Here is a 229,892-nt window from a genome sequence, read left to right as displayed (position 1 = left end):
GAACCGAATGTCCGTCGAACTCCAGTGTTCCCCGGTCGGCCGGCTGATCGGGCCACGCCGTGTCGACGGGGTGGAACGCCGTCTGATCGAGGATCACGCCGATGCGCCCGTCTGTCAGCTCAGCGATGAAGACCACGCGTCCGACGGAGGAGGTTGCCCCGTCGGGGTACGTGATGCGGGTGTCGGCGTCTGGCAGGGAGATGGAGTGCACGCGGGGTTCCGTTCGGTGGAGGATCAGGCTGAGGAGGGGAGCGGGAAAGCGAAGCGGAGGCCGGCCCGGGGCCGACCCCGGGATCAGCTGCCGGAGAACGTGCGCAGTCGCGCGACGGCCTCCTCGAGCACGGCTCGGTCCTTCACGAATGTGAAGCGCACCCAGGAGCCGAGCTCCTGTGCCGCTGTCGACCCCGGCGTGCAGAACGCCGCGAGCGGTACGCACGCGACCCCTGCCGCGGGCGGGAGCGCCCGTGCGAAAGCGTCGCCGTCCGGCATTGCTTCGGTGAGGAAGGGCGTTGCGTCTGCACAGACGAAGTAGGTGCCGTCGGTGCGCGACGTCGCGAACCCCGCGGCGGTCAACCCGTCGACCAGCAGGTCGCGGCGCTCGGCGAGTGAGGCGCGCAGCGCGCTGATGTCGTCGTCGCCTTCGGTCAGTGCGCGGGCGATCGCCGGCTGGAATGGGGCTCCGCCCGAGTAGGTGAGGAACTGTTTGATCGCGAGTACCGCAGAGATCAGCGATGCTGGGCCCGTCGCCCAGCCCACCTTCCACCCGGTGAGCGAGAAGGTCTTGCCGGCGGAGGAGATGGTGATCGTCCGCTCGGCCATGCCTGGGAGCGTCGCGAGCGGCGTGTGGACGGTACCGTCGAACGTGAGGTGTTCATAGACCTCGTCGGTGACGACGATGGCGTCAGACGTGCGGGCCGCATCAGCGATCAACCGGAGTTCGTCTGGCCGGAGGACCGTTCCGGTCGGATTGTGCGGGGAGTTGACGAGCAGGATCCGGGTGCGGGGGCTCAGCGCCGCGCGCAAGTCGGACTCGTGCAGCCGGAAGCCCTCCTCGCTCGCGCGCAGCGGGACGGTCCGGTGCTCCGCACCCGCCATCGCGATGGCAGCGGCGTAGGAGTCGTAGAACGGCTCGAGCGTCACGACCTCGTCCCCGGGGCCGACCAGCGCGAGCAGCGTCGCGGTGAGCGCCTCCGTGGCGCCGGCGGTGACGAGCACCTCGGTCTCCGGGTCGAGCGCGATCCCGTAGTGCCGACGCTGATGGTCGGCGACGGCGGCCCGGAGTTCCGGAATCCCCCGCCCCGGCGGGTACTGATTCGCCCCGTCGAGGATCGCAGTGCGCGCGACTTCTCGCACCCAATGGGGCCCGTCGGTGTCGGGGAATCCCTGCCCGAGATTCGCCGCACCGGTCTCCGTCGCGAGCGCCGTCATCTCGGCGAAAATCGTTGGTCGTGTAGTGCCGTCGGTTGCCGCGAGTCCGGCTGCGGTTGCGACGGTGCGCCATCGTGCTGTCACTGTTCCAGTCTATGCACAAGCCCAGCAACAGCCGCGAGGCGTCCAGTACGCTTGCGATATGAGCGACGGGGGAGACGACTGGGAGCGGGCTCACCGCATCGGTCGCCCGATCGGGCGGTTCATGGAGCGCTGGCGGGCGATCATCCGGAAGCGGCCGTGGCTCAACATCGTCTACAAGACCCTGATCACGATCATCGGTGCCGCCGTGGTGATCATCGGGGTCATTCTGATCCCGCTTCCAGGACCGGGGTGGCTCATTGTCTTCATCGGTATGACGATCCTCGGGTCCGAGTACCACTGGGCCCGGCGGTTCACGAGCTGGTTGCGCATGATGCTCGCGAAGTTCTGGGTGTGGTGGCGGGCCTGGCGCCGGCGCAGGCAGACACGCAAGCGCGCCAAGCAGCGGGCGAAGCGGATCGCACGCGAAGGGCTCTGACCCTCAGCACGACCATCGCGCGACGACCTCCGCGACGACCTCTCGGAACGACGAAGGGCGCGTCCGTCCCCCTGAATGGGGGACGGACGCGCCCTTCGTGTCTCTGATCCGCTACTTGACGAGCGGGATGTTGAAGATGAACGGGTCGGGGTCGCCGCTCCGATATGCCTCGCTCGCCTTCGCAGCCGCGATGATGTGGCAGACAAACAGGAACAGGGAGAAGAGCCAGCCCACGATGGCCACGAGCACACCCAGGTACGGGATCAGTGCGAGGATCCAGGTGGCGACACCGACGCCGACGCGCAGCAGCGAGAAGTTCAGGTTCGAGATCTGCAGCGCGGTGAGGCGCGGATTCCGCTTGTCCCGGTCAACGATGTAGAAGATCAGCGCCGGGATCCAGGTGAAGAATACCGAGAGCCAGTAATTGAGCACCACATTGCTCTGCGCCGGATCGGTGCCGTACGGCTGCTGGTACTGGCCCGGTTGCCCGGGAGGAGCGTACCCGCCGTTCGGCGGGGCGTACCCATTCTGCGGCTGCTCGTACCCGTTCTGCGGCTGCCCGTAGCCGGGCTGACCGTAGCCGGGCTGCTCATACCCCTGCTGCGGATGTCCGGGTGCGGCATATCCGCCGGGCTGAGCGTACCCGTTCGGGTACGGCTGCCCCGGCTGAGGGGAGCCCTCAGGTGGCGGGGTCTGCGCGCCAGGAGGCGGCGGCTGATACGCGCCGGGAGGCGGCGGGCTGTATGCGGGCGGCTCTGAGCCTCCCGGCCCCGCGGCACCGAAATCAGTCGCGTTCGGCGCAGCAGGGTCGGTGGGGCCAGTTGCTCCGTGTTCCGTGCCTGCCGGCGTTGTCTCGGCGTCGGGCTCGACGCCCGGTCGCGGCTCCTCCGGATCGGTGTTCTGGGATCCCTCAGGGGGCAGTGTCGACATGATGCCTCCTCCAATCAACTGGAAGCCACGTTACCGCAGGACCCCTGGTCGCGGCTCGGCAGCGGTCTGCGGACGTGGTCGGCGCTCAGAAGATGTCGGGGCTCGGCGAGCTGGAGTGCAGGATAGCGACGTCCGCGTGGCGGTCGAAGCGGTACCCGACGCCCCGGACGGTGCGCACGATGTCCTGGTAGTGCGCCAGCTTCACGCGGAGGCGTCGCACATGGACGTCGATGGTGCGCTCGCTGGGCACCTCCTCCTCGGGAGCATCGGACCAGAGCGTCTCGATGATCTCCTCGCGGCTGACGGTGCGCCCCTCGCGGAGCACGAAGTACTGGAGCAGTTCGAACTCGCGGAAGGTGAGCGCTGCCGAAACGTTGTCGAGCAGCACGCGCTTCCGGGTCAGGTCGATGACGACGCCGCTGGCCGCGCGATCCTGCTCGGAGACGGTCTCCTGCTTCTGGCGGGCGTGCGCTGCCGGCTCGCCCAGGGCGAGTCGAACGACGTCGATGTCTCGTCCGCCCGCGCCTTCGGGGGCGAGGGCGACGGCGGCATAGGTGTCGGCAGCCGGTGCGATCTGGGCGACGAGACCCTTGATCTGCGCAACGATCTCGCCGAGCTGCGGGTGGTTCGGATCGATCTGGTCCTCGGAGAGGCCGACGTAAAGCGCGAAGCCGCGGACCTCGGTGCCCTCGGGCACTCGCCGCACCGGGGCGGTCTGCTCGGGGAGCTTCGCCGTCAGGTCGGGGCGGGCCTCGGAGAGGGTGGTCTTCTGGGCAGTGGTGATGGTGGTCATGATGATGCGTGTCCTTGAATGCGGGGCTCGCGGGTCGGTACCCGAGCGAGCGATGCGGGTGTGCGGCGGTGCCGCGGAGAATGTGCCGGCTCTCATCGGAGTGAGCGAGCGGGCGGGAGGTCCCTCAGGCGAGGGTGGGCGCACAGGGCGCGGCGTACCAGATTCTCGTCAGGCGCACATTCGACAGCGCATGACACCACGACGGCACATCATGCCGTGATTCCCAAAGTTCACCTCGAGGGCGGACTGGGGTCGCGTGGTGTCAGTCATAAGCATGAGTTAATAGTAAAAGTTGCGGAGTGTCAAGTCTCCCGCCCGAGTCGCTCAGGCGGGAGACGCAGGGGTGCGGCTCAAGCGGTGCCGTAGAGGCGATCACCCGCATCGCCGAGCCCCGGCACGATGTACGCGTTCTCGTCGAGTCCCTCATCGAGTGCACCGAGCACGAGCGTGACATCGCGATCCCCAGCCGCCTCGCGGATGACCTCGACGCCCTCTGGGGTGCCGAGCACGCAGATCGCAGTGACATCGTCGGCTCCACGGTCGAACAGGAACTTGATCGCCGCGGCGAGGGAGCCACCGGTCGCGAGCATGGGGTCGAGTACGAAGCACTGACGTCCGGCGAGCGAGTCGGGCAGTCGCTCGGCGTAGGTGGTCGGTTGCAGGGTCTCCTCATCGCGGACCATGCCCAGGAACCCGACCTCGGCGGTGGGAACGAGCTTCACCATGCCCTCGAGCATGCCGAGCCCGGCGCGCAGAATCGGAACGATGAGGGGCAGCGGCTCGGAGAGCCTGACACCGGTCGTCGGTGCGACGGGGGTTTCGATCTGGTGCGGCTCCACTCGAACCTCGCGCGTGGCCTCGTAGGCCAGCAGCGTCATGAGCTCTTCGATGAGCAAGCGGAACGTGGGCTGCGGGGTCGCGGCGTTGCGCAGAACCGTAAGCTTGTGGGTGATCAGTGGGTGGTCGGCAACGAAGACTCGCATACCCACGATTCTAGTTCGGCTGAGAGGGGCCCGCGCATGATCGGCCACACAGGTGCCTCGCCGAGCGCGAGCGACCGGGCCGCGATGGATGCGGCGCTCGCACAGGCGGAGCAAGCGGCGTCCGATGGCGAGATCCCGGTCGGTGCGGCCGTGGTGGCCCCGACGGGTGAGATTCTCGCGGCGGCGCGGAACGTGCGCGAGAACGATCCGGATCCTTCCGGTCACGCCGAGATCCTCGCGATCCGGGCGGCCGCACACCAGCGGGGAGACCGTATTCTCGACGACTGCACGCTGGTCGTCACTCTCGAGCCGTGCGTGATGTGCGCGGGAGTGATCCTGGCCGCGCGTATTCCCCGGGTGGTGTTCGGCGCATGGGATGAGAAGGCGGGCGCCGTCGGCAGCGTGTACGACCTGCTGCGCGACGGTCGCCTCCCGCATCCTGTGCCCGAGGTGGTCGCGGGCGTCCGTGCTGAGGAGTGCGCCGCGCTGCTGCGCGACTTCTTCGCGGCGCGGCGGCACGCACCTCAGTCGTAGGAGAGCGTGACGATCGAGCTCGTCGTCGGCTGCTTGGCGTCGGGGTCGAAGTAGATATCCGGCTCGAGGTAGATGTACTTCGCAGAGGGAACCGCGTCTCGGATGCGCCGCTCGGCGAGGTTCACGATGACGGACACCTCGTGCATGGTGCACTGCGGAGCCAGGCTGATCTTCGCGCCGACCATGAACTCGTCTGGGCCGACGTAGAGCGTCTTCATGTGGATGATGCGATCGATGTCGCGGCCCTCGAGGATCGCCGCCTCGACCCTCGCGACATCCTCGTCGCTCGCACCCTCGCCGACCAGCAGGCTCTTCACCTCGACGCCGACGACGCAGGCGATGCCGATGAGCAGGACACCGATGGCGACGGTGGCGATGCCATCGTAGAGGCCGTTTCCGGTGAGCACCGTGAGTCCGACTCCGCAGAATGCGAAGACAAGGCCGACGAGCGCCCCGAGGTCTTCGAGGAGGACGACGGGCAGCTCCGGAGCCTTCGAGCGGCGGATGAACTGGAACCAGGTCGCGTCGCCCTTGTGCGGACGGCTCTCGCGGACGGCGGTACGCAGCGATAGCGACTCGAGCACGATCGCGATGACGAGCACGCCGAGCGGCAGCCACCACACCTCGAGGGGGTGCGGTTCGCGAATCTTCGCGATCCCCTCGTACACCGAGAACACGCCGCCGATGGTGAAGAGCACGATCGCGACAACGAACGCGTAGACGTAGCGCACGCGGCCGTGGCCGAACGGGTGCTCTCGATCGGGGGCTTGCTGCGCACGTTTGCCGCCGATGAGCAGCAGTACCTGGTTTCCCGAGTCCGCGAGCGAGTGCACGCCCTCCGCGAGCATCGCGGCCGAGCCAGAGAATGCCCAGGCGATGAACTTGGTGATCGCGATACCGATGTTGGCCAGGAGCGCGGCGACGACGGCCTTGCTCCCTCCGCTCGCACTCATGCCGAGATCCTCCATGAAATCGTCAGCCTGCCCTGCCGGCCGGTGTGTGATGGTTCCATCCTAAGTCGGGAGACGGCGCCGCAGCGGTAAGGAAACCTCCAAACCTTAGGATGGACGCTATGGCATCGAACACAGCATCACCCCGGATCGCGATGGTCGGCGTCGGCTCGATGAGCGGCGCGATCCTCTCAGGGCTCCTCGCCAGTGAGGGATCGAGCGATGGACCGATCGCCGTGACCACCCGGTCGCAGGAGAGCGCCGACAAGTACCGCGGTGATGATCGCGTTGTCGCTTACGCGCAGGAGACCGACGAGGAAGCGAATCGTCGCGCCGTCGCGGACGCTGACGTCGTCGTGCTCGGGGTGAAGCCCTGGATGGTGCACGATGTGCTCCGCGACATCGCAGACGCGCTCGTTCCTGGCACCGTCGTCGTGAGTGTCGCCGCGGGAGTGCTCACGGAGGGCATGCAGGAGCTCGTGCCCGAGGGCGTCGTCGTCAGCCGGGCGATGCCGAACACCCCCTCCCACCTCGGACGCGGCGTGACCGGCGTCTACGGCGGTCCCTCGGCGAGCGAGACCGACATCGAACGGGTGCGAGGCATCTTCGAGACGGTCGGCGACGTCATCGTGGTCGAGCGCGAGTCGCAGATCGACGATGTCGCAGCGGTCTCCGGGTCCGGTCCCGCCTACGTGTACCTCTTCGCAGAGGCGCTGACCGGTGCCGCGGAGCGCCTGGGATTCAGCGCGGACGAGGCTCGTCGTCTCGTGCAGGGCACCATCTCGGGCGCGGCGGAGCTCATGGTGCAGAGCGACCTCGAGCCCTCCGAGCTGCGTCGCAGGGTGACGAGCCCGAAGGGCACAACGGAGCAGGCCGTCCTCGTGCTCGAGCAGGCGGACTGGAACGACCTGTTCGATCGGGCGCTCGCCGCGAACGTGCGCCGCTCGCAGGAGATCGCCGCGGGGGAGTAGTGCTCAGCCGATCGTCGCGAATCGCTCCACATTCTCCGCGGTCCCCGAGACAATGATGGTGTCGTGCGGCGACACGACGGTGTCCTGGGTGGCGTGCGTGAACGGCTCCCCTGGAGACTTCACCCCGACGACGGTCACGTGGTACCGGGTGCGCACGCCGCTCTCGGAGAGCTTCATGCCACGCACGGACCGCGGTGGGTGCATCTTCGCGATCACGTAGTTGTTGTCGAACTGGATGAAGTCGAGCATCGCTCCGGAGAGCAGATGGGCGACGCGCTCCCCGGCCTCGCGCTCGGGATAGATGACGTGGTGCACGCCGATCCGCTCCAGGATCTTGCCGTGCGAGCTGGAGATCGCCTTCGCCCAGATCTGGGGGATGCCGAGATCGACGAGGTTCGCCGCGATGAGCACGCTCGACTCGATCGACGCGCCGGTGGCGACCACGGCGACCTGGAACTGTCCGGCGCCGATCTGCTCGAGCGCTTCCATGGAGCGCGCGTCGGCCTGCACGGCGTGCGTGACTCGGTCGGCCCACTTCTGCACGAGCATCTGATCGATCTCGATGACGAGCACCTCGCGATCCTGCCGGTCGAGCTGTCCGGCGGTCGCGGCGCCGAAACGGCCGAGTCCGATGACGAGCACGGGGGCATCGCTGCGAATATTAACCAACGATCGGCCTTTCTTCGGGGAGGCGGAACATGCGGGAGCGACTGCTTGAAGCAACCGCTGCCGCCAGGGTAACGGTACCGACGCGTCCCGCCCACATGGTGGCAGCGAGCACGTACTTGCCCGCGTCGGGGAGTTCTGCGGACAGACCGGTCGTGAGTCCGCAGGTGCCGAAGGCAGAGATCACCTCGAACAGGACGACGTCGAGGGATTCGCCGGTGATCTGGAGCAGTGTCACGCTGGCGGTCACCACGATGCTGATGCCCCAGATGAGGATCGAGACGGACACGCGCAGCACGTCGATCGGGATGCGCCGGCCGAACGCCTGCATGTCCTGGAAGCCGCGAGCCTCGGCGTACGCCGCGAGGAAGAGGACGGCGAGCGTCGTGACCTTGATGCCGCCGGCCGTGGACGCGGAACCGCCGCCGATGAACATGAGTACGTCCATCACGAGAAGGGTGGATCCCTGGAGCTCGCTCGTATCGAGAATTCCGAGTCCGCCGGAGCGCGTCATGACCGAGGTGTATCCGGCGTTCATGAGGCTCTGCCCCGGCCCCTGCGTGCCGAGCGTGTGATGGTTGTTCCACTCGAGACCCGCGATGGCGATCCACCCGACGATGACGAGGATCAGGGTGGTGGCGAGCGTGAGCTTCGCGTGCAGGCCGAGCCGCTTGTGAGTGTGCCAGCCGCGCCCGACCACGAATTTGTAGAGGGCGAAGATCACCGGGAACCCGATGGCGCCGAGAAACACGCCTCCGGCGAGGATCGTGAGCGTGTAGGGGTCGTTGATGAACGGTTCGAGTCCGGTCTCCAGCGGCACGAATCCGGTGTTCGTGAATGCTGACGCGGCGAGATAGAACCCGTCGGTGAGGGACTGCCAGAACCCGTATCCCTCGGCCATCAGCCGAGGCGTGAGGAGCGCGGTGAGTCCGACCTCGATGACGATGAGGCTGAGGGCGACGGCGCGGAGCAGGCTGGCGACCTCGCCGAGACCGACCGCCTGGCTCTCACTGGCCTCGCGTCCGGTGCGGAGAGGGTTCGAATCGGTGGCGGCGAGCAGTCGCTGGCGCAGACCCAGGCGTCGCGTGACCGTGAGGCCGAGCAGGCTGGCGAGGGTGAGCACACCGATGCCGCCGATCTGGAAACCCGCGAGAATCACGAGGTCGCCGAACTGAGACCAGTGCGTGCCCATGTCGACGGTGGAAAGGCCGGTGACGCAGATGGCCGAGACCGCCGTGAAGAGCGCGTCCGAAAGCGGTGTCGCGGATCCTGATCGCGAAGACACCGGCAACGCGAGCAGAGCGGTCCACACGAGGATCAGTGCCGTGAAGATCAGCAGCGCAGTGCGTGCGGGGGAGGATTGGATCGTGTCACGAAACCATCCGCGATGAGGGGCCGAGAACCCGGTCCTGCGCGCGGCGCGAACAGCCCTCACCTCTCCACCTTCCGAGTCGCCCCGAGCATTCGCATCGAGGCATGTGCGGCGTCTCTCGCCGACGATCGCGACCATACTACGCCTCAGGACTAGGGCGATCGCGCGAACATCGCTACCCTGGCATACATGCCTGATATTTTTGGGGTCATCGCCGATGCGAACCGACGAGACATCCTCCAGGTGCTGTTGCAGCGGCACGAGAACGGTGCCGAGGCCAGCGTCTCGGAGATCGTGACGGAACTGGAGATCAGTCAGCCGACGGTATCGAAGCACCTGAAGGTCTTGCGCGACGCCGAACTCGTGACCGTGCGCGAAGAGGGACAGCACCGGTACTACTCGCTCGACCCGGAGCCGCTCGAGATGATCGAGGACTTCGTGATCCCGTTCCTCTCCGTCGGTTTCGAGACGGAAGTGACGGTCGAGTACCGGGATGCGGACGGAAATCCGCTGCCGGATCCGGATGCGACGGGCGATGAGGAGGTGCTTCCGGAAGAGGCCGCTGCGGCCGCCGGTCGCCTGGGACGCGCCGCTGCGATCGCGGAGCATCGGGTCAAAGAACTCGTCGCAAGGTTCCGCCTTCGCGGGTAGCGTTTCGCTTTGCACACAGACCCGCGGTAATATAGAGGATCTGTGGGTCACGACGCGTGTACTCCGAAGACTTTGTGAGGTGAGTGTGGGTTCAGTAATCAAGAAGCGCCGCAAGCGGATGTCCAAGAAGAAGCACCGGAAGCTGCTGCGTCGGACGCGTCACCAGCGTCGCAACAAGAAGTAATCGCTGCATTCCAGTGATAGGAACGCCGATCTCTCGAGGTCGGCGTTTCGTCGTTCCTGGCGCAGTTAGACTGGTCCGGTGACCGTGCATGTGACCCTGATCGGCAAGCCCGACTGTCATCTCTGCGACGACGCGCTCGCCGCGATCTCCCGGGTAGTGGCGGACCTCGGGCGCCCTGAGCGCCCGGGTGGTCCGGTCGATGTGGACGTGCGTGAACTGAGCATTCTCGACGATGCCGCGCTCGCGCGCCGCTATTCCGAGAAGATTCCGGTCGTGCGCATTGGGGAGAAGCAGCACGCCATCTGGAGGGTGGACGAGGCCAAGCTCGCCGCCGCAATCGAGAAGGCCGCCGCGCGCCGGGGCCTGTTGAGGAGAGTATTGTGACCCTGCGCCACATCGTGAGCTGGAAGATGAGCGGAGCGGACCGCGAGACCCGTGACGCGCAGGCAGCGGAGATCATCGCTGCGCTCGCACCGCTCTCCGGCACCGTACCGAGCGTGCGCGCGTTGAGTCTGCACCGCAATGAGCTCTTCGACGGGGACAACTTCGACGTCACGCTCATCGCCGATTTCGACGACGCCGACGGTCTCGCGGCGTATGCCAGCCACCCCGATCACGTTGCGGCGGGCGCCGTCGTAAAGGCGAACGCCAGCGGCAGGGTCGCCACCGACTTCACGCTGTAGCGCCGGGTTAGAGCGCGGGATCGATCACGTCGTCGATGTCGCGACGGAAGTCGTCCGGGTCGACTGCCGGAATCGCTCTGAAGTCGCTCTGGAGGGAATGCAGGTGCATCCGCTCCCCGACGGTGTTGAACAGGCTGATCACCTCGGCTGAACCGGAGCCGGCCGTGCGAATGCGGTGGGGGCGCCGGGTATCGAACTCGCCGGCCTCTCCGGGGGAGAAGAGATGCTCCTCACCGTCGAGGGTGAGGCGAACGGTGCCTGAGAGAACGTAGAACCACTCGTGTCCCTCGTGGGTGCGTGGAGAGATCTCGGGCGCGTCGGGAAAGTACGTGATCTTGTAGGCCCGCACGTCGGATTCCTCGCGGGTGAGCGGCGCGACCGTCATGCCGTATTGCTGCACCGCGTCTCGTCGTACCCTCGGGTCGCGATCTCGAGGCTCGAGCAGGGTATCGATCGTGATCCCGAGTTGGCGGGTCAGTGGAAGGAGGAGTTCGAGGCTCGCCTGCCGCTTCCCTGATTCGAGACGTGAGAGCGTGCTCGGGGACATCCCGGCCAGGCTCGCGAGGTCATCGAGGGTCCATCCGCGGTCCTGGCGGGCGGCTCGCAGTCTCGGGCCGACTTGCTGCAGTTCGTCCATGGATCGATTGCACCACTGTTTTGCCGATTCTGCAAGCTGACTTGCTTGGAGCGCATGCTGGGGCGGAGGCTATATCCATGACACACACTGCAGACACTGTTTGGGACGCCATTGTGATCGGCGGGGGCGCCGCCGGGCTGAGTGCCGCGCAGGCGCTCGGCCGCTCGTTGCGCCGGACACTCGTCGTCGACGGGGGACGCCCCCGTAACCGTTTCGCCTCCCACATGCACAACGCCGTCGGACTCGATGGGACGCCGCCGCTCGAGCTCGTCGCCCGGGGTCGCGCTGAAGCCGAACGGTACGGCGTCGAGTTCAGTGCCGGGGATGTTGTCGCGGTGCGCGACGCACCGGGCAGCACCGCCGACGCGCCGCGACTGCTCGTCGAGGTCCGCGAGTCGACCGAGGCGGGACGCGGGCAGCGCACCGCGACCCATCAGGCGCGCGCGGTCGTCGTGGCCACCGGCATCACGGATGAACTCCCCACCGTTCCCGGACTCGCCGAGCGTTGGGGGCGCACGGTGCTCCACTGCCCCTACTGCCACGGCTGGGAGGTTCGCGGCCGCCGCATCGCCGTGCTCGCGACCTCGCCGCTCTCCCTGCACCACGCGAAACTGCTCCGGCAGTGGACCGATGACCTGCTCGTGCTCTCCGCGGATCTCGGGCCCCTCGATGACGCAACCGCTGCCGCGCTCGCGGCCCGCGACGTGCGGCTCGACCCGAGCCGGGTCGTCGAGGTGGGGCGGGCTACGGAGCCTTCGAAGGGTGCTGACGTGATCGACGATCCGATGGTGGTGAGAACCGAGAGCGGTCGCGAGCACATCGTCGATGCCGTCTTTACGATGGGAGCCGCGCTGCCGCACGACGCCTTCCTCGCAGGGTTCGAGCTCGCTCGGGCCGAGACCCCGGTCGGCAGCTTCATCGCGGTCGATGCGATGGGCGCCACGAGCCACCCCCGCATCTGGGCGGCGGGCAACGTGACGAATCCCATGGCTTCGGTGCCGATCGTCGCAGGGGCCGGGACCATGGCGGGCGCCGCGGTCAATGCGATCCTGGTCGAGGAGGACTTCGTACTGGCGGTTGCAGGAGGCGGCGCCGTTCCCGACGGCCACCCTCACGCGCATGCGCCCTCCGCGTCTGCTCGAGAGCCCCGCGAGGGCGAGTCTCCTGCGGCGTTCTGGGAGCGGCGCTACTCGGATGCGGACTCGATCTGGTCGGGGCGGGTGAACGCGTCGCTGGCGCAGGTCGTCGCGGAGTTCACGCCGGGCCGCTCGCTGGACCTGGGGTGCGGTGAGGGTGGCGACGTCATCTGGCTCGCCGAGAACGGGTGGGAGGCGACTGGGATCGACCTGTCGCCGACCGCCGTCGCGCGGGCCCGTGCGGTCGCGGAACATCGAGTTCCTGGCCGTGCGACGTTCATCGCCGCGGACCTGGGGGAGTGGGCTGCGGATCCTGCCACCGTGGACGGCGGCGAGGCGCCGTTCGATCTCGTGACGGCGAGCTTCCTGCAGTCGCCCGTCGAATTTCCGAGGGACGAGGTGCTGCGGGCGGCGGCGTCGCGCGTCACTGTCGGAGGTCACCTGGTGCTCATCGCGCATGCCGCGGCGCCGGCCTGGGCGGAAGGGCGTCACGGGCCGGGTGACTTCCCCAGCCCCGAGGATGAACTCGCCGTGCTCGACCTCGACGACGATCGGTGGCGGATCATGGTTGCCGAGGTGCGCACACGCGAGGCGAGCGGCCCCGACGGTCAGGCGTCGACGCTCGACGACAGTGTGGTGGTGGTGCAGCGGGTGGGGTGAACGTTCTGTCCGGTCCGCGCCGACCTACGGCGACATCGGCTTGTCGACGTCTCTACCCTCCATAACCCGCGCACTCACCCGAAGCGAACCCGATTATCGAGCACCCTCGTCCCACGGATGCGCGCCCGAGATATAGACGCACACTGTCCTTGCCTGCAGCTCCGAGAAGTTCGATTCTGAGCGCGGCAACGTCGTACCGGCCCTCGTCGAGCTCCTGCCAGTCGGGAGGCGGTTCTCCTCCGGAAACGGGGCGGTTCTGGGCGTTCACGGTCAGACTGACCAATCCGCTCAGAAAGAGTCTGTTGTAGACCGCCGAGCCCACGGACAGGACATCCGCGATGAGACTCGTGACCGTGCTCGGGAGACTGCGTAGCGGCCCGAGGACTCCCTCTACCGCGTCGCCCACGATCTTCCCCAGACCAGAGACGAGTCCGCCGACGAGCGTGTTCACGAGCGCTTGGACCACTGGCCTGAGAAGCACACCCAGAACCCCCAGGTTGAGATCAGTGGTTACTGTCGCGACGGAGCCACCAGACAGCAGAGCACCGAGCGAGTCACCGACTTTCGCGGTGATGGTGCCGATGTCCAACTTGATGCACCCGAGTGTGCAGACCTCGACTTTGAGCGCGATCGTCACCGTGGCACTGACCGTCACAGCGTTGATCGTCTCAGCGAGGGCTCCGGTCACTCGAGTCGTCCAAGCGTCGAGTGCATCGCCCAATGCGTCGGTCAGGGCGTCAACGACCACCTGGTTGCCCAGGAGATCAGTGTTCGGAGGAAGGCTGTTCAACCCCTCCCCGTACTCCCCCGGAAATGCACTCGCGAGAACTGCTGCCGTGTCGAATGTGATCGTTCCCGCAGTCGGATCCACGGTGAGGAGGCGATCCTCATCGTGGAAGGGTTGCGTGATGAGGGACCGGATCGCCTGTGTGTTGACAGAGGCGTTCAGGGCGACCGACACGTTACCCAGGCTCAGGATCGGATTCGAGATCAGTCCGTTGAGCAGACTCGTGACCCCGGAGAGTACGCCGTTGAGTACCCCTTGGTTCGACGATAAGCCGTTGACCGTGGTTTCGATGTTGCCCACTGCCGAGCCGGTTCCCGCGAGAAGGTCGCCGAGAAGGTCGCTGCGGATTGTGGTCGTGAGAGAAGAAGCCAAGTACTCTCGGTCAAGTCCTTGGATGATGTCCGATGCCGCCGCACGTGTGTGCATGGTTTCGGTCTGTGAGGTCGGGTCAGCGTTCCAGGCGGCCTCGCACGCATCAAACGAGGCGCGACCAGCAACCGCTCCGACGGTGAGATCGACATCGGCGACATCTCCGACTATGGCCTGAAGATCTTCGCCCCCCACGCTGAGCAGATTCGAAAGGCTTACGGTTCCGAGCTCAGGATAGCCTCCGGAGGACCCGTCGAGATTGATGCCGCCGTTGTTCGTCACGTAACCGCTCGCACCTGCCGCCTCTCCGGAGTTTTGCGCCTGTCCGAATTGGTTCGCCGCGCCTGTCGAAGTGTCGAGTCCGAGCTGCAACACGCTCGTGAGAGGGACGTCCAGTGCCTGGATCGCCTCGACGTCGAGCGGATCGGCGTATGAGTCCGGGAACGCGGGGTCATCGAGTTTCCGCCCGAAGTCAGCGTGAGAGGACTCCCCGTTGTTGGTCGCCTCAACGCCATGCACCGAGGCGACGTTGTCGAGGTCGATCCCGAGCAGTGACCCGCTCAACGCGCGACCCTCGCCTCGGGTGGCGAATGCGCCCTCCGGGTCCTCGCAGCTGACCGAGCCGATGGTCGATCCGTTCACCCACTCCGCGTCGTTCCATGTGGCTTCCGAGGTGACGCTGGTCTGGGCGAGCAGCGCAACGGAGACGAGCATGGCCGCGGCAGCGCCGGCGATACCGCGGCGGTATAGGCGCGTGCGAGGGACGACGCTCCAGCGGTGCCGATCCGCTGCGGTGAGGCGTGAGGTGCGATGCCTGCCGAAGTTCATGAGCGCCGCCCCTCGGAGGCGACGGTGCTGTTGCGACGGAGGAGCGCGTACGCGCCGACGCCGATGAGGCCGGCCGCGAGCAGGAGGAGCGCGAGCAGGTCATCGCCGGTCATGGCGAGGGGGCCGCGCGATGGCGGATCCGGATCTGGACCCCCGGGAGGCGTGCCCGGTGGCGGGGGCTGCTGCGATTCGGCATCGCCGGCGGCGTGGAGACCGAGCCCGACGACCGCCTGCGCGCCTGCGGCCACTTCGGCGGAGCGGGGGAGGGCGAGCGTCACGAGGAGATACCGCGGGTGGCCCTGCTCGAGGTCGGCGAGCGAGTACACGGTGCCGTCGTCCATCGTCGAGATCTGTTCGAGCGGCGTCGACTGGAGCTCGGTGCGGGTGCTGCCCTCGCAGCGAGGAGAGTCGCCCTGCCCGGTTGCGAACGGCCGATCGCAGGAGACGACCGCTGCCGTGAGTCCCGCGGGGGCGACGAGGGTCCCGCCCGATCGCAGTTCGAGGGCGAGCGTGCCGCGGTCGGCATCCGTGAGTGACGCCTCGACGAGCCACTGCATGGACTCCCCGGGCGCGATGGTCGACCACAGTGGCTTCGTCGAATCGGCGCGGAGCTGCAGCATGCCGGGAGCACCGGTCTCGGTGATCTCCTCGTAGAGCGCGGATGCGCGGGTCACCGAGAGAGCGGCTCCGACAAGGAGCGCAACGATACTCAGGAGCGCGACCAGCACCTGCACGCGGGTACGCCGCGACCGCCCCGGAAGGCGAGGCGCGTAGGTCGTGCGCGGCAGGGTCATGTCAACTCTTCGTGAGATGCGGGTGCGGGGCGGACGCCGACGATTCCGGCGGGCCTGCGGCTTCGGTACTGGTTTCGGTACCGTCGTCGGGGCTGCTATCGATGCCGGCCTCGCCGCTCGGCTCCGGCCGACTGGGCCAGAAAGCCCAGGTGACGAGCGCCCCGACGCCGAGAATCAGGATCCCCATGCCGAGCGGCGTCTGAATCAGCATGAGGGCGTTGCCCACGTATGGGGCCGAGAAGACGACCTTCCGCGCGTCGTTCGCGACGTAGGGCAGCGAATCCGGTTGGTCGTTGTCGTCGCCCTGCAGCACGAGTTCGCGCGCGGCGGGGTCGATGGGCTGGCCCGGTTCGGTGAACTCGGGCGGACGCCCGTCCGGTGCGGCAGCGCGGACATCTGCGGTGTGCGGTTCGCGAGGCGTGGCCTCACGGACTTCGATGACGCGGTGCGTGACGGGCATGTCTTCGGTGACGCGCTGGATCGTGATCACGTCACCGGGTTCGAGGTCCGCCGCCGCGGTCGGCAGCGTCACCGCCATCGACCCCTGCGGCATGGTCGGGCTCATCGAACCGGTGCGAAACGTGATGAGGGTCGCGTTCGCGAAATGCGAGAACGCGAACCAGGAGAGCAGGCCGACCGCCGCCACAACGAGCAGGGTCGTGACGGCGGTTCCGATAAGCCTCCGGGTCATCCGCGACCGGGTCCGAGCGAGGAGAAGCGGCGCTAGTCGGAGACCGACTCTGAGCGGAACTCCCATGCGGGCGCAATGGTGCGGCCCTGCAGGTCGTCGCTCGCCCCGTCGGGCAGCGTCAGCGCGAAGCAGTAGTGCTGGGTCGAGCCGGCCTCGGCCGCAAGCGACTGCGGTCCTGACGCGGCGGTGCCGAGCGCGGCGGTATCCAGGACCTGGGTCCATCCCGTGCCGCCGATCCCTGCGGCCGTGCAGGCAGGGGGAGTCGAGTCGGCGGCGCCGTTCTGGGTGTAGACGGAAGTCTGGATCGCGTTCCACAGACCCTGACCTGGATCGGTGACCGTGATTCCCGCTGCCGCGACTGCACCCTGCAGAGCGACGTCAGCGCCGACGGAGTCAGCCTCCGTTCGCAGCGATACGGGAGCGTAGATGGTGTCGCCCGGGGTCAGTGACAGTGAACCGGGGCTGAACGTCAGCTCACCACCGGGGTTGGTCTCGGCGTCGACCCAGTTCGTCGTGTCGTTTGAGAACGGTGACGACGTGTTCTGGTTCACCTCGAAATTGCTCGTGCCTACGTTCGGGTCGCCATCAGCGCCGCCCCAGACCCACTCGGAATCGTTCCACGATGCGAGCGTGTACGCGGCACCCAGGCCGACGACGAGAGCGCCAGCGGAAATGGCCGCGATCTTCCGGTTCTTCCGGCTCCGGCCGATCTGCGCAGGCGCCTGGTTGCTCTGATTCGACATGTTGCAGTACTCCCCTGAACGCTCGGGTGACGAGAGAACGACGTCGAACGCCGCAGCATCCCCGTGATGCTGATGTTCCCGAGGTGTAAGGGCCGGTGCTCCCCAAAACCACCGGCCCTTCGGGATGGAGATTAGCACCCGTCGCTTAGGGCGCAAAATGCCCATGTCGGCCGCATGATTCCGCGCCTCATGGGGGTATCGACGGCGTCTCAGTGGTAGGTCTGAGACGTCTCAGTAGTCGCGGTTGAAGTGCTCGTGAAGGCAGCTTCCCGGGTTGCGCAATAGGGGCGCGCGCCCACGGAGTGTGGTGCGCGCGCCCCTAAAGCGCGAGGGGTCGAGAAGTGTTACGGCGTGAGACGGTTCGGTCCGCGGAACAGGAACGTGGTCTCACGGATCGAGGACTGCTTGAGCATCAGCATGAGCACGCGGTTGAGGCCCATGCCGAAGCCGCCGTGCGGGGGCATGCCGTAGCGGAAGAAGTCGAGGTAGAAGCTCAGCTCCGCCGGATCCATGCCCTTCTCGCGGGCCTGCGCCTCGAGTACCTCGACGCGGTGCTCGCGCTGGGCGCCCGTCGAAATCTCGGTGCCGTTGTAGATGAGGTCGTAGCTCTTCGTGAGCTGCGCGTCATCGTCGTGGCGCATGTGGTAGAACGGGCGGATCGACGCGTCGTAGTCGGTGAGGAAGACGAAGTCGCTGCCGTACTTCTTCTTGACGTGCGCGGCGATGCGGCGCTCGCCCTCCGGATCCATGTCGGCGTCGGCGCGGGGCACCTCGTAGCCCTCGGCTTTCACGATCTCCTTCGCCTCGGCGAGGGGGATGCGGGGGAAGGGGCGCTCGGGGACGGTGATCTCGATGCCGAAGAGCTTCTGGATCGCCTCGCCGTGCTTCTCCTTGACCGCCGTGAGGCCGGCGACGATGAGTTCCTCGTGGAGCTCCATGACGTCGACGTGGGAGTCGATCCAGCTGAGTTCGGAGTCGACCGAGGTGAACTCGGTCGCGTGACGCGACGTGAACGAGGGGTCGGCTCGGAACGCCGGTCCGACCTCGAAGATGCCGCCGAAGCCGGCCGCCTGCGCCATCTGCTTGAAGAACTGCGGGCTCTGCGCGAGGAATGCCTGCCCGTCAAAGTAGTCGACCGCGAAGAGTTCGGCGCGCGACTCGGAAGCGGACGCCATGAGCTTCGGTGTCTGCACCTCGATGAAGTCCCGCTCCACCCACACCTGGCGCAGCGCGTTCAGGAACGTCGTCTGGATGCGGAACACGAGGTTCTGCTCGGGGCGACGCAGGTCGAGGAAGCGCCAGTCGAGGCGGTGCTCGATCGCCGAGTCCTTGGCGATGGGGGTGTCGGGCAGGGCGCGGCTGACGACCTCGAGCTGCTCGATCTGGATCTCGACCCCGCCGAGCTTCACGCGCTCATTGTGCTGCAGCTCGCCGCTGACGGTGACGAAGCTGCCGTGCGACAGTTCGGAGATGGTGGTGGTCCGCTCGAGCAGGATGTCGGAGCGCGGATTCTCGGGGTCGGCCTCGCGCAGCACCCCTCCGTTGACCAGCTGCACCGCACCGGTCTCGTCGCGGAGGACGACGAACTGCACGTACCGCTGGTCGCGCACCTTCTCGACCCATCCGGAAACGCTGACGGGGCCGTCCTCGCGGGCGGCCAGATCCTTGATCATCACTCGCTCTAGCACCCGCACAGTCTAGCGGTCCGCCTCCGGGCCCGCGTGAGGGGTCACGCAGTGACACACTCCGCTGCGCGCGAGCGCACCGTCGTACGCTGGGGATCGGCAGGCATCCTGGAAAGGCGGCGCACGATGACAGCTCCGAAGCATCTCGGGTTCATTCACCTCGGTCCGATGCAGCGCGAGGATCCACGGCGCGGACTGGACGAGACGATCGAGCTGTTCCGCTTCGCGGAGGGTCTCGGGCTCGACAGCGGATGGCTCCGCACCCGTCACCTGCAGTACGGCCTCCCGTCCCCGGCGGTGCTCTTCGGTGCGCTTGCCCGCAGTACGGAGCGCATCGGGTTGGGCACCGCTGTGATCCCGGTCGGTCACGAGAACCCGTTCCGGCTGGCCGAAGATCTCGCGACCGCTGATGTGCTCTCCGGAGGCCGGGTGAGTCCAGGCCTGAGCGTCCACCCGCCCGCGTACGACGAAGCGGTTAACGACATCGTCCACGACACCGGATGGCGTGACGAGGACTACGGGTATGGGCGCATCGAACGGCTGCGCGGCCTGCTCGCCGGGGATCGCGTGCGCGAAGTCCTGCCCTACGCCGGTATCGGGGGCGACCTCGACTCCGAACGCGTCGAACCGCACAGCCCGGGACTCTCCGAGCGACTCTGGTACGGAGGGGGTTCTCTCCGTTCGGCGGAGTGGGCGGGGAGCGCCGGGTTCCACTGGCTGGTGAGCAACATCAGTACTTCCGCTGACGGGGACACCGACTTCTCCCGGGTGCAGCGGTCGCAGATCGAGGCGTACCGCGCGGCGGCGGCCCGGGCTGAATCGCCCACACCGCGGCGCGTGGCGGTGGCGCGGGTGATCGTGCCGACCGATGGTGCGGATGAGGATCAGGTGCGCAAGTACCGCGCATACGCGGAGGGGCGAGCGGGTCGCGTCGGCCGGATTCACGGGAAGAACACCATCGTGGCTCCCGACGTCGTCGGCTCCCTCGACGAGATCGTCGCCTTCATCGAGGGAGACCCCGCCTTCCAAGCGGCCGACGACTACCTGTTCGAGCTGCCGTTCGAGTTCGAGCTCGCCGATTGGCGGCAGATCCTCGATCAACTGGCAACGCGGATCGGTCCGGCGCTCGGCTGGAGCCCCGTCGGCTGACCGCCAAGGAATTTCCCCGGCACGCGGCCGTAGACTGGAGGCGTGAGCGATAAACTCCTGCATCTGGTGCGCCACGGCGAGGTCTACAACCCCGACCGTGTGCTCTACGGGCGCCTCCCCGGGTTCGGTCTGTCCGAACGCGGGCACGAGATGGCCGAGGCCGCGGCTCGGGAGATCGCGGCGAGCGATCGCGACATCACGAAACTCATCGCGTCTCCGCTGCAGCGGGCCCAGCAGTCCGCCCGGCCCATCGCGAGCGTGCTCGGCCTCGAGATCGCGACCGACCAGCGCATTATCGAGCCCACCAACTTCTTCGAGGGCAAGCCGAACTCGGGAGACGATTCCGCGTTCAAGCAGCCCCGATACTGGTATCGCCTCTGGAATCCGCTCCGCCCGAGTTGGGGTGAGCGGTACCGCAGCATCGCGTCGCGCGTGCGCGAAGCGATGGACGATGCCTGGGATGCAACTCGTGAGGGCGACATCGTGATGGTCAGCCATCAGTCGCCCATCTGGATCGCACACCTCGACGTCGCGGGTCGGCCTCTCGCCCACAACCCGTCGAAGCGACGCTGCGACCTGTCGAGCATCACGACGTTCGAACGGCGCGGCGGGCGCTGGTTCGAAGTGGATTACCGCAGCCCCGCTTCGGGACTGCTCGAAGACTCCGTCGACGTAGGAGCCGTGTGAAGTATCGCAAAATCGCGACCGCAGGGGTCGCACTCGTCGCCGTACTCGCCCTCGCGAGCTGCAGCGGCGGCAACGACAATCTCTCCCAGCAGTGGGACGAGGCCAGCGACAAGGGGTACGTGTCCGGCGACGGTTCGTCGCTCAGCATTGCGCCGGCCGACCGCACCGACCCCGTCGAGTTCAGCGGCGACACCGAGTTCGGCGGCACACTCAGCTCGGACGACACCATCGGCAACGTGACCGTCGTCAACTTCTGGTACGCGGGTTGCGCCCCGTGCCGAGCCGAGGCGCCAGACCTCGTCGAGTCCTACGAAGAGTTCAGCCCTGAGGGCGTGCAGTTCGTCGGCGTGAACACCCGCGACCAGCAAGCGCAGGCCGAGCAGTTCGCTGAGCAGTTCGGCATCGAGTACCCCTCGATCCTCGACGCGGCAGGCGGCCGAGCGGTGCAGCAGGCGTTCGCCGGGCAGGTGCCGCTCAACGCCGTGCCGACCACGCTCGTGCTCGACACCGAGGGCCGCGTCGCGCACCGCGTGCTCGGTCAGCTCGCCGACGCCTCGCAGCTGCGCACGCTCATCACCGAGACACTCGACGAGTCTGCGTAGACGCGGGTGAGCATCCAAGATCTCGTCGCCGACGGGCAGCTGCTCGTCGCCTCCGTGATCGCGCTCGCCGCCGGTGTGCTCTCGTTCCTGTCGCCGTGCGTGTTGCCGCTCGTGCCCGGATATCTCGCGTACGTCTCCGCCACGGCGACCCCGGTGCCGACGGGCGTCGGGGCGGCTGACCAGCCTGCCGCCGGCGCGACAGCTGCCACCGCGGTCGCTGTGCGACCCCGCGGAACGAAGTGGCGCACGGTTGCCGGAGTGCTGCTCTTCGTGGCCGGGTTCTCCGCCGTCTTCATCTCCATGATCACGCTGGCCGGCACCGTCGCGGTCTGGGTGCTGCGGTGGGAGGAACTCATCACCCGGATCGTGGGCGTGCTCATCATCCTGATGGGCCTCGTCTTCATCGGGGTGTTCAGCGGGATGCAGCGCAGTGCAAAACTTCGCTTGAAGCCGCGACTCGGGCTCGCTGGAGCGCCCCTGCTCGGTGTCGTGTTCGGCATCGGATGGACGCCATGCATGGGCCCGGTCCTGGCCGTGATCATGGGGCTCGGCCTGCAGTCGGAGTCGGCCGGGCGGGCCGCGATCCTCGGGGTCATGTACTGCATCGGCCTCGGATTGCCTTTCGTGCTCGCCGGCTTCGGCTTCGGCTGGATGACGCAGGCCACCGGATTCATGAAGCGGCACATCCGCGCGATCAACGTCGCGGGCGGCGTAATGCTGATGGTGATCGGCGCACTCATGGCGACCGGTCTCTGGACGAGAATGATGTATGCGATGCAGGCGGTGATTGACGGTTTTGTCCCGGCCCTCTGATTACGACGACGGATCGGGCGCTCCGGCCCCGGCCGAAGCGCGCGGCGCCGACCTCGGCTGGCGCGGCTGGCTGCGCTGGTTCTGGCGGCAGCTCACGAGCATGCGGGTGGCGCTGATCCTGCTGCTGCTGCTCGCGGTCGCCGCGATTCCCGGGTCGCTGTTCCCGCAGCGCGCGGCCGACCCCAACGGCGTGCTCCAGTACGAGCAGGATCACCCCGACCTCTTCCCGATTCTTGACGCCTTCCCGATCCAGGCCTTCGACGTCTACAGCTCGGTGTGGTTCTCGGCGATCTACCTGCTGCTGTTCATCTCGCTCATCGGCTGCGTGATCCCCCGCATCATGCACCACTGGAAGGCGTGGCGGGGCCAGCCTCCGAAGACTCCCGCGCGTCTGCAGCGGATGGTCGGGTTCCAGGAGACCCGCATCTCCAATCCGAACGCCGGACCGGACGAGCGCGAGGAGTTCGCGGAGCAGGCGATCGCCGAGGCGGAGCGGATCCTGAAGCAGCAGCGCTACCGCACCTCGGTACAGCGGGTGACGCGGCGCGGTGCGACCGAGGTCTCGGTGTCGGCGGAGCGCGGGTACCTCCGCGAGACCGGCAACCTCATCTTCCACATCTCCCTGCTCGGCGTGCTCATCGCCGTCGGTATCGGGACCGCCATCACCTTCAACGGGCAGAAAGTACTCGTCGAGGGCGAGACGATGGTGAATCAACTCATCGACTACGACACCGTGAACTCGGGCCGCTCCTTCGACGACTCGTCGCTCGAGCCGTTCGCGCTCAGGCTCGACTCGTTCGACGTCTCGTACATGACGCCAGAGGACGGCAATCTCAACGCCATCGGCCAGGTCAAGGACTTCAACGCCGACATGACCCTCATCGAGACCGACGGATCGACGTCCGACGAGACGATCAAGGTGAATCAGCCGCTCCGCACCCACGGATCGCCGATCTACCTCATTGCGAACGGCTACGCGCCCACCATCACGGTGCGCAACGCCGAGGGCGAGATCGTCTACAGCGAGTCGATGCCGTTCATTCCGCAGGAGGACAACACCATGACCTCCCTCGGCGTCGTCAAGGTGCCGCACGGCATCACGACCGCAGACGGCGAGGACACACAACTCGGGCTGCGCGGCTTCTTCTACCCGACGCAGACGGAGCTCGAGAGCGGCGCATACACCTCGAGCTACCCTGACCTCGAGAACCCCGTGCTCACCCTCGACGCCTTCGTCGGGGACCTCGGGCTCGATGCCGGTGTGCCGCAGTCCGTGTACACCCTCGAGACGGGGGAGATGGAGCAGCTCACCGGCCGTGCCGTCGATCGTGAGTCGCTCGAGCTCGCGCCCGGGGACACCCTTGAGCTGCCCGACGGCATGGGCACCGTTTCCTTCGAAGCCGTGCCGCGCTACGCCTCATTCGACGTGATGCGGAACCCGACGCAGATCTGGGTGCTGATCTTCGCGTTGAGCGCGCTCGGCGGCCTCATGTGGTCGCTCTTCGTGCCGCGCCGCCGCATGTGGGTGAAGGCGGTGCAGACCGACGACGGCATCGCGCTCCAGTACGCGGCGCTGGCCCGCGGAGACGACCCCTCGCTCGAGCGGGCCGTGAACGACCTTCGCGACCGGCATCGGGATCTGTTGTGACTCAGGATTCCCAGCGACTTTCGTCCCTGAGCGGTTAGGCTGAGTAATCGTGGTGCTCGAGGAATATTCAACGCTGTCGCTCTACTCGGCGATGCTCGTCTACGCGATCGCGTTCGTGTTCTACGTCGTCGATCTCGCGAACCGCAGCGGTGACGTCGCGGCGGTGGCTCAGACCTCGGGTCGAGCGGGATCGGCCGCTCCGGCGAACGCGAGCGCAGGTGGCGGCAGCACCGCCGGTGGTACCGATGTGCTGACCCGCCCCGACACGCGGACTGCGGCCGGCGCTGGCGGATCCCGCGAGGATCGGACCCGGTCGCGCACTCTCCGCATCGGGTTCTCGCTCACCGTGCTCGGCTTCGTGCTCCACTTCGCCGCCACGGTCATGCGCGGCATCGGTGCCGAGCGGGTGCCGTGGGCCAATATGTACGAGTTCGCCCTCACGGCGACGCTCGCGATCATTCTCATCTTCCTGGTCGTCCAGTTCTTCGTCGACCTGCGGTTCCTCGGAGCGCTCGTCACGGGGATGACCGTCCTCTTCCTCGCCGTGACGAAGATCAACTACTACGTCGAGATCGTGCCGCTCATGCCGGCGCTCGACTCCTACTGGCTCGTCATCCACATTCTCGTCGCGGTGCTGGCGATCGCGTTCCTGACCCTCTCGTTCGGGCTTTCGATCCTCCAGCTGCTGCAGACCCGTCGCGAGGGCATGGTCACCTCGACCGACAACGGCCCCTACAGCGGCATGCGCTGGATGACGACGATGCCGAATGCGGTGCGTCTCGAGGACCTCTCGTACCGCATGGCGATCATCGGCTTCGTCTTCTGGACGTTCACCCTCATCGCCGGCGCCATCTGGGCCGAAGCCGCCTGGAGTCGTTACTGGGGCTGGGACGTCAAGGAGGTCTGGACCTTCGTGATCTGGGTGCTCTACGCGGGCTTCATCCACGCTCGGGCCACCCGCGGCTGGCGCGGCACCCGCTCGGCGTGGCTGTCGATCATCGCCTACTCCGCGATCATCTTCAACTACACCGTGGTCAACGTGTTCTTCAAGGGACTCCACGCATATTCCGGGCTCTGAGCCGGTGACGGATACGCAGACCATTGAGGTCGCACGCGAGTCCGATGTCGAGCCTGCTCAGGAAGTCCGTGCCGAGCCGGCGAGACCTCGCCCTCGGGTCGCGCCGAGCCGCGTGCGCGTGGCGCTCGCCGGACTCGCCGTTTTCGGGGCGATCATTCTCGCGATCACCCTGTGGCCGCAGCCGGTGGACCAGGGCATGGAGGGCACGGTTGAGCGTGTACTCCACGCGCTGCATACCCTGGGTGTGCCCACGTGGTTCGAATACGGGGCGCTCGAGTTCTCAGCGAATGTGATCATGTTCGTGCCGCTCGGCTTCTTCGTCGCGCTGCTCCTGCCGCGTCGCTACCGGTGGCTCGCACTCGTCATCCCGACGCTGGTCTCCGGCGCGGTCGAAGTGGCGCAGCTCCTCTTCCTCGAGAACCGCTTCGCGACGCTGCTCGACGTTCTCGCGAATTCCCTGGGCGGATGGCTGGGGGCAGCCATCGCGTTCCTCATTGTTCGAAAATAGTCGCGAACGTCATCTTCGAACAGGGCAAAGTCCGCGAGCGGCTCGGCTCCACCCACTCTTCGCTTAGACTTTTGTGCAGTCCATAGTCAGGGTAAAGGGAACTGAAGTAGGAGTCTGCACCGGTGGGAACTCGCGAGAGGGTGTCGTAGCCCGATGGCTCACAGCACCCCTGCGTGGGAGCGCAGGTATGCGTGGAAGCTGATGATCTCCGATTCGGTGATCGTCGTGCTCAGCGTTTTCGGTGCACAGTACGTCCGCTTCGGATTCATGCCGACGGAATTGGAGATTCCGATCTTCGGTCGGGCTTCGCTCGAGGTCGCATACTCCCTCGTCTCCCTCTCACTGGCGGCGGCCTGGCTCATCGCCCTCGGCATCGGCGACTCCCGGGATCCGAAGATCATCGGGCTCGGGCCCGTCGAATACAAGCGGGTCATCAACCTCACCCTGATGACCTTCGGGGTATACGCCATCATCGCGTTCGCGGTGCAGGCGAGAATCGGGCGCGGATACCTCTTCCTCGCGCTGCCGGTCGGGCTCTTCCTCCTGCTGCTCACGCGATGGATGTGGCGGAAGAGACTGCACCGTCAGCGTCGGAGGCATCGGAACATCTACCGAACGCTCATCGTGGGCGAGCGCGTGAAGAGCGCGCACGTCGCTCGCGAGATCTCGCGAAACCGGTACTCGGGATTCGGGATCATCGGCGCAGTGACCGAGCACGGGGCCAACCGCAATTTGCTGCCGGGCCTGCCCGTCGTCGCGAGTTACGACAGGCTCCTCGAGGCAGTGGACGCGCTGAAGGTAAATACGCTCATCATGACAAGTGCGGACGCGATCGATCCGGTCCGCATGCGCGAGATCGGCTGGGAACTGGAGTCGCGCAAGATCGACCTCATCGTCACCGCCTCTCTCACTGATATCGCCGGGCCCCGCATTCACATGAGGCCGGTCTCGGGGCTTCCGTTCATCCACGTGGAGTATCCGGAGTTCGTCGGCCGGAAGCAGTTTGCGAAGCGGATGTTCGATCTCCTGGGTGCCACGGTGCTGCTTGCGCTTCTGAGTCCGGTGTTCGCCGCTGTCGCGATTGCCGTGCGGATGGACAGTCCCGGCCCGGTCATCTTCCGGCAGGAACGGGTGGGCTTGGGGACGCGCCGCTTCTCCATGTTGAAGTTCCGATCGATGGCGATGGACGCCGAAGACCAGCTTCCTGGCCTCCTCGACCTCCCGGACGGCAAGAACGTGCTGTTCAAGCTCAAGCAGGATCCGCGGGTGACCCGAGTCGGGCGCTTCCTCAGGCGGCATTCGCTGGATGAGCTGCCGCAACTCGTGAACGTCGTCAGAGGCGAAATGTCACTCGTCGGGCCTCGCCCGCCGATGCCGAGCGAGGTGGACCAGTACGAGCGCTGGGTGCACCGGCGCCTGCTCGTCAAACCCGGAATCACGGGACTGTGGCAGGTGAGCGGCAGGAGCAACCTCTCATGGGAGGACAGTGTGCGACTCGACCTCTACTACGTCGAGAATTGGTCGATGGTCGGCGACCTCCTCATTCTGTTGCGCACGGCCAAGACCGTCGTGAAACCCGTTGGCGCGTACTGACTCCACGTTCCGCACATCACCGGGGCCGTACGCCTCTTCAGGCGGGCGCCGATAGGCTCGACCCCATGCGTCGAAAAGCGGTGGGTGGGTGGCTCGGGGGCGCATTGGCCCTCATCGTGCTCGTCGGGCTCGGGTATGAAGCGTTCGACGACCGGGGGTTCGACGAGCTCTTCGGTGGGAGCGTCGCCGGGCCTCCTGCCGCCGGGGCGCAGTACGAGCGGGTGTCCACGCTCGACGCCGCTGCGACGCTCGAGACGCTCGACGTGAAGGGACGCGCCCCGAAGACCGGCTATGACCGGACCGGGCAGTTCGGCGCAGCCTGGATCGACGTGGACCGCAACGGGTGCGACACCCGGAACGACATGCTGCAGCGCGACTTCACCGCGTTCACCCTCGAGGGGAACTGCAAGGTGATGACCGGCACCCTCGACGACTGGTACACGGGAGACCGCATCGACTTCGTGCGGGGTGAACAGACCTCCCAGGCGGTGCAGATCGATCACGTCGTGGCGCTCTCCGATGCCTGGCAGAAGGGCGCGCAGCAACTCTCGCAGAAGGAGCGCGAACATCTGGCGAACGAGCCGCTGAACCTGATCGCGGTGGACGGCCCCACGAACTCGGCGAAGGGCGATGGCGACGCAGCGACGTGGTTGCCTCCCGAGAAAGGGTTCCGCTGTGAGTACGTCGCCCGACAGATCTCAGTCAAATCCGCCTACGAACTGTGGGTGACGCCCGCGGAGTACGATGCCATGCGCGACGTCCTCGAAGCTTGCCCGGGACAGCCCGCCTACGAAGCGGAGTTCGGCGTCGCCGACTAAACGGCCGTCCTGACGTCGTCGACGTCGGCGCCAGGAACCCGCTCATTCAAGAGCGATGAACATCTCGCGACGAAGGGCGTCGACGTGCGCGCGCGTCACTGCGACGGCCGAAGCCGCGTCGCCCGCGCGGAAAGCCGATACGAGTGCCCGGTGCTCGTCTCGACCCTCCTCCAATTGGTCCATCGGATAGGGCACGTAGTACCGCAGCAGCGCCTCGTAGACCGTCAAGTAGGCGGGGAGCTCGGGAAGGCCGCTGATTTCGCCCACCAAATGGTGGAACCGGCTATCCGGAACATGGTGCTCGTGCCAGTCTGCCGCGCGCTGCGACTGCTCGATGAGGCGGTCGAGCTCATCGCATTGCCGCGGTGTGGCCCTCAGCGCAGCCTCGTGCACGATGGCGCTCTCCATGAGACTGCGCTGATCGATGAGGCGTCGTACGGCATCGGTGTCGGCACGGTACGCGGTCACTGCTGAGTCGTTGAGGCGAGGAGGGTGCTCGGCCACGAAGGTGCCTCCGCCTCTCCCGGGGACTCGGATGAGCACGCCGTCCTCGACCAGGCTCTCGAGCCCGCGGCGGGCGGTGATCGGGCTGACCTCGAGGCCGGAGGCGATCAGTTCGGTACGCGGGAGACGTACTCCCGGGGCGAGTAGACCGTGTTCAATCGAGAGCAATACCCGCGCCCGCACGGTCTCCACCGCGGACAGGCGCGTGAGTGCCGCCGATCCCGGCGCGTCGATCAAGGCGCGCGCTGCGACCGCATCGACGGCTTCCTTCTCCGGCATGGCTTGAGTCTATCGATGCTTCCACCTATAGTGATCACATTGATCATGTTCAACTTGATCACTTCAAGGTGTTCGTGTGGGAGAACGAGGAGGTTCCATGGGGAAGATGACGGTCGGAGTAGCTCAGCGTGCACCGCTGCCCTGCGACAACCCGGTCGAACGATTCGCTCTGAATGTCGCGTCGACACTGAACCGGCACCCCGAGATCGAACTCCTGGTCTACCCGGAGATGCACCTGTGCGGCACCGAACATCTCCCCGAAGCCGCTCGACCGGCAGCGCTCGAAGCCGCGGCGGTCGCGCTCGAGTCCGAGTTGGTCGACGCGCTCGGAAGCATCGCGCGCTCCCACGGCATCTGGCTCTGCCCCGGAAGCATCGGTGAAACGACCCCGGATGGTGCGTTCGCCAATACGCAGCTCCTCTTCGACCCCGCGGGTCGCCTCCGCGCCGCGTACCGGAAGATGTTCCCCTGGCGTCCCTTCGAGCCGCACCGGCCGGGGACCGAGTTCGTGGTGCAGCCGCTCGACGATGAGACGGTGGCCGCCGGGCGATCCGAAACCGGCGAACATCCCACGGTCGGCCTCTCGATCTGCTACGACGCATGGTTCCCCGAGCACAGCAGACAGCTGGCCTGGTTGGGAGCAGACGTGGTGCTGAACATCGTGAAGACAACGAGTCCCGACCGAGAGCAGGAACTCGTGCTGGCTCGCGCGAACGCGATCGTGAACCAGAACTTCGTCGTCAGCGTGAACTGCGCCGGACCAATCGGGCGCGGACGCAGCATTATCGTCGGCCCCGAGGGCTTCGTGATGGCCGAGGCCGGGATCGGCGAGGAGACGCTCGTCGTCGCCGTGGATCGGGATCACGTCACCGACGTACGCACCCGGGGCACCATGGGGACGAACCGCATTTGGCGCCAGTTCCAGCCCGGGGACGCCGAGATCCCACTGCCCGCCTACAACGGCCGCATCGATCCGCAGAACTGGTCACCGCGCGAGCCTCGCACCCCCTGAACCCGCATCCCGATTCGACCCACCTGACAGAGGAGTCAACCGTGTCATCATCTTCGTCCGCCCCCGCGCTCGCTCGGACGCTGCGACTCCCGTCGCTCGTGCTGTTCGGGCTCGCGTACCTCACCCCGCTCATCGTGCTCGGCATCTTCGGGGTCATCGCCTCGGAGACCGGGGGAGCGAGCGCCTCCGCATACCTCATCGCCCTGATCGCGATGCTCTTCACCGCCAATAGCTACGGAAGAATGGCTCGCGCATTCCCCGTGGCGGGGTCGGCCTACACCTACGTGCGGCGCACCATCGACGGTCGCGTGGGCTTCCTCGTCGGCTGGGCGATCATGCTCGACTACCTCTTCCTGCCGATGGTGATCTGGCTCATCGGCGGCTCCTACCTGCAGGCGCAGTTCCCCGGCGTGCCGATGCCGGTCTGGATCCTCGGGTTCATTCTCGTCACCACCGTGCTCAACATCATCGGGATCAAGGTCGCGGACCGAGCGAACCTCGTGCTCATGACCTTCCAGATTCTGGTGATCGCGTTCTTCGTCGCTCTCTCCATCGCCGATGTGGTGCGGGGTCAGGGCGCGGCGGGGCTGGTGAACGCGACGCCGTTCTTCGGCACAGACGCCGGATTCGCCGGGATCGCCGGGGGTGCTGCCATCGCAGCGTACTCGTTCCTCGGATTCGACGCCGTCACCACGCTCACCGAAGAGACCATCGAACCGCGCCGGACCGTGCCGAAGGCGATCCTGCTCGTCGCCCTCATCGGTGGCGGAATCTTCGTGGTCGTGTCGTATGTCACCCAGTTGGTCCACCCAGGCGGAGTGTTCGAGAACAGCGACGCCGCGGCCGCCGAGATCGCGCTCAGGATCGGCGGGAACCTCTTCGGCGCCGTCTTCCTCGCCGCGCTCGTCATCGCGCAGTTCACCTCGGGGCTCGCTGCGCAGGCGGCAGGGAGCCGTCTCCTGTTCGCCATGGGGCGCGACGGCGTGCTGCCGCGCAGGTTCTTCGGCGCGGTGAACGCGCGCTTCCACACGCCTATCTTCAGTATTCTCGCGATCGCCGTCGTCGGCCTCATCGCCATGTTCATGGACGTCGCCACTTCGACGTCGTTCATCAACTTCGGTGCGTTCGTCGCCTTCATCATGGTGAACCTGTCCGTCATCGTCTACTGGTTCCGCGAGCGGCGGTCGGGAGAGGCGCTCAACCCCCTCCTCTACCTGGTCGCCCCGGTCATCGGCATGGTCGTCATCGCGGTGCTGCTCGCGCAGCTCGATATCCACGCGATCACACTCGGGTCGATCTGGCTCGGCATCGGCGTCGTCGTGCTTGCGATCGTGACACGGGGCTTCCGGCGTCAGCCCCCGGAGCTCGCGGTGGACAACGCGGAGTAGGGAACGCGATCGCCTGCGCTACACGGGTGCCGAGTGAACGCAATTGGTTTTGGAAACCACGAGAACGCAACAAACTGCGTTCACTCGGCGTGGTTCCGAAAGCAGAGTGGGCGCGGGTGCGCAGGGAACGGGGCGTGACCCCACGCGGAGCGGGCAACCCGTGGTTACGAGATCGGAAAGACCGGCTCCGTCGGGCCGCTCGCGCGCTCGTCGAGTAGGCGTGCCAGATCGGACCGTACCGGCACGGGGGAGCGTCCGGAGTGCGCGAGCATTCGGTGGCGTGCAGCCCGGGTGTCGCCGAGAAGGTCTTCGGCGTGGAGCCGGAGTACCCGCCAACCCGCTGCCCGCACTCGCTCGAGGCGATCCAGATCGCGGAGATACTGGCGTCGCTCGAGCCGATGCTGTTCACCGTCGTACTCGTAGATGCTCCGGGTTTCCGGATCCACGAGGTCGAACCGACCGATCCATGTCCCGTCAGACGAGAAGATATTGAGCTGCAGCGTCATGTCGAGAGGGAGACCTGCGCGGATGCCGGCGAGCCGCATGAGCGTTTCCATCCGTGATTCGGCCCCGGCTCGCGCGAGTTCGGCCGCGCATCGCAGCCGTCGCACCCCGCGGCCGGTGGCGGTACTCACGTAGTCCGCAAGCTCTTGCCGGGTGACGAACGGTGCACGTGACCCGGTGACTTTCGCCCGAGGGCAGAGGAAGAAATCGAGCGCCACCATCAACTCGGAGAAAGGGAGGAGCGTCGCGGACTGCTGAACGGCTCGCAGGGGAGACGTGAGCGGCAGGCGACGGCTCGGTCCGGAAGTTCGGCGCGCGACCTGCGCATCGTCGCTGACCCGGCGGTGCCCGCGCACTCCGCGCCCGCGCGCTTGACCGAGAGGTGCAGGAACCTCAACATCGATCGGGGTGCCCCGCAGGGCGCGAATCGGACAGCCCCAGAGCGCGAGGGCGGTGAGGTGGCTGAAGCGCTCCCCGCGACGCAATCGCGGTGCGTACCCCAGCGCCCGTTGCCCGAGCATGGACCCGGGGTGCTCGAACGCGCGGACGCCGTACCTTGGAGCGGCGAACCTGCGGTGCCGCAGCGTCTCACGAGTCGTGCCGAGCCGCAGCGCTTCCGCTACGGAGAACGGTTCGTCGACGAAGACTTCGTGGAGCTGGACATCGGTGAGCATGCTCGATTCTGCAGGGAGGGGTTAAGCAAGGTGCTGCCTTCCACAGCCACTGCGGCACCCCGGCCATGATTTCGAGGTGTGCACGGAGGGGGGCGAGGCGCGCTGGCGTCGAGCGAACGCGATTGGTTCCAGGATTGAAGTTTTCGCAACGGAATGCGTTCACTCGGCGCCCGCCGAGATGGGCGCCCGCCGAGATGGGCGTGCGGCGCGAGGGCCGAGCCGCGCCTTACCGCAGCGAGTCGGTGAGGAAGCCGCGCAGCAGCGCTTCGGATCCGGCGATGTGCTCGCTCATCGCTGCGGCTGCTTCATCCGCGCGACCGGAGAGGATCGCCGCGACGATTCGATCATGCTGTTCGTTGGAGTGCTCGATGTTCGGTGCGAGCACGGGGATGCTGTCGAGCAGGGTGTTGAGTCGGGTTCGCAGGTCGGCAGCGATCGGTACGAGTGAAGGCGACCCCGAAACCTCCGCGATCGTGAGATGGAGGCGGGAATCGAGTCGACGGTGATGGGGGAGGCTCGCTGAACCGCACTCGTCGAGCGCAGTGGCGAGTGCGGCCCGCGCGCTCGCGGGGAGCTCACGGGCCGCAGCCTCGCGTGCGGCGCCGACTTCCACGATGCGCCGGAGCACGGTCACGTCCTCGACCTCGGCATCGTCAGCGCCGGGGGTGCGGCGAAGGGGAGCGGAGGTCGGACCGTCTGCCGCGGGCAGTTCGTCCCGCACGAAGGTGCCCCCGTATCGGCCGCGGCGGGACACCACGTATCCTGCTTCGGCAAGGGTGGAGATGGCGTCGCGGAGGGTGTCGCGGCTGACGCCGAGCATCGTCGCGAGGTCCCGCTCGGACGGCAGGCGCTCGCCCGGCATGATGAGGCCGAGCCGCACCGACTGCAGCAGCCGCTGCACGGTCTCCTCGTACGCGTTCGCGGGCCGCACGGCGTGCGCGAGCAACTCGATCCCCTCACGTGTGGGCATGGGTGCTCCTCGCGATGTCGTACGGCCCGGCACGCACGAATCTACAGGGACTCGGGGTCGAGCGGCGTGACGTAGGCCGAAGTCAGGCCGCCGTCCACGAGGAACGTCGTGGCGTTCACGAACGAGGCGTCGTCGCTCGCGAGGAACGCGACGGCTGCAGCGAGCTCCTCGGGCTCCGCGAAGCGGCCCGTCGGCACGTGGACGAGTCGCCGCTGCGCCTGTTCCGGATCGCTGGCGAAGAGCTCTTGGAGCAGCGGAGTGTTCACGGGCCCCGGGCACAGCGCGTTGACCCGGATGCCCTGCTTCGCGAACTGCACACCCAGTTCGCGGCTCATCGCGAGAACGCCGCCCTTGGAAGCGGTGTACGAGATCTGCGAGGTGGCCGCACCCATGACGGCCACGAATGAAGCCGTGTTGATGATGGATCCGCGCCCCTGCTTCGTCATGTGGCGCAGTGCGGCGCGCGAGCACAGGTACACGCTCTTGAGATTGACGTCTTGCACCTTCTCCCAAGCGGGCAGTTCGGTCGTCTCGATCGAGTCGTCGTCAGCGGGGGAGATGCCGGCGTTGTTGAAGGCGATGTCGACGGCCCCGTACTCGGCTGCAGCGGTGTCGAAGAGGTGATTGACCTGTGCTTCGTCGGTGACATTCACCTGGACGAAGAGGCCGTTCACGGTTGCGGCCGCCGCTTCGCCGCTCGTGACGTCCATGTCGCCGATCACGATCCGCGCGCCCTCAGCGCGCATCCGTTTAGCGGTGGCGAGGCCGATGCCGCTCGCACCGCCGGTGATGACGGCGACGCGGCCGGCGAGCCGCTGGGTGAGGTCGATGGGGGAGATGTCGCTCATGGTGGTGTCCTTGGAAGTCGTGGAGGTGGGGGAAGAACCGAGACGTCTAATCGTCGCTGAAGAACACGTTCTTCAGCTCGGTGAACTTGAATGGCGCGTCGGGGCCGAGTTCGCGGCCGATGCCCGACTGCTTGAACCCGCCGAACGGAGTCGAGTAGCGCACCGAGGCGTGCGAGTTGACGGAGAGATTGCCGCCCTCGACGCCGCGAGCAACGCGGATGCCGCGGCCGATATCGCGGGTCCAGATCGAACCGCTGAGTCCGTACTTCGAGTCGTTCGCGATGCGCACGGCATCGGCCTCGTCCTCGAACGGGATCACGCTGACGACGGGCCCGAAGACCTCCTCCCGAGCGATGCGTGCGTCGGGCTCCGGCGTGACGACGGTGGGCGGGAACCAGAAGCCGGGCCCGTCAGGGGCCGAGCCCCGGAACGCGACGGGCACGTCGTCCGTGAGAAACGCGGCCACGCTGTCGCGGTGGCTCGCGGTGACGAGAGGACCGACCTCCGTCGCTTCGTCGGTGGGATCGCCGACGACCACGTTCTGCACGGCGGTTTCGAAGCGCTCCATGAACTGGTCGTACACCGAGCGCTGCACCAGTAGGCGGCTGCGCGCGCAGCAGTCCTGGCCCGCATTGTCGAAGACGGAGTAGGGGGCCGTCGCCGCGGCCTTCTCGATGTCGGCGTCGGCGAAGACGATGTTCGCGCTCTTGCCGCCGAGTTCCAGTGTCACGTCCTTCACTTGCGCTGCGCAGCCCGCCATCACGCCAGAGCCGACCTCTGTCGAACCCGTGAAGACGACCTTGCCGACGCCGGGATGGGTGACGAAGCGCTCGCCGACTACCGAGCCGCGACCGGTGATCACCTGGAAGAGCCCCTCGGGCAGGCCTGCCTCGAGTGCCAACTCGCCGAGTCGGAGGCTCGTGAGCGGCGTCCACTCGGCGGGCTTCAGAATGACGGCGTTGCCTGCGGCGAGGGCCGGCGCGAATCCCCACGAGGCGATGGGCATCGGAAAGTTCCAGGGCGTAATGACGCCGACGACTCCGATCGGCTCATGGAAGGTGACGTTCATGCCGCCGGAGACCGGGATCTGCTGGCCGATGAGCCGCTCGGGTGCGCCGGCGTAGTACTCGATGACGTCGCGGGCGGTTCCGGCTTCACCTCGAGAGGAGGAGATCGGGTGGCCGGAGTTCCGAGTCTCGAGCTGGGCGAGGTGCTCCAGGTCGCCGTCGACGGCAGCGGCGAATCTGCGCATCAGTCGAGCCCGGTCGGCGGGGGCGAGCGCCGCCCACTCGCGCTGGGCGATCGCAGCGCGAGCGATCGCGGCGTCGGTCTCCGCCACGTCGGCGCGGGCGACGTCGATGACGGGCGTCTCGTCTGCGGGGTTGACGACGGTATAGCTCATGCGTGCTCCTTCGTGATCTGGGCTGCGGACGAGGTGTCTCGCGGAATGCTGGCGCCTGCGCGGGCGTCACGGTAGTCCCGTGCGGCGCGGACGACGCCTGCGAACAGGCGTCGATCCTCGGCGTGCTCCTCCGGGTGCCACTGCACGGCGACGCCGAACGGCACCGAGGGGAGCTCAACCGATTCGATGATGCCGTCCTTGGATCGGCTCGTCACCTCGAGTCGTGGCGCGACGGCGCCGATGGCCTGGTGGTGGTACAGGTGGGCTCGGGCGCTGCGGTCGTCGCCGAGGAGCTCCGCGATCCGGGTGTTCGGCTCCACCGAGATCTCCGTTTCGCCGAAGATCGCTGCGCCTGGCTGGTAGCGGGTGTCGCCGACGAGGTCTGGCACGTGCTGGATCAGATCGCCCCCGAGAGCCACATTGAGCACCTGGGCGCCGCGGCAGATGCCGAGGAATGGGATCTCGAGATCGATCGCCGCTTCGAGCAGCAAGGTCTCCCACGCGTCACGATCCTCACGGGGAGCCCCGGTCATCGGGTGCGGATCCTGCCCGTACAGTGCGGGGTCGACGTCGGCGCCGCCCGAGACGATCAGCCCGTCGAGGGCTCTGAGAACATGTCGCGCGATCTCCGGTGTCGCCGGCTGCGGGGGGAGAAGGATCGCCACGCCCCCGACGTCGGTGACTGCGTCCATGTATACCTTCGGCAGGAACGAGGCTCGAACGTCCCACACCCCGGTCTGCGCCTGCTCGAGATAGGTCGTGATGCCGATGAGCGGTGGTCGCTCACCCGGGCTAGAGGCGTTCAAAACCGCGAATCCTTTCCCAATCGGTGATGGCTGCATCGAACGCCGCGACTTCGACACGGGCCGCGTGCACGTAATGGTCGACCACTTCGTCACCGAAGATCTCCCGAGCGACTGTGGAACCGTCGAAGAGGTCCGCGGCCTCGCGCAGGGTCGTCGGGACCCGGTCGACGCCGCTCGTGTAGGCGTTGCCCGTGAGTGCGTCCTCGAGGTCGAGCTCGTGCTCGATCCCGTAGAGGCCGGAGGCGAGCAGACCGGAAACCGCGAGGTACTGGTTCACGTCGGCTCCGGGCACTCGGTTCTCGACGCGCATACTGTGACCCTTTCCGACCACACGGAGCGCGCAACTGCGGTTGTCGAAGCCCCAAGCGACCGCGGTCGGCGCGAAGCTGCCCTCGACGAAGCGCTTGTACGAGTTGATGTTCGGTGCGTACAGCAGGGTGAATTCGCGCATGAGCTTCAGCTGACCCGCGATGAACTGGCGGAACATCGGACTCATGCCGTCAGGGTCGGCGTCCTCGGCGAAGACGGGGCTCCCGTGGAAGTCGCGCAGGCTGGCATGGATGTGGCAACTCGACCCTTCGCGCTCGTTGAACTTCGCCATGAACGTGATCGACTTGCCGTGCGCGTCCGCGATTTCCTTCGAGCCGCTCTTGTAGATCGAGTGGTTATCGCAGGTGTTGACGGCGTGGGCGTAGCGGAACGCGATCTCCTGCTGGCCGAGGTTGCACTCTCCCTTCACGCCCTCGTTGTACATGCCGGCGCCGTCCATGGAGTTTCGGATGTCGCGAAGCAGCGGTTCCATCCGGGTCGACGCGTGGAGCGCGTAGTCGATGTTGTAGTCGCTCGCCGTCGCGAGATCCTGGTACCGCTTCTTCCACGCGGTCCGGTAGTCATCGTCGAAGACGATGAACTCGAGTTCGGTGGCCACGGCGGGGGAGAGCCCGCGCTCGGCGAGGCGGTCGACCTGGGTGCGTAGGATCTGACGGGGTGCCACCGGAATCTGGGTGTGGTCCCTCGCGCTCACGAGATCAGCGATGACGAGTGCGGTCCCCGGGATCCAGGGGGTGCGTCGCAGCGTGCTGAGATCCGGGATCATCGCCATGTCGCCGTACCCGCTCTCCCAACTCGTGAGTGCGTACCCGTCCACCGTGTTCAGGTCGACGTCGACGGCGAGCAGGTAGTTGCAGCACTCCGCATGACCCTCCATGACCTCTTCGAGGAAGAGGCGAGCGGACACGCGCTTGCCCACGAGTCGTCCCTGCATGTCGGTGAAGGCGACGATGACGGTGTCGACCTCGTCAGCCGCCACGGCGCTCCGCAGTTCATCAGTTGTGAGGTTGCCGCTCGGGGGGATCATGAATGTGCTCTCCTTGCTCGCCGTTGAGGTGATGCCACGCTAATGGACGATCACCCGTCCATTACATCACAGAGTCTACGTCTACGACAGTCCGCATTGCGGGAGAAAAAAGGTTGCCAAAAACTACCTTTGGCGGGTTATAGTCACCTCGTGCGACGTGCACCGGCTCGCCGCACCCGAGGACCCAGGCCCTCGGCATCACGACGAAGTGGAAGGTTCATCGAACATGGCCAAGGACACCCTCCGCGTGAGCGGGGTCACCTACACGACCGCTGACAGCGGGTATTTCGAGAAACGCCTCCTCAAGCGCGCCGCGGGCGTCTGGGGGCTGTGGGGCCTCGCCGTCGGCGCGGTGATCTCGGGAAACTTCTCCGGGTGGAACTTCGGGATCGATGCCGCCGGGTTCGGCGGCATGCTCATCGCCTTCGCCGTGCTCGTCGTCATGTACTACGGCCTCATCTTCTCCATCGGGGAGATGGCGTCGGCCATGCCCCACACCGGCGGCGCGTACTCCTTCGGCCGAGCCGCGCTCGGGCCGTGGGGCGGGTTCGTGACCGGCCTCGCCGAGTCGATCGAGTACGTCGCGACGACCGCGGTGATCGTCTACTTCTCCGCCTCCTACGCTGACAGCATCACGAGCGAGCTCCTTGGGTTCTCGCTCCCCGCATGGGTGTGGTGGCTGATCCTGTACGCACTGTTCGTGGCGCTCAATACCGCGGGTGCCAACGTATCGTTCAAGTTCGCGATCGTGGTCTCGGTCATCTCGATCGCGATCATCCTGTTCTTCTCGGCGATGGCGCTCTTCAGTGGCCAGTTCAGCTGGAACTCGCTCTTCGACATCGCACCGGACGCGGGGCAGACGGCGTTCCTGCCGCACGGTGTCATGCCGATCCTGTTCGCCCTGCCCTTCGCCATGTGGTTCTTCCTCGGCATCGAAGAGCTACCGCTCGCCGCCGAGGAATCCCACAACCCCGTTCGCGATATTCCACGCGCAGGTCTCTGGGCTCGGGGTACGCTGATCGTCACCGGCCTGCTCGTCCTGTTCCTGAACACGGGCGTCATCGGGGCGGAGGCCATGGGGGTTTCAGAAGAGCCCCTCCTTGACGGATTCCGCGCCATCGTCGGCGACCAGGTCGCCGCTGTTCTCGCGCTCTTCGCGCTGATCGGGCTCTTCGCCTCGTTGCAGGGCATCATGTTCGCTTACGGGCGGAACATGTACTCGCTCTCCCGCGCCGGCTACTACCCCCGGTTCCTCTCGCTCACCGGGAAACGTTCGACCCCGTGGGTCGCGCTCGCAGCCGGAGCGCTCATCGGCTTCGTCGCCCTGGTCGTCGTCGACTTCGCGGGTGGTGCTGACGGTGTCGCGGGAGCGATCGTGCTGAACATCGCCGTCTGGGGTGCGGTGCTCGCGTACTTCATGCAGATGGTGTCGTTCATCGTGCTGCGCCGCAAGTTCCCGAACGCGAAACGTCCGTACCGCAGCCCGTGGGGGCTCTTCGGAGCGTACGCGGCGGCGGCGATCGCCGCGGTGACGTTCGTGGGCTTCTTGCTGAACGAGACCTTCCAGCCCGCCATCGTCGCGATCATCATCGTCTACGTCATCGGCCTGCTCATCTTCGGGTTCTACGGACGCCACCGACTCATCCTCTCCCCAGAGGAGGAATACGCCGTTTCCGGTGGCCTGCACGGCGACCCGCAGCAGGAAGGGTACGGAGGTGACGTGGAGGAGCAGATTCTCGCGCTCGACGGGGTCGACGCGCCGCAGGCTCCGGTGGACGGTCCGGGCGCGTCGGTCGGACCCGATGTTGCCGACCGTCGACCGGGACGTGGCGCGGACGAGTGAGGATCGTGGGCCGGGTCTCCATGAACAGGTCCCGGCCCGCGAGCTCGACCGTCCGAGAACTCAGTCCGTGGGAGGTGCGGTGTCGTCGAGGGCGCGGTTGCCGTATGAGCTTGCCCGTCGCCTGAGTGCGAACGTGAGTGCGCCGGTGCCCACCAGGATCGCTCCCGCGAGCAGGCCCGCAGCCGCCGCCCCGCCTGACGCACCCGTCTGAGCGAGGTTCCGTGCGGGCTTCGACTGGTCCGCAGTGGTGGTTCCGTTGCTTGTGCGCCGCGGTTCGGAACGGGTGCCCGAGGGTGTGCGTGAGTCGGTCTTCGGATCGGCGCTATCCGTGCCGGACGCCTGGCCCGCGCCTGGTTCCGTGCCCGCACCCGGTTCCTCGACCTCGCCAGCGGAGTCCGCGTCTCCGGGTTCTTCGCTCGCGCCTGGTTCCTCGCCCGACCCGGGTTCTTCGCCGGTTCCTGACCCGGGTTCTTCGCCGGTTCCCGGCTCGGTCGGCTCAGCGGTCGAGCAGTCGATGATGTGGTAGCCGACTCTGATCTCCGGTACCCGGAAGAACGTGCGCTCGGGAGTCTGGCCGCGTGCGGAGAACACCGTCTCCATGTCGAGGTCGGGGCCGGGCATCGAGTCCGGCGGCTCGATGACGGTGCCCTCGTAGGTGATGATCAGTTGCTGGCCCTGTTTGAGTGCACCGTTCCAGGAGAGCACTCCGTTCGCCTGCAGGCGCCACTGGTCGATCGTGCCCGAGGGTTCCCCGTCGACGAGTGCGACACCGTTGCGCAGGTCGGCCGGGTAGATGGGAGTGTTCTTCGGTCGCTTGCCCGACACCTCAACGTAGCCCAGGTCAGTGTCGCCCGTGTTGGTCAGGGTCAAGGTGGTCGTGAAGTCGCCCTGCTCGCAGATGGAGGAACCGGGTTGCGGATCCGAATCGATCTGCATCGTGAGCTGAGACGTGGTGCGCACGTGCTGCAGCGAAGCGGTCGGGGCGACGATCTCGGGGAGTCCTGCAGGGAAGCCGGTCGCCGACACCCGGTTGTCGAACACCTTCGCCGGAGGGCCGTGGTGCACCTGCACCGAGTACGTGATGCGGACGGTTTCACCCGCCGCCATGTCTCCCGACCACGTGAGAGCGGTCGGCCCCAGCTGCAGCCCCGCTGGCGGAACCGCGGTTCCGTCGCGTTCCACGCGGGGCGGGTACTGGGCCATGTAGTCGGCCTCGTCGAGCACATCGGAGAGGTCATCGGTGACCGTGACCGGGGTGAGCGCCGCGTCTCCGGTGTTGACGACTTCGATGATGTACTCGATGCGCATTCCCGGTTCGACGGGCTTCCAGGTCGGGCTCGGTGTGGTCAGTGACACCGTCAGCCCGGGGCTCGAGGTCGAGGGTTCAGCCGCGGTCGCCGCCGTCGCCGGTCCGATGATGAGGAGCGTCGCGCTCGCGAGCAACGTGCCGGCGGCCAGAGATCTGAGGAGGCGATGAATTCGACGCATATCTCATATTTAATTGGCGCGCTCGGTGCATGTCAAATCAAAGTGGCCAGAAAGGTGCTCGGCTAGGTAGCACCGAGCGGAGGGTCGACGAGCAGCCCCACGCGGTCATCCAGGAACTCGGCCAGCGTCGGCGCGGTCGCCAACGGCGCCGACGGGTGCCAGCGCACGCGGAACGCACCTCCTGAGAAGACGACCGGCGAGTGGTCGGGCACCTGGCTCCCATCGAGCGGGATCGGCACGGCATCGAAATCGACCGCGGCACCCTCCTCGAAGCCGCCCTTCAGAGCGGCAGCCGCGATGTCGCGCCGCTCCTCACGAGATTGCGACTGGTAGCTCGGGCGAGGCCGTTCGGCAGCGCGAGTGGCGCGACCCGCCACGTAGAGTCGTGCCTCCGTGTCCAGCAGGATCGGCCCGATCCGCCACACCACCCCGGTCTTGCGCATCGTCGCGGCCTTCCGCCAGAGCAGTTTGCGCTCCGGGGGCACGAACTCCGCGAGATGCTCGGTGCGCACGTCCGCCGAACGCAGGCGCTCGACCGCGCGCACGCATGCCTCGTGCGCATCCCGCTCGGCAGCACCGGGCCCGGCCTCCGCATTCATGCCCCCAGGCTAACCGGTGATCGGGTGATCGGGTGATCGGGTGATCGGGTGATCGCGGCCGCGGCGACCCCGCAGCGCGTAAGCTGACGGGATGAGCGCCAACGAGCCCCGCGAGAATCTCGAGATCGAGCGCAAGTACGAGGTGGTCGGTGACACGTCGCTCCCGGACGCGGCAGCGTTCGCCTCGCTTGGCTTCGACGCTGCAGAGCCCGCCCTCGTGCGTCTTGCCGCCAGCTACTTCGATACGGCCGACCGGGCGCTCGCCGCGGCGGGCTGGGCGATGCGCGTGCGCCTCGGCGGTGCCGACGAGGGCTGGCACCTGAAGGAACGGCGACCGGAGGGCGTGCGCGAATACTCGTGGCCGGTGTCGGAGGAGATCCCTGAAGCGCTCCGTGAGACCCTGAGCGAACGCATCGGCGCCGCGGCAGCGGCAGCGGTCGAACCCGTCGCCTCCCTCAGGACCGAGCGGACCATCGTCCGTCTCAGCAGGGAGGGAGACGAGGTCATCGAACTCGCGAACGACCTGGTGCTCGCCAACGACCATGCGGCAGGCGTCGACCGTGCCTGGCACGAGTGGGAGGCCGAGCGGATCGGCGACGCGGACCCGGAACTCCTCGATCTCATAGAGCCCCTGCTGCTCGCTCGCGGTGCGGCACCATCGCTCAGCTTCGCGAAGATCGCCCGAGCGACCGGGCAGCTCACTCCGCTCGCCATCCAATCGGGTGCCGACGCCCGCGTGCTCGCCGCCCTCTCCGTGCTCGACCTCGCCGATCGGCTTCAGGCGACCGGAGATCGCGAGCGGTCCGACGAGCTGCGCACCATCGCAAGCTTCGTGTCGGCGGCGCCGCCTGCGAGCTGACGCAGCCCAGCGCTCTCAGTCGCGTCCCGCGACCGCGCGCTGCTCGGCGCGACGGATGCTGCGCTTCGCAACGCGACGGGCCCGCCGCCACCGCCCGCGCTCTCGCCGCCGCTCGACGAACCCGTAGAGCACGGGTACGAGGATCAGCGTCAGCGCCGTTGATGAGACGAGCCCGCCGATGACGACGACGGCGAGCGGCTGCGAGATGAAGACGCCTCCACCCGTGAGCCCGAACGCCATCGGCAGGAGCGCGAAGATCGTCGCCGCCGCGGTCATGAGGATGGGGCGGAGCCGGAGCCGCGTCCCGTGGTAGATCGCTTCGTCGAGCGAGGCTCCGGCTGAGCGCAACCGATTGATGAGGTCCATCAGCACGATCGCGTTCGTGACCACGATGCCGATGAGCATGAGCAGTCCGATGAGCGCGGGCAGCCCGAGCGGCGTATTCGTGAGCAGCAGGGCGAGCAGCGCACCCGTCGCAGCGAACGGGATCGAGATCAGCAGCACGAACGGCTGGCGGAAGCTCTTGAACGTCGCCACCATGATGACGAGCACGAGACCGATGGCTGCGAGCATCGCTGCGCCGAGCTGGGCGAAGGCGTCGGACTGCTCGGCACTGACGCCCTCGACCGCGAAGGTGACGCCGGAGGGGAGTGACGCCTCGTCGATCGCCGCGGCGACTGCGGCGTTCGCCTGATCGAGTTGCCCGTCCGCCGGAGTGACGGTGAGGACCACCTGCCGCTCACCTCCGGAACGCTCGATACTTGGGGCCGTCTTCTCCTCGACCACGTCGGCGACCTGGCCGAGTGTGATGGGCTTCGCGCGCGCCTCACCGGCGGCCTTCTGCTGGGCCTCGGTCTCCTGCTGCTCGACGAGCTGGTCCGCCGCTTCGGCCTGCGCTTCGCGCACCTGCTTCGCCTGCTCATCTGCCGAAGCGATGCCGGATTCCGCCGCTGCGATCGCCTCGCGCAGCCCGGCGATCTGCTCGGCGCGCTCTTCCTGTGCGCGGATCGCCGCCTCTTCGTTCGGGGTCCGCGGGCGCTCGGGGACAACCGGCGTGCGTTCGAGGGCTGCGAGCTGCTGGCGCATCTCATCGAGCTGTCCGGCGAGTTCCGCGCGCTGCGCTCCGGCATCGTTCAATTGGCGAGTGAATTCTGCCGCCTGATCGAGTCTCGCCTGTTCGGCGTCCGCCTCGGCCTGCTCCTCCAGCGCATCGGTCGCCCGCTTCTGGGCCTCGGCGTTCTGCTGCGGAGTGACCGGCAGCAGGAGATCGGAGAGCCCGGTCACGGTCGTGTCCGCTCCGGCGGTTCTGAGCACGATGTCCCGATCCTGGCCCTCGAGCGCGACCGTCCCGATCGGCGTCCCGGCGAGCGCCTGCTGGATCGCCGCCGACACCGTGGTGCGGTCGAAGCCCAGTTTCGTCGCCTTCGCCTCATCCAGCGAGACCCGGACGACCGGCTGCTCCCCGGTGATGCTGCTCTCCACTCCGCTCACGCCAGGTTCGTCGACGAGTCGCTCGGTGAGTTGCTCGCTCGCCTCTTGGAGCGCGGCGGAGTCCGCCCCGCGAATCTGCAGGGCGATCCCGCCGCCGCCGTCGCTCATCGCCGCGTCCATGGTGGAGAGCGAGAAGCGATCGGGATCGCCCAGCTCGCCCAGGGACCGCTCGACGGCGGTTTCCACCGCGGCGGCCTCGACCCCGTCGGCGAGTTGCAGGCTGTAGGAGATGCGGGTGGGTTCGCCGGCGATACGCGAGGCGACGGGGATGGTGGTGAGCACGTCGTCGACTCCGTCGATCTCTGCGAGCGCGGTTTCGACGGGTTCTGCCTCGGCGACGAGCTGGTCGGCGTCGGCCCCGGTGCCGACGGTCTGGCTGAGTTCGAGACTGGCCGCGCCGGAGGAGCCGAGGAAGTCGGTGCGGATCAGGGAGCTCATCATCAGCGTCGCTACGAGGAGCAGGCTCGCCCCGACGACCGTCCACACCGAGTGCCGTCTGGTCGCCGCGAGCGCCGGCATGAGTGCGCGCTGGAGTCGATCCTCGGATGTTCGGAGTTCTTCGAGCTCGTCGTGCTGGTCGTGGTCCGCGTGATCTGTGGTTCCCGTCGGCTGCGGCGATCCCGATCTTCTCCCCCGACGATTCATGAACCAGAACGCGAGCACCGGCACGATCGTGAGGGCTACGACGAGCGAGGCGAGGAGCGCGATCGACGTGGTGACGGCAAACGGGCGGAACAACTGACCCGCGGTTCCTGAGACGAACGCGATCGGCAGGAACACCGCGACCGTCGTCAGCGTCGAGGCGGTGATCGCTCCGGCGACCTGCCTGACCGAGGCGACGATGCCCTCGACCGTGAGCGGACCATCGCCTCTCCGTCTGGCGATGTTCTCGATCACCACGATCGAGTCGTCGACGACGCGGCCGATTGCGATCGTCAGCGCGCCGAGCGTGAGCACGTTGAGGGTGTTGTCGGTCCACCAGAGGCCCGCCATGGTGATGAGGAGTGAGAGCGGGATCGACACCGCCGCGATGATCGTCGAGCGCCAGGACCAGAGGAACGCCAGAATCACGAGCACCGCGAAGACGAGGCCCAGACCGCCCTCGACCGACAGATCGTGCACCGACTGCTCGATGAACGGCGCCTGGTCGAACACCGTCACGAACGTGGCGTGAAGGCCGGGAGCCAGCTCCTCGATCTGCTGCTGCACCCCGTGAGAGATCTCGACCACGTTCGCACCCGACGCGGGGATCACCGTGAGCGTGAGCGCGGGCGAGCCGTTCACGCGCGAGAGCGAACCCGCCGGCTCCGCCTCCGCGTGCACATCGGCGAAGTCGGAGAGGCGGACCACGCCGCGCTCCGTCTCGATCGGCAACTCGGCGACATCCTCGACCGACCCGATGCCTCCACCGACCGTCACGGCCACGGGACCCTCGTCCGAGTCCGCCTGGCCCGCGGGGAGCGCCGCACCGCGCGACTCGAGCGCGGGAGCGATCGCGGCCGGGTCCACACGCAGCTTCTCGATGTCGTCGGCGCGAAGGTCGATGACGACCCGCTGCTCCTCGCGCCCTGCGAGCTCGACGCGCTGCACACCGGGAATTGCCTGCAGAGCGGGGACCACGGTGCCCGCCAGCGCATCGGCGAAGTGCTGGGCGTCGTCGGTCGATCCTGCGCTCAGCATCATGGCGGGTGTCTCATCCGTCGACCCGGAGAAGACCTCGACCTCGGTGCCGGCGGGCAGCGTGGAACGGACGGACTCGGTCGCCGCCCGGATCGCCTGCAGCGTTTCGTCCGCGTCTGCTTCGAACGGCCACTCCGCAGTGATGTCGGCGGAGCCGGCCGACGTGTTCGACGTCACCCCGGTGACCCCCGTCACCGACTCGAGTGCCTGCTCGAGCGGCTCCGTCACCGTCTCCGCCATGTCGTCGGGGGAGACACCTGGCGACTGCGCCGACACGAACGCCATCGGCATGCTCATCGGTGGCATGAGCTCCTGCTTCAGGGAGGTCATGGCGATGATGCCGAAGACCGCGACCCCGAGGGTCACGAGTCCAGCGATCAGACGGTTGGCCAGGCTGGCGCGTGTGAGGAGCGTCATGGAGTCTCTCTGGTCGAGGCGTGCGGCGATCGCGGAGGCGACCTCTTCCACTCTGGAGAGGCGGAGCCCGCACCACATCAGCCCGGGGTGCCGTCCGGATCAGACCCTGGTCTGATCCTCCAGGGCTGCCGGGTCAGCTACTGCGGGTGCGGAAGGGGCAGGACCCGCAAAAATTGACCCGACCTGGAAGCCGGACGGGCGAGCCCTCCAGAGGGGCGCGGTATCGTGGGACCCATGAGCGAGACCGACCCCGGAGCGCGGCGAAAGCAGATCATCGTCGGCATCGTCATGGGCATCGTGATGGGCGTCGTCATCAGTGCGCTCACGCAGTTCTGGCTGTGGCTTCCGGCGGGAATCGCGGTGGGGCTGGCCGCCGGCGCCATCATGAAACCTCCGGAACGCTAGCCGCCCGTAGCAGCTCGGTGGCGCTCTGTGCGAAGATCAGAGGGATCATCGCACACGGGTAATGAGGACTGTATGGAACCGACCATCTTCGAGACGCACCGACCCGCAGAGGAGATCATCGACCAATCCCTTGCCGACACGAAGCTGTCGTGCTTCTGGATCGAGGATGTCGCCGAGACGGCGGCCCGGTACCCGTCGCTCACTGGTGACCAGACGGTCGATGACGCGGTGGTCGGCGCGGGGTTCGCTGGACTGTGGACGGCGATCAAGCTGAAGACGGAGCATCCGGAGCGTCGGGTCGTCGTGCTCGAGGCCAAGCGCGTGGGCTGGGCGGCGTCCGGCCGCAACGGCGGGTTCTGCGAGGCGAGCATCACCCACGGCGAGCCGAACGCCGAGTCCCGCTGGCCGGATGAGACGGGGACTCTCGCCCGACTCGGGTACGAGAACCTCGACGCGATCGAGGCGTTCGTGAACGAGCACGATCTCGACGTGGAATTCGAGCGCACGGGCGAGCTGTCGATCGCGAACGAGCCGTACCAGGTGGAGTGGCTCGGGGAGAGCGATGATCCGACGGTCGAGACCCTCGACGCCGAGGCGGTGCGCAAGCGGATCAACTCGCCGACGTTTCTCGGCGGCGAGTTCGCGCCTCGTGAGAGCGCGAACGTGCACCCCGCGAAGCTCGCGGCTGAGCTCGGGCGGCACGCAACCGAGATCGGTGTCGAGATCTACGAGGAGAGCCGGGTAACGAACCTGGTCGGGGATGCCCGGGAACCGATCCTGCTCGAGACGACCGGGGGCCGCGTCGTGGCCGACCGGGTCGCGCTCTGCACCAACGTCTTCCCCTCGCTCCTGAAGCGGTACGCATTCCACACTGTCCCGGTGTACGACTACGTGCTCATGACGGAGCCGCTGACCGACGAGCAGATGGCGTCGATCGGCTGGGAGGGGCGCGAGGGTCTCGCCGACATGGCGAACCAGTTCCACTACTCGCGGCTGACGAGCGACAACCGGATCCTGTGGGGCGGCTACGACGCCGTCTACCACTCGGGCGGGCGTATCAAGCGGGCATATGAGGATCGTCCGGAGAGCTTCCGGAAGCTCGCGAGCCACTTCTTCACCACCTTCCCCCAGTTGACCGGCGTGAAGTTCACGCACCGCTGGGGCGGAGTGATCGACACGAGCACGCGCTTCTGCGCGTTCTTCGGCGAGGCGCACGGTGGGCGGGTACAGTACGTCTCCGGCTTCACCGGACTCGGAGTGGGGGCGACGCACTTCGCCGCCGACGTCATCGTGGATCGCCTTGAGGGGCGGGTCACGGAACGCACCGAGCTGCAGATGGTCCGCGAGGTGCCGCTGCCGTTCCCGCCAGAGCCGCTGGCATCGATCGGGATCAATCTCACCCGGTGGTCGCTCGACCAGGCGGACCACAACCAGGGCAAGCGCAACCCGCTGCTGAAGACGCTCGATGCGCTCGGACTCGGCTTCGACTCCTAGGAGGATTCCCATGACCGAACTGCTTCCGGAGAGCGCCAATCGCGTTGCCCACGCGCGGACCGCGATCGTTTCGCTCGACCCCGTTCCTGCTGACGAGGTCGTCTCCGGCGCACCGAGACAGGGCATCAAGGAGCTCGGCTCCATCGCGGGTGCTGAGGCGGGCATCTGGGAGCTCAGGGGCGGAACAGTCGTCGACACCGAGGCGGACGAACTTTTCGTCGTCCTGTCGGGGGAGGCGTCGATCGAGCTGCTCGACGAGGGCCACACCGTCGACGTGAAGGCCGGCGACGTGATGCGGCTCGTCGCGGGTACGCGCACGCGCTGGGTCGTTCCGGATCACATTCGCAAGGTCTACCTGACCCCCTCCGCCGAGTAGCGGTTCGACAGGGGTCGTGCGGAAACGCGGGGCCCACTCAGGCGAGCAGACGAGTCACGCCGATCGCTGCGGCGCAGGCGCCGATGGAGATGACGAGCATGCCGAGGGTGTTCGCGGCGACCCACCCCCACTGGTGTGCCCGCAGCAGCTTCGCCGAGTCCACGGCGACGGTGCTGAAGGTGGAGAACCCTCCGAGCAGGCCGGTGGCGAGGATCGGACCGAGCGCTCCGGCGTCGTCGCCGACCGACGCGCCGGCGATACCGAGTCCCGCCAGCATGCCCATGAGGATCGACGCCAGTACATTCACGGCGAAGATCCCGATCGGGCCGGTGTCGCGGCGCCGGGTCAGTGCTCGGTCGAGCGCGTAACGGCACGTCGCGCCCGCCCCGCCCGCGAGGGCGAGGAGGACGAAGTCGAGCGGGCTGTCGATCATGCCGGTCCGCTCGTCGGTCGGGGCGACGATGGCGCGGCGCCGCCGAGCCGGAGGCCCAGGAGCGCTGCGGCGATCCCGATCGGCAACGACACGAGGGCCAGAACGATACCGATGAGCGGATCGCCTCCGGCCGGTAGCGTGAAGAGGACGAGGGCGCTGTAGCTGGTGAAGCCGCCGAGAGCTCCGGTGCCGAGGAGGGCGCGCGCGGCGTCCGCGCGCGGTGTGGCGATGCGGACGCGCCCGAGGAGCAGTCCGAGGAGGAATGCTCCGACGAGGTTGATCGCGGTCAGCGCGACGGCTTCGGTGAGCGGGCCCGAATCGTGGGGGAGGAGCAGCAGTGCCGCCCGGAGCGCCGTTCCGCAGGTGCCCCCGACGAAGACGAGGGCGAGACGGTTGAGCGGATGCACCCCCTCAGCCTATGCCGCAAGGAGAAATCTCTGCGACGAATTCGCATCGATCCCGAGACCCGAGGTTTGCATTTGAGTAGGATCGACTGTATGAGTGAGATGCAACAGTCAGGGGACGGCAACGTTGTGCTCTCCACCCAGCGGTTGGTGCCTCGGGTGCAGCGTATCGGCGGTCGAGAGATCGAGGTCACGTTCCTCGGCAACAACACTTACGGGCAGCCCACGTGGATCCTTTGGAACGCGACGGAGCCCTACCTCATCGGTGTGCTGAGGCAGGGGGCGATCGGCTACACCTTCGAGCAGCGGACGAGCACCGGGGTGATGCTGCACGAGGAGATCTCGATGCGGCGACTGCAGCGCGCCATCGGGGCGTAGGCCGTCGTTCGCCCGCGACACGCCGAGCGTGCAGCGAGGAGCGGCCCGATTTGCGTTGCGTGCCGGAAGCAGCATATGATCTTATCTCGGTAGCAAACGCTGAAAAGTGTTTCGGCCCCATCGTTTAGCGGCCTAGGACACCGCCCTTTCACGGCGGCAGCACGGGTTCGAATCCCGTTGGGGTCACTCCGGTGGAACAATAATTGAATAATCATGGCCCTGTAGCGCAGTTGGTTAGCGCGCCGCCCTGTCACGGCGGAGGTCGCGGGTTCAAGTCCCGTCAGGGTCGCCAGGTGGAAGAGCCCTTCTCCGGAAGGGTTCTTTCGTCTCCGGCGATCGCCATCCGGTGAGTGCCCGGCTCTGTAGCTCAGTTGGTAGAGCGCACGACTGAAAATCGTGAGGTCACGGGATCGACGCCCGTCGGAGCCACTGAACCCCCTCCTAGCTTCTACATGGAGGGGGTTCTTTTGTTTTTGGTTTACTGGCAGCAGGGTACGGTTGCTCTATGAAGCAATCGCGCAAAGCTGCTTCCCTTCTTGGAAGGCCTGTCGTTGTCGCTGACTTAATGGAACTGGCGACGATTGATTCTGCTGAAGCGCATACGTTGTTGACCTCGATGTATCAGTGGAAGTATGAGTACCTCTCAACAGCAGCGAAGGCTGTTGCTGGTGCTGGTTCTGCTGTCTTTCTAGCTACCTTGGTCCCTGTCTTCCAGGCGGCTAAGACCATTGGATTTGGTTGGGGATGGATCTTCGCCGCGTGGGCTGGCGCGATTATCTTGGTGTTTCTCGGAGGTTGGACGTTCATTCTGGCGAGGAAGGTTCATGCGGAGTTTGTGGCTGCTCAGAGCCTCCTAGCGGAACTTATCGAAGTCCGGCCCTTCTTGCGGGCTTACCGAGAGCGCAATGAAACATGAATTGGGACATTTTGGTTGCTGCGGCATCCGCAGTTCTCGCGTTTTCAGCGGCGGGGGCCACAGCGTTCACATCGCGTCTAAGGATCTCCGCAGAAAAGACGCAAAGGACGAGCCTCAAATCATTGAACGTGGAGAAAGTACTTGCCGAGCCTTCTTTGCAAGATCTCGGGCGTCTATTTGTGGGCAACCTTGGTAATACTTCGCTTCCAAGCTATGTAAGAGATAGCGAGACAAGGAGGGCTTTTAGACGCACATTTAACGTCGTGGTTGACTACTTAGGGAACTCGGAGGTAGAGCAAGAGAAAGTGGCTCCTCAGTCTCTGGACGGGTTCAGTGAGGTCTCGCCTGATACGGCTGCGGGTAAGGCAGTAAAAGACATTGAGGAGGGGGAGACTTGGAATGCGCTGGCGCGAATGCGCCGCGAGTTGGAGAAGGTGCTTGGCGATCTGCTAAACGCATCGACGGCTAACGGTAAGCCAAGGGGGATCGGACGTTCGCTTTCGATCGCCAGTAAGCAGGGGCTAGTACCAGAGAGCGTTCTGCAGTATCTTCGGTTTCCTCTGTCTGTTGCCAATGCGGCTATTCATGGCGAGGAGGTTGAAGCTGGCACAGCTCTTGAAGCCGTTCAGATGATTGATCAAGCAATCTCTCGAATAAAGAGTCTGCCCACGCCGTAGCCGAATGGTGCTACCGAAGCGCGGGTGGCTAGTGCACCAGAGCCTGACGGGGAACCATATCGCGGTCCCCTGTTCGTCGGCTGTTGCTGGTACTGTTCACGTGTGTACGGCTCAGAGTTCCAGTTCTTCAAGGTTGGGAAAGGATACGTTGAGTACTGGGTTCACGAGACCTCACACTGGAAAATTGAAGCCCCGGTCCGATATGCGATACGGGACCTTCAAGAATCCTTCAATAGACTGATCGCTCAGCGTGACAATGTCCATGCTGCACGCCGAGCGTTCGTGAACGTGAGCAGTATTCCCTCGTTTGATGAGCCCACTAATTCTATGCAGCAGACCCTCTATGGGGCAGTTCACGATTTCTATCAGACTTACTACTCAACCCTCTCTGCGCTATCAAGTCTCTATTCGCGATTTCGCGACATACTAGGAGAAGTGCCGCATCGTTCGAATGAGAAGTTCTTAAATTGGCTTGAGCCTCGGGCGCTTGGAGGCGATGAAGCTATGTCATTGCTTCGGGAGGCTCGAGAGTACCGGAATTTACTAGATCACAAGGCGAGTCATCAGCCATATGACTGGGTTACCTTCCAGATCGACAATGGGCCGGCTGTTGTTGCATTGCATGGTGCGTCAAGCCAAAGCGGAAAGATGCCCGATGGGGCGAAGCTTATTGAATCTCTTGAAGAATTCTCAGGACTTATCCCGACCACGTCTGACTGGATGGTATTTGCGCCCGACGAAGATAGAGTGCTGACCTCCCTTGCTGTGCAGATGAATGCAGTATTTCCTCTGATTGGGGCGAGTCTCGTAGATGTTGGTTCATTGAAGGCTTGCAGCTGGACGCTGACTCTGAGTGAAAGCGACCCGCAGTCGGGCTATCCGATTTATGCAGCTTCTGATGGTGAGTTATTGACGTCAAGAGGTGACAGGCAGCCCGGCGCAAGTTTCGGGCTATAAGCCCGGACCTTTCGGGTATCGAACGAATTCCGGATGCGGGTTCTGCTGAAGCCCGGAAAGGCTTGACGGCATGAGCTTTGTCTTCCTTGAGAAAAGCGTTTCTAAATGGTGTGCCTACTCCGCGGGCAGATCAATGACACGGCAGAGGAAGCTGACTCCTGTTAATACTCTCCCGACTCATGAAGCGGGCCGTGAAAGCGAGACTTATTGCAGAGAACCCCGTTAGGCAGATCGAAGTTGGCCGAGAAGAGAAGCCGGACCCGGTAGCACGCGCGCTCGAACCCGCGGAACTCACGCAGTTGTTCTTGCGCGTCCCCGCGGGGGAGTATCGCCGTGCGCTCCAAGGTCTCGGCTACGGAGACTTCAGACTTGGCGAAGGGTCCGGCCTGCTCGTTCGAGACGTCGCCTTGAATGACGGACTCATGCATGTCCGCCGCGCGACCAGCCTCGATGAGGACGGACGCCAAGAAGAGCACGCAAGGAGGCCGAAAAGCCACCTCGTGCGTTCCGTGCCTATCCTCGAGCAACTGGAGCCGGTGCTTGCCGAGGCGATCCGCGACAAGGGCGACCTTGACCTCGTCTTCCCCGGCCTGAGGGGTGGAAAGCTCACGAGTAAGAATTTGGCGCGCGCGATCAAGTGGGAGACATGGCGCGATGACATCCGGCGATACCCTGCGGGGGAGAGCCCTCTGCGATTCCATGACCTGCGGCACACCGCCTGCACGCTGTTCCTAAGAGCTGGGGTGCCGGTACACGAGGTGCAGGAGATTATGGGGCACGCGAGCATCGCAGTCACCGAACTCTACGCGCACAGCAACGCGGAACGCATCCGTGGTGCTGGTGCGAAGCTCTCGGCTTACCTTGAACTCGAAGCTACTCTCGGGAGAAGAGCCGCCTGAGTGCCCTGAAAGCGCGGCTTCGGCGGGAACGCTTATGGTCCGGCGGTGTAACAATCTCGGCCTCAGGCTCGGCGTTTATCCATTCCTGCTGTTTAAGGAGAGAGCCCCTGAGGTGTCCAAGCCTCCAGGTGCCATCGCCGGCTCGCTGCACATAACCCAGTGCGCCGAAGATGGATTCCATCATCTCGTCGGACACCCCGAGCTTCCTTGCGGCATCGGCGGTATCCCAGGATTCGCGAGTACAGGCCCATAGGCGTATCGACTCAACTCCGCGGATCCCTCGCTCTTCGAAGCTTCTCGCCATTCTTCGAGCTTCTGTTGTAAGTTGGTGCTCTTTGAGCACCTTCTTTCCCACCATCACACCCTCGCTCAGGATGAGGCCAACTCCGAGCCAAGCGAGGTTTGAGAGCAGATATAGGTCCGGCCCGCCGGCGGCGCCAAGACCTTGGACCGGGATTGCATAGATTACTTGAGGTTGTTGTTTGAGGTAACTTGCAGCATAAGTGCGGTCAAGATCGTCGGCACTGAGGTGTCCGTTCAAGAAGGGAATTCGTGAGAAATTTACGAGGCCCTTGGAATCCTCCCAAAACGTAACAGGGGTGAGGTCTGAGGCGTGGAGGGGGGCATTGTGTTGAGCAGCGATTTGGACCCCGAATAAGTCGGGTATCCAGGCTCCACCGAACTCGTCGCTCTCGGCAAGGTCCTTGTGAAAAGTCTCTACGATGACTTCAGTTATCGGGCGAGAAGAATCGAATTCAACGACTCGCTGAGCAGTCGGCGTTGGAACTAGTGCGTCAGATGGAGGGGACGGTATCCATACGACGTTAGCGGCCCGAAGAGGGAGCAGCACCAGGGTTCGTGAGGTGTATGCCATATTGGTCCCCTTCGCGACCAGGAGTAACGGCAAGGCGTGTCTTGCCGACATCGTTCTTTGTGTCGAAGGTACCCTATGGGGCCATCCCTGAAGGTACTGCGATCGGACAGGCGCTTGCGAGAGGATATCCTTTCACCTAGTCTGAGTGTTGGAATGCTCTGCTCTGATTGAATCGACTGAAAATCGTGAGGTCACGGGATCGACGCCCGTCGGAGCCACTGAACCCCCTCCTAGCTTCTACATGGAGGGGGTTCTTTTGTGTCCGGCGCGGTTCGTGCCCGGTGGCTTCCGTGCCGCCTCACATCGAGGTCGAGAGCAGCGTCAGGGTCAGGTAGATGCTGGTGAACGCCGCCGCGAAGATCGCTCCGGCCCCGATGCCGAGGCGCAGCCGCCGACCGCCGACACCGACCGTCGCCGACCGGCCTCGCGTCTCCATCTCGAGCAGTGCGCTCCCGCTCGCTGCGGTCCGATCGTCGCGCCACCGCTCCCACTGCTGCACTCGCCTGCCGATGGCGCTCAGCGCCGTCGCGATGCGCTGCCAATCTTCGGGGTTGCGGGTGACGACGTCTCGGCGCGACCGGAGGATGACCGAGTGGTCGATGAGTTCGACGTCGAAGCTCTGCACGTCGTCGATGAGCCACGCCATCACGTCGGGAGTGAACAGGTAGAGGGCGTCGCGCTCGTATCCCTTCGGTACGCTCATCTCGAAGAAGCGATCGAAGTCGCCCTCGAGTGAGAGGCGCTGATCGCGTGCGGGCGCAGCGTACGCCGAGAATGCCGGCGTGCGGTGTTGTCGCGACCGGAGTCGAATGTTCGGCAGCGGCACGGCGACCTCGAGTACGCAGACGCCGCCGAAGTGGGTGCGACCGTCGCCCGGGCCGTCCGTCTGCGCCGATTCCCGATTCGCGAAGAGGAGTTCGCGCGGAACGTCGCGAGCGCGCATAGTGCGAGTGAGCACGTCGAAGCCGTCGGGCGAAGCGGCTGGGCGGGGGAGATAGTCGAGCCCGTTGGCTGCGGCGAACTGGGTGTAGGCGAGATGGTCCCTCGCGCGGGTGAGTCGCGCGCGTTGCCGGGTGCTCCACCAGACGAGGATCGCGCCGGCGAGGAGCATCAGCGACATGATCGCTGACATGCCGAGCAGCTGCGACGGCCGATCGTCGCCGCCCTCGAGCACTTCCTTCACCATGCCGTACCCGAGCGCGAGGAGTCCGACCGGGAACAACGCCGTGACAAAGCTGATCAGGCGTACGCGGATGACGTCATCGGTACGAGACAGTTGCGGCCACGTTCTGGTGAACTCTTCCCGTTCTTTCCGCGTGGGCGTGCGTAGCAGCGGAGACACATCGAAGCGCACGCCTCCCGCGTCGCCGACGTGGGTGACCCCTGCGAACTCGCGGGCGAGGATGCGCGGACGCGCGCCGACAGTGCGTTCGCGCAGCTCCCCGAGGTGCGCGCCGATCTCGGCACCGATGAGGAAGGCGAGGGGGATCGTCCACTGGCCGGGGCGGAGCGAGCCGAGAATCAATGGGGCGGCGAGGAGCACGGGTACGCCTGTTACGACCAGGGGACGGGCCCAGCGCGCGGCCGGCCGCGCGGCGTAGAGGCCGCGGCCGAGCAGGGAGCCGAAGAAGGCGAGCATCGGTGCGGCGAACATCATGCGGGGTTCGGTGGCGAGCGTCAGCGCCACGATGAGGAACCAGGGCAGTGCGGTGGCGAGTGCGCGTGCGAGTCGGGGCGGCAGCATTCCCCGCGTCCGGTGGACCCCGAGGAGGACGTGCGAGGCGATCGACCCTCCCGGGTGCGGTGAAGGTCGCGCCGTGCTGCGGGCGGGGCCGCGCCGGGCGGTCGCGAGTGCGAGGATCCCGCGAACGACGCCGGCGATGCCGACGGCGATCAGTGTGAGGCCGACTGCGCACGCCAGCCAGAGTCCGATCCTGCCGGGCAGGCCGACGGCTTCGGTCGGGTAGGGCACGTACTCGCCGGATTCGTACGCGTCTGCGGTGGCGACCGCGTGGGTCCAGGCGAACACGAAGATCGCGCAGATGCCGCCCCCGACCAGGGCGGTGAGTGTGCCGTGCGCGAGGCCGGAGAGCGCCTCCCTGCGCCGGGCGCGGGTCGCGTGGTCGTCGTCCGGAGTCTGTTCGTCTCGCACCCACTCAGCCTATGGCGCTTCAGTCGGAGAGGCGCGTCTCCTGTGCAGGCGGGCACTTCATGTGGGTGGGCTTCCCGGGGCCGCCGCGATCGATGCGGTGCTCGTGCATGGACGCTCCGCAGATGGGACACTTCGGGTCGGCAGGCGGAACGTAGGCGGGCTCATTGCGGTCGCCGAGCTGCGCCGGTCCTTCGAACTGGTAGAAGAACCGGTTCACTGCGGCCCAGAATCCGGGCTGGCCATCCCACGGCGTCTTGTGCCAGAGGTGGCGCTTGGGTCTCTTTCGTTTGCGCACGAATGAAATTCTAGCACGCTTCGTTCGTGCACAAACGAGATAGACTGCCGGGTGTGAGTCAGGAACTTGAGGACGCCCTCGAACTCGACCGGCAGGTCTGCTTCGCCCTCGCGGTGGCGAGCCGGAGCGTCATCGGCGTGTACCGTCCGATTCTCGAACCGCTCGGTCTGACCCATCCCCAGTACCTCGTCATGCTCGCGCTCTGGGGCGATGCGCCGCTCCGCTTCCGGGAGGTCAGCGAGATGCTGCGCATGGACGCGGCCACCCTCTCGCCGATCGTGAAGCGTTTGGAACACGCCGGTCTCGTGACGCGCACCGCCGTCGAGGGCGACGAGCGGACGTTCAGTCTCGTGCCGACCGAGGCGGGCTGGGCGTTGCGCGAACGAGCTCTCGAGGTGCCTCCGGCGGTGGTGGATCGGCTGGGTGTTCCCGTGGAGCGGCTGATGGCACTGCGCGATGAACTCACCGCGGTCATCGACGCGGTCGACCGAGGCGCCTGAGCGCGGGCGATCCGGCGGATACTCAGGAGAGGGGTGGGCTCGAGGAGTATCGCAGCGAGGAGGGATGCCCGGGGCCGGTGAATATGGTCCAGGTGCCGTGATTGCGGAGGTCCTCGTGCAGAATCTGCAGGGGAGGGACCCCATCCCGTGGCGGCCGCTTCACGAAGTCACGTCCCTGCACCGTCACGATGAGCCGATCTCCTCTCTGGAATCTGGTTCCCGAGGCCCAGATCTCGATATCGAGTCGCTCGGCTACGCCCGGTCTCATCGGCACTGGCCGCTGGTGCGGATGCCAGGGGACGAGCGCCGTCGAACGAGCGGGGTCGATTTCGCGATGACTGGCGCGGAGCCAACCGAGGCCGACCGGGCCATCGGCGAACAGCGCGTTGAAGGGGAAACGTACCTCCTCGCCATCCCGCGTGAATTTGCGAGCGATGACGAAGACATCCGCGTCCGTCGCGTCGTCAGCGCTCAACCAGAGCGAGAGCGCCATGGGGCCGATGACATCCGCATCTGCGGTGAACTCGTGGACGAAGTCCGCTGAGCCTGAGATCGGGTCTATGGTGGTCCGAGTTTCCCGTGGTTCTGGGTCGCGGCGGAGCTGGCCCGACTCGGCATCGAGGTGCAGTGTCGAGACCGGATGTTCGGGTGGCCAGACGGCCAGGGACCGCCAAGTGCTCCCGTGAGCGGCATCCGCGTCACGCACTTCGACGCTCACCCGTGGCCAGGTGTCGAGGCGGCGCTCTCTCCCGAGGAGGTAGGTGTCGAAGAACGCGCGCTGGCGTTCGACGCTCTCGGGCTGGTAGAAGTACGCCCACTTCTTCTGGCCGTGCACCTCAAGCCACTTGTGCGGAGACGCGAGCGCGGTGAAGGCGTTGAGCGTGCCGCGGGTGTGGAGACCGTGATCGCTCCACGAGGCCACGACATATGCAGGGATATCGACGGCTTCGAAGTCTCCGTACTTCTCCGCGTAGTACTCGTCGTCGTACGGGTGCGCGTCGAGATTCGCAGCGGTATCCTCCGTGAGTGAGAGTCCGTAGGAGACGTTGGTCGACACGCGGGGCCTGAATCCTGTTTCCGGGATGCCCCCATGAGTAGCGAACTCGCGATACCAGTCGGCGAAGCACTCCCAGGGACTGATCGCTTTGAGCGACGGCGGACGCGCAGCAGCTGCTTGATACTGGCTGCCCGCGAGGTAGGAGACGCCCAGCATGCCGACGTTTCCGTTCGACCATGGCGCCGCGCCGAGCGCTTCGATGGTGTCGTAGAGATCGTCGCGTTCGCGAGGGCCATTGTGGGAGAAGTCGCCCTCCGAGTGCCACAGGCCGCGGGGGTCGGCGAGCGCTACGGCGTACCCGTGCCGTGTCCAGTAGGCCGGATCGGGCGCCTCGAATCCGGTGTAGTCCGAGATCCACGCCGGATCGACACCGGAACCCGGGAAGGTGCGCGAGCTCACCCAGTGCTTCCCATACGGACCCCAGGCGAGCAGCACCGGCAGCTCTCGGGCCGAAGCCGATGGTCGGTACACATCCAGATAGATCGTCACCCCGTCTCGCAGTTCGACCGGGAAGTCCCGTTCGAGGAGCATCTCGTGATTGCGCACCTGCAGTTCGACAACCTCGTGCCGTAGTGGAGGTGGCGGCGGTTTTCCCACGACGGTGCTCGGATCCTGCCCCCGGCGCATGATGACGTCGGAAGTCATCGCAGTACCTCGGGCGTCTGCTCCGAGCGGGTTCCGGCGAAGCGGAGGTCGTTGCGCGCCAGGCCGAGGTGCCCGCGAAGCGTGCGCTCCTCGTACTCTTCGCGGAAGAGTCCGCGCGCTTGCAGTTCGGGCACGAGGAGATCGCAGATGCGTGCGAACCCCTCTGGGTTGAATGGCGCATTCAGGTTGAACCCATCGCACGCACGACTCTCGAACCACTGTTGCATGCGATCGGCAACGGTCGCCGGTGTCCCCGCGATCCACATGTGCCCGGTCGACCGTGCCCGGTCGAAGATGAGCTCACGCAGCGTGAGCCCCTGCTCCACCGATTTGCGACGATAGATCGCTTGTCGGCTTGAGAGCGATCCGATCTGGCTGAACGAGGCGTCGGGAATGGGAAGATCGAGCTCGAGTTCGCTCAGATCGACGCCGAGGTCTCCGGAGATCTGCATGCGACCCTGCTCGACGTCTAGGAACGAACTGAGCTCCCGGGCGATCGCATCCGCCTCGCGCTGTGTCTCGGCGACGACGGGGACGATTCCCGGCAGCACGCGTACGAGGTTCGGGTCGCGGCCGGCCTCGGACACCATCCGCTTGCACGACGCGTAGAACTCCAGTGCCCGGTCGTAGTCGGGTTGGGCGGTGTAGATGGCATCAGCGACTGAAGTGCCGAGCGCCATCCCGGGGCCGGACGAGCCGGCCTGCACGAGTACCGGGTGCCCCTGGGGAGGGCGCGGCATGTTGAGCGGGCCCGCGACAGCGAAATGTTCCCCGACGAAGTCGATCGGACGGAGGCGGTCGGTGTCGAGCCAGTGCCCGGACTCGCGGTCGGCGATGACCGCGTCATCCGACCAACTGTCCCAGAGCGCCTGCACCACGTTCACGAACTCCGCCGCTCGACGATACCGATCCTCCGGAGGAGGTGTGTTCTCCATACCGAAGTTCTGAAATCCGTCGGCCGATGTCACGATGTTCCACCCTGCGCGACCGTTGGAGAGATGGTCGAGAGAGGCGAGCTGCCGTGCAACGTTGTAGGGCTCGTTCAGTGACGTCGACATCGTCCCGATGAGACCGATGCGGGAGGTGCGGGCGGCGAGTGCGGCGAGCGTCGTCATGGGTTCGTAGAACCCGTTCATCATGGTGTCGCCCCGCATCGTGGATGTCGCATGGACCACATCTCCGAAGAAGAGTGCGTCCAGCTTCGCCGCCTCCGCCATCTGAGCGATGTCGGTGAGGTAGTCGAGTCCCGGCACCTCTTCCGCGCGACTGCCGGGGCGTCTCCAGCTGTTGCGGTGGTAGCCCAGGGGCATGACGAATGTGGTGAGGGTCATTTGCCTGTTCTGTACCATGATGTCTCCTTACACGAGTGACGAGGAACGACGGCTGTGACGGCGAGCGGCGCCGACGGCGATGGACACGGTGTCGGTGGCCGGGGGATCCGCGAGGCGACCGAGGGATGCACGTGTGCGATTTCGGGTGATGCGTGCAAGCACGACGCGAATGAGGGTGGCGATGCCGTAGAGGACGGCGAATCCGATGATCAGGAGTACGAACGCTGCTGCGGCCACGGGCGCTTGTCCGGCCGCGTAGAGTTTGTACACTTCCACGGAGAGGAAGGGTGACTGAGGGCTCGCGAGGAGGAGGGGCGCAGACAGCGTTCCACAGATGATGACGAAGCTCAGCAGCCATCCACTGACGAAGCTCGGCAGAATCAAGCGACCGATGATGAGGACCAGCGTCATCGCTTTGGAGGCGCCGCTCACCCAGGCCGCCTCTTCGAGAGAGCGGGGGATCTGAGCCATCGCCCCGCTGGTGGCGCGGCTGGCGATCGGGATCGTGATGATGAACAGCGCCACCATCAGGATGACAGGCGTTCGGTAGAACTGGTGCAGCGCGGGAGCGGCGAGGAAGAGCCACAGCACGCCGAGTGCGAGGACCAGCCCAGGCATGGCGAGGCCGATCCACTGGCCGAACTCGATGATGCGGGCGATGACTCCGGCCCGGAAGCGCGCCGCCCAGGTGAGGAGCATCGCTGCCGTCACCGCGAGGAGGCCGCCTCCTGCGGCGACGAGTGCCGTGTTCCGGTACGCGGCGATCATGCGCGGGTCTTCAAGGATGCCGGTGTAGTTGTCGAGCGAGAAGCCGGCGGTGGCACCCAGGAATGGCGAGAGCGAGACGGTCACGAGCTGGATCGTCGGGAGGAGTGTCGAGAGGAGACCGTAGAGCAGGATCAGTCCGGTGAACACCCACTTCCAGCCGCCGACCTTGTGCGGGAGGTTCCGGGCCTCTTTGCCGCCCACGGTGGTGAATGAGCGTCGCTTGAGCAGTCGCATCTGCACGAGGACGAGAATGAGCAGACTCACCATGAGGAGGATCGAGATGCTGCTCGCCTCGGCGAAGCGCGGTCCGGTCGAGTGTGAGAGATAGGCGTAGATCTCGGTCGGAATGACGTAGATGCCGGCGGGGACGCCGAGAACCTGTGCGACGTCGAACGCTTCGAGGAACAGGATGAACGACAGGATCATCACTCCTGAGATCGCCGGGAACAGGACGGGCAGTTGGATCGTGAAGAAAGAACGACCCGGGCTGGCCCCACTCATGCGGGCGGCCTCGTCCAGGGAGCTGTCCATTGCGAGGAACGGCCCGAGAAGCAGGAAGAACTGGAGCGCGACGAGACGGAGGGCCGATGCGAACACGACCCCCCACCACGACTCCATGTTGATGATGCGACCCGCGTCGCCGAACAGGATGGAGAGTCCCTCGTTGATGAGGCCGATCCGGGGATTCCCGAGGAGGCCCCAGGAGATCGCGAAGAACAGGCCGGGGGTTGCAACGACGATCCCCATGATGATGGGAATCATGTTTCGGAAGGGCACTCGGGTGCGGGTGTAAATGGCCGCGAAGGCTGTTGCGAGGAGCGTGGACAGGAGCACGGTGGTCACGCCCATCCCTGCAGTGGTGCCGGCCACCTCCCAAGTCCGTCCGGTGGTGAACACGGCCGCGAAGAACTCCGGAGTCCACTCCGCTTCACCGAATGGGGAGGTGCGGAACGCTCCCTGGATGACCATGAGTGCTGGAGCGCCGAAGCACAGCAGCGAGATGATCAGCGCGCTGAGCTGAGGGTTCGACAGGCCTCGACGCAGACGATTGCGCGCCTTCCCTGTTGGAGCGCTCATGACCGGCCGTATCCCCCACCCAGGACCTCATGATGCGCGGCGGAGGCGGCGATCTGCTCGTCGCTGTCCGGTGCGTGGACGCGGAACCAGAGTTTCGAGATTTTCCACTCGCCGCCGACTCTCTGATACTCGGTCTCGTAACGTCCTTCTGACCAGGGCCCCCACACTCGCATGACGCCGAGCGGGGTTCTGAAGTCCGCTTGGAATCGATGCCAGGTCCAGGTGCCGCGAGCGGTATCGCCGGCGACGGTGATGTTCGGAGAGGACAGGATGTATCCATCGTTGCTGCGCACGATCGGGAGAAGCTCCTCGTCGAACATGGCGTTGATGGCGTCTCTGCCTCGGTGGATGCCGTGGTTGCGTATGTCGCATTCCGCATCCTCCGTGTACGCTGCAGCCACCCCGCTCCAGTTGCGCGCGGCGAGATCACGGACGTAATCGTTGTGGAGGCGAGTGATGGCCTGGACGGACTCGAGTCGATCGATACGATCGAAGAGTTCCTGCAGGTCGGTGCGATCTGAGTTCATGCTGCTCGCACGTGTCATGAGTGATCCTTACTTCTGGGGGAGATCTGGCGGAGCAGGAGAGCCCTCGCGCGGTGGGGTTGGGCCGAGTGCTATTCGGAGGCGACCGACTGGAAGAGCGGCGCGTACTCGTCCATGGCAGCTCGCAGCTCGGCCTGCGAGGAGAGGGCAAGGAAGTCGATGTCCTGGAGCGGGGCCCACCCGTGCGGGGAGTCCAGTGACGAATCCTGGTTGATCGGGAAGTTGCCGGAGAGCAGGGCCTGCTCCTGGGCGTCCACCGTGTGCAGGTAGCTCAGAAAGAGCTTGGCGGCATCTGGAGCCGGGGCTCCCTCGGTGAGCATCCACTTCTCCGTCGCGATGACGTTGTTCTCGGGGAGGAAGTAGGACTCGACCGGTGCGCCGTTCTCCGCCGCATTGATGATGGACGTCGTTGCCGCGAGCGGTTGAACAGGGAACTCCGCCGAGCTCAGCCCCTGAAGCGCGAGTTGATCGCTGGCGACGATGCGAGCGTTGTTCCCGATGGCGTCGAGGCTCGTCTCGTCGAGTACCCCACCGGCGAGGAGCTGCGTGAGCACGGTCATCGTTCCGCCAGGGGTCGAGGGGTTCATGAAGGTGATCCGATCAGCCCATTCCGGATCACCGAGCTCGGTCCAGGCCCCCGGGAGTTCTGACTCCTCGACGAGGTCGGTGTTGAAGGAGATGTTGAACATGAGCGCCCAGGGGGAGTAGTAGAGATGCTCCCCATCGGTGAGCTGCGAGGAGTCGATGCGGTCCTCGAGTGCTTCGTTGATCTCGAACGTCGGAACCTCGAAGGGCGCGGCGAAGCCCTGTTCGGCGTAGCGGTCACCGTTCGGGTTCGAAAGGATCGAGACGAGCGGCTTGCCGGTTTGGCGTTCAGCCTCCAGAGTGGACTGCAGCTCCGCGCCGACATATGTGCCCGTCGTAATGGTCAGGCCAGGGAACCTCTCCTCGAATCCGTCGTAGATCGCCGTGAACTCATCATGGTGTCCGGCGTAGATCATGACCTCTGTCGCATCGGACTCGATCGCGGCATCGTAGTAGCCCTGGAGTTCCGCCTCGACGTCGGTGTTCAGGCCGAGACCACTGAAATCGGCATCGGCAGAGGACGCTGCTGAAGAAGAGCATCCGGCAAGACCGACCGTCCCGATCATGACGACTGTCGCGCTGAGCGCGAAGGAACGCTTCGTCAACTTCATTGTTGTTTCCGTTCTCGTGAGCACACTGTTGTGCGGTGAAACTGCACCTCGTCGGCGTTGAGAGGCTGCGGGAAGAGCGTAAACATCAATACTTGATTTAGTCAAGCGATAGATGATGTCAACACCGGTCTTCACCGTGTTTCGGCGGAATCTTTCGCGATACTGCCGTGAAGTCTCTCGAAAACTAATTCAGTGTTGAATTAAAAGTTGTTCGAGTGTTAGTGTGTCGCCACACGCGCAGCACCGTCGCTGTCCGTGACGATCTTCGAGGAGTCGCGACTATGTGGGACGTCATCATCGTGGGAGGAGGCTCGGCCGGCGCGCTCATGGCCAATCGGCTGAGCGAGCGCGACGACCGCCTGGTGCTCCTGCTCGAGGCGGGCCCCGACTATCGCGCGGCAGATACTCCAGAGGAGTTTCGCGACCGTTCTCGGGGCCTGGGCATGCAGCTCGCGTCGCCACCGTACCTGCGCAGCCCGGAGTTCTACTTCTCGGGCGTCACTGCTCGGCGTGCGGAAGGGCAGGAGGTCCATGCGTATCGGAGAGGTCGTGGTCTGGGAGGGAGCTCGACCGTGAACGGTCTGTATGCCATTCGGGGGGTCCCCAGCGATTTCGCCGCCTGGGAAGAGCAGGGCGCGACCGGGTGGGGAGCAGCGGAGATGCTCGAGAGCTACATCGCCATCGAAGACGAGCACGACTTCCCCAGCGATCCTGTGCATGGAACGAGTGGCCCGTTTCCGGTGTACCGCGAGCCCGAGTCCGGGTGGGGCGGCATAGACCTGGCGCTCCGGGAGGCCGCTCTCGCGGCGGGCTACGGATGGGCCCCAGATCACAATGATCCGCAGAGCACGGGTGTTTCACCGTTCGCGATGCACATTCGCGACGGTCTGCGCGTCTCCGCGAATCACGCGTGGATCGAGCCGGCGAGGAAACGCGCCAATCTTGAGGTTCGAGGGGGCGTGCACGTCGATCGCGTGCGTTTCGCGCGCGACCGCGCGGTCGGCGTCGTCGATGTCGACGGGCAAGAGTATCGCTTGAGCCCGCGTGGCGAGGTCGTCGTGAGCACCGGTGCAGCGCACTCGCCTGCGATGCTCTGGCGCTCCGGGATCGGGCCTCGCGCCGAATTGGGGCGGCTCGGCATCGACACCGTGGTCGACGCTGCCGTCGGAGTCGGTGCGCAGGATCACGCCGTGGTCTTCGCCGAGATATCAGTTCCCGAACGCGAGCAGTTGAGTGTCGGGAATCGGCCGACGAACGTGATCGTGCGATATTCATCGGAGCTCGGCGGGGGAAGATCGAACGACATGATGCTGCTCGCGACGAATCACAACTACTGGTTCGGCCAGCCGACCGCGGGTGTCGCCGTGTCGCTGGAGCAGCCCTACTCCACTGGCCACATGACACTGGCATCCTCCGATCCGCGAGCGGATCCGCATTTCGAATTGCGCATGCTCTCCGACGATCGGGACCTCGAACGGCTTCGCGACGGCATGACTCGAACGCTGGAGCTCCTCGAGCACGATGCGTTTCGGACGCGGAGGAGGGGTGGCATCATCGCGCCCCGGGATGAATCCGAATTCCGAACATCGGTAAAGGACACGATGCACCTCTCCTCAACGGTTCGCATGGGAGATTCTCCGGATTCCGTTGTGGATTCGGATTGTCGCGTCCGCGGGGTCGAGGGGCTTCGGGTGGTCGACGCCTCCATCATGCCCTGCGTCGTCTCAGCGAACACGCTGCTGACGGTACTCGCCCTCGCAGATCGGTTTGTGCGGCGCAACCCCGATCTCGGTGCTGCGGGAGGCACGCATGCATGACGCGACGCTGGCCCAGGAGTGGTACGCACGGCTGACTGACGTGCTCGCGACACGGGGACTCACCCTCGACGCGCCGGGGGACGCGGGACTCCGAGTTGTAGTCCCCTGGCATCGTGAGTGGGGGTTCTATGTTCGGGAGCACTCCGAATCCGATGTGGCGCGCACCGTCTCGTCCGCGGCTGTGGCGCAGCCTGACTGGCGTGCGCAGGAAGACCGACGGCGCTGGGCTTTGGCGAGACTCGCAGAGGAGCTCTCGTCGATGGCAGAAGCGTTCATCCATCTCATCTCGTTCGAGAACGGGAAACTGCTCCCGGCGGCGCGCATGGAGGTCGGGGCAGCGGTCGCAGCTCTCCGGAGTTTCGCGAATCGAACGATACCCGTCGAATCGATTCGCTCCGAGCCGTCCGACACCGTCGAAGTGGTTCGCGAGCCGATCGGGGTGATTGCGGCGATCACTCCGGCGAACATGCCGCTGCTCATGCTCATCAACAAACTCGCCCCCGCACTCCTCGTGGGGAACGTGGTCGTCGCGAAGCCATCCCCGTACACGCCGCTCACCGCGCTGCTCTTCGAAGATCTCGCTCGTCGCGTGCTTCCGGAGGGCGTGTTCTCCGTGGTTGTCGGGGACGCGCGGACCGGGGCTGCGCTTGTCGCCCATGAGCGCGTCGGATTGATCGCGCTCACCGGGTCGCGAGCTGCTGGCGCCGAGGTCATGAAACAGGCTGCCGCCCGAATCGCCGATGTCCAGCTCGAACTCGGCGGGAACGACGCTGCACTGATCCTTCCTGACGCCGACCTCGACTCCGCGATTCCTCTTATTTTCGCTTCCGCGTTCTCGTCCAGTGGCCAGGCGTGTGTCGCGACGAAGCGCGTGTACGCGCCGAGGTCATTGCTCGAGCGTGTAGAAACGGAGTTCGTCGCCCTGGCTGAACGGTGTCGTGTTGGAAGTCCGTTTGACCCCGATGCCACGCATCCCGCGGTGACCAACGGTGACCAGTACCGGAGGGTCGAGAGGCTCATCGCCGACGCGCCGCAAGAGGGTGGCAGAGTGCTCGCAGGGGGTGTTCATCCCTCCGACGAGGGGTGGTTCATTCGGCCCACGGTGGTGAGTGGACTCGCGGCCGGCGCGGAGCTCGTTGATGAAGAGCAGTTCGGTCCCGTCGTGCCGATCGTGCCGTATGACGACATCGATGCGGTGGTCGACGCGATCAACCGGGGCCCTTATGGCTTGGGCTCGACCATCTGGTCGAACGGCCCCCAGGAGCATGCGCGATCCCTCGCCCGTCAGATCGAGGTGGGAATGGTCTGGATCAATCGCACCCCGGTCCCTGACCCCTCGATTCCGTTCGGGGGTACGAAGCAGAGCGGAATCGGTCGCGAGGGCGGCGAGCACGGAATCGATGCATTTTGCGAGATCAAGGTCATTGGCAGCAGAGGAGAAGTGGATGCCTGAATCCGAGCAGAGGGGTGCCGACAACAGCTTCCTGCGCTTCGTCGAGACCGCAGAAGAGCGTGCTCGTGCGGAGCTGGTCGACTACGGCGGGAACTCCGTCGTCGCGCTGAGCCTCTTGATGAGGCGGGTGAACAAGCTGATGGCAGTGGACGCCGAGCAGGTGGTTCTTGGCCCGCACAACCTCACCTGGGCGAGCTTTCGGGTCTGTTTCGCGCTCTGGGTCGCCGGTCCGCAAGAGCCGCATCGGGTCGCGATCTCCACATCGATGAGTCGGGCCTCGGTGTCCGCAGCGCGAAAGGCGCTCGTTGACAAAGGTTATGTGACGACCGCCTCCTCGCCCAGCGATCTTCGCTCGATCGTGATGTCGCTGACTCCGGAGGGGTACCGGCAGATCACGGAGATCTATCAACGGCATCTGCAGCTGACCGCCGAATGGCTGGAACCGCTATCGGCCCCTGAACAGCAGATTCTCCTCGGACTTCTCGGCAAGATCATGGCGAGCCCGAGGGGCCAGATCTTCGGTCCTGGCCGCGCCGTGAACAACTGAGATCAATTTCGACCCGAAGGCAGAGTATGAGTACGCAGTTTCCCGAGCGGCCGGACACGGCCGATTCTTTCGACCAGTCCCTCTTCCGTCATGTCGTGGGTCACTTCGCGTCGGGGGTGACCGTGATCACGACGAACGCGGACGGAACCCTCTTCGGAACGACAGCCTCCGCGGTGACATCGCTCTCCATGGAGCCGCCGATGATGCTGGCCTGTCTGAATCGATCGAGCGCCACCCACGCAGCCATCGTCGATGCCGGACGGTTCGCGATCAACATTCTCGCAATCGACCAGGGCACTCTCGCGAGCCATTTCGGACGAAAGGGCGACGACAAGTTCGCCTCGGTGGAGTACTCGCTGAGCCCCAGAGGGTTGCCGCTCCTCGACGGTGCGCTCGCGACTATCGAGTGCCTCGTCTCCGAAATGGCCACGGGTGGAACGCACACCGTCTTCCTCGGGAGCGTGCAGCACGCGAGCTCGCGCGAGGGGGAGCCGCTGGCCTACTACCGAGGTCGGTTCGACGCCCTCGAGCACTCGAGCGAGCTCTCGGTGTACGAGCAGACACGCGATTGGGTGCTGCGTCGACGCACACCGCTCGGCGAAACGCTCGATCCGGCTTTCCTAGCACGTGAGTTCGCATGCGATCCTGCGGCAGTGTACAACGCCCTGGTCAGGCTGGTTGCCGAGAACGTCGTGACCGCCGGAGAGGACGGTGGTTGTACTCCGACCCCGCTTACCGCGGAACTGGTGGACAACCTGTATGACGCGCGCGCCTCGATCGAGGCAGGTGTGCTCGCGGAGTATCTCGAGTCGGCGTCGGATGAGCGGATCGCTCCCATCGTCGCGCAAGCCGAGGCGCTCATCGCGCGGTCGCCGCAGACCTCGGAGGAGCTCGATGACTTCCTCGAGGCGAACCTGGAGTTTCACTGTTCGATCGTGAGCCTCGCGGACTCGCGACAGCTCGTGGCGCATTTCAGGCAGTTGAGCATCGCCACGGTGTGGCGCGAGACCTATCGCTCCGATGTCTGGCGAGATCGCACGGGTCACCCGCTGATCCCGCAGATCGCCGCAGCATTGACGATCCGAGATGCTGCAGGCGCTCGGGCACTCGTCAGGCAGCAGGTCGACTTCGTGAAGCAGTCGGCAAAGCAGATGATTCAGGAGCACGGTGGCGCCCTCTAGCGTCACGGTGTCGGTTCGGAAGGGAATTCGGAATGGGAGAGATTCGCATCGAGGGGCTCGAGAAGTCCTTCAGATCCACGCAGGTGCTCCACTCGCTCGACCTGCTCATCGAGGCGGGCGAGTTCGTAACACTGCTCGGGCCGAGCGGCTGCGGCAAGACGACGACCCTGCGCTGCGTGGCGGGTCTCGAGACCCCGACCTCGGGTCGAATCACCATCGGTACTGTGCCGGTGTCGGATAGCGCGAACGAGAGTTTCGTGCCTCCGCATCGCCGCAGGGTGGGCATGGTCTTTCAGAGCTACGCGATATGGCCGCACATGTCGGTCCGGTCGAACGTCGAGTTCCCCCTGCGTCGGCGGAAGCAGGGGACGCGCGAAGAGCGACGGGCGACGGCGCAGCGAGCGCTCTCAGCGGTCGGCATGGCCGAATACGCCGAACGCTATCCGCACGAGCTTTCGGGCGGGCAGCAGCAGCGGGTCGCTCTCGCCCGCGGCCTGGTATCCGCTGGTGAGGTCATGCTGTACGACGAGCCGCTGTCGAACCTCGATGCGAAGCTGCGCATTGCCATGCGGGACGAAGTCAGACGACTCCATGAAGAGTTCGGACACACATCGATCTATGTAACGCATGATCAGGAGGAAGCTTTCGCGATCTCGGACCGGGTCATCATCATGAAGGGGGGCCGCATCGAGCAGGTCGGTACCCCTCGTGAGATCTTCGACACTCCAGTCTCGCGGTACGTTGCGGACTTCGTCGGCTACGAGAACATACTCGACATCGATCGCGTATCCTCCGATGGCTCTGAAGCCTTCGCGGGGGGTCTCCGTTTCGCCGGGTTGCACGATGTGCGCATCGGAGATGCGCTGGCCTTTCGGAGCAGCCGGGTGATCCCGGGCGAGGGGGGCCGTACGGCTGCGATGAGCTGCGAGACGACCCGCACTCGAGAGGTCTACATCGGAGATGAAACCGTCGTCCATCTGGCCACGCCCGACGGTGCGGAGATCGTGGCTCGGGTACCGAGCGGCAGTGGAGAGGTCGAGATCGCGAGTGGAGTCTTCCACGTGTCGCGGGAGGACATCGCAGTGCTGCGTCCCGAGGAGGATTGATGGGCCGAGTGACGACGACGCGACGGCCATCTGGCCGGTAGGCTCGTGACTCATGGCGACCGGCGCGACGATCCACACGTTCGAGATCCATCTGGCGGATGTGGACCGGGGTGTGTACGAGGAGCTGTCGTTGCGCGTAGCCAGGCACCCGTCCGAGACGGCACCGTTCATGGTGACCCGGATCCTCGCCTACTGCCTCGAGTACGCAGAGGGCATCGCCTTCGGAGCAGGCGGCATCTCGTCCACGGATGAGCCCGCCGTGTTCGTGCGCGATCTGACCGGCCGGATCACCGACTGGATCGAGGTCGGAGCACCCGATGCGCAGCGCCTGCACCACGCCAGCAAGCTCGCGGACCGTGCGGCTGTCTACACCCACCGCGATCCCGAGAAGCTGCTGGCGGCCTGGCAGGGGAAGACGATCCATCGGGCGGACGCGGTCGTGCTGCGCGCGTTCGATCGGAGTTTCATCGATGCGGTTGCAGCGGAGATCGGGCGGCGCAACACCCTCACTCTCTCTGCCACTGAGGGGCAGATGTACCTTGAACTCGACGGGAAGACGTTCGAGGCGCAGATCTCCGACTACACCGCGGGCTGAGTGACGTCCAGCTCGGCTGAGGCGGCGCGCCTGGATCGCCCGGTGCGTTGTTCCGGGTCAGGACTACTCGGCGCGCTCAACCGCGAGCGAGGCGCGGGAACTCGCGATCCCGAACCCGATCTCAGCGGCCGCGATGCACGCGAGCATCGCGATGACGGCGGGCCAGCCGATCCCCGCGCCGACGAGCAGGCCGGGAACCAGTGGCCCCGCCGCGGCGAACCCGTACCCGACGCCCTGGCTCACTGCGGAGAACGCCGCGGTGCGTGCGGCACTCGGCGCCGTGAAGACGATGAGCACGACCGAGAGCCCGAACGCCGAGCTCAGTGCAATGCCGAGCACCGCGACGACGAGCGTCATGAGCTCGAGCGGGGCGATCGCGAGGCAGAGGAGGCTCGCGGTCCCGAGGAGTGCGGTCGCCACGAGGATCGGCGTGCGCCACCCGCGTCGCGAGGCGAGCATCGGTGCGAACAGCGAGGCGGGGAGACCCGCGATGCTCATCCAGGCGAGGAGCAGACCGGCCTGCGACGGCGTCGCTCCGCGGTCGAGCGCGATCGTCGGCAGCCACGCGGTCATCGAGAAGTAGAGGAGCGCCTGGCAGGCGAAGAAGCCGGTGACGGGCCACAGTCCGCGGGCGTGGAGGATCGACGCCCCGGTGGAGGGTTCCGCGGGTGCGCCGCCTGACCCGCCCGCGTCGATCCGACGCCCGAACACCAGGGAGAGGGCGAGCGCGATGAGCAGGGGCACGCCCCACGCCGAGAGCGCCGGACCGATCCGGTTGTCGAGCACGTGGAACAGCGGGACCGACAGGGCGGCGCCGGTCGCGGCGCTGAGCCCGAACGATGCGGTGTAGACACCGGTCCAGAAGCCGCCACGCGCAGCGAGCGCGCGGCGAATGATCTGGGGAGCGAGAATGCCGAGGAGCGCGATGGAGGCTCCGACGAGCACGGCGCCGACGAAGAGGGTGGCGGGCGCGAGCGGGCGGAGCAGGGTCGCGCAGGCGAGTACCGCGAGCAACAGCGCGAGTGAGCGCGCCAGTCCGAGGCGGGCCACGATCAGCGGCGCGAGCGGAGCGGCGAGCGCGAAGAGGAGCACGGGAATCGTGCTGAGCACGGCGAGTCCCGTCTGGGAGAGGTCGTACCCCACTCCGATCTCCCCGAGGAGCGAGGACACATTGGTGATCGGGAACCGTACGCTGAGGCCGACGGCGACGGTAAGGATCCCGGCGGCGACCCCTTGGCGGCGCAGCGCGCTCATCGGATCTCCCGTCCGCCTCGCAGCACACGGATCGGAGCGGGGCGATCGGTGACGAGTTGCGCGATGTGCTGGGCGTCGAACTCGAGCCGGGTGTCGCTGCGCTCGGTCCAGTCCGTGATCTCGGTAAGGCCGAGCATCTCCGCTCCCGCGGTCGAGGCGATGCGGAAGGCCCGCTCGAGATCGGCGTCCGTAAGCGCACCGGTCCGGTACGCGAGGAGGTGTGCGCGGTCGACCATGCTCCCGGTGCCGAACGGGCTCCAGGAGTCGCGTACGCCGTCGGATCCGGCGACGACGCGCACGCCGTGGTGCTCCAGGCGGTCCAGGTCGGGAACGGGGTCTGCTCCGAGCGCGCAGGTCGCGATCCAGATGCCGGCCTCGGCGACTCGGTCGAGCGTCTCGCCGAGCGAGGGGAGAGAGGCGTCGCACACCGCGAATGCGTGCCCGATGGTAACCCGCCCCTGTCGACCGCTCGCGATGGTGCGCTTAGCGATTTCCCGGATCTGGGCGAGGCCGTCCTCACCGCCGTCGTGCAGGTGGATGTCGAGGTCGCGTCCGGCACGATCGGCGAGGCCGAAGATCGCGTCGAGGTGACCGTGGAGGTCGCCCTCGATTCCTCCGGGATCGATGCCCCCGACCAGGTCAGCCCCGCTCGCCAGGGCGGCCGCCATGGCGTCCAGTGTGCCGGGGTTCGTGAGCAGTCCGAACTGGGGGAACGCCACGATCTGCACCGTCAGGTCTTCGCCGAAGCGCTCCGCTGCGGCGCGCACGCCCTCGACGTTCGCGGTGCCGAGCTCCGAGGAGACGTCGACGTGGGCGCGCATGCCGAACGTGCCGTTCGCGAGCGCCCGGGTGAACAGGGCGTGCGCCCGATCCTCGACGCTCGAGCGATAGGCGGCCTGCGTCGCCCGATCGTTCTCGATGAGATCGGCCAGCGATGCTGCGGGGCGACGCGAGAGCCACGGCCCGCCCCACGAGGTCTTGTCTGGGTGGATGTGCCCGTCCACGAGTCCTGGGGTTCGGAGGAGTGAAGCGGAGGGGGAATCAGTCATAATCGGCCTTTCCGGTCGGTGGGAGCGCGGTGCGTGCGGCGGTGAGTCACGACTGGTACGGCAGCGTGGGCATCGCCTCGGTGGATGCGCCGTCGAGCTGGAGCGCGAGCGGACCGCCATGGCGCTTGCGCCTGACGAGATAGACGATCACGCCCACGACGAGCCAGGCGCCGCCCAGCACGTAGGTGAAGGGGGCGAGCGAGGTCCACAACCACGCGATCGAGGCGAACCCGATCAGCGGCATCACGAGGTGCCGGAGCAGGGCCCAGCCGCTGCGGAGCCCGAGGTCGAAGAAGAGGACCTTGATCGTCGCGAGGTTCACCATCGCGAACGCCGCGAGCGCGCCGAAATTGATCATGTAAACGGCCTGGTCGAGGGTGATGAACAGTGCGACGAGCGCGACGACCGACACGAGAAGCGCGGCGACGTACGGAGTACGGAAACGCCGGTGGAGGCGAGCGAGGACGGGCGGCAGGATGCCGTCGCGCCCCATGGCGAAGAGCACGCGGCTCACGCTCATCTGCGCGGCGGTGCCGCACAGCACGATCCCGAGCGTGTTGACGATCACGAAGATCACCATGAGCGCGTCGCCTCCCGCCTGCTGCATGAGTTCGGTGCCCGCGGCATCGAGGTTCTCGAGCTGCGTCCAGTCTGGTGCGATGAGGCTGCCCGCGATCGAGAACGCGAGGTACCCGAGCCCGGCGAAGAGGGTGGCGAGGACGATGCCCTTCGGCACCTTGCGACGCGGATCCTGGGTCTCCTCGGCAAGTGTGGAGACGCCGTCGAATCCGAGGAAGGCGAACGCGACGATCGCAGCCGCGGAGAGGATCGGGGCGATGCCGCCGTCGCCGATCGAGAGCGGCTCGGTCAGCGACGCGAGGGAGAGATCGGGAGCGTTCAGCACCGCGAGCGAGAGGAACACGACGATGACCAGCACCGACGCGACGATCACGACCGAGTTCATCCGCTTGATCCAATTGACGCCGATAATGCTGAGGACGGCGACGATCGCGATGCAGAGGAGCGTGCCGGCCCAGGTGGGCACCGCCGTGAAAAGGCTGTTGAAGTAGAGGCCGAAAAGCAGGAAGTTCACCATCGGCAGGAAGAGGTAGTCCAGTAGCATGACCCATCCGGTGACGAAGCCGACGGCTGATCCGAAGCCCCGCGTGACGTAGGCGTAGGCGCCCCCGGTGATCGGCACGTGCGCAGCCATGCGCCCGTAGCTGTGCGCCGTGAAGAGCATGATGACGATCGCGGCGACGTAGGCGGCCGGGAGGTGCCCGTCGCTGAGTTCCGTGGCCGGTCCGTACACGGAGACCACGGAGAGGACTCCCATCGAGGTGAGGCCGTACGCGATCAGTGCGGGGAGCCCGAGCGCGCGCTTCAGCGTGCGGGGGCGTTCGGCCGCTGCGGCGGTGGGTGCTGGAACGGTCATGCGCAGACTCCTTTGCTCTGGTGTGCATCCCGAGATCGGGCGAGCCCGAACCATCATGGATTGTATGCCAAAAAGTGGACCATGCGGAGTCTAGTACTGAAAAAATCCCAAGAATACGCCAACTGACGTAGCTGTCATATCAGCCTGGCATACATAAGAATCGCTCCTTGAGAGTTCAGGCATACACTGGTGGAGTCTGATCAGCCGCATCGTGGCCTGAGCAATCGAGGAGTGAGCCCGTGAAGCTGCCCATGGAGCCCGACGATGCGCGCACCGACGTCTCGCAGGGTCAACGCGTCTACGAGTGGGTGCGCGACCGCATCATCGATGGCAGGCTCGCGACGGGCAGCCGTGTCAGGGAACGCGAGGTGGCCGACGCGCTGGGCGTGTCGCGGATCCCGATCCGCGAGGCGTTCCCGAGGCTCGAGGCGGAGGGGTACATTCGTACGCTGCCCCGTCGCGGTGCCGTCGTGGCGCCCATGGAACTCGCCGACATCGTCGAGCTGTTCGATGTGCGGGCGGCGCTCGAGGTGCTTGCGGCGCGGCTGGCCGCGAGCCGGTGCGCGGAAGGAGCGTCAGGAGACGAGCTGCGCGACGCGCTCAGGATCGCCGAGCACGCCGTCGAGTCCGCCGAGGGCGCGGCCATCGCCGATGCCACCTCGGAGTTCCACGATGCCATTGTCGACCTCGCGGGCAGCCACCTCCTGCAGAGCCTTCTCCGACCTGTGAAGGGACGGGTGAAGCGGCTCTTCCACATCGCCAGCGAGCGGGACGACGGCGACGTGCACCGAGAGCATCGAGATCTCTGTGACGCGATCGTGCGCGGTCAGGTCGAGCGTGCGGCCGCACTGGCTCTCGCGCACGTCGAGCGGAGCCGCGCCGAGACGGTGCCGGCGCTCGCCGCCGAGCATGGTGGCGCTACCAGGGACGCAGATCCTCAGAGCGAGGCAGCGAGCGAGCGGAGCACATCCGACGCAGAGCCGGTGCCCGCGGCCCGATAGCCGGTTCCCGCCCAGAGGTGGAGCCGCTCGGCGTCGCCTGAGGCGGCGGCGCGCTGGCGGAGTTCCCGCGTGAGATGGTGGACCGCAGGGTACGCCGTGATCTCGTGCGATGCGTGGCGGTCGATGAACCCGTTGCGCAGCGCTCTCGCGGGCCGGCCGGTGAACGCGCGCGTCACGGCCGTTTCGGTGTACTCCGGCGAGGCGAGGGCGTCGCGGTGCGTCGGGGAGGCGCCGCTCTCGTCAGTGCGGAGGAGGAGCGTGCCCACCGCGACAGCGTCTGCCCCTGCGTGCAGGAGCGCCGCGACGGCAGCGGGCCCGTCGACCCCGCCTGCGGCGATGAGTGGCAGGGAGGTGTTCCTACGGACGGCCGAGACGATCGGTGCCGTCGCGCCGTCGGCGATCCGGCGATCCGGATCCCACGTCGCCGAGTGCCCTCCCGCCGACGGTCCCTGCACGATGAGTCCATCGACGCCCGCATCCTCCGCGAATCGGGCCTCGGCGACCGTGGTGACGGTCGCGAGTACCGCGGAGCCGGCGCGTCTGAGCCTTTCGATATCGGAGCGGTCGGGGAGCGCGAAGGTGAACGACACCACCGGCACGGGCTCCTCGCAGAGGAGTGCCACCTTGTCGGACCACGCATCGTCGTCGGTTCGGGGAACAGGATCGAGCGTCACGCCCCCTGCCCGCGCCTCGTCCGCGAGCTCGCCCGCGTATCGCCTGAACGCCTCGGCGTCGACGGCGTCCGCGCCCGGCACGAAGAGGTTCACGCCGAACACGCCCCAATCGCGTGCGGCCCGGATGCGGGCGTGCAGCGCCTCCGCGCTGAGATAGCCCCCGGCGAGGAAAGCCAAAGCGCCCGCGCCCGTGGCTGCTGCACCGAGATCCACTGTCGTCGCGCCTCCGGCCATCGGTGCGGCGACGAGCGGCAGCGCGGTCTCGAGGAATGCAGCGGTCACGAGCTCTCCTCACTCTCCCCGGCTCCCGCCCAATGGTACTCGGAGACCGGTCGGCCTGGGGATCCGTAACGGGGTGCCCGGTGGACCCTGCCCTCCGTGACGAGCTGCTCGAGGTAGCGCCGCACAACGACGCGTGAGACGCCGAGCCTGGCACTCGATTCGCGCGCCGACACCGGTCCGTGTTCACGGACGTCGGCGCTGACGAGCGCAAGCGTCTCAGACGACAGACCTTTGGGCAGCTCCGTCTGCACGGGAGGGTGCATCATGCCGAGCATCGCGTCGATCTCGGCTTGCGTGCTGGCACCGCTCGCCTGTTCCGCCTGCTCCCGATACCGCGCATAGGCCTCGAGGCGATCGCGGAACATGGCGAAGGTGAAGGGCTTCACCAGGTAGTTGACCGCTCCGAGCGCCAGCACCTGCCGCACGATCTCGGAGTCGCGCACCGCCGTGATGGCGATGACGTCGAGCGTCACGCCGCGGCTCCGCAGGTGCCGCAGCACATCGAGGCCAGACCCGTCAGGCATCGTCATGTCGAGCAGGACGAGGTCGAACCGATCGGTCTCCTGCATCGCCATCGTGAGGGCACCGCGCGCTGAACTCGCTTCGCCCGCGACTGTGAACCCCGCGACCTTCTCGACGTATCCGCGATGCAGCTCGAGCGTGAGCGCTTCGTCGTCGACCACCAGCACCCGAATCATGTTGTGCGCTCCGGCAGGGTGATGAGCACGGTCGTCGGTGCGTCGGAGATGTGGATCTCTCCGCCGGCCTGATCGACGATCGATCGCACGAGCGCGAGCCCGACCCCGCGGCCACCGGTCTCAGACGGCTTCGTGGAGACCCCGAACTCGAAGGCCCGATCGATGATCTCCTCGGGGATCCCCGTGCCGCTGTCGCGTACGACGAAGCGCACGCCGTTCGGGGTGCCTGGTCCGAGGCGCACGTTGACCCACCGTGGCTCCGGCCCGGCGGCGGCGGCATCGATCGCGTTGTCGATCACGTTCCCGAGCAGGGTGATCGCGTCCATCGCCCGGAGCGAGGATCGCGGTGTGTTCGGGATGATGTCCGAGATCCACACCACGCCCCGCTCTTGGGCCTGCGCTGCCTTTCCGAGCAGGAGGGCGCCCACCGTGGGATCCCCGTCTCCGGACGCCGCGTGATCCACCAGCATCTGGCTCTGTCTGGAGGTCTCGGCGAGGACCTCGATGGCCTCGTCCGTGCGGCCCAGCTCCATGAGCGCGATCGCCGTGTGCATGCGGTTCCCGTGCTCGTGGGTCTGCGCGCGCAGGGCCTCTCCGAGGGTGCGGATGGATTCGTACGCCAGCACCGCGTCCTGCACGCGAGTCGGCTCGAGATCTCCGGTCACGCGTCGGGTCGCCCGGCGGGCGATGAGCGCGCCGATGAGCCCGGCCACGACCAGTCCGAGGAACCACGCGATCACGATCGGCAGCCGGGAGGCCACCGTCTCCGAAATGCTCGATACCGTGACGCCGACGGCGACCCAGCCCTCGTGCTGCGCGCCATCGAACACCGGTGCGATCGTGCGGACCGAGGGGCCGAGCGTGCCGGTGTACTCCTCGGTGAGCATGCGGGGCTGATCGGGGATGGTGCCGACGTAGGGTTTGCCGATGTTCTCCGCGTCGGCATGGGTGACGCGGACGCCGTCGACCGTCATGATCGTGACGAAATCCACATCGGAATCGGCCATGATCCGCTGCGCGACCGGTTGCAGCGAGGCGGAGGGGTCGTTGCCGCCGAGCGCCGTCACTACTCCCGGGTCGGCGCTGATCGCGCCGGCGACGGCGAGCGTGACATGCTCGGCTTCGGCGCGGACGGTGCGCTGGGAGTCGAGCACGAGGAACACGGCGACGATGGCCGCGAGCACGAGCCCCGTGAGTCCGAGTGCGACGAACACTTTCGTCGCCGTGCTCCGGCTGCTGACCCGTGACATCGCACCTCCTCGTGATCCGTCATCCATCTTGGCCCATCGGTGGGAGATTCGGTCGGGTCCGCGCGCAATCGTTCGCGATCAATACGACCAAAAGGGGGCGGGTGGCCCCGGCCGGAGCCAAGGTGGTTCAGGCGGTAACCACCGCGAAGGTAACAAGGGCGTTGCAGAGGAGCGCGATGATGAGTACGAATCCGGTCAGAACGACGGCGACGGGACTGCCGCGCAGAGGCAAGCGGTGGGACAAGCACACGTGGCTGTACATGAGCGTTATCTTCGCGGTCGTCGCGGGCGCCGTGCTCGGACTCGTCGCACCCGACTTCGCGACGCAGCTTGAGCCCCTCGGGAAGGCGTTCGTCGCGCTGATCAAGATGATGATCGCCCCGATCATCTTCTGCACCATTGTGATCGGCATCGGATCGATCGCGAAAGCCGCGACGGTCGGCAAGATCGGCGGCCTCGCCCTGCTCTACTTCATGGCGATGTCCACCTTCGCCCTCGCGATCGGACTGGTCGTCGGCAACATCATCCACCCGGGTGAGGGCCTCAACATGTCGGGCGCCGAGTACCAGGCCGAGGGTGAGGCGAGCACGACCACCGAGTTCCTGCTCGGAGTGATCCCGACCACGTTCTTCTCGTCGTTCACGGGCGAGTCGGTACTTCAGGTGCTCTTCGTGGCGCTGCTCGTCGGCTTCGCGCTGCAGGGCCTGAAGAGCAAAGGCGCTCCCATCATGACCGCCATCAAGCACCTGCAGACGCTCGTCTTCCGCGTGCTCAGCATGATCCTCTGGGTGGCCCCGATCGGCGCGTTCGGTGCGATCGCTGCGGTGGTCGGCAAGACCGGTGCGGCGGCGATCTGGAGCCTCGGGCTTCTCATGGTCGCGTTCTACATCACGTGCATCGTCTTCATCGTCGGTGTGCTCGGCTCCCTGCTCTACTTCGTGACGCGCGTGAACATCTTCAGCCTCATGAAGTACTTGGGGCGCGAATACCTGCTGATCGTCGGCACTTCCTCCTCGGAATCGGCGCTCCCGCGCCTCATCGCGAAGCTCGAGCACCTCGGGGTTTCGAAGCCCGTGGTCGGGATCACGGTGCCGACGGGGTACTCCTTCAACCTCGACGGCACCGCGATCTACCTGACGATGGCTTCACTGTTCATCGCGACGGGGCTCGGGCAGCCGATGTCCATCCCCGAGCAGATCGGGCTCCTCGTCTTCATGATCATCGCGTCGAAGGGTGCGGCGGGTGTGACCGGTGCGGGGCTCGCCACGCTCGCGGCCGGTCTCCAGGCGTACCGGCCCGACCTCGTGAACGGCGTGGGCGTGATCGTCGGCATCGACCGCTTCATGTCTGAGGGCCGCGCCCTCACGAACTTCACCGGCAACGCAGTCGCGACCCTGCTCATCGGGCGATGGACGAAGCAGATCGACATCGAGCGCGTGCAGAACGTGCTCGCCGGGCGGATCCCCTTCGACGAGTCGCTCGTCTCGGGCGACGGACACGGAGACGACGAGCCCGTCGCACAGTCCGATCTGCAGCTGGAGCCGAAGCCCGAGCCCGAGGCGAAGGCCGAGCCGGTGTCGGAGTCCAAGCCGCAGCCGGAGCGGACGACTGCCGGTCGCTAGTTCCCGATCCGTCCGATGAGGGAGGCGACACCACCGATGACCCGGAAGATCTGCCCGATGATGACGAGCACTTCGAGGACGGCCATGACGCCCTCGAACGTGCCGCCCAGCACGCGCAGGTTCTCCGCGGCGTCGAGGTCGCCAAGATGCTCGAGCTCCCGCTGCCAGGAACGCTCTTGGCGGAACAGGATCGCGTACGGCACCAGCCGTTCGAGGAGGACGTAGCGGTCGAGCTGCGCTTGCGCCACCGGATCATCGCTCGCGGGGGCCTGGGCCACACCCAGGGCCAGGCCCCCGGCGGTCGGTGCCCCTGCCCCGGTCCGAAGCGCGCCCGCGACCGACTCGAGTGCCGCGAGACGACGCTGCTCGCCGAGACGGATGTACTCGCGGAGGCCAGCCAGGTGCCGACGGAGGTCACGCCCCCGGTCCGAGAACCGGGTGATCGGCGGGGGAGCGAGCATCAGGACGCCGAACACCGCGGCGATCACGAGCAGCACCGCGACGGCGCCCATCCACTCGCCCTCGAGCACGGCACCGAGGGCGAGGAACGCCCCGATCAGCAGCGTGGCGAGGAACAGGAGCGAGAGCAGGATCAGATGGGCGCTCGATGGTCTCGAACGCGTGAGCCCTTCGGCGGCCAACCGTTCCCGTTCGGCAGTCAGGAACGCGGTCAGCTGCCGGCGCTGCGTCCGCCGGAATGCGCCCCGACCGCGGAGAAACGCGATGTCGGGCGCCGCGGAGACGCTCTCGACGTGCAGGTCGACGGCGGCGAGCGCGCGGAGCAGGCGCCGTTCCTGTCGCGGGCGGAGCGCTGCGGGTCGCAGCGCGTCGAGGAGCATGCGCTCCTCGCTCGAGAGGGAGGCGCCCGGAGCCGGTGACACCGCGACCGGCCCCCGGGAGCCGCGCGGAGCGAGGATCCTGATCTGCTTCCGGACGGCCAGGTCGACCAGTGCGGCCGCGACGACACGGCGGTCCGCTCGGAGGAGCAGGCCGTGCTCGATGACGCTCCCCGGCGGGGGAACGTACTCGGTCACGAGCGGACGCGGGAGGTGGGAGGCGATCGGGCGGGCGATCGCGACGATCAGGAGCCCGATGAGCGTCAGGCCGGAGCCGATCGCCAGGATGCCGAGGATTACGGACCCGTCCACCATGCGTGACACGGTAGCACCCGGTCAGTGTTCCCGGTGGGCCGAGGGTCAGCCGCGGATCAGTACCCGGTACCGCAGTTGAGGCACTCGGACTCGTCGAACTCGGCATCGTCCATGTCTTGCCCGTAGCCGAAGTCATCGGCGTAGGGCGAGGGCTCGGCGAATGGATCGACGAGTTCGAACCCGCAGGCGGGACAGACGCGCACACGCTCCGTCGTGCCTTCCAGGGCGGTGAGGACCGCGAACATGACGAGGTCCGGCATCTTCCTGACCGTTTTCATGAGCTGCTTCATGCCTCCATCAGAGCAGGCGCAGGTGACGCGCAGGTGACGCGCAGATGCACAGTTCGGGATCGTGCTGCCCAAGCCCGAGGCGGGGTGCGCGGCAACTCAAAACCTGAACATGTGTTCAGATAAATCTCCCAGGTTCATCCTTCATATTGAGCGGCGGAGCGAGTATTCCCTGCACGCTCGATGAGTAATGCACGACGACGTGCCAGGAGGCCAGTATGCATACGAACGAGACAACCGAGGGTCCACGCGAGGGGACACTCGCGCGAGGAAAGCTCGGCACCTTCGACATAGTCTTCTTCGTCGTCTCCGCTGCAGCGCCGCTCACGGTGGCCGTGAGCTCGGCGCCCCTCGCGTTTCTCGTCGGCGGAGTGGGTGCGCCCGGCGCCATGCTGGCGAGTGGCGCAGTGCTGATTCTCTTCGCGATCGGGTTCACCGCCATGTCCCGCTTCGTGAGGAACACTGGCGCGTTCTACGCGTACGCCGCAGCCGGGCTTGGCAAGCCAGTCGGGATCGGTGTCGCGTTCATCACCATCGTCGCGTATGCGTTTCTCTGCATCTGCTTCTACGCGCTGCTCGGGTTCTACGCGAATCTCACCTTCTCCCACCTGTTCGGCTTCGAGCTGCACTGGGGAGTCTGGGCCGCGCTGGCCGTCGCCATCGTCGGATTCCTCGGCTACCGGAGGATCGATGTCGGAGCCAAGGTTCTCGCGGTGCTGCTGACCGCCGAGATCGCGATCCTGCTCGTGATCTCGATCGCCATCGTCGCTCAGAACGGCGCGGCGATCCCCGAGGCCACGGCGGCATCGTTCAACCCGCAGAACGTCTTCTTCGCGGCGGGGGCGAGCGCCCTATTCGTGTTCGGGTTCGGCGCGTTCCTCGGCTTCGAAGGCACGGTGATCTATGCAGAGGAGGCTGATCGTCCGACGCGAACCGTTCCCCGCGCGACGTACATCGCGATCGCCTTTCTCGCGATCTTCTACGCCTTCACCTTCTGGGCGCTGACCGTCGCCTTCGGTGCTGAAGGCGTAATCGCACTTGCCAACTCGGACAATTTCGAGGAGATGATGTTCATCGCCGGCGAGAACGCGCTGGGGGCGTGGGCGGGCATCGTCCTGGAGATTCTCATCGTCACGAGCTTCTTTGCCTGCGTCCTCGCGTTCCACAACGCCTGCGCGCGGTACCTCTTCTCGCTCGGCCGCGAGCGACTGCTGCCGAAGGTGTTCGCGCGCACGCACCCGAAGATGTCGTCCCCGCACATCGCGAGCATCGTGCTCACTGCGATCTCACTCCTCGCGATGGTGATCGGCGCCGTATCTGGCGCGGATCCGTTCTTGGGCATCGGTCTCTGGAGCTACGCGATCGGAGTTGCGGGACTCATCTTCTCTCAGGGCGTCGCAGCCGTCTCCGTGATCGGGTTCTTCTGGCGTGATCGCCGCGGGTACGGCGTCTGGCGAGTCGTTGTGGCGCCGATCTTCGGAGCGATCGGCCTGCTCACCGCGTTTACGGTGATCGTGACCCACTTCGACCTCGTCTCGGGGGTCGAGGGCGGCGTCAACTGGATTATGATCGCCTGTGTGCCGGTGGTGTTCCTCTTCGGGGTCGGCGTCGGTCTCGTGATGAAACGGCGGGCTCCGCGCCGCTACGCGGCGCTTACACAGTCAGTGCGCGTGATCGCCGTCGACGAAGTGGAGGCCAGATGACTCCCACGCCCAAGGGTCGCCTGCGCAGAGAACGGCTCGTCGCCGCGGCGAGCGAGACGATCAGCGAACTCGGAATCGCCGGCACAAGCGTCCGCGCGGTCGCGGACCGCGCTTCCGTGAGCGCCGGCAGCGTGCTCTATCACTTCGAGAGCATCGACCAGCTCGTGGACGCCGCGGTGCAGGGCGCGATCGACGAGTTCAGCGATCGTCGAGCCCGGATGGTCGAGGGTGAGTCAGATCCCGTACTGCGCTTGCGTCGCATGCTCGAGGCGGGCATCCCTGAAACCATCAGCAATGATCTCAGGATCGTGTACGAAGCCTCGTCGATGCTCCGCGAACGGCCGCAGTTCCGCGCCTCTGTGAACGTGCTCATGGAGCGGCAGGTCGCGCTCTACCGCACCGTCGTCGAGGTCGGCACCGCCGTCGGCGCCTTCCGGCCCCGGATGAGTGTGCATGCAATCGCCGAGAATCTCGTCGCGCTCGAGGACGCGTACGACCTCTACCTTCTTGACCCAAGCAACCGCTCCCGCGGACGGTACCTGCGGAACGCTATCGCGTTCGCCGAGATTGCCCTGGACTGCTCGCTCGAGGTTGGTACCGAACCACTCGCACCCGCAGGAGAACCCCGAAAGGACGCGCCGTGACCGATCCAGCATCCCCCCGTGCCCGCGACCTGGGAGTGCCGCTCGACGGCGTGACCGGCAGGTGGAACGCGATCACCGACGTGCCCGGTCTCGAAGTCGGCTTCGAGACGATCGTGCACGACGAGCCGAGTGTCGCGCGGACGGGGGTCACCGCGATCCTGCCCCGGGGCCGCTCGGGGCTCGGGGTCCCCTGCGCCGCGGGAGTAGCTGTGCTCAACGGCAACGGTGAACTTACCGGGCGCTCCTGGATCGACGAGGCCGGACAGTTCCAGACGCCGCTCGCGATCACTAACTCGCACGCCGTAGGGTCAGTGCACCGCGGGATCGACCGGTGGCTTGCCGCGCACGATCCGGGTGCGGCTGCGCAGTGGATGCTGCCCGTCGTGGGAGAGACTTGGGACGGTTACCTCAACGAGATCAATGCCGAAGCGGTGACTCCCGAGCACGCGATGCGCGCCCTCGACTCGGCGGCTTCCGGTCCCGTCGCGGAAGGCAACGTCGGTGGCGGAACCGGCATGAACTGCTACGGGTTCAAGGGAGGCACCGGAACCGCGTCACGCATCGTCGGTGCGGGGGACCGGTCGTGGACGGTGGGGGTGCTGCTGCAGGCGAACTTCGGCTCCCGGGCCGAGCTCCGCGTCGACGGACACCGGCTCGGGCGCGGCTCCGCAGCGGCGTGCCCGATCGAGACGACCGACTGGTTCGCGCACGAGACCGGCGAGGCGGCAGGCGCAACGCCCGGCGCGGGCAGCGTCATTGTGGTCGTCGCGACCGACGCCCCGCTCCTCCCCGACCAGTGCCGCGCCCTCGCCCGCCGGGTACCGCTGGGTCTTGCCCGTACCGGCACGACCGGGAGTCACTTTTCGGGGGACATCTTCCTCGCGTTCTCCACCGCGAACGCTGGGGCGCTGAGGTCGCGCATGGGCACGCCGGCGGCGACGACCGAGCAGCTCGAGGTGCTCGCGTGGGGTGCCATTGATGCTCTCTATAGCGCGGTCGTCGAGGCCACGGAGGAGGCGGTGCTGAACGCTCTCGTCGCGGCGCGCGACATCGAGGGCCGCAACGGTCACGCGAGTTTCGCGATCCCCCACGAGGAGATCCGCGCCGCGTTCGACCACTAGACCCGGTACTCTGCCACTGTGGACGAACGCGTCAAAGCCGCAGCGGAGCGCGCGGAACAACATCCCTCTTTCCGGGTCGCGGCGCGCTGCGGTCACGTCGCGAACGGCCTGGTGCACGGGATCATCGGTGTCTTCGCGCTGATGCTCGCGTGGACGGGCAGCGGTCAGAGCGACCAGTCGCAGGCGTTCCAGACCATCGCTGAGGCACCGTTCGGTGCGTTCGCTCTGTGGCTGCTCGCTGCGGTGCTCGTGGCACTCGGCGTGTACTACGTGGTCAACGGGTTCTCCATCCGCATCAGCGACACGAAACAGCGCTGGTCCTGGCGGATCTCCGAGTGGGGTCGCGCGGTGATCTACCTGGTGCTCGGCTTTGTTGCGGGGAAGTATGCATCAGGATCGCGATCCGACGGGGAGCAGAGTGCCGAGCAGGCGAGCGGCGGTCTGCTGCAGATGCCGGGTGGCCCGTTCCTGCTCGCGATAGCGGGCATCGCCATCGGCATAGCCGGTGTGGTGTTCATCGTGATCGGGGTGCGACGCGGGTTCCGCAAGCGCGTCAAACTTCCGAAGGGGCCCGGCGGTCGTGCAATCGAGGCGCTCGGCGCGTTCGGGTACGTGGCGAAGGGCGCGTCGCTCGGTGTGGTCGGCGGACTCGTCGTGACCGCGGCGATCAAGCAGGATCCCGACGCCGCAGGTGCGCTCGACGCGGCCATCCGATTGCTGAAGGACCTCCCCGCCGGCACCGCGATCGTCACAGCGATGGGGATCGGGTTCCTCGCCTATGCGCTGTTCTGCGTCTTCCGTGCGCGCTACGACAAGCTCTGAACCATTGCCGCCGTACCGCGCCGCCGATAAGGTAAATCTGGTTGTGATCAGAAAGAAATAGCGCGCGCGACAGGAGCACAGGACAGACATGGCTCATCGGGACTTCGTCACTCATCCTCTGGTCCTGCGACGTCTCGACGTTCTCGCCGTGCGGGAGGTGACTCCCCGGATGCGACGCATCACCCTCGGCGGACCAGAGTTCGACGCCTTCGAACGCGACGGCCTGACGCTCGGAGCGTTCCACGCTCCGATGTTCGACGACCACGTGAAGGCGATCTTCGCCGATGAGTCCGAGCTCCCCGACGTCTTGCCGATCCAGCTCGCCCACGGTATCGAGTGGACGGCGGCGCCCGCCCGAGTCGCTCGCGACTACACGCCTCGCCGGGTCGACCATGAGCGCGGCGAAGTCGATCTCGACTTCGTGCTGCACGGCCACGGACCCGCAGCGACGTGGGCCAGAGGTGCGGCTCGCGGCGACGCGCTGTGGGTGGTGGGCCCGAAGTCGTCGCTCGTACTGCCTGAGCGCCTTGACTGGATCGTGCTGATCGGGGATGAGACCGCACTCCCCGCCATCGGGCGGTTTCTCGACGAGCGTCCGACCCCGGCGCCCGCCCGCATCGTCGTCACCGTCTCGCACCCGCGGGCACGGCAGGACCTGGCGCTGGCCGAGGGTGACACGATCGAGTGGGTCGTCGCCGATCCCACGGACCGGGCACCCCTCGAACGCGCGGCACGGCAGGCGATCCCCGAAGACGGCGACGGCTTCTTCTGGGCCGCGGCGGAGAGCCGGACGCTGCTGCCGATCAGGCGTCTCGTCTCGCGCGAGCTGGGGCTGCCGAAGCAGCGCGTCAACATCACCGGGTACTGGCACGCCGAGCACTCGGACGACCAGGCCTCACCCGAGATTCCATCGCCGGTCGCCTGGTTCACGGTGCGGGCGGCGCTGCGGAGCGGGATCCTCGACGACCTCGCCGATCACCCCGGTGCGACACCGGGGGAGATCGCCGGTCGCCGCGGGCTCGCAGCCCCTGCGGTCTCAGCTCTGATGCCGACGCTCGTGCACTACGGGATGGTGGTACCGAGCGGTCTCACCGATGACGGCCTCGCGATCGGGCCGGCGGCCGAAGCGCTGCTCGCCGACGAGCGCGCGCGCGAGGAGTTCGACGGGCACGACGGGGACGTGATGCACGCGCTCGGCGCGCTCCCCGAGGCACTCGCTTCTGGCCGCTCGGCTTGGGAGGCGGCCAGGGGGCGCACGCTCGCGGAGGAACTGGAACAGGACCGCGCGCTGTTCGCCGAGCAGTGCGAAGAAGCCGGCATCCTGCGGTTCCTCGCACCGGCGCTGCTCCGTGACGCGGTCTGGGACGGAGCCGAACGCGTGCTCCTCGCCGGGGCAGGGGCTGCAGAGCTCGCTGATCTTGCCCGCGAGGTGGGAATCGGTGCCGAGCTCAGGCTCGGCGGCAACGAGACCGAGGTCGCCGTCCTCGCCGAGGCTTCAGAGCACGGGGTCCCCGACTCTGGGCCCGAGCTGCCTCACGCCGACCTCGGTATCGCCGCTTTCGCGCTGCGGAACCGGACCGACGCCGAAGCCCGGAACCTGCTCCAGCGGCTCCGCGCGCGCACCGACGTGCTCGTCGTCGTCGATGCGACGTCGCCTGACTCGCTCGATCCGCACGCTCATGAAGAACGGGTGCGCGCCATCGGGGTCAACGGGTCGGGGATGCGGGACGCCGAGGCGATTGCCGGACTCGGACGCAAGACCGGGTGGATCCATGAGCGCACCGTCCCTCTGGGGTGGGGTGTGCAGGCGATGATCCTGCACGGCGCCCACTGACACGACCGCACCGTTCCTCGACTCCCGAACCGAGGATATGCTTGCGGAGCACACCTCGGAACCCACCCCCAGGAGACGCTCATGTCGCAGGAGACCAGCAGCGAACCGGCCCGTGTCGATGTCGGCAAGGGCCTGAACTCCGGCGCGCTCGGCGTCGTCGGATCGACGGTCATCGGACTCGCGTCGACCGCGCCCCTCTACTCGCTTGCTGCGACTCTCGGATACGTGATCCTCGCCGTCGGTGCGCAAGCTCCCCTCGTGTTCATCGTGGCGTGCGTACCCATGGTGTTCGCCGCGTTCGCGTATCAAGAGCTCAACCGGGAAGCGCCAGATTGCGGCACCACGTTCGTGTGGGGCACGAAGGCGTTCGGGCCGGTGACGGGGTGGATCGGTGGCTGGTCGGTGGCGGTGGCGTCCGTCATGGTGCTCGCGAACGTCGGCGAGATCACTGGGCAGTATTTCTGGTTACTGCTCGGCAATGAGGAGTTCGCGGACGACCGGGTCATCGTCGTCGTGACGTCGGTCGTCTTCATGGCGCTCATGACCTTCATCAGTACGATCGGGGTGCAGATCGGCGAGCGCCTGCAGATGGTGCTCATGGCGATTCAGATGCTCGCGATGGCGCTCTTCGGAGGCCTCGCCCTGGTGAACGCCCTGTCGGGTGCGAACCCCGACTCGGTCGCCTTCGACTGGCACTGGTTCAACCCCGCTGAACTGACCTCCTGGTCGGGCTTCATGGAGGCGGTGCTGCTGGCGCTCTTCATCTACTGGGGGTGGGACACCTGCCTCGCCCTCAATGAGGAGACCAAGAACCCGCGGAAGACCCCCGCACGGGCCGCCCTCTCGAGCATCGCCGTGCTCATCGTGGCCTACGTCGGCGTCTCGGTCGCGGTGATGATGTTCGCCGGGTTCGGCGACACGGGGACCGGGCTCACGAATCCGGAGAACCTCGACGACGTGTTCTCGGTGCTCGGTGGCGTCCTGTTCGGGCCATGGGGTTGGTTCCTGCTGCTCGGCGTCATGCTCTCGGCGGCTTCATCGACGCAGACCACCATCCTGCCCACGGCTCGAGGCACGTTGTCGATGGCGGTCTACAAAGCGCTCCCGGCGAAATTCTCCGAGCTGCACCCGAAGTTCAAGACGCCGTGGTTCTCGACCACCGTCATGGGCGCGGCCGCGATCGTCTACTACGTCTCGATGTCGATCATCTCCGAGGATGTGCTCGCCGACTCTCTCACCTCGATGGGCCTCGCGGTGGCCCTCTATTACGCCATCACCTCGTTCTCGTGCGTGTGGTACTTCCGAGCGACGCTCCGTGACAGTGCGAGGAACCTCTGGATGCGGGGCATCTTCCCTGCGCTCGGCGGGCTCATGCTCGGCTACGCCTTCGTCCAGTCGGCGATCGACATGATCAGCACCGACTACAGCGAAACGGTGCTGCTCGGAATCGGTGGGGCTTTCGTCGTCGGTGTGGGAGCGATTCTGGCCGGATTCGTGCTCATGGGCATCTGGTGGCTGCGACCGAACTCGCGCCCCTTCTTCCGCGGCGAGAGCCTGAACCGGGACACACCGGTACTCGTTCCCGACGAGGACTGACGGGCGAGGCGCTAGCCGACGAGACGCGCGATGGCGTTCGACGCCTCTTTCAGTTTCTCCTGCGACATCGTTCCACCTGCTTCGGCGGCTTCGGCGACGCAGTGGCTCAGGTGGTCGTCGAGCAACGCCAGCGCGACGCGCTCCAGTGCTTTCGTCGCCGCGGACACCTGGGTCAGGATGTCGATGCAGTACGTGTCTTCTTCGACCATGCGCTGGATCCCGCGAACCTGCCCCTCGGCGCGTCGCAGTCGCTTCAGGAGGTCGTCCTTGTGGTTGACGTACCCGTGCCCCACGGGGGCGTCCGCTGCCGTTTCCATGGCTGCATCATACACCCCCGAGGGGTATCCATGGGGTGGGCTCAGACCTCGATCGCCCCGATGACCTCTCCGTACGGCGTCTCGCCGACGGGAGCGAACCCCTGCCTCAGGAAGAAGCCCTCAGGGCCGTCCTCACCCCGTTCCCAGAGCACCGTGAGGCGCTCCACGCCGCGACGGCGCGCCTCCTGCACCAGCGCGTCCACGGCGAACGACCCGATACCGGAGCCCTGCTCGTCGGCGTCAACGTTGATCCGCCAGAGCGCGGCGCGGAACTCCTCCTGCGTCGCCTCGGGGTCGAAGTTCGCGTGGATGAAGCCGACAACGCGGTCACCGCGCAGCACGACGCGCTGCCACGCGGACTCCGGAGGGGTGACTGCGGCTGCCGCCGCGTAAGAGACGGGCGTGATGAACTGCTCCTGCCCCGGTTTCAAACCGAGCGCGTTCACGTGCACGATCGTCGCCGCTGACAGTTCTTCCAGTCGTAGCTCGCTCATGTTAGACAGGCTAGCCGCGCAGCCGTGAATCACCAACGGTTCCCCGGCGCTGTCACATGATTGTGATGCTCGGCGATCGGGAATACTGGGTGGAAAACACCTACGTGAAGAACACGTAACTCACGGCTTGGGCGTTCCTGGCCGGGGATATGATCCACTCACGAGGAGTCGCGCACAGCGGAGTGCGCGACCTCTGCGAAGTGAGTGTGGGGACCATGAAGGCGCAGGAACAAGGTGTCTCTCTTCGGCGCAACGGCGAGGAGCAGAGCGGCTGGGTGAGTGCGGCGGAGTGCGCCCCCGACCGACTCGAACGTGTGGTCGAGGCGATGACCCCATCCGGCTCCTCGGTGCTGCTGTTCGGGGAGCCGGGGAGTGGCAAGACCCGTCTTGCGGAGGAAGCCGCGTACGCGCTCGCCGACGCGGGTGACACGGCAACGGATGTCATTCTGCTGCCGTCACCGGTCGGTGAGCAGGCACCGCCGACCGAGATCTTCGGCGAGGTCTTCCCCGACCTGTTCTCCGGAGTGGCCTCGGTGTCGTCGGGGCACGGTCACGGATCCAACGCGAGCCTCGCGCGCCGCGTACTCGAGCTCATCGAAGCGGACGCCGCCGAGGGAGCAGAGCCGGTCATCGTGGCGCCGTCCATCGACCGGTATGCTGCGGCCACGGGTCAGGTGCTCGAGAGCCTCGCTCGATCCGGCGGTGTCCGAGTGATCGCCACGGCGCGGCGCCTGAGCGGTGCAGCCGAGCGGATGGTGCGCCACCCGCGAGTTCAGCGGATCGGCGTCGGCCCGCTCACCCACGCTGAGGCGGCGGTGCTGCTCTCGCGCCTGCTCGAGGGCGAACGGGTCGAGTTTGAGACGCTGCGGCGGTGGTACGCCATCACGGGCGGGAATGTGCACTCCCTCTCCGTGCTAGCACTCGCGCTCGACCGGCAGGGGCTCGTGAAACGCGACCGGGGAATGCTCTGGGAGGAGACCGGCTACGACGGAGTGCCCGAGGAGTTCTTCGCGTATCTGAGTGACACCTGTACCGCGGACGAGCTGCTGACGCTCGAGGCGGTGGCGCTCGCCGAACCCGTTTCGGAGACGGTACTGCTGAAGAACCTGAACACCGAGCACCTCGCGTCGCTCCAGTCCCTCGGCTTCGTCGTGGCTCGTCGCCAGCCCACTGGTGAGACGGCGCTCACCGTGAGTCACCCGCTGCTCGCACAGGCGCTGACGAGTCGACTCCTCCAGACGCAGCGGATGCGGATCAGCGAGGACTTCTACCAGGCGCTGCTCAGCGATCTGGGCGGCGAGGATCCGACGGGTTCGCCGCAGCGTCTCCTGCGACTCGTGTCGCTCGGACTCGAAGCGATGCAGCCGATGCCCCTCACCTGGTTGACCGGTGCGCTCGCCTATCTCAGCGGAGGCCGAGACCTGAAGTTCTCCATGCGGGTGGCTCTGGCGATCGCGGCGCACCCGGAGGCATCACCGCGGGAGGTCGCCGTGGCGGCTTCCCGTGCGAGCCAGTCGTCCCGCTTGCTCGGCGATCGAGACGCGCTGCTCTCCTCCGCCGAGGTGATTCGGGGAGTGCTGCGCCGCGACGATGTCGATGATCTCCCTCCGGCCCTGCGGGTCTCCCTGCACCTCGAACTCGTGACGCACCTCACGCTCGACCAGGAGCAGTACGGTCAGGCGTTCCAGATCATCTCCAGACTCGATCAGGAGGTCGATGCCGACGATGAACTCTCTCGGGAGATGATCGTGACGGCCAGAGCGCAGCTCTTCGGTCGGACGGGGCAGCTTTCCCGGGCGATGCGCGAGTGCCCGGCCATCGAGCCGCTCGGGCGCATGCAGCTGGAGTGGGTGCGGGGCAACGCGCGGGTGATGTCCGCGCTCGTCCTGGTGCAGCAGGGCCGCTTCGGCGATGCGATCCAGGTCGCCGATGAGGCGCGCATGTTCGCCGTGCTCGGAGAGCGGGCGCAACACCATGTCGCCGACCTCCTCACGCTCGTGACCTGCGTCGCGCACCTCTTCTCGGGGGCTACGGAAGCAGCGCGCGAGACGATCGAAGGGCTGCAGCAGCGGGCCATCACCGATCTGAACCAGACCGGGTTCATCGAGAACGGGCTGGCGATGCTCGCGCTCAACGACGGGAAGTGGCGCGAGGCCGCGCAGCGCGCCGCCCGGGTGCGCGACCGATTGGCGAAGCACGACGGGTTCGGCATGCGCCCGCTCTCGGCCGCGATCCTCGCTCTCGCTGATGCGGCGCTCGGAGAGCGCGAGAGCGCGCGGCGAGCCATTCGGGCCGCCGAGGTCGCGCAGCCGGGCACCGGGCAGATGATTCGCGGTCTGGTGCGACTGCTGACGGTCGAGGCGCGCCAGTGGAACGGGGATCCCGACGCCGGAGATCACGCTGCGCGACTCGCCGCGTGGGCGGCGGCGGAGTCGCTGCCGCTCGTCGAACTGCGCGCGCTTCGCGTGGTCGCCACCGCCGAGGGGCGCATCGAGCAGGCCCAGTTGTCGCGCGTGCGAGCGATCGCTCCCGGCGTTGACGCGCCTATGGGCGACGCGCTGCTGGCGTACTTCGAAGAGATTGCGGCGGGCACCCCGGCATGGGAGAGTCCGGCCACCCGATTGCTCGCCGACCTCGGGGTGTGGCTGCCGCTTCCGCGCACCTCGCTCCTCTCCGCCAGAGAGCGCGAGATCGCGCTCCACGCGGCGCTCGGCTACTCGAGTCGATGGATCGCGGAGCGATTCCACCTCTCCACACGCACGGTCGAGACCCACCTGCGACACGTCTTCACGAAGCTCGGAACGACGAACCGCGACGAGCTCCGCGCCTTCTTCCGGAACGGCCGCGTCCCCGCCTGACTGCCGCGCGATGCCTGGCATGAACTGCTCTACGTACGGCTTGCGTAACTTCCCCCATCGCCCCGGATCCTCCTCCCTACCATGAGGCATCCGATCGCTGCATCTGAGGGGTAAAGTTGCGTTCAATCACCGAGGTTCTGACTCCCAGAGCCACTCCCGCGCTGGAGTACCGCAGGCGCTGGGAGCGCCGATACCACTCGCGTCTGGTGGGCACCGATGCCGCCATCGTCTTCGCGGTATCGGCGGTCGGTGCTGCGGTGGTCCTCCTGGCGGGTGGCGACGCTGCATCCGCAGCGCAGGCCGGCGTGCTCGGAGTCGTGTGGTTCGCGATGCTCGCGGCGCTCCGCACGCGGGACGCCGGGATCATGGGCGCAGGCGTCGCGGAGTACCGCGGCGTCGTACACGCCAGCGGGCTCGCCCTCGGTGTTTTCGCTCTCGTCGGCAGCTTGGTCGACTGGATCGACCTCAGGCTGCTCATCATCGTCGTCGCGCCGCTCGGCACGGGAGGCGTGCTGCTCGGACGCTGGCTGTGGCGGAAGTGGCTGCGCCGTCAGCGTCTTCGGGGCCGCCTCCTGAGCCGCACTCTCGTGGTCGGCACGGAAGACGATGCGCGGTATGTGCTCGGCGCGCTGCGCGAAGGCGGAGAGAATGCGATCTTCGTCGTGGGGGTGAGCCTCTTCGGCGCAGACGAGCGGGGCGCCGCACTCATGGGGGATGCGTCGTCGTCCGGCGCGCGGCGCGTGCTGACGGTCGGCGAGACCGACTACCCGGTGTTCGGTGAGCCCGAGACGGTTGCGGCGACGGCGGCGCGCATCGGGGCGGACAAGATCATCATCGCGAGTCTCCCGGCGAATTCGCCGAACTACGTGAAGGCGCTTAGCTGGCAACTCGAGGGGACGGCGTCCGAGCTCGTGCTCTCGCACCGCGTCACCGATGTGGTGGGACCCAGGATCTCCTTCCGCCCCATCGACGGACTGCCGCTGCTGCAGATCAAGATTCCGCGTTATGAGGGCGGACAGCACCTGCTCAAGCGCGCTCTCGACATCGTCGTCGCGAGTGCGGCGCTCGGGGCCATCGCGCTGATCGCCCCGGTGGTGGCGCTCTGCATCAAGCTCGATTCCAGCGGGCCGGTGCTCTTCTGGCAGGACCGTGTCGGTCGTGACGGGGAGCGGTTCCGGATGCTCAAGTTCCGTACCATGCACGTCGATGCCGAGGCTCGCCGAGCAGAGTTGCTCGCGCAGAACGAGGGATCGGGTCCGCTCTTCAAGATGCGTGAGGATCCGCGAGTGACTCGCGTCGGTCGCACGCTGCGGCGTCTGTCGCTCGATGAGCTGCCCCAGTTCTGGAACGTGCTCACCGGGGACATGAGCGTGGTCGGCCCTCGCCCGCCGCTCCCCGACGAGGTGACGAGCTACGACGGGACGGTGTACCGCCGGCTGTACATCAAGCCGGGGATCACCGGCCTCTGGCAGGTGAGCGGGCGCAGTGATCTGACCTGGGAGCAGAGCGTGCGTCTCGATCTCAGCTACGTCGAGAACTGGTCCCTCATGCAGGACCTTCAGATCATGTGGCGCACCGCCAGAGTCATGTTTCATCCGAAGGGAGCGTACTGATGACCTTCGTCGTCCCTCCCGCCTGCACCGGCGCCCGCATCGACGGGATCCACGCCGCCACCCACCCATATCTTCCGATCGGCGGCGTTCCGCCGATCGGGTTTCAGACCGGCCTCACCGGGGCGGCAGTCGCACTGGCGCTTCCCCTCGCCTCTGCGCTGTTTCTCGCGTTCGCTGTGCACGCAAGTCGACTGCGGTCCCGCAGCACCGGTGAGGCCTTCTTCGTTCCGGCGTCGGGCGATGCCCGGCAGGTCGGAGTCGAGCCGTGATGCGGCAGGAAGGCGTCGTGCGCCAGGGAGCGCAGCGCATCGGGTATGCGGCGGGCGCATTCGACCTCTTCCACATCGGGCACCTCAACCTGCTGAAGCACGCGAAACAACGCTGCGACGTGCTCATCGCCGGGGTGGTGAGCGATGAGATGCTGCGCCTCGTGAAGGGCGTCGAACCGTTCATCCCGACGCACGAGCGCGCTGAGATCGTCAGCCACATCAGCTTCGTCGACGAGGTCTTCGTCGAGGAGGTCCCGAACAAGATCGACGTGTGGCGGGAAGTCGGTTTCACCCACTTCTTCAAGGGTGACGACTGGCGCGGTACGGAGAAGGGCATCCGGCTCGAGCGGGAGTTCTCGGCGGTGGGGGTCGAGGTCGTCTACTTCCCGTACACCGCGCACACGTCGAGTACGGCGCTGCGGCGGGCGCTCACGGCCGTGTCCGGGGCGCAGGCGATGGGGAGTTGACGGACGCATCGAGCGCTCCGCGCTCGCGCCAGGACTGGAGCAGCGAGCGGAACGCGGTGCCGAGCCACCAGCGGTAGCGGTCGTGATTCCAGCCGATCTGATCGGTGAAGAAGAGGTGGGCCTCCGGGCCGACGATGAGGCTGAGTTCGGCCGCGGCGACGTCGATCTCCTCCGGCGTATCGGCGGTGAGCAATCCGCGGGACACTGTCCAGTCGATGGCGATTCGCATGTCGTGCCGACGTCGCACCCAGAGGTCGTCGACCGCCTCTGAGGCGGCGCTATCGACCTCGGCTGCGGACTGCATCGCGCGCGAGAGCGCTGCGCTGCGTCGATTCGCCTCGGCGATGTAGTCCAGATACCTGCTGAGCGCCTCTTCGGTTGAGGGGAGGCACATGATCTCCCTGAGTTCCACCCGCTCGCTGAGGCTCTCGGGCCACTCGTCCCCGGCGAAGGCCGTCTCGAACGCGGCGATGAGGAGCGAGGCCTTCGTACCAGCCAGGCGTACGGACTGGACGGAGACTCCAGCTTCGCGGGCGATGTCGCGCATCGTCGTCCCGTTGTAGCCGTGACTCGAGAAGAGAGTGCCGGCAGCATTGATGATCCGTGTGCGTGTGCGCGCTGCCTCCGCTTCTCGGAGCGGTGACGAGTAGTTGCGCGCCATGCTGGTCGCCTTTCTGCCGAACTTGAAACCGGCGCTTCACCTCACCTGATGAATATGGTTAGATCAAGTATCTACCCAATTCAACGCCCGGGGGAGGGTGTGATGTCGACATTCCTGCTGGCTGCGACTCCGATCCATGGCCACGTCGGCCCGGTCCTCGAGATTGCAGCTTACCTGCACGAGCGAGGTCACGATGTCACCCTGCTCACGGGCACTCGGTTCCGCGAGACCGTGGAGGGTCGAGGAGTGCGCTTCGCACCGCTCTCCGGGAAAGCGGATTTCGACGATCGCGATGCCGACAGCTACATTCCTGACCGCCTGCGCTACCGGGGAATCCGGAGGGCGCAGTACGAGATCCGCACGATCTTCTTCGAGCCGGTGCCCGATCAGTTCGCCGCGCTCAAGCAGCAGATCTCGCTGATCCAGCCGGACGCGGTGCTCGTCGACAATACGTTCGCCGGTGCGCTCCCGTTCACGCGAGCCGCGCGAGCGACAGCGCCCAGCGAGGGGTTCCAACCGGTGATCGCGGGGCTCGGAGTCATGCCCCTGAGTCAGAGCGATGACGGATTGGCCCCGCACGGGATGGGGCTCCCGCCGGCGCGTACCGCTGTCGATCGGCTGCGCTACCGAGTGCTCGGCGTCATCGCGAAACAGGTGGTCTTCCGCAGCGTGCAGCGCGCCGCGGAACGGGCGCTGGCGCTCGCCGGCATGCGCCTCGACCGACCGGCAATGGACGTCGCACGCCAGTTCGACGTCTTCTTCCAGACGGGTCCGCGCGGACTCGACTACCCCCGTCCCGAACTCTCGCGGAACGTCCTGTACACCGGTGTGCTTCCGCAGGCCCCGACCACCCGGGAACTCCCCGAATGGTGGGATGATCTCGACGGCAACCGTGTGGTGCACGTCACTCAGGGCACCATCGACAATGCGAATTTCGGCCGGCTCGTGCGTCCGACGATCGACGCGCTCGCCGGCGACGACGTGCTCGTGGTCGTGTCCGCAGGCGGCAGCCCGATCTCGGCGCTCGGCCCGCTGCCCGCCAACGTCCGTGCCGCGAGTTATCTCTCCTATGACGCGCTGCTCCCACGCACTGACGTCATGGTGACGAACGGCGGGTACGGGGGTGTGCTCGCCGCGATCTCGCACGGGGTACCCCTGGTCGTTGCCGGCGTGACCGAGGACAAGCCGGAGGTGGCAGCGCGTGTCGCCTGGGCGGGTGCGGGGATCGACCTGCGCGACGGCACACCAGCGCCGGTCACGGTGCGGGACGCCGTGACCCGCGTGCTCGATGATCCGGCGTACCGTGCAGCGGCCCGCGGGCTCGCCGAGGAGGCGGCCAACCGCGACCCGCTCGCGCAGATCGAGCACGAGCTGCAGGTGCGGGTGGCGGCGAGAGCGCAGTAGGCGAGCGCCGTGGCCGCGCGCCCAACGGCCTACGCGTCGCGCAGCGCGAGTCTCGCGAATGCACCCCGGCGAGCGAGGAGTTCGTCGGCGGTTCCTGATTCGACGAGGGCGCCGCGGTCGATCACAGAAACGCCTCCGTGTTCGGCGACCTCGTCGGCCCGGTGGGTGATCTCGATGACCGTCGGGCCTGAGACGTCGCCTCCGGCGTTCGCTCGAGCGCGGAAGCGTGCGACGAGACGGGACCGGACGGTGCGGGCCGTGGCAGCGTCGAGCTGGCTCAGCGCTTCGTCGAGAACGAGCAGCCGCGGTTCGGCGACGAGAGCCCGCGCGAGCGCGACGCGCTGCAATTGCCCACCCGAGAGCGTGGTCCCGCGCTCGCCGACCTCTGTCTCCAGGCCATCGGGCAGCGACTCGGGGCCGAGGCAGACGTCCTGCAACGCCGCTTCGAGCTCGGCGTCGGTGGCGTCGGTCCGTGCGAGCCGAAGGTTCTCGGCGAGGGTGCCTGGGAAGAGGGTGGGGCGCTGATCGACGAGAGCGACTGCCTCGCGCAGCGCTTCGAGGGAGAGCGTAGGGAGCGGTACGCCGGCCAGCCTGATCTCGCCGGCATCCGGATCCCAGGATCGGGTGAGCAGCGACGCGACGGTGGACTTCCCGCTTCCGGAGACGCCGACGATCGCGTGCCAGCCGCCGGCCGCGAACGCCGTCGTGACCTCGGTGAGCGCCGGTGTCCTGGTGCCGGGATAGGTGAACGATACCCCCGCGAACTCGACCGATGCCCCGCCGCCTCCCGGTACAGCGCCGGTGCCCGTGTCGGCGACCGCGGGCGGCGCCTCGACGACGCTGCGCACGCGGTCGCACGCGGCGAAGGCGGCGTCGAGTCCCGTGGCGAAGTCGTCGGTTCCCGCGTTCTTGAACCACAGCCCGAAGAGCACGGCGACCGCAATCACGACGTCCTCGACCGGGCGGCCGCTCAGGAGCAGGGCTGCGAGACAGGCGGCACGCAGCAGGTGCTCGACGGCGAGCCTGATGCCGACCACGCTGCCGAGTCCGCGTTGCGCTTCGGCGAGTGCCGAGTCCGCGTCGGCGAGCGCGGCGAGGCGGGAGTCCTCCGCCTCGAAGGCCAGCACCTCGCGCACGCCCTGCACATCGTCGGCGACGTGGGTGGCGACGCGTCCGCGTTCTTCTGCGATGTCGCGTGAGACACGCCAGGTCGCCGTCGCGCTCAGGAAAGGCAGGAGCAAGGCGACGGTGAGGAATCCGGCGATGAGGCAGGCGAGGAGCGGGTCGACCGCGATCCCGAACCAGACCAGCGTGATGGCCGGTACAACGACTGAGGCGATCACCGGCGGGAACGTATGCGCGAAGAAGACTTCGATGCGGTCGATGTCGCGGGTGGCGCGTTCCGTGAGCTCGGCCGACGCGCGCCCCGACGTCGCTGCGGGAGCCTGGGGAACGAGCCGACTGAAGAAGAGCACCCGGAGCCGCTGCAGCGCGGTGAAGGCGACCCAGTGTCCGGTGAACTGCTCGAGGTATCGCAGTACCGCCTTGACGGCGGCGAGCGCTATCACGGTGAGCGCCAGCCGGATGAGGTGCTCCGACGCTCCGGAGGCGGCGCTGAGCAGTGCCCGGACGGCGATGACGAGGATCGCGACGTTCAGGAGGTTGCCGACGATGCGCGCGAGGGTCGATGCGCCGAGCATCGGGAGCAGGCCGCTCGTGTGGCGGAAGAGCCATGCGGTGAGGGTGCGGCGGCTGGTGACTGGGGAGGTGGGGGTCATCGTGCGGCTCCCGCTGCGTCGAGGTGTTCGACGCGGTCGGCGGCGAGGATCGCTCCCGGCCGATGGGCGATCATGAGGACGGTGCGACCGGAGGCGAGGTGCTCGAGGGTCTGGAGGAACGCGGCCTCGCCGGCGAGATCCACCTGCGAGGTCGGTTCGTCGAGGATCAGGATCGGCGAGTCGCGCAGGATCGCGCGAGCGATCGCGAGTCGCTGGCTCTGCCCGCCCGAGAGGTTTCTGCCCTGCTCGCCGACCGGGGTATCGAGCCCGTGATCGGAGTTGCGGATCTCCGCCTCCAGGCCCGCCTGTCCGAGCGCATCCCAGAGCTCCGCGTCGGTGGCGTGCGGGCGTGCAACACGTAGGTTTTCTGCGATGGTGCCGTGGAAGAGGAACGTGCGCTGCTCGACGACGGAGATCATGCGTCGGATCTCCCGCGCCGGCGTCGTGCGGGTGTCCGCACCGAGGAGGGTCACCCGCCCCGCTGTCGGCAAGAGGTGCGCCTGCACGAGGGCAGAGACGGTGGACTTGCCTGCTCCGCTCGGGCCGGCCAGTGCGACGTGCTCGCCGGTGCGCACCTGGAGAGTGCGGTCGCGCAGCACTTCCTGACCGGGTGTCCAACCTGCCGTGACGCCGTCGAGGGAGATCGCGGTCCGGTCCGTCGCATCGTGGCCCGGCTGAGGTGACGCGGGCTGCTCGGACTCGGCGGAGCCCTGACCTGCAGCCGTGGCACTGCGGGGGGCGCGGGCGAGCTGGCGGCTGATCGCCTGCTCGGCGGCGCGCCCGCCGATGCCGATGTAGAAGAACTGCCCCACGAGGTCGGCCGGGGCGATGACGAGGAGTGCGATCAGGATGACGGAGAGGCCCTCGCCGAGGGAGAGCGCGCCGGCTTCGACGCGGGAGACCGCGGCGAGGGTTGCGACGAGGAGGACGGTGAGGGTGACGGCGGCGTCGATGACGAGGATGAGGACCTGATTGACCGCAAGCACGCGCATGAGGGCGCGGCGCAGGCGCTCCCCGCGATTCGCGAGTTCAACCCCCGCGCGATCGGCGGCCCTCGCCGTGACCAGCGTGGAGAGCCCCTGGATCGATCGCAGGAACTCAGCGGTGAGCTGCGCCTGCGTGCGGCGCTGCGCCGCCCCGGAGGCGCGCACGGTGCGGCGGGCGATCACGACGATTCCCGGTACGAGCACCGCGCCGCCCGCGAGCAGGAGCCCGACCACGGGGTCGATCGCGACCGCCGCGATGATGAGCACCGGTACGGGCGTCGTGAGCGCACCGATGGTGGGCCCGAGGAACGCGCCGCGGTAGCGCGCTGCGCGCTCAGCGGAGCCCGTCGCCAGCGCGAGCAGCGCACCCGAGCGGGACTGGGCGGCGACGAGACCCCCGCGGAACACCGAAGCGACGATGCGCTGCCTCAGGTGGCCCTCGGCGTGCGCCTGCACCCGAGCGGTCACCAGCTTGTCCGTCGCCGAGGTCGCGGCGACGATGGCACCGAGCGCCGCCAGGGCGAGAGCCGCCGCGACCGGGTCGTGACCGGAGGCGAGGGCATCGACGTCCCGCCCGATCGCGATCAGGAACCCGCAGAGGGCCGCGGCTCTCAGCCACGCGAGTCCGACGGCGAGCGCCTGGACGCCGCGGGGCACAGCCGAGCGGACGTCCGGGTGGGTCGGAATTGCAGTGGCACCGGCTCCCGGGTGGCCGGGGCGCGAGTGACCGGGGTGAGGAGTCGAGTGGGGGCCTGGTGGCTGCTGGGACACGCTGAAAGTGTATTCGTCCGATGTGAGCGGGCGCATCTGCGGTCTGGAGGAGGCGGCCGAGCTCGGCCAGGCCGACGGCCGCTCAGATCTCAGGCGGCGGCGGAGCGCAGGCGTGCCGGGACGAGGTACCCGAGCACGGCGGCGGCGACACCGAAGACGCCCGCCAGCACCCAGGGGATACCGGCGTCGAGCATCGCGGCGACCGCGGCGGCGATGAACAGCAACTCGATGAAGGCCTGGCCGAATCGATCCGTGCGGAGCACGGGGCGCGGGGAGAGGAACAGCGCCCACACCACGATCGCGAGAGCGAGGAGACCGAGCCCGGTCAGCACCCCGGGGAAGGGGAGCGGCCACGCGAGGAACCCCCACAGTCCGATGCAGCCGACCGCGATGACGTGTCCGACGGCGCGGAGCAGCTGCAGGGCTGCGGTCGCGCGACTGTGCGGAGCAGTGGCGGGGGCGTGCGTGTCGGCGGGGGTACTCATCGCCCTCCAGTCTACCGCCGCCCCGCGGTTCCTCCGTCCGCCGCGAGCTCAGTCGACGAGGTCGCGCAGGTCGCCGAGCGGGATCGGCTGGGCGATGGGCCGGTTCGCGTTCTGGCGCAGCGAGATCATCGGGTCGTCAGACTTCGCCTGCGGCGCCGAGCCCGAGAGGCAGGCCACCGCGACGCCGCAGACGCGGCCCTGGCACCACCCCATGCCGGCCCGGTTCACGCCCTTCTGGGTGCGCGAGTCGGCCGCATCCATCTCATCGCGGGCGCCGAGGATCGCCCCGGCGGTGACCTCCTCGCAGCGGCACACGACGGTCTCGTCGCGCATGCGCGACTCCCACCCGGGCGGGAGCGGGTGTGCGAGGTGCATCGCCTCGGCGAAGGCGCGCTGCCGACTGATGGTCCGCGCCTCACGGGCCGTGGCGATGGCGCCGGAGCCATCCGTGCCGGTGGTGGTCGCGAGCGCCGCTGCACGCCCCGCCACGGCACCCTCGACGACCGCGAGCGCCGCGCCGCCGACGCCGGTCAGTTCGCCGGCGAGATACAGGCCGGGCACGCTGGAGCGCTGGGCCGCGTCGACATCGGCGACGAGGGATCCATCGACGTCCACCCGTGTCCGGGCGCCGAGGGCGACGGGAAGTTCCAGCTGCGGGGTGAAGCCCCAGCCGAGCCCGACGGAATCGACGCCGTCGATCGTTCGCGCGCTTCCGGGCACTTCGGTCCCGTCGCGACGGACCCGAGCGGTTCGCACCGCCTCAACTGCGGAGTCGCCGAGGATCTCCGTGACCACGGTGCGGGTGCGATACGGGATTCGATGCTTGACGAAGGTCCATGCGTACTCGGCGCCTTCGAGCCCCTTCTCCGGCACCGCGAGCGCGCGGTGCGCGCGTGGCAACCAGCCGGAGAGATCCGCTGACTCGCACACCGCCGCGACGCTGCCACCGGCCTCGACGATGTTCGCGGCGACCGGCAGGAGGAACGGGCCGGTGCCAGCCACGACGAAACGCGAACCGGGGAGTGCGCCATTCTGTTTGATGAACGCCTGAATGCCGCCAGCGGCCATCACACCGGGCAGCTCCCACCCGGGCACCGGCAGCTGCCGGTCGTACCCGCCGGTCGCGAGGACCAGGGCGGACGCGTGGACGGTGGACGGGCCCGTCGTCGTACCGAAGCTCGACGACAGCCGCAGAGTGAAGCCCTGCGGCCGTCGCTGCGCCATCCACACACTGGTGCGGGGCAGATAGGTGATCCGCGACGTATCCACGCCGGAGTCGAAGCGTCGACGCAGGTCGAGGTAGGTCTTCCAGCCGTGGTGCAGCGACCCGTCGTCCCGGATGCCTGCGGCCTCCGACCGGTGCCGCCAGAACTGGCCGCCCGGCTGCTCTGCCGCATCGATGACGGCCACACGGGCACCGCGCTCGGCAGCGCTCGCCGCCGCGGCGAGACCCGCCGGCCCCGCGCCCACGACGGCGACCTCGAAGTGCGGAGCAGGTCCGGTGGGACGGGGCTCTGTCTGGCCGAGGCTCTCGAGGGGCGCGCTCATGCGGCGTCCGTCCCGTCGGCATCACGGCCGGTGCTGGTACCGGTGCCGGCGTCGTGGGTCGTCCGCGGCCCCGATGCCGAGCGCACATCCATGCCCTCGCCGAGCGGGATCATGCAGGCGCGCTGTCCGGACTCTCCGTCGATCTCGACGAGGCAGTCGAAGCAGACGCCGATGCCGCAGAAGAGTCCGCGGGAGCGGCCCTCGCGGGTCGTGCGCCACGAGCGGGTGCCTGTCGCGATCAGGGCCGAGGCGACGCTCGTGCCCGCTTCCGCCTCGAGCGGCTCTCCGTCGAAGGTGCCGCGCACGCGGCTCGTCGCGGCACCGGTGCGCTCCGAACCGTGCGGACTTCCTGCCTGTGGAATGTCGCTCACGCGCTCGCCTCCTCGAAGTCGGTCTGGGTGGTCGATGCGCCGGTCGGTGCGATGGGAGCCTGGGCCCCGCCGTCCCCGAATCGCTCGGGTCGGAAGTGGACGAGTGACATGTCGGGATCGTCGCCGCTCAGCGCCTGCGCGAGGAGCTTCCCGGTTCCCGCAGCCAGCCCGATTCCCGCGCCCTCGTGCCCGCAGGCGTGCCACAGCCCGGGCGCGCGGGGATCCGGCCCGATGACGGGCAGGTGATCGGGGCAGTAGGGACGGAACCCGTGGTACTGCCGCATGATCCTGGTGCGCTCAAGGAACGGGAAGAGCTCGATCGCGTTGGCTGCGATGGTGCGGAGCGCTTCGGTGCTGACGGTGCTGTCGAAGCCGACGCGCTCGCGGCTCGAGCCGATGAGGATCGTGCCGGCGGGAGTTCCCTCGACGACCGGGCTCGCCTGCAAGCCCTCGTCGGAGCTCCCGACGTTGTCGATGTACTCGGCGGCGTAGACCTTGTGAAAGACGCGTGGCGGCAGCGGTTCGGTAACCATGACGAAGCCGCGTCGGGGGAGCACGGGCACGGAGACACCGGCGAGCGCCGCGACGTCGCCGGCCCAGCTGCCGGCCGCATTGACGACGTGCGCCGCCGTGAAATCGCCGCTCGGGGTGCGGGCGCCGACCACCCGGTCGCCGTCGCGCAGCAGGGCGGTGACGGGGGCACGGGTCACCAGGGTGGCGCCCGCTTCGCGCGCGAGCCGGAGCATCTCGGCCGCGGCGAGGATGGGTTGTACCTGACTGTCCTCCGGGTAGAACGCGGCGCCGAGTGCCTGGTCGGTCACGTGGGGCTCGAGCTCCCTGAGCTCGTCGGAGGAGAGCTCGCGAGCCGAGATGCCCGAGGCGCGCTGGGCCGTCATCACCCGCTCGAGTGACGCGAGACTGCTCGGCCGCGATGCGACGATGATGCCGCCCTTGCTCTCGAACTCCCAGAGATGGCCGAACTCGGCGAGCTCGCCCTTCCAGATGTCGAGCGAGTACTGCATGAGTTCGAGCTCGGGGCCGAGCTCCTTGTCGGAGACGAGGATGTTCCCCTCACAGCGCGACGTCGTGCCGCTGACGGGGAGATCGCGTTCGAGCACCGTGACCGAGAGTCCTGCCCTGGCTGCGAAGAACGCGGCGGCGCAGCCGGTGATCCCTGCGCCGATGACGATGACGTCGGTGGTTCTGGTCACGTTGCCTCTCCTGGGGGCGTGTCTGCGGTCGCGGAGTCCTCTGGCGTGCGGCCCTCGCCACCCGTCGCCCAGAGCGACCTGGCGTGCCCGATGTGGCTGCGCATCAGCGCTTCGGCGCCGTCGCCGTCGCCGTCGCGGAGCAGGCGCACGAGCTCGTGGTGCTCGTGCGCCGAAGCCGTCAGGCGACCGTCGTGCGCGAGAGCCGTGATCCCGTAGAGACGGGTGCGGGAACGAAGGGAGGTGGCGAGATCCGTGAGCTGCCGGTTCCCGGCGAAGGAGAGGACGAGCGCGTGGAAGGCGCGATCGTTGCGCAGGTACTCGACGAGGTCTTCGCCGGCGGCGCCCTCCGCGCAGCGGTCGGCGAGTGCGATGAGCTCGTCGAAGGCCTCGTCGGGGATCCGGCCGACGACGTCGTGCATCGTCGGCGGCTCGAGCAGCTGCCGAATCTGGGCGAGGTCGTCGAGATCCTTCTCGCTCATCTGGGTCACCCGGAACCCCTTGTTCTTGACGGTCTCGACGAGTCCTTCACGTGCGAGATCCATCATCGCCTCGCGCACGGGGGTCGCGGAGACGCCGAGCTGCTGTCCGAGCGTCGGGGCGGACACCAGGACACCCTCGGCGAGTTCGCCGGTGATGATGGCGGTGCGCAACTGGTCGAGCACCGTCTCGCGCAGGTTCATCGGACGCTTGAGCTGACTGAGCGTGGGCACTGGATTCCTCCTGAGTTCTGGCGGCGCTACCGGGTGGGCGTGCCCTCGGTGAACACGACCGTCGCGCATACCAGATCCTCCCACGACATGCCGACGCCGGTGTAGACGGCTGGGTGCCCTGGGCGGCGGGTGACGGCCCCGGTCGCGAGGTCGCGGAGGTTGGGCGGCGGATTCGAGACCCATTCCGCTGGCCCGAGCGCGGTCGCGAGGTTCCCGTTCTCACGCTCGGCCGACGCGCGGCCCTCGACGACGAGATCGGCTCGGGTGATGAGCGCGTCGTCGAGCTCGCGGAGGTCGCGCCCGTGCGTGCCGATGGCGACGACGATCGCGGTGTCGCGCACGAGCGAGCCGTCGAAGAGCGGGGTGCTCGCGGTGGTCGCGCAGATGATGATGTCGGCGGCGCGCACCGCTGCCTCGGCGTCGTTCCCTCGGTCGACGATGTCGATGCCGTGGGATGCGAGGTCGCTCTGCAGCTGGGAGACGCGCTCCGCACTGCGGCCGACGACGCCGAAGGTCGCGTCGGGGAAGACGCTGCGTGCGGCGAGCACCGAACCCCGCCCCTGGGTGCCCGCTCCGAAGACGAGAACCTGCGGGCTCGTGGGCACTTCGGCGCCGGCGGGCGCGAGAGCGGCGAGCTGCCGTACGGCACTGATCGCGACCGCGGGGGTGCGGATCGCCGTGAGGCTCGATCCCTCCATGATGGCGGCGGGCGCCAGCGTGCCGGAGTCGAGCAGAATGTAGAGTCCCTGGATCTTCTCGAGACCGCGCGCCGGGTTCTGCGGCGCGACGGTGAGCGCCTTCAGGCCGCTGAAACGCGCGCCCTGGGCGGGCATGAGCAGGAACTCGCCGTCCGGAGCCGGACTGAACAGGCGCGGGCCGTCGAGTTCAGGGTCGACGTCGTTCCGCAGCGCCTCCTCGACGGCGTCCATGGCGCGTGCGAAGGTGAGCGTCTCGAGCACGGCTTCGGCATCGAAGTACGGCAGCGTCACAGGAGGAATCCTTCCGGGAACGGGTCGGTCGGGTCGAGGAAGTACTGGGCGGTCCCCGTGATCCAGGCGCGCCCCGTGACCGTCGGGATCACCGCAGGGCGACCGGCCACCGTCGTCTCGCCGGTGAGGCGGCCGATGAAGCGTGACCCGATGTAGGACTCGTTCACGAAATCGGTGTCGAGCGGGAGCTCGCCGCGAGCGTGCAGCTGTGCCATGCGCGCACTGGTGCCGGTGCCGCAGGGGGAGCGGTCGAACCACCCCGGGTGGATGGCCATGGCGTGCCGTGAGCGCTCCGCCGTCGAGCCTGGTGCCTTGAGGTAGACGTGGTGGCAGTCGCGAATGTCGGCGCGTTCGGGGTGCACCGGTGCGTCGGTCGCGTTGATCGCATCCATGATCGCCAGGCCGGCATCGAGGAGCTCGCCCTGGTTGGCGCGGTCATCGCGCCACTCGATCCCGATCTGCTCGAGGTCCACGATGGCGTAGAAGTTTCCCCCGAACGCGAGGTCGTACGGCACGGTCCCGAGGCCGGGCACCTCGACCGAGGCGTCGAGCCGGTCGATGAACGAGGGGACGTTCGTGATGGTGACGTACTCGGCCCGGCCGTCGTTCACGGCGACGTCCACGACGACGAGGCCCGCGGGAGTGTCGAGGCGGATCGTGGTGACGGGTTCCGTCACCGTGACCATTCCGGTCTCGACGAGGACCGTGGCGACGCCGATGGTGCCGTGCCCGCACATCGGCAGGCACCCGGAGACCTCGATGTAGAGGACGCCCCAGTCCGCATCTGGCCGCGTCGCGGGTTGGAGAATCGCACCGCTCATCGAGGCGTGCCCGCGCGGCTCGGTCATGAGCAGCGTCCGGATGTGGTCGGAGTGCTCCATGAACCAGGTGCGTCGCTCGGCCATGGTCTCGCCGGGCAAGACGCCGACTCCGCCGGTAATCACGCGAGTCGGCATGCCCTCGGTGTGCGAGTCGACCGCGTGGAAGACGCGAGTGGTGCGCATGGTGCTCCTGGGTGTGTTCGTGTGGGAAGCGTGCGGGTGGCTCCGCAGCGGGAAAGGCAGGGAGTGCGTGAGGCGCGATAGTCGGTGCCGGACTGTCGCACCCCACGCTACTCGCGCGGCTTTACTTGTCGTAGCCCTTGGCGGCTGCTGCCTTCGTGTCCGCCACGATGCGGTCGGCGACGTCCTGCGGCAGGGCCAGGCGCGGGGGACGGCAGGGGCCGCCGTACAGGCCGAGCACGTCCATCGAGAGCTTGATCGACTCCACGAACTCGGTCTTGGTGTCCCAGCGCAGCAGCGAGTGCAGGTCGCGGTAGATGGCCTGCGCGCGCTCGAGGTCGCGGACGTCGCCCGAGGTGGCCAGCTTGAAGAGCTCCACCGTCGACTGCGGGATCGCGTTGGGGTACCCGGCGACCCAGCCCACGGCGCCGGCGATGCCGACCTCGAGCACACTGTCGTCGGTGCCGATGAGGATGTCGATGCTCGGGGCGAGCTCCTGGATCTCGTAGATCCGGCGGGGATCGCCGGTGAACTCCTTGACCCCGACCATGTGGCCGGCGTCGTGGATCTCGGCGATGAGATCGGGAACGAGGTCGACCTTCGTGTCGATCGGGTTGTTGTAGCCGACGATCGGCAGGCCGGCCTTCGCGACAGTGGCGTAGTGGTGCTTCACCTGCTCGCGGCTGGCGCGGTAGGTGTTCGGGGGGAGCAGCATGACACAGTCTGCGCCGGCCTCCGCGGCCTGTTCCGCCCACTGCAGCGACTGCAGTGCGCCGTACGCTCCGACGCCGGCCATAACCGAGAAGCCCTCGGGGGCGGCCTCGACGGCGGTGGTGATGACGCGGGCGCGCTCCTCCTCGCTGAGGTTCTGGTACTCGCCGAGCGACCCGTTCGGGGCGATGCCGTCGCACCCGTTGTCGGCGAGGAACTGCACGTGCTCGGCGAACTTGTCGTAGTTCACGGACAGGTCTTCGTTGAAGGGGAGAGCCGAGGCGACGATGACGCCGTGCCAGGGTTTCTGATCGGTCATGGGGTTCCTTTCGCGTGGTGGCGGTGAGCCGGGGAGGTGTGACGAAGCTGTATAAAGTGTGACATTGCACATGGTAGCACGGGTGCGAGTGCTCTGCACGCGCGGCTTCAGCGGGTAGATTCCGGGCTGCGAAGTGCCGAGCGATGCAATGATGCGAGAAGCATGAAGGTGTCCAGCAGATCCGATGCGCTTGCGAGCGCTACTCCCAGGCCCTCCGCCCGCTGGAGGCGGCTCTGGAGGGTGTTCCGGTGTACGCCGATCCGCTCCGCTGCTCGGGTGACCGAACCGCAGCACTCGAGGTAGGCGACGACCGCCGCGATGAGCTCCCTGGCCTGGTCATCGGCAACGAGTCGAGGGAAGAGCACCGCGGCGCAGTGGGCGGCGAAGTCCTCTGGGAGCAGTCTGCTGAGCAGATGCTCGTGGAGTCTTTCGAAGTCCACGATCGGAATCGGGCCCTCGGGATCGGCGAGGCGGGCGGCGAGCCAGGCCTCACGGATCGCCGCTGGTGCCTCCTCCGCGGTCTCACGTTCGCGGGAGACCCCGATCATCGCGAGCCGGGGAGACGCATGGGCGATCCGTCTGCTGATGTCCGCTATCAGGCGCGCGCGGTCCCCGTCCCCGGTCACCGGGACACACCCAACCCACCCCTCCGAAAAGCGGGAGAGGGGGAGGCTTTCGAAACGCTCGGTCCACAGGTGGTGCACCGCCGGTGCGGCTCGGTCGACATCGTCGGCGAGGAGGCAGATCGCGATGTAGCGGCCGCCAAGCGGCCAGGGGGCCGTCCCCGTTGCGGAGTCCACCGGCGGAGCGTCGAACCCGCGGCCCAGGTGAGTGCCGGTCAGCGTCGAATAGGACATGACGGGGAGCGCTGCCTGCAGAGCGCGGAGCCGCGTCTCCGCGAGGAGCGCGCGCACGTGCGGGCCGGCGGTCTCGAGGACGTGTCTGGCGTTGGCCTCCGCGACACCGGCGACGGTGGCGACCAGCGCGTCTCCCGGTGCGCTGCCAAGTCCGAGCGGGACCACTATGCGCGTTCCCCGGCCGATCTCCGAGGCGTCCGCGAGCGTCGAAAGCACCCCTCGGTGAAACACCGTCGTGCCAGCGGTCTCAATCGCGACGCCGGCACCGGCGAGCTCGATCGACACGCAGTCGAGAGCGCCGTCGAGCGTGGTTTCCCTCGAGATCCGCTCGCTGAACGACTGCACCCGTGAGAGCACTCCCGCGCGGGCGACGCCGATCTGCATCGCCATGTCGATCGCGAGTTTCGTCATGTTCTCGTTCGTCGTGAGCAGCGACACGTCCAAGCGCTCCGCGAGCTCTCGCACCGTGCGGGTCGTGCTCTGCTGCGGCACGATCAGTGCGCATGCCTTCCGCTCCCAGGCGTAGCGGAGCGCGGCCGAGATCACCCACCCTCCGCGTGCGACCTCGCGCGTGAGCAGCACGACTGTGTCCGGCCCGACCGTGGCGATCTCCTCGACATCGGTGAGCAGTGCGAGGTCGCGGACCGGGCTCATCGGCGAGGCTAGATGCAGAACATCCAGACCGCGAAGTTCATGCGAGCCCGCGAGGTCTCTGAGGAGCACGGTTCCGGTGAGTGACACGCTTATTTCCTTCCACGGGTCTGCAACCACACGTGCAGCGCGGCGGGACCCACGAGATCGACTGCGGCGGGCGCATACCACTGGGCCGGTGCGGGGAGGACGACGATGTCGAGTTGGTTCCCGACCCAGAGATCATTGAGGCTCGCCACGCTTCCGTCCTCCGGGCGGAGCATGGTGATGATGTCCGGCACGGCCGCGATGACATCTCCGTCGACGAGCAGGAGCAACAACTCGTTCTGAATTTCGATCTGGACGATCCGTCCCTGGCTCTCCTCGATGAGGACGACGGTCGACGGGTTGTCCGGCTGCCCGGGCGGGGCGGGGCGGGAGATCCCGGCGGTGTCGCTCACTCGTGCTCGGATGATACGCCGCACTCCCTCGGCCCGCCGCAGCTCGGCATGCTTCTCCGGAACCGAGATCGCCGCATTCAGCACGCGTCCAATGCGAATCATTCGCGAAACGCTCCCGAGAATTCCGTGCTCGTGGAGGAGCCGGGCGGTCATCGGATACAGCGCGGTCGCCGACCATCCGCCGAACTCTCCGGCAAGTGCGCGGACGAGGCGTTCCGCTCGCAGCGGGTTCTCGACATCGAGCAGCGCGGATTCGCCGTTCGGACCCGTCGCGCCGACCGGCCCGGCGGGGAGGCCGGCCAAAGTGAACACGGACTGGTAGAGCAGCGGGAACACTCGGCCCATCGGGTCGGCGTCGACCACTGGGATGCCGAGCTGGAGAGCGGTCATGGCCGGGACCAGTGCATTGATGTTCGCGCCGGCCAGGGGCATGATGCCGGAGACCTTCTGACCGAGGGCATCTTCGACGAGTTCGAGGCTGGTCGAGAACTCGTCGCCGACTGGACGGAGGTCGGAGAGCGGCAGTCCGTTGTTCACATAGCCCAGTGAAACGACGAGCGCATCTGCAGGGAGATCCGTCACCTCGACGAGGTCGGGCGATTCGCCGGATCTGGCCATGTACGACACGATGCGCGCGGTCTGCTCGTCGCACCACTCGGGGTCCGGGCAGCAGGCGAGGAACATCGCACCTGTCCTGAGATGCTGGATTTCATCGGTACTGAGTCTCATGCGGTCCCCGCCCTGAACGCGACGCCCCGCACCCGGACGGAAACGACGCGGGGAAGCTCGTAGGCCGTGGCGATGACTCGCGACTCGTGGATGCGGACCTCGGAGGGGGCGGCGCCGAACGAAACTAGTCGTGCGCGTACCCGTGCCTCCGCGGTCTCCACTTCCTGATTCATTTCCGACGCGCTGGCGACGCTCAGGGTGCGTTCCTCCCACTCGGTGAGGGGGAGGCGACCTGCACCGATCGCGCGGAGATCCTCATCGAGATGTACGCGGGCGTCGAGCCCGATGAACCCTGGATCGATGCCACCCCGCGCGAGCAGCACCGGGCGTTCGGCTCTGCCGGAGACGTGCTCCTCGGAAGCGGGGAGCACGTGCGCGCTGCGGATCGCGAGATCGAGGCCGTGCGCGCGCGATGGGCCGGCGACGACCGTCGGCACGCCAGAGACGAACTCTCCGAGCGCCTCGCCGTCCGTGTCTGCGACGATGACGCGTCCGTCGCGAACGCCGCAGAGTGCGGCAGCACCCACCAGTTCAGTGGCCTGGCCCGAGATGGCGGAGTGGACCGGAGCGCTCGACAGGCGGGCCAGAGGGGTGCATCCCCCGTCGTTCGTCGCGACGTACATCCGTGCATCGGGAGCGATGTCCTCTGCTGCAAGGGCCAGATTCGTGCCGAGCGCGACGGCTTGGGTGAGGAGCGAACTGTTCGCGAGTGCGGTGGCCTCGCGCAGAGTGAAAGAACTCGCGGGGAAGGCGTGCCCGTATTCGATGCCCGCCGGTTCGGCGTGCTCCAGCAGAATCTCTCCCGCGCGTCGTTCATGCTCGGCGTTCACCACGGAGCCGGCGCCGGTGATCACGAAGCGCTCGCCGGCGGCCGCGGTTACGGCCACCGAGCGGAGAGCGTCGGTGTCGAGCGGGACCAGCTCTTCCCCCAGCGCAGTGTGACCGCCGCGAACGTGAACGACGCGGGTGGCCTCGGGGGAGATCTCCTCCTCGTGCTGCGCGTCGAGTGGTGGCCGTGGTGCGATTCGGATGAGTGTGGTGGTGGGTCGGACGCTCAGATCAAGCAGAGGGCTTGCGTCGAACACGATCGACGTGGGCTCGCCGGCGACTTCCCCACATCGTTCCGACACGGTAGAGAGGGCCCGTCGCAGCGCGGCACGCAGAGTGGAATCCCGACCATCGTGAGGCTCGGGCTCACCGCTGGCGGTGCGGTTTCCGTCCGGCGACATCCACCCGCACGTCACGGAATTCGGCCACAACGCGACACCCACTCGCATATGTGCACATTACTTCGTCCCTGGCCTGTGCACAATGCACAATGCCGGGGAGTACGTGCGAGGTATGTTCAGTCTGCGCTCGCTCAGAGCGATGTTGGCCAGACGACGGAGTACGAACCACATGATTCGAAGCCTTTTGACCCTGCACCCGCTCAGGGAGGACAGTGCCGCCGTGCTCGGCCTGTACCGCGCCGAGCACATCCTTCAGGAATCCCTCGATCTCACCCGGGCGATCTCATCGGAGATCTCGGTCGCGACCGATGGCTCGCACGAGATCCTCGTGTCCGCAGTATGGCCGGACGAGGGGGCGTATCAGGAGTGGTTGGACCATCCGCGCCGCGACCGAATCGGTCCCGAGCTTCGGATGCTGCTGGGCGACGCCGAGATCGGCGCTGCCCGCCTCTTCCGGATCGACCACGCTGTCACGACCACTCCCTGACCCCGCCACTCAGAAAGTAGATTGCAATGAAGCGCATCACTCGTACCCTCGCCGGAGTGGGAGCCATCGCGCTCTCCACCGTGTTCGTCGCGTGCAGCTCAGATGGAACGGGCGGCGACGGAGAATCCCTCACCATAGTCCTGCTCGCCTCCTCTTCGCAGAACGGCTACAACCAGGCCGTGAACACCGGAATCGAGCAGCGGGCGGCCGAGCTCTCCGAGGAGCTCGGCATCACCATCAACACCAAGATCCAGGACGGCCAGTTCGACGCGAACACCCAGCTCTCCCAGCTGCAGAACGTGGGAACGACCGGTCAGGCCGACGGCGTCGTCGTGGTTCCGCACGACGGACCGGGCCTGGGCGCAGCATTCCCGCTCGGCAGCGACATTCCCGTCGTCACGGTGCTCAACCCGATCGGCCCGGACATCTCCGAGATGGAGCCCCAGGTCGACGGCGTCGTCTCGACCATCGCGACACCCCCAGCCGTCGGTGCGACCGCGCAAGCGGAATCGGTGGTCGACTACTGCGCAGACATCGACCCGTGCAAGATCGGACTGCTCGCCGGCCTCCTCAACTCCCCGCTCGACATCGAGCGGATCGAAGCCTGGGAGACGGTGCTCGGCGGACACGACAACATCGAGATCGTCGGGACCGTCGAGGGCGCGTACGACCGGGATCAGTCCCTGTCGGCCGTGTCGAATCTGCTGCAGGGCAACCCGGACATCAGCGGCATCCTGAGCAATGCCGATCAGCAGACGCTCGGCGCCCAGATCGCCCTCGAGAATGCCGGTATTGATCCCGCATCCGTCTTCCTCACCGGAGGCGGCGGGACCACGGAGGCCGTCCAGGCGGTCCGGGACGGCCTGTGGACGAACGACTACCTGAACTTCCCGGTCAGCATGGGTGAGGCCGCACTGGAGCAGGCCGTAGCTGCGATCAGGGGAGAGAACGTCACTGCGGTGATCGACGCGGACTCGCTGGTCGATCTCGGCCCCATCGTCACGCGAGACGACCTGGAGGCCGCGCCCGAGTTCACGGGTGAGTGGAATGGCTGATCAAGAGATCCCGTCGACGCGCGCGGCTTCCGAGGTCGACGCTGTCGAGCTCCGCGGAATCGGCAAGCGCTTCGGGGCCACGCAGGCGCTGAGCAATGTTTCGCTCACCGTACGCCGAGGAGAGATCCACGCCTTCGTCGGTGAGAACGGCGCAGGCAAGTCCACGCTCGGGAAGGTCATCGCCGGGGTGTACTCAGCTGACCAGGGGGAACTCCTCGTGGATGGCGCATCCGTCGGACGGTGGGACCCGGGAACCGCCCAGCGCAGAGGGGTCGCCATGATTGCCCAGGAACTTGCGCTCGTCCCGGATCTGACGGTCGCCCAGAACGTCTTCCTCGGGGCGGAAGAACACCGTTGGGGCATCGAGCGCGGCAACGTGCTCGACCGTTACCGACGCTTGGACGCGGATATCGGGTTTGGCATCGATGGTCGCACCCACGTGCGCGATCTCCGCATCGCCGATCAGCAGAAGGTCGAGATCCTCCGGTCGCTCGCCCGCGACGCGCGAGTGATCGTGATGGACGAGCCAACCTCCTCCCTCACCGCCCACGAGATGCGCCAGCTCGAAGACCTCATGCGGCTTCTGCGCGATCGCGGCTGTTGCGTCATCTACGTCTCACACTTCCTCGATTCAGTGCTCGAAGTGGCAGACCGCATTACCGTCATGCGTGACGGGCGGCGAATCGACACCGTTGCAGCGGCCGCGGTCACCAAACACGACCTGGTCACGGCGATGCTGGGGCGGGAGATGGATCAGGCGTACCCCGAGCGCGCCGCGGGGCCCGCCCAGGCGCAGCCGCCGATTCTGCGGGTCGATCACCTTCGCACCCGGACGGGCGTCGAGGACATGTCGTTCGAGGTGCGACCCGGCGAGATCGTCGGCCTCCTCGGCCTCGTCGGCAGCGGGCGCACCGAGTGCCTCCGCGCCGTCTTCGGTATCGATCCCGTGCTCGGCGGGTCGGTCGTGTTCGATGGGAAGGACTGGACCTCGGCATCCCCGAAGCGGTCCATCGAGGCCGGGTTCGTCTTCGCCTCCGAGGACCGACATCGAGACGGCCTCATCCTGCAACGATCGGTGCGCGAGAACATTGCCCTCGCGAGCCTCGGTGCTCGCTCACGCATGGGTGTCGTTCAGCGCTCCCGTGAACGGGAGACCGCACTCGAGCACGCCAGGGCGATGGAGATGAGACCGCTCGACATCGAATTGCCAGTCAGCTGGTTCTCGGGAGGAAATCAGCAGAAGGCGCTCCTCGGCAAGGCGCTCGCCGCGCGACCGAGGCTCATCGTCCTCGACGAGCCCACTCGAGGCGTCGACGTCGGGGCGAAACGCACGATCTACGAGCTCATCGCGCACCTCGCAGCCGAAGGTATCGCGGTCGTGCTGATCTCATCGGAGCACGAGGAGGTCATGGAGCTCGCGCATCGCGCCTACCTCGTCGCAGGGGGACGGACCTTCGACGAAATTGACCCCCGACACACCACCGTGGAGCAGGTGCTGTTCCGGCTTTTCCACGTGACCACCGGAGAGGAGCCCGCAGCATGAGCGAGGCCGTCAACACCACAGTGACCGAGATGCGGGCCCGCCGAAAGCTCTCCGCACGCGACCTGGTGATCGAGTACGCTGTCGTCATTCTGCTGCTCGCAGTGATCGCTGCGCTCGCCTTGCTCTCACCATCCTTCTTCACGTTTGCGAACATCGTGAACATCCTCAACCAGAACGCGCCGCTGGTGATCATCGCCTCCGCGGGCACCTTCGTCATCGTCTCGGGGAACTTCGACCTCTCCACCGGCGCGATCTACAGTGTCGCCGGCGTCGTCGCGGCCTGGCTCGCAGTGACGCTGGGGAACCCCTGGCTCGCGCTGCTCGCCGCACCGGTGATCGGACTTGTTCTCGGGGCGTTCAACGGCGCGGTGATCACTCGCTTACGAGTGCACTCATTCCTTGCGACGCTCGCGTCATCGATGATCTTCACGACGGTCGCGGTACTGGTCACCGGGGGAAGCTTGATCACCGTCACGACTCCGGGTTTCACCGCTCTCGGCCGCGATCGTATCGGCGGCATCTTCATCGCAGTGATCGTCATGATCGTCGTCGTCGCGGGAATGTGGTTTCTCCTCTCGAGGTCGGTGTTCGGGCGTCACGTCTACGCCGTCGGCGGCAACGCCGAAGCCGCCGAGCTCTCGGGGATCAGGGTGAATCGGACCCGCGTGATCGTCTTCATGCTGAGCGGCCTCGCGGCAGGGAGCGCCGCCGCGATCGGCGTCTCGCGTATCGCTTCAGGTCAGCCCCTGGCGGGGGCGGGGCTCGAGCTCAGTGCGATCGCCGCCGTCATTCTGGGCGGCACCAGCATCTACGGCGGAGTCGGAGCGGTGTGGAGGTCGGTTGCGGGCGTGTTCCTGATCGCGCTCATCGGCAACGGATTCGACCTACTGAATTTGAACCCCCAGCTCAAGGACATGGTGACGGGTTTCATCATCCTCGCTGCGGTGGGACTTGCCGCCGCGGACCGGACGAGACGCTGAGCGCATCAGCGCCGACCCGTCACCTCACATCTCGACCACTATGGGAAAGGAATCCCTCGCATGCCCGAAAACGTTCGCATCGCCATTGATGTCGGCGGCACATTCACCGATGTGGTGAAACTGGTGCCGGAGACCGGCGAACTTCGCTTCGAAAAAGTCCCCACTACTCCGGATGAGCCGACCTCCGGGGTGCTTGCCGCGTTCGAGAAGGCGGATGCCGATCTCGCGACCGTCACCACGTTCAACCACGGCAGTACGCTCGGCCTCAACTCGCTTCTGACGCGGTCCGGGGCGAGGATCGCGACGATCGCGACGCGCGGCTTCCGTGACGTGTACCTGCTCGGCCGGACCGACCGGAAGGTCATGTACGACTTCTCCTATCGCAAACCCGAGCCGCTACTCGAACGATACGACACCTTCGAGGTCACGGAGCGGAGTTCGGTCTCCGGTAGCGTCGTCACGCCATTCGACGACGCCGATGCTCGTGAAGTCGCCCGTGAGATCGCGCACCGCGGCTACACCGCCGTGGCCGTCGGATTCCTCCACTCGTACGCGAACCCGGCACATGAGCGTCGCATGCGCGAGATCCTCGAAGAGGAAGCGCCGAACGTCGAAGTGACGCTGTCTCACGAGTTGTCCCGCGAATACCGCGAATACGAACGGACGAGCACGGCCGTGCTCGATGCCTATATCAAGCCCATCATGCGCAGCTACCTCCGCGCACTGGAGGACGAACTCGCGAAACGCGGCTTTGATGGGCGGTTCCTCATGTCGAGATCGGGAGGGGGCGCGATGACCGCCTCCGCTGCTCGGGAGCAGCCGGTAAATCTCATCCTTTCAGGGCCAGCGGGCGGAGTCGTCGGCGCAGCGGCGTTCGCGAAGCTCATCGACCGTCCGAACCTGATCACCATCGACATGGGGGGTACAAGTCTCGATGCCTCACTGGTGCTCGAGGGTGAGCCGGTGCGATACCACGGGGCGGAATTCGAGGGATTGCCGATCAACACGCCCTCCCTCTATATCCACACGATCGGGGCAGGCGGGGGTTCACTCGGCTATCTGGACGACGCTGGTGCCCTGCAGGTCGGGCCCAAAAGCGCCGGTGCGCTGCCCGGTCCTGCCGCATACGGCCGCGGCGGAACGCAGCCGACGTTCACCGACGCCGCGCTGGCGATCGGGTATCTGGGTGCGGATACGCCGCTGGGAGGCGAGCTCACCCTCGACCGCGACCGTTCGATCACCGCGCTCGCGCCCATCGCCGAGCAGCTGGGCCTCTCGGTCACCGAGCTCGCCAGGGGGATGATCCAGATCTCGAACACGAAGATCATGGGAGCCGTGCGCGCGATCACGATCGAGCTGGGGCACGACCCGCAGGACTTCGCGCTGCTCTCATTCGGAGGCGGAGGGGGCTTGGTCGCCGTTGATGTCGCCCGTGAGCTGGGCATTCCCGAGGTGATCGTGCCCCCAGGGCAGGGCGCGTTCTCGGCGCTCGGCATGCTCATGGCCGATGTGCAGCACGACTCCTCTCGCACGAGCATTCAGCCGCTCGACGACCTCGACTCGCAGGCCGTCCACGAACTCTTCGCCGGAATGGAAGCGGAAGCGACTGAGACCTTGAAAGCGGAAGGATTCTCACCTGGCCAGATGGAGTTCCGGAGGGTCGTGTCGGTTCGCTATTCGGGCCAGGAACACGCCGTGACGATCGATTTCCCGAGTGGTCAGGGAGACCCGCGCGCTGCCATCAGGGAGCAATTCGACCGGCTCCATCAGCGTCAGTACGGGCACACGATGGACGACCCCATCGAGACGACGACGCTCCGGCTCAACGCAGTGGGAAAGGTGAGCAAGCCCGATCTTCCGTTCGCCGACAAACGTCGCCCGGGTGACGATTACCCCAGGGGTCGCCGCACCGTGATGCAGCCGGGAGATACGGCTGTCGATTACGCGCTGATCGCGCGCGAGGACCTGCGCGCCGGTGACACGGTTGATGGTCCCGCCGTCATCACGGAGCACACGGCGACGACGGTTCTCCACGCAGGCGATCGCTTACGGGTCGGGAGCTATGGCGAACTCAGCATTTCTATCCAGACCGCGACGAAAGGGGCCTGAACATGGCTGATGCAATCACCACCGAGATCATCCGACACGGTCTGCTCGCGGCCGCTGAGGAGATCGCCAGAAATCTCTGCCGCACCGCCTACAACACGGTCGTGTACGAGATTCACGACTACGGCATCGGCATTCACGACGCGAACGGCGACGTGGTGGCGGATGCGCCGGGAATCGCCGTGTTCACGAGGGGGAACGACGCCGGAATCAAACACTCCATCGAATTCCTCGGAGCGGACTCTATGGAGGCGGGTGACGTGTTCATCATCAATCACCCCTACTGGTCGAGCGCTCACACGCTTGATCCGCTGGTGTTCGCCCCGATTCATTTCGACGGGCAGCTGATCGGCTTCGCCTCGTGCCGTGTCCACATCACGGACTTGAATCAGAAAGATCCCGGGTACGTTCTCGACTCCACGGATAAGGCGCAGGAAGGGTTGGTGATGCCCGCCTCGAAGCTGTATCGACGCGGCGAGCGGAACGCGGACGTCTTCAACATCATCAGGTTCAACAGCCGGACCCCGAAGCACACGATCGGCGATATTCAGGCGCAGGTGTCCGCCTGCGTCACCGGCGTGAAGCGGACGCAGGAGCTCGCCGAGAAATACGGTGTGGAGACCCTCGGCGAGTCGATGCGGACCATCAACGAGCACGGCGAACGGCTCGCGCGCCTTGCGCTCGCGAAACTTCCGCGCGGATCCTGGTCGGCGACCGACTATCTCGATCACGACGGGATTGACCTGGACACGCTCGTCAAGATGCACTGCACCGTCACGGTGACCGATGACGAGATGATTGTCGACTGGACGGGGAGCGCAGAGAACGTCCGCGGACCGATCAACCTTCCGCCCGGACAGACGGAAGCGCTGTCGAGCCTCATCTTCAAATCGCTCACGACCCCCGATTCGCCCGTTGTAGCCGGCAACTTCGCTCCTCTGAGGGTCGTAACGGTACCCGGTTCGGTGATGCACGCCGTCGAACCGATGCCGACGTTCACCCTCTGGACAGGACTTCTCGCAGGCGAAGTCATTCTGAAAGCGCTGGCCCAGGGGATGCCCGATCGCGTGCCGGCCTGCTCTGGCGGAGACGTCTGCTCAATGATGGGTCTCGGCGTAAACCCTCGCACGGGGGACTTCTGGCAGGAAGCCACCAATGAGGCGGTGGGCTACGGCGGCTCCGCGACGCATGACGGCGAGGACGGCATCATGCATCTCTCGGAGCCGGGCTGCCGGAACAACCCGGTCGAGGTCCTCGAAGCAAAGTCCTCGATGATCATCGACCACTACGGGTACCGTCCGGATACCGGAGGCGCCGGTCGATTCCGCGGAGGTGTCGGAGTGAGCCGCACGTATAGGTTCACCGCACCGGCCACCGGGATCTGCCTGGTCTACAAGACCCGGACGAGTCCGTGGTCGATCGATGGTGGTCTCGAGGGGAGCCCGAACCGCGTCGTCCTCAACCCCGGCACTCCGCGCGAGGTCGTGCAGGGCGGGAGCTACAACCAGTTGGACGCAGGCGAGGTCCTGGTGAATCAGACCGGTGGCGGCGGCGGGTACGGAAATCCGTTCGATCGCGACCCCGCGGCGGTGGCCAGGGACGTCCGCAACGGCTTCGTCTCCGCGCTTGCGGCACGAAGCGACTACGGCGTCGCGGTCCGCCCCGACTACACGATCGACGAAGCGGAGACAGCGCAGCTGCGCGGCTAGAACCGTGCGGCCGGAGCGCGAACTCCGCTCCGGCCGCATCTCTCGGCAATATCGGATGAACCCCAGGAGTGCAGACATGAAATCAGACCGCTCGATCACGATCCGTCAGGCGCGAGTGTGGGACGGGAACGAGGTGGGATTCTCCTTGCGTGACCTGCACATCGTCGACGGGATCGTCGCGGATGCGCCGGACCCCGGTGCCGAGTCGTTCGACGGTCGGGGCTTCTGGGTGCTTCCAGGACTCATCGACAACCACTTCCACGCCTACGCCACGAGCATGGACGGGTTCGAGAATGAACGCGGACCGCTGAGTTTTGCGGCGGTGAACGGCGCTGCGCGTCTCGGTAAAGCGCTTCGCCGCGGCTTCACCACGGTGCGCGATGTCGCGGGAGGCGACATCGGGCTGCTGCGCGCGAGGGACACCGGAGTGATCACCGCTCCGCGGTACTTCTTCACCGGGCCCGCTCTGAGCCAGACCGGTGGACACGGGGACCCGCGCTCGGAGCACGTCGACGTCTGTTTCAGTCACGGGCACATGTGCGAGATCGTCGACGGTGTCGATGCGCTACGTGTCGCCGTCCGCGAACGGTTGCGCACCGGAGCGCACGCGATCAAGGTGATGACCTCGGGTGGCGTCTTCTCGCTCACGGACCCGCTGAGCGTGCCGCAGTACGCGCCGGAGGAACTGCAGACGGTGACGGCGGAGGCTGCGCGCCGGAAGAGCTACGTTGCGGCGCACGCCTACTCGCCCGAGGCGATCATGCACGCGATCGAGAACGGGGTGCGCACCATCGAGCACGGGAATCTGCTCGACCGGAAGACCGCTAGGGAGATGGCCAGGCGCAGCGCCTACCTGGTTCCGACTCTGGCCGCATACGACGCGATGAGCCGCCGCGGTGCGGGCCTCGGGCTCAATGAAGTGTCGCTCGCGAAGAACGAGGAGGTCCTCACTCGCGGACAGGAGGCGATCCGCATCGCGCTCGATGCCGGGGTGCAAGTCGGATTCGGCAGCGACCTCATGGGAGATCTCGAAGACGACCAGCTCCGGGGTGTCCAACTGCAGGTCGAAGCCTCCGGTGCAGAGGCAACGCTGCACGCCATGACGGTCGTCAACGCAGAGATCCTGGGTGACCGTGCGCTCGGGCACCTGCGCCCCGGTGCCTACGGAGACGCCGTCGTGCTGTCCCAGGACCCGATGTCCACCCCGTCGGCGCTCTGGTCGCCTGAAGCGCGCGAGGCCGTGCTGCTCGCTGGACGACGAGTCGAGTGACCGTACGCGATGAGGCGGTCGGGCGCTGTCCCGGCCGCCTCATCGCCGATGCCGCGATACCGGTCGACTGGCTCAGCGTCGCGCCGCGTCGCCCCAGGTCTTCGAATCTCCTGCGGGGGAGCGTCGCTGCGGCACTCCGAGCGGATTGTCATCGCGCAGGGCAATCGGCAGCAGTGCCTCGGGTGCGCTCTGGTAGGCGACGGGGCGCACGAACCGCTGAATCGCGGCGCTGCCCACCGAGGTGCTGGAGTCGTTGGTCGTCGCGGGCCAGGGTCCGCCGTGCTGCATCGCGGGGGTGACCGCGACACCCGTCGGCCAGCCGTTGAAGAGCACGCGACCCACCTGCTGGCTCAGCGCTGCGACGAGCGCGGCGAGGTCTGCCCGGTTGTCGGTCGACCCCGCGGCCTCCTCGGCGCTCAGGTGCACCGTTCCCGTGAGGTTCCCCGCGAAGAACTCGGGAAGGAGCGAGGCGAGGTCGGTTCCCGCAGGCGTCTCGACGATGATCGTGAGGGGTCCGAAGGCCTCCTCGATGAGTGCTTCGTGGTTCCGGCGGAAGTCGTCGAGCGAGACGGCGACGATGGTCGCGGTGACCCAGCCCTGTCCGTCATCGTCGAATCGGACGCCACCGTCGGCGATCACCCGCACGCCATCGGCTGCGAGGATCTCATCGCGTCGGTCGGCGAACCCCGAGGCGATGCGCGGGCCGAGCATCCGGTGCTCCGGGATATCCGCGGCGGCCGCCGCGATTGCAGTGTCGAGGTCGTGCCCCTCCGGCAGGAAGACGAATCCGGGCTTGGTGCAGAGCTGTCCGGCAGAACCCGACACGCTCGTGACAAGGCCTGAGGCGAGCTCGTCGGCGCGCTCCGCGACGGCGGCGGGGGTGATGAAGACCGGGTTCACACTGCCGAGCTCTCCGAAGAACGGGATCGGCGCGGGCCGTGCGGCCGCGATGTCTGCGAGGCGGCGGCCCGCTGCGATGGACCCCGTGAATGCTCCGGCCTTGATCCGCGGGTCCTGCAGCACGGCGACGCCGTTCTCCTGACCGTGGATGAGGCCGAAGGTCCCCTCCGGCATGCCGGCAGCGCTGAGCGCATCGCTGACCACCTGTGCTGTGGCGTCCGAGAGTTTCGGGTGTCCCGAGTGCGCCTTCACGATGACGGGGCACCCGGCCGCGAGCGCGGCCGCCGTGTCTCCGCCGGCGACTGAGAAGGCGAACGGGAAGTTCGACGCCGCGAAGTTCAGCACCGGACCGAGGGGGAGGTGCATGCGGCGCACGTCGGGGCGCACGCCGAGCGCGTACTCGCTGTCGGCCTCGTCGATGCGCGCGTCGATCTCGTCGCCGGCGATCGCGGTGTCGGCGAACATCCGCAGCTGCACGGCGGTCCGGGTGAGCTCGCCGTTCAGGCGAGCGGTGGTGAGGCCCGTCTCGGCCGCTCCCGTCTCGACCAGGCTCTCGCGGTGCGCTTCGAGTGCGTCAGCGACCGCGACGAGGGCGGCGGCGCGATCGCGGGGAGCGGCGGAAGCGAAGGTCGGTGCCGCGGCCGCCGCGGCTGCGACGGTGCGCTCGAGTTCCGGGGTGAGCGGTTCGTGGGTCAAATGCGACTCCGATCATGTCTCTCAATATGTGACATGCTACAGCGTAGTGGGGGTGTGAGAGATCGGTCAAGCGGGCGCAGGCGGGAGTGCATAGGCTGGTCCCGTGACTGCGAGCATCTACCTCACCTCGGCCGAGGGCCGCTCGGGCAAGAGCGCCGTCGCGCTCGGGGTCCTCGACGCCCTGCTGCCCCACGCGCCGCGCGTGGGCGTATTCCGCCCGCTCATCCGCTCCCGCGACCAGCGCGATCGGGTGCTCGAACTGCTTCTGGCCCACGCCGGCTCCGACGTCGCCTACGACGACTGCGTCGGCGCCACCTACGAGGAGGCGCACCGGGATCCCGAAGCGGCGCTCACCACCATCGTCGCCGCGTACCGCGCCCTCCTCGCGCGGTGCGACGCCGTCGTCACCGTCGGGTCCGATTTCTCCGACGTCGCGGCACCCACCGAGCTTGCGTTCAATGCCCGCATCGCCGCGAACCTCGACGCACCGGTGCTGCTCGTCATCGGCGGGCGTCTCCACGACGAACCCGAGGCGCTCGGCAAATCCACTCCGCGGTCGCCGGCTGAGATAGCGCAGGTCGCGGAGCTCGGCATGAGCGAGCTCCGCGCCGCGCACGTCACACTCGCCGCCGTGATCGTCAACCGGGCCGACCCAGCAGGGTTGGAGGACATCGTCGCGACCGTCGGGGCGGTCGTGCCGAGCGGGGCGCCAGTCTGGGCGATCCCAGAGGATGCCGTGCTCGTCGCCCCTCCCGTGAGCGCGATCATCGAGGCGGTCGACGGTCGCATCGTCCGCGCAAGTGATGATGACCTGCTCGCCCGCGAGGTCACCGACGTCGTCGTCGCCGGCATGTCGATGCCGAACGTGCTTCCGCGTCTCATCGAGGGCGCCGTCGTGGTGATCGCCGCCGATCGCGCCGAGACGCTTCTCGCGGTGACGGTGGCGCACGAGGCGCCCACCTTCCCGACGCTCGCCGCCGTGGTGCTGAACGGCGACTTCGCGCTCGCGCCCGATGTCGAGCGGCTGCTCGACGGCATCGCGGCGTCGCTGCCGGTGATCCGCACCTCCCACGGCACGTTCGACACGGTCCAGCGGATCACCCGTTCCCGCGGGCTGCTGACGCGCGAGTCGCCCCGCAAATTCGATACCGCCCTCGCCCAGTTCCGCTCCCACGTCGACACCGAAGCGCTGCGTGAGCGCCTCTCGGTGCAGCGGAGCAGCACGCGGACCCCGACCATGTTCGCCTACGAACTGTTCGAGCGGGCCGCCGCCGCAGACGCCCACATCGTGCTGCCGGAGGGTGCGGATGACCGCGTGCTCCGTGCCGCGAGCAGTGTGCTCGCGCGCGGGATCGTCCGGATCACGCTCCTCGGCGACGAAGCCGAGGTGCGGCAGCGGGGCTCCGAACTCGGACTCGCACTCGACGATGCCGCCGTGGTGGACCCGGCCACCTCGCCACTCCGTGAGCAGTTCGCCGAAGAGTACGCCCGCCTCAGAGCGCATCGCGGCGTCACCCCGGAGACGGCGTGGGACATCGTCGCCGATGTGAGCTACTTCGGCACGATGATGGTCCACGCCGGGCTGGCGGACGGCATGGTCTCCGGGGCCGCGCACACCACAGCGCACACGATCCGGCCGAGCCTCGAGATCATCAAAACCCGACCGGGGGTCGCTGTCGTGTCGAGCGTATTCTTCATGGCGCTCGCCGACCGCGTGCTGGTCTACGGTGACTGCGCGGTCAACCCGGATCCCGACGCCGAGCAGCTCGCGGCGATCGCGATCTCCTCCGCCGAGACGGCCGAGCGCTTCGGCGTCGACCCCCGCGTTGCCATGCTCTCGTACTCGACCGGGGAATCCGGATCGGGAGCGGACGTCGACAAGGTCCGAGAGGCGACCCGGATCGTGCGCGAATCGAAGCCCGACCTCCGTGTCGAGGGGCCGATCCAGTACGACGCCGCGAGCGATCCGGTGGCGGGCGCGGCCAAGCTCCCCGAATCGGAGGTCGCCGGTCGCGCGACCGTCTTCGTCTTCCCCGACCTCAACACGGGCAACAACACCTACAAGGCCGTGCAGCGCTCGGCCGGGGCGGTGGCCATCGGCCCCGTTCTCCAGGGGCTCAACCGGCCGGTCAACGACCTGTCGCGAGGAGCCACCGTCGAGGACATCGTGAACACGATCGCCATCACCGCCGCGCAGCGCGAGCGCGCGGACGCCGAATAAGGGAAGGGGCCGACGATGCGCACGGTGCTCGTGGTCAACAGCGGATCCTCGTCGATCAAGTACCAGCTCATCGATCCCGAATCGGGTGAGCGCCTCGCCTCGGGTCTGATCGAGCGCATCGGGCACGGCGCCGCCCGCTCCTCCCACCGGCAGGGCGGGGCGACGGCGGACCGAACGGTGGAGGCAGCCGATCACACGGAGGCGTTCCGCGAGATCGTGCGGTCATTCGCGGCAGCGGGATCCCCGTTGCCGACCCTCGGGGTCGCGGCGGTGGGCCACCGGGTGGTCCAGGGCGGATCCGACTTCGTCGGCCCGACGCTCATCGACGACGCGGTCGCGGAGCGGATCCTCGAACTCTCTGAACTCGCTCCCCTCCACAATCCGGCTCACGCCCAAGCCATCGCGGCGGCACGGCTGCTGCTGCCCGACGTGCCGCACATCGCCGTCTTCGACACCGCCTTCCATCAGACGCTGCCAGCCGAGGCGTACACCTACGCGATCGACCTCGCGGTCGCCGATGAGTACGGGGTGCGCCGGTACGGGTTCCACGGCACCTCGCACCAGGTGGTGTCGCAGCGGGCGGCCGAGCTGCTCGGAGAACCCGTGACGGCGCTCCGGCAGATCGTGCTCCACCTCGGCAACGGTGCCTCCGTCTGCGCGATCGACGGCGGCAGGTCGGTCGACACCTCGATGGGGCTGACGCCGCTCGAGGGGCTCGTCATGGGATCCCGCTCCGGGGATATCGACCCCGGTGCGATCCTCCACCTGCTCCGATCGGGCATGAGCGCCGACCAGGTCGACGGACTCCTGAACCAGCACTCCGGGCTGCGCGGGCTGAGCGGCAGCGTCGACATGCGCGACGTGCGGAAGGCCGCGGCTGATGGGGATGAGCGCGCCGCGCTGGCGCTCAGGATCTACGGACGCCGGATCCGGCACTACCTCGGGGCGTACCTCGTCGAGCTCGGCGGAGCCGACACGATCGTCTTCACCGCGGGCGTCGGCGAGAACGACGCGGCCGTGCGCGCCGAGGTGTGCAGCGACCTCGACTGGTTCGGCATCCGCCTCGACGAAGAGCGGAACGCTGCCCAGGACTCGGGACCGCGTGTCATCAGCTCCGATGCCTCGCGCGTCGCGGTGCTCGTCGTGCCCACCGACGAGGAGGCCGAGATCGCACGTCAGGCCTGGGAGTCCGTCGCGCACTGACGGATGTCGGAGCCCACCGATACCATGGTCGGGTGGTCACCGCACTCTACCGCCGCTATCGGCCAGAAGCCTTCTCCGAGATGATCGGACAGTCGCAGGTCACCGAACCCCTCATGACCGCGCTGCGTTCCGAGCGGGTCGGCCACGCCTACCTGTTCAGCGGTCCTCGCGGGTGCGGCAAGACCACATCGGCGCGCATCCTCGCCCGCTGCCTGAACTGCGCCGAGGGTCCCACCGACACCCCGTGCGGCACCTGCCCCAGCTGCGTCGAGCTCAGCCGCGACGGCGGGGGTTCGCTCGACGTCGTCGAGATCGACGCCGCGAGCCACGGCGGTGTCGACGACGCGCGCGACCTGCGCGAGCGCGCCGTCTTCGCTCCGGCACGCGACCGCTTCAAGATCTTCATCATCGACGAGGCCCACATGGTGACGCCTGGCGGCTTCAACGCGCTGCTGAAGATCGTGGAGGAGCCGCCGCCGCACGTGAAGTTCGTCTTCGCGACGACGGAGCCAGACAAGGTGATCGGCACCATCCGCTCGCGCACCCACCACTACCCGTTCCGCCTCATCGCCCCGGCGACGCTCATCGAGTACGTGCAGTCGCTCTGCGACAGCGAGGGCATCACCGTCGAACCAGGCGTGCTGCCGCTCGTGGTGCGCTCGGGCGGGGGATCGGTGCGCGACACTCTCTCGATCCTCGACCAGCTCATCGCGGGGTCCGAGAACCGGACCGTCACCGCGACCCGTGCCGCCGGCCTGCTCGGTTTCACCCACACCGAGCTTCTCGACGACGTCGTGGTCGCGCTCGGAGCGGGCGACTCCGCGGCCGCGTTCACCGCCACCGACCGCGTCGTGCAGACGGGGCAGGATCCGCGTCGCTTCGTCGAAGACCTCCTCGAGCGCCTCCGCGACCTCATCGTGGTCAGCGCCACGACGGTGCAGGGTGCAGCTGCCGTATTCCGGGGTGTACCCGAAGACCAGCTCCAGCGGATGTTCGAGCAGGCCCAGTCCTTCGGACGAGGCGAGCTCTCGCGCATCGCCGACATCGTGAGCGAAGCGCTCGACAAGATGAGCGGAGCCACCGCACCGCGATTGCAGCTTGAGCTCATGATCGCCCGCGCACTCGTCGAGCGCTCGGCTCAGACGGACGGGGGCGGGGGCAGCCTCTCGCAGGCGCTCGCCGCAGGGGGTGCCCAGCCGGCTCGGCAGGCACCGCACCAGACGTCGGCGTCGCCCTCGGTTCAGCCGTCGCCCTCCGTCCCGGCCCCGGCGCCCGAGGCTGCAGCCTCCGCCCCGGCTTCCGCAGCGCCACCGGCGTCCGGGCCGGCGCAGTCATCTGCTCCCGCTCCTGCACAGGCGGCGCCCGAGTCCTCCGAGATGAACGCTGCAGAGGCGGCGAGAGCGGCGCGCGAGTTCCTCCGCACCGATTCAGCTGGCACCGCAGCATTCGGGCGCCCGGTCACCGACGTGCTCGGCATGATGGATGAGCGCGCCGCAGCCGCACCCCAGACGGAGCAGCAGTCGCAGAACCCTTCCTCGGCACCCGCCGATGCAGTGTCAGCGCCGACAGATGCGACGCCGACACCCGCCGGCGATCCTGCGACATCCGCGGACGCCGCTCAGCCGTTGCCTGAAGCCGCGCCTGGTTCCGCAGCCCCGTCCGCGCCTCAGCCCGCTGAATCGCCCGCGCCTGCTGCAGCGGCAGACTCGGGCGGCGACGTCAGCTTCTCCGAACTCGCGGACATGTGGCCCGAACTGCTCGAGGAGATCCTCGAATCCGACCGCGACGCCTGGAACGCCGTGCGCGTCGCGGTACCGCTCGGCCTCGAGCGCGACATGCTCACGATCGGGTTCGCGAGCGGCTCCGACCTCAACAGCTTCAAGGCTTCCGGTGCCGGTCCGCTCCGTGAGACCATCCTCGCCGCGGTGGGCGTGCGGGTCCGCTATGTGCCGAAGCAGGTTCCGCCCGGTTCCGTGCCGCCGGCGCAGACGGGCGACAGCTCGGGGATCACGCAGCAGGCCCCTCGTGAATCAGCACAGCGCCCGAGCCCTGCCGCCGAGCCCTCCGGCGACACTGAGGAGCCCCACCGAGGCGGGCCGTCTTCGGCGGACACGCCCCCAGACGCCTCGGCAGCCCCCGCAGCGTCGGGCGGCACCCGCACACCGGGCACGGACCACGCGACGAGCTCCGTCGACGACGTGCTCGCCCGAGCCGCCGCCCGCATCAGCACGCTCCAGGGCGGGGTAACGCCACCGTCAGCACCACCGCGCGCGCAGACGCCCGAGGGCCCCTTGGCCGCTCCCGATCCTGCTCCCGTGCCTGCAGCGGAACCCGCTCCCGCCCCTCCCGCGAACCCCGTCGCCGAACCCCCCGCTGCGGACCAGCGTTCGGCCCCGGCGGCACCCGTGCCCGAGGTTCCGCGCACCGTCGATCCGGATCCCGCGTACCCTGACCCCGACGCGTACGGTGACCCCGATGACGATCCCTACGCTGACGTCGCGGGGGATCCCTATGCCGAACCGGGCGAGCCGGCACGAGCACCGCAGCCCCCGGCCGCGGTGGCTCAGTCCGTGGCCGAGGCTCAGCCCGCCGCGGCGACCCAGTCCGCAGCCGAGGATCCGCCGTCGCCCGCGGAGACCGCCGAGCCCGAGCGGCGTTCCACCGCACCCGCCTTCACGCGGTACGGTGAAGCAGTCGTTCGCGAGGTGCTCGGAGCGAAGTTCATCGAGGAGCGTCCGCTCCCCGTCCGGAGAGAGGGGTAGCCCGTGTACGACGGCATCGTGCAGGAGCTCATCGACGAATTCGGCAGGCTCCCCGGCATCGGCCCCAAGTCGGCGCAGCGCATCGCGTTCCACATTCTGCAGACCCAGAACTTCGACGTCTCGCGACTCTCCGAGCTGCTCATCGAGGTTCGCGAAAAGGTGCGCTTCTGCGAGGTCTGCGGCAACATCACCCAGGAGGAGCGCTGCGCCATCTGCCGCGACCCTCGGCGCGACCAGTCGCTGATCTGCGTCGTCGAGGAGCCGAAAGACGTCGTGGCGATCGAGCGGACCCGCCAGTTCCGCGGTCTCTACCACGTGCTCGGCGGGGCGATCAGCCCGATCGACGGCATCGGGCCCGACGATCTCAGCATCCCGCAGCTCATGACGCGTCTTTCGAGCACCGAAGTGCATGAGGTCATCATCGCGACCGACCCGAACCTGGAAGGCGAAGCAACCGCAGCCTACCTCTCGCGGCTCCTGACCGCCATCGAAGTGCCGGTCACCCGACTCGCCTCCGGCCTGCCGGTCGGCGGCGACCTCGAGTTCGCCGATGAGGTCACTCTCGGCCGCGCGTTCGAGGGGCGGCAGAAGCTCGGTTGACGCTGAGCGCGCCGTGCGGTGCGCTCAGCGTCGATCCGAACCTCACAATCACAGCGCCACGTTCGCTTCGCTACACTTGGCAACGGTGCGTGTCTCGACAGCGACGGAGGTTTCCCAGTGGCATTGATCGTTCAGAAGTACGGCGGCTCCTCCGTCGCCGATGCCGAGAGCATCAAGCGCGTCGCCAAGCGCATCGTTGAAACGCGTCGCGCGGGCAACGAAGTCGTCGTCGCCGTCAGCGCGATGGGGGACACCACCGACGAGCTGCTCGATCTCGCCAGCGAGGTCACCCCGATCCCCGCCCCCCGCGAGCTGGACATGCTGCTCACAGCGGGCGAACGCATCTCGATGGCCCTCCTCGCCATGACGATCAAGGGCATGGGCGCCGACGCCCTCTCCTTCACCGGCAGCCAGGCGGGCATGATCACGACCTCGGAGCACGGGTCTGCCAAGATCGTCGACGTCACGCCGGGCCGCATCCGTGAAGCGCTCGACCAGGGGTCCATCGCGATCGTCGCCGGCTTCCAGGGGTTCAGCCGCGACTCGCGCGACATCACAACACTCGGCCGGGGCGGATCCGACACGACCGCCGTTGCGCTCGCTGCTGCGCTGAACGCCGAAGTCTGCGAGATCTACACCGACGTCGACGGCATCTTCACCACGGATCCGCGCATCGTCCCCCTCGCGAAGAAGATCGACGCCGTCTCCACAGAGGAGATGCTCGAACTCGCCGCATCCGGCGCGAAGGTGCTGCACCTGCGTGCCGTCGAGTACGCTCGCCGGCACGGTGTCGTGCTGCACGTGCGCTCCTCCTTCTCCAGCGAGGAGGGCACCATCGTCTACGACCCCGCCAAGGGGCACCCGAAGGGAGAACAGGTGGAAGAGCCGATCATCACCGGTATCGCCGCTGAGAAGAACGAGGCCAAGATCACGGTGGGCGGTGTGCCCGACGTCCCCGGCGTCGCAGCTCACATCTTCGAGGTCGTCGCGAAGACCAACGCGAACATCGACATCATCGTGCAGAACGTGTCCGCAGCGGATACGAACCGCACCGACATCTCGTTCACGGTGCCCGCAGCCGAGGGGCGTCGCGTCATCGAAGCGCTCGAGCAGGAGCGCGACGGCCTCGAGTTCGAGACGCTCCAGTACGACGACCAGATCGCGAAGGTCGCCGTCGTCGGCGCAGGCATGCGCACCTCGAGCGGAGTCTCCGCTCAGCTCTTCCGCGCACTGTACGACGCGGGGATCAACATCGAGATGATCTCGACCTCCGAGATCCGCATCTCGGTCGTCACCCGAGCCGACCTCATGGAGAAGGTCGTGCAGGTTCTCCACACCGCGTTCGGTCTCGACGCGGACAACGAGGCCACCGTCTACGCGGGCACCGGGCGCTGAGCTCGACCGAACCGCCTCGACCAGACTTTCGAAGGAGCATGAACATGGCAGATCAGGGTGTGAACGTCGCAGTCGTCGGCGCGACCGGACAGGTGGGGGCCGTGATGCGGCGCCTGCTGGAGGAGCGCGACTTCCCGGTGGCGAGCATCCGCTTCTTCTCCAGCGCCCGCTCGGCCGGGACCACGCTGCCGTTCCGCGGCGAGGACGTCACCGTCGAGGATGTGGAGACCGCCGACCCCTCGGGCATCGACATCGCCCTTTTCTCGGCGGGAGGCAGCGCCTCGAAGGCCTACGCGGAGAAGTTCGCCGGAGCCGGCGCGACTGTCATCGACAACTCGAGCGCCTGGCGTCTCGACCCCGAGGTGCCGCTCGTCGTCAGCGAAGTGAACCCCGACGCCATCGCCGACGCCCGCAAGGGGATCATCGCGAACCCGAACTGCACGACCATGGCGGCGATGCCCGTGATGAAGGCGCTCGACGCCGAGGCCGGCCTCGAGCGCCTCATCGTGACGACGTTCCAGGCCGTGTCGGGTTCAGGACTCGCCGGGGCGCGCGAGCTCTCCGGGCAGGTCATCGGAGCTGTGGAGAGCGGGAACATCGAGGGGCTCGTGCACGACGGCAGCGCCGTCGACTTCGTCGCCCCCGAGGTGTACGCGAAGACGATCGCGTTCAACGCGCTGCCGCTCGCGGGTTCCATCGTCGACGACGGCGAGGGTGAAACGGACGAGGAGAAGAAGCTCCGCAACGAGAGCCGTAAGATCCTCGGCCTTCCCGATCTCCTGGTCTCGGGCACGTGCGTGCGGGTACCCGTCTTCACCGGACACTCGCTCTCCATCAACGCCGAGTTCGCGCGGCCGATCTCTGCGGATCGCGCACGCGAGGTGCTCGCGTCCGCCCCGGGTGTCGAGTTGAGCGACGTGCCCACGCCGCTCGAAGCCGCCGGAGCCGACCCCTCGTTCGTCGGCCGCATCCGTGCGGATCAGTCGGCCCCTGAGGGGCGTGGCCTCTCGCTGTTCGTCTCCAACGACAACCTCCGGAAGGGTGCCGCCCTCAACGCGGTGCAGATCGCGGAGCTCGTGGCGGCACGAGCCTAGGATCGGGTGGTGTCAGCGGGCGACTGGCTCGCTGGTGCCCGTCAGTGGTGGGAAGCGCATGTTATCCACCTGGAATAACATGCGCTTCCCACCACTGAGTCGCTCGTATCCGCCCGGGGCCGGTCCAGGTCGCCTGGGACCCGGGCGGACCGGACCGTGCGAGCCTCAGCCGACCTAGCGCGGCGGCTCGAGCGTCAGCAGACTCGCCTCGGGCCGGCAGCAGAATCTCACCGGTGAGTAGATCGACGCCCCGAGACCCGCGCTCACATTGAGGTACGCGGCGTGCTCAGCGTCGAACCACACGCTGAGGCCGCGGGCCTGGTCGGTCGGCAGGTCGCAGTTCGCTGTCAGCGCTCCCGCGAACGGTACGCGCACCTGGCCGCCGTGGGTGTGACCGGCGAAGATGACCGAGGCCTCCTCGTCCAGGAGCGCTCCGAGCGCCTCCTGGTACGGCGCGTGCACCACCCCGAGACGCACCGGCGCGGAGACACCGGCGGCTGGGGGGAGGTTGCCGATGGCGGTCCGCATCGCGGGAATGTCGTGGAAGCTCACGTGGGGGTCGTTCAGGCCGAACAGGTCGAACTCGGTGCCCCGAATGGTGATCCTGGTCGCCGCGTTGTTGAGATCGATGAACCCCTGGTCCGTGAAGGCGCGGGTGATGCGGTCGGTGTCGATGTCCGGTTCGCGGGTGTGCAGTCGGCTCGGCGCCTGCAGGTACTTCATCGGGTTCTTCGCGCGGGGGCCGTAGTAGTCGTTCGAGCCGTAGACGAAGACGACCGGAACATCGGCGGCACCGAACGGCTCCAGAGCTCGCAGCAGGTCTGGCCGTGCCTCGGCGTGCCCCATGAGGTCACCGGTCAGGACGACCAGGTCGGGTGCGAGCTCGACGAGGGACCGCACCCACTCGATCTTGCGGTGCTGCCACGGCGCCAGATGCAGATCGGAGAGCTGCAGCACGCGAACCGGGGCGGCGCCATCGGGGAGCACGGGGAGGGTGTGCCGACGCAGCGTGAAGAGGCGAGGCTCGATGAGCGTCGACCACGCCGTCACGCCGGCGGCGACCACTCCGGCGGTCGCCGCCACGCGGCGGAAGGATCCCGAGGTCACGAGTCGCAGCTCAGGGTCACCTGACTGCTGCGCTTGGCGTCGGACCCGCCGGATGGCGACATCGACGTGATCTCCTCGTTCCGGCAGCTGCCAGGGAGCGAGACGGATCCGAACCCGGCGCTGCGCAGTTCGCGGAGCGCATCGCGTCCGTCCTGCCCCGTGACGTCGGGAAGCTCGGACATCGACCCGTTGCTCCGGTAGAGGCGGATGCTCGAGCCCTGCGGGGCACTGCTGCCTGCCTCGGGGTCCGTGCGCGCGACGCGACCCTCGTCCTCGGAGGAATCGGTGTCGCCACCGTCGCTCACCGTGAACCCGGCGTCCTCGAGGAGCTTCTTCGCGTCGTCGTAGCTCTGACCCGACGTGTCAGGAACCTCCTGGGTCGTCACGCGGAGCGTCGCATCGCCCGGGGAGGGGAACGGGTCTCCACCGTACTCCTCGTCGGCGACGTTCATGATGGCGGGCCAGATGCGCTGATCCGCGGCCATGAGGCCCTCCCAGCCGCCGAACTGCTGGGTGCTCACGTCGCCGGTCACGTTCCCGACCCACACGGCGGTCGACACCTTCGAGCTGCCGCCGACGGTCCAGTTGTCCTTCACGTTGTCGGTCGTTCCGGTCTTGGCGTAGTGGGGAGTGCCGATCGCCGATCTTGCGTGCCCGGCGAGGCCGTTCTCCACCGTGCTCTGGAGCACGTACGCGACACCTGCCGCGACCTCTGGCGCGATGGCGGAGGAACACTGGGAGCCCGTGAAGTTCACCTCTTCACCGTCGGGGTCGAGGATCTTGTCGATCGGAACGGGGGTGCAGACCTCGCCCTCCGAGCCGAACGCGCCGAACGCGGACGCCATGGTGATGGGCGCGATTTCATCGGTGCCGCCGTAGACGGTCGACGGCAGGATCGCGAGATCGCGGGTGCCGTAGTTCGACATGGTGGGGTCGGAGTTCTGCTCTGCGGCGCGGTGCACGCCGAGCTTCTTCGCCGTGTCGAAGGTGTCGCAGAGGTCCATCTGCTGCTGCATCGAGACGACGCCACCGTTGATGGACTGCTCGATGACGTTCTGCACCGTGCGGGTACCGTACTGGCGCCCCTGATCGTTCTGGAACGTCCAGTTGCCGTATCCGTAGACGCCGCCATCGAGACAGTGCGCCGGGAAGTTCTGATACTGCTCGGTCCGACCGTTCGCGTTGACGCTCTGCCGCACCGAATGACCTGAACGGATCCACTCGGTCAGCGTGATCGCCTTGAACGTCGACCCGACCTGGAACCCGCCGGAACCGCCGTACTCGAAGTCGGTGCTGTAGTTGATGCCGGTATACGAGGCATTGTCCTTCGTGACTTCGGGGTCGGCGCTGAAGGTGCGGTTCTGCACCATCGCGAGCACCCGGCCGGTTCCGTTCTCCGTGCTGACGCCGACGCCGCCGATGTCGATGCCGTCCATCGTGGCGGGAACGTTGTCGCGCATCGCCTGCACGCCGGCGTTCTGCATGTCGATGTTGATGGTCGTGTGGATGTCGTATCCGCCGCGCTGGAAGTTGAAGAACCGCTCCTGGCTGGAGTTGCCGAAGCTCGGGTCGTTCAAGATGTATCGCTGGACGTAGTCGCAGAAGTAGCCGAGGTTCATGCGGCTCTCGGCGATGTCACAGCCCGCGGGCCGCGGGGTGATGTTCGGTTCGACGGCGGTCGCCACAGCCTCGTCGTACTGCTCCTGGGTGATCCTGCCGTGGTTCAGCATGGAGCCGAGGATTTTATTGCGGCGATCCTGATTCCGCTCGATGTTCTCAGGCAGGTCGATCTGCAGCTGAGACGGGTTGTTCACGATCGCGACGAGGCTGGCAGCTTCGGCGAGCGAGACATCGCTGGCGTCTTTGCCGTAGTAGTACTGCGCCGCCGACTGAATACCGTAGATCTGGCGGCCGAAGAGGGCAATGTTCAAGTATCCGAGCAGGATCTCGTCCTTGGAGTACTGCTTCTCGATCGAGACCGAGTACCGCATCTCCTTCAGCTTGCGGTCCATGTCCTGCCGCATGGCGTCCTCGTAGGCCGCGTCGCGCTCCTCGGGATCGACGATGGCCTCGGCCTCCTGCACGAGCACGTTGCGCACGTACTGCATGGTGATCGTCGAGGCGCCTGAGAGGTTGCTGCCCATGGCGTTCTGGGCGACCGCGCGGCTCGTCGCGAGCAGGTCGACGCCGCCGTGCGTGTAGAACCGCGGGTCCTCCTCAGCCACTGCCGCGTCCTTGATGTACTGCGAGATCTCGTCCCACTTCACCGGTTCGCGATCCTGCTCGTAGAAGGTCGCGACCTCGACGTCTTTGCCCTCGGAGTTCTTGGCGTAGATCGTCGAAGGCTGCGCGAGCTGACCCGGATTCAGGTGGTCGGGAAGGTTCTCGAACACGTTGATCGCGGAGGAAGCGGCGGCGCCGGTCACCGCTACGATGGGCGTGACCGCTGCGGTGAGCAGCACGCCGGCGACTGCGCTCATCGCGATTGCGCCGAAGACGCCGCTGAGGGCGCCGCCCGCGGTGCGAGGCTTCAGAGAGCGCACTCCCCGGTTTTGAGCGCGCGAAGACTGAGGTGACTGTGGGGCCATACAATCAAGGATAAGCGACATCGCTGACAATCCGCTCGCGTCGCCGAGTGACGACCCGATATCGATTATGGACGGAGAACATCGCGTGACCGAATCAACCGAGGCCGCCGAAGCGCCGCGCTGGGAGTACTTCGTGACGCCGCTGCTGCTGCACAACGAGGCCCAGATCCTGAACAACTGGGGCGCACAGGGCTGGGAGCTCGTGCAGATCATCGAGGGACCAGCCGGCGGGAACGTCGCGTACATGAAGAGGAAGGCGTAAGCGCATGTCAGTGATCGAGGATCGACTCCAGGAACTCGGATACACCATCCCCGACGTTGCGGCTCCCGTCGCGGCCTATGTGCCGGCGTTGCGTCGCGGCAACACCGTGACGACTAGCGGACAGCTCCCGTTCGCGGACGGCAAGCTCGTGGCCAGTGGCAAGGTCGGTGAGGGTGACGGGCTGGTCTCCCCAGAGCAGGCTGAGGAGCTCGCCAGGATCTGCACCCTCAATGCGCTCGCGGCCGCCCGCGGCGTGCTCGGCTCGCTCGACAAGATCAGCCAGGTCGTGAAGGTCACGGCGTTCGTCGCCTCCGACCCCTCGTTCACCGGCCAGCCCGCCGTGGCGAACGGCGCATCGATCTTCCTGGGTCGAGTGTTCGGCGACCTCGGGATCCACGCCCGTTCGGCGGTCGGCGTCGCCGTGCTGCCGCTCGACGCCCCCGTCGAGATCGAGTTCGTGTTCGAGGTCGAGGACTAGGCAGCGGCCGGTCCGCTCACTCGGGCGGACACCCGAAAAGCCGGGTCACCGGTTGCGAGTGCTGTGTCAGCACACCCGCGACCGGTGACCCGGCTTCAGTCGTTTCCGGCGCTATCGAATCCGGTTGCTACGACTTCCGACCGCGAATCTGATCCTGAATGGTCGACATGACTGCGGTATCGGCCAGAGTCTGCGTGTCTCCGACTTCCTTGCCCTCGGCGACCTGCTTCAGCAGTCGGCGCATGATCTTGCCCGAGCGCGTCTTCGGCAGCTCGTTCACAACGAACACCTGGCGCGGGCGGGCAATCGCGCCGATGTGGGCGGCAACGTGCTTCTTCAGCTCGGCCTCGGCATCCTCGGCAGTCATGATCGACTGCTGAGACTTCAAGACCACGAACGCAACAACCGCCTGGCCGGTCGTCTCATCGTCCGCGCCGACGACCGCTGACTCGGCGACCGCGTGGTGCTCCACGAGCGCCGACTCGATCTCCGTCGTCGAGAGCCGGTGACCTGAGACGTTCATGACGTCGTCGACGCGTCCGAGGAACCAGATGTCGCCGTCATCGTCGAGACGGGCACCGTCGCCGGCGAAGTACTTGTCGCCGAACTTCGACCAGTAGGTGTCGATGTAGCGCTGGTCGTCGCCCCAGATGGTGCGCAGCATGCTGGGCCAGGGGCGCTCGACGACGAGCAGGCCTCCCTGGCCGGGCTCGACGCGTTCGCCCTCCTCGTTCACCACGCTCACGGCGATGCCCGGCTGGGCGATCTGCGCGCTTCCGGGCTTCAGTGCCGTGAGCCCGGGAAGCGGGGAGATCATGTGCGCGCCCGTTTCCGTCTGCCACCACGTATCCACGATGGGGGCCTCGTCTCCGCCGATGACCTCCCGGTACCAGCGCCATGCTTCGGGGTTGATGGGCTCGCCCACGGTGCCGAGCAGGCGGATGCTGGACAGGTCGTACTCGGCGGGAACCTGCCGGCCTACCTTCATGCAGGCCCGGATCGCGGTGGGAGCCGTATAGAAGATGGTGACGCCGTACTTCTGCACGATGTCCCACCAGCGCCCCCAGTTCGGCGTCTCGGGGGTGCCCTCGTAGATCACCTGGGTGGCTCCGTTGGCGAGAGGGCCGTAGACGACGTAGCTGTGCCCGGTGATCCAGCCCACATCGGCCGTGCACCAGAAGACGTCGGTCTCCGGCTTGAGATCGAACACGTTGCGGTGCGTGGTGCTCGTCTGGGTGAGGTACCCGCCGGAGGTGTGCACGATCCCCTTCGGCTTTCCGGTGGTGCCCGAGGTGTAGAGGATGAAGAGCGGATTCTCGGCATCGAATCCCTCGGCGGTGTGCTCGCCGTCGTACGCCTGGATCTCGTCGTGCCACCAGAGGTCGCGACCCTCGATGAAGTCGATGTCGTTCTCGCCGCGTTTGACGACCAGAACGTGCTCCACCGAGAGCGGAGAGCCGGTATCGGTGCTCAGCGCGTCGTCGACCGTCGGCTTCAGCGGTGAGACTCTGCCCTTGCGGAAGCCGCCGTCGGCCGTGATGACGAGCTTCGCCTCGGCATCGTCGATCCGCGAGCGCAGGCTGTCGGAGCTGAACCCGCCGAAGACGACCGAGTGGATGGCGCCCACCCGCGCGACCGCGAGCATGGAGATCACTGTCTCGGGAATGAGCGGCATGTAGATCGCGACGCGGTCCCCCTGCCCGATCCCGAGGCTGGCGAGCATGTTCGCCGCCCGCTTCACTTCGTAGGTCAGCTCGGCGTAGGTGATGGTCCTGGTATCACCGGGCTCGCCCTCGAAGTGGAATGCGACGCGATCGCCGAGACCGGCCTCGACGTGCCGATCGAGGCAGTTCGCCGCGACGTTGAGCTTGCCGTCTCCGAACCAGCGCGCGAATGGCGGATTCGACCAGTCCAGCACCTCCGTGAACGGCTGGGTCCAGGTCAGATTCCGGGCCTGCTCCGCCCAGTACGCTTCGGGGTCCTGCGCCGCGCGCCAGTAGATCGACGAGTCCGTGACATTGGCCTGCGCACGGAATGCCTCGCTCGGAGGATACGTCTGCCCCTGCAGTGGATGACTTTCAATGGTGCTGTGCTGATCAGTCATAGATTGCCGTAATCCCATCTCTGTCCTCGGTCAAGGCTCCGTTGCGCCGACCGTCTGCCCGCTAGCGTATCGGCTTTCCCCGCCGGACCGCGCGGCTCTTCGTCCACATCGCAGCTTCTCGACCGTCTATCGGTGGGTTATCCCCATCGAGCGGAGGGGGCGCGCGGAAGCGGATGACGTCCTGCTGAGGTGGAGAGATGTCCGTCGCACCCCCGCCACTGCGCACCAGTCAGCTCCCGCTCGACGCAAAGCGCGCATTCGGTGCGCTCCTCCCGCTGCTCGACGAGCCGGAGGTCCGCGACATCTTGATCCAGGTCTCCGAGCGCCGAGGTCGTTTGTGGGTCGATCGCGGGCGCCGGATCGAGGCCGTGCCCGGATGGACCGTTCCGGCGGAGGCCGTCCGCGGATTCGCGGTCGCGCTGATCGCAGCCGGCGGCCGCCACCTCGACGAACGCCACCCGTGCGCCGACGTCCGCTTGGGAGATGGCATCCGGGTGCATGCCGTGCTGCCTCCCGTAGCGGTGGCGGGTGCCGCCGTCTCGATTCGCGTGCCCCGGGTCGACCGGCTCGACTTCGATGCACTCGTCGCCGGCCGCCTCTGCTCCGATGCGGTTGCGCAAGAACTCGAGGGCGCTGTGCGGTCGAGGCGCAACATCCTGATCACCGGTGGAACCGGGTCGGGGAAGACGACGGTGCTCTCCGCACTCCTCGACTTGGTCCCGCCTGCGGAACGGATCGTCACCATCGAAGACGTCGCAGAACTCCGACCGGCGCACCCCCACAGAGTCGCGCTCGAGGCCAGGCAGGCCAACGCGGAGGGCGTCGGGGAGGTCGGTCTCGAACGTCTGCTCCGAGAGGCCCTCCGAATGCGCCCCGACCGCATCGTGCTCGGGGAGTGCCGGGGGGCCGAGATCGCCACGTTGCTCGCCGCGCTGAATACGGGGCACGACGGCGGTGCGGGCACGCTGCACGCCAGTCGTCTCGCCAACGTGTCCGCTCGCCTGGAATCGCTCGGAGCACTGGCGGGGCTCGACCCGCGAGCGCTCGCGCGACAGGCGTCCTCCGCGATCCACCTCGTCGTGCACTTGGAACGCGCGGACGGGCATCACCGCATCGCCGCTATCGGACATCTCACCGTCGGGCGGACGGGTGAACTTATGACGACCGCACTGTGAGCACCGTCGGGATATCCGCCCTCGTGCGGCGTCTGCGGGGGAACGGCCGGACGGAACGCTTCTCAGCAGCCGCGGCCGCCGCTCGGACCGCGGTGCTGCTCCGGGGTGGTGTCCCATCGGCTCGGGTGTTCGGGGCGCTCGCCGCAGAGGAGCCAGCACTGCACGGTATCCAGGCCAGAATCGTTGGCGGGTCGCCAGTGCCTCATGCGCTCGCCGCCGAGGAGTCCGCTGACTGGAGGCTCCTCGGAGCGGTGTGGGCGGTTGCAGACCGCACCGGCGCACCCCTCGCCCGGACGCTCGAGCAGATATCTGATGCCCTCGAGGGTTTGGAGGCGCTTCGCGAACGCCGGGAGGTTCTGCTCACCGGGCCGCGGATGACGGTCAGGCTCGTGGCGGCTCTTCCGGCGCTCGCCGTGCTGTTCGGTGCGCTGCTCGGATTCGACCCGTTGAGAGTCTTCTTCTCTCCGACGGGCGCTGTGCTCGCGGCGGTCGGCATCGCCCTGCTCGTCATCGGCGTGCGCTGGGCACGGGCGCTCTCGAGGTCCGTCGGCAGCCGGGACCGCGCAGAGGGTCTCGAATTGCTCCTCGTCGAGACCGCGCTCGCCGGCGGCGGATCACCCGAAGCGGCAATCCGGTCCGTCGCCGAGAGCGCCGTCGAAACCCGGGCGACGTGGATCGACCTCGCTCATCTCTGCAGATCGGGATCAGTCCGCACCGTCCTCGCGAGCGCGTCATCGACGGGTGCGCCCGCCGGGCCCATGCTCGTCGCCGAAGCGCGAGCAGCTCGCGTACGAGCGCACGCGGCTCTCGAGCGTGAGGCGGAACGGCTCGGGATCCGAGTTCTGGTTCCGCTCGGCGTCTGCGTGCTTCCCGCCTTCATCGCGCTCGGGGTCATGCCCGTGCTGATCTCGATGCTCGGAGGACTCGACATCGGCTGACGGTGCTGGCGGTGCTGGCGGTGCTGGCGGTGCTGTGCAGCGTGTTGTCCCCAACTCGGTCGAACAGGGAATCAACGGCGGGTCGTGCACAGGAGGGCCGCAACCGCCGCGTCGCGATCGTCTCCGACGCGATGATGAATCTCAAGCACCCACCCACTGGAAAGCAGGTACCACCATGCCGCATCACCCCGCTCCCCTCGACGACTGCACCTCCGACGCGCAGCCCAGCGCGGCGACTCGACGGAGAACAGCGCTCGCGCGGCTCTCCCAGGACGAGCGCGGCGCCGTCACTGCGGAGTACGCGATCATCATCATGGCGGCCGTCGCGTTCGCCGGGGTGCTGGTCGCCATCATGCGGAGCCCCGAGATTCGCGCCATGCTCGTGAAACTCGTCGAGAACGCGCTCGCCGCGGCGGGTTGAGCCGTGCCTATCAGGTGCTTCCGCGACGCTGGTGTGCTCCTGCAGAAGGACGAGCAGGGGACCGTGACCGCAGAATTCGCCGTCGCGCTCCCCGCCGTGCTCGTCGTCCTCGGACTGGTGCTCGGCGGGGTGACGCTGGTGACTCAGCGACTCTCCCTCACGTCCGCCGCAGGCGACGTATCGCGGCTCGAAGCCCGCGGCGACCACGACCTCGCGGCGGCCAGGCTCGAGGCGCTGCCCGGCAACATCGACGTGGAACGGAACGAGACCGGCGGCCTGCTCTGCGTGACGCTTCGAGCGGCACCCGGTCGAGGAATCCTCAGCGAGCTCGCGATCACGGCGAGAGCGTGCGCGGCCCGGAGCGGTGTCGCGGGGGACGCCTCGTGAGCGTTCCCGTCAGCGTCTCCGTCGCAGCGGCCGCGCTCGTGCTCGGAGTCCCGATCATCGTCGCCGGTTCGCAGCTCGAGGTGCGGCATCGCGTCGCCGGGGCCGCCGACGCGGCTGCGCTCGCCGCAGCGGATGCCGCAGCGGGGTGGATCGACGCACCGCCATGCGAAGCCGCTGCGCAGGTGGTGGCCGCGTCTGGTGCGCGCTTGGACTCCTGCGACATCGAGGCCGCGGGAACCGCCGCGCGGATTGTGGTCGCGGCGGGGTCAGGGCTCGGTGAGGTCCGGGGTCGGGCTCACGCCGGGATCGCCGATGACTCCGGGAGCGGTCGTGCGGGGCGCGGGCCCGTCGGTGCGAATGGTTGGGCATGGCCCTCCGACGTCCGAGGGCTGACGCAGGGATTCCACCAGGGGTACTCGATCGACCTGGCCGTCTCGGAAGACGGAGGACTCTTCGCCCCGTATGACGGAGTGATCGTCAGCGCCGGGCCCGACAGCGGAGGAGTGCCCGACGTCTGCCTCGCGAACCCCGGCTGGTGGAGGGGTACGAATCACCTGGTGATGATGCGGCACGATGTCAATGGTCGAGCACTGTTCAGCTCGCACAACCATATCGCCCCTGGGTCGGCGGAGCGCCTCGGCCTCCGCCCGGGCAGCCACGTGGTCGCTGGTCAGAGAGTCGCCACCGCCGGCATGACGGGGTGCACCGAGGGGCCGCACAGCCACTTCACGCTCTCGCGGGCACCTTCCAACGCGGTGTCCGACGTGAACCCGCTGGAATACCTGGGGGAGCCGTGAGCGCGAACTCGAGCAGGCTGCGCATCTACCGGACCGGCTCGCCGCACGATCGTCGCCCACCCCGCCGGGGTCCGGGCCGTGGCCATTCTCAGGACCACCTGTGTAGGGTGTCGATGCAAGAGATATGTACAGGGCGCTGAAATCAAAGGGGTGCCCGGGCGTCACCGGGACCTGATTCCCGAGCCGCCGACGTGAGTGAGGAGTCCCGTGAAGGGCGAGAAGAAGCTCGTAATCGTGGAGTCGCCGACCAAGGCGCGCACGATCAGCGGATACCTGGGCGATGACTATGAAGTGATCGCCTCCGTCGGACATATCCGCGACCTCGCTGAACCCTCGGAACTCCCCGCCGAGCTCAAGAAGGGGCCCTTCGGCAAATTCGCGGTCGACGTCGAGAATGACTTCACGCCGTACTACGTCGTCGGCGAGAACAAGAAGAAGACCGTCTCCGAGCTCAAGCGAGCACTGAAGGGCGCCGACGAACTCTGGCTCGCCACTGATGAGGACCGCGAGGGCGAAGCCATCGCGTGGCACCTGCTCGAAGTGCTGAAGCCGAAAGTGCCCGTGCGCCGCATGGTCTTCCACGAGATCACGAAGGACGCGATCGAGGAGGCGAAAGCGAATACTCGCGACATCGACCTCTCACTGGTCGATGCGCAGGAGACGCGTCGCATTCTGGACCGCCTGTACGGATACGACATCTCTCCGGTGCTGTGGCGAAAGGTCGCGCCGAAGCTATCCGCCGGCCGGGTGCAGTCGGCCGCGACACGTCTGGTCGTCGATCGCGAACGCGAGCGCCTTGCGTTCACGACCGCGGAGTACTGGGACCTCTCCGCCGTCTTCAGTCCCGATGCGGACGCCGCGGACCCGACCGACTTCAGAGCGAAGCTCGTCAGGCTCGGCGCGCAGCGTCTCGCGACCGGTGCCGACTTCGGCGATGATGGCGCACTGAAGTCCAAGTCGGCGAGCGCTGGCGTGATCCCACTCGAACGCGACCGTGCGGAGCGACTGGCGGAGCTCCTCCGCGACGGCGCCCGTGCCGAAGTGACCTCTGTCGAGACGAAGCCGCACACGCGGCGACCGGCAGCACCGTTCACCACGTCGACCCTCCAGCAGGAGGCGTCGCGCAAGCTGCGGTACACGTCGCGTCAGACGATGTCGTTCGCGCAGTCGCTGTACGAGAACGGTCACATCACGTATATGCGTACGGACTCGCCGTCGCTGTCGAAGCAGGCCGTGCAGGCCGCTCGGTCGCAGGCGAGCGAGCTCTACGGGGCGCAGACCGTCCCCGAGAAGCCGCGTGTCTACACCGGGAAGGCGAAGGGCGCTCAGGAGGCGCACGAGGCCATCCGCCCCGCAGGCGACATCTTCCAGCGGCCGACCGCGCTCAAGGGCAAGCTCACTCAGGGCGAGTACGCGCTCTACGAGCTGATCTGGAAGCGGACCGTCGCGAGCCAGATGGCCGACGCCAAGGGCTCAACAGACACCGTCACCCTCGCGGTCGACGTGCAGGAGTCCGGAGCGGAAGCACCGACGCGTGCCGAGTTCACCGCCAGCGGCACCGTCATCACGTTCCCGGGCTTCCTCCTCGCTTACGAGGAGGGTCGCGACGAGAAGCGCGGCGAGACCGAGCAGAATGTCGCACTGCCGCAGCTCTCCGAGGGCCAGCGTCTCGGCGTGCTCGAGCCGGAAGCCAAGGGCCACGAGACGAGTCCGCCGCCGCGGTACACCGAGGCCAGCCTCACGAAACGGCTCGAGGATCTCGGCGTCGGCCGCCCGTCAACGTACGCGGCGATCATCAGCACCATCATGGATCGCGGCTACGTGACGAAGAAGGGCCAGGCCCTCGTACCGAGCTGGATCGCCTTCTCCGTCGTGCGTCTGCTCGAAGACCACTTCTCGGAGCTCGTCGATTACGACTTCACAGCCTCCATGGAGAACGACCTCGACCGCATCGCCGCAGGAGACGCCGATCGAGGCACCTGGTTGGGCGAGTTCTACTTCGGCACCGACGCGCACCCCGGCCTCCGCGGTGTGGTGGACAACCTGGGTGAGATCGACGCGCGCGCGATCAACACCATCAAGATCGACGACGGAATCTCCCTTCGCATCGGCAAGTACGGACCGTTCCTCGAGGTGTTCGACGACAAGTCCGAGGTGACTGAGGGCGGTGAGCTCAAGGCGCGGACGGTCAACATTCCCGATGGCCTCGCCCCAGACGAACTGACGGCAGCGAAGGCTCGCGAGCTCGCTGCAGCCGAGCCTGCCGAGGACCGAGTGGTCGGTCTCCACCCGCAGACGGGCAAGCGGATCGTGGCGAAGAACGGTCGCTTCGGCCCGTTCGTTACGGAACTCCCCGACGAGGGTGAGGAACTGCCCAAGGGGCAGAAGCCGCGGACCGCATCGCTGTTCAAGAGCATGGACCCCGCCACCGTGGACCTCGAAACGGCGGTCGCACTCATCGACCTGCCGCGGGTCGTCGGGGTGGATCCGGAATCCGAGACCGAGATCACGGCGCAGAACGGTCGGTACGGTCCCTACCTGAAGAAGGGGACCGACACGCGAACGCTGCCGAGCGAGGACGCGATCTTCTCGATCGACCTGGCCGGTGCGCAGGAACTGTTCGCCCAGCCGAAGTACGGTGCTCGTCGCGCGTCGAGCGCGCTCAAGGAGTTCGACGCAGACCCGGCGAGCGGCAAGCCCATCAAGCTGCGCGACGGACGGTTCGGCCCCTACGTCACGGACGGCGAGACCAACGCGACCATCCCTCGGGGCGAGAGCGTGGAAGATGTCACCTTCGATAGGGCTGTCGAGCTGCTCGCGATCAAGCGTGCCAAGGGGCCCGCCAAGAAGAAGGCACCCGTGAAGAAGAAGCCCGCAGCGAAGAAGCCTGCCGCGAAGAAGAGCTCGGCGAAGTCCTCGACTGCGAAGGGATCGAGCGCGAAGACGGTCGATCCCGCACGATCGGCAGCCGCGAAGAAGGCAGCCGCGACCCGTGCAGCGAACCGCGCGGCCGCCGAGGCTTCGCAGGGCTGACGGATTCGTCGTGAGTGGACTCTTCATCACCCTCGAGGGTGGCGACGGCGCGGGCAAGTCGACGCAGGCCGAATTGCTGCAGGCGTGGCTCGAAGCGCGCGGCCACGAAGTCGTACGCACCCGGGAACCCGGGGGGACGACGCTCGGCGTCGAACTGCGGAAGCTGCTCCTGCACGGCGATGACGTCGATCCGCGGGCCGAGGCCCTGCTCTACGCCGCGGACCGCGCCCAGCACATCGCGACGATCGTGCGCCCAGCCCTCGAGCGCGGCGCCGTCGTGGTACAGGACCGCTACATCGACTCGTCGCTCGCGTACCAGGGGGCCGGCCGGGTTCTCGACACCGAGGATGTGCGGCACCTCAGCGAGTGGGCGACCGGCGGCTTGCAGCCGCGGGTGACCGCGATCCTCGATATCGCGCCCGAAGACGCCGCTGCCCGTCGCCACGCACGCGGCGGAACCGCGGACCGGCTCGAATCGGAGGATTCGGCGTTCCATGACGCCGTTCGCGCGGGCTTTCTCGCTATCGCCGCGGCTGATCCTGACCGGTGCGCGGTGATCGATGCGACCCTTCCGGTCGACGAAGTCCACGCGGAGATTCTGGCGCGCGTCGCTCCGCACCTCCCGCACTAGCCGTTTCCGGCGTCTACCTGCCGAACAGCCCCTCAGCGATGAACTCGCCCCGGCGTACCCCGCGCGGTACAGCCCACAGGCCTGAGCCGATGTGGCGGATGTACTCGTTCAGCAGGTCCGGTTTCAGTGACCGTTGCACACGCACGAATGATGCGGGATCTCGCTGGAACGAGATGAAGAATAGACCGGCTCCCATTTGGCCGAGATCGTTCGAGCCGTCGACGTAGTTGTAGCCGCGTCGAAGTATCCGCACCCCACCGTTGGCGTCCGGGTGCGCGAGTCTCACGTGAGCGGCCATGTCGATGGTCGGCGAGCCTTCGGTCTGCGCGGCGAAGTCGGGGTCGGCGAATTCGTCGCCTCCGGTGAGCGGCGCCCCCTCCAGCTTCGATCGACCGAATACCCGTTCCTGTTCGGTGAGCGAGCTTCGATCCCACGTCTCGATGGTCATGAGGATCTTCCGCGCCACGAGGTAGGTGCCTCCCCGCATCCAGTCCGGCGCTTCGGAGCCCACCCAGACGTGCCGGGCGAGCGACTCGGTCTCCTCGGCCATGACGTTCATGGTGCCGTCCTTGAAGCCGAAGAGGTTGCGCGGGGTGTCCTGCGAGCGCGAGGTCGAGGACGTTCGGCCGAAGCCGAGCTGGCTCCAGACGAGGTGGGCGCGGCCGGTCGCGATGCGCGCGAGGTTCCGGATCGCGTGCACCGCGATCTGAGGATCATCCGCGCACGCCTGCACGCACAGCGCTCCGCCGCTCTGGGTCGCCTCGAGCAGGTCGAAGGCGAACGAGGGGAGCGGCGCGAACGCGGCGGGCATGCGGGATCGGATGCCGAATGGATCTGATTCCCCATCGTCGCCGACGAACAGCTCACGGCCAAGTCCGAAAGTGAGCGTCAAGTGGCCGGCCCGGAGCCCCTCGGCCTCACCGGTGTCGTCCGGGGGGAGCAGCGGGTTGGCCGGCTCCACCCCCGATCCGACCGGTGCTCCGCGCGTCAGTTGCTCCGCGGCGGTGGTCCAGTCTCGCAGCAGGCTGATCAGGTCGTCCCGGGTCGCGCCGCGAACGAGGGTGAACGAGGCGAAGTGCAGCCGATCTTGCGCCGGCGTGACGATGCCCGCCTGGTGATCCCCGTGGAACGGCACTGAGGAGGACGACCCGGCCCCCGACCCGGCACCGGAGCCACGTTCGGCGGCCAGCCCGAAGCCGCCTAACCCGCCCGCTGCTGCGCCGGCGATCCCGGCGCTGAGCATGCCGAGCAGCCCGCGCCGGGTCGGTCGGACCCCGGCACCGTCCGATCCTGAGCCCGTTCCGGGCGAGTCGTCCTCCCGCACGATGCTAGCCCGAGACGACCGCTGCCGTGAGGCGAGACATCGGCTCGCTCAGAGCACCGAGCTGCGCGGCGAGCGCGTTCCGCTCGTCCTGCGTGACGGTGTCGTAGGAGACGAAGCCGTCATCGTAGGAGCCGTACTCGGCGAGCAGGTCGAGCATCTGGCTGAACTGGTCGTCGAGCTCGTCGACGAGGTCCTCCTCGTCGTTCGCGACGGCGAGATCGCGGACGGTGTCGAATGCGACCTGCGACCCTTCGACGTTCGCCGTGAAGTCGTAGAGGTCGGTGTGCGCGAACTCGTTCTCCTCACCGGGGAGCTTGCCGTCGGGGGCGGCGATCTCGTCGAGCAGGCCCTTGGCTCCCTCGGTGATGTCGGCCAGGGTGAGGGTGAACTCGGGGTCGGCGACCTTGTCCTTCAGCTCAGTCACGTCAGCGACGAGTTGATCGCCGAGTTCCGCGCGCTCCTCGGGGGTGAGCGGCGCGAGGTCCGGGTCGCCGTCGTAGTCCCCGTTCGCCGCGGCCTCGTCGTGCCACAGGTCCATCTCGATCCGGTGGAACCCGGTGAAGGGTAGCCCCTCCTCGTCCGCTCCGGGCTTGCGGTAGTCGATCTTCGGATCGAGGTCGCCGAACTGCTCGGCGGTGGGCTCGATGCGCTCGTAGTTGACGCGGGCGAGCGGGAAGAGGCGCTGCGCCTCCTCGTCGTCGCCTGACGCGTACGCCTCGATGAACTGCTCGACGAGCGGAACGAGCTCCTCGGTCTGCGCCTTGACGTAGCCGACGTACTGGGCGATGACCGCGTCGTCCTCCGGGGTGGTCTCGATGGCGTCGCCGGTCACGGTGAACGCGGCCTGTCCGACGCCCTCGCCGATCATGCCCGGCTTGCAGCTCGTGAAGTAGTCGCCCGGGTTCGCCTGCACCGTCAGCTCACGCGTCGCGCCCGGCGCGATGTTCTCGACTTCGCCGACGATCGTGAGCTCGTTGTCGCCGAGCAGGTAGAACTCGTTCACTTTGGACCCGTCGTTCGTGACTGCGAAGGTGACGGTGCCGCTCGTAGTCTCCGCCGTGCCGATAGTGCAGGCGGTGTCGGTCGCGGTCACCGCGATCGCCTCGGCGTCCGGGGCGGCGTTGGGTACGCATCCCGTGAGGAGCATCGCCGCGGCGCCGATGGTCGCTATTGCGGGGAGCCCCGCGAGGCGGGCACGACTGCGTCGCCTCGAATCGGAGGGGGTGTGTTCGGTGGTCATCGGGATCCCTTCTGCTGTGCGACGGCGTTCCGCGCCGTCGCGTCCCGTCCCTGAGCAAGAGATCTGCGCAGGAAAATCGTGAGTGTGGGTACCAGGAAGATCACCCAGACGAGCAGCTCGAGCTTCGTCATCTCCGGGGTGAAACCGACGGTTCCCTGGAGGATCGCCGCGAGGATGCCATCGGGAGCGATCACGTCGGGGATCCGGAACGCCCACGCCGCCTCGCCGAACCAAGCGGCGACGATGGGCGATGCGCCCTCGGGCACCGGCATGAACGGCCCGGGGAGGAACGCCGCCTCCTGCAGATCGTGCACGCCGTAGGCGAGCACTCCCGCAGCGAAGACGATGAGGAGTGCTCCGGACCAGCGGAAGAACCTGGTGAGATCGATGCGGATCAGCCCGCGGAACATCGCCCAGGCGAGGAGCGCGGCCACGGCGATCCCCGAGACCGCGCTCGTGAAGCCGAGCAGTGGTGAGGTGTCGCTCGCTCGTGTCGTCGCCCAGATGAAGAGAGCGGTCTCGAGGCCCTCCCGTCCCACGGAGACGAAGCCGATCGCGGCTACGCCCCAGCCATTACCGGCAAGCGCGACATCGACCTTTCCGCGGAGCTCGCCGGCGAGGTTGCGGGAGGCCCGCAGCATCCAGAACACCATCCACGTCACCATTGCTGCGGCGAGGATCGAGAGGCTTCCGCCGATCGCCTCCTGCGCGCGGAACGAGAGGCCGTAGGCTCCGTACGTCAGGGTCGCGCCCAGCACGAGCGAGGTCGCGACCGCCGTGGCGACGCCGAGCCAGATTTTCCGCGCCGCGTCGGGCCGGCCGATCTTCCGCACGTACGCCAGCAGTATGCTGACGACGAGCGCCGCTTCCAGGCCCTCGCGCAGGCCGATCATCAGGGTACCCAGCACGCGCGCGCGACCTCTCGAGAAAACATCCGATCTGAGTAAGGCGAGCCTTACAAATGAAAGTTAGCACGCATTCATCAGATGAGGAAGTTTTTGGTGTGGCGAGATGCGAGAGCGCCCTTGCGCGCCGACGCGCCCCTTTTGCTCTTACGTGCCCCGCGGACCCCTGCGTTCACTCGCCCCCCCCGCGAGTGAACGCAGTTTGTGGTGAAAAGTCGGTCTGCGCAACGAACTGCGTTCACTCGATGGGAACGGCGCGAGCTCGAATACGTGAAGCGCCCCGGGCCCGAGAGTACGGGCGCCGGGGCGCTGCAGCAGCTCAGAAGGCTACGGGCGCTCGGCGATGATCTCCCCGAAGTAGCCGGGCAGGGTCGACGTCCACGCCGTGCGGAGCTCCGTGAGCGGCAGCGTGAAGCGGTCCTGCAGCTCGATCGCGGCGTCCTCTCCGCGGCGATCGGTCACGCCGACCTTCAGGACGGGGAAGTCGCGCCCATCGCAGAGACCGCGGAACTTCACGTCCTCCTCGTGCGGCACGGCGACGAGCACGCGGCCCTGCGACTCAGAGAAGAGCGCGGCGGCGGCATCGACGCCGTCGCGCGAGATGATCTCGTCGATCCACACGCGGGCGCCGGTGCCGAAGCGCAGGCATCCGTCGGTGAGCGCCTGCGCGAGGCCGCCTTCCGAGAGGTCGACGGCGCCGGAGAGCAGACCGCCCTGCGTCGCAGCGTGCAGCAGGTCGGCGAGCGCGCGCTCCGCGTCGAGGTCGGCGACCGGGGGAACGCCTCCGAGGTGGTCGTGCACCGTGCCGGCCCAGGCGGAACCGTCGAGTTCGTCGCGAGTGGTGCCGAGGAGGTAGAGGTGATCCCCCTCGTCCTGCCAGCCGCTCGGGACTCGGCGGGCCACGTCGTCGATGATGCCGAGCACGCCGACGACGGGGGTCGGGTGGATCGCGGTGTCACCCGTCTGGTTGTAGAGCGACACGTTGCCGCCCGTGACCGGGGTCTCGAGTGCGAGGCAGGCGTCAGAGAGTCCCTCGACCGCTCGTGAGAACTGCCACATGACTTCCGGGTCCTCGGGGCTGCCGAAGTTCAGGCAGTCGGTGACGGCGGTCGGCACCGCCCCGGATGCGGCGACGTTGCGGTACGCCTCGGCGAGTGCGAGCTGCGCGCCCGCGTAGGGATCGAGCTGGCTGTATCGGCCGTTCGCGTCGGTCGAGATGGCGACGCCGAGGCCGCTCTCCTCGTCGACGCGGATCATGCCGGCGCCGTCGGGGAAGGAGAGGGCCGTGTTGCCGAGCACGTAGGTGTCGTACTGGTTCGTGACCCACGACACGTCGGCCTGGTTCGGCGACGCCGCGACGGCGATGAGCTGGGCGCGCAGGTCGTCGCCGGACTCGGGCCTGGCGAGACCTGCAGCGCGCACTCCGGATGCCTGCAGCGCGTCGATCCAGGAGGGGTAGGCGACGGGGCGCTCGTAGACGGGGCCGTCGACGGCGACGGTGCGCGGGTCGACGTTCACGATCTCCTCACCGCGCCAGTTGATCACGAGGCGACCGGTGTCGGTGACTTCGCCGAGCACGCTGGTCTCGACGTCCCACTTCGCCGTCACGGCGAGGAACTCGTCGAGCTTCTCCGGGCGCACGACGGCCATCATGCGCTCCTGGCTCTCCGACATGAGGATCTCCTCGGCCGTGAGCGAGGGATCGCGCAGCAGGACGCTGTCGAGTTCGATGAACATGCCACCGTCGCCGTTGGAAGCGAGCTCGGAGGTGGCGCAGGAGATGCCTGCGGCACCGAGATCCTGGATGCCCTCGACGAGTTCGCCCTGGAAGAGCTCGAGGCAGCACTCGATGAGTACCTTCTCGGCGAACGGATCGCCGACCTGCACGGCCGGGCGCTTGGTCGGTCCGCCCTCGCTGAAGCTGTCCGAGGCGAGGATCGAGGCGCCGCCAATGCCGTCCCCGCCCGTGCGGGCGCCGAAGAGCACGACCTTGTTGCCGGTGCCCGAGGCGTTGGCGAGGTGGAGATCCTCGTGGCGGAGTACGCCGACGCCGAGCGCGTTGACGAGCGGGTTGGCCTGGTAGACGCCGTCGAAGACGGTCTCGCCGCCGAGGTTCGGCAGGCCGAGGCAGTTCGCGTAGAAGCTGATTCCGGAGACGACGCCGTGGACCACGCGCGCGGTGTCCGGATCGGCGACGGCACCGAAACGGAGCTGGTCCATGACCGCAACGGGGCGTGCACCCATCGAGATGATGTCGCGGATGATCCCGCCGACACCGGTAGCGGCGCCCTGGAACGGCTCGATGTAGGAGGGGTGGTTGTGGCTCTCCACCTTGAAGGTGACGGCCCATCCCTCGCCGATGTCGATAACGCCGGCGTTCTCGCCCATGCCGACGAGCAGCCGCTCGCGCATCTTGTCGTTCACCTTCTTGCCGAACTGGCGGAGGTAGATCTTCGACGACTTGTAGGAGCAGTGCTCCGACCACATCACCGAGTACATGGCGAGCTCGCCGGAGGTGGGGCGACGGCCGAGGATCTCGCGGATGCGGTCGTACTCGTCGGGCTTCAGCCCGAGCGCGCCGTACGGCTGCTCCTTCTCCGGGCTCGCGATCGCGTCGGCGACGGTGTCTGGGCGGGGCTCTACGGCGGTGCTATCGGTCACCCGAACAGTCTACCGGGGTTGCACGCATTGCTCTTTTCCAGTCCGGCAGTGCACACTCGGGGGTATGAGTGATCCGAATCCGCAGACGCAGGAACCGCAGCAGGCGCCGCCCGCGCAGTCTCACGAGGGAGACCAGCACCGGCTCTCCCCGTTCCTCAAGGTGAGCATCATCCTGCTCGCCGCACTGACGATCGCATCGATCTCCCTGCTCTTCCTCGGCGACTTCGAGGGGCGCTTCGAGCGCGTGTTCTCCACGTTCGCGCTGTTCACGGTGTTCGTGCTGTTCACGGCATTCGACACCAGCCGGGAGCGCAAGTCGGAGTGGTACGCGCCGGTCGCCCTCATTGCGAACACGTACATCCTCGGGCTCCTCCTCATCGTGATCTGGATGACCTCGTACGACCCGTTCACGCTCGGGTTCGAGATCCTGTGGAAGTCGATCGTGGTGATCGCGGTGACGCGCCTGGTGATCCTCTGCTGCCAGATCCTCTTGAGTCTGGGTGCGCAGTATCCGCCCGTGGTTCCGCGGTTCGGGTTCATCACGAGCATCCTCGCGGTCCTCTCCGGCATCATGTTCACCGCTCCGGTGGGGATCGAGTCGTTCGACCTCACGGTCCCGGATCTCTATTGGAAGATCGCTACTGCGACGCTGATTCTCACGGCTCTGGGTCTCGCGATCACGCTGCTGCTCCGGTGGACCTACGGTGCGGATCGCCGTGCGGCGGCGCGCGCCGAGCGCGACGCCATGGCGGCGAATCGATTCGCGCAGGTTCGCGGCCAGGCACCGCATGCCCCCGGTCAGCCGTACCGAGGCGGACAGCCCTACGGATCCAGCGCGCCATCGGGCCCGGCGCAGCCGCAGTCCCAGCCGTCGACCCCGGGTCACCAGCCGGTGCCACCGCGCGTGCCGTCAGCCGGTCAGCCCCCGCAGCAGGGCGGGCAGCAGCTGCTGCCGTGGCCGACGTTCCCCGACGGTCGACCGCTTCCGATGCGTCCTGATGGCCAGCCCGATTTCTCGGTGCTGCGACAGTCGGGCGGACCGGGAGATACGGGCCGCGCATAGTTCGGCTCGGCGCTGCGCGGCAGCTTCACGGTCCGGCGCACGGCGCGCCAGACTTGAACATCTGATGAAGTGCAGGTTAGGCTACCCTCAATCCCGCTGAACTGATGGGATTCATCATGCCGAGCGCGACGAGAACTGCGCATTCGGCCAGGTGTTCGTTCGAGAGTGAGGGAGTCACCCCCGTGTCCATTCGTCATGCCCGTCCGGCCGCATTCGCCGCGCTGACCCTGGGTGCCGCGCTGGCGCTCTCCGGCTGCGCGGCCGGCGATTCCGGAGACGACGCCGAGTCGACCTCCGCCTCGACCGTCACCATCACCGACAACCACGGCGAGGTCGAGGTGCCGGTCAACCCTGAGAAGGTCGTCGCGCTCGACAACCACGTGTTCGAGACGCTGAGCGAGTGGGAGATCCCGCTGGCCGCTGCGCCGAAGGGCCTGATGGGCGACAACTGGCCGGAGTACACGGATGACGAGGCCGTCGGCGACGTCGGCACCCACCGCGAGCCCGACCTCGAGGCAGTTGTTGCTGCGCAGCCCGACCTCATCATCGGCGGCTACCGCTTCGGCGACTCCTACGACGATCTCGTGGAGCAGAACCCCGACGCCGTGGTCATCGAGATCGCTCCGCGCGAGGGCGAGGATGCCGTCGCCGAGCTGAAGCGCGAGACGGAGATCCTCGGCCAGATCTTCGCCCACGAGGACGAGGCGGAGCAGATCAACGCAGGACTCGACGAGTCGATCGCCGCGGCCAAGGAGGCCTACAACGGCGAAGACACCGTGATGGGCTTGCTCACCTCGGGCGGCAAGATCGAATTCGCCGCTCCCGTCACGGGCCGCGCGGTCGGGCCGGTCTTCCCGGCACTCGACCTGGTCCCCGCCCTGGACCGTGAAGCCGAGGACACGTCCCACGGCGACGACATCAGCGTCGAGGCGATCGCGGATGCGAACCCCGACTGGATCGTCGTGCTCGACCGGGACGCGTCGTTCACCGAGCCCGAGCCCGGGTTCGTGCCCGCCGAGGAGCTCATCTCGGGCTCCGAGGCGTTGAAGCAGACGACCGCGGTGAAGGAGGGGCAGGTGGTCTACCTCGATCCGAGCTTCTACCTGACGGAGGACATCCAGGCGTACACGCACCTCTTCGATCAGCTGCAGGAGGCGTTCAGCGCCGCATGAGCCGAGATCACGGCTCCGCAGTGCATCGGAGTGCAGACGGGGCGTCCACCGACAGCGGTGGGCGCCCCGCCGGGCGTCTCCCGGTGAGCGATGACGTTCCCCCCGAGGCGGTGCCCGAGCCTGACATCGCGGCGCACCACCCCCGTCGGCCCCGGCCGTGGCGGCTCGTCGTCGCGGTGGTCGTCGTCCTGCTGCTCCTCGTCGCGTCCTTGCTCGTCGGGGTCTACGACATCACCGACGGCGAGTTCGGTGCGGAGATGTTCTGGATCACCCGGGTGCCGCGTACGCTCGCGCTCGTGCTCGCAGGCGCCGCCATGGCGACGAGCGGACTCGTGATGCAGATGCTCACGCAGAACCGGTTCGTCGATGCCACGACGTCGGGAACGACCGAGTGGGCGGCGCTCGGCCTGCTCCTGACGACGCTGCTCGCACCAGCCGTAGGGCTGGTGGGTCGCATGGTCGTCTCGAGCGTGTTCGCGTTCGTTGGCGCGATGGCGTTCCTCCTGATCCTGCGCCGGATCGTGATTCGCACGACGCTCGTGGTCCCGCTCATCGGGATCATGCTCGGCGCCGTCGTCAGTGCGGTCACCACCTTCCTCGCCGCGCAGTTCAACCTGCTGCAGATGGTGTCGACCTGGTTCATGGGCAGCTTCACGCCCGTCGTGCGCGGCAACTACGAGGTGCTCTGGATCGTCGCCGTTGTGACGGTGCTCGTGTTCATCAGTGCCGATCGCATCACTGTCGCGGGTCTCGGCAAGGACGTCGCGACGAGCGTCGGCGTCAAGTATGAGACGGTGCTCATCGCCGGAACGGCGCTCGTCGCCGTCGCAGCCGGCGTGACAACGGTCGTGGTCGGGTTCCTCCCGTTCCTCGGCCTCGTGGTTCCGAACATCGTCGCGATGGTGCGCGGCGACCACGTGCGCAGCAATCTCCCGTGGGTGTGCCTCGGCGGCATCGCCCTGGTCACCGTGTGCGACCTCATCGGAAGGACGATCCGCATGCCGTTCGAGATCCCCGTCTCCATGGTCCTCGGCCTGGTGGGTGCCACCGTGTTCGTCTCGCTCCTCCTGAGGCAGCGTCGTGGCTGAGTCGGTTCCCGCGGAGGCGCGTCAGGACGGTCAGGGCGCGGAGAGGCTCGGGAGCACGGGGGATCTCCCGAACCTGCCCGACCCGGCGGAGTCGTGGTGGCGACGGTTCGGCGCGCTCGTGATCGTCTTCTCGATCGCCGTGGCGCTCGCGGTGGCGGTCCTCGTCTACCAGAACCCCGCACCGGTGGGGAGTTCGGGGTTCTGGGTGATCGTGCAGACCCGGTTCGCGTCGCTCGGCACGATCGCGCTCGTCGCGGTGTCCCAGGCGGTCGCGACGGTGCTGTTCCACACGGCGACGTCCAACCGGATCCTCACCCCGTCGATCCTGGGATTCGATGCTCTGTACGTGCTGACGCAGACCGCGCTCGTCTTCGTCTTCGGCACGGCCGCTGCGAGCATGGAGGGGATCCCGAAGATCATCGCGCAGAGCGCGCTCATGGTGGCTTTCGCGACGGTGCTGTACGGGTGGCTGTTCTCCGGAAAGCGGGCGAACCTGCACCTGCTCCTCCTCGTCGGAGTGGTGCTCGGCATGGGGTTCGGGTCCGTCTCGACGTTCATGCAGCGACTGCTCACCCCGAGCGAGTTCGACGTGCTCAGCGCCCGGCTCTTCGGCAGTATCGGCAAGGGGAACACCGACTATCTGCCGATTGCCGCGGCGATCGTCGCCGCCGTGCTGATATACGTGTGGCGCAAGCGCCGCACGTACGACGTGATCGCGCTCGGCCGCGAAGTCGCCGTAAGTCTCGGCGTGAACTACCGCAGGGAGGTCGTGACGATCCTCGTGATCGCCGCGGTGCTCGTCTCGGTGTCGGCGACGATGGTGGGCCCCATGACGTTCTTCGGGTTCCTCGTCGCCACGCTCGCCTACCAGTTCGTGCGGGGCGACCGGCACTCCGAAACGCTGCCCCTCGCGATCGGGATCGGGCTCGTGACGTTGCTCGGCGCGACCTTCGTGCTGCGCAACATCTTCGCCGCCGCGGGTCTCGTGACGGTCATCATCGAATTCGTCGGCGGTCTCACCTTCCTGATCGTCCTGTTGAGAAAGGGACTGCGTTGATCGAGCTGCGCGGAATCGACAAGCACTACGCCGGAAAGCACGTGCTCGGTCCGATCGATCTGACGATCGAGCGGGGCGGCGTCACGGCGCTCATCGGCCCGAACGGCGCGGGCAAGTCGACGATGCTCACCATCATCGGGCGGCTGCTCGAAGCGGACCACGGCAGGGTCACGGTCGGCGGGTTGGACGTGCGCAAGGCGAAGTCCTCGGATCTCGCGAAGACGATCTCGATCCTCCGCCAGGAGAACCACTTCATGGCCAGGCTGACGGTCAGGCAGCTCGTGAGCTTCGGTCGATTCCCGCACTCGAACGGGCGACTGACCGAGACGGATCACCGAGCGATCCACGCCGCGATCGCGTTCCTCGACCTCGCAGGCATGGAGGACCGGTTCATCGACGAGCTCTCCGGCGGTCAGCGTCAGCGAGCGTTCGTCGCGATGGTCCTCGCGCAAGACACGGACTACGTGCTGCTCGACGAGCCGCTCACCGGCCTGGATATGCGGCACGCCGTAGGCATGATGCGCCAGGTGCGTGCGGCTGCGGACACGCTCGGCAAGACCGTGGTCCTCGTGATTCACGACGTCAATTTCGCGGCGGCGTACGCCGATCGGATCATCGCGCTCGAGAGCGGCAGGATCGTGGCCTCGGGGACGCCAGACGAGATCATGACACCAGAGGTGCTGGAGCGCGTGTTTGAAACGCCCGTCGAGGTGGTCGAGCAGGGCGGGAAGCGGGTCGCGATCTACTACCGGCTCTGAGGAGACGAGCGGTTCACGGACGAGGGGAAGCGATACAGCTGCTCTGAGGTCATCGTACCCGATAGATCTGATGAGCCAGATCAGATGTATCGGGTACGCTAGCGGCCGATGAATGAGCTGCCTGAGAACCATCCCTTGAACGACGGGCGCACCACCCGCGCCCCGCTGGTGCGCGCGCTGCGCGGCGACCGCCCCGAGCAGTTGCCGGTATGGTTCATGCGTCAGGCAGGCAGGTCCCTTCCAGAGTACCGCGAGATCCGGAAAGACATCGGCATGCTCGAGGCCTGCCTCGAGCCGGAGGTCGCGACGGAGATCACGCTGCAGCCCATCCGCCGTCACGGCGTCGACGCTGCGGTCTTCTTCAGCGACATCGTCGTGCCTCTGCTGCTCGCGGGGGTGGACGTCGACCTGGTCGCGGGGCGCGGCCCGGTCTTCGCGAACCCCGTACGCACGGCGGAGGATGTCGCTCGATGCCGGAGGGAGTTCGGCCCCGACCGTCTGCGCGAGTCGATCGAACCGGTGCGGGCCGCCGTGCGCCGCACGGTCGAGGAGCTCGGCAGCACCCCGCTGATCGGCTTCGCAGGCGCCCCGTTCACGCTGGCCGCCTACCTCGTCGAGGGCGCCCCGTCGAAGGACCACCTGCGTGCGCGCAGTCTCATGCACGCGGATCCGGAGACCTGGCGCGAGCTACTCGACTGGACCGCAGAGCTCAGCGACGTCTTTCTCACCGCCCAGGTCGAGGCGGGCGCGAGCGCCGTCCAGCTCTTCGATTCATGGGCCGGATCGCTCGGCGTCGCCGACTACCGGGATCATGTCGCACCGGCGTCGCGCCGTGCGCTGCAGACGGTGCAGTCGATGCGCGTCGCAGGTGGGGAGCCTCTGCCGACGATCCACTTCGCCGTGGGTTCCGGTCACCTCCTCGAGGAGGTCGCGACCCTCGGCACGAGCGCTCACGGGATCGACTGGCGTACGCCGCTCGACGAGGCCAGCGCGCGCTTCGGGGATCGGTTCCCCCTGCAGGGCAATCTGGATCCGGCGTACCTCGACGCCCCGATCGAGGTGCTCGAAGCGCACCTCGACGATGTCGTCCGCCGCGGCGAGCGCGCCCCAGGTCACGTGCTGAACCTCGGCCACGGGGTGCCGCCTTCGGCGGACCCCGACGTGCTCACCCGCATCGTGGAGCTGGCGCATGACCGCTGATGCACGTCTGACGCGCTCGCGGGTCGTCGTGATCGGCGGCGGCGTCTCCGGCCTCATCGCCGCTCGCGACCTCGCGCTCGCCGGAGTGCCCGTCGATCTGCTGGAACGGGAGCCGAACCTCGGGGGTCGTATCGCCCAGGCCGAGATCGCCGGCCTGCGGATCGATGTGGGGGCCGAGGCATATGCGACGCGCGGAGGTACCGTCGAGGAGCTGCTGCGCGAGCTCGGTCTCGCGTCCGAGATCACGACGCCTGCGCCGCTCGGTTCCTGGGTGGTCGCGGGGGATCGCGCCATGCCGCTCCCTGCCTCGGGTGCGGGCGGCGTGCCGAGCGACCCGCTGTCGCGCGCCTCGTTCGCAGCGCTCGGCGTGACCGGAGCGCTGCGGGCGGCCGTGGAGCCGCTCCTTCCCGCGAGCGTTGGCGCCGACAGCGAGACGCTCGCGGATCTCGTCCGTGCCCGGCTGGGCTCACGCGTGCTCGATCGCCTGGTCAGACCGGTGTCGCTGGGTGTCTACTCGACCGCGCCCGAGCGGATGCCGATCGACGCCATTCCCGGCCTGGGCACCGCGTTCGCCCGCCGCGGCTCGCTCGTCAGGGCCGCACGCGATCTGCGGGACAGCCGCACGGCAGCCGGCGGCGCCGTCTCGGGTCTGCAGGGAGGAATGGGCGAGCTCGTACACCGACTGGTGGAGGAGCTCGAGCGCCTCGGCGTCCGAATCCGCACCGAGGTCGACGTCTGCGCGATCGAACGAGACGGCGGTGACTGGACCGTGCGAGACGCGTCCGGCGCCGAGCAGGCTCGGGGAGGCGCCATCGTGCTCGCCGTCGACGAGCGCACGGCGGCACGTCTCATCGATCCAGCAGTCGAACCGGCCTCGGGGGAACCCGAGCGGGTCGAGGTGATCGCGCTCGTGCTCGACGACGGACGCCTCACCCGTGCGCCGCGCGGTACCGGCGCACTGGTCGCCGAGGCCGAGGGCACGGATCTGGGCTCTCCGCGTGCCCACCACCACGACGACCCGATCCGGGCGAAGGCCCTGACGCACGCCAGCGCCAAATGGCCGGTACTCGCGAGACGAGCCGGCCAGGACCGGCAGGTGATCCGTCTCTCCTACGGTCGCACCGGCCGGGTCCCGGAGACCGAGCAGCTCGACGACTCCGCCGCCATGCACCTCGCCCTCTCCGATGCCTCGCGTATTCTCGGCGTCACGCTCCATGCAGCCTCGGTCCGCGGGATGGCGCGGAGGATCTGGCAGGTGAGTGGACCGATCGTCTCTGGCGAAGGCCCGCACGTGCAGGCGCCGGCAGGCGTCGTGCTGGCAGGGGACTGGGTGTCCGGCACCGGTCTCGCATCGGTCATTCCGGGTGCGCGCGATGCCGCCCGGCTCGCACTGCGGGCGGTCTCCGGCTCCGATGCCGCGAGTACCGGCCCCATTACCACCGGAGGGAACTCATGAGCACCGTCACCCGTGTCGAAGGGCCGGTCGGTGCGCGACCCGATCTCATCAGGATCGGCACGCGCGGGAGTGCCCTCGCGATCTCGCAGACCACCACTGTGGCCGAGGCGATCGCGGCTGCCACGGGTATCGATGTGGTGCTCGTCACCGTGAAGACCGAGGGCGACGTGTCGCGGCAGTCCCTTTCGCAGCTCGGCGGGACCGGAGTCTTCGTCAGCGCGCTCCGCGACGCGCTCATCGGCGACCGCTGCGATATCGCGGTGCACTCCCTCAAGGATCTCCCCACCGCCCCCTGCCCGGGCATCTCGCTCGGGGCGATCCCGGTTCGCGCCGACGCCAGGGACGCACTGTGCGCCCGCGACGGCAAGACGCTCGCCGACCTCCCGCACGGCGCCAGCGTCGGCACTGGCTCGCCACGCCGGGCCGCGCAGCTGCTCTGCGCCCGTCCCGATCTCAACGTGCGCGATCTCCGGGGCAACGTCGACACGCGTCTCAGGCGCGTCGAGAACGACCTGGACGCCGTCGTGCTCGCGGCGGCGGGGCTCGACCGGATCGGTCGCTCCTCGGCGATCACGGAGCGCTTCGCGCTCGACCGGACCCCCGGAGCGCCAGGTCAGGGCGCGCTCGCGCTCGAGGTGCGGGAATCGGATCTCGCGCGGGAACCGTACGCCACCGCATTCGCAGCACTCAACGACAGCGAGGCCAGGGCGAGCGCCCTCGCCGAGCGCGAGCTGCTCGCGGCGCTCGAAGCCGGGTGCGCGGCTCCTGTGGGAGCGACGGCGCGCATCGCGGGCGACCGACTCCTCCTGAGCGCGACGGTCTACCGTCTCGACGGTGCCGAATCGCTGACGGCCTCAGCCGACTGCCAGCTGCCCGCCGGTGCCGATACCGCGGAAACGGGTGGAACAGCGTCAGACGCCGCCGCGGTGGACCTCGGCAGGCGCGTGGCCTTCGACCTGCTCGAGCGCGGAGCGGCGTCGCTCGCCCCGCTCGGAAGCGCCCGGTGACTGCGCGGATCCTGATCGCCCGCGGCGGAGACGCCGGGGAGCGTCTCGCCGCCGCGGTCCGGGCCAGGGGCGGGGAGCCAGTGGTGGCTCCGCTCATCGTCCAGGCTCCGCCTGAGGACCCAGGCGAGCTCGCCACCGCGATGTCGCTCTGGAACGCCGGTCTCTACGACTGGATGGTGGTGACGAGCGCTCACGGTGCCACGGCAGTCGCCGATGCCGGCGCAGGCATCGGCGGTGCGATCGCGGCGGTCGGCCCCGCCACCGCCGAGGCTCTCACCGCCCGAGGCCTCGACGTCGCCCTGACCCCTGACGGGGACTTCTCTGCTGACGGGATCGCCGAGGCGCTGCTGGACCTGCTGGGAGAGGAGCCGACGCGCATCCTCCTGCCCGTCTCCGAGATCGCGGGGACGACCTTCGAGCGCGCGCTCCGCGAAGCGGGACATCGCGTCGATCGCGTGACTGCGTACCGCACGCTCCCAGCACCCGAGACGCGGGAGACGGTCGAGGCAGCGGCGCTGGTGGCCTCGGGAGCGTGCGACGCGATCCTCGTCACGAGCGGTTCGATCGCCCGTGAGGTCGCGCGGCGATTCGCCCCCTTGCCAGACACGACGCGTGTCGTCTCCATCGGTCACCCGACGGCGCGAGCGCTGCGCGAAGCCGGTGTGCGGGTCGACGCCATCGCCGATCCGCACACCGCGGACGGCCTGCTCGACGCACTCGAACGCCTCGACCTCCTCTCTGCAGCCGAGCACCCAGACCTCACCCCAGCACCCGAATCGAGGACCAGCCCATGACCATCGACCTCGCAGCCCGCCCCCGTCGCATGCGCCGCACTCCGGCGCTTCGCCGCCTCGTCGCTGAGACCCGCCTGCACCCGGCGGAACTGATCCTCCCGGTGTTCGTGCGCGAAGGGCTCGCTGAACCGCGTCCCATCACCTCGATGCCCGGTGTGGTGCAGCACACCATCGATTCCCTCAGGCGAGCCGCCACCGAGGCTGCGGAGGCTGGCCTCGGTGGCATCATGCTCTTCGGCGTCCCCGAGGTGCGCGACGCGCGTGGGAGCGCCGTTGACGATCCCGAGGGCATCCTGAACGTCGCGCTCCGAGCCGTCGTCGAGGAGGTCGGCAACGATATCGTCGTGCAGACCGACCTCTGCCTCGACGAGTTCACCGATCACGGGCACTGCGGCGTGCTCGACGCATCCGGCTTCGTGGACAACGATCAGACGCTGGAGCGATACCGCTCGGCCGCCCTCGCGCAGGCGGAGGCTGGAGCGCACCTGCTCGGGCTCTCGGGCATGATGGACGGCCAGGTCGCCGCGGTCCGTGAGGCGCTGGACACGGCCGGATACCAGGACACCGGTCTCATCGCCTACGCCGCGAAGTACGCCTCGGCCTTCTACGGTCCGTTCAGGGAGGCCGTGGACTCGCAGCTGCTCGGCGGGGATCGCCGCACCTACCAGCAGGATCCGGCCAACCGTCGAGAGGGCCTCCGCGAAGTGCGCATGGACCTCGCCGAGGGCGCGGACACCGTCATCGTCAAGCCGGCGATGTCGTACCTCGACGTGCTCTCAGACGTGGCAGCCGAGAGCCTCGTTCCCGTGTGGGCCTATCAGGTCTCCGGCGAAGCGGCGATGATCGAGGCCGCAGCGGCGAACGGGTGGATCGACCGACGACGCGTGATCGAGGAGGCCGTGACCGGCATCAAGCGGGCCGGTGCCGACGCGATCCTCACCTACTTCGCGATGGAGCTCGCGGGCTGGATCCGCGAAGAACGCTGACTGGTCGGGGTGGTCGGGGCTTCGATGACCCCGACCACCCCGACCCGATCAGACTCGGGCGACGATGGCCTCGACCGCGCTCGTGAAGCAGCGCAGGCCGTCGGTGCCTGAGCTCATTGCACTCGGAGTGTCGGGGCCGAAGCCCGCTTCGACGGCGTGCTCCGGGTGCGGCATGAGGCCGACCACGTTGCCGCGCTCGTTCGTCAGGCCGGCGATGTCGTTGAGCGACCCGTTCGGGTTCACTCCCGCGTAGCGGAACGCCACGAGCCCTTCGCCTTCGAGCCGCTTGAGCGTCTCGTCGTCGGCGATGAAACCGCCATCACCGTTCTTCAGCGGGATGACGATCTCCTCGCCTGCCGCGAACTGGTGAGTCCAGGCGGTGTCTGCGTTCTCCACGATGAGCCGCTGATCGCGGCGGATGAATTGCTGATGCGCGTTGCGGATCAGACCTCCGGGCAGCAGATGCGACTCCACGAGCATCTGGAACCCGTTGCAGATGCCGAGTACCGGCACACCGCGGTTCGCGGCAGCGACGACATCGGTCATGATCGGGGAGAGGGAGGCGATCGCACCGGGGCGCAGGTAGTCGCCGTAGCTGAACCCGCCCGGCAGCACGATGGCGTCCACGTCCTTGAGATCGTGGTCCCCGTGCCACAGGGCGACCGGCTCGGCGCCGGCGTAGCGGACGGCCCGCTGCGCATCCCGGTCGTCGAGCGAACCGGGGAAGGTGATGACTCCGATCCGCGCCATTACGGTGCCACCGGAAGGTCGACGGGGGCGCCGTCCACGGAGATCGCGACGACGTCTTCGATCACGGAGTTCGAGAGGATCTCGTCGGCGACCTTGCGCACCTCGGTCAGCGTGTCCTCGGTCACGTCGCCATCGACGGTCAGCTCGAAGCGCTTGCCGATGCGGACGTCCTGGAACGCTCCGTGGCCGAGGCGCTGGAGGGCGCCGAAGGTCGCCTTCCCCTGCGGATCGAGCAGCTCTGCCTTCGGCATGACTTCAACAACAATCGTGGGCACGGAGGGCCTCCAACATCGGGGTAGGGCAGGTCGGACGTCACGAGCCAGTTTAGCCGGTCCGCACCGGGGCCTCGAGACCCGTCAATCGCACGTAGAGCTCGCGGTAGCGCGCGAGCGTGCGATCCACGATCTCCTCGGGCAGCATCGGAGGTTCTCCGATGCGATCCCAGTTCGCCGACAGCCAGTCGCGCACGATCTGCTTGTCGAATGACGCGAGGCGCTCAGCCCGAGGCAACTCCGGATCCAGGTACGCCGACGCATCCCAGTACCGACTCGAATCGCTCGTCAGCACCTCGTCGGCCAGCACGATCTCACCGGTCGCCGGATCCACGCCGAACTCGAACTTCGTATCCGCGAGCACGAGCCCCCGTTCGGCGGCGAGGTCACGGGCTTCGCTGAAAATTCGGATCGACGCGGCGCGCAACGCTTCAGCCGTCTCTCGTCCGAGCAGCTCGACGCTCTGCTCGAACGAGATGTTCTCGTCGTGCTCGCCGAGCGGCGCCTTGGATGCCGGAGTGTAGATGGGGGACTCCAGCAGATCACCGTCCTCGAGGTGTTCCGGCAGCTCGATGCCGCACACCGCCCCTGTTCGCTGATACTCGGCGAATCCCGATCCGGTGATCGCGCCGCGCACCACGCACTCCACCGGCAGCATGTCGAGCCGTCTAGTCACCATCGCTCGTCCGCGCACAGATGCGGGCACCTCGGGACCTGCCGGGTCGAGATGGTTCGGGATCCGGATCCGGTCGAACCACCACTCCGAGAGCGCGGTGAGCACCTCGCCCTTCCCGGTGATCGGCGGCTCGAGGACGAAGTCGAACGCGCTAATGCGGTCGCTCGCGACCACCAGCAGGTGCGATTCGGATCCGTCGGCGGGCACGTAGAGGTCCCTGACCTTGCCGGAGTAGCGGTGTTCCCAACCGGGAATGGCGAGCGGAGCGGAGTGATTCGTCACACGGGTATTCTCGCAGACCGCCGACCAGCGTTCTCGCGGGTCGATGTCGGTGGTCCGCGTTATGCTGGAGGGGTCGTGAGGAGGGATATGGTTCCGGTCGGACCCGTGGTCGCGCGCTGCCAGACAGCGCAGCCGAGAAGGGTGCTCTGGGCATATCTGAGCGACCCCGATCTCCGTGCGGAATGGTGGCCGGAGCTGAATCTTGAGTCGCGCCTCGGGGGTACCGTGCGCGAGCAGTGGGCCGAGGGCGACGCGAGCCGCGATGCCAGCGGTGAGATCGACGTCTTCGTCGACGGTCACGCGCTCGGCTTCCGCTGGACCGAGGCGGGCGACCCCCGCCCGACCGCCGTGCTGATCACCCTGCGCTCCATCGGGGCCGGCGCGAGCCTCACGGTCACCGAGACTGGTTTCGACATGCTGCCCGATCCGTCTGCTCGCGCCGCAGCGTCTCAGGAGGGGTGGGACGTGCTGCTGCGCGACCTCTCGGCCGCCATCGACGACCTCGACGAGGACGACGCGGCCACGGCCGTCGCCACCGCGGAGGCTGCTGCGGCAGACACTGGTGCGGAGTCCGAGGCTGGCGAGGCCGAGACTGAGTTCGATGCGAAAAGCGAAACCGAGAACCCCGTTGCGGACGATGCCGATGAGGCTGAGACCGGCGAACGTGAGATCGAGGACGCGGTAGTCGTGGACGCCGAGGTCGAGGATGCGGAAGTCGTGGACGCCGAGGTGGTCGTCGACGAGGACGTAGCCGAAGAGGGCGTGGTCGATGAGGACGTGGTCGAAGAGGCCGTGATCGAGGGGGCTCCCGAGGCGGAAGATGCCGCTTCGGACTCGGACGATGCCGGAGACGCCGGCCCGCAGGTTCTCGCCCGGATCGAGCCGGACGAGCCTGCCGAGCTGCCCGAGGCTCCCGTCGACTCCGAGTCTGCCGCTTGGGCCGCCAGTGGTGTGAATATCACCGTCAACGGTGGTGCGGGCGACGACGACGATGACGAGTGGGATACCTCTACCGACTTCGATCGGCTGCTGCGCGGGCGCTGAGCCGTTTCACGCTCCGCTGGCGCTGACCCGCTTCATCCTCCGCTCGAGACCTGTTTACACGCGTGAGGCGATATCGGTGCGGAACTGCCCACCCTCGAGCGAGATGAGCTCTACCGCCTCGTAGGCGCGTGTGCGGGCGGTGGCGAAGTCCGCCCCGCGCCCGACGACTCCGAGCACGCGACCACCGGTGGCGATCCAGGATCCGTCGTCCCGCCGCTTCGTCGCTGCGTGAACGATGTGCACGCCGGGAACTGCGGCGGCCTCCTCCAGGCCGGAAATGACCCGCCCGGTCACGACCTCGCCGGGATAGCCCTCGCTCGCCAGGACGACGATCACAGCGGGCTCGTCCGAGAACTCGGGAGCGGGCTGCGCCTGGAGCGTTCCCGATGCGGCGGCGTGCAGGTAGCGGCTGAGTGGCGAGGCGAGACGGGGCAGGACGACCTGCGTCTCCGGGTCGCCGAAGCGAGCGTTGAACTCGATGACGCGCACACCTGATGAGGTGACGATGAGACCGCAGTACAGGAGCCCGATGAACGGCGTGCCCTCGCTCTCGAGCTGCCGCACGGTGGGAAGGGCGACGGTTCGAGTGATCTCCTCGACGAAATCCTCAGCCACCCAGGGGAGCGGTGAGTAGGCACCCATCCCGCCCGTGTTCGGACCCTCATCGCCGTCGAAGATCCGCTTGAAGTCCTGCGCGGGCGTCAGGGCGACGACGTCGTGTCCGTCCGCGAAGAAGAAGAGCGACACCTCCTGCCCGTCGAGAAACTCCTCGATGAGCACCTCGCCGTGCGGTGCCCAGGTGGTCACGTGCGCGAGTGCGGCATCACGATCCTGGGTGACGAGCACGCCCTTGCCTGCGGCGAGTCCGTCAGCCTTGACCACGTAGGGGGCGCCGAACTCATCGAGCACCGCTGCCGCTTCATCAGCGGTCGAGACGGGGGCCGCGCGCCCGGTCGGCACACCGGCCTCAGCCATGATCCGCTTCGCGAACGCCTTCGACCCTTCGAGCTGTGCTGCGGCGCGCCCGGGGCCAAACACGGGGATGCCGCGTTCGCGCAGCGGATCGGCGACGCCGGCGACGAGCGGCGCCTCCGGCCCGATGACGACGAGTTCGAACCCGTGCTGCTGAACGAAGTTCGTGACGGCGACCGGGTCGTCCGTGGCGAGCGCAGGCGTCTCCACTCCCTCCGCGGCGATCCCGGCGTTGCCTGGAGCGCACACCACCTCGTGACCGTCCGGCTCCGCCAGCAGAGCGCGGACGATGGCGTGTTCACGAGCACCGGGGCCAAGCACGAGGATCTTCACGCACTCCACACTACCGAACCCGCTCAGGCTCTCGAGCCCCTATCCTGGACGGGTGGCGCGGCGAAGGATCAGCGAGGCGGACGGCATGAGTGCCGTGTCGGGAGTGCTCGACGGGGACAGGGATCGCCAGACAGTGGCGATGGCGACGCGGTTCCTGCTCGAGGAGCTCGCGGTGATCGCGCCAGGCAACACGGTCGAGGTCCGAGTACCGCCGTTCGGGGCGACGCAGTGCGTTCAGGGACCGCGACACACTCGCGGGACGCCGCCGAACGTCATCGAGACCGATCCGGAGACCTGGGTGCTGCTCGCGAGCGGACGACTCGCCTGGGAGGACGCTCTGGCCCAGGCGAAGGTCACGGCATCGGGGTCGCGGGCCAATCTCGACGGCATTCTCCCGCTCGTCCGCCGCGCCTGAGCGCGATGACAGCGAACGGCCACCGGTTCCGGCGGATCACCAGCGATCGGCTGAGACAATAGTCTCTATGAGCAGTTCCGATCCCTCGTCGCACGACCCCGCCGAAACCCCCGCCCCGACAGCGGAGGGGAACGACGGGTCCGCTGCGGAGACGCCGGAATCGGAGTACGTGCCCGAGGTGACGGAGACCCGGATGGAGGTCTCGCTGCAGCGTTCGGTGCGGTACACGCGCCTGCTCATCGTCGGCGCCGTGCTCGGTGCGGTGGCGTTCGCGCTCGCCAGTCTGGCGTTCCCGGTGGCCCCCGAATCGGAGTACACGGTCGGGCAGATCGCCGGTTTCATGGCCGTCGTCGGTGCCGTGCTCGGGCTTGCGCTCGGCGGGGTGCTCGGACTCATCCTCGCTGCTGCGGTGAAGCGCCGTCGCGGCGCGGGTGTTGCTGTGCAGGCTGACGTGCGATAATCACGGAATCTGCGAGCGAACGGAGCCAGATCATGCTGCAGAATCTCGGTGGTGCACACCTCGTTGCAATCGTCTTCCTCGTCGTCCTGCTGTTCGGGGCGCCGAAACTGCCGATGCTCGCAAAGAACCTGGGTCAGTCCATGCGCATCTTCAAACGCGAGGTGACGACGGACAGCGCTGTCGCCGACGGTGAGGCGGAGCAGAGCGTCTCGACTCCCGCGTCGACCGTCGCCGCTCCGGCGGGGCCCGGCGTGGTTCAGACCGAGGTCGCGCCCGGGTCCGTGGCGCAGGCCGCCCCCGCGCGGAACGATCTCGCCCAGTAATCTCTGCGCCGTTCAGGGTGGCGTGGAATAATGGCCCTCACCTCGATTCAAGGAGCCCACGCCACATGTTTGGAAATCTCAGCGGCCCGACGCTGCTCGTCATCGTCTTCATCGTGCTGCTGCTCTTCGGCGCCCCGAAGCTGCCGGCACTGGCGAAGAGCCTGGGGCAGTCGATGAAGATCTTGAAGAAGGAGGTCCGCTCATCGGACGACGGCGCCGACGACGGCGCCGACGCGAAGACGCAGGGACGTCAGACGCAGGATCAGGCCCCCACGAACACCGCAGGCCCCGCGCCCGCTGCCGGTACGGTTGCACCGGGTGCTGAGGCCCCTGGCACCGCCGCCTCCCCCGGCATGGAGAGTCCCGGGGCCCCCGGCCCCGATGCGGTCCAGCCGCAGCCCGGGCAACGCGACGACCGCGTCTGATCCGTCTGAAACGTCCGGCGCACCTGCCGGATGAGGGGGACGTGCCGGTTTGGCACGTCCCCCTCGTGCGTCAGCTCTCCTGCGTCTGCTCGACCCACTCGAGGTACTCGGCATCCACGTCACCCGCGACGTACTCGCCGGTGAAGCAGCTCTGCTCGAGTCGCTTCACGTGATCCTGGCCATCGAGAATGGCCCGGTTCATCCCCTCCACCGTCTGGTAGATGAAGTGGTCGGCGCCGAGCACCTCGGCCACCTCCGCGGCGGTGCGGTCGTGCGCGATGAGTTCGCTCCGGTTCGGCATGTTGATGCCGTAGACGTGCGGAAAGACGACGGGGGGCGCGGCCGACGCGAAGATGACCGACTTCGCTCCGGCGGTTCGCGCCATCTCGATGATCTCGCGTGAAGTGGTGCCACGCACGACCGAGTCGTCGACGATGAGTACGTTCTTGTCCTTGAACTCGACGCTCATCGCGTTGAGCTTCTGGCGCACGCTCTTCTTGCGCACGGACTGCCCAGGCATGATGAAGGTGCGGCCGACGTAGCGATTCTTGAAGAAGCCCTCGCGGTACTCGATGCCGAGCTTCTGCGCCACCTGCATCGCGCTGGGCCTGGCCGAGTCGGGAATGGGCATCACGACGTCGATCTCGATGTCGATCTCCCGCATCTCCTCCGCGATCTGCTCGGCGAGCACGTCGCCGAGCCTGAGGCGGGCGTCGTAGACGGAGATGCCGTCGAGCACCGAGTCCGGGCGGGCGAGGTAGATGTACTCGAATGCGCAGGGAACGAGTTCTGTTCGCTTCGCGCACATCCGCGAGGTCATCGTGCCGTCGGGGCCGATGAGGATAGCCTCGCCCGGTTCGACGTCGCGCACGATGGTGTAGCCGCCGGACTCGAGCACGAGGGACTCGGAGGCGACGACCCACTCGTCTCCTCCGTTGAGGCCCGAGCGGACGCCGAGGACCAGTGGCCGGATACCGAAGGGGTCGCGGAACGCGAGAACACCGTGCCCGGAGATGAGGGCGATCGCGGCGTAGGAGCCCGTCACCCGATCATGCACGCGCGAGACGGCGTCGAAGACCTGATCGGACGTGAGCTCAAGACCTCGATCGGCTGCTGCGGGCTGGAGCTCGTTCGCGAGGACGTTGAGCAGCAGCTCCGTATCGGAGTGGGTGTTCAGATGGCGGCGGTCGAGCGTGTAGAGCTCCTCGGTAAGCTCACGCGTGTTCGTGAGGTTGCCGTTGTGGACCATGATGATGCCGTAGGGGGCGCCCACGTAGAACGGCTGCGCCTCCTCCTCCGTGAAGGCAGAACCCCGGGTCGCGTAGCGCACATGCCCGAGGCCGACGTTGCCGCGCAGTGCGCGCATATCGCGGGTCCGATACGCCTCGCGCACCTGGCCCTTCGCCTTCACCATGTGGAAGCGGTCGCCCTCGGCCGTGGCGATTCCGGTGGAATCCTGACCGCGGTGCTGCAAGAGCAGGAGGCTGTCGTAGATCTGCTGATTGACGGGCTCGGACGAGACAATACCGACGATGCCGCACATGCTGAGTGATTGCTCCCTGGGGGACGGGTGGCTCTAGATCAAGAGGCCTCACCAGTGTACCCCTGTAGAGTGGGGAGAGTGAGCGAGAATGCGTCGATCTATGCCCAGGCCGGAGTGGACACCGAGGCTGGTGATGTCGCGGTCGAGCTGATGAAGTCCGCGATCGCCAGAACCCAGGGTCCGGAGGTGCTCGGGGGGGTCGGCGGGTTCGCCGGCCTGTTCGACGCTTCGGCGCTGCTCGGCTACCGCCGCCCCCTGCTGGCGAGCTCGACCGACGGCGTGGGCACCAAGGTCGCGATCGCTCAGGCGATCGACAAGCACGACACCATCGGTCAGGATCTCGTGGCGATGGTGGTCGACGACATCGTGGTGGTCGGGGCGAAGCCGCTCTTCATGACCGACTACATCGCGTGCGGCAGGCTGGTGCCTGAACGGATCGCCGACATCGTCCGTGGCATCGCAGCCGCTTGCGAGGCGACTGGCACGGCGCTCGTCGGTGGCGAGACGGCCGAGCACCCCGGGCTGCTCGGGGTCGACGACTACGACGTGGCGGGTGCCGCTACGGGCGTGGTCGAGGCCGACCGGGTGCTCGGGCCTGAACGGGTGCAGGAGGGGGATGTGGTGCTGGCGATGGCCGCATCGGGTCTGCACTCCAACGGCTTTTCGCTCGTCCGGCACATCCTCGCCGGACGCGATGTGCTGATGACCGATCGCAGTGACGAGCTCGGCGCGACATACGGCGAAGCGCTCCTCGAGCCGACGGCCCTCTACACGGCGCCCCTGCTGCGCGTGATCGAGGATCCCGAACTCGACGGCGCGATCCACTCCCTCAGTCACGTCACGGGTGGCGGCATCGCGGCGAATCTGGCCCGTGTGCTCCCGAACGGCGTCTGGACCGAGGTCGATCGATCGACCTGGTCACCCCTCCCGGTCTTCCGTCATCTCGCGGACCTCGGGGGCCACGACCTCGGTTCGCTGGAGTCCGCGTGGAACCTCGGGGTCGGCATGTTCGCCGTCGTGGATGCGGCTCAGGCAGCTCGCGTGACGGAGAAGCTCGAGGCAGAGGGGCTGCGTACCTGGCAGGTGGGTACGGTCTCCGCCGGTGAGCGCGACCTCGACGGATTCGAGCAGGGTGCGAAGGGCGTGAACGGGGGAGCGGTGAGGCTCGTCGGTTCGTACGCCGACTGACGGGCGCCACCGCTGCGGCGGGTCGCGCGTTCGCCACTCAGCGGGTCGCGCGCCCATCGCGGCGACTCAGCGGTCGTCTTGCGCCGCGTCGTCCTCGTCGTCTTCCACGTTGTACTTATCCGCGTACTCAGCCCAGACATCCTCTTCGGAGTGGCTCTGCTTGGAGGCGAGCTCACGCTCCAGTTCGGAGTAGTTCGTCGCCGGGCTGTAGTACTTCAGCTCCCGTGCGACCTTGGTGTGCTTTGCCTTCTGACGGCCGCGCCCCATGCGTGACCCCCTTACACATTCGGGCCCCGCGGAAAACGACGCGAGGCAGGACCTTATTCGAGTAGACGTATGGGCCAAAGCCTACCACGTACCGCACCGCGGATTCGCAGCGGACTACCATGAAGGCATGGCGCATTCCCCGCGATTTCGAGCTCTCTGGTTCGGGCTGCTCGGGGTGTCAGTTCTCACGTTGATCGCGGTGCTCGTCGTGCTGATCCCGATCGTGACCCACAGCAGCGCCGGTCCGTCAGGGCAGAAGGTGCCTGACGGCTTCGTCTCCGAGACGCGCGGGGAGGGTGCTGATGGGCGCACCCGAGTGCTCGAGGTCTTCGATGCGACCGGAGCGCCGGCCGATCTCGCCTCGGTTACCCCGGGCGAGCCGCTCACGGTACGCGGATCTGGCTTCGATGCCGGTATCGGCATATACGTGTCGGTGTGCGCGATTCCGGAGCCCGGCGAAAAGCCGACGCCCTGCCTCGGCGGGATCCCCGAGGGGGCGGAGACAGGCGACGCGGCGGGCACCGAGGAAGCGCTCACCAGTGTCTGGATCACCGACGATTGGGCCTGGCGGGCCTTCGCGACGCAGCGCTACGACGATGCGCGAAGCGGCACATTCACGGCGCACCTCACGGCTCCGGCGCCCGCCGACGAAGCACTCGACTGCCGTGAGCAGCGGTGCGCCATCACGACTCGTGCGGATCACACGGCGAGCGGTGACCGGGTGCAGGACATCCTGCTCCCCGTATCCTTCGAGTAGCCGAGCCGACTCAGCGCGAGGCACCTACGCGGTGAGCGGCGCGATGAGGAGGTTTGCCACCGCGTAGATCGCGACACCGGCGAGCGAGCCGACGACAGTCCCGTTGATGCGGATGAACTGGAGATCCTTGCCGACCTGCAGCTCGATCTTCTCCGCGGCCTCGCGGGCATCCCACTGCTGGACGGTCTCGGTCACGACACTGGCGAGATCGTGCCGGTAGCGTTCGACGAGGTGCTCGACGACGCTCATCACCCAGACGTCGACCTTGTACTGCAGCGTCGCGTCCTCCCGCAGACGTGCCCCGAGATCCTGGGCGGCGCGCAGCATGCGGAGCCGAAGATCGCTCTGCGGATCCTGCAGCATGGTGACGAGCGCTTCACGGGCGGAGTCCCACACCATCGCGGCGAGCGAACGGACCCGGGGGCTGTCGAAGACCTCGTGCTTCAGATGCTCCAGCTGCGACTGGAGTGCGGAATCCTGCTGCAAGTCGCGTGCGAAGTCTGCGAGGAAGCGGCCGGCCGCGATCCGGAACGGGTGCTCGCGGTCGCTGGCCACCGCCTCAGCCCATCGCACCGCTTCGGCGTGGAGACGCTGGTCCACGAATCGATCGACGACGCTCGGCATCCAGCTCGGCAGCCGCGCCGAGACCATGCGGTCGAAGGCCTGGGGGTGCTCACGCAGCCACGCGGCGAGGCGGTCGGCCGCGATATCGATCAGGGTCTGGTGATGCGCGCCGTCGATGACTGACTCCACGGCGCGGCCCGAGAGCGGACCCCACTCTGGGTCGAGGAGATGCCGTCTCGCGAGTGCTTCCAGGAGCTCCTGGACGTCGGAATCGTCGAGCACCGTGAGTATCCCGAGTCCCGCCGCCGAGGCGAGTTCGCAGAGGTGCGCGGCATTGCGCTCGTGCTGCAGCCAGTCACCCGCCGCGCGGGCGCCGCTGATGACGGAGAGCTTGTCGTGCACGACGTCATCGGCAAGGAAGTTCTCTTCGATGAAGTTGCCGAGCCCCTCCCCGATGTCGTCCTTCTTGTGGGCGATGAGGTTGGTGTGCGGAACACGGATGCCAAGCGGGTAGCGGAAGAGCGCCGTCACGGCGAACCAGTCCGCGAGACCGCCGACCATTCCGCCCTCGCTCGCCGCCCGGACGTACCCCAGCCACGGATAGCGTTCCTGCAGGGCGAAGGAGACCGCGAAGACGATCGCCATGAAGACCAGCAGTGCCAGCGCGATCTTCTGCATCCGACGCAGCTGGGCCAGGCGTTCGAAGTCGTCCGGGGAGACTGCACCGAGGGTGCGTCGGGCTGAGCCAGTCACTCCGCCATTATGCACGCCGAAGCGTGAAATACTGGACCTCATGCACCTCTTCACCGCTGCCAGCCTGAAGAACCGCGCACTCATCGCCCTCGTCACCATCGTCGCAGCGGTGTTCGGAGTGTTGAGCATGGGGTCCTTGAAGCAGGAGATCATGCCGTCGGTTCAGTTCCCGACGATCGCCGTGCTCACCACCTACCCCGGGGCGTCCCCCGACGTCGTGAACAACGATGTCTCCGAACCGATCGAGACGGCGCTGCGCGCCGTCCCCGACCTCGAGACCACGACGGCCACCTCGAGCACCGGATCGTCGATGGTGCTCGCCGAGTTCACTTACGGCGTCGACATCACTGCGACCGAACAGCGCGTCGAGCGCGCCATCAGCAGGATCTCGGAGCAGCTGCCCGATGCTGCTGACAGCCAAGTGGTGTCGGGGAGCATCGACGACTTCCCCGTGGTGCAGATCGCGGTGACCCCGCCAGAGGGTACCGACGCCGAAGAGACCGCTGACCTCATCGAGCGCGTGACGATTCCGGAGCTCTCCGATCTCGACGGGGTCCGCGAAGCGCAGCTCGCCGGCGCGCGAGGGGACCGGATCACCATCACCCCGGACACTTCGGCGATGGAGGAGAACGGCGTCAGCACGCAGTCGCTCACCGACACGCTCCAGCAGAGCGGGGTGCTCGTCGCGGCCGGCACGGTCCCGGATGCGGATCGTTCACTTGCGGTGCAGGTGGGTAGCGAGCTCTCCTCCGCCGACGACATCGCGGCGCTCCCCGTGACCCGCAGCGCACAAGATCTCGCGGCGCTCCAGCAGCAGATCCCGGGAGGGGAGACCCCCGGTGAAGAGGCGGGCATCGATCCCGCACAGATTCCCGGCGACGAGGCGATCGCGGCTGAACCCGACCCCGTGAACATCGGCGACGTCGCGGAAGTCGCACTCGAGCCGAACCCGCAGCAGAGCATCTCCAGGGTCAACGGCGAACCGGCGATCACGATCGCGATCACGAAGATGTCCGCTGCGAACACCGTCGAGGTGTCGCACGCCGTGCTCGACGCCATGCCGGAGATCGAATCTGCCCTCGGAGGCGCGGAACTCCAGGTCGTCTTCGATCAGGCGCCCTACATCGAGCAGTCGATCGAGACGCTCAGCACCGAGGGCATGCTCGGGCTGGTCTTCGCGGTGATCGTGATCCTCGTCTTCCTGATGTCGGTCCGCGCCACGCTGGTCACGGCGATCTCCATTCCGACGTCGCTCCTGATCACGATCATCGGCCTGAACTTCGCCGACTACACCCTCAATCTGCTGACACTCGGAGCGCTGACGATCTCGATCGGTCGCGTGGTCGACGACTCCATCGTGGTGATCGAGAACATCAAGCGGCACCTCACCGAGACAGCCGACCGCGGCCCCACGATCATTCGTGCGGTGCGAGAGGTCGCCGGCGCGATCACCGCGTCCACCGTCGCCACGATCGCGGTGTTCCTGCCGATGGCGTTCGTCGACGGCATGGTCGGGGAGCTGTTCCGACCGTTCTCGTTCACAGCCGCGCTCGCGCTGGCAGCGTCGCTGCTCGTCTCGCTCACGATCGTTCCCGTGCTCGCGTACTGGTTCCTCAGGCCTGCGAGCTACTCCCGCCGTCCGCAGTGGCTGCGGCGGAAGAACGCCTCGGTGGAGGAGATGGTCGCTGCCGAGCGCGATCCGGATCACGTGACGCCTCTCCAGCGCGGGTACCGGCCGATCATCGACTGGACGCTCCGCCGTCCCGCGATCACCCTGGTTATCGCTGCTCTCGTCTTCGGCGGCACCGTCGCCCTGAGTCCGCTCATGAAGACGAACTTCCTCGGAGACGACGAGCAGAACTCGGTGGGCCTCACGCAGGCTCTCGAGCCGGGCACCAGCCTCGATGCGCAGCTCGCTCAGGCCGAACGGGTCGAGGACGCCCTCGCCGACGTTGCCGACGTGGATACGGTCCAGGTGACGATCGGGGACGCGGGCGGCATGGCCTCGATCTTCGGCGGCGGTGGCGACGGGACGATCACCTACTCGATCACCACGAACCCCGATGCGCAGCAGACGGACGTGCAGGATCGGATCCGCGCCGCCGTCGACGGGTTGGACGAGGCCGGCGAGTTCTCCCTCGGCGCCTCCGACGGCGGAGTGACGGCGTCGAGCGCGATCGAGGTCAATGTGACCGCCCCGGATCAGCAGACACTGGCCGAGGCCAGTGATGCGGTCGTCGAAGAGCTCAGCAGCCGACCGGGACTCGTGCAGGTCGAGAGCGATCTTGCGACGTCGCGTCCCCACGTGCGCGTCGCGGTCGATCGCTCGGCCGCGGCAGACGCCGGGCTGACCGAAGCCGCGCTCGCCGGAATCATCTCGCAGCGCATGCAGCCGACGGAGGTCGGTCAGGTCACGATGGACGCCAACACCGTGAGCGTCTACGTCTCGGAGGGCGCAACTCCCGACGATGTGGAGGGCGTGCGCGCGCTGCAGCTGCAGACCCCGGATGGGGAGCAGCGGCTCGACAGCCTCGCATCAGTCGAGATCGCCGACGGGCCCGTCACGGTGCGCACCGAGGACACCATTCGCATGGTGACGGTTTCCGCGCTTCCGGAAGGCGACGACCTCGGTACCGCGGGAACCCAGGTCTCCGAAGCGCTCGACGCCGTCGACCTGCCGGACGGCGCGTCGGCCAGCGTTGGCGGAGTGATGTCGCAGCAGGCCGAGGCCTTCCAGCAGCTGGGCATCGCGCTCCTCGCGGCGATCCTCATCGTCTACGTGGTGATGGTGGCGACGTTCAAGAGCCTGCTCCAGCCCCTGCTGCTGCTGATCTCGGTACCGTTCGCGGCGACCGGAGCGATCCTCTTGCTCATCGTCACCGGCATTCCGCTCGGCGTGGCCTCGCTCATCGGCGTACTCATGCTCATCGGCATCGTTGTGACGAACGCGATCGTGCTCGTCGACCTGGTGAATCAATTCAGGGAGCGGGGAGAAAGCCTCCAACGGGCCGTCGAACACGGTTCCCTGCTCAGGCTCCGGCCCATCGTCATGACGGCGCTCGCCACGATTCTCGCGCTCACCCCGATGGGTCTCGGCATCACTGGGAAGGGCGGCTTCATCTCGCAGCCGCTCGCCGTCGTCGTGATCGGCGGTCTGATCTCGTCGACCGTGCTCACGCTCGTGGTGCTGCCGACGCTCTACTACATCGTCGAGCGTGGTCGGGAGCGGCGTCGTGCGCGCCGTGGCGGTGGACCGGACGGACCGGACCTTGATGGCCCCGACACCGATGGTCCGGCACCCCGGGGAGCAGGCGGCGGCGCTGCGCTGGTCACCGCGGGGTCGGGAACCGCGGTCCAGGATCGCCCCGCCCCGCTCGAGAGCCGCCGTTCACGGAGGGGCCGCCGAGGTGCGACGCTTCCCCAGGAGTCTGAGGCTCCCGCGCTCGCCGAGAGTAATCAGTCCGGCGGTCACGGTGCGGGGCACGCGTTAGCTGCGGGTGCTGCGGGCGCGCTAGGCGCGGCCGGTGTCTCCGGAGCAGTCGTCGGCGCGACCAGTGCGGCTGATGCAGCCGATGAGCACCATGCGGCTCACGGAGACGACTCCTCGGGTGCGCGGCGGAGCCGCATCCCGGGGCGCGGTGGCAGGCTCTTCTGGCGCGGTTCCGAGCATGCGCCGGAACACGGTGCGGAGGGACCCAGAGATGCGGCGTCCCACGCAGCGGCGCAAGCAGAAGCGGACTATCGTGCGTTCCTCGAGGCGACTCAAGCAGCCGCTGCTCGCGAGGAGGCCGAGAGCGCCGCGGCCGAATCCGACGAGGCCGCCCATCCGGCGGCGGATGAACCGGAGGAGGATGCTGCCGACCCGGTGGCAACGCGAGTGTTCGCGATGCTTGCGGCAGACGCGGGGCCTGCGGACACGGTGCACGCAGGGGCCGTGGAAGCGGAACCCGAGCCGCAGCGCGAACCGGAACCCGAGCCGACTTCGGGTCCTGAGGAGGAACTGGAGCCCGCGTCGGGTATCGAGCCAGACGCCGAGGCCGTGCATGACTCGGCTCCCGAGCCCGAGCCCGAGCCCGAGCCCGAGCCCGAGGTCGAAGCGGAGCCGGAGCCGGTGCTCGATGTGGTTCCTGAGGTCGAAGCGGAGCCGGACCCGGCACCCGAAGTGTCGTACTCGAAGGACGCCCCGGTCGACGACCGCCCGTCGCCCGCGACGGGTGAACTCGGCTGGGACGCGCTGATGGCGGAGGCCTACCGAGACACCCAGCTGCATCACCCGCAGACGGTGAGCGAAATGGAGTCGCAACTCGGTTCCGCGGCCGATGCGCCCGCGGAACCGACCTCGGAGGAGCCGGTACCCGAGCCCGAGCCCGAGGGTGAGCCTGAAGTCACGCGCGAGTCCGACCCAGCGCCCGAAGCGGCACTCATCATCAACGCGGAACCCGAGTCGGAATCTGAGGAACCAGAGTTCGAACCGGAGCTCGAACCGGAGCTCGAACCGGAGCTCGAACCGGAGCCAGAGGCGGAGACCGAAGCAGAAGCGGAGGCTGAGGCCGAGATCCAGCCAGGGGGCGAGACCGATGCGCGTCCCGACGCACCTGTCGAGCCCGAGTTCTTCGAGGCATCGGACGCCGCGAGCACGGGGGAGCCGGTCACGCCGCTGACGCTTCCCGGCCCGCCGATCACCGGAACCGTCCGAACGGCGGTGCCGGAAGACGCCCCCGAATCGGATGATGCCCAGGCGGAGGAGCACGGCGATGGCGTGGCGGGTCCCGACACCGCCGCGGCCTTCCTGCAAGACCTGTTCGACTCCGATGATGCGGAAGATGACGAGGACCATGAATCCGTCGAGGGTCCAGGCGTCGACGAGGGAGATGAGCGCCGATGACGCAGCGGAAGAAGCGCGGGTTCAAGGCTCCCACCAACTACGAACCGAATCGGGGTCGAAAGCCCAAGCGGTTCGCGAAGGGCGACGGCCAGGCACCGCGTGAAGGGACCGGGCGTCGCGGGACGGGCGGGGAGCAACCGCAGCAGCGGGATGAGCGCAAGCAGCAGGGGGATCCGAAGCGGGGGAACCGCGGGCAGCGGCCCGCCGCAACACGGCAGTCCCATCCCGAGCGAACTGCCGGTACACCAGCAGCGCGTGAGTCGCGTTCGACTCCTCCGCGCCCGCCGCATCAGCGGTCGGCACGTGTGTTCACGTTCGGGGCCGAGGGGGAGATCGGGAAGGGATCGAGCGCCTCCAGCGAAGCTCGCGACATTCCTCCCCATGCCTCGTTCGCCGAGCTCGGGCTCGGCGGGAACATCGTGCGCACACTCGGAGAGCTCGGGGCCGATCGACCGTTCCCGATTCAGGCGGCCACGATTCCCGACGTGCTGGCAGGCAGGGACGTGCTTGGTCGGGGGCGCACCGGGTCGGGTAAGACCATCGCGTTCGCGGCGCCCCTCGTGGAGCGCCTGCTCCACTTGAAGGCGTCTGGTGCATTTGCGGCGGACGCCGGGAAGCAGGCGGCTAAGGCGTCGCTGAAGCGCGGAGAGCGGCAGCGCGGCACACGGGCGCGCACGCGGGATCCGAAAGCGCTGATTCTCGCGCCGACCCGTGAGCTGGCACTGCAGATCGACCGCACCGTGCAGCCGATCGCACGCTCAGTCGGTTTCTACACGGCTCAGCTCGTCGGGGGCGTGCCGATCGACCCGCAGATCCACGCTCTGGAGCGCGGGATCGACATCGTGATCGGTACCCCCGGGCGCATTCAAGACCTCGTGCAGCGTCGCAAGCTCGATCTGCGCGAGGTGCTCGTGACCGTCGTGGACGAAGCCGATCACATGTGCGAGCTCGGATTCCTCGAACCCGTGCAGCGGATCCTGCGCGACACCGTCCGCGGAGGGCAGCGACTCCTGTTCTCGGCGACGCTCGACCGTGATGTCGATGCGATCGTCGAGGAGTTCCTCCGCGATCCGGTGGTGCACGAGGTCGCCTCGGAGGCGCCTGCGGACACCCGCCACCGCGTCTTCATCGTTCTCAGGGAGCACAAGGACGACGTGCTGGTGCAGCTCGCGCGGCATCGATCCCGCACCATCGTGTTCACCCGAACTCGAGCGTACGCGGAACGAGTGGCAGCAATGCTCGCCGACACCGGCGTGCGCACCGTCGCACTGCACGGTGACCTCAAGCAGGCGGCTCGCGAGCGCGGACTGACCAAGTTCTCGGAGGGCAAAGCCGACGTGCTCGTGGCAACGGACGTGGCGGCGCGCGGGATCCACGTCGATGACGTCGACCTCGTGGTGCAGGCAGACCCGCCGGACGAAGCGAAGACCTACCTCCATCGCGCGGGCCGTACGGGCCGCGCCGGCAAGGTCGGAGAAGTGATCACCGTGATCCCGCGCACCCGCCAGAAGCGCACGCGCGAAATGCTCGAAGAGGCTGGGATCGAGCCAGAAGTCTTCCAAGATTTCGCTCCCGGTCAGGAACTCTGAGTCGATAATGTATCCGCACCACCGTCACGCGAGGAGGCAACGTGCCTGAGAACGAACAGCCAGCGAACGACTCGTCATCGAAGGATCCGTCGGTGAGCGAGCCCTACTCGGCACGCGAGGAGCAGAGTCCTCCGCAACCTGCGGAGCCGCAGTACGCGCCCCCGCAGCCGGATGAGCAGCAGCAGCCCAGGTATGCTCCGCCGCAGTCGGGCGCGAGCGTGCCGCCGCCGCAGCAGGATCCGCAGGCGCCGTACGCGCCCCAGGCCCCGTACGGTCAGCAGCCCCCGTATGGCCAGCAGCCCCCGTATGGCCAGCAGCCTCCGTACGGTCAGCAGCCGTATGCACAGCCCGGTGCGGTTCCCCCACCCGGACAGGCGCAGCAGGCACCCTACGCGCAGGCACCGTATGGGCCGCCGCCCTACGGATACGTCATGCCGAGCGGCCGCAGGTTCTGGGCCATGGGGTTCCTGACCTATATTCCCTACGTGGGGTTCATCGTCTTCCTGATCGTCGCGCTCGTGATGAATTCGAGCGCCCGTCGCGACCCCAACGTCGTCGTCCGTGAGAACGCCCGCTGGGCGGCGAACTGGGCCCTCAGCGTTGCGACGTTCATCGCGGGCGCGATCGTGATCATGATCATCGGAGGCGTGACCGGAGCCTCGATCGAGTCGAGCGGCGGAAACGGTGCCGTCGGCTTTGTGTTCGTCGCTCTGGGCGGAGTCGTGATCCTCGCAACGGGCATCACCCACCTCGTGTTCACGATCATGGGGACGGTGCAGGCTGACCGCCGCGTGTTCAAGCCGGCCATCGTTATTCCGTACCTGCGCGAGCGCAGCTGACCTTTCGTCGCGTCCGCTCGCCTGAGTGCGTGGGCGTGAAGTGCGCCTCGCGGCCGTCGATGGTCGACACGTGAGGGTTCCCACAGCTGGAACGACGCTCAATTGGAGAGGTTCAACAAACGGGCAGTGGTCGGTGCCGCTCCCCGTTTGTCTGCCCGCTCACGGGCGGTTCGCGTTGCGCACCGCCCGTCCTACGCTGAGGGCATCTGATGATCGCAGTGCGATCGCGACCCCCTGCAGCGCCCGAGCGCCGCAGCCGTGCGAAGGAGGACACGTGGCACAGACCGACCCCCGTATCGACACCGAACTGGTGAGCGACCTGCTCCTGGGCAAGTGGAAGCAGGAGCGCCTCGAGGCGCGCAAGCTCGCCGCGGATCCGCGCGTGCAGTCCCCTCCAGGACTCACGATGGACGAGCACCGCAAGCGCGTGTTCGAGCAGCTGCAGGTGCTGGTCGACGAGGGTGCCATTCAGCGCGCCTTCCCGGTGAGCGTGGGTGGCGGCGACAACCACGGCGGCAACATCGCCGCATTCCAGGAGCTCGTGCTCGCTGATCCCTCGCTCCAGATCAAGAGCGGCGTGCAGTGGGGGCTCTTCGGAGCCGCGATCCTGCACCTCGGCACGCAACCCCACCACGAGCGCTGGCTTCCCGACGTGATGAGCCTGAAGCTTCCCGGCGCGTTCGCCATGACCGAGATCGGTCACGGCTCCGATGTCGACGCGGTGGGTACGACCGCGACGTACGACCCGGAGTCGCAGGAGTTCGAGATCCACACGCCGTTCACCGGTGCATGGAAGGACTACCTCGGTAACGCTGCGGTGCACGGGCAGGCCGCGGTCGTCTTCGCGCAGCTCATCACGCGCGGCGTGAACCACGGCGTGCACGCGTTCTTCGTGCCGATCCGTACGCCGGAGGGCGAACTGCTCCCGGGCGTCGGCGCTGAGGATGACGGCGTGAAGGGCGGGTTGAACGGCATCGATAACGGGCGCCTCCACTTCACCCACGTGAGAATTCCGCGTGGCAACCTGCTCAACCGCTACGGCGACGTCGCCGAGGACGGCACGTACAGCTCGCCGATCGAGAGCCCCGGTCGACGCTTCTTCACCATGATCGGCACCCTCGTGCAGGGCCGGGTGTCGCTCGACGGCTCCGCCGTGCGCGCGATGGAGGCTGCGCTTCTCGTGGCGATCCGGTACGGCAGCGAACGGCGGCAGTTCACAGGGGCGGACGGCCGCGACACGGTGCTCCTCGACTACGGGCAGCACCAGCGCCGCCTGATCCCGCGCCTTGCCCAGACCTACGCGATGGCCTTCGCCAGCGAGCGCCTGCTCACGGTGTTCGACGAGGTGTTCTCCGGCGCCCACGACACCGATGAGAACCGTCAAGACCTGGAGACCCTCGCCGCAGCGCTCAAACCGCTGTCCACCTGGGCGGCGCTCGACACGCTGCAGGAGGCGCGCGAGGCCTGCGGAGGCGCCGGGTTCATCGCGAAGAACCGGCTTACCTCGCTGCGCGCCGACCTTGATATCTACGCCACGTTCGAGGGGGACAACACGGTCCTGCTGCAGCTGGTCGGCAAACGACTGCTCAGCGACTATGCCGCCCAGTTCAAGGGTGCGGATCGCGCCGCGCTCGCTCGCGCGGCAGCCGGCCAGATCGGTGAGCGGGTCACGCGCTTCGGTCTGCGCCGCATCGCGCAGAGCGTCGCCGATCTCGGCCAGGTCGGGCGTTCAGTGGAGAACCTGCGCAGCACCGACACGCAGCGGGCCCTGCTCACCGACCGCGTCGAGTCCATGGTGGCCGAGGTCGCGCTGGCACTGAAGTCGGCTGGCACCGGCGTATCGGGCCACGATCGCGCGGTGGCGACGGAGGCGGCGTTCAACGCCCAGCAGCACACGCTCATCGAGGCCGCGCGGTCGCACGGCGAGCTGCTGCAGTGGGAGGCCTTCACCGAGGCTCTCGAGCGCGTCGAGGACGCCGACACGCTGCAGGTGCTCACCTGGCTGCGGGACCTTTTCGGGCTGAGCCTCATCGAGAAGAACCTTGCCTGGTACCTCATGCGCGGTCGGCTGAGTGCCCAGCGCGCCGAGGCCGTCACCGCGTACGTCGACCGCCTCACCGGCCGGCTCCGCCATCAGGCGCTCGACCTCGTCGAGGTCTTCGGCATCAGCCCCGAGGTCCTCCGAGCTGAGATCGCCACCGGCATCGAAGCCGAACGTCAGGACGAGGCCCAGGCGTATGTCGATGCGCAAATAGCAGAGGGAACGCGCCCGGTGCACGAGAAGGAGCTGCGCAAGCAGCGTCAGCGTGAGCAGCGTGCCCAGAACACGCACGTGGCGGAGCGCGTCGCGGCGAGTTGATCGGCGCGGCCCCGTGGTGGACGCGACAGGCGTTCACCACGGGGGTCGCGGAAGCGGAGGGGAATAGGGTGGAATCATGACGGATCAGTTGCGCTCCCTGTACCCGCCGATCGAACCCGATCGGTTCGGCAAGCTCCTCGTCGGCGACGGGAACGAGATCTACTGGGAGGAGTGCGGCAACCCCGAGGGGAAGCCGGTGGTGTTCCTCCACGGCGGGCCCGGGGGCGGCTGCGCACCCGATCATCGGCGCTATTTCGACCCGGAGCAGTATCGGATCGTCCTGTTCGACCAGCGGGGTTGCGGGCGCAGCACTCCGCACGCGAGTGCGCCGGACGCCGACCTGTCGACGAATACCACGTGGCATCTGGTCGCCGACATCGAGCGACTGCGCGAGTACCTGGAGATCGACCGCTGGCAGGTGTTCGGCGGGTCCTGGGGCTCGACGCTCGCGCTTGCCTACGCCGAGACGCACCCCGAGCGCGTCACCGAACTCATCCTCCGCGGCATCTTCACTCTGCGGCGAGGCGAGATCCACTGGTTCTACCAGGATGGCGCGTCGCACCTGTACCCGGATGCGTGGGAGGAGTACCTCGCGCCGATCCCGAAGGCTGAGCGGAGCGACCTCGTCGCCGCCTATCGTGAGCGGCTCTTCGATGCGGACCCCGCGGTCCACGTGCCGGCCGGCGTCGCGTGGACGGTGTGGGAGAACTCGACGATCCGGTTGATCCCCGATGAGGCGGCGATCGCCGAGGCTCGAGCGGATGAAGCATCTGCGGTCGCGTTCGCCAGGATCGAGAACCACTACTTCTCGAACGGCGGCTGGCTCGAGGAGGGGCAGCTGATCCGTGATGCGGCGGGGAAGCTCTCCGGGATCCCGGCGGTCATCGTGCAGGGGCGCTATGACGCCTGCACGCCTCCGCGTACTGCCTGGGAGCTCCACCGTGCGTGGCCGGAGGCCGACTTCGTGATGGTGCCTGACGCGGGGCACGCCGCGAGCGAGCCGGGGATCGTGGATGCCCTCGTTCGGGCGACCGACCGCTTCGCCGCCGAGAGTGCCGCGGCGTAGAGCTGCTCGGGTTCAGCGCCGCTTCCGGCGCTTCGCGGCGGCCAGCTGCGCGCCGCGCGAGCCGGGAGGCGGGCCGGCTTTCTTGCTCGTCGACTTCGGCTTGCGCTTGCGGGCTGCGTCGGGCGACGCAGGCGCAGGATCGGCGGTCTCCCGCTCGGCTCGCGCGCTGCGCGCCGTCCGACCACGGAGCACCCCCGCCAGTTGCTGCACGTCTTCCGCATCGCGCGCGACAGCCCAGCTCGCCCAGACGGTCGTGCCGGGCAGGTCGGGTTCGCCGATGAGCGTGAGGATGGCGTGCTCCCGTTTGCGGGTCAGGTGCCTGGCGAGGGGGAGTGGCAGCAGTACTCCGCCGAGACCGGCGGCCACGAGATCGAGGACGGCCGGAACGCTCGTGGGCGCCGACGAGGCATCGGCCCAGGGTGCAGGGTCACCCCACTCTGCCGGGTGCTCGGGGTGCGCGAGCAGGGTGATGAGCGCGAGGTCGGAGGTCGGGATCCCCGATTCGCCGGCGAGCTCGTGTTCTCGCGGCAGCACCAGGGCGATCTGCTCGGTGTAGAGGCGCATGGCGTGCCGTGGAGCATCGTCGTCCTGCTCCGGCTGTTGCCCGGGGAGCGCGCGTTCGATCATGACGTCGACGGGTGCTTCGGGATCCGCATCGGGTCCGCGCCCGTAGGCGACGTCGACGGGAACCAGCTCGAGCGGGTTCGCCGGGCGCGCAGCGGTCCACCGGCGCGCCCAGGTGTTCGGTGCCACGCCCCGGGCGAAGCCGAGCCGGATCGGATGGGTCGGGGTCATGGCGTCTCCCGCCGGTAGATGTCGTGGTCGAAGCGCAGCCTGGCGGCAGAGAGCGCGAGACGGTAGTGATCGGGATCGGTGACCGGTTCGCGCAGGGGCGTTCCCTCTTCCCGGTAGTGCGGCAGCGCGACGCGGGCGTGCCCCTGAGGCGGATCACCGCTCACCGGCACCACCCGCCACCACGCGACGGCATGCCCGTAGTGGGCGAGCACCCGTCCGACCGCACGTGGTGCGGAGGAGCCGATCGCGTGCGCTACGTCGCCGTAGGTCATCACGCGCCCTTCGGGGATGCGTGCGACGACGTCGAGGACGTCTTCCACGAACTCAGCTGAGGGCACCCCTCAAGCGTACGTCAGAACTCCGACACCCCGAGGAGCATGCCGATGGAGTAGGTGACGGCCACGGCGATGCCGCCGAAGAGCAGCTGCCTGGCAGCGCCCATCAAGCGATTGCGCCTGGTGAACCCCGCGGCGAGCCCGCCGGCCAGGAGCAGGCCGGCGCCGCCGAACGCGAGACCCGACCAGATCGATCCGAAGTTGAAGAGGAACGGCGCGACGGGGATGAACGCGCCGACGCTGAACGATGCGAGCGAGGAGAACGCAGCGACCCACGGGGACGCCTTCTCCTCGGGGTTGAGCCCGAGCTCGTGCGCCAGGTGGACGCGGAGTGCGCGCTCGCCGTCGGTGTGCACCTCGGCGGCGGCCCGCTCCGCGACGCCGTCGGACATGCCGAGGCGGCGGAACAGCGCGGCGAGTTCCGCCTCTTCACCCTCGGGGTTTCGCGCGAGCGCGTCGCGTTCGGTCGTGACTTCGGCGTCGAGCTGCTCGTTCTGGGTGCGCACCGAGGTGTACTCGCCGAGGGCCATCGAGATCGCCCCGGCGATGAGGCCGGAGACACCCGTCAGCACGATGACACCCTTCGGGGCGCCGGCCGCGGCGATACCCGCGATCAGGCCGATGTTCGAGACGAGACCGTCCATCGCGCCGAACACGGTTGCGCGCAGCCACCCCGACGAAACGTCGGCGTGGCGGTGATCGTAGTCATGGGGCTGGGAGATATCGAACTCTGGCACGAGAGGCAACGCTAGCAAGCTTCTCGCGTGAGGCAGTAGCGTCCTCGCGACCTCGTGAGGACGCTGTTCCGAGTTCGAGATGACGAACTCGCGACTCCGGTTCGGAGGTCAATCGAGTGCGATCACCCGCCCCTCCCACCGGCGTCGCAGCCAGCGGTCGTGCGACGCGATGATCACGGTGCCGGGGAACTCGGCGATCGCCGCCTCGATGGCATCGACCAGCGTGAGCGAGAGGTGGTTCGTCGGTTCGTCGAGCATGAGCAGCTCGGGCGGATCGGCGAGCAGAGTGGCGAGGGCGAGCCTCCGCTGCTGCCCTACGCTGAGTTCGCCGACCGGCCGGTGCGCGTCCCGGCCGGCGATGAGCCCGAACGTCGCGAGCGGTACGGCCTCCGCCCGGGCAGCGCCCACCCCGTCGAGGTAGGCCTCCGTCACGGTGCGAGCGGGGCCGCGCCCGTGCGGGTCGGGGAGATCGACGTCTTGTTCGAGCATGCCGATGCGCACCCCCTCGCGCACCGTGACTCCGCCACGGGTCGGGGCGATCCTGCCCGAGAGCGCATGCAGCAGCGTCGACTTCCCCGACCCGTTCGGGCCGGTGAGCAGCCAGCGCTCGCCGCTGCTGACCGCGAGGTCGATGCGCGCGAGCCGGTCGCTCACCTCGAGTCCCGTTGCGGTGATGATGGGTCCGGGGAGTGCCGCGCGACCGAGGCGGGGCCGGGTCGGCTTTCCGGATCCGGCGTCGTCCCGGCGGACGGCCGCCGTGAGTCCGGCGAACCGGAGCTCCGCCGGCGGTTTCCGGATCTGCCGAGCCTCGAGCTCCTCGAGCCTGGAGCGGGAGTCGTTCACGCGCCGCGAGACGACCTTGGCGTTGCGGTCGGAGTAGAACTTCTGCGCGCCGCGCTGCTCGGTGCGCGGCTTCCAGTCCGCGTGCCCGACGACGTGGTCCGTGCGCACTGCGGCGCGCAGACGCGAGAGCTCCGCCTGCTCGTCCCGGTACCGCTGCTCCCATCGGCGGCGCTCATCGGCTCGAGCGGTCAGGTAGTCGGAGTATGTGCCGGTGAAGCGGGTGACGCCGATCGCGGTGCCGGTGCCGTCCTGCACGAGGTCCTCGGTGTCGGCGTGCTGCCGCGGCGCGGGATCGAGGTCCATGAGCGCGGTGGCAGCCTCGTCGAGGAACGCGCGATCGTGGCTGGCGAAGACGACGGGTCCGCGCCAGCGCTCGAGGACGCGCAGCAGGTGCTCCGTCGCTTGGTCGTCGAGGTGATTCGTCGGCTCGTCGAGCAGGAGTACGTCCGGCGCGTTGAGCAGGACCCAGGCCAGGGAGAGGCGCGCGCGCTGTCCGCCCGAGAGGGTCCCGGTGAGCCGGTCTCGCGGGATCTCCGCGAGGCCCATGCCCGCGAGCATGGCGTCGACCCTGGCGTCGACGTCCCAGGCATCCGCACGCTCGGCGGCGTCGAGCGCCAGCGCGTACGCGTCGGCCGCCGCGGAGTCCTCCGGGTGGTCCGCGAGGGATCGGGCGCGCCGGTCGACCTCGTCGACGGCGGCGCGGATCGGCGCGATCGCCGCTTCGAGGCTCGACGCGATGGACTCCGACGGGCTGAACGGCGGCTCCTGGTGGAGCAGTCCGATCCGTGGCTGGTCGCCGCCCGAGGCGATGGCGCGGACGGTCCCGGCGTCAGCGGTGAGCGTTCCGGCCAGGATGCGGAGCAGGGTGGACTTGCCGGACCCGTTCTCGCCGATCATGCCGACCCGATCGCCTGGCGGCACCGTGAACGTGATGTCGGTCAGTACGCGACGCGCGCCGAACGTGTGCGAGACTCCGTCGACTCGGAGTTGGGTGGAAGCGTCGGCGGACGACGAAACGGAGAGTGTAGAGAAAGACATGCGTTCCTCGAGATCGAGATCGACCCTGCCGGGCACTGCCGCGGACGCAGGGGTTCAACGATGCTCAAGACTTCACACCGCAACTGTAGCAAATCTGGCGGAGCGCGCAACAGGTCTCGTCCGCTGCCGTGGCGTACCCTGGAACGAGCGCCGGTGATCCGAATCGCCGCCCGCCGTTCGCCCGTTCGCCAGTTCGCAGGGAGGTCGCCATATGCCCGAGGTCACCGGTCAGGTCGTCGAAACGCCCGAGGGTCGCGACCTCCGTCTGGTGCGTTCGCTCGCACTGCCGATCGAGGAGGCGTGGTCGTTCATCGCGGACTCCGAGCGCACCGCACTCTGGTTCGGCGAGTGGGAGGGTGATGGGCGCCCCGGCGGGGCGATCCGGATCCGCATGGCGTTCGAGGAGGATGCCCCTGCGGCGAAGGCCAGAATCGTCGCCTGCGAAGCCCCGCACCGTCTCGCGCTGCACACCTCGGACGAGATGGGGTCGTGGCGTCTGGAGCTGCTCCTCGAAGCCGACGGTGAGGACGAGAGTCTGCTCGGATTCGTGCATCATCTCGATGCCGACACCGATGTGGGTGCCGTAGGGCCCGGGTGGGAATACTACCTCGACATGCTCGTCGCCGCGACCGAGGACGCGGAGCCCCCGCACTTCGACGACTACTTCCCGGCACTGATCGAGACCTACCTCGAGCGCGCCGCCCACCCGCTGGCCGGCTGACGCTGCTGCGCCTCGCTTACGCCGTGACGTGAGCGTCGTCAGCTGAGCGGTGCGCGGCTTCCACGTCGGACATGTGGGTGCGCACCCACTCCTCGAGAGCTGCGAGCGGCTCGTGGAGCGTTTGACCGGCCTGCGTGAGCGCGTAGTCGACTCGAACGGGTACCTGGGCGGTGACGGTGCGCGTCACGAGGCCGTCGTGCTCGAGGCCGCGAAGGGTCTGCGCGAGCATCTTCTGGGAGACCCCATCCACGGCGGCGGCGATTTCGTTAAACCTCCGCGGGCCATCGGCAAGCGTGCCGATGACGAGGATGCTCCAGCGGCTGGACACGCGATCCAGCAGGCCCCGGCTCGGGCAGTCCCGGTTATAGGGGTCCCACTCGGGTTCGGTCATGCCGGTTCCTCTCGTTAATCGCGCCTGGGAGGCACATACTCATGATACCAAGTTGCATTTGGATAGCTGGTTACCTATAGTAACTCATGAGGGTGCCGACGACCAGCAGTCGAACGGCCCCCGATTCACCGATTCGCTTTCACCGACAGGAGCACTCATGACCCGCATCACCGTTCTCGGCGGCACCGGCTACGCCGGCCGCAACATCGTTCGCGTCGCCGCGGAGCGCGGCCATACCGTGACGGCGTACAGCCGGAACGAGCCGGCTTCGCCCGTCGAGGGAGTCGAGTACCGTACCGGTGACGTGCAGGATCCCGAGGTGATCCGGGCTGCCGTCACTGGCACCGATGTCGTGGTCTCGGCGGTCTCCCCGCGCGGCGAGCTCGAGGGGACCGGAAAGCTCCGCGGCATTGAGCGGCGCGTCGCCGAGGAGGCCGCCCGCGCGGGCGTGCGATTCGGGGTGGTCGGCGGTGCCGGATCGCTCTTCGTGTCAGAGGGCGGCCCGCGGGTCGCCGATACCCCCGAGTTCCCCGACGCCATCAAGCCGGAGGCCGCTGAGCTGGCAGCCGTGCTCGAAGATCTGCAGTCATCTGCTGCCGAGCTGGACTGGTTCTACGTGAGCCCAGCCGGTGGGTTCGGCGAATGGGCACCAGGTGAAGCGACGGGTACCTACCGCACCGGCGGCGATGTGCTGCTGGTCGACGAGTCGGGCGAATCGCAGATCTCCGGAGCCGATTTCGCGGATGCCGTCGTCTCGGAGATCGAACACTCTGAGCACCGGCGTGAGCGGTTCACCGTTGCTTACTGAGTGCCCTCAGGCTGACTGAGTCGACTCACTCCGTCCAGTCGAATGCGTCGCCGGCCTGCGCCCTCATTCTCGGGGCGCAGGCCGGACGAGGCGGAGCTGGTCGTGGCCGGGGGCGTGATCCGAGGGGCGCCGTGCCTGGTCGAGGGTGAACCCGTTGCGCCGGTAGAACCGCAGGGCGCGTTCGTTGCTGTCGAGTACCCACAATCCGATGGATCTGTCGTCGGCGACGGCGTCGAGCAGGCGCTGCCCGAGACCGGACCCGTGCTCGGACGCGCGGAGGTAGAGGAAGAACAGCTGGCGCTCAACGATTGGATCGTCGCTCGCCCCCGACCCGGCGAACCCGACGAGTGCGCCGTCACGCTCCGCCACCCTCACGCGGTCGGTCTCGCGGGGAGCGGTGCAGATCGCGGTCCACTGTTCGAGTCGTTGCCGGCGTGCTTCGGGCCCCCACGCTTCCGGTGTGAACACGCCCGCGTACGTCTCTTCCCACGTCGCGAGGTGAAGCTCCGCGAGCGCCTCGGCTTCATCGGGGCGAGGCGAGCGGATCACGAGTCTGTTCTCCTGGGTGTTCATCTGCACCAGCCGCAGCTACCCGGAGGCCGACCCGAGAAGGCACGCGTAGCGCTGCCGATCCGGCCATCGCGGGTCGGGATCCCGCGGTACGACCGCGAACCCGAGTCTTCGGTAGAAGTCAACGGCATCGTCGTCGGTTTCCGCGTAGACGGCTCCGTCTCGTGCGGCGGATCGCGTCGCGTGCACGAGCGTCTTCCCGTGGCCGTGTCCCTGGTGGTCCGGGGCGACCGCGATGTACTCGATCACCGCGGGATCGCGGTCGACGTCGAACGCGACGAAACCGACGACACGATCCTCGTCGGTGATCCCGAGCACCGAGAGGTGCCTGAGCTCGTCGAGCATGATGCGTCGCAGGCGCTCGCCGTCGGCGTCGGTGGCCAGTCTGATGAGGTCCTTGACGTCCTCGCGCTTCAAAGCTCCCTTGCTGAGCACACGGACGCTGCGTTCTTCTCCCACGCCTTTCACCGTATCCTGCATGTGCGAGTCGCGCGAGGGTGGAGGGGCGCCCTGCGGGGCTGATCAGGACGGGCTGGAGTCGCCGCCGAGTTCGTCCGCATATCGGGTGACCGCGTTCCCGTACATCGGGAGGGTCCCGGCGAGCGCCCGCAGAGCAACGCTGAGAGCCTCATTCGGTCGGCCGCTCGAGTGCAGGGCGAGGGCGAGAAAGGCGGCCGCTGCGTCTCCCGTGACGCCACCTGAGGTCTCGGCGTTCAGGAGGCGGACGGCCTCTTCCGCTCGCCCCACGTTCCTGAGCGAGCTGGAGAGCTGGATGACGGCCTGGGGTCTGCGGTCTCCGGAAAGACCCGCGCGAAGCGCCGACTCGTATAGCGGGATGGCCTGCGCCTCCATGCCGAGGAAGTCGTGCACCGACGCCCATTCATATAGGGCATCGGGATCTTCTGCCGGGCGTTCTTCCATCAGGCCGCGCATCGTCGCCAACATCCGCTCGGGAACGGTGTCGTCTGCCTCACGCCAGAAGCGTTCGATGCGAGTGTCCCAGTCGAAGGTCATGAATCGATTCTGGCCGCGGCGTCGCTCGGCTTCCACTCGAGCGGGGGATCAATATGCTTCACGAACGACTCGAGCACGTGGAGGGTTGCGCCCCGTGCGACGTGGGCCGGCGCGGTTTGCGCGGCCTTACTCGTGCAGGATGACCTGGTAGAGGTTGTGATCCTGCCATTCTCCGGCAATCTGTAGGTATCGGGGTGCCATGCCGATCTTGTGGAACCCGTTTTTCATGAGCACACGTTGGGAACTCATGTTGTGCACCAGCGTGCTGGCCTCCACTCGATGCAGCCCGAGTTCTTCCCGGGCTGCAGTCACGATTGCGTGAACCGCGGCAGAGGCGAGACCCCTGCCCTGATGATTTCTGTCGATCCAATAACCCAGCCCCGCGCTTTGGAACGGCCCACGACTGACTCCTGCGAGGTTGAAGCGACCGACGATCTCCCGGTCACCAACGAGAGCCAGCGGGAGGCTCTCATCAGTTGCGCCAGCAGCGAGTTTGCGCTCAATGTCCTCCCGCTGAAAGCGTTCCGTAAAGAACTCAGCAGCGCGGATCGGTTCCCATGGCTTGAGGTGTTCCCGATTGCGGAGATACGCGTTGGACAGCATTGCCGCATCCTCTGGCCGAAGGATGCGAAGGGTTACTTCTGCAGTGATGCTTCGGGGTTTGAACACTCGAGAATGCTACTCGGAGCGGGTTCGAGTCGAAAGCGTCTCAGATCTTGTCTCCCTGCACCGGCCCCTCGGTGTTCGGCTTCCAGCCGAGAGCGGGCGCAACGTGCTTTGCGAACGACTCGAGCACGTGGAGGTTGTACTCGGGGCCGAGTTGATTCGGGATCGTGAGCATGAGCGTGTCCGCGGCCTGCACCGCCGCGTCCTGCTGCAGCGCTTCGATGAGTCGGTCGGGGGAATCCGCGTAGGTCTTCCCGAACGTGGAGCGGAATCCGTCGATGATGCCGATCTGGTCCTGCGAGTTGCGGTCACGCAGGCCGAAGTACATCTCGTCCCGTTCGGTGACGATCGGGAAGACGCTGCGGCTCACCGAGACTCGCGGCGCACCGGTGTGCCCTGCCTCCCGGTATGCGGTGCGGAACCGCTCGATCTGTCGAGCCTGCAGCACGTCGAGCGGCTCGCCCGTGGCCTCGGTGAGGAGCGTCGAGCTCATGAGGTTGAGTCCCTGGCGTCCGGTCCACTCGGCAGTGTCGATGGATCCGGCGCCCCACCAGATCCGGTCGCGCAGGCCGGGGGACCGTGGTTCGATCGCGAGGCGGCCTGCGGGCCCCACCTGCGGGTCGCTGTCCACCACCGTCTCTCCGGAGATCGCCTCTATGAAGCGGGCGAAGTGGTCGCGCGCGATGTCGGCGCCTCGCGGATCGGCGGATCCCGTGTAGCCGAACGCCTCGTAGCCGCGCAGCGCGGTCTCGGGGGATCCCCGGCTCACTCCCAGAGCGACGCGCCCGTCGGCGAGGTAGTCGAGGGCCGCGGCCTCCTCGGCGAAGTACAGCGGGTTCTCGTATCGCATGTCGATGACGCCCGTACCGACTTCGATGCGCTTCGTGCGCGCTGCCATGGCGGTGAGGAGGGGGATCGGCGACGCGGCCTGCCTGGCGAAGTGGTGCACGCGTACGTACGCTCCGTTGACGCCGAGCTCGTCAGCGCCCTCTGCGATCTCCACCGTTTGGCGCAGCATGTCGCCCGCGTCGCGGGTGGCACTGCCCGGAACGGCTGCGTAGTGACCGAATGACAGGAATCCGAAAGCTCTCATAGTGACTCCAACGCTTGCGTGAACGTTCTATTCCTATGAATCTATCTGAAGTGGAGCTGCGGTCAGAGCGCCGCGCTGAGCACACCCTCCGCGTCGTGGCGGAAAACTCCGCCCACCATCGTCGCGCGCACCTCGATATCGCGGATCCGGTCCGGTGGGACGCTCATCGGATCATCGGAGAGCACCACGAGATCAGCCGCCTTCCCCGGCGTGAGCGTTCCCTTGAATCGCTCCTCGTGCACCGCGTGCGCCGAGCCGTGAGTGTATGCGCGCAAGGCCTGGGCGGGGGTCAGTGCCTCCCGTGCTCCAATACTCACTCCGGTCGCGCTCCGGCGGTTGACCATGTCGTGCAGCGAAGGCAGGGGTTCACCAGAGACGACGGGCGCGTCGGTCGATCCGGGGAGTTCGACCCCCGCGTCCACGAAGCTGCGCATCCGGTAGGCCAGGTCGAGACGCTCGGAGCCGAGCGCGGAAGCGAATCCGTCTCCGAGCTCCGAGATGAAGCGCCCCTGGGGCACCGGAATGTATCCGCCGCTGACGATGCGATCGACCTGCGCGTCACTCGCCACGGCTACGTGCTCGAGCCGATGCCGTGCATCCGGGCGTGGGAGGATTCGCTGCCCATCGTCGAAGGCGTCGAGCACCACATCGATCGCCCGATCCCCGATGGCGTGTGCTGCGACCTGCCAGCCGTTCACGTGGGCGGTGACGAGGAGGTCGTGCAGATCGTCCTGCTCCCACTGAAGGAAGCCGGAGTTGCCGGGGGTGTCGTGGTAATCGCAGCACATCGCGGCGGTGCGCCCGATGAGCGAGCCGTCGCTCATGATCTTCACCGGTCCAAGACTCACCCACTCGTCCCCGAATCCGCTGCGAACGCCGAGATCGATACCCCAGCCAGGCTGCGCCGGGCCCGCGCCGATATCGCCGATGCTGTGCAGGGCATCAATGTACGGCATCAGCGTCAACCGGGTGTGCAGCAGTCCGCGTTCCCTGGCGACCTGGTAGGCGCGCACGTCGGCGGGGCCGTGACCGATCATGGTGCCGCCGACCCCGGGCTCGGTGGCGCTGGTGATTCCGTGCTGGGCGCACCACCTGGACGCGGCGGCGAGGCCTTCGACGAGAGCCTCCTGCCCCACGGGGCGCAGCACATGAGTGACCAGCGTCATCGCCTGCTCCTGGAGGAGGCCGCTGAATGTGCCGTCGCTCCGCCTGCCCAGCTCGCCGCCGACCGGTGCGGTCAGCTGGTCCGGATCGGTGTGACCGGCCCGCCGCAGCGCCTCGGAGTTCACGACCGCCATGTGGTGGGAATTGTGCAGGAGGTAGACGGGGCGACCCCCGGCGATACGATCGAGCACCTCGCGGTCCGGATGCGTGCCGCCGAGCTTGTTCTGGTCGTATCCTTGGGCGAGCACCCAGGAGCCCTCTTCACGCGAGCCGGCGAAATCGCGCACCCGTGCGTACAGCGTCTCGAGGTCGGGAGTCGTCGCCGGGGTCAGGTCGAGCTGGACCATCTCCAGCCCGACCATGGAGAAGTGGAAGTGCGCGTCGTTGAAGCCGGGAACCACCGGTGCCCCTCCGAGGTCGACGCGATCCGTGGCGACGACTCCGTCGAGGTCGTCGTCGATCCCGATGATCCTGCCGTTCAGAATCCCGAGCCGCTCTGCCGTCGGACGCGAGGGGTCGACGGTGGTGATGCGGGCGTTCTCGATGAGGGTATCGATGCGCATGCTGATCCTGTTCTGCGTTGGGGCCGGAGGGGCGTCGGATTGAGGCGGTCAGGCGTCGAGATCGCGCTGCCGGCGCTCGCTCACAGCGCTGAAACCGGTGAGGGTTGCCAGAGCTGCGACCCCGATGATCGTGACGACGATGAGGGCGATGTTGAACCCGGCGACGCCTCCCCAGCCGGCGGAGTTCAGGAAGATCTGCGCGAGCATCGGTGTGGTGCCGCCGATGAGCGTGGATGACGCCTGATAGGCGAACGACACCCCTGTGTAACGGACCTCGACGGGGAATGCTTGAGCGAGGAATCCGGCCAGCACCGCGTAGTAGCCGGCGCCGGCGAGGTAGGAGACGTAGATGCCGGTCGCGATGAGGGCGATGTTTCCCGTGTTCGCCAGCAGGAACATCGGTACGACGAACACGGCCTGCACCGAAAGCGACACGATCATGAACTTCGCGCTGCCGACTTTCTCGGCGATCCGAGTGGCGAGCGGCTGCCAGATGAACTGCAGGATCGCGGCGACGAGGAGCACGTTGAGCATGACTCCGCGTTCGATCCCGAGGGTATTCGTCGTGTACGAGAGCATGAATGCACTCACGAAGTAGGCCATGGCGATACCGATAGCGCTCGCGAACACGGCGGCGAATGTGGGCTTCCAGTGGTGCTTGAACAGGGAGGCGATCGGCACCCTGACCTGCTCACCGGTGGCCCGGTTCTCGACGAACTCGCGCGATTCCTCGAGGCGCGTGCGGATCACGAGGCCGATGATGACGAGCACGGCGGACATCAGGAACGGGATGCGCCACCCCCATGCGATGAAGTCCTCGCTCGGGAGGAGCGCGACGAGGGCGAAGACAGCCGTCGCGAGGACGTTCCCGGCGGGCGATCCCTGCTGGACCCACATGCCCCCGCGAACCACCTTGCTCTTCGGGCCCGCTTCAGAAGCGAGCAGAACGGCTCCACCCCACTCGCCTCCGACGGCGAAGCCCTGGAGTGCGCGGAAGAACACCAGCAGCACCGGGGCCCATACGCCGATCGTGGCGGCGCCTGGCAGGAGCCCGATGCAGAACGTCGCGATCCCCATGATGAGCAGCGTGGCGACCAGGGTGTTCTTGCGGCCGAGACGATCCCCGAGGTGGCCGAAGACGATGCCGCCGATCGGCCGCGCGAGGAAGCCGGCCCAGAACGTGGCGAACGAGAGGAGCAGCGCAGTTCCCTGCGTCTGGTCCGGGAAGAAGACGGGGCCGAACGCGAGAGCTGCTGCCGTGCTGTAGATGAAGAAGTCGTACCACTCGACAGTAGTACCGAGGAATGCGGCGAAGCGGGCTTTGCCCGCCTGTCGGTCACGGTGCTGCGTGGATGGGGGAGTGGACATGTCGAATCTCCATTGCGTTCGAGGTCGAGTGACTGCAAGCCATTCTGCGACTCCCATTGCCATGCCGTCTAATATCAAATAGGTAGAATGACGATGCTGATTCGGCATGGAGGAGGCCTGATGGAGCTGCGAGCCGTGAAATACTTCGTCGCCGTCGCTGAGGCGGGGTCAGTCACCGGAGGGGCCGAACACGTCAGAATCTCCCAGCCGGCGGTGTCCCGGCAGCTCGTCGGTCTTGAACGCGAAGTCGGTACGCCTCTGTTCACGCGAGGTCACGGGGCGGTGCAGCTGACGCACGCGGGTCGCCGTTTCCTGCCGATGGCGCGTGACCTGCTGCGTCGCGAGTCTCTGGCACGCGAGGTGCTCGGCAGGCGGAGCGTCGAGGACCTCCGGCTTACGGTCGTCGCTCAGCAGACGACGATCCTCCGCACTCTCGCGCCCTTCATTGCCGCTCACGGGGCCGGCCACCCGATCCTCGACGCGGTCGAAGCGGCTCCGGCTCAGGTGTATGAGACGGTACGCTCCATCGGAGCCGACATCGGCGTCTCCACCATCGCGCCTCCCGCCGACTGGGCGTCGAAGCGTGTCGCGTCAGTGGGATTGTCCGCCCATGTCCCCTCCGAGCACCCGCTCGCCGAACACGAGGCCGTCGAAGTCGCCGACCTCGTCCGCTACCCGCTGATACTCATGGAACGCACGCACACCTCGAGGACCAGCTTCGAAGCGGCAGTCACACGGAGCGGGACGACGGTGGACAATCCGGCAGTGATGAGTTCCTCCGCGCTTGCTCAGGCCGCCGCGGCGGCGGGGCGCGGTGCCGCAGTGCTCACCGATGCCCCCGCTTACGGGCTGCATTCCGTTCGGGTCGTCCACCAGGGCGGGCGCGTCGGGATGCCGCTCTATGCCGCGTGGGATCGCGACCACTACGCCGGAGGGCACATCGCTCACTGGGTGGCGGAGTACGCCGACTGGCTGCCCGAACTCGAGGACATCGTCGACGTCGCCCCGCTCTGACCCCCTCGAGACCGGATGTCGGCACGGATCGGTAGGGTGGGGTCATGACAGTTGTGATTGATGCTTCGTTCGATCCCGTCCCCTCGCTCTCGCGCTCCATCGACGTCACCGTCGGTGCTGCCTCCGAGCAGGCCTCGCCCGAATCCGCCGCAGCGGTATTCGTCGGGTCCGAGGGTGAGCTTCCCGGTGTGCTCGCCGACAGCGGGCTCACGCGTGAGGCGCTCGCCGCCGCTGGCTTCACCGCCGCGGCGAACCAGACGCTGGTGGTTCCCGGGTCCCCGCTCCGCGTGCTCGTGGGCACTGGCGAGCGAGGGATCACCACGGCTGCCGCGCTCCGCGACGCCGTCGCCGCGTTCACGCGTGCGGCGAAGGAGGTCGGGGCACTCACCGTCGACCTGAGCGAAGCGATCGCCTCCGGCCTCGACGCCGGCACGGCAGCCCAGGCCGCGGTCGAGGGTGCCGTTCTCGCCCGCTACCGCTACGACGCGCTGAAGAGCGATCCGAAGACGGTGCTCCTCGAATCGCTGGCACTCACGGTGGCCGAGGGTGATTCCGACGCGGCGCAGTCCGGTGTCGATCGCGGACTCGTGCTCGCGCGCACCGCGAGCCTCTCGCGCGATCTGGCGAACACGCCGCCCCGGCACCTCAACGCCGTGAAGTTCGCCGAGGTCATCTCCGAGCTCGCGCCGCAGTTCGGCCTCGAGGTCGAGGTCTTCGACCGGCAGCAGCTCATGGACCTCGGCACCGGCGGCCTGCTCGGGGTGAACGCGGGCAGCACCGAGGAACCGCGCATGATCAAGATCTCCTACCGCCCCGACCAGGGCGGTGACGACGCAGCGCACCTCGCACTCATCGGCAAGGGCATCATGTACGACTCCGGCGGCATCAGCCTGAAGCCGTCGAACGCCATGCACGCCGCGATGAAGTTCGACATGATGGGCGCCGCGGGCGTGTTCTCATCGATGACGGCACTTCGCGACCTCGGCGCCCAGACAGCCGTCACCGGATGGCTCATGTGCACCGACAACATGCCGTCAGGCAGCGCCACCAAGCTCGGCGACGTGCTCACCATCCGAGGCGGCACGACCGTCGAGGTCAAGAACACCGATGCGGAGGGCCGTCTGGTCATGGCCGACGGCCTGGTGCTGGCGACCGAGGAGGCGCATCGCCCGGACGCGATCGTCGATATCGCCACCCTCACCGGTGCGGCGCAGGCAGCCCTCGGCACGCGGACCGCCGCGATGCTCGCGAACAACGACGATGTCTCCGCACAGCTCCTCGCCGCGGCAGACGCGACCGATGAGACCACCTGGCGTCTGCCGCTCGATCACCGGTACCGCGATCAGCTGAAGTCGAACGTCGCCGACCTCTCGAACATCGGCGGGCAGTACGGCGGCGCGATCCTCGCCGGGTTGTTCCTCAACGAGTTCGTCGACGGGATCCCGTGGGGCCACCTCGACATCGCTGGAACGATGCAGTCGGAATCGGACGACCTCTGGCGCTCGACCGGGTCGACGGGCTTCGGCGCCCGTCTGCTGGCGGAGTTCGCGACGGCATTCGAGAAGCCGTCGACCGAAGTAGAGTAAGGCGAGAGGGGCGCGCTGCGCCGCTGCGAGGAGGGAACGATGAGCCAGGACACATCCGCCACCGAATCGGGTGCTGAGGCGCCTCGCAGCGGCAAGCACGACTTCGTGGTGGTCTCGAACCGCCTGCCCGTCGACCGGGTGACCCAGGCGGACGGTTCCGTGGCGTGGCGTACTTCGCCCGGCGGCCTCGTCACCGCAATGGAACCCGTCGTGCGCGACCTGGGCTGCGTCTGGGTCGGGTGGCCGGGCAGCATCGACGAAGAACTCGAGCCGTTCCGCATCGGTGACACCGACCTGCGCCCCATTGCCCTCGACGCCGTGGAGTTCGCGGAGTACTACGAGGGCTTCTCCAATGACACCATCTGGCCGCTCTACCACGACGTGATCTCGCCTCCCGGCTACCACCGTGAGTGGTGGGACCGGTATGTGAGCGTGAATCGCCGGTTCGCGGAAGCCGCCGCGAAGGTTGCCGCGAAGGGTGCCACGGTCTGGGTGCACGACTACCAGCTGCAGCTCGTACCAGGCATGCTCCGTGAGATGCGCCCCGACCTGGTTATCGCGTTCTTCCTCCACATCCCGTTCCCCTCGAACGGTCTCTTCGGACAGCTGCCTTGGCGCAAGCAGGTGCTGAACGGCTTGCTCGGCGCCGATGTCATCGGCTTCCAGCGCGTCGCGGACGCCGCGAACTTCCGGTCGGCAGTGCGGCGCTATGTCGGCGACCCCTCGAACGGCAACATGATCATGCTGCCCGAGCGGCCGGCCGAGGGCGGCAAGCGGGCGCTGCCCGAACGGCGGGTGCTCGCACAGGAGTTCCCGATCTCGATCGACGCGCAGTCGTTTGCCGAGCTCGCACAGTCCGAAGAGGTGCAGCAGCGAGCTCGTGAGATCCGTCAAGAACTCGGAAACCCCGACAAGATCATCCTCGGTGTCGACCGCCTCGACTACACGAAGGGCATCCGTCACCGCCTGAAGGCCTTCTCCGAGCTGCTGCGCGACGGCAATTTCGGTGCGGGAGATGTCACGCTCATCCAGGTCGCCAGCCCGAGCCGGGAGCGCGTCGAGGCGTACCAGCAGCTCCGCAACGAGATCGAGGTGACCGTCAGTCGTATCAACGGCGACTTCGGCACCATCGCCCACAGTCCGGTGACGTACCTGCATCGCGGCTACCCGCGTGTGGAGATGGCCGCGCTCTACGTCGCCGCCGATGTGCTCGCGGTGACCGCGCTCAGGGACGGCATGAACCTCGTCGCCAAGGAGTACGCCGCCTGTCGCACCGACGAACAGGGTGTGCTCGTGCTCAGCGAATTCGCGGGCGCGGCCGACGAGCTGCGGCGCGCGCTCCTCGTGAACCCGCACGACATCGACGGGATGAAAGCGGCGTTCACGACGGCGCTCCGCATGCCCGAGGCCGAGCAGCGGCAGCGCATGCGCGCCATGCGGCGCGTCGTCTTCCGCAACAACGTGGCCCGCTGGTCGGAGGCCTTCCTTCGTGCGGTCGAGACCGCCGCCGAGAGCCGCGCGGAGCTCAGTGCGGGGGAGGAGGATGGCGAGAGCCAGACGCTCACGACGCCGATCTTCCTGCCCGCAGGTATCGATGCCGTGCTCCGACGGCTCGCCGCCGAACAGCAGCTCACCATCGCCTGCGACTTCGACGGAACGCTCGCTCCGATCGTCTCGCGCCCCGAAGATGCACGCATCCTCCACCGTGCCGAGCAGGCGCTCTCGGTGCTGCAGGAATCGCCCGGCGTCACCGTCGCACTGATCTCGGGCCGCGCGGTGGAGAGCCTCGCGGCGACCGGGATCCGGACCGACGGACGCGTCGTCGCGGGATCCCACGGTGCTGAGCTCATCGGACTTCCCGACGCGGTCAAACCGGCGCCCCCCTCGGCGGCCGAGCGGCAGCAGCTCGACTATCTGCGTGCTCTGCTCTCCCGTCGTGTGCGTTCCGTTCCCGGGGCGTGGCTCGAGGAGAAACCGCTCGGCAGCGCCGTGCACGTGCGTCAGGCGGAGGACCCGCAGGCGGCGGAGCGCCTCCTGCTCGATCTGCTCGCTGAAGTGAAGACGCTGGACCCCAAGGGGCCCAAGGTGCGTACGCGGAGCGGGAAGCAGGTGCTCGAGTTCTCGGTCCGCGCCGCCGACAAGGGGACGGTGCTGCGACAGATCAGGGAGGCCCTCCCGGAAGCGCCCGTCCTGTTCATCGGAGACGACGTCACCGATGAGGATGCGCTCCGCACGCTCGGACCAGGAGACCTCGGGGTGCGCGTCGGGTCTGCGGAGTCTGTGGCCGAGTACCGTGTCGATGATCCCGAGGGCGTTGCCGCGATCCTCGCCCGACTCGCCGAACTGCGCACGGGCGTGACGATCGGGTCCGGATCCGACTCCACCGTGATCGAGGAGACCGCGACGGGCACACTGACAGTGTCCAGGCAGGAGGCCGCCGAGTGAGTACCCGCAGCGAATCGACGTTCGCACTCGAAGATCGAGGCGACTACGCCGCCTTCCTCTCCGGCTTCGTTGAAGCCTCGCCCAGCTCCTATCACGCGGTGCTCACGGCCGCCGAGGTGCTCGTCGCTTCGGGGTTCACCTACCTCGACGAGGGTGCTTCGTGGCCTGCGTTGGCCCCGGGCGATGGCGCCTTCATCATTCGCGACGGTGCGCTGATCGCTTGGCGAGCGGGTGCCGAACTGACCCCGGAGAGTCCCGTGCGGGTGCTCGGGTGCCACACCGACTCACCCGGGTTCGTGCTGAAACCGCAGCCGGACTTCAGCGCCGAGGGATGGGCGCAGGCGGGGGTCGAGATCTACGGAGGCCCGCTGCTGAACTCCTGGCTCGACCGGGACCTCGAGTTCGCGGGGCGCCTGGTCACGACCGACGGAACTGAGCACCTCACGCGGACGGGGGCGGTCGCCCGCATTCCGCAGCTCGCGATTCACCTCGACCGTGAAGTGAACTCCGGCCTCACGCTGGACCGGCAGCGGCATGTGCAGCCCATCATCGGTGTCGCAGCCCCCGACGTGAACGGCATCGACACGCCCTCCATCGTGGAGCTGCTCGCACGCGGGGCCGGAGTCTCCGCCATCGACATCGCCGGAATAGATGTCCGGTTGAGCGATACCCAGCCGCCCGCGAGGATCGGCGCGAACCGCGAACTCCTCGCCTCGGGACGCCTGGACAACCTGAGTTCGATGGTCGCAGGCCTCGTCGCCCTGACGGCGACTGAACCCGCTGCCGGGACCGTCGCGGTGCTCGCAGCCTTCGACCACGAAGAACTCGGTTCCGAGACTCGGTCGGGTGCAAGCGGACCGCTGCTCGCGGACGTGCTCGCCCGGCTCCGATCCGGACTCACCTCAGGGCTCGACGCGCGCGAAGCCGTCGACGCCGGAGCACGTGCGCATGCCGCCTCCTGGTGCTTGTCGGCGGATGCCGGTCACGCGGCCCACCCCAACTATCCGGAGAAGCACGATCCGAGGGTGCGACCGCGCCCCGGTGCCGGGCCGATCCTCAAGATCAATGCGAACCAGCGGTATGCGACCGACGCTCACGGTGCGGCGCTGTGGCGACGCCTGTGCGACGCATCGGGCGTCTCCGGGCAGGAGTTCGTCTCGAACAACACGGTGCCCTGCGGGTCCACGATCGGCCCGCTCACTGCCACGCGTCTCGGTATTCGCACAGTAGACGTCGGCGTTCCGCTGCTGTCGATGCATTCGGCGCGTGAACTCGCACACGTGGACGACCTTCACGGACTCGCACGGGTAACCGCGGCGTTCTTCGCGGGGGAATAGGCTCCGGCGGCGGGGGACTAGACTCTGACGTTGGCTGCGCGGCACCCGGTGGCGGCCGCATGATCACGAGGAGAACCACATGGGCCTGCCCTGGAAGCTGCACGGAGACGGGAAACGGGTCGCACCGGACGCGATCGTCCTTCCTGAGGAGCGGATGGCCTGGCCCCGCACGATCGGTTTCGGATCGCAGCACGTGGTGGCGATGTTCGGGGCGACGTTCCTCGTGCCGCTCATCACCGGGTTCAGCCCGACAGCGACACTGTTCTTCTCAGGCCTCGGGACGCTGCTGTTCCTGCTGATCACCGGCAACCGTCTGCCGAGCTACCTGGGCTCATCGTTCGCGTTCATCGCTCCGATCACCGCTGCGACGGCCGGCGCCGATGGCGGCCCCGAAGGGCTCGCGCGCGCCTCGTTCGGCATCCTCTCGATCGGCGTGCTCATGGCGCTTGTGGGGATCATCGTGAACAAGTGGGGCACGGGGTGGATCAACGCGCTCATGCCGCCCGTCGTGATGGGTGCGATCGTTGCCCTCATCGGGTTCAACCTCGCCCCCGCGGTGAAGAACAACTGGAACGCGACCGAGCTCTCGGGCTGGGTGGCGCTCGTCACCCTCGGTGCGATGCTGCTCATCACGGTGCTCTTCCGCGGGCTCATCGGACGCCTGTCGATCGTGCTCGGCGTGGTGGTCGGCTACGTCGCCGCAGTCGGCATGGGGGAGGTTGACTTCGCGCCGGTGCGCGATGCCGCCTGGGTCGGCCTGCCCGCCTTCCACGCCGTCGGCAACCCGTTCGCCGACCCGACGCTGTGGGGTCTGCTCCCCGCCTTCCTGCCGGTGGTGCTCGTGCTGATCGCCGAGAACGTGGGACACGTGAAGAGCGTCGGGCTCATGATCGACCGCGACCTCGACCCCGTGACCGGGCGGGCGCTGCTCGCGGATGGAGTGTCGACGATTCTCGCAGGCTTCGGCGGCGGGTCGGGAACGACGACCTACGGCGAGAACATCGGCGTCATGGCCGCGACTCGCGTGTACTCGACGGCGGCGTACTGGGTGGCGGGTGCCATCGCGGTCCTACTCAGCTTCTCGCCGAAGATCGGCGCGCTCATCAATACGATTCCCGCGGGAGTCCTGGCCGGTGTCACGGTCGCGCTCTACGGCCTCATCGGCCTCATCGGTGTGAAGATCTGGATCGACAACCGGGTCGATTTCAGCAAGCCGGTGAACCAGTTCACGGCCGCGGTCGCGCTGATCGTCGGCATCGCGGACTTCGTGCTCGAACTCGGCACCGTGGTCTTCAACGGGATCGCGCTCGGCACGATCGCCGCGATCGTCGTCTATCACGGTATGAGCGTCGTGGCTCGGCTGCGCGGGGGCGGGGAACCCGCACTCGCGGATCCTGTGGTCACAGGCGGCGGCGAAGCGCGCGAAACTCCGTAGCGGTTCGGGTGAATTTCAGAGCCACCGCTTAGGGTTGGCGATGTGTGGAGTGTGGAGCGACGCCGGCGGTCCGGCGGAAAGACGAGCGGCGAGAACGACGCCCCGTCAGCGGGCGCTTCCGCCGTATCTGCGAGCCAGTCGGGATCCGGCATCGACGCTGAGGACATGAACGAGACGGCGGCTCAGCCGACGCGTCCCGTCGCCCCGTTCGACGGGTCGGCCGGTGGTACAGACGGGGCAGATACCCCCTCGGGAGCATCGGTGGAGTCGTCACGCGCGGACGAGCCTGCGCGTGCGGCCGGCGGGTCCGCCCGCTCCGGTGAGTCGGCTACGCCGAGCAGCGAAGGACCAGACGACCACACCGCAGCGTTCGAGGTCGAGTTCGCGCGGTGGCGCGCGGAGTTGGCTCAGCTGGGCGGGCGCAGCCCGCTGCTCTTCTTCGATGATGGACCCGCGAATCGCATCGAGCTCTCGACGACGCACCCTGGCGGGCTTCCGCAGTTCATCACGGGGCAGAAGATTCACCTCTCTGCCCTGATCCGTGACGACCTGGCGCTGCGGCAGGCGCGCTTCGCAGCTGGACGCGTCACCGACAAGTCGATCGAGATGCGCTCGGTGCGCGGCCTCGAGACGGTGCACCTCGCGATCGGCATGGCGAAGTGGAGCTTCGAGGGCGAGGACTTCTGCGCCCCCGTACTGCTTCGCCCCCTGGCGATCCGGCGGTACGGCCGGGACTTCGAACTCAAGCTGAAGCAACACCCGACGGTGAACCCCGAACTTGTGGCCGCGCTGCGTCGGCAGTTCGGCATCCGAGTCGACTCGCGGATGCTCGTCGAGCTCTCTCAGTCCGAGGGCGTCTTCAAGCCGCAGCCGGTGATCGACCGTCTCCGTCAGATGGCCGCGGGCGTCCCCGGTTTCACGGTGCAGCCGCGTCTCGTGGTTTCCACGTTCCACAGCATCGCTCAGCGCACGCTTGAGGACGCTCGCGACCTCGACACGACGGTGCTTCGAGCCGTCTGCGGCGATGAGGGAGCGCGCAAGCAGCTGCGATCCTCCTACCGACCGGTGACCGCACCCGACCCGAACACGCGGTCGACGGACACGGATCGGAACCTCTACGACGCAGACGCTGAGCAAGACGACGTGATCGCCCAGATCGAGGCGGGGCACTCCCTCGTCGTGCGCACGCTGCCGGGGACCGGCGGTACGCAGACGGTGGTGAACGCCATCGGCGGGCTCGTGCGTGCGGGCAAGCGGGTGCTGGTGGTCTCGCCGCGGCGGGCCACGCTCGACGGCATCTCGCACCGGCTCACGCGAGTCGGTCTGCGCGGTCTCTCGGTCACCCCGCGTCTGCTGCGACGACACCTCGTCGAAGCGATCGGCCGGAACGAGGCGGCGCAGGCCGAGCAGATGCGGGATGTCGACGACGCGCTGGTCCGGCTCCGAAAGGTGCTGCTCGACTACCAGCAGGCGATGGATCGTCCGGACGAGCGCTACGGTGTCTCGCCGACGGAAGCGCTGCGCGAGCTCACGCGTCTCGTGCTCTCCGAGGATGCCCCGTCGACCACGGTGCGGTTCGACGATCACGCCCTGGGGCATCTCACGCTCGACCGTTCGGCGGTCGCCGAGCAGCTGACGGAGGTCGCGCGGCTCGGGCAGTTCCAGTTCGGGCCCGAGGATTCGCCCTGGTACGGCGTGAGCTTCTCGACGACCGAGGAGGCGAAGGCCGCCTATGCGCTCGCGGTCGATCTCGCGGAGTCGCAGCTGCCGCGTCTCGTGTCGATCGCGAATGACGTGATCGAGCAGACCTCCATGCGTCCGTACGAGACGATCTCGGAGCTCGGCGTGTACCTGCGCCTGCTCATGGGCGTCCGTGAGACGCTCGACCGGTTCGTTCCCGAGGTGTACGACCGGTCGCTGAACGAGGTCATCGCCGCGCACGCTCCGCGCGGGGGCGAGGAGATGTCGAACGCGAATCGCCGTCGCCTGAAGAAGCTCGCCCGCGAGTACGTGCGGCCGGGCGTCCACGTTGCGGACATGTACGAGCGGCTCGTGCAGATCCAGCAGCAGCGGGTGCTGTGGCAGCGGTACACCACGGTGGTCGGGGCTCGCCCCGAGGTGCCGGTGGGCATCGCCGACGTCGTAACGGCGTTCCAGAAGGCGTACCACGATCTCGACGAGCTCGACCGTGTGCTGAACGTCTCGGCGGACTCGCGTCGGATGAAGAATCTCTCGCTCTCCGCGCTGGCGCGGCGCACGACTGACCTCGCTCGGGAATCCGAAGTGCTGCAGAACATCCAGGAGCGAACCGCCATTGTCGAGCGGCTCCGTGAAGCGCACCTCGAACCGCTGCTCGACGACCTGTCCGCCCGCCACGTGCCGGCGGAGCGGGTCTCGGGCGAGCTCGAACTTGCCTGGTGGCAGTCGGCTCTCGAGCGGATGCTTCAGACGAACCAGGCGCTGCTCAGTGCCAACACAGGCGTGATCGAACGTCTCGAGGCCGATTTCCGGTTGGTTGATGACGCCCACGCCGGCGCGAACGGCAGCCTGCTCTCGGCGCAGCTGGCCGACGCCTGGCGAGTGGCCGTGCTCGACGACAAGCAGGAAGCGCTGGCCCTGCGCGACGCCCTCCGCTCGGGCAACGCGACGGTCGACCTGCTCGCGCATCGCGCGCCGAATCTCATGCGCGTGCTCGCTCCCGTGTGGGCCATGTCGCCGTACGAGGTGGCGCAGCTTCCCGCCGACATGCGTTTCGACGCCGTCCTCCTGGTGGACGCTGGGGCGACGACGTTCGTCGAGAACGTCGGCGCGATCCGGCGCGCCGAGCAGGTCGTCGCCTTCGGCGACACCGTGACGCAGACCCCCTCGCCGTTCCAGATCGCCGTGACGAGTCCGCAGGACGAGTCGACGGTCGACGCCGAGCCCGCTGAGGATCTGCACCGACGATCCGCCTACGCGAAGCTCCGCCGAGTGCTGCCCGAGCTCGCGCTGACCCGCAGCTACCGCGCCGGCGGCGAGGATCTCACGAACCTCGTCAACTCCCGCTTCTACGACGGCGAGATCACCTCGCTTCCGTGGGCCGGCACGTTCCTCGGGCACTCGAGCATTACGCACGAGTTCGTCCGCGGCGGTCAGGGGCTGCCCGATCAGCACACCGGAGCGGTCGAGAGTACCGACGCCGAGGTCGAGCGGGTGGTGCAACTCGTGCTCAGGCACGCGGCCGATCGTCCGTCTGAGTCCCTCATGGTCATTACGGCGAGTGCGAAGCACGCGGTGCGGGTCTATCAGGCGGTGCTCCAGACCTTCTCGCGCTTCCCGGAGTACCGAGAGTTCCTCCTCGGCGACCGTGCGGAGCCGTTCACGGTGCTGACCCTCGAACAGGCGACCGCGCAGAGTCGCGATCGCGTGATCTTCTCGATCGGGTACGGACGCACACCGCACGGGCGCGTGCTCTCGAACTTCGGCGTGCTCGGCCGTCCGGGCGGCGAGCGGATGCTGGCGGTCGCCATGACCCGTGCGCGTCGCGCGATGACCATCGTGAGCTGCTTCCGTCCCGGCGATCTGGATCAGAGCCGCCTCAAGCATGGTGTCATCGAACTGGCCGAGCTGCTGTCGATGGAGAACCCCGAGATCCAGCCGCCCGACCTGCCCGCGGAGCGGGACCCGATGCTGGGCGAGCTGGCCGACCGGCTCGAGAAGCTCGGGCTTACGGTCGCGCTCGACTATCGTGGCGCGATTCCGCTCGCGGCGGCTCTGGGGGAGCGCGCTATCGCGGTCGACCTCGATTTCGCCTCAGGGATGAGCCTGCGCGAGGCGCTGCGCCTCCGCCCGGCCGTGCTGCGTCGCTTGGGTTGGCACTACCACAGGGTGCAGAGCTTCGACCTCTTCGCGGACCCGGATGAGGTCGCTCTGAGGATCGCCCGCATCGTCGGCTACGGCTCCGTCGAGCAGGAGACCGAGGAGTACGGCACCGGCACGCTCGTGCCGCCGGCCAGCGATCAGTGAGCCGCCGATGAGCGAGGAGCCTTCGCGACGTCGTAGACCCCGCCGGGCGACGTTACCGGCACGGGAGACGGTCGATCCGCGCCCTTCGGACCACCCCTTGACCGCACCGGCGTCCGAGGACGCCCCGGGATCGTGGGGCGATGGCAGCGGAACACGGGGTCGAGATGGGCGCCCGCCGTCATCTGGCCGAGGCGAAAACGACGCGCGCCTCGAGCAGGATCGACCTCCCCACTGGGGGTAGACGCGCGGGGAGGCCTCTCTTCTACGCGCCGTGGCGAGGAGTCTCGTCCGTGGGAATCTCGTTCGGTGTGCTGGCGTTCGACGTCGGGATCGCGTGCGTCCCGTCAGCGGGGCGATCGGTCGCATCGACCTCGACGCGCGCCGCCTGCGCACGCATGAGGTCGCGGATCTCGACGAGCAGCTCCTGCTCGCTCGGCGTGGTCTCGGCAGCCGGCGGTGCCACGCGATCGCGCAGCTTGTTCATGGGGAGCACGAAGACGAAGTAGACGACCGCCGCGACGATGATGAAGTTGATGAGCGCACCGATCACCGCCCCGAAGGCGAGCTGGCCGCCACCCGGAAGGTCGACGACGAGCGCGGTGTTGAGCGAGTCCGCCATGAAGACCATGCCGATGACCGGATCGATCAACGACGAGACGATGCGGTCGACGATGGTGTTGAATGCAGCGCCGATGACGACGGCGACTGCGAGGTCGATCACGTTGCCGCGCAGCAGGAATGCTTTGAAACCTTGGAACATCTCAGCCTCTTTCGGGGTGGGGGGTGGGGTGCGGCGTGTCCTAGTCCGAAGACGTCGATCCGCTGCTGGCGGTGGATTTCGTTCCGGAGGACTCAGCACTTGAACCCGACTGCGCCGCTTGACGCGAGTCGTTGCGGTAGAAGCCCGAGCCCTGGAACGTCACCCCGAGTGAGCCGAAGACCTTCCGCAGCTTCCCACCGCACTCGGGGCACTCGGTGAGCGCGGAGTCGGAGAACGTCTGGTAGACGTCGAACGTGTGGTCGCACTGGGTGCAACGATACTCATACTTAGGCACGAGCCAGATTTTAGCGCGGAATTACTCGGACAGGTCGAGATAGGTGATCTGTTCGGGTGTGACGACGCCTGTGACGGGGATGTCGTGCACGTCTGCGGGGAGCGCGTCGACGAACTCGTCGGCGAACACCACGGCGAATACGGGCGGGCGCTTGTCCATCGATCCGAGCGTCTTGTCGAAGTAGCCTCCGCCCCAGCCGAGCCGGACGCCGCTGCTGTCGATCGAGCAGGCCGGCACGATCATGAGGCCGACCTCACCCACCGCCATCGGGCTGACCACCTGGCCGAGCGGCTCCGGAATGCCGTAGGGGCCAGGGACGAAGCCGTCTCCACTCGGGAGGACCCAGTCCATGAGCCCGTCGGCCCGGGTGACGGGCAACAGCACGTCGATGCCCTGCTCTGCAGCCCAGGCGAGGAAGCCGCTCGTATCGGGTTCTCCTGCGACGGAGACGTAGCAGGAGACCGTTTTCGGCCGTCGCCCCTCGCACAGGGCGATCAGCTGCTCAGTGAACCCTGCGCTCGTCGATGCGCGCTCGGCTTCGGAGCGCTGCTTGCGCTGGGCACGGACTCTGGTGCGGATCTCATGCTTCTGCTGGTCGATGTCGGCCATGCATCGATTCTACGCGGCGCGGCCACCCGTGGAGTGCGGTCCTCGTTTCCTCGCGGGAGGCGATAAGCTGCACATATGACTGAGCTGCAGAACTCCGGGTCAGCAGGCGTGACAAAGGCCGTCATTCCTGCCGCCGGACTCGGAACACGATTCCTGCCCGCGACGAAGGCGATGCCGAAGGAGATGCTGCCCATCGTCGATAAACCGGCGATCCAGTATGTGGTCGAAGAGGCCGCGGGTGCCGGTCTCGACGACGTGCTCATCATCACCGGCCGGAACAAGGGCAACCTCTCGAACCACTTCGACAGCGTCCCCGAACTCGAGCTCACCCTAGAGAACAAGGGCGACGACAACAAGCTCGGCAAGGTGCACGAGTCGAGCGAGATCGCCGAGGTCCACTTCCTGCGCCAGGGACAGCCCCAGGGGCTCGGGCACGCCGTGGGGCGTGCGCGTCGCCACGTCGGCAACGAGTCGTTCGCCGTGCTCCTGGGCGACGACCTCATCGATGCCAGGGATCCGCTGCTCGACCGCATGATCGCCGAGCACGACTCGCGCGGCGCGACCGTCATCGCGCTCATGGAGGTCCCGTGGGAGTCGATCCACCTGTACGGCTGCGCCGTGGTCGAGGAGACCGACGACGCCGATGTCGTCAAGGTGACCGGACTGGTCGAGAAGCCGTCGCGTGAGGACGCACCTTCGAACCTCGCCGTCATCGGCCGGTACGTGCTCCGTCCCGAGATCTTCGACATCCTCGATGGCCTTGAGCCGGGCCGCGGCGGTGAAATCCAGCTGACCGATGCGCTGAACCACCTCGCCGAGGGCAAGGGCGACGCCCCGGTCTACGGCGTGGTCTTCCGCGGTCGCCGCTACGACACGGGCGACCGAGCCGACTGGATCAAGGCCAATGTGCTCCTCGGTGTCGATCACGAGGAGCTCGGCGACGAGATCACCTCGTGGGTGCTCGATTTCGCCGAGCAGCTGCGCGCACGCACGAACGGTTCCTGACCGAGCGCACGATGGCGCCGCTCGCCGGGCCGATCCCGACTCCAGAACCGCTGCGCGATGGCGAAGTCGCGCTGCGAACGCTGCGTATGCGGGACGCGCCGGTGCTGGAGCGTTTGCTCCGGGACAATCGGCACTGGTTGGAGGAGTGGGAGGCCACCCGTCCTGCCGGTGGCGGGGCGATTCCCGGATCGGTCTCCATGAAGCCGACGATCCGCGCGATGCGGAACCTGATGAAGCTCGGTGCGGGAGTTCCGTTCGTCGTCGTGTACAGAGACGCCGTAGTGGGACAGCTCAGCGTCTCGGAGATCAGCGGAGGGGCCCTCTGCTCGGCGCAGCTCGGATACTGGGTTTCCGAGCATGTCGCGGGCCGAGGGATCACGCCGACGGCTGTGGCGCTCGCCATCGACTACCTCTTCCGCGATCTCGGGCTGCACCGCGTGGAGATCTGCATTCGCCCGGAGAACCAAGCCTCCCTCAGAGTCGTCGAGAAGCTCGGTCTGCGATACGAGGGAAGACGGGCGGCGTACATCCACATCAACGGATCGTGGCGAGACCACGAGTCGTTCGCCGTGACCCGTGAAGAAGTGCCCGCGGGAATGGTCGCCAGGCTCCGACAGCGAACCGCGGTCTGAGTCGGTCAGTATTCGCCGGGAATCCGGCGAGCCGCGAGCGTTCCGCCCCCAGCGAAACGTACAGTGAAGCGCATGACTGGCAGTGCACTCGGGGGCGGACTCCTTTTCGTCGTCGCAGCGCTGCTGTGGTCCGCCGTGCTGGTGCCCGCATGGGTGCGGCGCCGCGAGTTCCGAGCGGCCGAACGCAACGCGCTGCGGCTGCAGCGGACGCTCCGCGTGCTGGCGGAGACCTCGGAGGTGCCCCAGGAGGTGCACGCGGAGGCGACGGCGAAGGAAGCGCTGCAGCACGAGAAGATGCTGCGCGCGGCGCAGCGGCGGCAGGAAGCCGAACGACGTGCGCATCTGGCAGAGGCGAAGGCGGAGGAAGTGCGAGCAGAGATTCACGCGCAGGACATGCAGCGGAAGCATCGGGCGACCCTGCGGGCGGCGAAGCTGCGTCGGCCGACGGTGCGTCGCTTGCGCTCGCTCGCGGCGCTCGCGACGCTCATGGGCGTCATCGGAGTACTGGTCGGTGCCGGCCTCGCGCTTGCGGGGAGCGGCGTGGCGGTGCTCGGATGGTCCGCGCTCGTCGCCTGTGCAGCCTTCGGCGGGCTGCTGCTCATGGCTCCCGGCCGAGCGAAGGTGGCTCCGCTGCCCGTGCCCGAGGCGGCTCCGATGGCGGAGACGGCAGCGATGCCTGTTGAAGCGGAGTCGGCGGAGGAGTTCGCGGCTGAGACGGAGTCGCCGGCGAGTGCCGCGGCGCACGCGGCGGCACAGCAGGCCGCCGCGGCTCGGATCGCTCGCGCTCGCGCCCTTGCCCGTGCCCGTGCGGAGAAGCCCGCTGCGCGCACCAATCAGCCCGACTCGATGCTGCTCGAAGAGGCGCGCCGTCAGGCTCGCCAGCAGGAGAAGACGCGTGAAGCGCCTGCTGCAGAGCAGGCCTCGGCCGGGACGTCAGCTGCGGCGCAGCCCGCTCGGTCTGCGCAGTCCGCACCGGAGGCGACTGCGCCGGAACGCCCGGCTGCCCCGGCCCTGAGCCCTGCGGAGGAGGCCGCGCGTGCCCAGCAGCTGGCGGCTGCCGCACGTCTGCGGCAGATGGGTGTGGTCGGCGATACGACTGAGGGAATGCCCGACATCAATGCCCTGCTGCAGCGCCGTCGAAACGCGGGCTGAGCGGGCGATTTCGCTCCGGAAAGCCGGCCTGCTAGGCTAGCTCTTCGTTACGGGTCTATAGCTCAGTTGGTAGAGCGCTTCGTTCGCAATGAAGAGGTCGGCGGTTCGATTCCGCCTAGATCCACGTAAAGTCGAATGCTCGATGCGTGAACGAGACCGGGTCTCGGTCACCTCCTATCCTGAACCTATGCTTGCCCCTCCTGCGACGGTGCGCTGCAACGGAGGCCTCGGACGGCGGTTTTGGATCTGCATCGGAATCATCGGCTGCGTAACAGTGGTTGCGATGCTCGGGTCCGGCAGTTCGCCTGGGTGATGGCGCTCATCGGCCTGGGTGCTGCCGGACTGTTCATTCTCGCCAGAGCCTTTCTGCCCGGCCTCACCATCTTTCCGTCCAGGCAACTGATCCGCACACGACGTCGAGTCGTGCCCTACGCGGCAGTCGCTGCCATCGACTTCCGCAGACCAGAGCAGGCCGGCATCTGGGTCAACTTCATCGGGGATGAACGCCGCCGCCCGCTCGCGCGTCTGGCGATCGACGAGACGCTGATGGCCCCAGCGGGCGATGAGCAGTGGGTTGCGCTGTGGTAGCTGGTGATCGCTCTGGCCGAAGACCAGGGCTCGCAACCGCACGCTGGCGCGACACTGTTTCCGGCTGAGGGGCGCATGCCACCCTCGCAGAGCAGGCCGGTGTCGACGGCGCAGGCCATCGACACCCTGGATGCGCAGATCGCGTGGTGTGCGACGGGGAATCGCGCGGGGCATCGCCGCGCGCCCATGCGGGCGCTCCTGGGCCGAGTCGTCGTGCTCCGCTGAGCTCACCCTGCGTGACCGTCAGCTCGAGATCGACGATCAGCTCTGCAATGGTGCGCCACGCGTCGAGCGGGTCATCGATCTCGAGCCCATCGTGGATGCGGCCATCCGCGCCTCTGCGGGCGGGAGCGCCGCGTCGGGGAAGATGGATCGGCCGGCCCGCACCTATGTCACCGGGAAGTGGACTCGGGGGCTGCGCATCAGCGCCCTCGGTGTCGCCGGGATCAGTGCCGCCTCGATCCTGATCGGGTACGCCTCCCTTCCCGAGACGATCCCGACCCACTTCGACTTCGCCGGTCGACCTGACGGGTGGGGGCACAAGTCGTCGGTACTGGTGATCCTCGGCATACTGGGTGCGATGACCGCCGGAATCGTCTGGCTCTCGCATCACCCGAGGGTCTTCAACTATCCGGTGCCGATCACCGAGTTCAACGCGCAGGCGGTGTACCGGGTGGGGGAGCAGACCATGGTGTGGGTGTCCCTCGGGTGCGCGCTGCTGCTCGCTGGGGCGAGCACCTCGATGGTGATGGCGATCGGCCTGCGACCGGTCCTGGGCGGCTGCAGGCCGTGGTTTCAGCAGACACCCAGTTAGATTGTGCACAATTCAATTGTGAGCGAGACAAACAACGCGAGTGTGACCGACGGCATGGTGTGCTTCGGCCTGTACTCGGCGGCGCGAGCGGCGACGCGTGCCTACCGTGTCTTCCTCGCGCCATGGAACCTTACGTATCCGCAGTACCTCGTCATGGTGGTGCTCTGGAACGACGGGGACCAGACGGTCTCGTCGCTCGGCCGCGCTATGCACCTCGATTCCGGGACCCTGTCGCCGCTCGTGCGGCGCCTCGAGGACGCCGGTTACGTGAGCCGCGTGCGCGATCGTGAGGACGAGCGGATCGTGCACGTCGCCGCGACGGCCCAGGGACATGCGCTGCGGGCAGAGCTCGCGCACGTGCCCGACGCGTTCCGCGAACTCGTGGAGTCCCGCGACGAGGAAGACCTCGTCGAGCTCATCACCTCACTCAAGCTCCTCACCCGCTCGCTCGAGCGGGCGACGGAAGACGCTCCCTCCACTGGTCGGCGCGTCGAATCGGTGTGACCACTCGCGTGCAATCACCCACATCCCGAGAGAAACGGATATCCCATGGAAGCTCAGTACAGTACCGAAGCACTCGCAACCGGTGCAGGCCGCGACGGCCACGTCACCACTGTCGACGGTCGCATCGATATGGACCTCGCCGTTCCGAAGGAGATGGGCGGGAGCGGTGACGGCGCGAACCCCGAACAGCTCTTCGCGGCGGGTTACTCCGCATGCTTCCACTCCGCACTGCAGGCCGTCGCGCGAGCACAGCAGGTAAAGCTCGAGGACACCTCGGTCGGTGCCCGCGTCAGCATCGGATCGAACGGGGAGGGCGGATTCGAACTCGCGGTGCACCTCGAAGTGACCGTGCCGAACCTGCCGCACGACGAGGCCCAGGCGCTCGTCGAGGCCGCACACCAGGTGTGCCCCTACTCAAACGCGACGCGCGGCAACATCGAGGTCACGCTGGCGGTCAGCGATGACTGAGGGCACGATGCGGGCCATCGTTCACGAGACCTTCGGCGAACCCGAGGAAGTGCTGCAGGTCGGTGAGCGCCCGATCCCCGAACCCGGCCCCGGACAGGTGAGGCTGCGGATCGTGCTGGCCACGATCCACAACCACGATCTCTGGACGATTCGCGGCACCTACGGCTTCAAGCCAGAGCTCCCCGCGCCCGCCGGCACCGAGGTCGTCGGCCGGATCGATGCGCTCGGCGAAGGGGTCGATTCGTTCGCGATCGGCCAGCGCGTCGTCTCCGGATCCTCGTTCGGCACCTGGGCTGACTACGCCGTGGTCGACGCGGCGGGCCTGATTCCCGTACCCGATGCGCTCCCCGATGAGAGCGCGGCGCAGCTCGTCTCCATGCCGTTCAGCGCCATCGCGCTCCTCGACTTCTTGCGCGTCGAGCCAGGCCAGTGGATTGTGCAGAACGCGGCGAATGGAGCCGTGGGGCGGCTCCTCGCGCAGCTCGCCGCCTCCCGTGGCGTGCACGTGGTGAGTCTGGTGCGCCGTGCAGGGGCCCGAGACGATCTGGTGGCGCACGGCATCTCCAACGTCGTGTCCACTGCTGACGCTGACTGGCGCGACCAGGTCAGTGCGCTCACCGATGGTGCGCCGATCGTCGTCGGCGTGGATTCCGCCGGTGGTTCCGCGACGAACGAGGTCGTCTCGCTGCTCGCCGAAGAGGCCACGCTCGTCGTGTTCGGCGCCATGGCCTCCCCGGTCATGGAGATCAGCTCGGGTGCGGTGATCTTCCGCAGCATCCGAGTTGTCGGGTTCTGGGGGAGCAAGGTGAGCCAGGAAATGGACGCGAGCAAGAAGTCCGCGCTCTTCGGCGAGCTGCTGGGCGCCGTTGCATCCGGAGCGATCACGCTGCCGGTCGCCGGGGTGTACGACGCGGACGAGGTTCGCACCGCGGTGTCACCCGATGCCCAGGGCACCCGAGACGGAAAGGTGCTGCTGCGATTCGCTGATCAGTGAGCTTCGGGCACCAGCACGGTGCTCACCAGGGTCGTGACCGAGGGCACACGCGGTGACGACCCGAAACCGAAAGCTGGAGGGGGGTCGACCTCGGAGAGGGCGCCGAGGTCGACCCCGTCCCACTGCACCGACGACTGCTCGATGCGATGGAGATCTTGTGCGGCGTACCATTCGATCCGTCCGTTACCCGCGGTGCCCAGAGTGCGCACGCCTGGCATCACCGTCCTGGCCGCGAGGTCGGTCAGGCGCGCCCACGTCTGGGAACGCCCGATCCGCCGAGGCACGGCGCGGAGCAGATACCCCATTGGTGTGCGGCCCCCGACGGTGAATTCCCAACGCAGGGAACCGGCCGAGACCTGCCAGCGCGAATGCCTCCTGCGCCCGTGCAGTGCGACGCTGACGGGCACCACTCGCACCTCGTCGAAGACATAGGTCTTGGCGACGAAGTCTGCGATCGCCGCCGTCGGTGCGAGCAGAATGCGGGTGCCATCCGAGCGTTCGACCATCACATCCGCGAACGCCCCCAGTGGGCTCTGCACCCATGACCCGAGCACGAGCCGAGTGCCCGAGGCGGTGCCGACTCCGGCGATGTGGCCCACGAAGCGGAACCGGTGAGTCTGCGGCATGGTTGCAGCTTATCTGCCGGAGCAACATCCCATCCGGATATCGATGCGCACCGAATGACCTCGTGAGAGCGCCCACCTGGGCGCCCAGAACGAGGAGGAACAGTATGCGTCAGCAGCACCGGATCACTCGCACGCTCGTCACCGGAGCGGCAGCAGCAGCACTCGCCGTCGGCGGAATCAGCGTGGCAGGTGGCGCTGCGCAGGCCGACTCCCACTCCGCTCCGCTCGCGACCCCTGCGGTGACCGAAGCAATCGCACCGAGTCCGCTGCTCGCGTCGCTGATCAACGGCCCGCTCATCGAAGGCCCCCTCCTGGATCTCGGCGGGCTGCTGAACGATCTGAGAATCGGACAGTTCCAGAACAAGTGAGCGTCAGGGTCGCGACCGCGACCCTGACGCTGCCCATCAGCTTGTGGAGTCGATGCCAGACGTCGGCCAGTAGAGGAGATCGTTCGTGTTGCAGTTCCCGTCCATGGCTCGCTCGTCCGGCTCAGCGGAGGGAATGCGCCTCCCCTTGACCGAGGCTCAACGCGGTATCTGGTACGCGCAGCAGCTCGATCCCCAGAACCCGACCTACCAGATCGGCCAGTTCCTCGAACTCGAGGGACCGGTCGATGTCGAGTTGATGACGCTTTCCCTCACGAAAGTCGTGGCGGATCTCGACGCGATGAGTTCGCGCTTCTCCGAAGACGCCGACGGGCCGTACGCGACGATCCAGCGTCCGCATCCGAGCGCTCGCCTGCTGCGGGTGGTCGATCTGACGACTGCGGAACCGCAAACGGCACGGGCTGTCGCGCGGGAGCAGATGGACGCCGAGATGCGGACGCCACGCGAACTGACAGGCGACGATCTGTTCGGTGCCACGCTCTTCCGGATGCCGGGGGACACCTCGCAGTTCTTCCAGCGTGTGCACCACATCATGCTCGACGGCTACTCGGCAGTCATCGCGCTGAAGTACTTCGCCGAGGTGTACTCCCGTCTGGCGAAGATCACGCTCGGCGGTCGGTTCGCCGGACTAGTGCGCACGCCGCTGGCACACCTGGCCGCGCGGATCCCCTCCCCGCTCCCGGCAGTCCCCGAACTGCTGGCGACACTCGACACCTACCGAGCGTCCGATCAGTACGAGCGCGATGCGGCGTACTGGCGAGAGGCTCTTGCCGACGAGGCGACGGTCACCGGTCTCGAGGGCCCACCGGCATCCGTTGCGCGACGCGTGGAACGGGTGACGGTGGATCTGTCCGCCGACCGAGCGCAGCAGCTCGCGAGTCTCGGTCGTGAGCTTCCGAAGACGGTCGTCGCGCTCACCGCCCTGTACATGTCCCGAATCACCGGCGAGGAGCGCGTGTCATTGGGTCTCCCTGTGACCGCGAGACGCGGATCGATTGCCAAGCGGACGCCGTCGATGCTCTCGAGCATCCTTCCGATGCGTATCGGCATCGATCCGTCTTTGACCGTCGCCGAGACGGTGCAACGGGCCGGCGACGTCGTGCGCGGTGCGGTGCAGCACCAGCGCTTCCGCGTCGAGAAGATCGACGGCGCGCCGGCGTATGCCGGTCCCTCCATCAATCTGCTCCCGGTGATCGACGATCTGCAGTTCGGAGCGACCTCGGGAACGGTGAATATCCTCTCGACCGGTCCCGTTCACGACCTCTCGATCGTGCTGTCCGGTCTCGAGAGCGGAGCGGCCGACGCGCGATTGCAGCTCGAGGGCGATGCCGCGCTGCACTCCGCAGAGACACTCGAAGAGCACGCGCACCGCCTGCTCGCACTGTTCGAGGAAGCGCTGACCCGGCAGGACGCGCGCATCACGGACTTGCCGATGGTGTCCGCAGCGGAATCCGAAGCACTCATCGACCGTGGCGCCGGTGAGGTCGCGCCCATCCCGACGCGCACCGTGCTGGACGCGTTCGCGGAGAACGTCGACGCGTCCCCTGACCGCACCGCGGTGGTAGCTGCGGACCGCACTCTCACGTTCGGCGAGCTCGACGGTGAGGCGAACCGCCTGGCGCGGTACCTGGTCGATCATGGCGTCGGCGCCGGGCGCACGGTCGCCGTGCGCGTCGACCGCACCTCGTCCCTGCCGGTCGCCGTGCTCGCAGTGCTGCGTGCGGGGGGAGTGTACCTCCCGCTCGACCCGGCCTATCCGGTGGACCGCGTCGCCGCGATGATCGAAGACTCGGCCCCCGCGATGATGCTCACCGAGACACGGCTTGCTGAGCGCGACCGCTCCGACGGGGCGAGCTGGGACGTGCGGACCGTCGATCTCGACACGGATACCGCGACTTGGCGACGGCAGAGCTCGCGACCGCTCAGCGCTGCGACAGCGGGAGAACACGATCTCGCGTACATCGTGTTCACGTCGGGGAGCACGGGGCGACCCAAGGGCGTCGGTGTCGACCGGCTGGCACTGCGGAACCTCTTCGAGCAGCACAGTGCGTCGCTCTTCACACCGGCTCGGGAGCGCCTCGGCCGGACGCTCAGGGTGGCCCACACGACCGGGCTGTCGTTCGACGCGGCGTGGGATCCGATGCTCTGGCTGTGCGCGGGTCACGAGTTGCACCTGATCGACGAGGACACGCGCCGCGACCCCGAGCGGCTGGTGACCGCGCTCGCCGATGCCGAGATCGACGCGATCGAGACGACGCCGGCGTTCGCGGAAGCACTCATCGGTGCGGGTCTCCTGACCGCGAAGCGCCACCCCACGGAGATCGCGCTCGGCGGGGAGGCCGTGGGGCCCGAACTGTGGGACACCCTCGCCGGTCGCGCGGACATCAGGGCCGTGAACCTGTACGGACCGACCGAGACCACGGTCGACAGCATGGTCGCCGAGATCGAATCGGGAACGGCGCCGCACCTCGGCGGCTCGGTGCTGAACAGCCGGCACTACGTGCTCGATGCCGGACTGCAGCCCGTTCCCGATCGCGCGAACGGTGAGCTGTATCTTGCCGGTGCAAATGTCGCCCGCGGGTACGTGGGGCAGCCCGGGCTCAGTGCCGAGCGCTTCATCGCCGATCCGTTTGCCTCAGACGGTTCACGTATGTATCGCACTGGCGATGTCGTCCAGCGCCGCGACGACGGTTCTCTTCGGTTCGTCGGGCGTCTCGACGATCAGGTGAAGATCCGCGGATATCGCGTCGAGATCGATGAGGTCGAAAGCGCACTGCGTGCACAGAACGGTGTCGCATCCGCCGCGGCACTCGTGCTGGGCTCGGGCGCGACAGCGCGGATCATCGGGTACATCACTGCGAGCGACGCCGCCGAACCCGCCGATCACGCACTGACCGAATCGGTGCGCGAGGGTATGCGTCGATCGGTACCCGACTACATGGTGCCCGCCTCAGTCCTGCTGCTCGACGAATTCCCCATGACGCCGAACGGCAAGCTGGATCGGCGCGCACTCCCGGCACCGGAGGCGGGCGTCGTCGCGTCCCAGCAGCCGCGCACAGCCGCGGAACGCCTGGTCGCCGAGGCGATCGCCGAGGTGCTCGAAATCGCTCAGGTAGGCATCGATGACGACTTCTTCGCCTCCGGCGGGCACTCGTTGCTCGCCACGCGACTCGCCGCGCTGCTCTCCGAACGAATGGAACGATCAGTCGCCGTGCGCGACATCTTCGAACGTCCGACAGCCGCTGCGCTTGCCGAGCTCGCCGGGTCTTCCGGCGAGCAGCGCTCCCGAGTGAGCGTCGCCGTGCGCCCGGATCCGCTGCCCGTGTCCCTGACCCAGCGACGCCTGTGGTTCTTGAACCGACTCGAACCCGAATCGGCGGCATACAACATCCCACTTGTGCTCGAAGTCAACGGTCCGCTGGATGTGGGCGCGCTGCGGCGGGCGTTGCACGACGTCGTCGCCAGGCACGAGCCGCTGCGCACCCGATTCCCGATGGAGCAGGGCGAGCCTGTGCAGCGGGTCGAGGGCGCTGACGAGATCCGGGTGCCGTTCATCGCGATCGATGCCGGGGGTGCCGATGTCGATACCGTCGTCGCCCATGAGGCGACAAGACCGTTCGACATCGCAGCGGAGCTGCCGTTGCGCGCCCTCGTGCTTCGCGCGACTGCTGAGCGTCACATAGTGGTGCTCACACTGCACCACATCGCTGCTGATGGCTGGTCGCTCGCGCCGTTCGCCCGCGATCTGTCGTGGGCGTACGAGGCGCAGCTCGACCAGGCGACGCCGGAGTTCCCGCCGTTGCCGGTCGCTTACGCCGATTTCGCGCTGTGGCAGCGCGATCGTCTCGGTGATCCGGAGGATCCCGACAGTGAGATCCGGCAGCAGCTCGCGTACTGGAAGCGAGCCCTGGCCGGGGCGCCGCCGGAGATCGCGCTGCCTCGAGAGGACGCTCGGGAGTCCACGGCGGAGACGAGCGCTCCGACCGGTGTCGGTGATCGCGTGCTCGAACTGTCCGCCGACCAGCACACGGCGCTCCGCGAGGCCGCTCAACGGCACCAGGCGAGCCTGTTCATGGTGCTGCACGCGGCGCTTGCACTGACGCTGGAGCACGTCGGCGCTGGCGAGGACATCGTCATCGGTACCCCGGTTGCCGGTCGTGACGACCCGAACCTCGAAGAACTCGTCGGTTTCTTCGTGAATACGATCGCGCTGCGCGTCTCCCTTTCGGGCGATCCCACGGTCGAGGAACTCCTCGAACGCGTCCGCGCCGGCAACACCGAGGCATACGGCCACCAAGAGGTGCCCTTCGATACGGTGGTCGACGCGATCAAGCCGCCACGCTCGGCGGGTCGCCACCCGGTCTTCCAGGTGATGCTGACCCTGCAGAACACCGCTCCTGCCGAGCTGAAGCTCGGCGCCGCAGCGGTGTCGGTGCCCGGCCAGATGACGAGCGCGGGCGTCAAGACGGATCTGCTCTTCGACGCATCGACGCCCGACGGCGACGATGGCCCTCTCCGGATCGGGATCGGCTACGACCGTTCGCTCTTCGCCTCCGACACGGTGGATCATATCCGCGACGCGCTCGCCAGGGCGCTCGCCGCGGTGACGAACGACGGTGAACAATGCATCTCACGGGTCGCGCTCGGGTCCTCCGAGTCCGGTGCGCCCCTGACGGACACCGACCGGGGGCCTGCGCTGGCCGCAGGCGATTTGGTGCTCGACCGTCTGCGGCGAACTGTCGACCGGATTCCCGACAACACCGCGCTGAGCACGGCGTCGAAGCAGTGGACGTTCCGCGAGCTCGACGGCGAACTCACCCGGCTAGCAGCGGGCCTGGCAATTCGAGGGATTCGTCCTGGCGACCGAGTCGGCGTGGCGATGCCGCGTGACGCGGACGCGATCGCACTCGTGCTGGCCGCTCTGCGGGTCGGTGCGGTCGCGGTGCCCATCGATGTGGAGTACCCCGACCTGCGCATCGCGCAGATGTGGGAGGATGCGGAACTGACGCTGCTCCTCACCGCTGATCCCGATCGCATGCGAGCCATCGCGGCTGACGCAGAGCACTCGTTCTCCGGCGCCGCGGTCTGCGGACCCGACGACCTCAGGCGGCTCTGCGACGAGTCCGAAGAAGCCGCACCCATCGTTCATTCCGCACGACGGGGCGACACCGCTTACCTCGTCTACACCTCGGGTACGACAGGTCGGCCGAAGGGGGTGCAAGTCTCTCACGGAGCTCTGGCGAACGTGCTCGCTCATCACGAGCACGCCTTAATCGGCCCGAAGCGCGAGCGACTCGAGCGAGAGGCGCGCATGCTGCACCTCTCGGGCCTCGGCTTCGATGCCGCCTGGGACCCGATGCTGTGGCTCGTCTCCGGAGCGGAGATCGTGATGGCAGACGACGCGCTGCGCGTGGACGCCGAAAGCGTGGTGCAGACCGTCAGGGAACGCGAGATCGATGTGATCGAAACGACCCCGTCTTACGTCGCGCAACTCGCGTCGGTCGGTCTGCTCGACAGCATCAATGGCCGGGAGGCACGGCTCACGTTGGCGCTCGGCGGCGAGCCCGTATCGGCTGAGCTGTGGAACCGCATCGCCGACCACCCAGGTGTCGAGGGATGGAACCTCTACGGTCCGAGCGAGACCACCGTCGACGCCGTCATTGCGCCGATCGAACCGGGTCGCGTGGTGATCGGTGCGCCGATCTCCAATCTCGCGACGCGGGTGCTCGATCGCTTCCTGCGGCCAGTGCCACAGGGGACCGAGGGAGAGCTCTACCTGTCGGGTGCCTCGCTCGCGGACGGATACCGAGGGCGAGCAGCGGAGACTGCGTCGCGTTTCGTCGCTGATCCGACCGAACCAGGTGCCCGCATGTACCGCACCGGAGACGTCGTGCGCCGCGATCGGGACGGGGCACTGGAATTCTTGCGACGGAACGACGATCAGGTCAAGCTTCGAGGGTTCCGGATCGAGCTCGGCGATGTCGAGCGGACGCTCGAGCGCCTCGAGGGAGTGCGGCAGGCGGTCGCTCGGGTCGTCTCACCTGTGGGACGCGACACCCAGGCTCAGCTCGTCGCCTGGGTGGTACCGGAGTCAAGCGAGCACGAAATCGATGCGGAGAGCCTGCGTGGTGCCGCGGCCGATCGCCTCCCCGAATATCAGGTGCCGACCCGCATCACGACTGTAGCCGAATTGCCGATGACGCCGAATGGGAAGATTGACATCGATCGCCTACCCGAGCCGCTGATGGCCACCAGTGATCGGAAGCCGACAACCCCAGTCGAGCAGACCATTGTCGACGCCTTCAGTGCGGTGCTCGGGGTCGACGACGTGGGCATGGACGACGACTTCTTCCGACTGGGTGGGCATTCGCTGCTCGCCGTCACTCTCGCGGGTGAGTTGCGCGATCGGCTCGGAGCCGAGGTTCCGCTCCGCGCGCTCTTCGAGGCGACGACTCCGGCGCGCGTGGTCGCGGTCATCGGATCCGATGCGGAGCGCGCCGATGCGGGCGATGGTGCGGGTGACGGTATCGCCTCCGGCCCGTCCGTCGCGGAGTGGAACGAGATGCACCCGCGCAGCGCAGGTGCCGATGCGCCGCTCTCGCCCGGTCAGGCTCGCCTGCACTTCTTGAACCGGCTCGATCCGGCATCGCCCGAGTACTCCGTGGTGCTGCAAGCAGAGCTGTCCGGGGAGCTCGATGTGGATGCGTTGGAGTCGGCGATCGACGACGTCGTCGCCCGGCATGAGGTGCTGCGCACCACCTATCCTGACGTCGATGGGGCGCCTGTGCAGCGGATCGCCGAGGCACCTCAGGGACTCCTGCGCCGTGGGCAGCTCGATACGCGGCAGGGGTTCGACCTCGCGCATGAACTGCCGATCCGGGCCGGTCTCGAGGAACTCGCTCCCGATACGTGGCGACTCGACCTCGTCATCCACCACATCGCGACAGATGGCGCGTCGCTGGCCCCGCTCACTCGGGATCTCGCGACGGCATATGCCGCCAGAACTGCGGGCGCACCGGCGCTCCAGCGCCCGCTCGCGGTTCAGTACGCGGACTTCGCTCGGATGCAACGCGCGCAGGCGGACGTCACCGACCTCCACACGGATCCAGGTCTCGTGTCATGGACCGAACGCCTCGAGGGGATCCCCGACGAGCTCGACCTCCCGGCTGACGGACGTCGCTCAGAGAGCGTGTCGCGTCGCGCGATCCAGGTACCGTTCACCGTGCCGGCAGGCATCGCCGAAGCACTCGGCGACGCCGCGAGCGCCGCGGGTGGTACCGCGTTCCACGGCTGGCTCGGAGCGCTCTCGGGGTATCTGCACCGGGTCGGCTCCGGCGACGACATCGTCATCGGATCCCCGTCGGCCGGTCGCTCTGACCCCGACCTCGCCGATCTCGTCGGTTTCTTCGTGAACACGCTGCCGCTCAGGATCGAGTTCGCCGACGAGCCCACGCTCCAGCAGACCATCCGCCGAGCGCGCGAGGCGACGCTCCACGCCATCGAACACGAATCCGTCCCGTTCGAGCGCATCGTCGACGCGATGTCACCCGAACGTCGTCTGGGGCGCCATCCGCTGTTCCAAACCATGCTCACGGTGGAGGAGATCTCGGACGCGGCGCTCGACCTGCCCGGCGTGGAAGTTCGCGCGATCGAGCCGGAGAGCACGGGAGCGGCAAAGGTGGATCTCTCCTTCACGCTGCGTCTGCGCTCGTCCGGCGAGGTCGACGGCGTGCTCGAAGCAGACGCCGAGCTCTTCAGTCCCGCTGCAGCTCGCGGACTGATCGATCGCTGGATCGAGTTCGTACAGGCCTCGTCAGAGCGTCCTTCGGACGCGCTCCGCACCATTCCGTTCTCTGCGAACGTCGCACGGATCGACGCATACGATTCAGGTGAGGCCATGCCCGAGCCGCTGTTCGATACCCTCGCGCGGACGATCGCCGCAGCTCCGCACGCGCAGCTGATCTCAGATGGAGCGATGCGTCTCTCGGCGACGCAGCTCGATGATCGCGTGAGCGCGATCGCTGCCGGACTCGCCGCACGGGGTGTGGTGCCGGGTGACGCCGTGGCGATCCACCTGCCCCGATCCGTAGACACCCTGGCGGTTCTGCTCGGGGTGTGGCGCGCCGGCGCCGTCGGAGTGCCCATCGACACCGAGCTTCCAGTGGAGCGCGTGCGGAAGATGCTGAGCGCCACTGCAGCGGTGCTCCGTGTCATTGCCGGGCCAGAAACCGGGGCAGATGACGCCTCGAGTGATTTCGACGGCACTCCGGCCGCCACCGTCGATGCGCTCCTCGTGGCGGCACCCGACGATCGCGTCGTCCGCGTCATCGAACCGCACGCTCCCGCGTACGTCATCTTCACCTCGGGATCGACCGGCGAGCCCAAGGGGGTGCAGGTGCCGCACCGGGCACTCGAGGCTCTGCTCGCGAGCCACCGCTCCACCGTGATGTCTGGCGTGCAGCACGCCCGCGTCGCGCACACGACGGGCGTCGGCTTCGACGCCGCGATCGACCCGCTGCTCTGGCTCGTCGCCGGGCACGAGATCGTGATGTTCGACGATGAAACCCGCCGCGACCCGCGGGCGCTCGTCGAAGCGCTCGACACGCATGAGATCGACGTCTGGGAGACCACGCCGAGTTACGTCGCGGCACTGGTCGAGCAGAGTTCGATCGAGGAGTGGTGGGACGCGCGAGCATCAGACCGTCCTTTCACCATGCTCCTCGGCGGGGAGCCCGTGGATCAGGGGCTGTGGACCCGATTGCAGGCAATGTCGGCCGTGCACGCCTGGAATCTGTACGGGCCGACCGAGGTCGGTGTGGACACGCTGATCGCTCCAGTTGACCGATCGCCCTCGCCCGACTTGGGGGCGACCACCACGGAGACGACGGCGTACGTTCTCGATGATCGTCTCCGGCCGGTCGCGGTCGGCTCGGTGGGCGAACTCTGGTTGGCGGGAAGCCAGCTGGCCGACGGATACCTGGGCAACGCCGGGAGCACCGCCGACCATTTCGTTGCCGACCCGTTCGCAGCGGATGGCAGTCGCATGTACCGCACGGGAGACTTGGTTGTCGTCCGCGATCGCGACGAGCAGGGGACTGCACGTGTCGAGTCTCTCGGGCGTTCGGACGGCCAGGTGAAGATCCGCGGGCACCGTGTCGAACCTGGGGAGATCGAGTCTGTGCTTCGCACTGTCACGGGCATCGTCGACGCTGTCGTGCGGCCGGTGAGCGGCCCAGGTGGCGAGGTGCTCGCAGCGTGGGTGGTGTCTACTGCCGCAGAAGGAGATACCGACGGGCTCGTTGCGCTGGCACGGGACGCCCTGCGCGATCGGCTCGCCGATTACATGGTCCCTCGAGAGTTCGTCCGTATCGCTGAGGTGCCGCGCACGCCGAACGGCAAGGTCGATGTGCGTGCGCTCCCGGATGTCGCAGTATCAGGAGGCACCGGGCGAGCGCCTGAGACCGATGCCGAGCAGGCCGTTGCCGCAGCATTCACCGAGGTGCTCGGTGTCCGCGACGTCGGCGCGGAGGACTCATTCTTCGCCCTCGGCGGCCACTCCTTCATCGCCCAGCCGCTCATCGACGCGGTGAACCGGGCGGTCGACGCGCATCTCACCGTGCAAAGCCTGTTCCGTGCGCCGACAGTCGAAGGACTCGCTGCGCTGGCGACGACACCGAACACCAGCGAAGCGGACGACGTCTCCGAGAGCCTCGGCCGGATTCTGCCGTTGCGCGCCGGGGACGAGCGCGCTCCACTCTTCATGGTTCACCCCGCGAGCGGGCTGGCATGGAAGTTCTCCGGCCTCGCGGCTCAGCTGCCGACCGAACGAGCGGTCTTCGGGCTGCAGATGCCTGGGATCGCTCCCGGCGATTCCGAGCTCCCGCTCGGGAATGAGGTCGACGACCTGCTCGACGCGTACCTGGAGAGCATACGCGACGTGCAGCCCACGGGGCCCTATCACCTGATCGGGTTCTCGCTCGGCGGCCGCCTGGCGCACCTGCTCGCCGGACGACTGCAGGACGCGGGGGAGCGTGTGGACCTGCTCGTCTCCATCGACGCCTACCCTGGCGAAACGGAACAGGGTGCTCCTGGAGCCCTCGCGGGGCTCGAGGCCGATGACGAGATGTGGCGCGCGTTCCTCGATGCGAACGGCATCGAGCCGCCGGCAGATGGCGCTTTGCCTCACGGAGTGTTCGAGCCGGAGGTCGCGCTCTCGCACCTGCGCGAGTCCGGAAGCCCGCTCGGCGAGATCCCGGTCGAGAGCGTGCGTCAGATGGTCGCGCGCTTCCGCAATCTCGGTGCGCGTCTCGATGAGGCCCGCTTGCCGATCCATTCGGGGGAGATGCTCCTGTTCGAGGCGACGGAGGACGTGCCGTCGGATCGACCGGCACCTGAATCCTGGAAGCGGTACGTCGACGGGCGCGTGAACGTCGTTCCCGTTCCTGTGCGGCATCAGGACATGCTCGATCACGCCGCGCTGGCGCATCTGGTGCCGGCGCTCGAGACCGCGCTCGCCGCTCTCGAGACTCCGGAGTAGGGCCGAGCGGGATGCGGCTCGCGACACGAGCTGCATCCCGCTCAGACAACGCGTGTGGAAGATGTCGCTGCGACCGAACCGCTTCGCATTTGGTTCCGAACAACTGGAAGCAACGACTTCGCCGTTCGAGCGGCTCACAGGAGGAGGAACCGTGACCAATCCCTTCGACAATCCAGCAGGCGTGTTTCGCGTACTCGTGAACGAGGCCAACCAGCACTCGCTGTGGCCGGACTTCGCAGACGTTCCGAGCGGATGGGTCGTGGTCCACGGACCTGCTGATCGTCAGGAGTGCGTCGATTACGTGACCGAGCATTGGCGCGACATCACACCGATCGCGCCCTGCGACCGAGTTGCTTCGTGATCTCCATCCGCGGAGTGCGCAAGCGATTCGGCAGTCACGAGGCGCTCGCCGGCGTAGATCTGGAGGTGCCTCAAGGCTCCGTTCAAGGCTTACTCGGACCGAATGGTGCGGGGAAGACGACCACCGTGCGTGTGCTCACCACTCTCCTCGACCCCGATGAGGGTGACGCATTTGTCGCGGGGCACTCAGTCAGGAAGCACGGCGACCGTGTACGCCGCAGCCTCGGCCTGTCTGGCCAGTACGCGGCTGTTGACGAACGGTTGACGGGTTTCGAGAACCTCGTGTTAGTGGGGGAACTCTACGGCATGCGGAGGCGCGCGGCTCGCGAACGCGCGAGCGAGCTGCTCCGCGAGTTCCGTCTCGACGATGTGCCACGGGGCAAACGAGCTGGCGCGTACTCGGGTGGAATGCGCAGGCGACTCGACCTGGCGGGCGCTATCGTCGCGCGCCCACCGGTCGTCATTCTCGACGAACCGACGACCGGTCTCGACCCTCGCGGCCGTCGAGATACTTGGAACGCCGTCGATACGCTGACTCGGGGAGGGACCACGGTGCTCCTCACCACGCAGTATCTCGAAGAGGCCGACGAATTGGCTGATTCGATCGCCGTCATCGACGCCGGTCGCATCGTGGCTGAAGGGACTGCGGCGGAGCTGAAGGCGCGTGCCGGAGGCAGCAGGATCGAGGTCAGACTCCAGGCGGACTCGGACGCCGTTGCCGCCAGTCGCGTCATCGATGGTGTCATCCCAGGATCGGTCTATGACGCGCGCTCCCGCACCATCCGAGCCGCTGCTCCGGAAGGACTCACGAGTCTGCGCGGCGTCGTTGAGGCGCTTGCGGCTGAACGGATCGAGGTGCTCGAGACGGCGCTGAGACAGCCGACTCTCGATGATGTCTTCCTTCGGTTGACCGGAACCCGTAGTACCGACGAGGCCGACGAAACGGCGGAGTTCGTTGCGGCCGAGGTGAACGGGTGAGCGCGCTGACAGCGGTCCGCGACGGTGGCGTGATCGCCCGCCGCAACCTGGCGGGTGTGCGGCGAACACCTGGTGCCCTGGTGACCGGTGTCGCGCAACCCATCATCTTCGTACTGATCCTCGCATTCGTCTTTGGTGGGGCGCTCGGAGGCGACGCCTATCGCGAGTTCCTGATCGGCGGCATCCTTGCCCAAACGCTCGTGTTCAACTCGTCCTTCACCGCCGTGTATCTCGCGAAAGACCTGCAAACCGGCCTCATCGACCGTTTCAGGGCGCTTCCGATGTCGAGGATCGGAGTCATCCTGGGCCGAACGCTCTCAGACCTCGTCACGAGCACCATTTCGGTGCTCGTCATCATCGGGTGCGGTCTGCTGATCGGCTGGCGGGTGCACAATGGCATCGCCCCGGCAGTCGCCGCCGCAGGTCTGCTGCTCCTGTTCGCGTTCGCCACGTCCTGGATCGGCGCGTTCATCGCGATGTCGGCTCGGAGCGTGGAGGTCGCGCAGAGCGTGGGACTCCTCTGGCTGTTTCCGGTGTGCTTCATCTCCGGCGCATTCGTGTCGGCCGACATGCTGCCGGGACCTCTGCGAGTGGTCGCGGAGTGGAACCCGGTGACCGCCGTCGCGACGGCGGTCAGGCAGGGATTCGGAAACGAGTCGCCGGCCGGGTTCACGGCGGCTGGCGGTTGGCCGGCAGACCACGCACTGCTCTACTCCGTGCTCTGCTGCCTCGCCATTATCGGGGTGTTCGCACCGCTCGCCGTGCAGCAGTATCGGCGCATCAGCCGCCGATGATCGATGTGGTGATCGATCGGGTGGAGTCGGTACTCAACGCCGCATCCGAGCTCGCAGCACTGTTCTCGGACCAACCTTCATCGCGGCGCACCGGCGACCTCACCGCCTTTCGCAGACTGCTCGAGAGTGATGATCGAGCAGCAGTCAGTGCTCGGCGTTTTCCCAGCGATCGTCGACGCACGCTCGCCGGACGCCTCGCGCTCAGGGCGCTGCTGCTCGACAGGCTCGGCCGAACCTGGCGCGATCTGCCCGATCTGCGCGTACGTCGAGCGTGCACGAGCTGCGGCGAGTCGCACGGTCAGCCCCGCTATCCATCGGTATCGATGTCCAGCGCGACTTCTGGCGTCTGGGTCATGGCCGCGGTGGCGACGGAGCGGGCAACGGTGGGTGCCGATATCGAGGTCGTGCGTCCCTCGACCTGGACCGGTTTCGATGCCGCTGTGCTCCATCCAGCCGAACGCGAGCACTTCGCCGCTCATGGTCTTGGCGCGCATTCCCGTCTGCAGCGATGGGCCGACAAGGAGGCCGCGCTGAAGGCCTCGGGAATCGGGCTGCTCGCCGACCCCACTGCGGTCCGTATCGCCGAGCGTAGCGGCAGACGCACAGTGCTGCACATGTCGTCAGCCAGCAGTCTGCCGGACTCCAGTCTCGGTTGGCGCCCGCTC

204 protein-coding genes and 4 tRNA genes (2 of these 208 only partly in view) are annotated in these 229,892 nt (G+C 67.5%); 119 read left to right on the top strand and 89 right to left on the bottom strand.

What is annotated here, in order from left to right; all coding sequences use genetic code 11:
- Both K8P10_RS13210 and K8P10_RS13205 read right to left on the bottom strand, forming a co-directional pair.
- Positions 1-211, bottom strand: the 5' portion of a protein-coding gene (locus tag K8P10_RS13210) for a metal-dependent hydrolase (protein WP_370631884.1). The gene continues 686 nt to the left of window position 1, outside the view; the window shows 211 of its 897 coding nt (coding positions 1-211); the start codon lies at positions 209-211; its stop codon lies off the left edge, out of view.
- A gap of 83 nt (positions 212-294) precedes the next feature.
- Positions 295-1,512 (bottom strand): pyridoxal phosphate-dependent aminotransferase, encoded by a 1,218-nt coding sequence (locus tag K8P10_RS13205; RefSeq protein ID WP_224779363.1) that lies wholly within the window; start codon positions 1,510-1,512, stop codon positions 295-297.
- A gap of 58 nt (positions 1,513-1,570) precedes the next feature.
- Between K8P10_RS13205 and K8P10_RS13200 the strand changes: the two genes are divergently transcribed.
- Entirely contained in the window at positions 1,571-1,948 is a 378-nt protein-coding gene (locus tag K8P10_RS13200; protein WP_224779362.1) for a TIGR02611 family protein, read from the top strand.
- Between the two features lie 111 nt (positions 1,949-2,059).
- On the opposite strand, the gene K8P10_RS13195 is transcribed toward K8P10_RS13200, so the two are convergent.
- The 3 genes from K8P10_RS13195 to upp form a co-directional block, all read right to left on the bottom strand.
- The gene (locus tag K8P10_RS13195; RefSeq protein ID WP_224779361.1) at positions 2,060-2,878 is read right to left on the bottom strand and encodes a DUF4870 domain-containing protein; all 819 of its coding nucleotides are present in this window, start codon (positions 2,876-2,878) and stop codon (positions 2,060-2,062) included.
- Between the two features lie 85 nt (positions 2,879-2,963).
- On the bottom strand, positions 2,964-3,671 hold the full coding sequence (locus K8P10_RS13190; RefSeq protein ID WP_224779360.1) for a winged helix-turn-helix domain-containing protein: 708 nt from the start codon (positions 3,669-3,671) through the stop codon (positions 2,964-2,966).
- Positions 3,672-4,021: 350 nt separating this feature from the next.
- Positions 4,022-4,654: a uracil phosphoribosyltransferase gene (gene upp, locus K8P10_RS13185; protein ID WP_224779359.1), complete on the bottom strand. Its 633-nt coding sequence runs from the start codon at positions 4,652-4,654 to the stop codon at positions 4,022-4,024.
- A gap of 36 nt (positions 4,655-4,690) precedes the next feature.
- On the opposite strand from upp, the gene K8P10_RS13180 reads away from it, so the two are divergent.
- Positions 4,691-5,188 (top strand): nucleoside deaminase, encoded by a 498-nt coding sequence (locus K8P10_RS13180; protein ID WP_370631883.1) that lies wholly within the window; start codon positions 4,691-4,693, stop codon positions 5,186-5,188.
- Here the strand turns inward: K8P10_RS13180 and K8P10_RS13175 are convergent.
- Positions 5,179-6,141, bottom strand: a complete 963-nt coding sequence (locus tag K8P10_RS13175; protein WP_224779358.1) for a cation diffusion facilitator family transporter — start codon at positions 6,139-6,141, stop codon at positions 5,179-5,181. The two genes, K8P10_RS13180 and K8P10_RS13175, sit on opposite strands and share 10 nt — an antisense overlap.
- Before the next feature lie 119 nt (positions 6,142-6,260).
- Between K8P10_RS13175 and proC the strand changes: the two genes are divergently transcribed.
- A complete protein-coding gene (gene proC, locus K8P10_RS13170; RefSeq protein ID WP_370631881.1) occupies positions 6,261-7,109 on the top strand; it encodes a pyrroline-5-carboxylate reductase in 849 nt (282 codons plus the stop codon).
- A 3-nt stretch (positions 7,110-7,112) separates the two neighbouring features.
- Here the strand turns inward: proC and K8P10_RS13165 are convergent, their stop codons facing one another.
- Together K8P10_RS13165 and K8P10_RS13160 are read right to left on the bottom strand one after the other, a co-directional pair.
- Positions 7,113-7,769: a TrkA family potassium uptake protein gene (locus tag K8P10_RS13165; RefSeq protein WP_370632017.1), complete on the bottom strand. Its 657-nt coding sequence runs from the start codon at positions 7,767-7,769 to the stop codon at positions 7,113-7,115.
- A 1-nt stretch (position 7,770) separates the two neighbouring features.
- On the bottom strand, positions 7,771-9,141 hold the full coding sequence (locus K8P10_RS13160) for a TrkH family potassium uptake protein (protein WP_370632016.1): 1,371 nt from the start codon (positions 9,139-9,141) through the stop codon (positions 7,771-7,773).
- Positions 9,142-9,336: 195 nt separating this feature from the next.
- Between K8P10_RS13160 and K8P10_RS13155 the strand changes: the two genes are divergently transcribed.
- The 4 genes from K8P10_RS13155 to K8P10_RS13140 all read left to right on the top strand — a co-directional run bounded on the left by K8P10_RS13155 (position 9,337) and on the right by K8P10_RS13140 (position 10,665).
- On the top strand, positions 9,337-9,798 hold the full coding sequence (locus K8P10_RS13155; RefSeq protein ID WP_224779354.1) for a helix-turn-helix transcriptional regulator: 462 nt from the start codon (positions 9,337-9,339) through the stop codon (positions 9,796-9,798).
- Positions 9,799-9,883: 85 nt separating this feature from the next.
- On the top strand, positions 9,884-9,982 hold the full coding sequence (locus tag K8P10_RS13150) for a 30S ribosomal protein bS22 (RefSeq protein ID WP_109274628.1): 99 nt from the start codon (positions 9,884-9,886) through the stop codon (positions 9,980-9,982).
- Positions 9,983-10,060: 78 nt separating this feature from the next.
- The gene (locus tag K8P10_RS13145; RefSeq protein WP_224779353.1) at positions 10,061-10,366 is read left to right on the top strand and encodes a glutaredoxin family protein; all 306 of its coding nucleotides are present in this window, start codon (positions 10,061-10,063) and stop codon (positions 10,364-10,366) included.
- A complete protein-coding gene (locus K8P10_RS13140) occupies positions 10,363-10,665 on the top strand; it encodes a Dabb family protein (RefSeq protein ID WP_224779352.1) in 303 nt (100 codons plus the stop codon). The genes K8P10_RS13145 and K8P10_RS13140 overlap by 4 nt, the downstream gene beginning before the upstream one ends.
- A gap of 7 nt (positions 10,666-10,672) precedes the next feature.
- Here K8P10_RS13140 and K8P10_RS13135 read toward each other — a convergent pair whose 3' ends face one another.
- Positions 10,673-11,302: a helix-turn-helix domain-containing protein gene (locus K8P10_RS13135; RefSeq protein WP_224779351.1), complete on the bottom strand. Its 630-nt coding sequence runs from the start codon at positions 11,300-11,302 to the stop codon at positions 10,673-10,675.
- 77 nt (positions 11,303-11,379) lie between these two features.
- On the opposite strand from K8P10_RS13135, the gene K8P10_RS13130 reads away from it, so the two are divergent.
- Positions 11,380-13,098, top strand: a complete 1,719-nt coding sequence (locus tag K8P10_RS13130) for an FAD-dependent oxidoreductase (protein ID WP_224779350.1) — start codon at positions 11,380-11,382, stop codon at positions 13,096-13,098.
- Positions 13,099-13,150: 52 nt separating this feature from the next.
- On the opposite strand, the gene K8P10_RS13125 is transcribed toward K8P10_RS13130, so the two are convergent.
- The 5 genes from K8P10_RS13125 to aspS form a co-directional block, all read right to left on the bottom strand.
- On the bottom strand, positions 13,151-15,082 hold the full coding sequence (locus K8P10_RS13125) for a choice-of-anchor G family protein (RefSeq protein ID WP_224779349.1): 1,932 nt from the start codon (positions 15,080-15,082) through the stop codon (positions 13,151-13,153).
- Positions 15,079-15,876, bottom strand: a complete 798-nt coding sequence (locus K8P10_RS13120) for a hypothetical protein (RefSeq protein ID WP_224779348.1) — start codon at positions 15,874-15,876, stop codon at positions 15,079-15,081. The genes K8P10_RS13125 and K8P10_RS13120 overlap by 4 nt, the downstream gene beginning before the upstream one ends.
- Before the next feature lies 1 nt (position 15,877).
- Positions 15,878-16,567: a hypothetical protein gene (locus tag K8P10_RS13115; protein WP_224779347.1), complete on the bottom strand. Its 690-nt coding sequence runs from the start codon at positions 16,565-16,567 to the stop codon at positions 15,878-15,880.
- A 32-nt stretch (positions 16,568-16,599) separates the two neighbouring features.
- Complete coding sequence (locus K8P10_RS13110; RefSeq protein WP_224779346.1) at positions 16,600-17,310, bottom strand: SipW-dependent-type signal peptide-containing protein; 711 nt, start codon at positions 17,308-17,310, stop codon at positions 16,600-16,602.
- Positions 17,311-17,654: 344 nt separating this feature from the next.
- A complete protein-coding gene (aspS, locus tag K8P10_RS13105; protein ID WP_224781289.1) occupies positions 17,655-18,983 on the bottom strand; it encodes an aspartate--tRNA(Asn) ligase in 1,329 nt (442 codons plus the stop codon).
- 138 nt (positions 18,984-19,121) lie between these two features.
- Between aspS and K8P10_RS13100 the strand changes: the two genes are divergently transcribed.
- The 9 genes from K8P10_RS13100 (at position 19,122) to K8P10_RS13060 (ending at position 27,891) form a co-directional block, all read left to right on the top strand.
- The gene (locus K8P10_RS13100) at positions 19,122-20,144 is read left to right on the top strand and encodes an LLM class flavin-dependent oxidoreductase (protein WP_224779345.1); all 1,023 of its coding nucleotides are present in this window, start codon (positions 19,122-19,124) and stop codon (positions 20,142-20,144) included.
- 42 nt (positions 20,145-20,186) lie between these two features.
- A complete protein-coding gene (locus tag K8P10_RS13095; protein ID WP_224779344.1) occupies positions 20,187-20,831 on the top strand; it encodes a histidine phosphatase family protein in 645 nt (214 codons plus the stop codon).
- Positions 20,828-21,433 carry a TlpA disulfide reductase family protein gene (locus tag K8P10_RS13090; protein ID WP_224779343.1) on the top strand — a complete coding sequence of 202 codons (606 nt, stop codon included), beginning with the start codon at positions 20,828-20,830 and terminating at the stop codon, positions 21,431-21,433. Before K8P10_RS13095 ends, K8P10_RS13090 begins: the two co-directional genes overlap by 4 nt.
- 6 nt (positions 21,434-21,439) lie before the next feature.
- Positions 21,440-22,246 carry a cytochrome c biogenesis CcdA family protein gene (locus K8P10_RS13085; RefSeq protein WP_224779342.1) on the top strand — a complete coding sequence of 269 codons (807 nt, stop codon included), beginning with the start codon at positions 21,440-21,442 and terminating at the stop codon, positions 22,244-22,246.
- Complete coding sequence (locus K8P10_RS13080) at positions 22,221-23,894, top strand: cytochrome c biogenesis protein ResB (protein WP_224779341.1); 1,674 nt, start codon at positions 22,221-22,223, stop codon at positions 23,892-23,894. The genes K8P10_RS13085 and K8P10_RS13080 overlap by 26 nt, the downstream gene beginning before the upstream one ends.
- Before the next feature lie 91 nt (positions 23,895-23,985).
- The gene (gene ccsB / locus K8P10_RS13075) at positions 23,986-24,972 is read left to right on the top strand and encodes a c-type cytochrome biogenesis protein CcsB (RefSeq protein ID WP_224781288.1); all 987 of its coding nucleotides are present in this window, start codon (positions 23,986-23,988) and stop codon (positions 24,970-24,972) included.
- A 4-nt stretch (positions 24,973-24,976) separates the two neighbouring features.
- Positions 24,977-25,480 (top strand): VanZ family protein, encoded by a 504-nt coding sequence (locus tag K8P10_RS13070; protein WP_224779340.1) that lies wholly within the window; start codon positions 24,977-24,979, stop codon positions 25,478-25,480.
- A gap of 153 nt (positions 25,481-25,633) precedes the next feature.
- Positions 25,634-27,073 carry a sugar transferase gene (locus tag K8P10_RS13065; RefSeq protein ID WP_224779339.1) on the top strand — a complete coding sequence of 480 codons (1,440 nt, stop codon included), beginning with the start codon at positions 25,634-25,636 and terminating at the stop codon, positions 27,071-27,073.
- Positions 27,074-27,138: 65 nt separating this feature from the next.
- On the top strand, positions 27,139-27,891 hold the full coding sequence (locus tag K8P10_RS13060) for an HNH endonuclease family protein (protein WP_224779338.1): 753 nt from the start codon (positions 27,139-27,141) through the stop codon (positions 27,889-27,891).
- A 42-nt stretch (positions 27,892-27,933) separates the two neighbouring features.
- On the opposite strand, the gene K8P10_RS13055 is transcribed toward K8P10_RS13060, so the two are convergent.
- A complete protein-coding gene (locus tag K8P10_RS13055) occupies positions 27,934-28,674 on the bottom strand; it encodes a FadR/GntR family transcriptional regulator (RefSeq protein WP_224779337.1) in 741 nt (246 codons plus the stop codon).
- Between the two features lie 97 nt (positions 28,675-28,771).
- On the opposite strand from K8P10_RS13055, the gene K8P10_RS13050 reads away from it, so the two are divergent.
- Together K8P10_RS13050 and K8P10_RS13045 are read left to right on the top strand one after the other, a co-directional pair.
- Positions 28,772-29,686, top strand: a complete 915-nt coding sequence (locus K8P10_RS13050; protein WP_224779336.1) for a carbon-nitrogen hydrolase family protein — start codon at positions 28,772-28,774, stop codon at positions 29,684-29,686.
- 41 nt (positions 29,687-29,727) lie between these two features.
- The gene (locus K8P10_RS13045) at positions 29,728-31,074 is read left to right on the top strand and encodes an APC family permease (protein ID WP_224779335.1); all 1,347 of its coding nucleotides are present in this window, start codon (positions 29,728-29,730) and stop codon (positions 31,072-31,074) included.
- A gap of 164 nt (positions 31,075-31,238) precedes the next feature.
- Here K8P10_RS13045 and K8P10_RS13040 read toward each other — a convergent pair whose 3' ends face one another.
- From K8P10_RS13040 to K8P10_RS13015, 6 genes are all read right to left on the bottom strand, one after another.
- Complete coding sequence (locus tag K8P10_RS13040; RefSeq protein WP_224779334.1) at positions 31,239-32,252, bottom strand: endonuclease domain-containing protein; 1,014 nt, start codon at positions 32,250-32,252, stop codon at positions 31,239-31,241.
- A gap of 226 nt (positions 32,253-32,478) precedes the next feature.
- The gene (locus tag K8P10_RS13035) at positions 32,479-33,222 is read right to left on the bottom strand and encodes a FadR/GntR family transcriptional regulator (RefSeq protein WP_224779333.1); all 744 of its coding nucleotides are present in this window, start codon (positions 33,220-33,222) and stop codon (positions 32,479-32,481) included.
- A 41-nt stretch (positions 33,223-33,263) separates the two neighbouring features.
- Positions 33,264-34,070: a 3-oxoacyl-ACP reductase gene (locus tag K8P10_RS13030; protein ID WP_224779332.1), complete on the bottom strand. Its 807-nt coding sequence runs from the start codon at positions 34,068-34,070 to the stop codon at positions 33,264-33,266.
- A 46-nt stretch (positions 34,071-34,116) separates the two neighbouring features.
- Positions 34,117-35,472 (bottom strand): aldehyde dehydrogenase, encoded by a 1,356-nt coding sequence (locus K8P10_RS13025; RefSeq protein ID WP_224779331.1) that lies wholly within the window; start codon positions 35,470-35,472, stop codon positions 34,117-34,119.
- Entirely contained in the window at positions 35,469-36,278 is an 810-nt protein-coding gene (locus K8P10_RS13020; RefSeq protein WP_224779330.1) for a gamma-glutamyl-gamma-aminobutyrate hydrolase family protein, read from the bottom strand. Before K8P10_RS13020 ends, K8P10_RS13025 begins: the two co-directional genes overlap by 4 nt.
- On the bottom strand, positions 36,265-37,635 hold the full coding sequence (locus K8P10_RS13015) for a glutamine synthetase family protein (RefSeq protein ID WP_224779329.1): 1,371 nt from the start codon (positions 37,633-37,635) through the stop codon (positions 36,265-36,267). The genes K8P10_RS13020 and K8P10_RS13015 overlap by 14 nt, the downstream gene beginning before the upstream one ends.
- Positions 37,636-37,861: 226 nt before the next feature.
- On the opposite strand from K8P10_RS13015, the gene K8P10_RS13010 reads away from it, so the two are divergent.
- Positions 37,862-39,478: an amino acid permease gene (locus K8P10_RS13010; protein WP_224779328.1), complete on the top strand. Its 1,617-nt coding sequence runs from the start codon at positions 37,862-37,864 to the stop codon at positions 39,476-39,478.
- 60 nt (positions 39,479-39,538) lie between these two features.
- Here the strand turns inward: K8P10_RS13010 and K8P10_RS13005 are convergent, their stop codons facing one another.
- Together K8P10_RS13005 and K8P10_RS13000 are read right to left on the bottom strand one after the other, a co-directional pair.
- Positions 39,539-40,966, bottom strand: a complete 1,428-nt coding sequence (locus tag K8P10_RS13005) for a DUF11 domain-containing protein (RefSeq protein WP_224779327.1) — start codon at positions 40,964-40,966, stop codon at positions 39,539-39,541.
- 62 nt (positions 40,967-41,028) lie between these two features.
- A complete protein-coding gene (locus K8P10_RS13000; protein ID WP_224779326.1) occupies positions 41,029-41,565 on the bottom strand; it encodes a hypothetical protein in 537 nt (178 codons plus the stop codon).
- Between the two features lie 91 nt (positions 41,566-41,656).
- On the opposite strand from K8P10_RS13000, the gene K8P10_RS12995 reads away from it, so the two are divergent.
- Positions 41,657-42,424, top strand: a complete 768-nt coding sequence (locus K8P10_RS12995; RefSeq protein ID WP_224779325.1) for a CYTH domain-containing protein — start codon at positions 41,657-41,659, stop codon at positions 42,422-42,424.
- Positions 42,425-42,439: 15 nt separating this feature from the next.
- Here K8P10_RS12995 and K8P10_RS12990 read toward each other — a convergent pair whose 3' ends face one another.
- Positions 42,440-46,012, bottom strand: coding sequence for an efflux RND transporter permease subunit (locus K8P10_RS12990; RefSeq protein ID WP_224779324.1), 3,573 nt, complete (start codon positions 46,010-46,012; stop codon positions 42,440-42,442).
- A gap of 234 nt (positions 46,013-46,246) precedes the next feature.
- Here K8P10_RS12990 and K8P10_RS12985 point away from each other — a divergent pair, with 234 nt between their 5' ends.
- From K8P10_RS12985 to K8P10_RS12975, 3 genes are all read left to right on the top strand, one after another.
- On the top strand, positions 46,247-46,417 hold the full coding sequence (locus K8P10_RS12985; protein WP_224779323.1) for an HPP family protein: 171 nt from the start codon (positions 46,247-46,249) through the stop codon (positions 46,415-46,417).
- Between the two features lie 72 nt (positions 46,418-46,489).
- Positions 46,490-47,911, top strand: a complete 1,422-nt coding sequence (locus K8P10_RS12980) for an FAD-binding oxidoreductase (protein ID WP_224779322.1) — start codon at positions 46,490-46,492, stop codon at positions 47,909-47,911.
- 10 nt (positions 47,912-47,921) lie between these two features.
- Positions 47,922-48,287 carry a cupin domain-containing protein gene (locus K8P10_RS12975; RefSeq protein ID WP_224779321.1) on the top strand — a complete coding sequence of 122 codons (366 nt, stop codon included), beginning with the start codon at positions 47,922-47,924 and terminating at the stop codon, positions 48,285-48,287.
- Positions 48,288-48,324: 37 nt separating this feature from the next.
- Here the strand turns inward: K8P10_RS12975 and K8P10_RS12970 are convergent, their stop codons facing one another.
- On the bottom strand, positions 48,325-48,720 hold the full coding sequence (locus K8P10_RS12970) for a CrcB family protein (RefSeq protein WP_224779320.1): 396 nt from the start codon (positions 48,718-48,720) through the stop codon (positions 48,325-48,327).
- Positions 48,717-49,127, bottom strand: a complete 411-nt coding sequence (locus K8P10_RS12965) for a CrcB family protein (protein ID WP_224779319.1) — start codon at positions 49,125-49,127, stop codon at positions 48,717-48,719. Before K8P10_RS12965 ends, K8P10_RS12970 begins: the two co-directional genes overlap by 4 nt.
- 90 nt (positions 49,128-49,217) lie before the next feature.
- Here K8P10_RS12965 and K8P10_RS12960 point away from each other — a divergent pair, with 90 nt between their 5' ends.
- The 8 genes from K8P10_RS12960 (at position 49,218) to K8P10_RS12925 (ending at position 52,951) form a co-directional block, all read left to right on the top strand.
- On the top strand, positions 49,218-49,502 hold the full coding sequence (locus tag K8P10_RS12960; protein ID WP_224779318.1) for a hypothetical protein: 285 nt from the start codon (positions 49,218-49,220) through the stop codon (positions 49,500-49,502).
- Positions 49,503-49,615: 113 nt separating this feature from the next.
- A tRNA-Glu gene (locus K8P10_RS12955) sits at positions 49,616-49,688 on the top strand.
- A 29-nt stretch (positions 49,689-49,717) separates the two neighbouring features.
- Positions 49,718-49,794 (top strand) — tRNA-Asp (locus tag K8P10_RS12950).
- A gap of 64 nt (positions 49,795-49,858) precedes the next feature.
- Positions 49,859-49,931 (top strand) — tRNA-Phe (locus K8P10_RS12945).
- Positions 49,932-50,007: 76 nt separating this feature from the next.
- The gene (locus tag K8P10_RS12940) at positions 50,008-50,418 is read left to right on the top strand and encodes a hypothetical protein (protein ID WP_224779317.1); all 411 of its coding nucleotides are present in this window, start codon (positions 50,008-50,010) and stop codon (positions 50,416-50,418) included.
- Positions 50,415-51,095, top strand: coding sequence for a hypothetical protein (locus tag K8P10_RS12935; RefSeq protein WP_224779316.1), 681 nt, complete (start codon positions 50,415-50,417; stop codon positions 51,093-51,095). The genes K8P10_RS12940 and K8P10_RS12935 overlap by 4 nt, the downstream gene beginning before the upstream one ends.
- Before the next feature lie 327 nt (positions 51,096-51,422).
- Positions 51,423-52,052, top strand: coding sequence for a hypothetical protein (locus K8P10_RS12930; RefSeq protein ID WP_224779315.1), 630 nt, complete (start codon positions 51,423-51,425; stop codon positions 52,050-52,052).
- 179 nt (positions 52,053-52,231) lie between these two features.
- Positions 52,232-52,951, top strand: coding sequence for a tyrosine-type recombinase/integrase (locus tag K8P10_RS12925; protein WP_224779314.1), 720 nt, complete (start codon positions 52,232-52,234; stop codon positions 52,949-52,951).
- On the opposite strand, the gene K8P10_RS12920 is transcribed toward K8P10_RS12925, so the two are convergent.
- The 3 genes from K8P10_RS12920 to K8P10_RS12910 form a co-directional block, all read right to left on the bottom strand.
- The gene (locus K8P10_RS12920) at positions 52,926-53,825 is read right to left on the bottom strand and encodes a hypothetical protein (protein WP_224779313.1); all 900 of its coding nucleotides are present in this window, start codon (positions 53,823-53,825) and stop codon (positions 52,926-52,928) included. The genes K8P10_RS12925 and K8P10_RS12920 overlap by 26 nt on opposite strands.
- 298 nt (positions 53,826-54,123) lie before the next feature.
- Positions 54,124-55,977: a hypothetical protein gene (locus tag K8P10_RS12915; protein ID WP_224779312.1), complete on the bottom strand. Its 1,854-nt coding sequence runs from the start codon at positions 55,975-55,977 to the stop codon at positions 54,124-54,126.
- Between the two features lie 19 nt (positions 55,978-55,996).
- Entirely contained in the window at positions 55,997-56,272 is a 276-nt protein-coding gene (locus K8P10_RS12910; protein ID WP_224779311.1) for a hypothetical protein, read from the bottom strand.
- Between the two features lie 53 nt (positions 56,273-56,325).
- Between K8P10_RS12910 and K8P10_RS12905 the strand changes: the two genes are divergently transcribed.
- On the top strand, positions 56,326-56,772 hold the full coding sequence (locus tag K8P10_RS12905) for a MarR family winged helix-turn-helix transcriptional regulator (RefSeq protein ID WP_224779310.1): 447 nt from the start codon (positions 56,326-56,328) through the stop codon (positions 56,770-56,772).
- A gap of 22 nt (positions 56,773-56,794) precedes the next feature.
- Here K8P10_RS12905 and K8P10_RS12900 read toward each other — a convergent pair whose 3' ends face one another.
- From K8P10_RS12900 to K8P10_RS12880, 5 genes are all read right to left on the bottom strand, one after another.
- Positions 56,795-58,474 carry a CocE/NonD family hydrolase gene (locus K8P10_RS12900; RefSeq protein WP_224779309.1) on the bottom strand — a complete coding sequence of 560 codons (1,680 nt, stop codon included), beginning with the start codon at positions 58,472-58,474 and terminating at the stop codon, positions 56,795-56,797.
- A complete protein-coding gene (locus K8P10_RS12895; protein ID WP_224779308.1) occupies positions 58,471-59,805 on the bottom strand; it encodes an LLM class flavin-dependent oxidoreductase in 1,335 nt (444 codons plus the stop codon). Before K8P10_RS12895 ends, K8P10_RS12900 begins: the two co-directional genes overlap by 4 nt.
- A 27-nt stretch (positions 59,806-59,832) precedes the next feature.
- Complete coding sequence (locus tag K8P10_RS12890; RefSeq protein WP_224779307.1) at positions 59,833-61,650, bottom strand: iron ABC transporter permease; 1,818 nt, start codon at positions 61,648-61,650, stop codon at positions 59,833-59,835.
- On the bottom strand, positions 61,647-62,195 hold the full coding sequence (locus K8P10_RS12885; RefSeq protein WP_224779306.1) for a nuclear transport factor 2 family protein: 549 nt from the start codon (positions 62,193-62,195) through the stop codon (positions 61,647-61,649). The genes K8P10_RS12890 and K8P10_RS12885 overlap by 4 nt, the downstream gene beginning before the upstream one ends.
- 71 nt (positions 62,196-62,266) lie before the next feature.
- Positions 62,267-63,385, bottom strand: coding sequence for an ABC transporter substrate-binding protein (locus tag K8P10_RS12880; protein ID WP_224779305.1), 1,119 nt, complete (start codon positions 63,383-63,385; stop codon positions 62,267-62,269).
- A gap of 287 nt (positions 63,386-63,672) precedes the next feature.
- Here K8P10_RS12880 and K8P10_RS12875 point away from each other — a divergent pair, with 287 nt between their 5' ends.
- From K8P10_RS12875 to K8P10_RS12850, 6 genes are read left to right on the top strand one after another with little or no spacing between them, the layout of a single operon-like run.
- Entirely contained in the window at positions 63,673-65,208 is a 1,536-nt protein-coding gene (locus tag K8P10_RS12875) for a GMC family oxidoreductase (RefSeq protein WP_224779304.1), read from the top strand.
- Positions 65,201-66,661, top strand: a complete 1,461-nt coding sequence (locus K8P10_RS12870) for an aldehyde dehydrogenase family protein (RefSeq protein ID WP_224779303.1) — start codon at positions 65,201-65,203, stop codon at positions 66,659-66,661. Before K8P10_RS12875 ends, K8P10_RS12870 begins: the two co-directional genes overlap by 8 nt.
- Positions 66,654-67,208 (top strand): MarR family winged helix-turn-helix transcriptional regulator, encoded by a 555-nt coding sequence (locus tag K8P10_RS12865; protein WP_224779302.1) that lies wholly within the window; start codon positions 66,654-66,656, stop codon positions 67,206-67,208. Before K8P10_RS12870 ends, K8P10_RS12865 begins: the two co-directional genes overlap by 8 nt.
- A gap of 26 nt (positions 67,209-67,234) precedes the next feature.
- Positions 67,235-68,389, top strand: a complete 1,155-nt coding sequence (locus tag K8P10_RS12860) for a flavin reductase (RefSeq protein WP_224779301.1) — start codon at positions 67,235-67,237, stop codon at positions 68,387-68,389.
- A gap of 32 nt (positions 68,390-68,421) precedes the next feature.
- On the top strand, positions 68,422-69,495 hold the full coding sequence (locus K8P10_RS12855) for an ABC transporter ATP-binding protein (RefSeq protein ID WP_224779300.1): 1,074 nt from the start codon (positions 68,422-68,424) through the stop codon (positions 69,493-69,495).
- 52 nt (positions 69,496-69,547) lie between these two features.
- A complete protein-coding gene (locus K8P10_RS12850) occupies positions 69,548-70,090 on the top strand; it encodes a YaeQ family protein (protein WP_224779299.1) in 543 nt (180 codons plus the stop codon).
- A gap of 63 nt (positions 70,091-70,153) precedes the next feature.
- Here the strand turns inward: K8P10_RS12850 and K8P10_RS12845 are convergent, their stop codons facing one another.
- From K8P10_RS12845 to K8P10_RS12835, 3 genes are read right to left on the bottom strand one after another with little or no spacing between them, the layout of a single operon-like run.
- On the bottom strand, positions 70,154-71,344 hold the full coding sequence (locus K8P10_RS12845) for an MFS transporter (protein ID WP_224779298.1): 1,191 nt from the start codon (positions 71,342-71,344) through the stop codon (positions 70,154-70,156).
- Positions 71,341-72,393: an amidohydrolase family protein gene (locus K8P10_RS12840; protein WP_224779297.1), complete on the bottom strand. Its 1,053-nt coding sequence runs from the start codon at positions 72,391-72,393 to the stop codon at positions 71,341-71,343. The genes K8P10_RS12845 and K8P10_RS12840 overlap by 4 nt, the downstream gene beginning before the upstream one ends.
- 46 nt (positions 72,394-72,439) lie before the next feature.
- On the bottom strand, positions 72,440-73,828 hold the full coding sequence (locus tag K8P10_RS12835; protein ID WP_224779296.1) for an APC family permease: 1,389 nt from the start codon (positions 73,826-73,828) through the stop codon (positions 72,440-72,442).
- 239 nt (positions 73,829-74,067) lie between these two features.
- On the opposite strand from K8P10_RS12835, the gene K8P10_RS12830 reads away from it, so the two are divergent.
- Positions 74,068-74,829, top strand: a complete 762-nt coding sequence (locus K8P10_RS12830) for a GntR family transcriptional regulator (RefSeq protein ID WP_224779295.1) — start codon at positions 74,068-74,070, stop codon at positions 74,827-74,829.
- Here K8P10_RS12830 and K8P10_RS12825 read toward each other — a convergent pair.
- The 3 genes from K8P10_RS12825 to K8P10_RS12815 are packed head-to-tail and all read right to left on the bottom strand — an operon-like array spanning position 74,766 to position 77,733.
- Positions 74,766-75,785: a nitronate monooxygenase gene (locus K8P10_RS12825; protein WP_224779294.1), complete on the bottom strand. Its 1,020-nt coding sequence runs from the start codon at positions 75,783-75,785 to the stop codon at positions 74,766-74,768. The genes K8P10_RS12830 and K8P10_RS12825 overlap by 64 nt on opposite strands.
- Positions 75,782-76,483, bottom strand: coding sequence for a response regulator (locus tag K8P10_RS12820; protein ID WP_224779293.1), 702 nt, complete (start codon positions 76,481-76,483; stop codon positions 75,782-75,784). The genes K8P10_RS12825 and K8P10_RS12820 overlap by 4 nt, the downstream gene beginning before the upstream one ends.
- Positions 76,480-77,733: an ATP-binding protein gene (locus K8P10_RS12815; protein WP_224779292.1), complete on the bottom strand. Its 1,254-nt coding sequence runs from the start codon at positions 77,731-77,733 to the stop codon at positions 76,480-76,482. Before K8P10_RS12815 ends, K8P10_RS12820 begins: the two co-directional genes overlap by 4 nt.
- A gap of 179 nt (positions 77,734-77,912) precedes the next feature.
- On the opposite strand from K8P10_RS12815, the gene K8P10_RS12810 reads away from it, so the two are divergent.
- Positions 77,913-79,355 (top strand): cation:dicarboxylate symporter family transporter, encoded by a 1,443-nt coding sequence (locus tag K8P10_RS12810; protein WP_305069232.1) that lies wholly within the window; start codon positions 77,913-77,915, stop codon positions 79,353-79,355.
- Here K8P10_RS12810 and K8P10_RS12805 read toward each other — a convergent pair.
- Positions 79,352-80,506 carry a DUF2207 domain-containing protein gene (locus tag K8P10_RS12805; RefSeq protein WP_224779291.1) on the bottom strand — a complete coding sequence of 385 codons (1,155 nt, stop codon included), beginning with the start codon at positions 80,504-80,506 and terminating at the stop codon, positions 79,352-79,354. The genes K8P10_RS12810 and K8P10_RS12805 overlap by 4 nt on opposite strands.
- Positions 80,507-80,562: 56 nt before the next feature.
- On the bottom strand, positions 80,563-80,796 hold the full coding sequence (locus tag K8P10_RS12800; protein ID WP_224779290.1) for a hypothetical protein: 234 nt from the start codon (positions 80,794-80,796) through the stop codon (positions 80,563-80,565).
- A gap of 215 nt (positions 80,797-81,011) precedes the next feature.
- On the opposite strand from K8P10_RS12800, the gene K8P10_RS12795 reads away from it, so the two are divergent.
- The 6 genes from K8P10_RS12795 (at position 81,012) to K8P10_RS12770 (ending at position 88,513) form a co-directional block, all read left to right on the top strand.
- Entirely contained in the window at positions 81,012-82,496 is a 1,485-nt protein-coding gene (locus tag K8P10_RS12795; protein WP_224779289.1) for an APC family permease, read from the top strand.
- Positions 82,493-83,140, top strand: coding sequence for a TetR/AcrR family transcriptional regulator (locus K8P10_RS12790; RefSeq protein ID WP_224779288.1), 648 nt, complete (start codon positions 82,493-82,495; stop codon positions 83,138-83,140). The genes K8P10_RS12795 and K8P10_RS12790 overlap by 4 nt, the downstream gene beginning before the upstream one ends.
- Positions 83,137-84,261 carry a P1 family peptidase gene (locus K8P10_RS12785; protein ID WP_224779287.1) on the top strand — a complete coding sequence of 375 codons (1,125 nt, stop codon included), beginning with the start codon at positions 83,137-83,139 and terminating at the stop codon, positions 84,259-84,261. The genes K8P10_RS12790 and K8P10_RS12785 overlap by 4 nt, the downstream gene beginning before the upstream one ends.
- A gap of 18 nt (positions 84,262-84,279) precedes the next feature.
- Complete coding sequence (locus K8P10_RS12780; RefSeq protein ID WP_224779286.1) at positions 84,280-85,083, top strand: DUF1206 domain-containing protein; 804 nt, start codon at positions 84,280-84,282, stop codon at positions 85,081-85,083.
- 88 nt (positions 85,084-85,171) lie between these two features.
- Complete coding sequence (locus tag K8P10_RS12775; protein WP_224779285.1) at positions 85,172-86,917, top strand: siderophore-interacting protein; 1,746 nt, start codon at positions 85,172-85,174, stop codon at positions 86,915-86,917.
- 81 nt (positions 86,918-86,998) lie between these two features.
- Entirely contained in the window at positions 86,999-88,513 is a 1,515-nt protein-coding gene (locus K8P10_RS12770) for an APC family permease (RefSeq protein WP_224779284.1), read from the top strand.
- Positions 88,514-88,524: 11 nt separating this feature from the next.
- Here the strand turns inward: K8P10_RS12770 and K8P10_RS12765 are convergent, their stop codons facing one another.
- Together K8P10_RS12765 and K8P10_RS12760 are read right to left on the bottom strand one after the other, a co-directional pair.
- Complete coding sequence (locus K8P10_RS12765; RefSeq protein ID WP_224779283.1) at positions 88,525-88,830, bottom strand: metal-sensitive transcriptional regulator; 306 nt, start codon at positions 88,828-88,830, stop codon at positions 88,525-88,527.
- A 41-nt stretch (positions 88,831-88,871) separates the two neighbouring features.
- Complete coding sequence (locus K8P10_RS12760; RefSeq protein WP_224779282.1) at positions 88,872-89,324, bottom strand: GNAT family N-acetyltransferase; 453 nt, start codon at positions 89,322-89,324, stop codon at positions 88,872-88,874.
- 215 nt (positions 89,325-89,539) lie between these two features.
- On the opposite strand from K8P10_RS12760, the gene K8P10_RS12755 reads away from it, so the two are divergent.
- The 4 genes from K8P10_RS12755 (at position 89,540) to K8P10_RS12740 (ending at position 94,531) form a co-directional block, all read left to right on the top strand.
- Complete coding sequence (locus K8P10_RS12755) at positions 89,540-92,182, top strand: LuxR C-terminal-related transcriptional regulator (protein WP_224779281.1); 2,643 nt, start codon at positions 89,540-89,542, stop codon at positions 92,180-92,182.
- 116 nt (positions 92,183-92,298) lie between these two features.
- Positions 92,299-93,795: a sugar transferase gene (locus K8P10_RS12750; protein WP_224779280.1), complete on the top strand. Its 1,497-nt coding sequence runs from the start codon at positions 92,299-92,301 to the stop codon at positions 93,793-93,795.
- On the top strand, positions 93,795-94,064 hold the full coding sequence (locus K8P10_RS12745) for a hypothetical protein (protein WP_224779279.1): 270 nt from the start codon (positions 93,795-93,797) through the stop codon (positions 94,062-94,064). Before K8P10_RS12750 ends, K8P10_RS12745 begins: the two co-directional genes overlap by 1 nt.
- Positions 94,064-94,531 (top strand): adenylyltransferase/cytidyltransferase family protein, encoded by a 468-nt coding sequence (locus K8P10_RS12740; protein ID WP_224781286.1) that lies wholly within the window; start codon positions 94,064-94,066, stop codon positions 94,529-94,531. Before K8P10_RS12745 ends, K8P10_RS12740 begins: the two co-directional genes overlap by 1 nt.
- Here the strand turns inward: K8P10_RS12740 and K8P10_RS12735 are convergent.
- Complete coding sequence (locus K8P10_RS12735) at positions 94,494-95,192, bottom strand: TetR/AcrR family transcriptional regulator (RefSeq protein WP_224779278.1); 699 nt, start codon at positions 95,190-95,192, stop codon at positions 94,494-94,496. The two genes, K8P10_RS12740 and K8P10_RS12735, sit on opposite strands and share 38 nt — an antisense overlap.
- Positions 95,193-95,294: 102 nt before the next feature.
- On the opposite strand from K8P10_RS12735, the gene K8P10_RS12730 reads away from it, so the two are divergent.
- Positions 95,295-96,596, top strand: a complete 1,302-nt coding sequence (locus K8P10_RS12730; RefSeq protein WP_224779277.1) for a glycosyltransferase — start codon at positions 95,295-95,297, stop codon at positions 96,594-96,596.
- A gap of 29 nt (positions 96,597-96,625) precedes the next feature.
- Here K8P10_RS12730 and K8P10_RS12725 read toward each other — a convergent pair whose 3' ends face one another.
- The 13 genes from K8P10_RS12725 to K8P10_RS12665 all read right to left on the bottom strand — a co-directional run bounded on the left by K8P10_RS12725 (position 96,626) and on the right by K8P10_RS12665 (position 111,238).
- Positions 96,626-98,374, bottom strand: coding sequence for an ABC transporter ATP-binding protein (locus K8P10_RS12725; protein ID WP_224779276.1), 1,749 nt, complete (start codon positions 98,372-98,374; stop codon positions 96,626-96,628).
- Entirely contained in the window at positions 98,371-100,131 is a 1,761-nt protein-coding gene (locus tag K8P10_RS12720) for an ABC transporter ATP-binding protein/permease (protein ID WP_224779275.1), read from the bottom strand. The genes K8P10_RS12725 and K8P10_RS12720 overlap by 4 nt, the downstream gene beginning before the upstream one ends.
- A gap of 89 nt (positions 100,132-100,220) precedes the next feature.
- Positions 100,221-100,616 carry a DUF2568 domain-containing protein gene (locus tag K8P10_RS12715; RefSeq protein ID WP_224779274.1) on the bottom strand — a complete coding sequence of 132 codons (396 nt, stop codon included), beginning with the start codon at positions 100,614-100,616 and terminating at the stop codon, positions 100,221-100,223.
- 48 nt (positions 100,617-100,664) lie between these two features.
- A complete protein-coding gene (locus K8P10_RS12710; protein ID WP_305069231.1) occupies positions 100,665-102,164 on the bottom strand; it encodes an NAD(P)/FAD-dependent oxidoreductase in 1,500 nt (499 codons plus the stop codon).
- Positions 102,161-102,535, bottom strand: a complete 375-nt coding sequence (locus tag K8P10_RS12705) for a (2Fe-2S)-binding protein (RefSeq protein WP_224779273.1) — start codon at positions 102,533-102,535, stop codon at positions 102,161-102,163. The genes K8P10_RS12710 and K8P10_RS12705 overlap by 4 nt, the downstream gene beginning before the upstream one ends.
- Entirely contained in the window at positions 102,532-103,746 is a 1,215-nt protein-coding gene (locus tag K8P10_RS12700; RefSeq protein WP_224779272.1) for an FAD-binding oxidoreductase, read from the bottom strand. The genes K8P10_RS12705 and K8P10_RS12700 overlap by 4 nt, the downstream gene beginning before the upstream one ends.
- On the bottom strand, positions 103,743-104,456 hold the full coding sequence (locus K8P10_RS12695) for a GntR family transcriptional regulator (RefSeq protein WP_224779271.1): 714 nt from the start codon (positions 104,454-104,456) through the stop codon (positions 103,743-103,745). The genes K8P10_RS12700 and K8P10_RS12695 overlap by 4 nt, the downstream gene beginning before the upstream one ends.
- 26 nt (positions 104,457-104,482) lie before the next feature.
- Positions 104,483-105,445, bottom strand: a complete 963-nt coding sequence (locus tag K8P10_RS12690) for an ornithine cyclodeaminase family protein (protein ID WP_224779270.1) — start codon at positions 105,443-105,445, stop codon at positions 104,483-104,485.
- Complete coding sequence (locus K8P10_RS12685; protein ID WP_224779269.1) at positions 105,442-106,449, bottom strand: proline racemase family protein; 1,008 nt, start codon at positions 106,447-106,449, stop codon at positions 105,442-105,444. Before K8P10_RS12685 ends, K8P10_RS12690 begins: the two co-directional genes overlap by 4 nt.
- A gap of 121 nt (positions 106,450-106,570) precedes the next feature.
- Positions 106,571-107,476, bottom strand: coding sequence for a dihydrodipicolinate synthase family protein (locus K8P10_RS12680; RefSeq protein WP_224779268.1), 906 nt, complete (start codon positions 107,474-107,476; stop codon positions 106,571-106,573).
- 107 nt (positions 107,477-107,583) lie between these two features.
- Entirely contained in the window at positions 107,584-109,074 is a 1,491-nt protein-coding gene (locus K8P10_RS12675) for a helix-turn-helix domain-containing protein (RefSeq protein ID WP_224779267.1), read from the bottom strand.
- A gap of 2 nt (positions 109,075-109,076) precedes the next feature.
- A complete protein-coding gene (locus K8P10_RS12670) occupies positions 109,077-110,153 on the bottom strand; it encodes a DUF917 domain-containing protein (RefSeq protein WP_224779266.1) in 1,077 nt (358 codons plus the stop codon).
- Entirely contained in the window at positions 110,150-111,238 is a 1,089-nt protein-coding gene (locus tag K8P10_RS12665) for a hydantoinase/oxoprolinase N-terminal domain-containing protein (RefSeq protein ID WP_224779265.1), read from the bottom strand. The genes K8P10_RS12670 and K8P10_RS12665 overlap by 4 nt, the downstream gene beginning before the upstream one ends.
- Before the next feature lie 313 nt (positions 111,239-111,551).
- Here K8P10_RS12665 and K8P10_RS12660 point away from each other — a divergent pair, with 313 nt between their 5' ends.
- The 7 genes from K8P10_RS12660 (at position 111,552) to K8P10_RS12630 (ending at position 120,532) form a co-directional block, all read left to right on the top strand.
- Entirely contained in the window at positions 111,552-111,869 is a 318-nt protein-coding gene (locus K8P10_RS12660; protein ID WP_224779264.1) for a hypothetical protein, read from the top strand.
- Positions 111,870-111,895: 26 nt separating this feature from the next.
- Positions 111,896-112,924 carry a sugar ABC transporter substrate-binding protein gene (locus tag K8P10_RS12655; protein ID WP_224779263.1) on the top strand — a complete coding sequence of 343 codons (1,029 nt, stop codon included), beginning with the start codon at positions 111,896-111,898 and terminating at the stop codon, positions 112,922-112,924.
- The gene (locus K8P10_RS12650; RefSeq protein ID WP_224779262.1) at positions 112,917-114,467 is read left to right on the top strand and encodes a sugar ABC transporter ATP-binding protein; all 1,551 of its coding nucleotides are present in this window, start codon (positions 112,917-112,919) and stop codon (positions 114,465-114,467) included. The genes K8P10_RS12655 and K8P10_RS12650 overlap by 8 nt, the downstream gene beginning before the upstream one ends.
- Entirely contained in the window at positions 114,464-115,447 is a 984-nt protein-coding gene (locus K8P10_RS12645) for an ABC transporter permease (RefSeq protein WP_224779261.1), read from the top strand. The genes K8P10_RS12650 and K8P10_RS12645 overlap by 4 nt, the downstream gene beginning before the upstream one ends.
- A gap of 60 nt (positions 115,448-115,507) precedes the next feature.
- Positions 115,508-117,556, top strand: a complete 2,049-nt coding sequence (locus K8P10_RS12640) for a hydantoinase/oxoprolinase family protein (RefSeq protein ID WP_224779260.1) — start codon at positions 115,508-115,510, stop codon at positions 117,554-117,556.
- Positions 117,557-117,558: 2 nt separating this feature from the next.
- The gene (locus K8P10_RS12635; protein ID WP_224779259.1) at positions 117,559-119,262 is read left to right on the top strand and encodes a hydantoinase B/oxoprolinase family protein; all 1,704 of its coding nucleotides are present in this window, start codon (positions 117,559-117,561) and stop codon (positions 119,260-119,262) included.
- Between the two features lie 76 nt (positions 119,263-119,338).
- The gene (locus K8P10_RS12630; RefSeq protein WP_224779258.1) at positions 119,339-120,532 is read left to right on the top strand and encodes an amidohydrolase family protein; all 1,194 of its coding nucleotides are present in this window, start codon (positions 119,339-119,341) and stop codon (positions 120,530-120,532) included.
- A gap of 72 nt (positions 120,533-120,604) precedes the next feature.
- Here the strand turns inward: K8P10_RS12630 and K8P10_RS12625 are convergent, their stop codons facing one another.
- A complete protein-coding gene (locus K8P10_RS12625; protein WP_224779257.1) occupies positions 120,605-122,128 on the bottom strand; it encodes an aldehyde dehydrogenase (NADP(+)) in 1,524 nt (507 codons plus the stop codon).
- Positions 122,129-122,231: 103 nt separating this feature from the next.
- On the opposite strand from K8P10_RS12625, the gene pta reads away from it, so the two are divergent.
- The 6 genes from pta to K8P10_RS12595 all read left to right on the top strand — a co-directional run bounded on the left by pta (position 122,232) and on the right by K8P10_RS12595 (position 131,403).
- Positions 122,232-124,349, top strand: a complete 2,118-nt coding sequence (gene pta / locus K8P10_RS12620; RefSeq protein ID WP_224779256.1) for a phosphate acetyltransferase — start codon at positions 122,232-122,234, stop codon at positions 124,347-124,349.
- A 15-nt stretch (positions 124,350-124,364) separates the two neighbouring features.
- Positions 124,365-125,552 (top strand): acetate/propionate family kinase, encoded by a 1,188-nt coding sequence (locus tag K8P10_RS12615; protein WP_224779255.1) that lies wholly within the window; start codon positions 124,365-124,367, stop codon positions 125,550-125,552.
- Between the two features lie 32 nt (positions 125,553-125,584).
- The gene (locus tag K8P10_RS12610) at positions 125,585-128,314 is read left to right on the top strand and encodes a DNA polymerase III subunit gamma and tau (RefSeq protein ID WP_224779254.1); all 2,730 of its coding nucleotides are present in this window, start codon (positions 125,585-125,587) and stop codon (positions 128,312-128,314) included.
- Between the two features lie 3 nt (positions 128,315-128,317).
- Complete coding sequence (recR, locus tag K8P10_RS12605; protein ID WP_224779253.1) at positions 128,318-128,914, top strand: recombination mediator RecR; 597 nt, start codon at positions 128,318-128,320, stop codon at positions 128,912-128,914.
- Between the two features lie 117 nt (positions 128,915-129,031).
- Complete coding sequence (locus tag K8P10_RS12600) at positions 129,032-130,309, top strand: aspartate kinase (RefSeq protein ID WP_224779252.1); 1,278 nt, start codon at positions 129,032-129,034, stop codon at positions 130,307-130,309.
- Positions 130,310-130,353: 44 nt separating this feature from the next.
- A complete protein-coding gene (locus tag K8P10_RS12595) occupies positions 130,354-131,403 on the top strand; it encodes an aspartate-semialdehyde dehydrogenase (RefSeq protein WP_224779251.1) in 1,050 nt (349 codons plus the stop codon).
- Positions 131,404-131,577: 174 nt separating this feature from the next.
- Here the strand turns inward: K8P10_RS12595 and K8P10_RS12590 are convergent, their stop codons facing one another.
- Together K8P10_RS12590 and K8P10_RS12585 are read right to left on the bottom strand one after the other, a co-directional pair.
- Positions 131,578-132,510 carry a metallophosphoesterase gene (locus K8P10_RS12590; protein WP_224779250.1) on the bottom strand — a complete coding sequence of 311 codons (933 nt, stop codon included), beginning with the start codon at positions 132,508-132,510 and terminating at the stop codon, positions 131,578-131,580.
- A complete protein-coding gene (locus K8P10_RS12585) occupies positions 132,507-134,990 on the bottom strand; it encodes a transglycosylase domain-containing protein (RefSeq protein WP_224779249.1) in 2,484 nt (827 codons plus the stop codon). The genes K8P10_RS12590 and K8P10_RS12585 overlap by 4 nt, the downstream gene beginning before the upstream one ends.
- 193 nt (positions 134,991-135,183) lie before the next feature.
- Between K8P10_RS12585 and K8P10_RS12580 the strand changes: the two genes are divergently transcribed.
- Positions 135,184-135,360 (top strand): DUF4177 domain-containing protein, encoded by a 177-nt coding sequence (locus K8P10_RS12580; protein WP_224779248.1) that lies wholly within the window; start codon positions 135,184-135,186, stop codon positions 135,358-135,360.
- Positions 135,361-135,364: 4 nt separating this feature from the next.
- A complete protein-coding gene (locus tag K8P10_RS12575) occupies positions 135,365-135,838 on the top strand; it encodes a RidA family protein (RefSeq protein WP_224779247.1) in 474 nt (157 codons plus the stop codon).
- Between the two features lie 127 nt (positions 135,839-135,965).
- Here K8P10_RS12575 and acs read toward each other — a convergent pair whose 3' ends face one another.
- Entirely contained in the window at positions 135,966-137,942 is a 1,977-nt protein-coding gene (gene acs, locus K8P10_RS12570) for an acetate--CoA ligase (protein ID WP_224779246.1), read from the bottom strand.
- Between the two features lie 197 nt (positions 137,943-138,139).
- Between acs and K8P10_RS12565 the strand changes: the two genes are divergently transcribed.
- The 7 genes from K8P10_RS12565 (at position 138,140) to tmk (ending at position 145,324) form a co-directional block, all read left to right on the top strand.
- The gene (locus K8P10_RS12565; RefSeq protein WP_224779245.1) at positions 138,140-139,117 is read left to right on the top strand and encodes a CpaF family protein; all 978 of its coding nucleotides are present in this window, start codon (positions 138,140-138,142) and stop codon (positions 139,115-139,117) included.
- Complete coding sequence (locus tag K8P10_RS12560) at positions 139,114-140,055, top strand: type II secretion system F family protein (RefSeq protein ID WP_224779244.1); 942 nt, start codon at positions 139,114-139,116, stop codon at positions 140,053-140,055. Before K8P10_RS12565 ends, K8P10_RS12560 begins: the two co-directional genes overlap by 4 nt.
- A 175-nt stretch (positions 140,056-140,230) precedes the next feature.
- On the top strand, positions 140,231-140,476 hold the full coding sequence (locus K8P10_RS12555) for a DUF4244 domain-containing protein (protein WP_224779243.1): 246 nt from the start codon (positions 140,231-140,233) through the stop codon (positions 140,474-140,476).
- 63 nt (positions 140,477-140,539) lie between these two features.
- Positions 140,540-140,863: a TadE family type IV pilus minor pilin gene (locus K8P10_RS12550; RefSeq protein ID WP_224779242.1), complete on the top strand. Its 324-nt coding sequence runs from the start codon at positions 140,540-140,542 to the stop codon at positions 140,861-140,863.
- Entirely contained in the window at positions 140,860-141,660 is an 801-nt protein-coding gene (locus K8P10_RS12545; RefSeq protein WP_224779241.1) for a M23 family metallopeptidase, read from the top strand. Before K8P10_RS12550 ends, K8P10_RS12545 begins: the two co-directional genes overlap by 4 nt.
- A gap of 207 nt (positions 141,661-141,867) precedes the next feature.
- The gene (gene topA, locus K8P10_RS12540; protein ID WP_224779240.1) at positions 141,868-144,693 is read left to right on the top strand and encodes a type I DNA topoisomerase; all 2,826 of its coding nucleotides are present in this window, start codon (positions 141,868-141,870) and stop codon (positions 144,691-144,693) included.
- Between the two features lie 10 nt (positions 144,694-144,703).
- Positions 144,704-145,324 (top strand): dTMP kinase, encoded by a 621-nt coding sequence (gene tmk, locus K8P10_RS12535; protein ID WP_224779239.1) that lies wholly within the window; start codon positions 144,704-144,706, stop codon positions 145,322-145,324.
- Between the two features lie 13 nt (positions 145,325-145,337).
- Here the strand turns inward: tmk and efeB are convergent, their stop codons facing one another.
- The 4 genes from efeB to purL form a co-directional block, all read right to left on the bottom strand.
- Complete coding sequence (gene efeB, locus K8P10_RS12530; protein ID WP_224779238.1) at positions 145,338-146,648, bottom strand: iron uptake transporter deferrochelatase/peroxidase subunit; 1,311 nt, start codon at positions 146,646-146,648, stop codon at positions 145,338-145,340.
- A 4-nt stretch (positions 146,649-146,652) separates the two neighbouring features.
- Positions 146,653-147,888 (bottom strand): iron uptake system protein EfeO, encoded by a 1,236-nt coding sequence (gene efeO / locus K8P10_RS12525; RefSeq protein ID WP_224779237.1) that lies wholly within the window; start codon positions 147,886-147,888, stop codon positions 146,653-146,655.
- Complete coding sequence (gene efeU, locus K8P10_RS12520; protein WP_224779236.1) at positions 147,885-148,796, bottom strand: iron uptake transporter permease EfeU; 912 nt, start codon at positions 148,794-148,796, stop codon at positions 147,885-147,887. The genes efeO and efeU overlap by 4 nt, the downstream gene beginning before the upstream one ends.
- A 324-nt stretch (positions 148,797-149,120) precedes the next feature.
- Positions 149,121-151,454 (bottom strand): phosphoribosylformylglycinamidine synthase subunit PurL, encoded by a 2,334-nt coding sequence (gene purL / locus K8P10_RS12515; RefSeq protein WP_224779235.1) that lies wholly within the window; start codon positions 151,452-151,454, stop codon positions 149,121-149,123.
- Positions 151,455-151,518: 64 nt separating this feature from the next.
- On the opposite strand from purL, the gene K8P10_RS12510 reads away from it, so the two are divergent.
- The 10 genes from K8P10_RS12510 to hemB all read left to right on the top strand — a co-directional run bounded on the left by K8P10_RS12510 (position 151,519) and on the right by hemB (position 162,035).
- On the top strand, positions 151,519-152,517 hold the full coding sequence (locus tag K8P10_RS12510; protein WP_224779234.1) for a hypothetical protein: 999 nt from the start codon (positions 151,519-151,521) through the stop codon (positions 152,515-152,517).
- Positions 152,518-152,699: 182 nt separating this feature from the next.
- Positions 152,700-153,689 carry a siderophore ABC transporter substrate-binding protein gene (locus K8P10_RS12505; protein ID WP_224779233.1) on the top strand — a complete coding sequence of 330 codons (990 nt, stop codon included), beginning with the start codon at positions 152,700-152,702 and terminating at the stop codon, positions 153,687-153,689.
- Positions 153,686-154,777: an ABC transporter permease gene (locus K8P10_RS12500; protein ID WP_224779232.1), complete on the top strand. Its 1,092-nt coding sequence runs from the start codon at positions 153,686-153,688 to the stop codon at positions 154,775-154,777. Before K8P10_RS12505 ends, K8P10_RS12500 begins: the two co-directional genes overlap by 4 nt.
- On the top strand, positions 154,770-155,834 hold the full coding sequence (locus K8P10_RS12495) for an iron chelate uptake ABC transporter family permease subunit (protein ID WP_224779231.1): 1,065 nt from the start codon (positions 154,770-154,772) through the stop codon (positions 155,832-155,834). The genes K8P10_RS12500 and K8P10_RS12495 overlap by 8 nt, the downstream gene beginning before the upstream one ends.
- Positions 155,831-156,592, top strand: a complete 762-nt coding sequence (locus K8P10_RS12490) for an ABC transporter ATP-binding protein (protein ID WP_224779230.1) — start codon at positions 155,831-155,833, stop codon at positions 156,590-156,592. The genes K8P10_RS12495 and K8P10_RS12490 overlap by 4 nt, the downstream gene beginning before the upstream one ends.
- 108 nt (positions 156,593-156,700) lie before the next feature.
- On the top strand, positions 156,701-157,792 hold the full coding sequence (gene hemE / locus K8P10_RS12485) for a uroporphyrinogen decarboxylase (RefSeq protein ID WP_224779229.1): 1,092 nt from the start codon (positions 156,701-156,703) through the stop codon (positions 157,790-157,792).
- Complete coding sequence (locus K8P10_RS12480; RefSeq protein WP_224779228.1) at positions 157,782-159,248, top strand: NAD(P)/FAD-dependent oxidoreductase; 1,467 nt, start codon at positions 157,782-157,784, stop codon at positions 159,246-159,248. The genes hemE and K8P10_RS12480 overlap by 11 nt, the downstream gene beginning before the upstream one ends.
- Entirely contained in the window at positions 159,245-160,255 is a 1,011-nt protein-coding gene (hemC, locus tag K8P10_RS12475; protein ID WP_224779227.1) for a hydroxymethylbilane synthase, read from the top strand. The genes K8P10_RS12480 and hemC overlap by 4 nt, the downstream gene beginning before the upstream one ends.
- Entirely contained in the window at positions 160,252-161,049 is a 798-nt protein-coding gene (locus K8P10_RS12470) for a uroporphyrinogen-III synthase (protein WP_224779226.1), read from the top strand. Before hemC ends, K8P10_RS12470 begins: the two co-directional genes overlap by 4 nt.
- Positions 161,046-162,035 (top strand): porphobilinogen synthase, encoded by a 990-nt coding sequence (gene hemB, locus K8P10_RS12465; RefSeq protein ID WP_224779225.1) that lies wholly within the window; start codon positions 161,046-161,048, stop codon positions 162,033-162,035. Before K8P10_RS12470 ends, hemB begins: the two co-directional genes overlap by 4 nt.
- Before the next feature lie 48 nt (positions 162,036-162,083).
- Here the strand turns inward: hemB and purQ are convergent, their stop codons facing one another.
- The 3 genes from purQ to K8P10_RS12450 are packed head-to-tail and all read right to left on the bottom strand — an operon-like array spanning position 162,084 to position 164,015.
- Entirely contained in the window at positions 162,084-162,785 is a 702-nt protein-coding gene (gene purQ, locus K8P10_RS12460; RefSeq protein ID WP_224779224.1) for a phosphoribosylformylglycinamidine synthase subunit PurQ, read from the bottom strand.
- A complete protein-coding gene (gene purS / locus K8P10_RS12455) occupies positions 162,785-163,060 on the bottom strand; it encodes a phosphoribosylformylglycinamidine synthase subunit PurS (RefSeq protein WP_224779223.1) in 276 nt (91 codons plus the stop codon). The genes purQ and purS overlap by 1 nt, the downstream gene beginning before the upstream one ends.
- Before the next feature lie 49 nt (positions 163,061-163,109).
- Positions 163,110-164,015: a phosphoribosylaminoimidazolesuccinocarboxamide synthase gene (locus K8P10_RS12450; RefSeq protein WP_224779222.1), complete on the bottom strand. Its 906-nt coding sequence runs from the start codon at positions 164,013-164,015 to the stop codon at positions 163,110-163,112.
- Between the two features lie 87 nt (positions 164,016-164,102).
- Between K8P10_RS12450 and K8P10_RS12445 the strand changes: the two genes are divergently transcribed.
- Complete coding sequence (locus tag K8P10_RS12445) at positions 164,103-165,059, top strand: SRPBCC domain-containing protein (protein WP_224779221.1); 957 nt, start codon at positions 164,103-164,105, stop codon at positions 165,057-165,059.
- 54 nt (positions 165,060-165,113) lie between these two features.
- Here the strand turns inward: K8P10_RS12445 and purD are convergent, their stop codons facing one another.
- A complete protein-coding gene (purD, locus tag K8P10_RS12440; RefSeq protein WP_224779220.1) occupies positions 165,114-166,364 on the bottom strand; it encodes a phosphoribosylamine--glycine ligase in 1,251 nt (416 codons plus the stop codon).
- An 85-nt stretch (positions 166,365-166,449) separates the two neighbouring features.
- Here purD and K8P10_RS12435 point away from each other — a divergent pair, with 85 nt between their 5' ends.
- The 4 genes from K8P10_RS12435 (at position 166,450) to K8P10_RS15475 (ending at position 167,987) form a co-directional block, all read left to right on the top strand.
- A complete protein-coding gene (locus tag K8P10_RS12435; RefSeq protein WP_224779219.1) occupies positions 166,450-166,779 on the top strand; it encodes a sterol carrier family protein in 330 nt (109 codons plus the stop codon).
- A 67-nt stretch (positions 166,780-166,846) separates the two neighbouring features.
- Positions 166,847-167,239, top strand: coding sequence for a hypothetical protein (locus K8P10_RS12430; RefSeq protein ID WP_224779218.1), 393 nt, complete (start codon positions 166,847-166,849; stop codon positions 167,237-167,239).
- Positions 167,240-167,271: 32 nt separating this feature from the next.
- The gene (locus tag K8P10_RS12425) at positions 167,272-167,562 is read left to right on the top strand and encodes a twin-arginine translocase TatA/TatE family subunit (RefSeq protein WP_224779217.1); all 291 of its coding nucleotides are present in this window, start codon (positions 167,272-167,274) and stop codon (positions 167,560-167,562) included.
- A gap of 65 nt (positions 167,563-167,627) precedes the next feature.
- Positions 167,628-167,987, top strand: a complete 360-nt coding sequence (locus K8P10_RS15475; RefSeq protein WP_370631874.1) for a twin-arginine translocase TatA/TatE family subunit — start codon at positions 167,628-167,630, stop codon at positions 167,985-167,987.
- 70 nt (positions 167,988-168,057) lie between these two features.
- Here the strand turns inward: K8P10_RS15475 and purF are convergent, their stop codons facing one another.
- Positions 168,058-169,530: an amidophosphoribosyltransferase gene (gene purF, locus K8P10_RS12415; protein ID WP_224779216.1), complete on the bottom strand. Its 1,473-nt coding sequence runs from the start codon at positions 169,528-169,530 to the stop codon at positions 168,058-168,060.
- 78 nt (positions 169,531-169,608) lie between these two features.
- On the opposite strand from purF, the gene purM reads away from it, so the two are divergent.
- The gene (purM, locus tag K8P10_RS12410) at positions 169,609-170,718 is read left to right on the top strand and encodes a phosphoribosylformylglycinamidine cyclo-ligase (protein WP_224779215.1); all 1,110 of its coding nucleotides are present in this window, start codon (positions 169,609-169,611) and stop codon (positions 170,716-170,718) included.
- Positions 170,719-170,784: 66 nt separating this feature from the next.
- On the opposite strand, the gene K8P10_RS12405 is transcribed toward purM, so the two are convergent.
- Complete coding sequence (locus tag K8P10_RS12405; protein ID WP_224779214.1) at positions 170,785-170,985, bottom strand: DUF3073 domain-containing protein; 201 nt, start codon at positions 170,983-170,985, stop codon at positions 170,785-170,787.
- A gap of 127 nt (positions 170,986-171,112) precedes the next feature.
- Here K8P10_RS12405 and K8P10_RS12400 point away from each other — a divergent pair, with 127 nt between their 5' ends.
- Entirely contained in the window at positions 171,113-171,742 is a 630-nt protein-coding gene (locus K8P10_RS12400; protein ID WP_224779213.1) for a hypothetical protein, read from the top strand.
- A 24-nt stretch (positions 171,743-171,766) separates the two neighbouring features.
- On the opposite strand, the gene K8P10_RS12395 is transcribed toward K8P10_RS12400, so the two are convergent.
- On the bottom strand, positions 171,767-173,059 hold the full coding sequence (locus tag K8P10_RS12395) for a DUF445 domain-containing protein (protein ID WP_224779212.1): 1,293 nt from the start codon (positions 173,057-173,059) through the stop codon (positions 171,767-171,769).
- 40 nt (positions 173,060-173,099) lie between these two features.
- Here K8P10_RS12395 and K8P10_RS12390 point away from each other — a divergent pair, with 40 nt between their 5' ends.
- The 5 genes from K8P10_RS12390 (at position 173,100) to pip (ending at position 183,797) form a co-directional block, all read left to right on the top strand.
- Positions 173,100-177,944: an efflux RND transporter permease subunit gene (locus K8P10_RS12390; protein WP_224779211.1), complete on the top strand. Its 4,845-nt coding sequence runs from the start codon at positions 173,100-173,102 to the stop codon at positions 177,942-177,944.
- On the top strand, positions 177,941-179,533 hold the full coding sequence (locus K8P10_RS12385) for a DEAD/DEAH box helicase (RefSeq protein ID WP_224779210.1): 1,593 nt from the start codon (positions 177,941-177,943) through the stop codon (positions 179,531-179,533). The genes K8P10_RS12390 and K8P10_RS12385 overlap by 4 nt, the downstream gene beginning before the upstream one ends.
- A 41-nt stretch (positions 179,534-179,574) precedes the next feature.
- Positions 179,575-180,372, top strand: a complete 798-nt coding sequence (locus tag K8P10_RS12380; protein WP_224779209.1) for a DUF4870 domain-containing protein — start codon at positions 179,575-179,577, stop codon at positions 180,370-180,372.
- Positions 180,373-180,595: 223 nt separating this feature from the next.
- A complete protein-coding gene (locus K8P10_RS12375; RefSeq protein WP_370632015.1) occupies positions 180,596-182,731 on the top strand; it encodes an acyl-CoA dehydrogenase in 2,136 nt (711 codons plus the stop codon).
- A gap of 76 nt (positions 182,732-182,807) precedes the next feature.
- Complete coding sequence (gene pip / locus K8P10_RS12370; RefSeq protein WP_224779207.1) at positions 182,808-183,797, top strand: prolyl aminopeptidase; 990 nt, start codon at positions 182,808-182,810, stop codon at positions 183,795-183,797.
- 12 nt (positions 183,798-183,809) lie between these two features.
- On the opposite strand, the gene K8P10_RS12365 is transcribed toward pip, so the two are convergent.
- From K8P10_RS12365 to K8P10_RS12350, 4 genes are all read right to left on the bottom strand, one after another.
- Positions 183,810-184,592 carry a LysR substrate-binding domain-containing protein gene (locus K8P10_RS12365; protein WP_224779206.1) on the bottom strand — a complete coding sequence of 261 codons (783 nt, stop codon included), beginning with the start codon at positions 184,590-184,592 and terminating at the stop codon, positions 183,810-183,812.
- On the bottom strand, positions 184,589-184,930 hold the full coding sequence (locus K8P10_RS12360) for an MGMT family protein (protein ID WP_224779205.1): 342 nt from the start codon (positions 184,928-184,930) through the stop codon (positions 184,589-184,591). Before K8P10_RS12360 ends, K8P10_RS12365 begins: the two co-directional genes overlap by 4 nt.
- A 14-nt stretch (positions 184,931-184,944) precedes the next feature.
- On the bottom strand, positions 184,945-185,664 hold the full coding sequence (locus tag K8P10_RS12355) for a VIT1/CCC1 transporter family protein (protein ID WP_224779204.1): 720 nt from the start codon (positions 185,662-185,664) through the stop codon (positions 184,945-184,947).
- A 108-nt stretch (positions 185,665-185,772) separates the two neighbouring features.
- Positions 185,773-187,545: an ABC-F family ATP-binding cassette domain-containing protein gene (locus K8P10_RS12350; RefSeq protein WP_224779203.1), complete on the bottom strand. Its 1,773-nt coding sequence runs from the start codon at positions 187,543-187,545 to the stop codon at positions 185,773-185,775.
- A gap of 211 nt (positions 187,546-187,756) precedes the next feature.
- On the opposite strand from K8P10_RS12350, the gene K8P10_RS12345 reads away from it, so the two are divergent.
- Positions 187,757-188,266 (top strand): SRPBCC family protein, encoded by a 510-nt coding sequence (locus K8P10_RS12345; protein ID WP_224779202.1) that lies wholly within the window; start codon positions 187,757-187,759, stop codon positions 188,264-188,266.
- 16 nt (positions 188,267-188,282) lie between these two features.
- Here the strand turns inward: K8P10_RS12345 and K8P10_RS12340 are convergent, their stop codons facing one another.
- Positions 188,283-188,657, bottom strand: a complete 375-nt coding sequence (locus tag K8P10_RS12340; protein ID WP_224779201.1) for a helix-turn-helix domain-containing protein — start codon at positions 188,655-188,657, stop codon at positions 188,283-188,285.
- Between the two features lie 157 nt (positions 188,658-188,814).
- Between K8P10_RS12340 and K8P10_RS12335 the strand changes: the two genes are divergently transcribed.
- Positions 188,815-189,465 carry an NAD(P)-dependent oxidoreductase gene (locus K8P10_RS12335; RefSeq protein ID WP_224779200.1) on the top strand — a complete coding sequence of 217 codons (651 nt, stop codon included), beginning with the start codon at positions 188,815-188,817 and terminating at the stop codon, positions 189,463-189,465.
- A gap of 63 nt (positions 189,466-189,528) precedes the next feature.
- Here K8P10_RS12335 and K8P10_RS12330 read toward each other — a convergent pair whose 3' ends face one another.
- The 7 genes from K8P10_RS12330 to K8P10_RS12300 all read right to left on the bottom strand — a co-directional run bounded on the left by K8P10_RS12330 (position 189,529) and on the right by K8P10_RS12300 (position 195,903).
- A complete protein-coding gene (locus K8P10_RS12330) occupies positions 189,529-190,038 on the bottom strand; it encodes a GNAT family N-acetyltransferase (protein ID WP_224779199.1) in 510 nt (169 codons plus the stop codon).
- Positions 190,039-190,053: 15 nt separating this feature from the next.
- Entirely contained in the window at positions 190,054-190,494 is a 441-nt protein-coding gene (locus K8P10_RS12325; RefSeq protein ID WP_224779198.1) for a GNAT family N-acetyltransferase, read from the bottom strand.
- 63 nt (positions 190,495-190,557) lie between these two features.
- Positions 190,558-191,049: a tetratricopeptide repeat protein gene (locus K8P10_RS12320; protein WP_224779197.1), complete on the bottom strand. Its 492-nt coding sequence runs from the start codon at positions 191,047-191,049 to the stop codon at positions 190,558-190,560.
- 126 nt (positions 191,050-191,175) lie between these two features.
- Positions 191,176-191,652, bottom strand: a complete 477-nt coding sequence (locus tag K8P10_RS12315) for a GNAT family N-acetyltransferase (RefSeq protein WP_370631871.1) — start codon at positions 191,650-191,652, stop codon at positions 191,176-191,178.
- Positions 191,653-191,758: 106 nt separating this feature from the next.
- Complete coding sequence (locus K8P10_RS12310; RefSeq protein ID WP_224779195.1) at positions 191,759-192,808, bottom strand: LLM class flavin-dependent oxidoreductase; 1,050 nt, start codon at positions 192,806-192,808, stop codon at positions 191,759-191,761.
- A 62-nt stretch (positions 192,809-192,870) separates the two neighbouring features.
- Entirely contained in the window at positions 192,871-194,535 is a 1,665-nt protein-coding gene (locus K8P10_RS12305) for an amidohydrolase (protein ID WP_224779194.1), read from the bottom strand.
- 48 nt (positions 194,536-194,583) lie between these two features.
- Complete coding sequence (locus K8P10_RS12300) at positions 194,584-195,903, bottom strand: MFS transporter (protein ID WP_224779193.1); 1,320 nt, start codon at positions 195,901-195,903, stop codon at positions 194,584-194,586.
- Between the two features lie 120 nt (positions 195,904-196,023).
- On the opposite strand from K8P10_RS12300, the gene K8P10_RS12295 reads away from it, so the two are divergent.
- The 6 genes from K8P10_RS12295 to K8P10_RS12270 all read left to right on the top strand — a co-directional run bounded on the left by K8P10_RS12295 (position 196,024) and on the right by K8P10_RS12270 (position 207,725).
- Entirely contained in the window at positions 196,024-196,917 is an 894-nt protein-coding gene (locus K8P10_RS12295; protein ID WP_224779192.1) for a LysR family transcriptional regulator, read from the top strand.
- A gap of 44 nt (positions 196,918-196,961) precedes the next feature.
- Complete coding sequence (locus tag K8P10_RS12290) at positions 196,962-198,503, top strand: M17 family metallopeptidase (protein WP_224779191.1); 1,542 nt, start codon at positions 196,962-196,964, stop codon at positions 198,501-198,503.
- 39 nt (positions 198,504-198,542) lie between these two features.
- Positions 198,543-200,948 (top strand): bifunctional alpha,alpha-trehalose-phosphate synthase (UDP-forming)/trehalose-phosphatase, encoded by a 2,406-nt coding sequence (locus K8P10_RS12285; protein WP_224779190.1) that lies wholly within the window; start codon positions 198,543-198,545, stop codon positions 200,946-200,948.
- Positions 200,945-202,285, top strand: a complete 1,341-nt coding sequence (locus K8P10_RS12280; protein WP_224779189.1) for a M18 family aminopeptidase — start codon at positions 200,945-200,947, stop codon at positions 202,283-202,285. Before K8P10_RS12285 ends, K8P10_RS12280 begins: the two co-directional genes overlap by 4 nt.
- Positions 202,286-202,364: 79 nt before the next feature.
- On the top strand, positions 202,365-203,720 hold the full coding sequence (locus K8P10_RS12275) for a uracil-xanthine permease family protein (RefSeq protein ID WP_224779188.1): 1,356 nt from the start codon (positions 202,365-202,367) through the stop codon (positions 203,718-203,720).
- 165 nt (positions 203,721-203,885) lie between these two features.
- Entirely contained in the window at positions 203,886-207,725 is a 3,840-nt protein-coding gene (locus K8P10_RS12270; protein ID WP_224779187.1) for an AAA family ATPase, read from the top strand.
- 262 nt (positions 207,726-207,987) lie between these two features.
- Here K8P10_RS12270 and mscL read toward each other — a convergent pair whose 3' ends face one another.
- Genes mscL through K8P10_RS12255 form a run of 3 tightly spaced genes read right to left on the bottom strand, consistent with a single transcriptional unit; the run spans position 207,988 to position 209,389 of the window.
- Complete coding sequence (gene mscL / locus K8P10_RS12265; RefSeq protein ID WP_224779186.1) at positions 207,988-208,485, bottom strand: large conductance mechanosensitive channel protein MscL; 498 nt, start codon at positions 208,483-208,485, stop codon at positions 207,988-207,990.
- A gap of 40 nt (positions 208,486-208,525) precedes the next feature.
- Positions 208,526-208,780, bottom strand: a complete 255-nt coding sequence (locus K8P10_RS12260) for an FmdB family zinc ribbon protein (protein ID WP_224779185.1) — start codon at positions 208,778-208,780, stop codon at positions 208,526-208,528.
- 21 nt (positions 208,781-208,801) lie between these two features.
- Positions 208,802-209,389 carry a 5-formyltetrahydrofolate cyclo-ligase gene (locus K8P10_RS12255; RefSeq protein ID WP_224779184.1) on the bottom strand — a complete coding sequence of 196 codons (588 nt, stop codon included), beginning with the start codon at positions 209,387-209,389 and terminating at the stop codon, positions 208,802-208,804.
- 75 nt (positions 209,390-209,464) lie between these two features.
- Here K8P10_RS12255 and K8P10_RS12250 point away from each other — a divergent pair, with 75 nt between their 5' ends.
- From K8P10_RS12250 to K8P10_RS12210, 9 genes are all read left to right on the top strand, one after another.
- The gene (locus K8P10_RS12250; RefSeq protein WP_224779183.1) at positions 209,465-210,394 is read left to right on the top strand and encodes a UTP--glucose-1-phosphate uridylyltransferase; all 930 of its coding nucleotides are present in this window, start codon (positions 209,465-209,467) and stop codon (positions 210,392-210,394) included.
- Entirely contained in the window at positions 210,343-211,026 is a 684-nt protein-coding gene (locus K8P10_RS12245; protein WP_224779182.1) for a GNAT family N-acetyltransferase, read from the top strand. The genes K8P10_RS12250 and K8P10_RS12245 overlap by 52 nt, the downstream gene beginning before the upstream one ends.
- A 72-nt stretch (positions 211,027-211,098) precedes the next feature.
- Positions 211,099-212,178: a hypothetical protein gene (locus tag K8P10_RS12240; RefSeq protein WP_224779181.1), complete on the top strand. Its 1,080-nt coding sequence runs from the start codon at positions 211,099-211,101 to the stop codon at positions 212,176-212,178.
- 51 nt (positions 212,179-212,229) lie between these two features.
- Positions 212,230-212,302 (top strand) — tRNA-Ala (locus K8P10_RS12235).
- Between the two features lie 188 nt (positions 212,303-212,490).
- A complete protein-coding gene (locus K8P10_RS12230; RefSeq protein ID WP_224779180.1) occupies positions 212,491-212,766 on the top strand; it encodes a hypothetical protein in 276 nt (91 codons plus the stop codon).
- Between the two features lie 130 nt (positions 212,767-212,896).
- Entirely contained in the window at positions 212,897-213,580 is a 684-nt protein-coding gene (locus tag K8P10_RS12225; protein ID WP_224779179.1) for a DUF1648 domain-containing protein, read from the top strand.
- 18 nt (positions 213,581-213,598) lie between these two features.
- On the top strand, positions 213,599-214,084 hold the full coding sequence (locus tag K8P10_RS12220; protein WP_370631870.1) for a MarR family winged helix-turn-helix transcriptional regulator: 486 nt from the start codon (positions 213,599-213,601) through the stop codon (positions 214,082-214,084).
- A gap of 45 nt (positions 214,085-214,129) precedes the next feature.
- On the top strand, positions 214,130-214,552 hold the full coding sequence (locus K8P10_RS12215) for an organic hydroperoxide resistance protein (protein WP_224779178.1): 423 nt from the start codon (positions 214,130-214,132) through the stop codon (positions 214,550-214,552).
- Complete coding sequence (locus K8P10_RS12210) at positions 214,545-215,546, top strand: zinc-binding dehydrogenase (RefSeq protein WP_370631868.1); 1,002 nt, start codon at positions 214,545-214,547, stop codon at positions 215,544-215,546. Before K8P10_RS12215 ends, K8P10_RS12210 begins: the two co-directional genes overlap by 8 nt.
- Here K8P10_RS12210 and K8P10_RS12205 read toward each other — a convergent pair.
- Complete coding sequence (locus K8P10_RS12205; protein WP_224779177.1) at positions 215,540-216,172, bottom strand: hypothetical protein; 633 nt, start codon at positions 216,170-216,172, stop codon at positions 215,540-215,542. The genes K8P10_RS12210 and K8P10_RS12205 overlap by 7 nt on opposite strands.
- 104 nt (positions 216,173-216,276) lie before the next feature.
- Between K8P10_RS12205 and K8P10_RS12200 the strand changes: the two genes are divergently transcribed.
- The 6 genes from K8P10_RS12200 to K8P10_RS12175 form a co-directional block, all read left to right on the top strand.
- A complete protein-coding gene (locus K8P10_RS12200) occupies positions 216,277-216,540 on the top strand; it encodes a hypothetical protein (RefSeq protein WP_224779176.1) in 264 nt (87 codons plus the stop codon).
- Positions 216,541-216,625: 85 nt separating this feature from the next.
- Positions 216,626-227,095 carry a non-ribosomal peptide synthetase gene (locus K8P10_RS12195; protein ID WP_224779175.1) on the top strand — a complete coding sequence of 3,490 codons (10,470 nt, stop codon included), beginning with the start codon at positions 216,626-216,628 and terminating at the stop codon, positions 227,093-227,095.
- A 151-nt stretch (positions 227,096-227,246) separates the two neighbouring features.
- Complete coding sequence (locus K8P10_RS12190; RefSeq protein ID WP_224779174.1) at positions 227,247-227,456, top strand: MbtH family protein; 210 nt, start codon at positions 227,247-227,249, stop codon at positions 227,454-227,456.
- A complete protein-coding gene (locus K8P10_RS12185) occupies positions 227,453-228,433 on the top strand; it encodes an ATP-binding cassette domain-containing protein (protein WP_224779173.1) in 981 nt (326 codons plus the stop codon). The genes K8P10_RS12190 and K8P10_RS12185 overlap by 4 nt, the downstream gene beginning before the upstream one ends.
- Positions 228,430-229,227 (top strand): ABC transporter permease, encoded by a 798-nt coding sequence (locus K8P10_RS12180; protein ID WP_224779172.1) that lies wholly within the window; start codon positions 228,430-228,432, stop codon positions 229,225-229,227. The genes K8P10_RS12185 and K8P10_RS12180 overlap by 4 nt, the downstream gene beginning before the upstream one ends.
- A protein-coding gene (locus K8P10_RS12175) for a 4'-phosphopantetheinyl transferase superfamily protein (protein WP_224779171.1) crosses the window boundary here: on the top strand, positions 229,224-229,892 show its 5' portion. Its footprint extends 144 nt past the window's final position; only the first 669 of its 813 coding nucleotides appear in the window; it begins with the start codon at positions 229,224-229,226; the stop codon falls past the right edge of the window. The genes K8P10_RS12180 and K8P10_RS12175 overlap by 4 nt, the downstream gene beginning before the upstream one ends.

Source organism: Leucobacter sp. Psy1 (assembly GCF_020096995.1).
Classification (GTDB): domain Bacteria; phylum Actinomycetota; class Actinomycetes; order Actinomycetales; family Microbacteriaceae; genus Leucobacter.
This window is presented reverse-complemented; position numbering and strand designations above follow the sequence as displayed.

Excerpts from the sequence above, each read along its gene's own strand:
- K8P10_RS13200 (WP_224779362.1), top strand. The coding sequence starts at position 1,571 with ATGAGCGACGGGGGAGACGACTGGGAGCGGGCTCACCGCATCGGTCGC.
- K8P10_RS13195 (WP_224779361.1), bottom strand. The coding sequence starts at position 2,878 with ATGTCGACACTGCCCCCTGAGGGATCCCAGAACACCGATCCGGAGGAG.
- K8P10_RS13190 (WP_224779360.1), bottom strand. The coding sequence starts at position 3,671 with ATGACCACCATCACCACTGCCCAGAAGACCACCCTCTCCGAGGCCCGC.
- upp (WP_224779359.1), bottom strand. The coding sequence starts at position 4,654 with ATGCGAGTCTTCGTTGCCGACCACCCACTGATCACCCACAAGCTTACG.
- K8P10_RS13180 (WP_370631883.1), top strand. The coding sequence starts at position 4,691 with ATGATCGGCCACACAGGTGCCTCGCCGAGCGCGAGCGACCGGGCCGCG.
- K8P10_RS13175 (WP_224779358.1), bottom strand. The coding sequence starts at position 6,141 with ATGAGTGCGAGCGGAGGGAGCAAGGCCGTCGTCGCCGCGCTCCTGGCC.
- proC (WP_370631881.1), top strand. The coding sequence starts at position 6,261 with ATGGCATCGAACACAGCATCACCCCGGATCGCGATGGTCGGCGTCGGC.
- K8P10_RS13155 (WP_224779354.1), top strand. The coding sequence starts at position 9,337 with ATGCCTGATATTTTTGGGGTCATCGCCGATGCGAACCGACGAGACATC.
- K8P10_RS13135 (WP_224779351.1), bottom strand. The coding sequence starts at position 11,302 with ATGGACGAACTGCAGCAAGTCGGCCCGAGACTGCGAGCCGCCCGCCAG.
- K8P10_RS13130 (WP_224779350.1), top strand. The coding sequence starts at position 11,380 with ATGACACACACTGCAGACACTGTTTGGGACGCCATTGTGATCGGCGGG.
- K8P10_RS13125 (WP_224779349.1), bottom strand. The coding sequence starts at position 15,082 with ATGAACTTCGGCAGGCATCGCACCTCACGCCTCACCGCAGCGGATCGG.
- K8P10_RS13120 (WP_224779348.1), bottom strand. The coding sequence starts at position 15,876 with ATGACCCTGCCGCGCACGACCTACGCGCCTCGCCTTCCGGGGCGGTCG.
- K8P10_RS13115 (WP_224779347.1), bottom strand. The coding sequence starts at position 16,567 with ATGACCCGGAGGCTTATCGGAACCGCCGTCACGACCCTGCTCGTTGTG.
- K8P10_RS13110 (WP_224779346.1), bottom strand. The coding sequence starts at position 17,310 with ATGTCGAATCAGAGCAACCAGGCGCCTGCGCAGATCGGCCGGAGCCGG.
- aspS (WP_224781289.1), bottom strand. The coding sequence starts at position 18,983 with ATGATCAAGGATCTGGCCGCCCGCGAGGACGGCCCCGTCAGCGTTTCC.
- K8P10_RS13100 (WP_224779345.1), top strand. The coding sequence starts at position 19,122 with ATGACAGCTCCGAAGCATCTCGGGTTCATTCACCTCGGTCCGATGCAG.
- ccsB (WP_224781288.1), top strand. The coding sequence starts at position 23,986 with ATGCTCGTCTACGCGATCGCGTTCGTGTTCTACGTCGTCGATCTCGCG.
- K8P10_RS13065 (WP_224779339.1), top strand. The coding sequence starts at position 25,634 with ATGGCTCACAGCACCCCTGCGTGGGAGCGCAGGTATGCGTGGAAGCTG.
- K8P10_RS13060 (WP_224779338.1), top strand. The coding sequence starts at position 27,139 with ATGCGTCGAAAAGCGGTGGGTGGGTGGCTCGGGGGCGCATTGGCCCTC.
- K8P10_RS13055 (WP_224779337.1), bottom strand. The coding sequence starts at position 28,674 with ATGCCGGAGAAGGAAGCCGTCGATGCGGTCGCAGCGCGCGCCTTGATC.
- K8P10_RS13050 (WP_224779336.1), top strand. The coding sequence starts at position 28,772 with ATGGGGAAGATGACGGTCGGAGTAGCTCAGCGTGCACCGCTGCCCTGC.
- K8P10_RS13040 (WP_224779334.1), bottom strand. The coding sequence starts at position 32,252 with ATGCTCACCGATGTCCAGCTCCACGAAGTCTTCGTCGACGAACCGTTC.
- K8P10_RS13035 (WP_224779333.1), bottom strand. The coding sequence starts at position 33,222 with ATGCCCACACGTGAGGGGATCGAGTTGCTCGCGCACGCCGTGCGGCCC.
- K8P10_RS13030 (WP_224779332.1), bottom strand. The coding sequence starts at position 34,070 with ATGAGCGACATCTCCCCCATCGACCTCACCCAGCGGCTCGCCGGCCGC.
- K8P10_RS13025 (WP_224779331.1), bottom strand. The coding sequence starts at position 35,472 with ATGAGCTATACCGTCGTCAACCCCGCAGACGAGACGCCCGTCATCGAC.
- K8P10_RS13015 (WP_224779329.1), bottom strand. The coding sequence starts at position 37,635 with ATGATCCCCCCGAGCGGCAACCTCACAACTGATGAACTGCGGAGCGCC.
- K8P10_RS13010 (WP_224779328.1), top strand. The coding sequence starts at position 37,862 with ATGGCCAAGGACACCCTCCGCGTGAGCGGGGTCACCTACACGACCGCT.
- K8P10_RS13005 (WP_224779327.1), bottom strand. The coding sequence starts at position 40,966 with ATGCGTCGAATTCATCGCCTCCTCAGATCTCTGGCCGCCGGCACGTTG.
- K8P10_RS13000 (WP_224779326.1), bottom strand. The coding sequence starts at position 41,565 with ATGAATGCGGAGGCCGGGCCCGGTGCTGCCGAGCGGGATGCGCACGAG.
- K8P10_RS12995 (WP_224779325.1), top strand. The coding sequence starts at position 41,657 with ATGAGCGCCAACGAGCCCCGCGAGAATCTCGAGATCGAGCGCAAGTAC.
- K8P10_RS12990 (WP_224779324.1), bottom strand. The coding sequence starts at position 46,012 with ATGACGCTCCTCACACGCGCCAGCCTGGCCAACCGTCTGATCGCTGGA.
- K8P10_RS12985 (WP_224779323.1), top strand. The coding sequence starts at position 46,247 with ATGAGCGAGACCGACCCCGGAGCGCGGCGAAAGCAGATCATCGTCGGC.
- K8P10_RS12980 (WP_224779322.1), top strand. The coding sequence starts at position 46,490 with ATGGAACCGACCATCTTCGAGACGCACCGACCCGCAGAGGAGATCATC.
- K8P10_RS12975 (WP_224779321.1), top strand. The coding sequence starts at position 47,922 with ATGACCGAACTGCTTCCGGAGAGCGCCAATCGCGTTGCCCACGCGCGG.
- K8P10_RS12970 (WP_224779320.1), bottom strand. The coding sequence starts at position 48,720 with ATGATCGACAGCCCGCTCGACTTCGTCCTCCTCGCCCTCGCGGGCGGG.
- K8P10_RS12960 (WP_224779318.1), top strand. The coding sequence starts at position 49,218 with ATGAGTGAGATGCAACAGTCAGGGGACGGCAACGTTGTGCTCTCCACC.
- K8P10_RS12940 (WP_224779317.1), top strand. The coding sequence starts at position 50,008 with ATGAAGCAATCGCGCAAAGCTGCTTCCCTTCTTGGAAGGCCTGTCGTT.
- K8P10_RS12935 (WP_224779316.1), top strand. The coding sequence starts at position 50,415 with ATGAATTGGGACATTTTGGTTGCTGCGGCATCCGCAGTTCTCGCGTTT.
- K8P10_RS12930 (WP_224779315.1), top strand. The coding sequence starts at position 51,423 with ATGCAGCAGACCCTCTATGGGGCAGTTCACGATTTCTATCAGACTTAC.
- K8P10_RS12925 (WP_224779314.1), top strand. The coding sequence starts at position 52,232 with ATGAAGCGGGCCGTGAAAGCGAGACTTATTGCAGAGAACCCCGTTAGG.
- K8P10_RS12920 (WP_224779313.1), bottom strand. The coding sequence starts at position 53,825 with ATGGCATACACCTCACGAACCCTGGTGCTGCTCCCTCTTCGGGCCGCT.
- K8P10_RS12900 (WP_224779309.1), bottom strand. The coding sequence starts at position 58,474 with ATGACTTCCGACGTCATCATGCGCCGGGGGCAGGATCCGAGCACCGTC.
- K8P10_RS12895 (WP_224779308.1), bottom strand. The coding sequence starts at position 59,805 with ATGACCCTCACCACATTCGTCATGCCCCTGGGCTACCACCGCAACAGC.
- K8P10_RS12890 (WP_224779307.1), bottom strand. The coding sequence starts at position 61,650 with ATGAGCGCTCCAACAGGGAAGGCGCGCAATCGTCTGCGTCGAGGCCTG.
- K8P10_RS12885 (WP_224779306.1), bottom strand. The coding sequence starts at position 62,195 with ATGACACGTGCGAGCAGCATGAACTCAGATCGCACCGACCTGCAGGAA.
- K8P10_RS12875 (WP_224779304.1), top strand. The coding sequence starts at position 63,673 with ATGTGGGACGTCATCATCGTGGGAGGAGGCTCGGCCGGCGCGCTCATG.
- K8P10_RS12870 (WP_224779303.1), top strand. The coding sequence starts at position 65,201 with ATGCATGACGCGACGCTGGCCCAGGAGTGGTACGCACGGCTGACTGAC.
- K8P10_RS12865 (WP_224779302.1), top strand. The coding sequence starts at position 66,654 with ATGCCTGAATCCGAGCAGAGGGGTGCCGACAACAGCTTCCTGCGCTTC.
- K8P10_RS12860 (WP_224779301.1), top strand. The coding sequence starts at position 67,235 with ATGAGTACGCAGTTTCCCGAGCGGCCGGACACGGCCGATTCTTTCGAC.
- K8P10_RS12855 (WP_224779300.1), top strand. The coding sequence starts at position 68,422 with ATGGGAGAGATTCGCATCGAGGGGCTCGAGAAGTCCTTCAGATCCACG.
- K8P10_RS12850 (WP_224779299.1), top strand. The coding sequence starts at position 69,548 with ATGGCGACCGGCGCGACGATCCACACGTTCGAGATCCATCTGGCGGAT.
- K8P10_RS12845 (WP_224779298.1), bottom strand. The coding sequence starts at position 71,344 with ATGAGCGCGCTGCGCCGCCAAGGGGTCGCCGCCGGGATCCTTACCGTC.
- K8P10_RS12840 (WP_224779297.1), bottom strand. The coding sequence starts at position 72,393 with ATGACTGATTCCCCCTCCGCTTCACTCCTCCGAACCCCAGGACTCGTG.
- K8P10_RS12835 (WP_224779296.1), bottom strand. The coding sequence starts at position 73,828 with ATGACCGTTCCAGCACCCACCGCCGCAGCGGCCGAACGCCCCCGCACG.
- K8P10_RS12820 (WP_224779293.1), bottom strand. The coding sequence starts at position 76,483 with ATGATTCGGGTGCTGGTGGTCGACGACGAAGCGCTCACGCTCGAGCTG.
- K8P10_RS12815 (WP_224779292.1), bottom strand. The coding sequence starts at position 77,733 with ATGTCACGGGTCAGCAGCCGGAGCACGGCGACGAAAGTGTTCGTCGCA.
- K8P10_RS12810 (WP_305069232.1), top strand. The coding sequence starts at position 77,913 with ATGAGTACGAATCCGGTCAGAACGACGGCGACGGGACTGCCGCGCAGA.
- K8P10_RS12805 (WP_224779291.1), bottom strand. The coding sequence starts at position 80,506 with ATGGTGGACGGGTCCGTAATCCTCGGCATCCTGGCGATCGGCTCCGGC.
- K8P10_RS12800 (WP_224779290.1), bottom strand. The coding sequence starts at position 80,796 with ATGAAGCAGCTCATGAAAACGGTCAGGAAGATGCCGGACCTCGTCATG.
- K8P10_RS12795 (WP_224779289.1), top strand. The coding sequence starts at position 81,012 with ATGCATACGAACGAGACAACCGAGGGTCCACGCGAGGGGACACTCGCG.
- K8P10_RS12790 (WP_224779288.1), top strand. The coding sequence starts at position 82,493 with ATGACTCCCACGCCCAAGGGTCGCCTGCGCAGAGAACGGCTCGTCGCC.
- K8P10_RS12775 (WP_224779285.1), top strand. The coding sequence starts at position 85,172 with ATGGCTCATCGGGACTTCGTCACTCATCCTCTGGTCCTGCGACGTCTC.
- K8P10_RS12770 (WP_224779284.1), top strand. The coding sequence starts at position 86,999 with ATGTCGCAGGAGACCAGCAGCGAACCGGCCCGTGTCGATGTCGGCAAG.
- K8P10_RS12765 (WP_224779283.1), bottom strand. The coding sequence starts at position 88,830 with ATGGAAACGGCAGCGGACGCCCCCGTGGGGCACGGGTACGTCAACCAC.
- K8P10_RS12760 (WP_224779282.1), bottom strand. The coding sequence starts at position 89,324 with ATGAGCGAGCTACGACTGGAAGAACTGTCAGCGGCGACGATCGTGCAC.
- K8P10_RS12755 (WP_224779281.1), top strand. The coding sequence starts at position 89,540 with ATGAAGGCGCAGGAACAAGGTGTCTCTCTTCGGCGCAACGGCGAGGAG.
- K8P10_RS12745 (WP_224779279.1), top strand. The coding sequence starts at position 93,795 with ATGACCTTCGTCGTCCCTCCCGCCTGCACCGGCGCCCGCATCGACGGG.
- K8P10_RS12740 (WP_224781286.1), top strand. The coding sequence starts at position 94,064 with ATGCGGCAGGAAGGCGTCGTGCGCCAGGGAGCGCAGCGCATCGGGTAT.
- K8P10_RS12735 (WP_224779278.1), bottom strand. The coding sequence starts at position 95,192 with ATGGCGCGCAACTACTCGTCACCGCTCCGAGAAGCGGAGGCAGCGCGC.
- K8P10_RS12730 (WP_224779277.1), top strand. The coding sequence starts at position 95,295 with ATGTCGACATTCCTGCTGGCTGCGACTCCGATCCATGGCCACGTCGGC.
- K8P10_RS12725 (WP_224779276.1), bottom strand. The coding sequence starts at position 98,374 with ATGACCCCCACCTCCCCAGTCACCAGCCGCCGCACCCTCACCGCATGG.
- K8P10_RS12715 (WP_224779274.1), bottom strand. The coding sequence starts at position 100,616 with ATGAGTACCCCCGCCGACACGCACGCCCCCGCCACTGCTCCGCACAGT.
- K8P10_RS12710 (WP_305069231.1), bottom strand. The coding sequence starts at position 102,164 with ATGAGCGCGCCCCTCGAGAGCCTCGGCCAGACAGAGCCCCGTCCCACC.
- K8P10_RS12685 (WP_224779269.1), bottom strand. The coding sequence starts at position 106,449 with ATGCGCACCACTCGCGTCTTCCACGCGGTCGACTCGCACACCGAGGGC.
- K8P10_RS12680 (WP_224779268.1), bottom strand. The coding sequence starts at position 107,476 with ATGACCGATCAGAAACCCTGGCACGGCGTCATCGTCGCCTCGGCTCTC.
- K8P10_RS12670 (WP_224779266.1), bottom strand. The coding sequence starts at position 110,153 with ATGAGACTCAGTACCGATGAAATCCAGCATCTCAGGACAGGTGCGATG.
- K8P10_RS12660 (WP_224779264.1), top strand. The coding sequence starts at position 111,552 with ATGATTCGAAGCCTTTTGACCCTGCACCCGCTCAGGGAGGACAGTGCC.
- K8P10_RS12655 (WP_224779263.1), top strand. The coding sequence starts at position 111,896 with ATGAAGCGCATCACTCGTACCCTCGCCGGAGTGGGAGCCATCGCGCTC.
- K8P10_RS12650 (WP_224779262.1), top strand. The coding sequence starts at position 112,917 with ATGGCTGATCAAGAGATCCCGTCGACGCGCGCGGCTTCCGAGGTCGAC.
- K8P10_RS12645 (WP_224779261.1), top strand. The coding sequence starts at position 114,464 with ATGAGCGAGGCCGTCAACACCACAGTGACCGAGATGCGGGCCCGCCGA.
- K8P10_RS12640 (WP_224779260.1), top strand. The coding sequence starts at position 115,508 with ATGCCCGAAAACGTTCGCATCGCCATTGATGTCGGCGGCACATTCACC.
- K8P10_RS12635 (WP_224779259.1), top strand. The coding sequence starts at position 117,559 with ATGGCTGATGCAATCACCACCGAGATCATCCGACACGGTCTGCTCGCG.
- K8P10_RS12630 (WP_224779258.1), top strand. The coding sequence starts at position 119,339 with ATGAAATCAGACCGCTCGATCACGATCCGTCAGGCGCGAGTGTGGGAC.
- K8P10_RS12615 (WP_224779255.1), top strand. The coding sequence starts at position 124,365 with ATGCGCACGGTGCTCGTGGTCAACAGCGGATCCTCGTCGATCAAGTAC.
- K8P10_RS12595 (WP_224779251.1), top strand. The coding sequence starts at position 130,354 with ATGGCAGATCAGGGTGTGAACGTCGCAGTCGTCGGCGCGACCGGACAG.
- K8P10_RS12585 (WP_224779249.1), bottom strand. The coding sequence starts at position 134,990 with ATGAGCGCAGTCGCCGGCGTGCTGCTCACCGCAGCGGTCACGCCCATC.
- K8P10_RS12575 (WP_224779247.1), top strand. The coding sequence starts at position 135,365 with ATGTCAGTGATCGAGGATCGACTCCAGGAACTCGGATACACCATCCCC.
- acs (WP_224779246.1), bottom strand. The coding sequence starts at position 137,942 with ATGACTGATCAGCACAGCACCATTGAAAGTCATCCACTGCAGGGGCAG.
- K8P10_RS12565 (WP_224779245.1), top strand. The coding sequence starts at position 138,140 with ATGTCCGTCGCACCCCCGCCACTGCGCACCAGTCAGCTCCCGCTCGAC.
- K8P10_RS12555 (WP_224779243.1), top strand. The coding sequence starts at position 140,231 with ATGCCGCATCACCCCGCTCCCCTCGACGACTGCACCTCCGACGCGCAG.
- efeO (WP_224779237.1), bottom strand. The coding sequence starts at position 147,888 with ATGACCACCGAACACACCCCCTCCGATTCGAGGCGACGCAGTCGTGCC.
- K8P10_RS12510 (WP_224779234.1), top strand. The coding sequence starts at position 151,519 with ATGAGTGATCCGAATCCGCAGACGCAGGAACCGCAGCAGGCGCCGCCC.
- K8P10_RS12500 (WP_224779232.1), top strand. The coding sequence starts at position 153,686 with ATGAGCCGAGATCACGGCTCCGCAGTGCATCGGAGTGCAGACGGGGCG.
- hemE (WP_224779229.1), top strand. The coding sequence starts at position 156,701 with ATGAATGAGCTGCCTGAGAACCATCCCTTGAACGACGGGCGCACCACC.
- K8P10_RS12480 (WP_224779228.1), top strand. The coding sequence starts at position 157,782 with ATGACCGCTGATGCACGTCTGACGCGCTCGCGGGTCGTCGTGATCGGC.
- hemC (WP_224779227.1), top strand. The coding sequence starts at position 159,245 with ATGAGCACCGTCACCCGTGTCGAAGGGCCGGTCGGTGCGCGACCCGAT.
- hemB (WP_224779225.1), top strand. The coding sequence starts at position 161,046 with ATGACCATCGACCTCGCAGCCCGCCCCCGTCGCATGCGCCGCACTCCG.
- purQ (WP_224779224.1), bottom strand. The coding sequence starts at position 162,785 with ATGGCGCGGATCGGAGTCATCACCTTCCCCGGTTCGCTCGACGACCGG.
- K8P10_RS12445 (WP_224779221.1), top strand. The coding sequence starts at position 164,103 with ATGGTTCCGGTCGGACCCGTGGTCGCGCGCTGCCAGACAGCGCAGCCG.
- K8P10_RS12435 (WP_224779219.1), top strand. The coding sequence starts at position 166,450 with ATGAGTGCCGTGTCGGGAGTGCTCGACGGGGACAGGGATCGCCAGACA.
- K8P10_RS12430 (WP_224779218.1), top strand. The coding sequence starts at position 166,847 with ATGAGCAGTTCCGATCCCTCGTCGCACGACCCCGCCGAAACCCCCGCC.
- K8P10_RS12425 (WP_224779217.1), top strand. The coding sequence starts at position 167,272 with ATGCTGCAGAATCTCGGTGGTGCACACCTCGTTGCAATCGTCTTCCTC.
- K8P10_RS15475 (WP_370631874.1), top strand. The coding sequence starts at position 167,628 with ATGTTTGGAAATCTCAGCGGCCCGACGCTGCTCGTCATCGTCTTCATC.
- purF (WP_224779216.1), bottom strand. The coding sequence starts at position 169,530 with ATGTGCGGCATCGTCGGTATTGTCTCGTCCGAGCCCGTCAATCAGCAG.
- K8P10_RS12405 (WP_224779214.1), bottom strand. The coding sequence starts at position 170,985 with ATGGGGCGCGGCCGTCAGAAGGCAAAGCACACCAAGGTCGCACGGGAG.
- K8P10_RS12400 (WP_224779213.1), top strand. The coding sequence starts at position 171,113 with ATGGCGCATTCCCCGCGATTTCGAGCTCTCTGGTTCGGGCTGCTCGGG.
- K8P10_RS12390 (WP_224779211.1), top strand. The coding sequence starts at position 173,100 with ATGCACCTCTTCACCGCTGCCAGCCTGAAGAACCGCGCACTCATCGCC.
- K8P10_RS12385 (WP_224779210.1), top strand. The coding sequence starts at position 177,941 with ATGACGCAGCGGAAGAAGCGCGGGTTCAAGGCTCCCACCAACTACGAA.
- pip (WP_224779207.1), top strand. The coding sequence starts at position 182,808 with ATGACGGATCAGTTGCGCTCCCTGTACCCGCCGATCGAACCCGATCGG.
- K8P10_RS12365 (WP_224779206.1), bottom strand. The coding sequence starts at position 184,592 with ATGACCCCGACCCATCCGATCCGGCTCGGCTTCGCCCGGGGCGTGGCA.
- K8P10_RS12350 (WP_224779203.1), bottom strand. The coding sequence starts at position 187,545 with ATGTCTTTCTCTACACTCTCCGTTTCGTCGTCCGCCGACGCTTCCACC.
- K8P10_RS12345 (WP_224779202.1), top strand. The coding sequence starts at position 187,757 with ATGCCCGAGGTCACCGGTCAGGTCGTCGAAACGCCCGAGGGTCGCGAC.
- K8P10_RS12340 (WP_224779201.1), bottom strand. The coding sequence starts at position 188,657 with ATGACCGAACCCGAGTGGGACCCCTATAACCGGGACTGCCCGAGCCGG.
- K8P10_RS12335 (WP_224779200.1), top strand. The coding sequence starts at position 188,815 with ATGACCCGCATCACCGTTCTCGGCGGCACCGGCTACGCCGGCCGCAAC.
- K8P10_RS12330 (WP_224779199.1), bottom strand. The coding sequence starts at position 190,038 with ATGAACACCCAGGAGAACAGACTCGTGATCCGCTCGCCTCGCCCCGAT.
- K8P10_RS12320 (WP_224779197.1), bottom strand. The coding sequence starts at position 191,049 with ATGACCTTCGACTGGGACACTCGCATCGAACGCTTCTGGCGTGAGGCA.
- K8P10_RS12315 (WP_370631871.1), bottom strand. The coding sequence starts at position 191,652 with ATGCTGTCCAACGCGTATCTCCGCAATCGGGAACACCTCAAGCCATGG.
- K8P10_RS12310 (WP_224779195.1), bottom strand. The coding sequence starts at position 192,808 with ATGAGAGCTTTCGGATTCCTGTCATTCGGTCACTACGCAGCCGTTCCG.
- K8P10_RS12305 (WP_224779194.1), bottom strand. The coding sequence starts at position 194,535 with ATGCGCATCGATACCCTCATCGAGAACGCCCGCATCACCACCGTCGAC.
- K8P10_RS12300 (WP_224779193.1), bottom strand. The coding sequence starts at position 195,903 with ATGTCCACTCCCCCATCCACGCAGCACCGTGACCGACAGGCGGGCAAA.
- K8P10_RS12295 (WP_224779192.1), top strand. The coding sequence starts at position 196,024 with ATGGAGCTGCGAGCCGTGAAATACTTCGTCGCCGTCGCTGAGGCGGGG.
- K8P10_RS12290 (WP_224779191.1), top strand. The coding sequence starts at position 196,962 with ATGACAGTTGTGATTGATGCTTCGTTCGATCCCGTCCCCTCGCTCTCG.
- K8P10_RS12285 (WP_224779190.1), top strand. The coding sequence starts at position 198,543 with ATGAGCCAGGACACATCCGCCACCGAATCGGGTGCTGAGGCGCCTCGC.
- K8P10_RS12275 (WP_224779188.1), top strand. The coding sequence starts at position 202,365 with ATGGGCCTGCCCTGGAAGCTGCACGGAGACGGGAAACGGGTCGCACCG.
- K8P10_RS12270 (WP_224779187.1), top strand. The coding sequence starts at position 203,886 with ATGAACGAGACGGCGGCTCAGCCGACGCGTCCCGTCGCCCCGTTCGAC.
- mscL (WP_224779186.1), bottom strand. The coding sequence starts at position 208,485 with ATGTTCCAAGGTTTCAAAGCATTCCTGCTGCGCGGCAACGTGATCGAC.
- K8P10_RS12255 (WP_224779184.1), bottom strand. The coding sequence starts at position 209,389 with ATGGCCGACATCGACCAGCAGAAGCATGAGATCCGCACCAGAGTCCGT.
- K8P10_RS12250 (WP_224779183.1), top strand. The coding sequence starts at position 209,465 with ATGACTGAGCTGCAGAACTCCGGGTCAGCAGGCGTGACAAAGGCCGTC.
- K8P10_RS12240 (WP_224779181.1), top strand. The coding sequence starts at position 211,099 with ATGACTGGCAGTGCACTCGGGGGCGGACTCCTTTTCGTCGTCGCAGCG.
- K8P10_RS12230 (WP_224779180.1), top strand. The coding sequence starts at position 212,491 with ATGGCGCTCATCGGCCTGGGTGCTGCCGGACTGTTCATTCTCGCCAGA.
- K8P10_RS12225 (WP_224779179.1), top strand. The coding sequence starts at position 212,897 with ATGCGCAGATCGCGTGGTGTGCGACGGGGAATCGCGCGGGGCATCGCC.
- K8P10_RS12215 (WP_224779178.1), top strand. The coding sequence starts at position 214,130 with ATGGAAGCTCAGTACAGTACCGAAGCACTCGCAACCGGTGCAGGCCGC.
- K8P10_RS12210 (WP_370631868.1), top strand. The coding sequence starts at position 214,545 with ATGACTGAGGGCACGATGCGGGCCATCGTTCACGAGACCTTCGGCGAA.
- K8P10_RS12205 (WP_224779177.1), bottom strand. The coding sequence starts at position 216,172 with ATGCCGCAGACTCACCGGTTCCGCTTCGTGGGCCACATCGCCGGAGTC.
- K8P10_RS12200 (WP_224779176.1), top strand. The coding sequence starts at position 216,277 with ATGCGTCAGCAGCACCGGATCACTCGCACGCTCGTCACCGGAGCGGCA.